The sequence below is a fragment of the Nocardiopsis ganjiahuensis DSM 45031 genome (assembly GCF_000341085.1).
Lineage (GTDB): Bacteria > Actinomycetota > Actinomycetes > Streptosporangiales > Streptosporangiaceae > Nocardiopsis > Nocardiopsis ganjiahuensis.
The window spans coordinates 111,685-342,370 of record NZ_ANBA01000002.1 but is presented as its reverse complement, the minus strand read 5'-3'; the positions used below and the strand labels follow the sequence as shown (position 1 = coordinate 342,370).

General features: G+C 70.9%; 199 protein-coding genes (2 of these 199 running past the window's edge). 118 read left to right on the top strand and 81 right to left on the bottom strand.

Features of this window, described 5'->3' with window-relative positions; genetic code table 11:
• From D458_RS0102135 to thiC, 5 genes are all read left to right on the top strand, one after another.
• A protein-coding gene (locus tag D458_RS0102135) for an alpha-(1->3)-arabinofuranosyltransferase (RefSeq protein ID WP_040702060.1) crosses the window boundary here: on the top strand, positions 1–1,206 show its 3' portion. 3,309 nt of this gene lie to the left of the window's left edge; only the last 1,206 of its 4,515 coding nucleotides appear in the window; its start codon lies beyond the left edge, outside the window; its stop codon occupies positions 1,204–1,206.
• Positions 1,203–2,258: a DUF3068 domain-containing protein gene (locus D458_RS0102130; protein ID WP_017585082.1), complete on the top strand. Its 1,056-nt coding sequence runs from the start codon at positions 1,203–1,205 to the stop codon at positions 2,256–2,258. Before D458_RS0102135 ends, D458_RS0102130 begins: the two co-directional genes overlap by 4 nt.
• Before the next feature lie 54 nt (positions 2,259–2,312).
• Positions 2,313–3,530, top strand: a complete 1,218-nt coding sequence (locus D458_RS0102125) for an MFS transporter (protein ID WP_017585081.1) — start codon at positions 2,313–2,315, stop codon at positions 3,528–3,530.
• Between the two features lie 18 nt (positions 3,531–3,548).
• A complete protein-coding gene (locus D458_RS0102120; RefSeq protein ID WP_026118907.1) occupies positions 3,549–4,403 on the top strand; it encodes an SOS response-associated peptidase in 855 nt (284 codons plus the stop codon).
• A 232-nt stretch (positions 4,404–4,635) separates the two neighbouring features.
• On the top strand, positions 4,636–6,303 hold the full coding sequence (thiC, locus tag D458_RS0102115; protein WP_017585079.1) for a phosphomethylpyrimidine synthase ThiC: 1,668 nt from the start codon (positions 4,636–4,638) through the stop codon (positions 6,301–6,303).
• Positions 6,304–6,410: 107 nt separating this feature from the next.
• On the opposite strand, the gene D458_RS32790 is transcribed toward thiC, so the two are convergent.
• Positions 6,411–6,818, bottom strand: coding sequence for a DUF4345 domain-containing protein (locus tag D458_RS32790; protein WP_017585078.1), 408 nt, complete (start codon positions 6,816–6,818; stop codon positions 6,411–6,413).
• Between the two features lie 74 nt (positions 6,819–6,892).
• Positions 6,893–7,714 (bottom strand): class I SAM-dependent methyltransferase, encoded by an 822-nt coding sequence (locus tag D458_RS0102105; RefSeq protein WP_026118905.1) that lies wholly within the window; start codon positions 7,712–7,714, stop codon positions 6,893–6,895.
• A gap of 360 nt (positions 7,715–8,074) precedes the next feature.
• Between D458_RS0102105 and D458_RS0102100 the strand changes: the two genes are divergently transcribed.
• From D458_RS0102100 to D458_RS0102085, 4 genes are all read left to right on the top strand, one after another.
• Positions 8,075–8,746, top strand: a complete 672-nt coding sequence (locus D458_RS0102100; protein ID WP_017585076.1) for a sigma-70 family RNA polymerase sigma factor — start codon at positions 8,075–8,077, stop codon at positions 8,744–8,746.
• Positions 8,743–9,054 carry a mycothiol system anti-sigma-R factor gene (rsrA, locus tag D458_RS0102095; RefSeq protein ID WP_017585075.1) on the top strand — a complete coding sequence of 104 codons (312 nt, stop codon included), beginning with the start codon at positions 8,743–8,745 and terminating at the stop codon, positions 9,052–9,054. The genes D458_RS0102100 and rsrA overlap by 4 nt, the downstream gene beginning before the upstream one ends.
• 815 nt (positions 9,055–9,869) lie before the next feature.
• A complete protein-coding gene (locus D458_RS0102090) occupies positions 9,870–11,216 on the top strand; it encodes an HD-GYP domain-containing protein (protein WP_017585074.1) in 1,347 nt (448 codons plus the stop codon).
• Positions 11,216–12,550 (top strand): HD-GYP domain-containing protein, encoded by a 1,335-nt coding sequence (locus tag D458_RS0102085; RefSeq protein WP_017585073.1) that lies wholly within the window; start codon positions 11,216–11,218, stop codon positions 12,548–12,550. Before D458_RS0102090 ends, D458_RS0102085 begins: the two co-directional genes overlap by 1 nt.
• Before the next feature lie 97 nt (positions 12,551–12,647).
• On the opposite strand, the gene D458_RS0102080 is transcribed toward D458_RS0102085, so the two are convergent.
• Complete coding sequence (locus D458_RS0102080) at positions 12,648–13,388, bottom strand: GntR family transcriptional regulator (protein WP_017585072.1); 741 nt, start codon at positions 13,386–13,388, stop codon at positions 12,648–12,650.
• Positions 13,389–13,532: 144 nt separating this feature from the next.
• On the opposite strand from D458_RS0102080, the gene D458_RS0102075 reads away from it, so the two are divergent.
• The gene (locus D458_RS0102075; RefSeq protein ID WP_017585071.1) at positions 13,533–15,077 is read left to right on the top strand and encodes a sensor histidine kinase; all 1,545 of its coding nucleotides are present in this window, start codon (positions 13,533–13,535) and stop codon (positions 15,075–15,077) included.
• A gap of 134 nt (positions 15,078–15,211) precedes the next feature.
• Here the strand turns inward: D458_RS0102075 and D458_RS0102070 are convergent, their stop codons facing one another.
• On the bottom strand, positions 15,212–15,466 hold the full coding sequence (locus D458_RS0102070; protein WP_017585070.1) for a WhiB family transcriptional regulator: 255 nt from the start codon (positions 15,464–15,466) through the stop codon (positions 15,212–15,214).
• Positions 15,467–15,752: 286 nt separating this feature from the next.
• Positions 15,753–16,685 (bottom strand): diacylglycerol/lipid kinase family protein, encoded by a 933-nt coding sequence (locus tag D458_RS0102065; RefSeq protein WP_026118904.1) that lies wholly within the window; start codon positions 16,683–16,685, stop codon positions 15,753–15,755.
• 127 nt (positions 16,686–16,812) lie between these two features.
• On the opposite strand from D458_RS0102065, the gene D458_RS0102060 reads away from it, so the two are divergent.
• The gene (locus D458_RS0102060) at positions 16,813–17,208 is read left to right on the top strand and encodes a hypothetical protein (protein WP_017585068.1); all 396 of its coding nucleotides are present in this window, start codon (positions 16,813–16,815) and stop codon (positions 17,206–17,208) included.
• A gap of 32 nt (positions 17,209–17,240) precedes the next feature.
• On the opposite strand, the gene D458_RS0102055 is transcribed toward D458_RS0102060, so the two are convergent.
• From D458_RS0102055 to D458_RS0102020, 8 genes are all read right to left on the bottom strand, one after another.
• A complete protein-coding gene (locus D458_RS0102055; RefSeq protein ID WP_083936226.1) occupies positions 17,241–17,999 on the bottom strand; it encodes an RNA polymerase sigma factor SigF in 759 nt (252 codons plus the stop codon).
• 41 nt (positions 18,000–18,040) lie between these two features.
• A complete protein-coding gene (locus D458_RS0102050; RefSeq protein WP_017585066.1) occupies positions 18,041–18,466 on the bottom strand; it encodes an ATP-binding protein in 426 nt (141 codons plus the stop codon).
• A 125-nt stretch (positions 18,467–18,591) separates the two neighbouring features.
• Positions 18,592–19,083, bottom strand: a complete 492-nt coding sequence (locus tag D458_RS0102045; RefSeq protein WP_017585065.1) for a GNAT family N-acetyltransferase — start codon at positions 19,081–19,083, stop codon at positions 18,592–18,594.
• Between the two features lie 115 nt (positions 19,084–19,198).
• A complete protein-coding gene (locus tag D458_RS0102040) occupies positions 19,199–19,789 on the bottom strand; it encodes a class I SAM-dependent methyltransferase (RefSeq protein ID WP_017585064.1) in 591 nt (196 codons plus the stop codon).
• A 108-nt stretch (positions 19,790–19,897) separates the two neighbouring features.
• Positions 19,898–21,235, bottom strand: coding sequence for a pentapeptide repeat-containing protein (locus D458_RS32785; protein WP_017585063.1), 1,338 nt, complete (start codon positions 21,233–21,235; stop codon positions 19,898–19,900).
• A gap of 144 nt (positions 21,236–21,379) precedes the next feature.
• A complete protein-coding gene (locus D458_RS0102030) occupies positions 21,380–22,210 on the bottom strand; it encodes an amino acid ABC transporter ATP-binding protein (RefSeq protein WP_017585062.1) in 831 nt (276 codons plus the stop codon).
• Positions 22,210–23,169 (bottom strand): amino acid ABC transporter permease, encoded by a 960-nt coding sequence (locus tag D458_RS0102025; RefSeq protein WP_017585061.1) that lies wholly within the window; start codon positions 23,167–23,169, stop codon positions 22,210–22,212. Before D458_RS0102025 ends, D458_RS0102030 begins: the two co-directional genes overlap by 1 nt.
• A gap of 48 nt (positions 23,170–23,217) precedes the next feature.
• Positions 23,218–24,141 (bottom strand): ABC transporter substrate-binding protein, encoded by a 924-nt coding sequence (locus D458_RS0102020; RefSeq protein ID WP_017585060.1) that lies wholly within the window; start codon positions 24,139–24,141, stop codon positions 23,218–23,220.
• A 379-nt stretch (positions 24,142–24,520) separates the two neighbouring features.
• Between D458_RS0102020 and D458_RS0102015 the strand changes: the two genes are divergently transcribed.
• Complete coding sequence (locus D458_RS0102015; RefSeq protein WP_017585059.1) at positions 24,521–25,714, top strand: NAD(P)-dependent malic enzyme; 1,194 nt, start codon at positions 24,521–24,523, stop codon at positions 25,712–25,714.
• A gap of 250 nt (positions 25,715–25,964) precedes the next feature.
• On the top strand, positions 25,965–27,509 hold the full coding sequence (locus D458_RS0102010; RefSeq protein ID WP_051049554.1) for a serine hydrolase domain-containing protein: 1,545 nt from the start codon (positions 25,965–25,967) through the stop codon (positions 27,507–27,509).
• Positions 27,510–27,529: 20 nt separating this feature from the next.
• Here the strand turns inward: D458_RS0102010 and D458_RS0102005 are convergent, their stop codons facing one another.
• The 5 genes from D458_RS0102005 to D458_RS0101985 all read right to left on the bottom strand — a co-directional run bounded on the left by D458_RS0102005 (position 27,530) and on the right by D458_RS0101985 (position 33,685).
• On the bottom strand, positions 27,530–27,709 hold the full coding sequence (locus D458_RS0102005; RefSeq protein WP_017585057.1) for a hypothetical protein: 180 nt from the start codon (positions 27,707–27,709) through the stop codon (positions 27,530–27,532).
• A gap of 89 nt (positions 27,710–27,798) precedes the next feature.
• Positions 27,799–28,791, bottom strand: a complete 993-nt coding sequence (locus D458_RS0102000) for a PadR family transcriptional regulator (protein ID WP_017585056.1) — start codon at positions 28,789–28,791, stop codon at positions 27,799–27,801.
• Positions 28,792–29,643, bottom strand: coding sequence for a DUF4097 family beta strand repeat-containing protein (locus tag D458_RS0101995; protein WP_026118903.1), 852 nt, complete (start codon positions 29,641–29,643; stop codon positions 28,792–28,794). It lies immediately after the preceding gene.
• A 191-nt stretch (positions 29,644–29,834) separates the two neighbouring features.
• Entirely contained in the window at positions 29,835–30,014 is a 180-nt protein-coding gene (locus D458_RS0101990; protein WP_017581893.1) for a DUF6104 family protein, read from the bottom strand.
• A 41-nt stretch (positions 30,015–30,055) separates the two neighbouring features.
• Positions 30,056–33,685 carry a multifunctional oxoglutarate decarboxylase/oxoglutarate dehydrogenase thiamine pyrophosphate-binding subunit/dihydrolipoyllysine-residue succinyltransferase subunit gene (locus tag D458_RS0101985; RefSeq protein WP_017585053.1) on the bottom strand — a complete coding sequence of 1,210 codons (3,630 nt, stop codon included), beginning with the start codon at positions 33,683–33,685 and terminating at the stop codon, positions 30,056–30,058.
• Between the two features lie 590 nt (positions 33,686–34,275).
• Here D458_RS0101985 and D458_RS0101980 point away from each other — a divergent pair.
• Positions 34,276–34,689, top strand: coding sequence for a BlaI/MecI/CopY family transcriptional regulator (locus tag D458_RS0101980; RefSeq protein WP_017585052.1), 414 nt, complete (start codon positions 34,276–34,278; stop codon positions 34,687–34,689).
• On the opposite strand, the gene D458_RS0101975 is transcribed toward D458_RS0101980, so the two are convergent.
• Together D458_RS0101975 and D458_RS0101970 are read right to left on the bottom strand one after the other, a co-directional pair.
• On the bottom strand, positions 34,672–35,898 hold the full coding sequence (locus tag D458_RS0101975; protein WP_017585051.1) for an MFS transporter: 1,227 nt from the start codon (positions 35,896–35,898) through the stop codon (positions 34,672–34,674). The two genes, D458_RS0101980 and D458_RS0101975, sit on opposite strands and share 18 nt — an antisense overlap.
• Positions 35,899–36,041: 143 nt before the next feature.
• A complete protein-coding gene (locus D458_RS0101970) occupies positions 36,042–37,130 on the bottom strand; it encodes a suppressor of fused domain protein (protein WP_017585050.1) in 1,089 nt (362 codons plus the stop codon).
• Positions 37,131–37,344: 214 nt separating this feature from the next.
• On the opposite strand from D458_RS0101970, the gene rlmN reads away from it, so the two are divergent.
• Both rlmN and D458_RS0101960 read left to right on the top strand, forming a co-directional pair.
• Positions 37,345–38,442, top strand: coding sequence for a 23S rRNA (adenine(2503)-C(2))-methyltransferase RlmN (gene rlmN, locus D458_RS0101965; protein WP_017585049.1), 1,098 nt, complete (start codon positions 37,345–37,347; stop codon positions 38,440–38,442).
• 6 nt (positions 38,443–38,448) lie between these two features.
• The gene (locus D458_RS0101960) at positions 38,449–38,922 is read left to right on the top strand and encodes a YqaA family protein (RefSeq protein ID WP_017585048.1); all 474 of its coding nucleotides are present in this window, start codon (positions 38,449–38,451) and stop codon (positions 38,920–38,922) included.
• A 124-nt stretch (positions 38,923–39,046) separates the two neighbouring features.
• Here the strand turns inward: D458_RS0101960 and D458_RS0101955 are convergent, their stop codons facing one another.
• Positions 39,047–39,865, bottom strand: a complete 819-nt coding sequence (locus D458_RS0101955; protein WP_040702057.1) for an alpha/beta hydrolase — start codon at positions 39,863–39,865, stop codon at positions 39,047–39,049.
• 138 nt (positions 39,866–40,003) lie between these two features.
• Between D458_RS0101955 and D458_RS0101950 the strand changes: the two genes are divergently transcribed.
• Positions 40,004–40,615, top strand: coding sequence for a hypothetical protein (locus D458_RS0101950; protein WP_017585046.1), 612 nt, complete (start codon positions 40,004–40,006; stop codon positions 40,613–40,615).
• 2 nt (positions 40,616–40,617) lie between these two features.
• Positions 40,618–40,944: a transcriptional regulator gene (locus D458_RS0101945; protein ID WP_017585045.1), complete on the top strand. Its 327-nt coding sequence runs from the start codon at positions 40,618–40,620 to the stop codon at positions 40,942–40,944.
• A 39-nt stretch (positions 40,945–40,983) separates the two neighbouring features.
• On the opposite strand, the gene D458_RS0101940 is transcribed toward D458_RS0101945, so the two are convergent.
• Genes D458_RS0101940 through D458_RS0101930 form a run of 3 tightly spaced genes read right to left on the bottom strand, consistent with a single transcriptional unit; the run spans position 40,984 to position 44,222 of the window.
• Positions 40,984–42,582: an ABC transporter permease gene (locus D458_RS0101940; RefSeq protein ID WP_017585044.1), complete on the bottom strand. Its 1,599-nt coding sequence runs from the start codon at positions 42,580–42,582 to the stop codon at positions 40,984–40,986.
• Positions 42,579–43,508 carry an ABC transporter ATP-binding protein gene (locus D458_RS0101935; RefSeq protein ID WP_017585043.1) on the bottom strand — a complete coding sequence of 310 codons (930 nt, stop codon included), beginning with the start codon at positions 43,506–43,508 and terminating at the stop codon, positions 42,579–42,581. The genes D458_RS0101940 and D458_RS0101935 overlap by 4 nt, the downstream gene beginning before the upstream one ends.
• 48 nt (positions 43,509–43,556) lie before the next feature.
• Positions 43,557–44,222, bottom strand: a complete 666-nt coding sequence (locus D458_RS0101930; RefSeq protein WP_017585042.1) for a TetR/AcrR family transcriptional regulator — start codon at positions 44,220–44,222, stop codon at positions 43,557–43,559.
• A gap of 121 nt (positions 44,223–44,343) precedes the next feature.
• On the opposite strand from D458_RS0101930, the gene D458_RS0101925 reads away from it, so the two are divergent.
• Both D458_RS0101925 and D458_RS0101920 read left to right on the top strand, forming a co-directional pair.
• Positions 44,344–45,156 (top strand): carbon-nitrogen hydrolase family protein, encoded by an 813-nt coding sequence (locus tag D458_RS0101925; RefSeq protein WP_017585041.1) that lies wholly within the window; start codon positions 44,344–44,346, stop codon positions 45,154–45,156.
• Between the two features lie 240 nt (positions 45,157–45,396).
• A complete protein-coding gene (locus D458_RS0101920; RefSeq protein WP_017585040.1) occupies positions 45,397–45,639 on the top strand; it encodes a hypothetical protein in 243 nt (80 codons plus the stop codon).
• Positions 45,640–45,897: 258 nt separating this feature from the next.
• Here D458_RS0101920 and D458_RS0101915 read toward each other — a convergent pair whose 3' ends face one another.
• Both D458_RS0101915 and D458_RS0101910 read right to left on the bottom strand, forming a co-directional pair.
• Positions 45,898–47,406: a CoA-acylating methylmalonate-semialdehyde dehydrogenase gene (locus D458_RS0101915; protein WP_017585039.1), complete on the bottom strand. Its 1,509-nt coding sequence runs from the start codon at positions 47,404–47,406 to the stop codon at positions 45,898–45,900.
• 25 nt (positions 47,407–47,431) lie between these two features.
• Complete coding sequence (locus D458_RS0101910) at positions 47,432–48,718, bottom strand: aspartate aminotransferase family protein (RefSeq protein WP_017585038.1); 1,287 nt, start codon at positions 48,716–48,718, stop codon at positions 47,432–47,434.
• A 183-nt stretch (positions 48,719–48,901) separates the two neighbouring features.
• Between D458_RS0101910 and D458_RS0101905 the strand changes: the two genes are divergently transcribed.
• Both D458_RS0101905 and D458_RS0101900 read left to right on the top strand, forming a co-directional pair.
• The gene (locus tag D458_RS0101905) at positions 48,902–50,506 is read left to right on the top strand and encodes a PucR family transcriptional regulator (RefSeq protein WP_017585037.1); all 1,605 of its coding nucleotides are present in this window, start codon (positions 48,902–48,904) and stop codon (positions 50,504–50,506) included.
• A 151-nt stretch (positions 50,507–50,657) separates the two neighbouring features.
• Entirely contained in the window at positions 50,658–51,146 is a 489-nt protein-coding gene (locus D458_RS0101900; RefSeq protein ID WP_017585036.1) for an Lrp/AsnC family transcriptional regulator, read from the top strand.
• 40 nt (positions 51,147–51,186) lie between these two features.
• Here D458_RS0101900 and gabT read toward each other — a convergent pair whose 3' ends face one another.
• Positions 51,187–52,521: a 4-aminobutyrate--2-oxoglutarate transaminase gene (gene gabT, locus D458_RS0101895; protein ID WP_017585035.1), complete on the bottom strand. Its 1,335-nt coding sequence runs from the start codon at positions 52,519–52,521 to the stop codon at positions 51,187–51,189.
• 164 nt (positions 52,522–52,685) lie between these two features.
• Between gabT and D458_RS0101890 the strand changes: the two genes are divergently transcribed.
• The 14 genes from D458_RS0101890 (at position 52,686) to D458_RS0101825 (ending at position 72,207) form a co-directional block, all read left to right on the top strand.
• Positions 52,686–54,134, top strand: a complete 1,449-nt coding sequence (locus tag D458_RS0101890) for a PucR family transcriptional regulator (RefSeq protein ID WP_017585034.1) — start codon at positions 52,686–52,688, stop codon at positions 54,132–54,134.
• Positions 54,135–54,379: 245 nt separating this feature from the next.
• Positions 54,380–55,345 carry a phosphate/phosphite/phosphonate ABC transporter substrate-binding protein gene (locus D458_RS0101885; protein ID WP_017585033.1) on the top strand — a complete coding sequence of 322 codons (966 nt, stop codon included), beginning with the start codon at positions 54,380–54,382 and terminating at the stop codon, positions 55,343–55,345.
• Between the two features lie 43 nt (positions 55,346–55,388).
• Complete coding sequence (phnC, locus tag D458_RS0101880) at positions 55,389–56,177, top strand: phosphonate ABC transporter ATP-binding protein (protein ID WP_017585032.1); 789 nt, start codon at positions 55,389–55,391, stop codon at positions 56,175–56,177.
• A 14-nt stretch (positions 56,178–56,191) separates the two neighbouring features.
• Positions 56,192–57,979: a phosphonate ABC transporter, permease protein PhnE gene (gene phnE, locus D458_RS0101875; protein WP_017585031.1), complete on the top strand. Its 1,788-nt coding sequence runs from the start codon at positions 56,192–56,194 to the stop codon at positions 57,977–57,979.
• 157 nt (positions 57,980–58,136) lie between these two features.
• Positions 58,137–61,265, top strand: coding sequence for a hypothetical protein (locus tag D458_RS0101870; protein ID WP_017585030.1), 3,129 nt, complete (start codon positions 58,137–58,139; stop codon positions 61,263–61,265).
• Between the two features lie 107 nt (positions 61,266–61,372).
• Entirely contained in the window at positions 61,373–62,251 is an 879-nt protein-coding gene (locus D458_RS0101865) for an Fpg/Nei family DNA glycosylase (protein WP_017585029.1), read from the top strand.
• Between the two features lie 155 nt (positions 62,252–62,406).
• Positions 62,407–63,453, top strand: a complete 1,047-nt coding sequence (locus D458_RS0101860) for a LacI family DNA-binding transcriptional regulator (RefSeq protein WP_026118900.1) — start codon at positions 62,407–62,409, stop codon at positions 63,451–63,453.
• A 171-nt stretch (positions 63,454–63,624) separates the two neighbouring features.
• Positions 63,625–65,328: an ABC transporter substrate-binding protein gene (locus D458_RS0101855; protein ID WP_026118899.1), complete on the top strand. Its 1,704-nt coding sequence runs from the start codon at positions 63,625–63,627 to the stop codon at positions 65,326–65,328.
• Between the two features lie 68 nt (positions 65,329–65,396).
• Positions 65,397–66,392 (top strand): ABC transporter permease, encoded by a 996-nt coding sequence (locus D458_RS0101850; protein ID WP_026118898.1) that lies wholly within the window; start codon positions 65,397–65,399, stop codon positions 66,390–66,392.
• The gene (locus D458_RS0101845; RefSeq protein ID WP_017585025.1) at positions 66,389–67,300 is read left to right on the top strand and encodes an ABC transporter permease; all 912 of its coding nucleotides are present in this window, start codon (positions 66,389–66,391) and stop codon (positions 67,298–67,300) included. Before D458_RS0101850 ends, D458_RS0101845 begins: the two co-directional genes overlap by 4 nt.
• 1 nt (position 67,301) lies before the next feature.
• Positions 67,302–68,255 carry an ABC transporter ATP-binding protein gene (locus tag D458_RS0101840; protein WP_017585024.1) on the top strand — a complete coding sequence of 318 codons (954 nt, stop codon included), beginning with the start codon at positions 67,302–67,304 and terminating at the stop codon, positions 68,253–68,255.
• 4 nt (positions 68,256–68,259) lie between these two features.
• Positions 68,260–69,171 (top strand): ABC transporter ATP-binding protein, encoded by a 912-nt coding sequence (locus D458_RS0101835; RefSeq protein ID WP_017585023.1) that lies wholly within the window; start codon positions 68,260–68,262, stop codon positions 69,169–69,171.
• Positions 69,172–69,225: 54 nt separating this feature from the next.
• Entirely contained in the window at positions 69,226–71,718 is a 2,493-nt protein-coding gene (locus tag D458_RS0101830) for a glycoside hydrolase family 2 protein (RefSeq protein ID WP_017585022.1), read from the top strand.
• A gap of 285 nt (positions 71,719–72,003) precedes the next feature.
• Positions 72,004–72,207, top strand: coding sequence for a cold-shock protein (locus D458_RS0101825; RefSeq protein WP_014912876.1), 204 nt, complete (start codon positions 72,004–72,006; stop codon positions 72,205–72,207).
• A 218-nt stretch (positions 72,208–72,425) separates the two neighbouring features.
• Here D458_RS0101825 and D458_RS0101820 read toward each other — a convergent pair whose 3' ends face one another.
• Complete coding sequence (locus D458_RS0101820; RefSeq protein WP_017585021.1) at positions 72,426–73,994, bottom strand: glycerol-3-phosphate dehydrogenase/oxidase; 1,569 nt, start codon at positions 73,992–73,994, stop codon at positions 72,426–72,428.
• Positions 73,995–74,450: 456 nt separating this feature from the next.
• On the opposite strand from D458_RS0101820, the gene D458_RS0101815 reads away from it, so the two are divergent.
• Both D458_RS0101815 and D458_RS32780 read left to right on the top strand, forming a co-directional pair.
• A complete protein-coding gene (locus tag D458_RS0101815) occupies positions 74,451–75,302 on the top strand; it encodes a helix-turn-helix domain-containing protein (RefSeq protein ID WP_017585020.1) in 852 nt (283 codons plus the stop codon).
• Positions 75,302–75,574, top strand: coding sequence for a DUF397 domain-containing protein (locus tag D458_RS32780; protein ID WP_017585019.1), 273 nt, complete (start codon positions 75,302–75,304; stop codon positions 75,572–75,574). Before D458_RS0101815 ends, D458_RS32780 begins: the two co-directional genes overlap by 1 nt.
• A 19-nt stretch (positions 75,575–75,593) precedes the next feature.
• Here D458_RS32780 and D458_RS0101805 read toward each other — a convergent pair whose 3' ends face one another.
• The 5 genes from D458_RS0101805 to D458_RS0101785 form a co-directional block, all read right to left on the bottom strand.
• Positions 75,594–76,355 (bottom strand): MIP/aquaporin family protein, encoded by a 762-nt coding sequence (locus D458_RS0101805; protein WP_017585018.1) that lies wholly within the window; start codon positions 76,353–76,355, stop codon positions 75,594–75,596.
• A gap of 174 nt (positions 76,356–76,529) precedes the next feature.
• A complete protein-coding gene (gene glpK / locus D458_RS0101800) occupies positions 76,530–78,029 on the bottom strand; it encodes a glycerol kinase GlpK (RefSeq protein ID WP_017585017.1) in 1,500 nt (499 codons plus the stop codon).
• A gap of 295 nt (positions 78,030–78,324) precedes the next feature.
• On the bottom strand, positions 78,325–79,113 hold the full coding sequence (locus D458_RS0101795; protein ID WP_017585016.1) for an IclR family transcriptional regulator: 789 nt from the start codon (positions 79,111–79,113) through the stop codon (positions 78,325–78,327).
• 144 nt (positions 79,114–79,257) lie between these two features.
• A complete protein-coding gene (locus tag D458_RS0101790; protein WP_017585015.1) occupies positions 79,258–80,262 on the bottom strand; it encodes a threonine aldolase family protein in 1,005 nt (334 codons plus the stop codon).
• Between the two features lie 94 nt (positions 80,263–80,356).
• On the bottom strand, positions 80,357–80,989 hold the full coding sequence (locus D458_RS0101785; protein ID WP_017585014.1) for a DJ-1/PfpI family protein: 633 nt from the start codon (positions 80,987–80,989) through the stop codon (positions 80,357–80,359).
• A gap of 282 nt (positions 80,990–81,271) precedes the next feature.
• On the opposite strand from D458_RS0101785, the gene D458_RS0101780 reads away from it, so the two are divergent.
• The 3 genes from D458_RS0101780 to D458_RS0101770 all read left to right on the top strand — a co-directional run bounded on the left by D458_RS0101780 (position 81,272) and on the right by D458_RS0101770 (position 88,984).
• Positions 81,272–86,452 carry an AAA family ATPase gene (locus D458_RS0101780; protein ID WP_017585013.1) on the top strand — a complete coding sequence of 1,727 codons (5,181 nt, stop codon included), beginning with the start codon at positions 81,272–81,274 and terminating at the stop codon, positions 86,450–86,452.
• 10 nt (positions 86,453–86,462) lie between these two features.
• A complete protein-coding gene (locus D458_RS0101775) occupies positions 86,463–87,308 on the top strand; it encodes a hypothetical protein (protein WP_017585012.1) in 846 nt (281 codons plus the stop codon).
• A gap of 299 nt (positions 87,309–87,607) precedes the next feature.
• Positions 87,608–88,984 carry a GntP family permease gene (locus D458_RS0101770; protein ID WP_017585011.1) on the top strand — a complete coding sequence of 459 codons (1,377 nt, stop codon included), beginning with the start codon at positions 87,608–87,610 and terminating at the stop codon, positions 88,982–88,984.
• A 39-nt stretch (positions 88,985–89,023) separates the two neighbouring features.
• Here D458_RS0101770 and D458_RS0101765 read toward each other — a convergent pair whose 3' ends face one another.
• Positions 89,024–89,737: a FadR/GntR family transcriptional regulator gene (locus tag D458_RS0101765; RefSeq protein WP_017585010.1), complete on the bottom strand. Its 714-nt coding sequence runs from the start codon at positions 89,735–89,737 to the stop codon at positions 89,024–89,026.
• A 139-nt stretch (positions 89,738–89,876) separates the two neighbouring features.
• Here D458_RS0101765 and D458_RS0101760 point away from each other — a divergent pair, with 139 nt between their 5' ends.
• Positions 89,877–90,392, top strand: coding sequence for a gluconokinase (locus tag D458_RS0101760; RefSeq protein ID WP_017585009.1), 516 nt, complete (start codon positions 89,877–89,879; stop codon positions 90,390–90,392).
• Between the two features lie 197 nt (positions 90,393–90,589).
• Positions 90,590–91,030 carry a hypothetical protein gene (locus D458_RS0101755; protein WP_239647869.1) on the top strand — a complete coding sequence of 147 codons (441 nt, stop codon included), beginning with the start codon at positions 90,590–90,592 and terminating at the stop codon, positions 91,028–91,030.
• A gap of 184 nt (positions 91,031–91,214) precedes the next feature.
• Here the strand turns inward: D458_RS0101755 and D458_RS0101750 are convergent, their stop codons facing one another.
• A complete protein-coding gene (locus D458_RS0101750) occupies positions 91,215–91,619 on the bottom strand; it encodes a hypothetical protein (RefSeq protein WP_017585007.1) in 405 nt (134 codons plus the stop codon).
• A gap of 354 nt (positions 91,620–91,973) precedes the next feature.
• On the opposite strand from D458_RS0101750, the gene D458_RS0101745 reads away from it, so the two are divergent.
• The 5 genes from D458_RS0101745 to D458_RS0101725 all read left to right on the top strand — a co-directional run bounded on the left by D458_RS0101745 (position 91,974) and on the right by D458_RS0101725 (position 98,113).
• Complete coding sequence (locus tag D458_RS0101745) at positions 91,974–93,638, top strand: ABC transporter substrate-binding protein (RefSeq protein ID WP_017585006.1); 1,665 nt, start codon at positions 91,974–91,976, stop codon at positions 93,636–93,638.
• Between the two features lie 230 nt (positions 93,639–93,868).
• On the top strand, positions 93,869–94,873 hold the full coding sequence (locus tag D458_RS0101740; protein WP_017585005.1) for an ABC transporter permease: 1,005 nt from the start codon (positions 93,869–93,871) through the stop codon (positions 94,871–94,873).
• Positions 94,873–95,898, top strand: coding sequence for an ABC transporter permease (locus D458_RS0101735; RefSeq protein ID WP_017585004.1), 1,026 nt, complete (start codon positions 94,873–94,875; stop codon positions 95,896–95,898). Before D458_RS0101740 ends, D458_RS0101735 begins: the two co-directional genes overlap by 1 nt.
• Positions 95,899–95,900: 2 nt before the next feature.
• On the top strand, positions 95,901–97,007 hold the full coding sequence (locus D458_RS0101730; RefSeq protein WP_017585003.1) for an ABC transporter ATP-binding protein: 1,107 nt from the start codon (positions 95,901–95,903) through the stop codon (positions 97,005–97,007).
• Entirely contained in the window at positions 97,004–98,113 is a 1,110-nt protein-coding gene (locus D458_RS0101725; RefSeq protein ID WP_017585002.1) for an ABC transporter ATP-binding protein, read from the top strand. The genes D458_RS0101730 and D458_RS0101725 overlap by 4 nt, the downstream gene beginning before the upstream one ends.
• Before the next feature lie 73 nt (positions 98,114–98,186).
• Here the strand turns inward: D458_RS0101725 and D458_RS0101720 are convergent, their stop codons facing one another.
• Positions 98,187–98,423, bottom strand: coding sequence for a hypothetical protein (locus D458_RS0101720; RefSeq protein ID WP_017585001.1), 237 nt, complete (start codon positions 98,421–98,423; stop codon positions 98,187–98,189).
• 292 nt (positions 98,424–98,715) lie between these two features.
• On the opposite strand from D458_RS0101720, the gene D458_RS0101715 reads away from it, so the two are divergent.
• From D458_RS0101715 to D458_RS0101670, 9 genes are all read left to right on the top strand, one after another.
• Positions 98,716–99,492 carry a hypothetical protein gene (locus tag D458_RS0101715; RefSeq protein ID WP_017585000.1) on the top strand — a complete coding sequence of 259 codons (777 nt, stop codon included), beginning with the start codon at positions 98,716–98,718 and terminating at the stop codon, positions 99,490–99,492.
• A 208-nt stretch (positions 99,493–99,700) separates the two neighbouring features.
• Positions 99,701–101,341, top strand: a complete 1,641-nt coding sequence (locus D458_RS0101710; RefSeq protein WP_017584999.1) for a serine hydrolase domain-containing protein — start codon at positions 99,701–99,703, stop codon at positions 101,339–101,341.
• A 160-nt stretch (positions 101,342–101,501) separates the two neighbouring features.
• On the top strand, positions 101,502–101,783 hold the full coding sequence (locus D458_RS35200) for an ArsR/SmtB family transcription factor (RefSeq protein ID WP_083936212.1): 282 nt from the start codon (positions 101,502–101,504) through the stop codon (positions 101,781–101,783).
• A gap of 370 nt (positions 101,784–102,153) precedes the next feature.
• A complete protein-coding gene (locus D458_RS0101695; RefSeq protein ID WP_017584997.1) occupies positions 102,154–102,756 on the top strand; it encodes a hypothetical protein in 603 nt (200 codons plus the stop codon).
• Positions 102,753–103,379 (top strand): SdpA family antimicrobial peptide system protein, encoded by a 627-nt coding sequence (locus tag D458_RS0101690; RefSeq protein WP_017584996.1) that lies wholly within the window; start codon positions 102,753–102,755, stop codon positions 103,377–103,379. The genes D458_RS0101695 and D458_RS0101690 overlap by 4 nt, the downstream gene beginning before the upstream one ends.
• Positions 103,376–104,437, top strand: a complete 1,062-nt coding sequence (locus tag D458_RS0101685; protein ID WP_017584995.1) for a sporulation-delaying protein SdpB family protein — start codon at positions 103,376–103,378, stop codon at positions 104,435–104,437. The genes D458_RS0101690 and D458_RS0101685 overlap by 4 nt, the downstream gene beginning before the upstream one ends.
• Positions 104,438–104,493: 56 nt before the next feature.
• Positions 104,494–104,922: an SdpI family protein gene (locus D458_RS0101680; RefSeq protein WP_017584994.1), complete on the top strand. Its 429-nt coding sequence runs from the start codon at positions 104,494–104,496 to the stop codon at positions 104,920–104,922.
• Between the two features lie 145 nt (positions 104,923–105,067).
• Entirely contained in the window at positions 105,068–105,484 is a 417-nt protein-coding gene (locus tag D458_RS0101675) for a thiol-disulfide oxidoreductase DCC family protein (protein ID WP_026118895.1), read from the top strand.
• A 27-nt stretch (positions 105,485–105,511) separates the two neighbouring features.
• The gene (locus D458_RS0101670; protein WP_017584992.1) at positions 105,512–105,925 is read left to right on the top strand and encodes an SdpI family protein; all 414 of its coding nucleotides are present in this window, start codon (positions 105,512–105,514) and stop codon (positions 105,923–105,925) included.
• A 14-nt stretch (positions 105,926–105,939) separates the two neighbouring features.
• Here the strand turns inward: D458_RS0101670 and D458_RS0101665 are convergent, their stop codons facing one another.
• Complete coding sequence (locus D458_RS0101665) at positions 105,940–106,824, bottom strand: hypothetical protein (RefSeq protein ID WP_026118894.1); 885 nt, start codon at positions 106,822–106,824, stop codon at positions 105,940–105,942.
• A gap of 54 nt (positions 106,825–106,878) precedes the next feature.
• On the opposite strand from D458_RS0101665, the gene D458_RS0101660 reads away from it, so the two are divergent.
• Complete coding sequence (locus D458_RS0101660) at positions 106,879–107,475, top strand: HD domain-containing protein (protein WP_017584990.1); 597 nt, start codon at positions 106,879–106,881, stop codon at positions 107,473–107,475.
• Positions 107,476–107,602: 127 nt separating this feature from the next.
• Here D458_RS0101660 and D458_RS0101655 read toward each other — a convergent pair whose 3' ends face one another.
• Together D458_RS0101655 and D458_RS0101650 are read right to left on the bottom strand one after the other, a co-directional pair.
• Complete coding sequence (locus D458_RS0101655) at positions 107,603–108,481, bottom strand: phosphotransferase (protein WP_204366876.1); 879 nt, start codon at positions 108,479–108,481, stop codon at positions 107,603–107,605.
• Positions 108,482–108,647: 166 nt separating this feature from the next.
• Entirely contained in the window at positions 108,648–110,447 is a 1,800-nt protein-coding gene (locus tag D458_RS0101650; protein WP_017584988.1) for a hypothetical protein, read from the bottom strand.
• A gap of 282 nt (positions 110,448–110,729) precedes the next feature.
• On the opposite strand from D458_RS0101650, the gene D458_RS0101645 reads away from it, so the two are divergent.
• On the top strand, positions 110,730–112,154 hold the full coding sequence (locus tag D458_RS0101645) for an aldehyde dehydrogenase family protein (protein ID WP_017584987.1): 1,425 nt from the start codon (positions 110,730–110,732) through the stop codon (positions 112,152–112,154).
• Between the two features lie 111 nt (positions 112,155–112,265).
• On the opposite strand, the gene D458_RS0101640 is transcribed toward D458_RS0101645, so the two are convergent.
• Both D458_RS0101640 and D458_RS0101635 read right to left on the bottom strand, forming a co-directional pair.
• On the bottom strand, positions 112,266–113,345 hold the full coding sequence (locus tag D458_RS0101640; RefSeq protein ID WP_017584986.1) for a trypsin-like serine peptidase: 1,080 nt from the start codon (positions 113,343–113,345) through the stop codon (positions 112,266–112,268).
• Positions 113,346–113,543: 198 nt separating this feature from the next.
• Entirely contained in the window at positions 113,544–115,175 is a 1,632-nt protein-coding gene (locus D458_RS0101635) for a CocE/NonD family hydrolase (protein ID WP_017584985.1), read from the bottom strand.
• 335 nt (positions 115,176–115,510) lie between these two features.
• Here D458_RS0101635 and dxr point away from each other — a divergent pair, with 335 nt between their 5' ends.
• From dxr to D458_RS32770, 8 genes are all read left to right on the top strand, one after another.
• A complete protein-coding gene (dxr, locus tag D458_RS0101630) occupies positions 115,511–116,713 on the top strand; it encodes a 1-deoxy-D-xylulose-5-phosphate reductoisomerase (RefSeq protein WP_017584984.1) in 1,203 nt (400 codons plus the stop codon).
• A gap of 28 nt (positions 116,714–116,741) precedes the next feature.
• Positions 116,742–118,097, top strand: a complete 1,356-nt coding sequence (locus D458_RS0101625; protein ID WP_017584983.1) for a M50 family metallopeptidase — start codon at positions 116,742–116,744, stop codon at positions 118,095–118,097.
• Positions 118,098–118,419: 322 nt separating this feature from the next.
• Positions 118,420–119,574: a flavodoxin-dependent (E)-4-hydroxy-3-methylbut-2-enyl-diphosphate synthase gene (ispG, locus tag D458_RS0101620; RefSeq protein WP_017584982.1), complete on the top strand. Its 1,155-nt coding sequence runs from the start codon at positions 118,420–118,422 to the stop codon at positions 119,572–119,574.
• A 319-nt stretch (positions 119,575–119,893) separates the two neighbouring features.
• Positions 119,894–121,006 (top strand): oxygenase MpaB family protein, encoded by a 1,113-nt coding sequence (locus tag D458_RS32775; protein ID WP_017584981.1) that lies wholly within the window; start codon positions 119,894–119,896, stop codon positions 121,004–121,006.
• Between the two features lie 419 nt (positions 121,007–121,425).
• Positions 121,426–122,886, top strand: coding sequence for an amino acid permease (locus D458_RS0101610; protein WP_017584980.1), 1,461 nt, complete (start codon positions 121,426–121,428; stop codon positions 122,884–122,886).
• A 252-nt stretch (positions 122,887–123,138) separates the two neighbouring features.
• Positions 123,139–123,954: a carbon-nitrogen hydrolase family protein gene (locus D458_RS0101605; protein WP_017584979.1), complete on the top strand. Its 816-nt coding sequence runs from the start codon at positions 123,139–123,141 to the stop codon at positions 123,952–123,954.
• 60 nt (positions 123,955–124,014) lie between these two features.
• Entirely contained in the window at positions 124,015–125,739 is a 1,725-nt protein-coding gene (locus D458_RS0101600; protein WP_026118892.1) for a flavin monoamine oxidase family protein, read from the top strand.
• 164 nt (positions 125,740–125,903) lie between these two features.
• Entirely contained in the window at positions 125,904–126,473 is a 570-nt protein-coding gene (locus tag D458_RS32770; protein WP_017584977.1) for a hypothetical protein, read from the top strand.
• 42 nt (positions 126,474–126,515) lie between these two features.
• On the opposite strand, the gene D458_RS0101590 is transcribed toward D458_RS32770, so the two are convergent.
• Entirely contained in the window at positions 126,516–126,980 is a 465-nt protein-coding gene (locus tag D458_RS0101590) for an Lrp/AsnC family transcriptional regulator (protein ID WP_017584976.1), read from the bottom strand.
• A gap of 152 nt (positions 126,981–127,132) precedes the next feature.
• Here D458_RS0101590 and D458_RS0101585 point away from each other — a divergent pair, with 152 nt between their 5' ends.
• The 7 genes from D458_RS0101585 (at position 127,133) to D458_RS0101555 (ending at position 134,972) form a co-directional block, all read left to right on the top strand.
• Positions 127,133–128,761 (top strand): alpha/beta fold hydrolase, encoded by a 1,629-nt coding sequence (locus D458_RS0101585; RefSeq protein WP_017584975.1) that lies wholly within the window; start codon positions 127,133–127,135, stop codon positions 128,759–128,761.
• Between the two features lie 154 nt (positions 128,762–128,915).
• Positions 128,916–129,758, top strand: a complete 843-nt coding sequence (locus D458_RS0101580; RefSeq protein WP_017584974.1) for a GNAT family N-acetyltransferase — start codon at positions 128,916–128,918, stop codon at positions 129,756–129,758.
• 48 nt (positions 129,759–129,806) lie between these two features.
• On the top strand, positions 129,807–131,855 hold the full coding sequence (gene pta, locus D458_RS0101575) for a phosphate acetyltransferase (RefSeq protein WP_017584973.1): 2,049 nt from the start codon (positions 129,807–129,809) through the stop codon (positions 131,853–131,855).
• 101 nt (positions 131,856–131,956) lie between these two features.
• On the top strand, positions 131,957–133,186 hold the full coding sequence (locus D458_RS0101570) for a Bcr/CflA family efflux MFS transporter (protein ID WP_017584972.1): 1,230 nt from the start codon (positions 131,957–131,959) through the stop codon (positions 133,184–133,186).
• A gap of 185 nt (positions 133,187–133,371) precedes the next feature.
• Positions 133,372–133,971: a sulfite oxidase-like oxidoreductase gene (locus D458_RS0101565; RefSeq protein WP_017584971.1), complete on the top strand. Its 600-nt coding sequence runs from the start codon at positions 133,372–133,374 to the stop codon at positions 133,969–133,971.
• A gap of 3 nt (positions 133,972–133,974) precedes the next feature.
• Positions 133,975–134,700, top strand: a complete 726-nt coding sequence (locus D458_RS0101560) for an FAD-binding oxidoreductase (protein WP_017584970.1) — start codon at positions 133,975–133,977, stop codon at positions 134,698–134,700.
• Complete coding sequence (locus D458_RS0101555; RefSeq protein WP_017584969.1) at positions 134,697–134,972, top strand: DUF6510 family protein; 276 nt, start codon at positions 134,697–134,699, stop codon at positions 134,970–134,972. Before D458_RS0101560 ends, D458_RS0101555 begins: the two co-directional genes overlap by 4 nt.
• A gap of 77 nt (positions 134,973–135,049) precedes the next feature.
• Here the strand turns inward: D458_RS0101555 and D458_RS0101550 are convergent, their stop codons facing one another.
• Both D458_RS0101550 and D458_RS0101545 read right to left on the bottom strand, forming a co-directional pair.
• Positions 135,050–135,913 carry an aminoglycoside phosphotransferase family protein gene (locus D458_RS0101550; RefSeq protein ID WP_026118891.1) on the bottom strand — a complete coding sequence of 288 codons (864 nt, stop codon included), beginning with the start codon at positions 135,911–135,913 and terminating at the stop codon, positions 135,050–135,052.
• Positions 135,914–135,961: 48 nt separating this feature from the next.
• Positions 135,962–137,143, bottom strand: a complete 1,182-nt coding sequence (locus D458_RS0101545; RefSeq protein ID WP_017584967.1) for an epoxide hydrolase family protein — start codon at positions 137,141–137,143, stop codon at positions 135,962–135,964.
• A gap of 82 nt (positions 137,144–137,225) precedes the next feature.
• On the opposite strand from D458_RS0101545, the gene D458_RS0101540 reads away from it, so the two are divergent.
• Positions 137,226–137,801, top strand: a complete 576-nt coding sequence (locus D458_RS0101540) for a CGNR zinc finger domain-containing protein (RefSeq protein WP_017584966.1) — start codon at positions 137,226–137,228, stop codon at positions 137,799–137,801.
• Positions 137,802–137,847: 46 nt separating this feature from the next.
• On the opposite strand, the gene D458_RS0101535 is transcribed toward D458_RS0101540, so the two are convergent.
• The 5 genes from D458_RS0101535 to D458_RS0101515 all read right to left on the bottom strand — a co-directional run bounded on the left by D458_RS0101535 (position 137,848) and on the right by D458_RS0101515 (position 144,209).
• Positions 137,848–138,885: a zinc-dependent alcohol dehydrogenase family protein gene (locus tag D458_RS0101535; RefSeq protein ID WP_017584965.1), complete on the bottom strand. Its 1,038-nt coding sequence runs from the start codon at positions 138,883–138,885 to the stop codon at positions 137,848–137,850.
• A 150-nt stretch (positions 138,886–139,035) separates the two neighbouring features.
• Complete coding sequence (locus D458_RS0101530) at positions 139,036–140,739, bottom strand: ABC transporter ATP-binding protein (RefSeq protein WP_017584964.1); 1,704 nt, start codon at positions 140,737–140,739, stop codon at positions 139,036–139,038.
• Positions 140,736–141,629, bottom strand: coding sequence for an ABC transporter permease (locus D458_RS0101525; RefSeq protein ID WP_026118890.1), 894 nt, complete (start codon positions 141,627–141,629; stop codon positions 140,736–140,738). Before D458_RS0101525 ends, D458_RS0101530 begins: the two co-directional genes overlap by 4 nt.
• On the bottom strand, positions 141,626–142,561 hold the full coding sequence (locus D458_RS0101520) for an ABC transporter permease (RefSeq protein WP_017584962.1): 936 nt from the start codon (positions 142,559–142,561) through the stop codon (positions 141,626–141,628). The genes D458_RS0101525 and D458_RS0101520 overlap by 4 nt, the downstream gene beginning before the upstream one ends.
• A 46-nt stretch (positions 142,562–142,607) precedes the next feature.
• Positions 142,608–144,209, bottom strand: a complete 1,602-nt coding sequence (locus D458_RS0101515; RefSeq protein ID WP_017584961.1) for an ABC transporter substrate-binding protein — start codon at positions 144,207–144,209, stop codon at positions 142,608–142,610.
• A 729-nt stretch (positions 144,210–144,938) separates the two neighbouring features.
• Between D458_RS0101515 and D458_RS0101510 the strand changes: the two genes are divergently transcribed.
• Entirely contained in the window at positions 144,939–145,469 is a 531-nt protein-coding gene (locus D458_RS0101510; RefSeq protein ID WP_017584960.1) for an ATP-binding protein, read from the top strand.
• A 49-nt stretch (positions 145,470–145,518) separates the two neighbouring features.
• Here the strand turns inward: D458_RS0101510 and D458_RS0101505 are convergent, their stop codons facing one another.
• From D458_RS0101505 to hisS, 4 genes are all read right to left on the bottom strand, one after another.
• Positions 145,519–146,367 (bottom strand): AMP-binding protein, encoded by an 849-nt coding sequence (locus D458_RS0101505; RefSeq protein WP_017584959.1) that lies wholly within the window; start codon positions 146,365–146,367, stop codon positions 145,519–145,521.
• 411 nt (positions 146,368–146,778) lie between these two features.
• Positions 146,779–149,340, bottom strand: coding sequence for a LuxR C-terminal-related transcriptional regulator (locus D458_RS0101500; RefSeq protein WP_026118888.1), 2,562 nt, complete (start codon positions 149,338–149,340; stop codon positions 146,779–146,781).
• 162 nt (positions 149,341–149,502) lie between these two features.
• Entirely contained in the window at positions 149,503–151,953 is a 2,451-nt protein-coding gene (locus D458_RS0101495; protein WP_017584957.1) for an ATP-binding protein, read from the bottom strand.
• Between the two features lie 169 nt (positions 151,954–152,122).
• The gene (gene hisS / locus D458_RS0101490; RefSeq protein WP_017584956.1) at positions 152,123–153,451 is read right to left on the bottom strand and encodes a histidine--tRNA ligase; all 1,329 of its coding nucleotides are present in this window, start codon (positions 153,449–153,451) and stop codon (positions 152,123–152,125) included.
• Positions 153,452–154,278: 827 nt separating this feature from the next.
• Between hisS and D458_RS0101485 the strand changes: the two genes are divergently transcribed.
• The 3 genes from D458_RS0101485 (at position 154,279) to D458_RS0101475 (ending at position 157,820) form a co-directional block, all read left to right on the top strand.
• Entirely contained in the window at positions 154,279–154,896 is a 618-nt protein-coding gene (locus D458_RS0101485; RefSeq protein WP_017584955.1) for a GTP-binding protein, read from the top strand.
• Between the two features lie 168 nt (positions 154,897–155,064).
• Positions 155,065–157,371, top strand: a complete 2,307-nt coding sequence (gene secA2, locus D458_RS0101480) for an accessory Sec system translocase SecA2 (RefSeq protein ID WP_026118887.1) — start codon at positions 155,065–155,067, stop codon at positions 157,369–157,371.
• Between the two features lie 146 nt (positions 157,372–157,517).
• Complete coding sequence (locus tag D458_RS0101475; protein WP_017584953.1) at positions 157,518–157,820, top strand: DUF6406 domain-containing protein; 303 nt, start codon at positions 157,518–157,520, stop codon at positions 157,818–157,820.
• A gap of 828 nt (positions 157,821–158,648) precedes the next feature.
• Here the strand turns inward: D458_RS0101475 and D458_RS0101470 are convergent.
• The 6 genes from D458_RS0101470 to D458_RS0101445 form a co-directional block, all read right to left on the bottom strand.
• Entirely contained in the window at positions 158,649–158,921 is a 273-nt protein-coding gene (locus tag D458_RS0101470; RefSeq protein WP_017584952.1) for a hypothetical protein, read from the bottom strand.
• A gap of 604 nt (positions 158,922–159,525) precedes the next feature.
• Entirely contained in the window at positions 159,526–160,464 is a 939-nt protein-coding gene (locus D458_RS0101465; protein ID WP_017584951.1) for a cytochrome d ubiquinol oxidase subunit II, read from the bottom strand.
• A 19-nt stretch (positions 160,465–160,483) separates the two neighbouring features.
• Positions 160,484–161,773 (bottom strand): cytochrome ubiquinol oxidase subunit I, encoded by a 1,290-nt coding sequence (locus D458_RS0101460; RefSeq protein ID WP_026118884.1) that lies wholly within the window; start codon positions 161,771–161,773, stop codon positions 160,484–160,486.
• Between the two features lie 178 nt (positions 161,774–161,951).
• Complete coding sequence (locus D458_RS0101455; protein ID WP_017584949.1) at positions 161,952–162,638, bottom strand: response regulator; 687 nt, start codon at positions 162,636–162,638, stop codon at positions 161,952–161,954.
• Positions 162,635–163,822 (bottom strand): sensor histidine kinase, encoded by a 1,188-nt coding sequence (locus D458_RS0101450; protein WP_017584948.1) that lies wholly within the window; start codon positions 163,820–163,822, stop codon positions 162,635–162,637. The genes D458_RS0101455 and D458_RS0101450 overlap by 4 nt, the downstream gene beginning before the upstream one ends.
• 104 nt (positions 163,823–163,926) lie before the next feature.
• Positions 163,927–164,778, bottom strand: coding sequence for a spermidine synthase (locus D458_RS0101445; RefSeq protein WP_017584947.1), 852 nt, complete (start codon positions 164,776–164,778; stop codon positions 163,927–163,929).
• 184 nt (positions 164,779–164,962) lie between these two features.
• Between D458_RS0101445 and D458_RS0101440 the strand changes: the two genes are divergently transcribed.
• On the top strand, positions 164,963–166,696 hold the full coding sequence (locus D458_RS0101440) for a proline--tRNA ligase (RefSeq protein WP_017584946.1): 1,734 nt from the start codon (positions 164,963–164,965) through the stop codon (positions 166,694–166,696).
• Between the two features lie 89 nt (positions 166,697–166,785).
• Here the strand turns inward: D458_RS0101440 and D458_RS0101435 are convergent, their stop codons facing one another.
• Positions 166,786–167,271, bottom strand: a complete 486-nt coding sequence (locus D458_RS0101435; RefSeq protein WP_017584945.1) for a ferritin-like domain-containing protein — start codon at positions 167,269–167,271, stop codon at positions 166,786–166,788.
• Between the two features lie 51 nt (positions 167,272–167,322).
• Positions 167,323–167,862 carry a ferritin-like domain-containing protein gene (locus D458_RS0101430; protein ID WP_017584944.1) on the bottom strand — a complete coding sequence of 180 codons (540 nt, stop codon included), beginning with the start codon at positions 167,860–167,862 and terminating at the stop codon, positions 167,323–167,325.
• Positions 167,863–168,230: 368 nt separating this feature from the next.
• On the opposite strand from D458_RS0101430, the gene rimP reads away from it, so the two are divergent.
• The 9 genes from rimP to D458_RS35180 all read left to right on the top strand — a co-directional run bounded on the left by rimP (position 168,231) and on the right by D458_RS35180 (position 175,906).
• Positions 168,231–168,713 (top strand): ribosome maturation factor RimP, encoded by a 483-nt coding sequence (rimP, locus tag D458_RS0101425; protein WP_017584943.1) that lies wholly within the window; start codon positions 168,231–168,233, stop codon positions 168,711–168,713.
• A gap of 24 nt (positions 168,714–168,737) precedes the next feature.
• The gene (nusA, locus tag D458_RS0101420) at positions 168,738–169,760 is read left to right on the top strand and encodes a transcription termination factor NusA (RefSeq protein WP_017584942.1); all 1,023 of its coding nucleotides are present in this window, start codon (positions 168,738–168,740) and stop codon (positions 169,758–169,760) included.
• Positions 169,761–169,773: 13 nt separating this feature from the next.
• Complete coding sequence (locus D458_RS35190) at positions 169,774–170,082, top strand: DUF448 domain-containing protein (protein WP_083936209.1); 309 nt, start codon at positions 169,774–169,776, stop codon at positions 170,080–170,082.
• A 233-nt stretch (positions 170,083–170,315) separates the two neighbouring features.
• Entirely contained in the window at positions 170,316–173,456 is a 3,141-nt protein-coding gene (infB, locus tag D458_RS35185; RefSeq protein WP_083936208.1) for a translation initiation factor IF-2, read from the top strand.
• Positions 173,457–173,544: 88 nt separating this feature from the next.
• On the top strand, positions 173,545–173,841 hold the full coding sequence (locus D458_RS0101405) for a DUF503 domain-containing protein (RefSeq protein WP_026118882.1): 297 nt from the start codon (positions 173,545–173,547) through the stop codon (positions 173,839–173,841).
• Positions 173,842–173,843: 2 nt separating this feature from the next.
• Complete coding sequence (rbfA, locus tag D458_RS0101400; protein ID WP_017584939.1) at positions 173,844–174,287, top strand: 30S ribosome-binding factor RbfA; 444 nt, start codon at positions 173,844–173,846, stop codon at positions 174,285–174,287.
• Between the two features lie 66 nt (positions 174,288–174,353).
• Entirely contained in the window at positions 174,354–175,232 is an 879-nt protein-coding gene (gene truB, locus D458_RS0101395; protein ID WP_017584938.1) for a tRNA pseudouridine(55) synthase TruB, read from the top strand.
• Positions 175,233–175,337: 105 nt separating this feature from the next.
• Positions 175,338–175,625 (top strand): type II toxin-antitoxin system Phd/YefM family antitoxin, encoded by a 288-nt coding sequence (locus tag D458_RS0101390; protein WP_239647868.1) that lies wholly within the window; start codon positions 175,338–175,340, stop codon positions 175,623–175,625.
• Complete coding sequence (locus tag D458_RS35180; protein ID WP_083936207.1) at positions 175,622–175,906, top strand: type II toxin-antitoxin system RelE family toxin; 285 nt, start codon at positions 175,622–175,624, stop codon at positions 175,904–175,906. The genes D458_RS0101390 and D458_RS35180 overlap by 4 nt, the downstream gene beginning before the upstream one ends.
• A gap of 155 nt (positions 175,907–176,061) precedes the next feature.
• Here the strand turns inward: D458_RS35180 and D458_RS0101385 are convergent, their stop codons facing one another.
• Positions 176,062–176,922 carry an alpha/beta fold hydrolase gene (locus tag D458_RS0101385; RefSeq protein WP_017584936.1) on the bottom strand — a complete coding sequence of 287 codons (861 nt, stop codon included), beginning with the start codon at positions 176,920–176,922 and terminating at the stop codon, positions 176,062–176,064.
• A 186-nt stretch (positions 176,923–177,108) separates the two neighbouring features.
• Here D458_RS0101385 and D458_RS0101380 point away from each other — a divergent pair, with 186 nt between their 5' ends.
• The 4 genes from D458_RS0101380 to D458_RS0101365 all read left to right on the top strand — a co-directional run bounded on the left by D458_RS0101380 (position 177,109) and on the right by D458_RS0101365 (position 182,712).
• Positions 177,109–178,056 (top strand): bifunctional riboflavin kinase/FAD synthetase, encoded by a 948-nt coding sequence (locus tag D458_RS0101380; RefSeq protein ID WP_017584935.1) that lies wholly within the window; start codon positions 177,109–177,111, stop codon positions 178,054–178,056.
• Positions 178,057–178,376: 320 nt separating this feature from the next.
• Entirely contained in the window at positions 178,377–178,646 is a 270-nt protein-coding gene (gene rpsO / locus D458_RS0101375; protein ID WP_017581774.1) for a 30S ribosomal protein S15, read from the top strand.
• A 289-nt stretch (positions 178,647–178,935) separates the two neighbouring features.
• The gene (locus D458_RS0101370) at positions 178,936–181,269 is read left to right on the top strand and encodes a polyribonucleotide nucleotidyltransferase (protein ID WP_017584934.1); all 2,334 of its coding nucleotides are present in this window, start codon (positions 178,936–178,938) and stop codon (positions 181,267–181,269) included.
• A 108-nt stretch (positions 181,270–181,377) separates the two neighbouring features.
• Positions 181,378–182,712, top strand: a complete 1,335-nt coding sequence (locus tag D458_RS0101365; protein WP_017584933.1) for a M16 family metallopeptidase — start codon at positions 181,378–181,380, stop codon at positions 182,710–182,712.
• A gap of 137 nt (positions 182,713–182,849) precedes the next feature.
• Here D458_RS0101365 and D458_RS0101360 read toward each other — a convergent pair whose 3' ends face one another.
• The 3 genes from D458_RS0101360 to D458_RS0101350 form a co-directional block, all read right to left on the bottom strand.
• Positions 182,850–183,317 carry an Hsp20/alpha crystallin family protein gene (locus D458_RS0101360; protein ID WP_017584932.1) on the bottom strand — a complete coding sequence of 156 codons (468 nt, stop codon included), beginning with the start codon at positions 183,315–183,317 and terminating at the stop codon, positions 182,850–182,852.
• Positions 183,314–184,993: a BCCT family transporter gene (locus tag D458_RS0101355; RefSeq protein ID WP_017584931.1), complete on the bottom strand. Its 1,680-nt coding sequence runs from the start codon at positions 184,991–184,993 to the stop codon at positions 183,314–183,316. Before D458_RS0101355 ends, D458_RS0101360 begins: the two co-directional genes overlap by 4 nt.
• Positions 184,994–185,308: 315 nt before the next feature.
• On the bottom strand, positions 185,309–185,818 hold the full coding sequence (locus D458_RS0101350; protein WP_017584930.1) for a MarR family winged helix-turn-helix transcriptional regulator: 510 nt from the start codon (positions 185,816–185,818) through the stop codon (positions 185,309–185,311).
• Positions 185,819–186,057: 239 nt separating this feature from the next.
• Between D458_RS0101350 and D458_RS0101345 the strand changes: the two genes are divergently transcribed.
• The 4 genes from D458_RS0101345 to D458_RS0101330 all read left to right on the top strand — a co-directional run bounded on the left by D458_RS0101345 (position 186,058) and on the right by D458_RS0101330 (position 190,647).
• A complete protein-coding gene (locus tag D458_RS0101345; RefSeq protein ID WP_017584929.1) occupies positions 186,058–187,101 on the top strand; it encodes a polyprenyl synthetase family protein in 1,044 nt (347 codons plus the stop codon).
• A 53-nt stretch (positions 187,102–187,154) separates the two neighbouring features.
• Positions 187,155–188,621: a phytoene desaturase family protein gene (crtI, locus tag D458_RS0101340; protein WP_017584928.1), complete on the top strand. Its 1,467-nt coding sequence runs from the start codon at positions 187,155–187,157 to the stop codon at positions 188,619–188,621.
• Positions 188,618–189,574 carry a phytoene/squalene synthase family protein gene (locus tag D458_RS0101335; RefSeq protein ID WP_017584927.1) on the top strand — a complete coding sequence of 319 codons (957 nt, stop codon included), beginning with the start codon at positions 188,618–188,620 and terminating at the stop codon, positions 189,572–189,574. Before crtI ends, D458_RS0101335 begins: the two co-directional genes overlap by 4 nt.
• A 65-nt stretch (positions 189,575–189,639) precedes the next feature.
• Entirely contained in the window at positions 189,640–190,647 is a 1,008-nt protein-coding gene (locus tag D458_RS0101330) for a DUF5914 domain-containing protein (protein WP_026118879.1), read from the top strand.
• On the opposite strand, the gene D458_RS0101325 is transcribed toward D458_RS0101330, so the two are convergent.
• Together D458_RS0101325 and D458_RS32765 are read right to left on the bottom strand one after the other, a co-directional pair.
• Entirely contained in the window at positions 190,611–192,191 is a 1,581-nt protein-coding gene (locus D458_RS0101325) for an FAD-dependent oxidoreductase (protein ID WP_017584925.1), read from the bottom strand. The genes D458_RS0101330 and D458_RS0101325 overlap by 37 nt on opposite strands.
• Positions 192,188–192,994: a class I SAM-dependent methyltransferase gene (locus D458_RS32765; RefSeq protein WP_017584924.1), complete on the bottom strand. Its 807-nt coding sequence runs from the start codon at positions 192,992–192,994 to the stop codon at positions 192,188–192,190. The genes D458_RS0101325 and D458_RS32765 overlap by 4 nt, the downstream gene beginning before the upstream one ends.
• 85 nt (positions 192,995–193,079) lie before the next feature.
• Here D458_RS32765 and D458_RS0101315 point away from each other — a divergent pair, with 85 nt between their 5' ends.
• On the top strand, positions 193,080–194,267 hold the full coding sequence (locus D458_RS0101315; protein WP_017584923.1) for a lycopene cyclase family protein: 1,188 nt from the start codon (positions 193,080–193,082) through the stop codon (positions 194,265–194,267).
• 9 nt (positions 194,268–194,276) lie between these two features.
• Here D458_RS0101315 and D458_RS0101310 read toward each other — a convergent pair whose 3' ends face one another.
• On the bottom strand, positions 194,277–195,206 hold the full coding sequence (locus D458_RS0101310; RefSeq protein WP_017584922.1) for a MerR family transcriptional regulator: 930 nt from the start codon (positions 195,204–195,206) through the stop codon (positions 194,277–194,279).
• Positions 195,207–195,298: 92 nt separating this feature from the next.
• On the opposite strand from D458_RS0101310, the gene D458_RS0101305 reads away from it, so the two are divergent.
• From D458_RS0101305 to D458_RS0101295, 3 genes are all read left to right on the top strand, one after another.
• Entirely contained in the window at positions 195,299–195,946 is a 648-nt protein-coding gene (locus D458_RS0101305) for a DUF4383 domain-containing protein (protein WP_017584921.1), read from the top strand.
• Positions 195,943–197,484: an SDR family oxidoreductase gene (locus tag D458_RS0101300; protein WP_017584920.1), complete on the top strand. Its 1,542-nt coding sequence runs from the start codon at positions 195,943–195,945 to the stop codon at positions 197,482–197,484. The genes D458_RS0101305 and D458_RS0101300 overlap by 4 nt, the downstream gene beginning before the upstream one ends.
• 180 nt (positions 197,485–197,664) lie before the next feature.
• Positions 197,665–199,980, top strand: coding sequence for an MMPL family transporter (locus D458_RS0101295; RefSeq protein ID WP_017584919.1), 2,316 nt, complete (start codon positions 197,665–197,667; stop codon positions 199,978–199,980).
• Here the strand turns inward: D458_RS0101295 and D458_RS0101290 are convergent.
• Both D458_RS0101290 and D458_RS0101285 read right to left on the bottom strand, forming a co-directional pair.
• Positions 199,940–200,725: an aminotransferase class IV family protein gene (locus tag D458_RS0101290; protein WP_017584918.1), complete on the bottom strand. Its 786-nt coding sequence runs from the start codon at positions 200,723–200,725 to the stop codon at positions 199,940–199,942. The two genes, D458_RS0101295 and D458_RS0101290, sit on opposite strands and share 41 nt — an antisense overlap.
• Positions 200,726–200,794: 69 nt before the next feature.
• The gene (locus D458_RS0101285) at positions 200,795–201,502 is read right to left on the bottom strand and encodes a GntR family transcriptional regulator (RefSeq protein ID WP_017584917.1); all 708 of its coding nucleotides are present in this window, start codon (positions 201,500–201,502) and stop codon (positions 200,795–200,797) included.
• 189 nt (positions 201,503–201,691) lie between these two features.
• Here D458_RS0101285 and D458_RS0101280 point away from each other — a divergent pair, with 189 nt between their 5' ends.
• From D458_RS0101280 to D458_RS0101260, 5 genes are all read left to right on the top strand, one after another.
• The gene (locus D458_RS0101280) at positions 201,692–202,948 is read left to right on the top strand and encodes an NRAMP family divalent metal transporter (RefSeq protein ID WP_017584916.1); all 1,257 of its coding nucleotides are present in this window, start codon (positions 201,692–201,694) and stop codon (positions 202,946–202,948) included.
• Positions 202,949–203,080: 132 nt separating this feature from the next.
• Positions 203,081–203,842 (top strand): LamB/YcsF family protein, encoded by a 762-nt coding sequence (locus tag D458_RS0101275; RefSeq protein WP_017584915.1) that lies wholly within the window; start codon positions 203,081–203,083, stop codon positions 203,840–203,842.
• A gap of 28 nt (positions 203,843–203,870) precedes the next feature.
• Positions 203,871–204,482 carry a 5-oxoprolinase subunit B family protein gene (locus D458_RS0101270; protein ID WP_017584914.1) on the top strand — a complete coding sequence of 204 codons (612 nt, stop codon included), beginning with the start codon at positions 203,871–203,873 and terminating at the stop codon, positions 204,480–204,482.
• Positions 204,483–204,526: 44 nt separating this feature from the next.
• Positions 204,527–205,420, top strand: a complete 894-nt coding sequence (locus D458_RS0101265) for a 5-oxoprolinase subunit C family protein (protein ID WP_051049567.1) — start codon at positions 204,527–204,529, stop codon at positions 205,418–205,420.
• A 50-nt stretch (positions 205,421–205,470) separates the two neighbouring features.
• Positions 205,471–206,286, top strand: a complete 816-nt coding sequence (locus D458_RS0101260) for a putative hydro-lyase (protein WP_017584912.1) — start codon at positions 205,471–205,473, stop codon at positions 206,284–206,286.
• Between the two features lie 12 nt (positions 206,287–206,298).
• Here the strand turns inward: D458_RS0101260 and D458_RS37820 are convergent, their stop codons facing one another.
• The 3 genes from D458_RS37820 to D458_RS0101240 all read right to left on the bottom strand — a co-directional run bounded on the left by D458_RS37820 (position 206,299) and on the right by D458_RS0101240 (position 209,675).
• Positions 206,299–207,657: a vWA domain-containing protein gene (locus D458_RS37820; protein WP_017584911.1), complete on the bottom strand. Its 1,359-nt coding sequence runs from the start codon at positions 207,655–207,657 to the stop codon at positions 206,299–206,301.
• Positions 207,658–207,785: 128 nt separating this feature from the next.
• Positions 207,786–208,427, bottom strand: a complete 642-nt coding sequence (locus D458_RS0101250; protein ID WP_017584910.1) for a hypothetical protein — start codon at positions 208,425–208,427, stop codon at positions 207,786–207,788.
• 477 nt (positions 208,428–208,904) lie between these two features.
• A complete protein-coding gene (locus tag D458_RS0101240; RefSeq protein ID WP_017584908.1) occupies positions 208,905–209,675 on the bottom strand; it encodes an alpha/beta fold hydrolase in 771 nt (256 codons plus the stop codon).
• Positions 209,676–209,732: 57 nt separating this feature from the next.
• On the opposite strand from D458_RS0101240, the gene D458_RS0101235 reads away from it, so the two are divergent.
• Positions 209,733–210,083: a MerR family transcriptional regulator gene (locus tag D458_RS0101235; protein WP_026118877.1), complete on the top strand. Its 351-nt coding sequence runs from the start codon at positions 209,733–209,735 to the stop codon at positions 210,081–210,083.
• A 271-nt stretch (positions 210,084–210,354) separates the two neighbouring features.
• Here the strand turns inward: D458_RS0101235 and D458_RS0101230 are convergent, their stop codons facing one another.
• From D458_RS0101230 to D458_RS0101220, 3 genes are read right to left on the bottom strand one after another with little or no spacing between them, the layout of a single operon-like run.
• A complete protein-coding gene (locus D458_RS0101230; RefSeq protein ID WP_017584906.1) occupies positions 210,355–211,557 on the bottom strand; it encodes a glycoside hydrolase family 1 protein in 1,203 nt (400 codons plus the stop codon).
• Positions 211,558–211,612: 55 nt separating this feature from the next.
• The gene (locus D458_RS0101225) at positions 211,613–213,871 is read right to left on the bottom strand and encodes a glycoside hydrolase family 3 C-terminal domain-containing protein (RefSeq protein WP_017584905.1); all 2,259 of its coding nucleotides are present in this window, start codon (positions 213,869–213,871) and stop codon (positions 211,613–211,615) included.
• On the bottom strand, positions 213,868–214,635 hold the full coding sequence (locus D458_RS0101220; protein ID WP_026118876.1) for a TetR/AcrR family transcriptional regulator: 768 nt from the start codon (positions 214,633–214,635) through the stop codon (positions 213,868–213,870). Before D458_RS0101220 ends, D458_RS0101225 begins: the two co-directional genes overlap by 4 nt.
• A 235-nt stretch (positions 214,636–214,870) precedes the next feature.
• Here D458_RS0101220 and D458_RS0101215 point away from each other — a divergent pair, with 235 nt between their 5' ends.
• The 5 genes from D458_RS0101215 to D458_RS0101195 are packed head-to-tail and all read left to right on the top strand — an operon-like array spanning position 214,871 to position 221,624.
• Positions 214,871–216,397, top strand: coding sequence for an ABC transporter substrate-binding protein (locus D458_RS0101215; protein WP_017584903.1), 1,527 nt, complete (start codon positions 214,871–214,873; stop codon positions 216,395–216,397).
• Positions 216,398–216,402: 5 nt separating this feature from the next.
• Complete coding sequence (locus D458_RS0101210) at positions 216,403–217,344, top strand: ABC transporter permease (RefSeq protein ID WP_017584902.1); 942 nt, start codon at positions 216,403–216,405, stop codon at positions 217,342–217,344.
• Positions 217,341–219,158, top strand: coding sequence for a dipeptide/oligopeptide/nickel ABC transporter permease/ATP-binding protein (locus D458_RS0101205; protein WP_017584901.1), 1,818 nt, complete (start codon positions 217,341–217,343; stop codon positions 219,156–219,158). The genes D458_RS0101210 and D458_RS0101205 overlap by 4 nt, the downstream gene beginning before the upstream one ends.
• Complete coding sequence (locus D458_RS0101200; RefSeq protein WP_017584900.1) at positions 219,155–220,063, top strand: ABC transporter ATP-binding protein; 909 nt, start codon at positions 219,155–219,157, stop codon at positions 220,061–220,063. Before D458_RS0101205 ends, D458_RS0101200 begins: the two co-directional genes overlap by 4 nt.
• Positions 220,047–221,624 (top strand): family 20 glycosylhydrolase, encoded by a 1,578-nt coding sequence (locus D458_RS0101195; protein WP_017584899.1) that lies wholly within the window; start codon positions 220,047–220,049, stop codon positions 221,622–221,624. Before D458_RS0101200 ends, D458_RS0101195 begins: the two co-directional genes overlap by 17 nt.
• 78 nt (positions 221,625–221,702) lie before the next feature.
• Here D458_RS0101195 and D458_RS0101190 read toward each other — a convergent pair whose 3' ends face one another.
• A complete protein-coding gene (locus D458_RS0101190; protein WP_017584898.1) occupies positions 221,703–221,936 on the bottom strand; it encodes a GntR family transcriptional regulator in 234 nt (77 codons plus the stop codon).
• A gap of 75 nt (positions 221,937–222,011) precedes the next feature.
• A complete protein-coding gene (locus D458_RS35175) occupies positions 222,012–222,278 on the bottom strand; it encodes a GntR family transcriptional regulator (protein WP_083936205.1) in 267 nt (88 codons plus the stop codon).
• 554 nt (positions 222,279–222,832) lie between these two features.
• Here D458_RS35175 and D458_RS0101180 point away from each other — a divergent pair.
• Positions 222,833–223,255, top strand: a complete 423-nt coding sequence (locus tag D458_RS0101180; RefSeq protein ID WP_239647866.1) for a gluzincin family metallopeptidase — start codon at positions 222,833–222,835, stop codon at positions 223,253–223,255.
• A gap of 73 nt (positions 223,256–223,328) precedes the next feature.
• Here the strand turns inward: D458_RS0101180 and D458_RS0101175 are convergent, their stop codons facing one another.
• Together D458_RS0101175 and D458_RS0101170 are read right to left on the bottom strand one after the other, a co-directional pair.
• On the bottom strand, positions 223,329–224,213 hold the full coding sequence (locus tag D458_RS0101175; RefSeq protein WP_017584895.1) for a hypothetical protein: 885 nt from the start codon (positions 224,211–224,213) through the stop codon (positions 223,329–223,331).
• A gap of 172 nt (positions 224,214–224,385) precedes the next feature.
• Positions 224,386–225,240 carry an NAD-dependent epimerase/dehydratase family protein gene (locus D458_RS0101170; RefSeq protein WP_017584894.1) on the bottom strand — a complete coding sequence of 285 codons (855 nt, stop codon included), beginning with the start codon at positions 225,238–225,240 and terminating at the stop codon, positions 224,386–224,388.
• A 94-nt stretch (positions 225,241–225,334) separates the two neighbouring features.
• On the opposite strand from D458_RS0101170, the gene D458_RS0101165 reads away from it, so the two are divergent.
• Complete coding sequence (locus tag D458_RS0101165; protein ID WP_017584893.1) at positions 225,335–226,381, top strand: AraC family transcriptional regulator; 1,047 nt, start codon at positions 225,335–225,337, stop codon at positions 226,379–226,381.
• Here D458_RS0101165 and D458_RS32760 read toward each other — a convergent pair.
• Entirely contained in the window at positions 226,312–226,881 is a 570-nt protein-coding gene (locus tag D458_RS32760; protein ID WP_017584892.1) for a GrpB family protein, read from the bottom strand. The genes D458_RS0101165 and D458_RS32760 overlap by 70 nt on opposite strands.
• Before the next feature lie 378 nt (positions 226,882–227,259).
• On the opposite strand from D458_RS32760, the gene D458_RS0101155 reads away from it, so the two are divergent.
• The 4 genes from D458_RS0101155 to D458_RS0101140 all read left to right on the top strand — a co-directional run.
• Positions 227,260–228,042: a class I SAM-dependent methyltransferase gene (locus D458_RS0101155; RefSeq protein ID WP_017584891.1), complete on the top strand. Its 783-nt coding sequence runs from the start codon at positions 227,260–227,262 to the stop codon at positions 228,040–228,042.
• Positions 228,043–228,107: 65 nt separating this feature from the next.
• Entirely contained in the window at positions 228,108–228,263 is a 156-nt protein-coding gene (locus D458_RS36880) for a hypothetical protein (RefSeq protein ID WP_017584890.1), read from the top strand.
• A gap of 163 nt (positions 228,264–228,426) precedes the next feature.
• Positions 228,427–228,909, top strand: coding sequence for a DUF1269 domain-containing protein (locus D458_RS0101145; RefSeq protein WP_017584889.1), 483 nt, complete (start codon positions 228,427–228,429; stop codon positions 228,907–228,909).
• Positions 228,910–229,192: 283 nt separating this feature from the next.
• Positions 229,193–230,686 carry the 5' portion of an alkyl/aryl-sulfatase gene (locus D458_RS0101140; RefSeq protein ID WP_017584888.1) on the top strand. 309 nt of this gene lie beyond the right edge of the window, so 1,494 of the gene's 1,803 nt are visible here — the first part of the coding sequence; it begins with the start codon at positions 229,193–229,195; the stop codon falls past the right edge of the window.

The following is a 230,686-nucleotide window of genomic DNA, read 5'->3' as shown; positions in this document are numbered from 1 at the left end:
GAGACGCGCATCAGTGACGGGGACCTCGCCGACCAGCTCACCGGAAACCCGCTGCGCTACGAGACCTGCACCGACCTCGACCTGACCGAGGGCGAGAACCGGATCGTCGTCGACCCGGGCAACCGGTACCAGGTGCGGTCGGCTCTGGTGGAGTCCGTGCGGAGCGGCTCGGACGCGGAGCCGGGCGGGGGCCCCGCCGGAGGAACCGAGGTCCGGATGGCCGAGGTCGACACCCTGCACTCCTGGGGGCCGGGCGAGCGCCGCTTCGACGTGGACGTCGACGAGGACAGCCTCCTGGTGGTGAACGAGAACTTCAACGAGGGCTGGGAGGCCCGGATCGACGGCGGCGACGGGCCGCTGGAGCCGGTGCGGCTGGAGGGCTGGAAGCAGGCCTGGGTCCTGCCCGAGGACAGCGCGGGCACCGTCACCCTCACCTACACCCCCGACGCCGTCTACCACCGGGTGCTGGCCGCGGGCGGTGTGCTGGCCGCGCTGCTCGTGGTCCTGGCGCTGTGGCCCCGCCGCTGGCTGCCGGGAGGGAAGCGGCTGGCGACCGAGCCCCCGCGCCGTTCGCGGGCGCTGCCCGAAGCGCGTTCCGGCTGGCTGCCGCGCTGGGGGGTGCTGCCCCTGGGCCTGGTCTACGGGGTGTGGACCGCGGGCTGGGCCGGTGCGGCCGTGGTCGGCGTGCTCCTGCTGTCCCTGTGGTGGCTGGCCCGCCGAGCGCCCAGCAGGCTGCGGCACGCCAAACCCGGCAGGCCCTCCATGGGCGGCCGGATGCTGCCCCACCTGGCCGGACCGTGGGTGGTCACCGTGTCGCTGGCCCTGGCCGGCCTGGCCACGGCCTCCGGGACGTACCTGGTCGTGAACATGCCCTTCCACGACATCACCGAGACACTCGGATCCGCCCTGCGCGGCTGGGTGCCGCAGGCGCTGTGCCTGCCGGCGATGGCCCGTCTCGTCCTCGCACTGGGGCAGCGCGGCACGGAGCACGAACCGCCCGTGTCCGAACCCCCCGCCGCAGGGCCCGCCCGGGTCACCGACGGCGGGGACCGGGGCGAGGCCCGGGGCGAGGAGCCGGGTGAGCGCCGGAACCAGGACGGGCACGAGGGCCGGTTCGGGCACGCCCCGGAGCCCGAACCGCACCCGCGGCACTCGGCCGAGCCGGTCCCGGAGTCCGGGCACGATGTCGAGGAGGCCCACAGGTGAGTACGTTCTCGCAGGTGGGTGCGGCTCCCGAACCCCGGATCCAGCCGCGGCGGCCGGAGCCGGGGCGCGGACTGCCCAAGGGCACCCTCCCGGTGGCGGCGGGCGCGTTCCTGCTGACCCTGGCGCTGCTGCTGCCGCTCTACGTGCACGAGCGGGTCGCCCTGCTCCCCGGGGAGGCCTCCTTCACCCTGAGCATGGTCGACACCGAGGCCGACTACCTGGACACCGCCACCTGGAGCCAGGTGGAGAGCACCGAACTCGAACAGCTCATCCGGGTCGAGGCCACCGCGCACGGTGACGACTGGTCGGCCTGGGAGACGACGGTGAGCACCTCGGCCTCGGACCGGGTCATCGACCACTGGAGCCGCCGGGTCATCGTCGACCGGGAGACCGGCCGGGCGGTCAACTGCTGCGGCGAGCACGTCAACGGCGACCGCGCGGTCCGCCAGGCCGGGCTGGTGCTCCACTGGCCGCCCGGCGTGCCCGAGGGCGGCCACACCTTCTACGACGCCGAGGTGCGCTCGGCCCCCGCCGTCGAGTTCGAGGCCGACGACGAGGTCGCCGGGGTACCGGTGCGCCGCTACACCCAGAGCGTGGACGCCACCCAGGTCCCCGACTCCGCGCGGGACGTCCCGGCCGCCCTGTTCGAACCCGGGGCCGAGGGCACGGTCAGCGCGACCCGCTGGCTGACGGCGGAGCGGACCTTCTGGGTCGAACCGGTCACCGGCACGGTGGTGAACCTGCAGGAGAGCCGGTCCGAGGCCCTGCGCCCGCAGAACGGTCCCGGCGAGGTGGCCCTGCTCGAAGCCGAGCTCGCCCTGGCCGACGGTCAGGTCTCCGGCTACGCCGAGCAGGCCAGGGTGAGGTCGCTGCTGCTCCGGGGGCTGGACCTCTGGGCGCCCTGGACCCTGGGTCCGGTCGGGGTGTTCGCGATCCTCGCCGGTCTGCTCACGGCTTGGCGGGACCGCCCGCCCCGGGCCGGGCGGACCCCGGCCGAGGAGACCTCGGCGGAAGGGAACGCCGAGGAGCGGGAGGCCACGAAAACCGGGTGACGGGCGGGCGGCCCCGTGGCATGATCCGCGGGACACCCCCAGCCCGGAGCCGCCATGTCCGCCAGCCCCGCCGCCGGGAGCCCGGCCGCGAACCCCGCGACCCCCTCCGCCCGCCGGATCCGCGCGGTCGTCCTGCTCACCGCCATCCTCCTGTCCTCCATGGGCGACGAGGTGGTGCTGGTCGCGGCGGTCTTCCGGTTGGCCGAGACCGGGAACTCCCTGTGGGTCACCGCGCTGCTGGTCGCCCAGATCGGTCCGCTCATCCTGCTCGCGCCCCTCGCCGGGGCCGTGCTGGACCGCTTCGACACCGGCAGGGTCCTGATCCTGGCCTGCGTGGGCCAGGGCGCGGCCATCCTGCCCGCCGTCTGGTTCCACCATCCCGGCGTACTGGTCCTGTGCGTGCTCGCGGTCAGCTCCATGGCGGCCTTCGTCAATCCGGCGATCCTCACCCTCCTGCCGAGCGCCGCCGGAGAGCTCTCCCCGGTCCACGCCAACTCCCTGTTCGAGGGGGTACGCGCCTCGGCCACCGTGCTGGGCCCCCTGGTGGGCGGGGTGCTGGTCGGCCTCTTCGGGATCACCCCCGCCCTGCTCCTGGACTCGGCGAGCTTCTTGGTGGCGGCCGGGACCTTCCTGGTGCTGGGCGTGCGGCGTCCGTCGGTGAGCACCTCGGGGACCCTCTGGTCCGGCGCCGTGGACGGGGCCCGCCACCTGCTCGGAACCCGGCTGTTCCGGGTGCTGATGCCGGTCCTGGTCCTGGCGGTGGTGGCCACCTCCACCACCAACGTCGCCATGGTCTTCGTGGTCCGGGAGGTCATGGGGCACGGCGCGACGGTCTTCGGGCTGCTCACCGCGGGCTGGGGCGTTGGCCTGCTGCTCGGCGCGCTGGTGGTCACCCTGCTGCGCCCGACCCCGTCGGGGCGGGGCGTCGCACTGGCCGCCGCCCTGGTGGGGGCGTCCCTGGCGCTGTGGGCGTGGTTCCCCGTGCTGGGGGTGGCGGTGCTGTGCGTGGTCCTCGCGGGGGCCGGCAACTCCGTCCACAACATCCTGCTCAGGTCCGTGGTCCACGAGAGCACGCCCGAACCCCTCCTGGGACGGGCCCACGCGCTCATGGGATCGGTGGTCAACAGCGGTTTCGTCGCGGGTTTCCTGATCGCCGGACTGTTCGCCGCGGACCACCCCCGGGAGCTGCTGGCCGCCGCCGGGGCCACGGCCCTGGCCGCCGGACTGCTCGGCGCGCTCGTCGTGCGCACCACCCGCGCGGAGACCGGCTGAAGCAGTAGAATCGAACCCATGTGCGGTCGTTATGCCCAGTCCAGGAACGTGCACCAGCTCCAGCTCGCCTTCGACCTCCCCGAGGAGGCCCTGGGCCAGGAGGGCGACCCGCGCGCCTGGCCGCCGCTGGAGGAGCTCGACCCGGACTACAACATCTCGCCGGGCCGCCCGGTCTACGCCGTCCTCGGCCCGCCGCCGCAGGGTGAACTCTCCGGGGAGCCGGGGCCGCGGTCCCTGCACACGATGCGCTGGGGGCTCGTGCCCTCCTGGGCCAAGGACCGCAACATCGGCTACCGGATGATCAACGCCCGCAGTGAGACCGTCGCCGACAAACCCGCCTTCCGCACGGCCTACCGGCGCCGCCGCTGCCTGCTCCCGGCCGACGCCTACTACGAGTGGCAGCTGGTCAACAAGGACGGCACCTCCGAGGCCAGCACCTCGCCGGCGACCGACCCCCAGCACAAGAAGCGCAAGGCCAAGGCGCTCAAGAAGCCGTTCTCCATCCACTACCGGGGCGACGAACCGCTCGCCCTGGCCGGGATCTTCGAGCGCTGGCGCGACCCCGAGGTCGACGACGAGAACGACCCGGCGGCCTGGGTGTGGTCCTGCGCGGTCATCACCACCGAGGCGGCCCCCGAGCTCGCCCACATCCACGAGCGCATGCCCGTCGTGGTGCCCGCCGACGGCTGGTCCTCCTGGCTCGACCCCGCATCGGGTCCCGACGACCTCGCCCACCTGTTGCACGAGACCCCGGTGTCCCGGTTCGAGGTCGACGAGGTCTCCACCGACGTCAACAGCATCAAGAACAACCGCCCAGACCTGCTGGAACCCGTCGAGGACGCGGGCCCTGCCCATCCGGAGACACTTTTCTGACCCCTGCGCGGCTGGACAGGCCGGGGGACGGCCTGTGTATGGTGTGCGGGGCCGCAGGGGAGTGCTTCCCCCCGGCCCGGAACACCGTGATCGAGGTGTTCCGGCACGCTCGACGTGCACATAGGTGAATACGCAACGCGGGAGCTCGCGCCATGGCGGGCTGAGAGGGCGACTCAAGGGTGTCGCCGACCGCAGAACCTGTTCGGGTAATTCCGACGTAGGGAGGCATGCCATGACGGCTCTTGACGGTCGTGAGGTTTCCACCGCCGACGAGCACCGGGTGACCACCGGTCCCATCATGGGATCGCGCAAGGTCCACCAGGAGATCGACACCCCCGAAGGTCTCACGCTCCGCGTCCCGCAGCGCCGGGTGGAACTCAGCAACGGCAGCCATTTCGATCTGTACGACACCTCCGGTCCGTACACCGACGACAACGCCCACATCGACGTCCACCAGGGGCTTCCCCGCACCCGTGAGGCCTGGGCCCTGGAACCCGTGAACGGCTCGGTCAGCCAGCTGGCCTACGCCAAGGCCGGGATCATCACCCCCGAGATGCGCTTCGTGGCCGCCCGAGAGGGCATGGACCCCGAGTTCGTCCGGGACGAGGTCGCGATCGGCCGCGCGGTCATCCCGGTCAACCGCAACCACCCCGAGTCCGAGCCGACCATCATCGGCAAGAAGTTCCTGGTGAAGATCAACGCCAACATCGGCAACTCCGCGGTCACCTCCTCGGTGCCCGAGGAGGTCGAGAAGATGGTGTGGGCCACCCGCTGGGGCGGCGACACCGTGATGGACCTGTCCACCGGCAAGCGCATCCACGAGACCCGTGAGCGCATCATCCGCAACTCGCCGGTGCCCATCGGCACCGTCCCGATCTACCAGGCGCTGGAGAAGGTCAACGGCGACCCCACCGCGCTGAGCTGGGAGATCTACCGCGAGACCATCATCGAGCAGGCCGAGCAGGGCGTGGACTACATGACCGTCCACGCGGGCGTCCTGCTCAGGTACGTGCCGCTGGCCGCCCGCCGTGTCACCGGCATCGTCTCGCGCGGCGGCTCCATCATGGCCGCCTGGTGCCTGGCCCACCACAAGGAGAGCTTCCTCTACACCCACTACGAGGAACTCTGCGAGATCTTCCGTCAGTACGACATCACCTTCTCCCTGGGTGACGGACTGCGCCCCGGCTCCATCGCCGACGCCAACGACGCCGCCCAGTTCGCCGAACTGCGCACCCTGGGCGAACTCACCCACATCGCCCGCTCCCACGACGTGCAGGTGATGATCGAGGGCCCCGGCCACGTGCCGATGAACAAGATCAAGGAGAACGTGCGCCTGGAGGAGGAGCTGTGCGGCGAGGCGCCGTTCTACACGCTCGGCCCTCTCGCCACGGACGTCGCGCCCGGCTACGACCACATCACCTCCGCGATCGGCGCCGCCCAGATCGGCTGGTACGGCACCGCGATGCTCTGCTACGTCACCCCCAAGGAGCACCTGGGGCTGCCCAACCGCGACGACGTCAAGACCGGCGTCATCACCTACAAGCTCGCCGCCCACGCCGCCGACATCGCCAAGGGGCACCCCCGGGCGCAGGAGTGGGACGACGAACTGTCCAAGGCGCGCTTCGAGTTCCGCTGGCAGGACCAGTTCCACCTGTCCCTGGACCCGGAGACCGCGCAGTCCTTCCACGACGAGACCCTGCCCGCCGAACCCGCCAAGACCGCGCACTTCTGCTCCATGTGCGGTCCCAAGTTCTGCTCGATGAAGATCTCCCAGGACGTGCGCAAGTACGCGGCGGAGAACGGACTGGACACCGTCGAGGCGATCGAGAAGGGCATGGCCGACAAGTCCGCGGAGTTCGCCGAAGGCGGCAACCGCGTCTACCTGCCCCTCGCCGACTAGGGGCCGACCAGGGAATGGAATGTCGGCCGGGTCCGCCGCCCCGCGAAGGGACGGCGGACCCGGCCGGTCCCGTGCCGGGCCGACGACCCCCTGTCGGCAGTCCGGAGCTAGGGCGCGGCCGTGTCCGAGGCGCGGGTCAGGGCGCGGTGCCAGAGGACCAGGACGGGCGGGACGACCAGCTCGACCGCGAGCAGGGCGTAGACGAACGGGGCCGGGGGCCCGGCCACGCCCAGGGACACGATCCGGGCCAGCCCGCCGAGGAAGACCGCTCCGGAGACCCACCACAGGGCCAGGCCGCGCGTGTGCTCCAGCGGGTCGAGCGAGACCCAGAGCAGCAGCAGGCCCACGGCCACGAAGATCGCGGCGAAGAAGCGGTAGTTGCTGTCCACCGTGGGGGCCACCCCGGTCTCCCCGGGCAGGGGAGCGGTGCTGAAGAGGACGTCCATGAATCCCACAGCGACCGCGAACAGCGCGAGCAGCAGGAGCGACGACTGCAGGTACCGCAGGGAACGCACGATCGGACTCCGTCCGGCAGGGGGCACCTCGCTCCGACCCTACGCCCGGCCCCCGGCGGGCCCCGGGCGGGGCCTCAGCCCGGTTTGCGGGCGCTGGCGACCAGGTGCACGCCGACGTAGTCGTCGGAGTCGGCCGCGTGCAGCTCCATCTCCACCAGCCGCGCCATCGAACGGGGGTCGCGGTCCAGCATCATCTCCACGGTGGAGGCCGACAACACCGTGCGCGGCTTGATCCACTCCAGTTCGAGCCCGGTCTCGGTGACCATCTCGGTCAGCTGTTCCGCGGTGAAGCAGCGGGTGATCGAGCCGTCCGGCCAGGGGACCAGGAGGACGTCCGCGCTGGGCGCGTGGCTCAGCTCGGGCCAGTAGTCCTGTTCGGCCAGCAGCGCCATGCCCAGTACCACCGAGTCCACGCAGACCAGGACCCGGCCGCCCGGGCGCAGGACCCTCGCGACCTCGGACATCGAGGACTCGGTGGCCAGGTGCCGGGAGAAGACCCTGTTGTCGGCGATCACGCCGTCGAAGGACTCGGGGGTGAAGGCGCGCAGGAAGGCGGAGTCGCCGACCACGTGCCGGAGCCGCCCCCGGCGGGCGGGGCGCGGAACCACGGCGCGGCCGTTCACCAGGGTGAGCGGCCGGCGCATGGCCAGGTCCGCCGAAGGCAGCAGGGTGACGACGTCGTGTCCCTCGGCCACGGCACGCGGGGTGCCGTGGAAGTCGGGGCTGGACAGGTCGAGCAGCCGGGAAGGCGTTTCCGGAAGCCAGCGGGTGATCTGCGCTTCCGCGACCGCCCAGTAGAACCGCCAGTAGTCCGAGAGGCGGTCAGTGGTGGCGAACTGAGCCGCAGGCGATCGGGGGCGGTCGGAGGCCGGAGTCGGGGACGGTCGCACGTGCACTCCTCTCCCATCCTTCAAAGGGTCCTACCCGCACTCTGCCATGCCTCACCTCCACCGACGGAGGCAAACGACAAAGTTCGGCCGGGAGAGGACCTCGGTCCTGCGCCACGGGCGGAATCAGCTCGCCGGGGACGTTGTTGTCACCAGCACCGCCCGGGGACCAGGTGCCCGGAAGGTGTTCGCGACACACGGAAGCAGGGAAGGGGCTGGGTTCTGAGCATGCCGACCGCTGGTGCGTGCCTCGAGCGCGCGGAAACGGTGTCGGCGCCACGCGGCGTCGACGCGCAGGTCCGGGGTGTGGGACCGTATCGTTGGGATATGGACGCCCCACCAGGGACCAGCGCGAGGAGGCCGAAGGGCTTGGACCAGAGCCAGGAGACAGCCGAGGAACGGGACGAGCGCTTCGAGAGGGACGTGCTTCCCTTTCTCGACCAGCTCTACTCGGCGGCGCTGCGCATGACCCGCAACCCCGCGGATGCCGAGGATCTGGTGCAGGAGACCTTCGCCAAGGCGTTCGGTTCCTTCCACCAGTTCAAGGCGGGGACCAACCTGAAGGCGTGGCTGTACCGCATCCTCACGAACACCTTCATCAACTCCTACCGCAAGAAGCAGCGGGAGCCGAAGCAGGCCGGAACCGAGGACGTCGAGGACTGGCAGCTGGCACAGGCCGCCTCGCACACCGCGGCCGGGCTGAAGTCCGCCGAGGCGGAGGCGCTCGAACACCTCCCCGACAGTGACGTCAAGCGCGCCCTGCAGGAGTTGCCGGAGGACTTCCGGATCGCGGTGTACCTCGCTGACGTCGAGGGCTTCGCGTACAAGGAGGTCGCCGAGATCATGGGCACCCCGATCGGAACGGTCATGTCCCGCCTCCACAGAGGGCGGCGCCAGCTGCGCTCCCACCTCGAGGAGTACGCGGTCGACCGCGGCTTCCTCCCCACGGGGAGGGGTGCTGGAGCCGAGGCCGTCACCTCGGGGTCGGCAGCCGGAGGTCGGGGACAGGTGAGTGGGTCGGATCGAGGAGATCGGCAATGAGCGGCGGCCAGGAGAAGTCGGAGACGGGCACCCCGTGCAGCGAGGTGCTCGACAAGCTCTACACCTACCTCGACGGTGAGCTCGAGGAGAGCAACTGCGCCGAGGTCAAGTCACATCTGAACGGGTGCAGCCCGTGCCTGGACGAGTACGGTCTCGAGGAGGCCGTGAAGAAACTCGTCGCCAAGCACTGCGGTTGCGACCCGGTCCCCCTGGACCTGCGCGACAAGGTGCTCGGGCGGCTGGCCGAGGCGCGCAACGAGCAGTTGGCCCGTGAGGCCCGGGCCGAGTCCCCCGGGGCGCCCGCCTGAGGGTGGTCCGAGGGCCGGCGGCCGGGTCGGCCGAGACAGGGTGGCGAAGGTTGGAATTCCAACCTTCGCCACTTTTGTGTGTTCAGATATTGATCTTCTGATCTGTTGAAGTTTTGGTCCCTTTGTGTGCTTTTGTAGAAAATGAGCGATGTCTCCCTCTCTGCCCGGGGGTTTTGGTCACTGGGGTGCCTGGTGGGTGGTTCCTGGGGGATCGACACGCCCGATGCGCCGAATCTGTTTTCGGTCGTGACCGACTCGGAATGAATTTCCTCGGGTTCTTGGTGGCCTGTTTCGCTCGATCACGTTGAGTAGTCGTTGCTGATGAGCTCTGTCGGTGATGGTTGTGGGATCGCCCGAGTCGAAGGTGATTGCCGAAGGCGCCACTGGCGCCTAGCGTTACTCTGTGTAGTCTCCCGGAATTGCTAATTGAATTAGTAATTCCACGTTTCGGAACTTGACGCCCCAGTTGGTGTCCGGAGTGCCCCCGGTTCGGGTTGGGGGTAATCAGGAAGGTGTTGTGGCCCGTTAAACTGGACGCCTTATCCAACGAATGGGGTAATTTGCGCGGCGTGCTCGGGGGATGAGGGGCCGCCGTGCCGGAAGAAGGGGGCAACGATGTTCGTCAGCATGTTCAGCGCCATGATGGCCGCTGTTTTGGTGGCTTCCACTTTTACCGGATGGTCCTGGTGGTAGAACAGAACCGGTGAAACCATGACAGTCCGGTCGTCGTCGGCGGGGGGTGAACGGGGGTGCGGGCTCTTCCTGGGGGCGCGCGTGTCTACGTCGGAATCATCGTTGTCAGTGCAGTCGCCATCGTGCTCATCGGTCCTTACACAGGTATCGATCTGGGGACCCTGGTGCTCATCGCTGTCCTCTTCGTCGTGGCGGAGTCGATAAGCACTCACGTCGTCGTCGACGTCAAGGAAGCCGGCATCTCACCGAGCTCGGCTGTGGCTCTGGCCGCCGTCGTCCTGGTCGGACCGGCCGGGGCGGCGGTGGTCGGTTTCGCCTCCTGTCTGGCGATTCGCCGACAGGGCCTGGTCAAACGGGCGTTCAACGGAGCACAGTTCGCACTGGCGGCCTACGCGGCCGGACACGTCTACCTTCTACTCGGCGGCACTGTCGGAGTGCCGGGGCAGTCCGACTTCCCCGGCATCGTCCTTCCGTACGTCGCAGCGGTCCTGACACACACGCTGCTCAACTCGGCGCTCATCGGCGTCCTCATGTGGTGCCTGGGCGTCGCCCGGCCCGCCGGATCGGGGCCCCTGCGCTGGCGGCCGCTGGTCGCCCTGGAGATCGCCTCCGTCGGGTACCAGATGCTCGGCCTGGCCATCGCGGCGATCTGGGGCGCGGTGGGGATCATCGCCCCGCTCCTGGTGCTGCTGCCGCTGTTCATCGCCCGATGGGTCTTCGGCCAGCAGACCGCCGAGGCCCGGGCGCACGAGGCCACCCTGGCCACCCTGTGCCAGGCGGTGGAGACCAAGGACTACTACACCCGCGGCCACTGCATGCGGGTGGCCGAGGGCTCGGCGATGATCGCCGCCGAACTGGGCATGCCCGCCGAACGGGTGCAGAAGATCCGGTACGCGGGGATGCTGCACGACATCGGCAAGCTCGGTGTGCCCACCAAGGTGCTGCAGAAGAACGGCAAGCTCACCGACGACGAGTACGCGGCGATCAAGCTGCACCCCACGCGCGGGTACGAGATCGTCCGCGAGATCAGCTTCCTCGACGAGGCCCTCGACGGCATCCGGCACCACCACGAACGCCTGGACGGCCGCGGGTACCCGATGGGCCTGGTCGGGATGGAGATCCCGGAGTCCGCCCGCATCATCAGCGTGGCCGACGTCTTCGACTGCCTGACCTCCACGCGGTCCTACCGCAAGGCCTGGTCGGTCGAGGACGCCATCGCCGAACTGCGGCGCTGCGCGGGGAGCCAGTTCGACCCGCGGATGGTCGAGGCGCTCGTCCGGGCCGTCTCCCGCGAGGGATGGCAGACCCCGGACATCGCGGAGCCGCCCGGGGGCCGTTACTGTGCCACCGAGCGTCCGGACCCCGACTGTCCTGACGCGTCGGCACCGGACTCCCCGGACGGGGAGAAGGCGGCACCGGTGGCGGAGTCCACGTCGGCCGGAGTGGTGACGGGTGGTCAGGACCGGTGATGACGCAGAAGCAGCCGGACGAGGCGAGCCGCCCCCGTCCCGAACCCGGCGGACCGGAGGGCGGGGCGCTCGGCCACCAGCGCTCCCGGGGCCCGCTCTGGCGCACCGCACGGCCCTTCCGCGCCCTGCTGGTCGGCGGAGTGGGCGCCGCGTCCCTGGCGGCGCTGGTGTTCACGGCCGCGGCCGGGTTCGAGCAGCCCTACGTGGCGCTGGCCTTCTGCCTGGTCATCGCCGGGGGAGAGCTGGCCCGGATCACGCTGCCCGGCCACCGGGAGTCCGCGCCGATCGCCCTGGCCGGAGCGATCGCCTACGCGTTCCTGCTCAGCCTGGGCGGTGACCCCAGCCACCACACGGCCTGGCAGGTGGTGTCGGTGGTCGCCCTGGGCGTGGCGCTGGGCGAGCTGCCGCACGTGGCGGTGGGGAACTCCCCCCGGCTGGAGGACGTCGCGCGCAGGGTGCTCACCGCGCTCCTGCTCGCCGCGGCCTTCCGCCCGCTGGTGGAGGCGATGGCCCTGAGCGGCCCCTCGATCGTCGTCGCCCTGATCATGACGGGGCTGGTCGCGCTGGCCTGGGTGCTGGACGTCGGGCTCTCCGCCGTGCTCCGCGCCGAGCGCCTGCGGACCCGGCTCCGGGTGGCCGTGCCCGACGAGGCCCGGGCACAGCTCGCCACGGGCGGCGCGATCGCCTCCAGCGGTGTGCTGATCGCGCTGGCCTGCACGGTGACCGGCCTCGTGGGCCTCCTGGTCTTCACGGCCCCGCTGCTGGTCTCCCAGGTGGCCTTCCGCAGGCACGCCGAGGTGCGCCGCACCTACCTGGAGACGGTGCGGGCGCTGTCCCGCGTCACCGAGGTGGGCGGTTACGTGGAGAACGGCCACTCGCGCCGGGTCAGCCAGCTCTCCCACGGGATCGCCTGCGAACTGGGGCTGGCCGAGGCGGAGCTGCTGGAACTGGAGTACGCGGCCCTGATGCACGACATCGGCCAGCTCTCCCTGCGCGAACCCATCGCGGGCGGGGCGACCGTGCTGGCCTCACCGAGGGAGCAGCGCCGGATAGCGGAACTGGGTTCGGCCATCATCCGGGAGACCGGGGTGCTGGACAACGTCGCGGAGATGGTCCGCCGCCAGTGCGAGCCTCTGGCCGGGGACGGCGACGAGGGGGTGCCCCCGCTGGGCAGCCGCATCATCAAGGTCGCCAACGCCTTCGACGACCTGGTCGGAGAGAACGGCGACGCCGAGCGCCGGGCCGCCGTGGTGGAGCGTCTGCGCATGGACACCGACAGTGAGTACGACCCCCGCGTGGTCGACGCCCTGGCCCGCGTGCTCGTACGCCTCTGAGAGGACGCGTACGAGCACACCGCGGGGGCCGGCCTGGGCGGGAGGCGGGCGGCGGAGTCCGGTCGACGAACCCCGCTTGGACCTCGGAGGGCGGGGTTCAGTCCCTGGGCGGGCGCAACCTCGTGACGAACTTGTAACGGTCGCCGCGGTAGAGCGAACGCACCCACTCCACGGGGTGGCCGTCGCCGTCGAAGCTGTGCTGGCAGTGCAGGACCAGGGGCAGGCCCACGTCCACACCGAGCAGCCGGGCCTCGTTCGGGGTCGCGAGGACCGTCTCGATGGACGCCTCCGCCTCCGCCAGGGAGACGTCGTAGGCGCTCGCCAGAGCCTCGTAGAGCGACGCGTAGCGGTCGAGCTGCCTCCGGAGTCCGGGGAAGCGTCGCGCGGCCAGGTGGGCCGTCTCGACGGCCATGGGCTCGCCGTTGGCCAGGCGGAGCCGCTCGATCCGCAGCACGCGCCCGCCGGAGCGGATCGCCAGGAGCTCGGCGAGCTGGTCGTCGGCGTTGATGTAGCTGACGTCCAGGATGCGGGTGGCCGGGTGCAGGCCGTGCGCCCGCATCTCCTGGGTGTAGCTGGTCAGCTGGAGGATCTGCGCGACCTTCGGCTTGGCCACGAACGTGCCCTTGCCCTGGATGCGCAGCAGCCGTCCCTCGACGACCATCTCGGTCAGGGCCTGGCGCACCGTGGTGCGCGAGGTGCCGAACTGGGTGGCCAGAGCGCGCTCCGGCGGGACCGGGTTCCCGGCCGGCATCGCCTCGATCAGCTCCAGCAGCTGCTTCTTGACCTGGTAGTACTTCGGCACCCGTGGGTTGCCGTCCAGTGTGCGCTGACCAGTCATCAGTCTCCTCCGCCGCGTCCCGCGCCTGTCCCACACCCCGCCCGGAAGTGGCCGGTTCAGCGGCCGGTCGGGCGCCGATTGGTGTGGACCACTGGTCGAGTGCGTGTCTCTTGAGTATGCACGGCTTCATGGGATGATTTGTGAGTGCCTCACCTCAGCGACCTCATTCGCCGTCACACGTCACTCAAGCAGGCGGACCTGGAGTGGATCCACTCCCTGGTCTCCGACTGGCAGCTCCTGGCCGACCTGTCCTTCGCGGATCTCGTGCTGTGGGTGCGTCTACGCGATGACGACGGCTGGGTCGCCGTCGCGCAGATGCGTCCCACCACCGGCCCGACCGCCTTCCAGGACGACCTGGTGGAGACGGTGCTCAGGGACGACATGACCGATGTCACGTCCCGTTCCGGCCCCAGGGTGGTCGGCCGCCGCGCACTCATAGACCGCGCCTGGAGCGAGGGGCGGATCTGCCGGGACGGGGACCCCGACTGGTCGGGCGGCGTCCCGGTGCGCGAGGAGACCATCCCGGTCCGTCGCGAGGGCAACCTCATCGCCGTCATCCAGCGCAGCACCAACCTGAGCTCGGCGCGCACCCCCAGCCGACTGGAGCTCACCTACCTCCAGAGCGCGGGCGACCTGGCCCAGATGATCGCCGAGGGGGCCTTCCCGTTCAGCGACCAGGGGCCGCTCATGGTCCGCTCGCCGAGGGTCGGCGACGGTCTGCTCAGACTGGACCAGAACGGTGAGGTGGTCTACGCCAGTCCCAACGCCCTCTCCGCCTACCGGCGCCTGGGTCTGACCGCCGACCTGGTCGGCGCGCGCCTGGACCGGACCACGTTGGAACTGGCTGTTCAGGGGGAGGCCCGGGACGAGAACCTCACCTACACCGCGAGCGGCCGAGCCCCGCAGGAGGCCGAGGTGGAGGCACGCGGGGTCACCGTCCAACTGAGGTCCATACCTCTGGTCATCGACGGAGTGCGGATCGGCGCGCTGGTGATGGTCCGCGACGTCACCGAACTCCGGCGGCGCGAGCGCGAGCTCATGACCAAGGACGCCACCATCCGGGAGATCCACCACCGGGTGAAGAACAACCTCCAGACGGTGGCGGCGCTGCTGCGGCTGCAGTCCCGGCGGCTGGACATCCCCGAGGCGCGGGCGGCGCTGGACGAGGCGGTGGGCCGTGTGGGTTCGATCGCGATCGTGCACGAGATGCTCTCGCACACCCCGGACGAGGTCGTGGACTTCGACGACATCGCCGACCGGGTCATGCAGATGGCGGCGGAGGTCTCCTCCACCGGCCAGGTGGTGGTGCCGCGGCGCGACGGGCACTTCGGGCTGCTGAATGCCCTGGTGGCCACGCCGCTGTCGATGGTGCTGGCCGAACTGGTGCAGAACGCGGTGGAGCACGGTCTGGGGCAGGGGCCGGGGCTGATCGAGGTGAAGGTGCGCAGGTTCGACGCCGGGCCGGGTTTCCCGGGGCCGAGCAGTCTGGAACTGGCCGTCTCCGACGACGGCGGCGGACTCCCCGAGGACTTCGACCTGGAGGGGACCACGAGTCTGGGTCTGCAGATCGTGCGGACCCTGATCGTGGGTGAGCTCGGGGGAACCCTGGCGATCAAGCCGAAGGAGTCCGGGGGAACGGAGGTGGCGATCAGCCTGCCACTGGAACACGAGGAAGGAGAGGTTCCCTGAGCGGGACGGCAGGCGGAGGGTGAGCGCCGCCGTGCGCCGTCCCCCGCCGCGCCGGCGGGGGTCGGTCGGCGTCACCGTCTCCGGTCGACCCCGGTAACGGGTCGTGCTCTGTCACACGGGGCGAGGTGCGGTGGTCAGCTGCGGACCATGGGTCGAAGCGCGGAACCACGGCGCTTGATGCGGCGTCGCTCCTCTTCCGAGGTGCCGCCCCAGACTCCACCGTCCTGGCCGCTTTCCAGCGCCCACTTCAGACAGGCGGAACTGACCGGGCAGCGCTGGCAGACGGCCTTGGCTTCCTCGATCTGGATCAGTGCGGGGCCGAAGTTGCCGATCGGGAAGAAGAGTTCGGGGTCTTCGTCACGGCAGGCTGCGTCATGGCGCCAGTCCATGCGGTCCACTCCTCACGGTGAGGCGATCATTTGTGAAGCTTTTCACGATCAGAACGTGCAAGGGCGCCCGATGGATGGGGTCCACCGGTGGTTCGTGCGGGCCGAGGTAGTTGAGGTTTCACCCCACGGCCACGTGGGAAGCGCCCAAATTAACTCGCCCGTAACTCGCGGCGATATCTTGAGCGTGACAGGCCCGCGAGGGCCATGCAAGAGCTCTCGAGGCCAAAGGTCCTGTTCCGCGTGTCGGGTGCGTCACAGTGATCGGGAATGGCTGCTTTCCCGACAATTAACAGAAGATTCGTAATGCCTTCGGTACCGAGTGGAAGTTGACCTGTTCGCGCTCTCCCAGGTATTCACCGTCGATTTGGAAGGCTCTCGGATGGGTCGACGTGACCTTCAGGGAGGACTGGTCGTGCCAGGTCACGTAGCCGTCCCCACGTGCGGGAAGGCCCTTGGGGAAGAACATCTGGGAAAGAACCCAGCCAGTCAGCGCGTGCGAGGACTGCGTCAGTGCGAAAGCGTCCAGACCCAGCTCGAAACGTGAGGCCGGCGTCGGCTGAAGGGCCAGGGCACCCGCGTAGGTCCACGGAGTGGTGTTCGTGACCAGCGCGAAATAAACGTCGTCCAGGGTCCTTCCGTCACTGGACACGCTGAGTGACGAATCGCGGATATCCCCTTGGAAGAACAGCTTTACCGCGACCTCCGCGTACAGCGCAGGAGTCGCCTTCCTGCCGTTGTCGCGTTCCTGTTCCACCTGCTGCACCACGTCGGCGTCCCAGCCGAAACCGGCACAGAAAGTGAAGTAGCGGTCGTCCTGATCGCTGGTGATCCGCCCCAGCCCGACCTCCCGTTCGCGTCCGGCACGGATCGCCTCCAGCACCGCGCCGGTCGCCTCGACCGGGTCGCCGGGGACGCCCAGGGCCCGGATGAACACGTTCGCGCTGCCTCCCGGGATCACGGCGTAACGGGGGCGGGTCAGCCCTTCCGGGGTGGCGAGGAGCCCGTTGACGACCTCGTTGACGGTGCCGTCACCGCCGAGGCTCAACACGAGTTCGTAGCCTTCGGCCGCGGCCTCCCGGGCCAGTTCGCGAGCGTGGTCGCGGTAGGCGGTCTCGACGGCGGTGACTTCCAGCTCGGACGCCAGGGCACCCATGATCACCTCGCGCGTGCGAGAGGTGGTCGTGGTCGCTTGGGGATTCACGATGAATAGGGCTCGCACCCGGTCAGTCTAGGTCCTGCGGCAGGCCCGAAGGAGTGCGAGGGTGACCTGTGCCATAGGAGCCGGGCGGGGGCGGAGCCGGGAGGGCCGGGAGGGGGGACGCCGGGAGCGCGTATAGGCTCGTCAGGTGTCTTCGCGTCCCGTCACCATCGTCATCGCCGCCGCGCTCGAGGCCCTGATCGGGCTGGTCGCGGCGATCGCCGGAATCTACAGCCTCTACACCGCGATCACCGGCCGGGCCACCGATCCGGTGTCCTCGGCCGTCCCGCTCACCGTGATCGGTGTGGGTGTCGGAGCGCTGCTGCTCTTCGTCGCGCGCGGGCTGTGGCAGCTGCGCGACTGGGCGCGGACCCCGGTAGTGGTCACCCAGCTGTTCATGGCCGTGGTGGCGTACTACATGTTCACGGGGGAGCAGTACGTGATCGCCGCCGTCATGATCGCCGTCGCCGCCGCCGCGGCGGCCGCCGTGCTCTCACCGCCGACGACCGCGGCGCTGTTCTCCGACTTCGACAAGCGTCGGTGACCAGCCGCCGCGGCCGTCGGCCGCGAACCAGGTCAGTCCTCCGTGGTGAGCGCCTGCCGCAGCTGCGCCAGGGTGCGCGCCAGCAGGCGCGACACGTGCATCTGGGAGATCCCCAGCTCCTGGGCGATCTGCGACTGCGTCATGTTCCCGAAGAAGCGCAGCAGCAGGATGCGCTTCTCCCGGGGCGGTAGCTGTTCCAGAAGCGGCTTCAACGACTCCCGGTACTCCACGCCCTCCAGGGACTCGTCGACGATCCCCAGTGAGTCGGCCACCGCGGGGGCGTCCTCGTCACCGCTGTCGGGAGCGTCCAACGAGACCGTCGAGTAGGCGTTGGCGGACTCCAGGCCCTCCAGCACCTCCTCCTCGGTCATCTGGAGGTGTGCGGCCAGTTCCGCGACGGTGGGGGAGCGCCCCTCCCGCTGGGACAGGTCGCTGACCGCCTTGGTCAGCGAGAGCTTCAGCTCCTGGAGGCGACGGGGAACCCGCACCGCCCAACCCTTGTCCCGGAAGTGGCGCTTGATCTCACCGACGATCGTCGGGGTCGCGTAGGTGGAGAACTCCACCCCGCGCTCCAGGTCGAACCGGTCGATGGACTTGATCAGCCCGATCGTGGCCACCTGGGTGAGATCGTCGAGCCACTCACCGCGGTTGCGGAACCGTCGGGCCAGGTACTCCACCAAGGGCAGGTGGAGCTCCACCAGCTCGTCGCGGATCGCCCGGCGCTCGGGTGCGTCCGCATCGAGGTTGTTAAGGCGCTCGAACAACTCTCTCGCGCGCGCCCGGTCGGGCACCGCGTGCTCGGTCTTCGCTGTCAGAGCGGGCCCCCTTTCGCTCACGCCGACTCCAGGGTGCCGCGGCGTTTGTACAGGACGATGTAGACGCGGTCGTCCGGATCGACCCCCGCGTCCACATCCCCCGCGAGAGCGGACAGGACGGTCCAGGCGAAGGTGTCGCGGGCGGGAAGGCGCCCGTCCGCGGTCAACACCGAGACGGAGATGCGCATCCCGTCGGGGGTGAGTTCGAATTCCGTGGTCAGTTCTGTGCCGGGCAGCGCCTGGGAGAGGAGCATCGCGCACGCCTCGTCGACCCCGATCCTCAGGTCCTCGATCTCGTCGAGGGTGAAGTCGAGTCGGGCGGCCAGCCCTGCCGTCGCCGTGCGCAGGACAGACAGGTAAGCGCTGTCGGCTGGCATGTTGACGGTGACAGCGTCGCGTACACCAGTGGCGTCGGCCGTGGGCACAGCGGTTTCTTCGGTCACGTCCCTCCTTCGGGGGGCGAGGTTGCCGCTTGAGAGCAATGTATCTCGTTTCACCCTGCCACTGACGCAGGGAGAACGGATCGTGTCCACCCTTCGAGGCGTGAACACGAGACAAATGGCCTGGCTCAGCCCTTCACAGAGCCCAGAGCGGTCAGCGCGTCGCCGTCCAGGCGACGGACCGTCCACTCGTCCATGGGCGTCGAACCCAGGGACTCGTAGAACCCGATCGCCGGAAGATTCCAGTCCAGAACCGACCATTCCAGTCGGGTGTAGCCGCGTTCCACACAGATCCGGGCGAGGTTCTTCAGCAGGGCCAGGCCGTAGCCGTGGCCGCGCATGTCGGGGCGGACGTACAGGTCCTCCAGGTAGATGCCGTGCCTGCCGGTCCAGGTGGAGTAGTTGCGAAACCACAGGGCGAACCCCGCGGGGACGGGGGCGCCGTCGGCCCCCGAATGCTCTGCCACGTGCGCGTACACCGAGGAGTCCGGCCCGAACAGGGCGGTACGGAGGTCCTCCTCCGTGGCGACGACCGCGTCGGGTTCCTTCTCGTACTCCGCGAGCTCCTGGATCATCCGGTGGATGACGGGAACGTCGTCGGGGCGGGCAGGGCGGATCATCGGACCACCTCGGTCGCGGATCGGGGGCTAGGGTCCTTCCCAGGGTATGCGCTGGACGGAGGGGGTTCTCGGGGTCCGTGGGAGGCGCGTGGCGACCGGAGCCCGGCGCGCCGCCTCAGCTCGGCCGGTGCGCGACCAGCCGCTCCACCATGCCGAACAGCAGGCGGTCGTGGTGGCCCACCCGGAAACCGGCCTCCTCGGCGACTCTGCGGGGCAGCCTGCGCGGGTGCCCGCGCAGTCGTTCGCGCAGGCGGAAGGGGAACCGTGTGTACTCGACGTGGTCGACCAGCAGCAGCCGGCCCCCGGGCACCAGGACCCGGTACATCTCCGTCAGGGCGCGTCCCTGGTCGGGGATCGTGCACAGCGCGAGCGCGCACAGCACGGTGTCGAAGGACCGGTCTGCGAAGGACAGCTCCTGGGCGTCGCCCTCCACCAGGGTCAGGGGCCGGCCCTGTTCCCGGGCCTTCTCACGTGCCTTCGCCAGCATGGCGGGGCTGAGGTCCAGCCCGGTCAGCTCCACCTGGGGCGGGTAGTACTCCAGGTTCGTCCCGGTGCCCACCGCCACCTCGAGGGTGCGCCCCCTGGCCCCGCCGCAGAGGAGTCTGCGGGTGCTGCGGATGGCCGGGGGCTCGTACCGGCTCCCGGTGTCGTATCTTTCCGCCCGGTCCTCCCAGAGCTGGCGGACCTTCTCCGTACGCGCGTCCATGCCTCTCCCAGGGGGCTGGTGGAGTCCCCCTGATGACTCTGGGGCCGGCAGGCCCTCCGGTCAAGGCCATCGGGGGCACGTCACGGTGAACACGGTCCGGTGGGGCGGTCAGACCGCCCACTCGTCCCATTCGTCGGGCAGGCACCGGATCACGGAGCCCCGGCGGCCCGCGTTCGCCGGCAGGCCCTCGGGGCGCTCCCCCGAGGCGTCGTCGAAGGCCACGGTCCCGCCGGTGAACTCGGCTCCGTGGAAGGAGGCCGCCGCCGCGGAGAAGCGGGTCCCCTCGAAAGTCACGGTTCCCCCGGTGAACCGGGCCTCCTCGAACCGCACGATCCCCTCCACGAACTCGGTCCCGCTGAAGAACACCTTCCCGGCGGCGAACTCGGCCCTGTCGAAGACCGCGACCCCACCGGTGAACAGGCTCCCGAAGTACAGTTTCCCGCCGGTGAACCGGGCCTCGTCGAAGAACCTCGCCCCGCCGGAGAACACCGCCGATCCGAAGGACACCTTCCCGGCCGCGAACTCCGCGCTGTCGAAGAACAGGAGGCCGTCGAAGAAGTCGGCCCCGGCAAAGCCCACGGCCGCGCCGGTGAACCGGGCCCAGCTGAAGGAGACCGTGCCGCCGGTGAACCGGGCCCCGGTGAAACGCACCGACCCGGCCGCGAACTCCGCCCCGTGGAAGCTGACGGTCCCGTCCGCGAACTCCGCTCCGGCGAAGCGCACCTCCGCACCGGTGAACCGGGCGTTCACGAAGGTCAGGACCGAAGCCGGGCCGGTGAACCGGGCACCGTCGAAGAACACCTGCCCGCCCGAGAACTCGGCCGAGTCGAAGTCGACCGACCCCTCGACGAACCGGGCCCCGGTGAAGTACACCTCCGCGCCGGTGAACCCGGCCCCCGTGAAGTCCGCCCGCGCGCCGGTGAACTCGGCTTCGCCGAAGTCGACCCTCCCGCCGGCGAACCGGGCCCCGGTGAAGAGCACGCGGCCGCCGGTGAACCGGGCTCCGCGGAAGGAGACCGCTCCGCCGAGGAACACGGCACGGGACAGGTCGCCGCCGTCGAAGACGGCACCGGAGAAGTCGTAGTCGCGGCCGCGCCAGCGGGTGTCCTCCCGCAGGTGGTCGCCGATGGTCTCGACGACCGCGTGGCGCACCTCGCGCAGGGGGTCGGGCCCGGGCGGCGCGGCGGGCGAGGTCCGGTCGGCGGGCGCGGGGGCGTCCGGTGTGCGCAGGTAGGCGCACAGGACGTCGACGACCGCCTGCACCTGCTCGTCGGAGGAGGTGCCGTCGGCCAGGCACCGCAGCGCGTCGACCGCGTCCGTCCGGGCCGAGGCGTCCTCGCTGCGCAGAGCTTCCCGGGCGGCGGCGAGGCGTTCGTCGAACAGTTCGGCGCTCCTCGGTCCGGAGGCCGGGCCGGCGGGGTCGGGGGGTCGGTTCTCAGAGGGCACGGTCCAACGATAGGGGGCGGTTCGGACCCTCCGCCGGAGGCGGGGAGGGCTCCGGTGACCGGCGCACCCCGGCAGGACGACGGGCCCCGCGCTCCCAGGAGGGAACGCGGGGCCCGAAGGGCGCTCCGCCGGCTCGGGTGCGGTCTACAGCACCTTGGAGAGGAAGGCCTGGGTGCGCTCGTGCTGGGGGTTGGAGAGCACCTCGGCGGGCAGTCCCCTCTCCACCACGACGCCGTCGTCCATGAAGACCAGGGAGTCGCCGACCTCGCGGGCGAAGCCCATCTCGTGGGTGACCACGACCATGGTCATCCCGCCCCTGGCGAGGTCGCGCATGACGTCCAGGACCTCACCGACCAGCTCCGGGTCCAGGGCGCTGGTGGGCTCGTCGAACAGCATCAGCGACGGCTCCATGGCCAGGGCCCGGGCGATCGCCACCCGCTGCTGCTGGCCGCCGGAGAGCTGTTCGGGGTAGGCGTTCGCCTTGTCCGGCAGCCCGACCCGATCGAGCAGTTCCAGGGCCCGCTCGGTGGCCTGGGCCCGGGGAACCCGCTTGACCTGGATCGGCGCCTCGATGACGTTGCCGAGCACGGTCAGGTGCGGGAACAGGTTGAAGCGCTGGAAGACCATCCCGATGTCGCTGCGCTGAGCGGCGATCTCGCTGTCCCGCAGCTCGTAGAGCCGACCGCGCTTCTGCCGGTACCCCATCAGCTCGCCGTTGACCCACAGGCGGCCCGCGGAGAGCTTCTCCAGGTGGTTGACACAGCGCAGGAAGGTGGACTTGCCCGACCCCGAGGGGCCGACGATGCACATCACCTCGCCGCGCTTGACCTCCAGGTCGATGCCCTTGAGGACCTCCAGCCGTCCGAAGCTCTTGTGCACGTTCTCGGCCACCACGAGGGCGTCGCCGGGCAGCTCCGCGCCCTCCGCGGTCTCGACGACGATCCCCGTCTCGTAGCCCTTGGTCTCGTCAGCCATCAGTGCGTCCCTCCGACGATGCGGTCCCGGACACCGCGCTCACCCCGGTTGAACCTGCGTTCGATGAAGTACTGGCCGACCATCAGGACACTGGTGATCGCCAGGTACCAGAGACAGGCGGCCACCAGCATCGGGAAGATCTGGTAGCTCCGGGTGCCGATGGCCTGGAGCTGGTAGAAGAGCTCGATGGTCACCGGCACGTAGGCGAGCAGCGCCGTGTCCTTGAGCATCGCGATGGTCTCGTTGCCCGTCGGCGGGATGACCACCCGCATCGCCTGCGGCAGGGTGATCCGGCGCATGATCCTGCCCCGGCTCATCCCGAGGGCCTGGGCGGCCTCGGTCTGGCCCTTGTCCACCGACTGCAGGCCCGCGCGGATGATCTCCGCCATGTAGGCCCCCTCGGACAGCGACAGGGCCAGCAGGCCCGCCGTGTAGCCGGTCAGCAGGGTGCGCGCGTCGATCTCGAAGAAGCGGGCGTCACCCTCCAGACCGAGCAGCGGCATCCAGTAGTTGTCGAACGGCAGTCCGATGTGGATGGTCGAGTACAGGATGGCGAGGTTGCCGAAGAGCACCGCCAGCACGAGCCGGGGCACCCCCCGGAAGAACCACGTGTACATCCAGGAGACCGTGACCAGCACGGGGTTCCCGGACAGGCGCATCACCGCGAGGATGACGCCCAGGATGACACCGATGACCATCGACAGCACGGTCGCGCTCAGCGTGACCCACACGCCCCGGATCACGGGGTCGGAGAACATGTTGTCGAACATGTACGGCCAGTTGAACGCGGGGTTCGTGAACAGCATGTGCACGAACATCGCGGCGAGGACCAGGATGATCCCAGCCGCCACCCACCGTTCGGGGTACCGGACGGGGACGGCGGTGATCGGTACGGCCGAACGGCCCGGGGTCGGTTCCTTCGACCCCGGGCCGCCCACCGGTTCGCTCGGTGAGGTCACAGTCAGACTTTCGCTTGGTGTCGTGCGTGAGCAGTGCTCGGACGGGTGTTACTCCTCGACGGAGGGGTTCACCTCGGCGGCGTCCAGGGCGCCGACCTCGATGCCCCACTCGGCCAGGACCTCCTCGTAGGTGCCGTCCTCGATGATGGCGTTGAACGCGGCGGCGACGGCTTCCGCGAGCTCCTCGTCGTCCTTGTGGGTGAGGACTCCGTACGGCGCGGCGTCGTACTGGTCGCCGATGAACTCCAGCTGCTCACCGGTCTGCTGGAGCGCGTACAGCGAGGTCGGCAGGTCCGCGAGGGAGGCGTCGTTCAGGCCGGAGACGATGGTCTCGGTGGCCTGCGGCTGGCTCTGGAACTTCTCGATCGTGATGGCCTCCTCACCGGCGTCGACGCACTCCTGGCTGCGGGCCTCGATGTCGTCGTCGTGGGTGGTGCCCGACTGCACGGCGATGCGCAGGCCGCAGGCGTTGTCGGGGTCGACGCCCTCGGGGTTGCCCGCGGGGGCGAACCACTGGGTGCCGGAGGAGAAGTAGCTGACCATGTTCACGGCCTCCATGCGCTCCTCCGTGATGGTGAAGGAGGAGGAGCCGAGGTCGTAGCTGCCGGTGTCGACGCCGATGATGATCGAGTCGAAGGTGGTCGGCTCCCACTCGGCCTCGAGGCCGAGCTTGGCGAGCGCTGCCTCGACCAGGTCGACGTTGAAGCCGAGGACGGTCTCGCCGTCCTCGTCCAGGTACTCCCCGGGCGGGTACGAGGCCTCGACGCCGATGGTCACGGCACCGGCCTCGGCGACGGCGTCGGGGAGGAGCGCGGCGAGCTCCTCGTCGACGGACACCTCGGGGGCTTCGGGAGCCGCCGTGTCGTCGGAGGCGTCGTCACCGTTTCCGCAAGCTGCCAGGGCCAGGACACCGGCCGTGGCGAGGGCGGTGAGGTAGGTCCGGGACTCGGACAGGGGCTTGCGCAGGGCCATCTTGGGGTCTCCTTCAGGGAGCGCGGAGTGCCTGGTCGGAGGCGGGTTCAAGGTCCCGCCCGGTCAACCGGAGGCGACATTCAGGACATTATCTGTCATAAGGCGATACGTCGGTAACGTTCCATCGTGTCGACCCGCGATTTTCCTCTGGTCACCGTTGTGAGAGGATTGCGTAACGGGTCATCCCCGTGAGATGCGGACGCGCAGTACTCGCATAAGAGTCCGGCGAAGACTTGTCTCTCCCGGCGGCACACCGGTCATGGCCGACCGGCGCCGCGGAGAGCTCCCCTAGCACCCTTACGTCTTCGCGCGCGATCCGTTGCCCACCGTCCCCGTCATGGCCGACGCGGACGTAGCAGCAGACCGAGGGGTTTGAGTAGTGACCACCTTTTCTTCGCGTACCCAGAACACGTCCGAGCTGGACGAGGACCCGGCTTTCGCCATGCACCGCGGCGGCAAGCTGCACGTGACCTCCTCCGTCGACGTCAGTGACCACGAGGGCCTGTCCCTCGCCTACACCCCCGGTGTCGCCCGTGTCTGCGACGCCATCGCCGAGACCCCCGAACTCGTCGAGACCTACACCTGGAAGAGCAACCTGGTCGCCGTCGTCACCGACGGCACCGCCGTGCTCGGCCTGGGCAACATCGGCCCGGAGGCCTCCCTGCCGGTCATGGAGGGCAAGTCGCTGCTCTTCAAGCAGTTCGGCGACGTCGACTCCGTGCCGATCGCGCTCAACTGCACCGGCGTCGACGAGATCGTCGAGACCGTCGTGCGCATGTCGCCGTCCTTCGGCGGCATCAACCTGGAGGACATCGCCGCCCCGCGCTGCTTCGAGATCGAGGCCAAGCTGCGTGAGCGCCTGGACATCCCGGTCTTCCACGACGACCAGCACGGCACCGCGATCGTGACCGTCGCCGCGATGCACAACGCCGCCCGCCTCACCGGCCGCACCCTGGCCGACCTGCGAGTGGTCGTCTCCGGCGCCGGTGCCGCCGGGGTCGCCGTCACCAAGATGCTCATCGACGGCGGGATCGGCGACATCGCCGTGGCCGACTCCAAGGGCATGATCTACGACGGCCGCGAGGGGCTGACCCCGGTCAAGCAGGAACTGGCCTCCATCAGCAACAAGGCCGGACTCCAGGGCTCCATCGAGAGCGCCCTCGAGGGCGCCGACGTGTTCGTCGGCCTCTCCGCGGGCGAGGTCCCCGAGTCGGTCGTGGCCACCATGGCCGAGGACGCGATCGTCTTCGCGATGGCCAACCCCAACCCGGAGGTGCACCCGGACGTGGCCCGCAAGTACGCGAGCGTCGTCGCCACCGGGCGCAGCGACTTCCCGAACCAGATCAACAACGTGCTGGCCTTCCCGGGCGTCTTCCGGGGCGCCTTCGACGTCCAGGCCACGGACATCACCGAGAACATGAAGCTGGCCGCCGCCCAGGCGCTGGCCGAGCTCGTCGGTGACGACCTGAGCGCCGACTACGTCATCCCCAGCCCCTTCGACGAGCGCGTGGTCCCGGCGGTCTCCGCCGCCGTCGCCGCCCAGGCCCGCAAGGACGGGGTCGCCCGCCGCTAGGGGGCGACAGGCCCGCGCGACAGGCACGCACGACGGGGCCCGCAGACCGACACAGGTCTGCGGGCCCCGCCCGTACCACGGGGGTGGGGCCAGGACCACCCGGCACGGGGTGGCACGGGCACCCCGGACGGGGCGGGACGCGGCTACCCGGGCCCGGGGGACCGGCGTAGTGACCGGCCAGGGGGCGCGACCGTAGGTTTCAGGGGCCCTTCCGCGCCGCTCAGGCGGCCACAGAACCCTTGGACACCCCATGCGCCCACCTTCCCCGGCCGTGCCCGAGATCCGATCCGGCGGTGCCGTCCGATGGACCGTGACGACCCTGGCCGTCGTGCTCGCCGCCGTCGCGGCGTTCGCCCTGACCCCGCGGCCCTACACACTCGACCCCCGCACCAGTGGTGACCAGCGGCTCGCGGAGCGGGTCAGGGACGGCATCGGTGACACCACGGGCTACCACGGGCTGTCCGTGGCCCTCGTCGAACCCGACCCCGCGGGCGGGTACCGCGTGCGTACCGCGGCGCTGGGCTCGGGTGGGGGCGAACCGGTGGACGAGCACACCCCGTTCGGCTCCGCCTCGGTCGCCAAGGTGCTCCCCGGGATGCTCCTCGCCGACATGGTCGACCGGGGCGAGGTCGCCCTGGACACGACCGTCGGGGAGCTGCTGCCGGACCTGGACTTCGCCGATCCGGCGGTCGCCGACATCACCGCGGCGGAACTGGCCACGCACACCTCCGGGCTGTCCCGGGAGGAGACGAGCCTGCCGCAGACCCTCTGGCAGTTCGTCGCCAAGCGCCACCCCGACCCGCCCGCCTCGGTCGACGCCTTCCTGCGCTCCGTGGCCCGCAACGCCGTGGTCGACCCCGGGCCGAAGGGCGCCAACAGCTACTCCAACACCGGCTTCTCCCTGCTCGGCCACGGTCTGGCCGCGAGGGCGGGCACGGACTACGCCGCACTCGTCGAGGAACGGATCCTCGACCCCCTCGGTATGGAGGACACCGCCGTGCGGGTCGACGGGGAGGACACCGCCGCCGACCCCCGCGTGCACAACGCGGACCTCGGCCGCCCCCTCGAACTGGACCGCTGGGAGGCGAACGGCCCCCAGGGCGGGCTGACCACGACCGCCGGCGACCTCGGCCTGCTCCTCGCCGCCGTGATGGACGGCTCCGCCCCCGGGGCGTGGGCGGCGGATCCTGTCGGCCCGGGCGACGTCGAGCGCCGTGAACAGGGGCTCGGCTGGTACGTGGAGACCCTGGGCGGCACGGCGATCACCTCGCACGGCGGCAACGCCACGACCAACGGCCACACCGCCTGGATTGGCTACTCCGGCGACCGGGGCGCCGTGGTCCTGTCCAACACCCACCGGTTCAGCGAGGACATCGGCATCCGGCTCCTGGGGGTGGACGAGCCCAGCCCCGACAACGTCGCGGGGGAGCGGGTGTACGAGACCGCCACGGTGGCCGTCACCCTGCTGCCGGTCCTGCTCTGGCTGGGCTTCGCCGCGCGCCGGCGCCCCGGCCGCCGGCTGCGCCGCCCCGCGGACCGGCTGGGCCTGGTCTCCTACGGTCTCGTCGCGGTCGCACTGCTGGCCTACGCGCACGCCGGAGGGTTCTGGCACCTGGCCTCCCCGTGGGTGTGGACCGCGGGTGTGCTCCTCGCGGCCGCCGCCGCGATCGCCGGGGTCCACCGCTGGGCTGACCTGCCGACCGCCCGGGGGCGGCGCCCCTGGGCGCGCCTGCTCCTGACGGCCCCCTTCGCCCTCGCCGGAACGGCGCTCCTACTGGCCGTGGCCACACTCTGACCGCCGGGGCGGAGGGAGGCCTACATCAGCTCCGCCGGAGTGCCGGACTCCTCGGAAAGGAGGGCGAGGGCCGAGCGCAGGTCGGCGAGGGCGGCGTCAGGGGTCTCACCCTCGCCATTGGCGGCGACGCCGGGGCGGAGCAGGGCGCGGGCCCACCAGACCCCGTCCCCGTCCTGCTCGATCGTGTACGGAACCAGCACGGGCTCTTCCTTCTCCTGTGAGCGGTTCGTCCGAAAGGCCCGGAGGACCACGCCCCCGCGTGGTCCTCCGGGCCCCGTGACCCTGGTGTTCAGTCCTTCTTCTGGTCGTCCTCGCCGGTGGCGGCGGCCCAGGGGTCGCTCCCGGAGGACGGCATCGGGCGGGCGCCCGGGCTCTCCGGTTCGGGCTCCTCGGCCTTGGAGCTGTCAGCCCGGGGCTCTTCGGGCCCGGCGGTCCCGCCACTCTCGGAGCCGGGACTGTCGGAACCCTGGTCGGACGGGCCCCAGCGGCCCATGTCGCGGCGGATCACCTCGACGGTGTCGTCGAGGATGCGGCGCAGGTCGTGGGTGGCGGACTCGCCCACCTGGCCGGCGCCGCGGACCATGTCGCGGACCCTGACCGAGAAGTCGCGCAGCGCGTGCTCGAACTCGTAGCGGTCGCCCCGCCGGGCGCCCTCGCCGGACCCGCTCTCCTCCCCGCCGTCCTCGTCACGGTCGGAGCCGCTGTCCTCTCCGCGGTCGGAGCCGGTGCGCTCGGAGTCGGTACGGCCGCCCCAGGCGGCGCCGAAGGCGCCGAAGCCCTGGGCGAACCGCTCCCACTCGCGGGCCCACATGCCGCTGTCGCCGCGGTCCCGGTCGCGCTGCCGTTCACGGGCGCCGTCGTCCTCGGACCGGTCCCCGGCGCCGGAGCTCTCGCGCCGCCCCTCGCCGGAGGCGAACTTGAGCTCGTCGCGCAGGGAGCTGATGGTCGCGCGTACGTCCTGCTTCACGGCGCGGGCGATGTCGCGGACGGAGTCGGTGATCTCCCGCTCCAGGTCGTCCAGGTCGCCACTGCGCGAACGCAGCTCCTCGCGACCCTTGTCCGTGAGGCTGTAGACCTTGCGGCCGCCCTCCTCGGTGTGCGTGACCAGCCCTTCCTCCTCCAGCCGTGCGAGCCGGGGGTAGATGGTGCCGGGTGAGGGCGAGTAGACGCCGAGGAAGCGGTCGCGGAGCAGGCTGATGATCTCGTAGCCGTGCCGGGGGCTCTCGTCCAGCAGCTTGAGCAGGTAGAGCCGGAGTCTGCCGTGGCCGAAGATGGTGCTCATTCAGGCCCCCTCGGGGATCGCGGCCGGAGCCTCGGGCGCGCGCCGCAGCAGCGCGGTCCGGCCGGACACGGTGTTGACGCTGATGGAGGCGGGGTCCACGCCCACGCCGATCTTGCCGTTCAGGGAGTTGCGGGCCGGGGCGGTGCGGCGGTCCAGACCGAAGTCGGAGTCCACCTTCCCGGTGACGGCGCGCAGCTCCACGGTGGCCGAGCTCTCCGAGGGCACCCGCAGGGCGACCTCGCCGGAGACCGTGTTCACCCGGACCCGCGCGGAGGGCGACAGGTCCGTGTCGACCAGCACGTGCCCGGAGGCGGTCTTGGCCTTCAGCTCGGCCAGACGGCCGCCGGCCACCGCGAGCTGGCCGGTGGCGCTGTTGAAGTTCAGGGTGCCGCCGGGGTTGCGCACCGAGGCGCTGCCCGAGGCGGTGTTGACGTCGGTCTCGCCGGAGACCCCGTCCAGGGTGACCTCGCCGCTGGCGCTCCGGACGCGGGTGCGGGCGCTCAGCCCGGCCGCCACCACGGGGGCGGTGGCCGTGGTCACCTCGACGGGGCACTCACGGGGGACCCGGAGGTTGACCGTGGCCCGGCGTGAGGAGAGGTCCCGGTAGCCGCCCAGCTGGACGGGCTTGAGCCGGTCCAGCAGGCCCTGACCGGTGAGGTCCTTGTAGTGGATGGTGAGGATGCCCGCCTCCTGGACGACTTCCAGGGGCTCGCCTTCGATGTCGGTGATCTCGAAGGTGACCGGGTCATCCGTGGGGATGATGTTGACCTGTCCGTGGACGATCCGCACCTTCAGGGCGACGATGCCGTCCAGGGTGTGGGTCATCGGACTGTCGATGGTCCATCGTGCCATCGTGAACCCTTTCCACTCGCTCTCGATGACTTCACGATATGTCGCGAGTCCGCCGAACTCAAGATATGTCGCGGATTTCAGGGTCGGATCAGGGAGAGCCCGGGGTCGGTCCCGGAGACGAGCGAGGGGCCCGGGTCGTGAAGACCCGGGCCCCTCGGCCGGATGTCACCGCTCAGCGCGGCTCCGTGTGACTACTCCTCGTCCTCGTCGTCCAACCGGGCCAACCAGGTGGCCAGCCGTTCGACCGGAGTCTCGAACTCGGGGTTGATGTCGGTGAACACCCGCAGCTGCTCGGCGAGCCAGGCGAAGCTGACCTCCTCCTCGCCGCGGCGGTTCTCCAACTCCTCGATCCCGCGATCGGTGTAGTACATACCGTTGTCCATCTAGTCCGTCGCTCGGCTGTCCCGTCCGCCTATTCGGCGGGCGGGAACACCGTGTCCACCAGGGCGCGCTGCTCGGCCTCGTGGCGCTTGGCCGAACCGGCCGCGGGCGCGGAGGAGGCCGGACGCGAGATCCGGGTGAACGGACGGTCGAGCTGCTCGGAGAAGACCAGCGCGACGAAGGGCCACGGACCCATGTTCGCCGGCTCCTCCTGGACCCACAGGACCTCGCCCGCGTTCGGGAAGGCCTTGAGCTGCTCCCGGATCTCCTCGATCGGCAGCGGGTAGAGCCGCTCCGCCCGGATGATCGCGGTGTGCTTGTCACCGCTCTTGCGGCGGGCCGCGTCCAGGTCGTAGTAGATCTTGCCCGAGCAGATGACCACACGGCGGACCTTCTCCGGCGCGATCGAGTCGTCCCCGATCAGCGGCCGGAAGTGGCCCGAGGTGAAGTCCTCGGCAGCCGAGGTCGCGGCCTTCAGGCGCAGCAGCGACTTCGGCGTGAACACCACGAGCGGACGCTCGAACGGCGACTTCGCCTGCCAGCGCAGCAGGTGGAAGTAGCTCGCCGGGGTGCTCGGCATCGCGACGGTCATGTTCTCCTGCGCGCACTGCTGCAGGAACCGCTCGATCCGGGCCGAGGAGTGGTCCGGCCCCTGGCCCTCGTAGCCGTGCGGCAGCAGCATGGCCACGCTGGAGCGCTGGCCCCACTTCTGCTCGCCGGCGCTGATGTACTCGTCGATGATGGTCTGGGCGCCGTTGACGAAGTCGCCGAACTGCGCCTCCCACATCACCAGGGCGTCCGGACGGGTCAGCGAGTAGCCGTACTCGAAGCCCAGCGCCGCGTACTCGCTGAGCAGCGAGTCGTGCACGTGGAACTTCGTGGTGCCGTTGTCGAACTGCTTGAGCGGCGTGTGGGTCTCGCCGGTCTCGCGGTCCATCAGCGTGGCGTGGCGCTGACCGAAGGTGCCGCGGCGGCTGTCCTGACCGATCAGGCGGACCGGGTGGTCGTCCAGCAGCAGCGAACCGAAGGCCAGCAGCTCACCGGTGGCCCAGTCGATGGCGTCGTTCTCGACCATCGTCGCGCGACGGGTCAGCTGCGGCGCCAGCCGCGGGTGCGGCGTGAAGCCCTCGGGCATCGTCACCTGGGTGTCGATGACCCGCTTGACCGTCTCGGTGCTGATGGCCGTCTCGACCTTGGAGTGGTCCAGACGGGACTCGGTGAACACCTCGGGCTTGACCACGGAGCCCGGCTCGACCGGCCGCTTCTCGACCTCGCGGGTCTCGGTGAACGCGCGTTCGAGCTCGGTCTGGTAGTCGCGCAGGGCCGACTCCGCGTCCTCCACCGTGATGTCGCCGCGTCCGATGAGGGACTCGGTGAACAGCTTGCGGGTGGAGCGCTTGGCGTCGATGACGTCGTACATCAGCGGCTGGGTGAACGCGGGGTTGTCGCCCTCGTTGTGCCCGCGGCGCCGGTAGCAGACGAGGTCGATGACGACGTCCTTGTTGAACGTCTGACGGTAGGCGAAGGCCAGGTGCGCGATCCGGACCACGGCCTCGGGGTCGTCCCCGTTGACGTGGAAGATCGGCGCCTGGACCATCCGCGCGACGTCGGTGGCGTACACGCTGGAGCGGCTGTCGGTCGGCGAGGTGGTGAAGCCGACCTGGTTGTTCACGATGACGTGGACCGTGCCACCGGTGCGGTAACCCCGCAGCTGGGACAGGTTCAGCGTCTCGGCGACCACACCCTGACCGGCGAACGCGGCGTCACCGTGGATGAGGATGGGCAGCACGGTGAAGCCCTGCGGGCCCTTGTCCAGCACGTCCTGCTTGGCGCGGACGATGCCCTCGGCGACCGGGTTGACGGTCTCCAGGTGGGACGGGTTCGCGGACAGCGAGATCTGGATCTTGTCGCCCTCGCGGGTCTCGAAGGTCCCCTCGGTGCCCAGGTGGTACTTGACGTCACCCGAACCGTGCGCGCTGCGCGGGTCGAGGTTGCCCTCGAACTCACCGAAGATCTGCCCGTAGGACTTGCCGCAGATGTTGGCGAGCACGTTCAGGCGGCCGCGGTGGGCCATACCGATGACGGCCTCGTCCAGCTCGGCCTTGGCGGCCTTGGAGATCACACCGTCCAGCAGCGGGATCAGCGACTCGCCGCCCTCGAGGGAGAAGCGCTTCTGACCCACGTACTTGGTCTGCAGGAAGGTCTCGAAGGCCTCCGCGCTGTTGAGCCGGTGCAGGATGTGCAGCTGCTCGTCGCGGTCGAGCTTCTCGTGCTCGCGCTCGACGTGCGACTGGATCCACTCCCGCTCCTCCGGGCTCTGGATGTGCATGTACTCGATACCCACCGTGCGGCAGTAGGTGTCGCGCAGCACGCCCAGAACGTCGCGCAGCTTCATGACCTGCTTGCCGCCGAAGCCCCCGGTGGGGAACTCGCGGTCCAGGTCCCAGAGGGTCAGGCCGTGCTCGAGCACGTCCAGGTCCGGGTGCTTGCGCTGCTCGTGGTCGAGCGGGTTGGTGTCGGCCATGAGGTGGCCGCGCACGCGGTAGGCGTGGATCAGCTCCTGGACCCGGGTGGTCTTGTCGAGCTGGGTCGCCTTGTTGACGTGGATGTCCTGGACCCAGCGGACCGGCTCATACGGGATCCGCAGCGAGTTGAAGATCTCGTCGTAGAAACCGTCGTCGCCCAGCAGCAGCTGGTGGATCCGGCGCAGGAACTCGCCCGACTGGGCACCCTGGATGATCCGGTGGTCGTAGGTCGACGTGATCGTCATGACCTTGCTGATGCCCAGTTCGCTCAGCGTGTCCTGGGACGCGCCCTGGAACTCGGCCGGGTACTCCATGGCCCCGACGGCGAGGATGGTGCCCTGTCCGGGCATGAGGCGCGGCACGGAGTGCACGGTGCCGATGCCGCCCGGGTTGGTCAGGCTGATCGTGGTGCCCTGGAAGTCCGTCACGCCCAGCTTGTTGTTGCGGGCCTTGCGGACCAGGTCCTCGTAACCGCTCCAGAACTCGTTGAAGTCCATCTCGTCGGACTTCTTGACGGAGGGCACGACCAGTTGACGGGAACCGTCCGGCTTCTGCAGGTCGATCGCCAGGCCGAAGTTGATGTGCTCGGGCTTGGCGACGCCGGGCTTGCCGTCGATCTCCGTGTAGGAGTAGTTCATCTCCGGCATGGACATGGCTGCCTTGACCATGGCGTAACCGATGAGGTGGGTGAAGGAGACCTTCCCACCGCGGCCGCGCCGGAGATGGTTGTTGATGACGATGCGGTTGTCGAACAGCAGCTTGACCGGCACCGCGCGCACGCTCGTCGCGGTGGGCATGGTCAGGCTCGACTCCATGTTGGTCGCGGTGCGGGCGGGTGCGCCGCGCAGTCGCTCCTCGTTGACCTGGAGTGCATCGTCGGTGTTCTTGGGTGCTGGGGCCGCAGCGGCCTTCTTCTTCGGCGCGGGCGCGGCGGGGGCCTTCTCGGTCTGCGCCTTTGCGGTCGCAGTGCCCCCACCCTTCCCGTTGGCCGAGTCCGCGGGCTTGTAGTCCGCGAAGAAGTTCCACCAAGCCTTGTCAACCGAATTCGGGTCGGTGAGGTACTTCTGGTAAAGCTCCTCGACCAGCCACTCGTTCGGGCCGAAATCTGTCAGGGGTTGAGACGCCTCAGACGACACGGCGGAGATCGCCCACTTCCGCAGCTCGCTTGTGAATGTGTAGGAAAGACGGGTGGCTGCTGGCAAGGCGGGCTCAAAGAAGCATGAAGTCGCTCCCCGATGACAGGGAGAATCTGACCTGGCCAGCACTCGTCGGGTACCAGGCTACTTGTACCGGCCTCCCAGACGTGAACATCGGTGTTGTTGAAACTGGGAGATACCTAACAATCTTTCACACAAACCTTGTCGCTGTGTGTCGGTCGCTTTGCGTTGCGTGGTCAAGATGGCTTGTTTGGTCCTGTTTGGTGGGATTTGGGGCGTGCTTCCCGCTGGCCGCCTCCGGCCAGGCGCAGTGTGGCGCGCACCACGTTTCCCGTGGAGGCGGCTCCGGCGCGGTCGGACAGTGACCGGCCGGTGACGGGACGGCCCCCGACAGTGCCCGACCGACGGCGCGCGACCCGCAACCGGCGGCGAAACGCCGGTGATCGACGACGGGGATGTACGGATCTGTGCGCTCTTCCCCGTTCTCCCACGCGACGGCCCCGCCGCTGCTTACCATCGCCCCTGTCGAAACGCCGAACACGATCGGGTAGTCGGGTAGGGGAGGGCCCATGAGAGGGCTCGGAGAACTGGAGGCGGCCATCATGGGCGCCCTGTGGCGAGCGGAGGGGCCGCTCTCCGTGCGCGGGATCCGGGAACACATGGTCTACGACCGGGAGAGCGCGTACACGACCGTCATGACGGTCGCGAACATCCTCTTCCACAAGGGCCTGGTGGACCGGGAGAAGGACGGCCGGGCCTGGGTGTACTGGTCCAGGGAGAGCCACGCCGAGTACACGGCCCGGGTGATGGGCGAGGTCCTCGAGACCGGACCCGACCCCGACACGACCCTGCTCAGGTTCGTGGAACGCTTCAGCGACGAGGACATGGCCCGCCTCCACCACGTCTTCAGCCAGGTGCGCGACCGGCGCGGCCCGGGTCGCGTCCCCGCCTCGCCGGCGGCCCCCTCACAAGCGGCGCAGTGAGCGCACGCTGCGCGTGGCGACCGCGGCGAGCGTCGCCGCCAGGGTCAGTCCCGACACGATCAGCAGGGACCTGCCCGGTCCGATCGCCTCGGCCACCGGGCCGATCGCGATCTGCCCCACCGGCATCGCCACGAACGACCCCAGCGCGTCGTAGGAGTACACCCGCGAGAGCCGCTCGGGCGGGACGTTCTCCTGGAGCGACACCTCCCAGGCCACGCTGAACTGTTCCACCGCCATCCCGCCCGCGAACATCGCGGCGAACAGCAGCGGGACCACGGGGGAGGGGCCGGCCATCACGAAGAACGGCAGGGTCTGGAGGGTGACCAGCGCCGTCCCGTAGAACAGGGCGCGCCGGGGCTGCCAACGGGCCGCCAGGACCCCGCCGACCAGCAGACCCACGCTGTTGGCGGCCATCAGCAGCCCCCACGTGGTCCGCCCGAACGTCTCGTCGGCGATCCCCGGGCCCAGTACGGCCGTGGCCGCCGACCACCCGGCGTTGACCACCATGAACTGCAGCACGATGATCCACACCCACGGCCGGGCCACGAACTCGCTCCACCCGTCCAGCAGGTCGCGCAGCACGTTGCTGCCGCTCGGCGCGACCGTCGACGGCACACGGAGGAAGAGGAAGGCCACCCCAGCGGAGGCGAACAGCAGAGCGTCGACCCCGATCGCCCAACCGGGACCGACCAGGCCCACCAGCACGCCTCCCGCGGACATCCCGGCGAACATGCCCAGCTGCTTGGCGATCCCGGCCAGGGCGTTGGCCGGGCGCAGTAGCGTGTGCGGCACGGTCTGCGGGGTCAGCGCCGCCAGGGCGGGCAGGTTGGCGGCGGCCGCGGCCCCGTTCAGCGCGCTCAACGCCACCATCGTCGTGAGCGTGGCCGTCCCGGTGAGCAGGGCCAGCGCCAGCAGCGCCTGGGAGAGCGCCGCCAGCACACAGGCGCTCTGGATCACCAGGGTGCGCGGCAGCCGGTCGGCGAGGACCCCGCCCAGCAGCAGGAGCGCCACGTTGGCGATCGACCGGGCGCCCACCACCAGGCCCACCTGGGCCAGGGAACCGGTCACGTCCAGCACGGCGAAGGCCAGCGCCACCGCCGCCGTGCCGTTGCCGAAGAGCATCAGGACCCGGCCCACGACCAGGACACGGAAGGGCGCGTGGGCCAACGGCGCCGTGATACCGGGGCGTGCGCCCTGCGTCTGTGCCATCCGTGGTCCGCCCCCGTGCTCGGCCTGCCGACCGGAGCACCCTCGCCGAACCGGAGGCGGGGGTCAATCGGTTTTCCGGGGCAGGGCCGCCGGCCGAGGGCTGGGACTCCGTTACCGGCCGAGGACCCGGCGCCGGGACTCCGTTACCGGCCGAGGACCCAGCTCCGCCCCTCCGCGGCCAGCTTCTCCACCAGGGTGGCGCTGTCGTGTTCCTTGGCGAACAGGTGCTCGGGCCGGGTGATCGGCACGATCCACAGCCAGCGCACCGGGTCGCCCTGGAAGGTCAGCCCCGAGGTGTCCGGCGGCTGGTGGGCGGGGTCGGTGATCAGCTGGCCCGGGTCCTCCAGCAGCAGGACGGCGCCCGCGCCGCCGCGCATGGACCGGTCCTCGGAGTTGTCCAGCCACTTCACCGTGTGCCCGGTCCCGAACCACGTGACCGCCCGCCAGGGGAACGCCCCGATCCACCGGAAGATCCGCGCCGCGTGGTGGGCGGGCAGGGTGGTGGCCAGGGCCAGCTCCACCCGCGCGTGGTTCGAGGTGTCGGCCATGTAGCGGTCGAGGGTGGGCATCCGCTGCCCGCACATGCCCACGGTGGAGAGCACGGTGAAGGGGCGGTGCTCCGAGGGCGGCCGTTCCGAGACCCGCAGCAGCGGCGGGTGCCCGTCGGAGACGTCCCAGTAGTGGCCGGGTTCACCGACCCGGCGGTTCAGGTGGCTGAGGACGGTCCGCTGCACGCTGCGCCAGGCCCCTGAGGCGCGCCGCCAGTCCCAGTAGGCCTCGGCGTGCACCACGCGCGGCCACAGCTGGTTCTTCACCGAGTCCAGCTCCCAGGCGTAGGCGCTGCGCCCGATCGCCTCGCGGGCGTACCCCGGCAGGCCGCTGTCGGCCTCGGCCCAGCCCGGTATCACCGCGAGCAGGCCCTCCTCGTCCACCAGGGCCACCCCGTCGCCCTCCTCGAACCACACCGCGCGGAGCGTGGCCGGGTCGAAGCGGGGACGCCCCTGAGGGTGCTTGGTGTAGGCCTCCGGCATCAGCGGGGCCTGGCCCTCGTAGAGGCCGCTCGACTCGCTGTCGCGGGGGGCGATCTCGTGGTTGGCCAGCCACACCGGGACGCGGATGCGCTCACGGGCGTCCAGCAGGTAGGCGGCCGTGGTGTGGGAGTCGCACTCGACGACGACGCGACGACTCTGGTAGGGGCTGATCTCGTCCAGCAGGACGTCGATCTCGGTCACCGGCCCTCCCACGTGCCGACGGGCTGTCGTGTTGTCAGTGGGGACCGGCAAGGGCGGATCCGTCCGGGCCGTCCACACACATAAGTAGAATCGACGGTAGTGCCCTGACAGGCGGAGCAGCACCGCAGTCGCGTATAGGTCGTATAACGACCCGTGCCGCCACATCCCTCCCGCGCCGGGCGCAGACCACCGACTCCACTCCTTACGGATCCTTATGCCCGCCGAGCTCACATTCGTCGCACCCCGCCGCGCCAAGCCGCCCCGGCACCTGGCCGACCTCAGCCCCGAAGAGCGGCTGGAGGTCGTCAAGGAGCTGGGGGAGAAGCCCTTCCGGGCCAAGCAGATCGCCAAGCACTACTACGGCGGGCTCGAGTCGGACACCTCTCAGATGACGGACCTGCCCGAGGCGTCCAGGGAGAAGCTCGGCGAGGCCCTGCTGCCCACGCTGCTCACCCCGGTCCGGCACGTCACCGCCGACAAGGGCATGACCCGCAAGACCCTCTGGAAGGCCTTCGACGGGGTCATGTTCGAGTCGGTGATGATGCGCTACCCGGACCGCGTCACCCTGTGCATCTCCTCCCAGGCCGGCTGCGGCATGAACTGCCCGTTCTGCGCCACCGGCCAGGCGGGCCTGACCCGCAACCTGTCCACCGGCGAGATCGTCGAGCAGGTCGTGGCGAGCGCGCGCGACCTGGCCCGCGGCGAGGTCGCCGGCGGCCCGGGGCGGATCAGCAACATCGTGTTCATGGGCATGGGCGAGCCCATGGCCAACTACAAGCGGGTGCTCCAGACCGTCCGCCAGATCACCGACCCGGTCCCCAACGGCATGGGCATCTCCCAGCGCGGCGTGACCGTGTCCACGGTGGGCCTGGTCCCGGCGATCAACAAGCTCATCGCCGAGAAGATGCAGGTCCGCCTGGCGATCTCGCTGCACGCGCCGGACGACGAGCTCCGCGACGAGCTGGTGCCGATCAACACCCGCTGGAAGGTCGACGAGGTCCTGGACGCCGCCTGGCGCTACGCCGGGACCACCGGCCGCCGCGTGTCCATCGAGTACGCGCTGATCAAGGACATCAACGACCAGGCCTGGCGGGCCGACCTGCTCGGCAAGCTCCTCAAGGGCCACCTGGTGCACGTCAACCTCATCCCGCTCAACCCCACCCCGGGGTCGAAGTGGACCGCCTCGCGGCCGGAGGACGAGCGCGAGTTCGTCCGGCGCCTGCAGTCCCACGGGGTCTCGGTGACCGTCCGCGACACCCGCGGCCAGGAGATCGACGGCGCCTGCGGACAGCTCGCCGCCGCCGAGGAGTAGACCGGCATGGTCGAGACCGCCCTGGCCTTCGCGGTGGCCACCGCGGCAGGGCTGGTCCCGCTCATCAACATCGAGCTGTACCTGTTGGGCGCCGTCGCCGTTCTGGACGACGGCGCCCTCGTCGCGATGGCGGTGGCCGCCGCCCTCGGCCAGACGCTCGGCAAGATCCCCTACTACTACGTGGGGTACGGGACGATCTCCGCGCCGTGGCTCAAACGCCGGGCGGCCACCCCCGGCAAGTGGTCCGACCGGATGGCCCGCTGGCGGACCAGGGCCGAGGAGCGCCCGGTCTGGGGCGCGGGCCTGCTCGCCCTCAGCTCCTTCGCGAGCGTGCCGCCGTTCATGGTGGTGTCCGTCCTGGCCGGGGTCGTGCGGATGAACATCGTGCTGTTCTGCGCGATCACCTTCGTCACCCGCACCGCGCGCTTCCTCCTCCTCGTCCTGGCCCCCGCCTGGGCGATGGACGTCCTCGCTCTCTGAGCCCCTTGCCGGAACCCGGGCGCGGTTCCGCCTTCCCGCCCTGTCTGGGCGTCCGGCGCGTCTGCGTGCTCCCTCGCCGTTGACCGTCGCGAGGACGCCGGGGCTGACCGGTGTCCGGTACCGGTCAGAGCGCGTGGTCGGTGAGGCGGGTCACGGCCGCGACCACCTCGGGGCCGTGGATCGTCTCGACGTCGTTGTGGCCCGCGCCGGACAGGACGATCTCCTCGAACAGGTTCGCGCTGGCCCCGGCCACCTCGTGGCTCTGCTCCGGGGGCACGATCATGTCGGCGCCGCCGGCGACCACGGTGGTGGGCCGGTCGATCCCGGCGACCAGCTCGGTCACCGGGAACTCGTCCTTGAGCAGCAGCCGTACGGGGAACACGGGGTAGTGGACCCGGCCCATGTCGGCCAGGGAGGTGAAGGGCGAACGCAGGAACAGCGCGGCGGGCGGGCGTTCGGCGGCCAGGTTCGCGGCGACGGCGGCGCCCAGACTCTCCCCGAAGTACACGGTCCGCTCCGCCTCGAACCCGCGCCCGGCCAGGTGGTCGGCGGCGGCGCGCGCGTCGGCGGCCAGCCCCTTCTCGTCGGGGCTGCCGGGGTTGCCTCCGTAACCCCGGTAGTCGAACAGCAGCACGGAGAACCCGTTGGCGGCCAGCGACCGGGCCAGGGGCGCGCGGCTCTCGCGGTTGCCCGCGTTGCCGTTGGTCACCAGGACCGCGGTCTCCCGGTCGCTGCCCCGGGGCGGGACGAACCAGCCGCCGAGTTCGAGCCCGTCCTCGGTGTGCAGGCGCACGTCCTCGGCGCCCTCGACGACCTCGGCGGCGGGCGGTGGCTCGCCGCCCATGGGCACATAGATGAGCGACCTCTGTATGGCCCACATGAGTCCCACCAATACCACCAGTACAAGCGCTACCACCGCCGCCACGATCAGGGCGCGTCTCACCAGGGCTCCTCTCGGAGAATCGCTGTCCATGCCGTGCGGGTTACCCGTTCCCCGCGGGAACATCCAGGTTTGCATTGCAAACCAAAGAGTCCCCGCCTACGGTGGAGAAAAGGTTTGCACTACAAACCGGAGGCTCGGATGGCTGTCCCCCACGACATCGACCGGCTGGAACGGATCCGCCACGTCACCGCCAACTACCTCGACTACCAGGGCCTGTACACGTCCCTCTTCGGGGTCTTCCTGATCTTCCTGGTCTTCATGGACCAGGGCAGGCTGGAGGCGCTGATCCTCGGCGTGCCCGTGGTGGTCACCCTCAACATCCTGATCAGGCGTCACTACCGGAAGCGGTTCGGCGACGTGCGTCCGCTGCGCTCACCGAACCGGACCCTGGTCCAGGTCGGCGTGACCGTTCTGGTGTTGGGTGGATTCCTGGCCGCGGTCGTGATCGCCAACGCCTTCGACCGGCAGGGCCTGTGGATCTACGGCCTGCTGCTGATGGGGCTGCTCGTGCTCACCGCCGGCTGGCACTGGAGGATGCGTCCGCACTACCTGGTGTCCGCGGCGGTCGCGCTGGTGCTCTTCGTGCTTCCGCTCGGCGCGCTCACCCCGTCGGGTTCCCACCCCTTCGAGATCACCAGTCCCAACGTGCTCCTGCTGGTGGTGGCCGTCATGTTCGTCGTGAACGGGCTACTCGACCACCGTACGCTGGTGCGCACCCTTCGACCGGTGGCAGAGAGCGAGACCGACTGACCATGGGCACGCCCTTCGAGGACATGGCGGAGATCGACCGCCTGGTGCACGAACCCTCGCGGCTGGCGATCACCAGCGCCCTGCTCTCCTGCGAGAGCGCGGACTTCCTCTTCCTGCAGCGGATCACCGGGCTGTCCAAGGGAAACCTGTCCAGCCATCTGTCCAAGCTGGAGAGGGGCGGCATCGTGGAGATCCTCAAGACCTCCGAGGGCCGTCCCCGCACGACGGTCAGCCTCACCCCGGCCGGGCGCGGCACCGTCGCCGAGCACTGGGACCGGCTGACCCGGCTGCGCGACGCCGCACGCGAGTGGACCGCGCCCGGGGAGTGACCCCCGGACACGGTCCGGTGCGGTGGTGCCTCGGGCCGACTACGCGGTGGCCAGGTCCCGGTTGCGGAAGCCCACCAGCGACAGCGCGCCCGCCAGCAGGACCGCGCCCGAGTACAGCACGTAGGGGAGGGGCTCGAAGTCCTCCACCGGCAGGCGCGGCAGGAGCTCGAAGGCGCTGAGGTTCATCGCCCAGTCGGGGAACTCCAGCAGGCCGCCCATCACCGTGGCCAGGATGCTGTACCCCAGCCACAGCCAGAGCAGGCCGGTCAGCCGCGGTGCGGCCCCGAGTACAAGTGCCGCCAGGGCGCCGAAGACCATCGCCGCGGGCAGTTGGGCCAGGACCGCCTGCAGCAGGCGGCCGACCCACGCCCCGTCCTCCAGGACGGCGGCGGCGCCCAGACCCAGCCCGAGGCCTCCGGCGACCACGACGAACAGGGTCGAGACGGCGGCCACGGCCAGCGCGGAACCGAACAGGGCCACCCGGCCCACAGCGGCGGACAGCACCAGTTCGGTGCGGCCGGAGCTCTCCTCCGCGCGCATGCGCAGCACGGACAGTGCGCCGAAGGCGGCGGCGCCCATGATCACGTAACTGGTGACGAAGGACAGGAAGCCGCCGATCACGTCGTCGACGTCGGTGCCGAAGACCGCCTCCAGGTCCGGGTTGGTCTCGAACATTCCCTCGACCTCCGTGGCGAGGGTGCCGAAGGAGACCGCGAACAGCAGGACCGCCAGTGTCCAGGCGATGATCGAGCCGCGCTGCTGGTTCAGCTGGAGGGTGGTCACACCGCGCAGCAGCCGACCGGCCCCTGCCGGTCCGGGGCGGGCGGCGACCAGGCCGGCGCCCAGGTCGCGGCGGCCGGACAGGAGGTGGGCGGTGATCACCAGGGCCACGATGACCAGCCCGTACAGCGCGAGGGGAGCCCAGCTCAGGTCGTGGTAGGGCTGGGCCTGCTGTACCCAGGCGAACGGGGAGAACCAGGAGAGCAGGTTGCCGCCGGACTCGGCCATGTCGCCCACCACGCGGAGCATGAAGAGCACGCCCACCGCGAGGAAGGCCAGCCCCGAGGTGGAGCGTCCGTGTTCGGAGACCTGGGCGCACACGGCGGCGATCGCGCCGAAGGTGATCCCGGCCAGGGCCAGTCCCAGACCGTAGGCGAGGGAGTCCGCGACGGCCAGGTCGAAGCCGATCAACGCCAGGGCGATGACCCCGCCGATGACCAGGTTGACCAGGGCGATCGTCATCAGGGCGGCGGCCATCGGCGCTCCGCTGCCCAGCACGTTGGCGCGCAGGAGCTCGGCGCGCCCGCTCTCCTCCTCCGCCCGCGTGTGGCGGACGACGTGCAGGATGCTCATCACCGCCATGGCGATGAGCAGGGTCATGGTCATCTCGTTGACCATCATCGGGCCGAGCGTGTAGTCGTCCAACCCGTAGCCGGGGCCGCCGAAGACGATGCCGGTCGGCGTGTCCATGAGGGCGGCGCGGCCCTGGCGTTCCTCCTCGGTGGAGAACATGTCGTCCAGGACGGGGACGACGGCGGCGGTGGTTCCGGCCAGGGCCAGGGTCCACACCGACAGCCGGATCCGGTCGCGCCGCAGGACGAACCGGGAGAGCGTCCCGGCACCCGTGAAGGCGCTCATGCGCGCTCGCCTCCCTCGGTGCCGCCGTTGAGCGCGGCCAGTTCGTCCCCGTAGTGGCGCATGAACAGCTCCTCCAGGGAGGGCGGGTTGCTCACCAGGGAGCGCACCCCCAGGGAGGTGACCTGGCTCAGGACCGCTCCCATCTGCGCGTGGTCCACCGAGAACGAGATCCGGTGGCCGTCGATCTCCGGGTCGTGCACCCCGGGCAGGGCGGCGAGCGGCGCGGGGTCGTGCTCGACCTCCGCGTGCACGCTGGAGCGGGTCAGGTGGCGCAGGTCGTCCAGGGTGCCGGACTCCACGGTGCGCCCCTGCCGGATGATGGTCACGGTGTCACAGAGCTTCTCGACCTCGGACAGGATGTGGCTGGACAGCAGGACCGTGCGGCCCTCCTCCTTGATCTCGCGCACGCACTCGGTGAACACCGCTTCCATGAGCGGGTCCAGCCCGGAGGTGGGTTCGTCGAGGATGAGCAGTTCGGCGTCGGAGGCCAACGCGGCCACCAGGGCGACCTTCTGCCGGTTGCCCTTGGAGTAGGTCCGGGCCTTCTTGGTGGGGTCGAGTTCGAAGCGCTCCAGGAAGGCCTTCTTGCGCCGGGTGTCGAGTCCGCCGCGCAGGCGTCCCATCAGGTCGATGGCCTGGCCGCCGGTGAGGTTCGACCACAGGGAGACGTCCCCGGGCACGTAGGCCAGGCGCCGGTGCAGGGAGACGGCCTCCTTCCAGGGGTCGCCCCCGAGGAGCCGGACGCTGCCGGAGTCGGCGCGGAGCAGGCCGAGCAGGACGCGGATGGTGGTGGACTTGCCCGAGCCGTTCGGGCCGAGGAAGCCCGCGACCTGACCGGTGCGGACGGTGAGGTCGAGCTTGTCGAGCGCTTGGAAGCGCCCGAAGTACTTGTCGACGCCGCGGGCGTCGATGGCGGGTGCGGACATGGTGGTGTGACTCCTGCTCTGGTGGGGCTCTGCCGTCGGTCGGGGGGATCAGCGCTCCTCCTCGGGAGGGTCGCTGATGTAGACCAGGTAGCCGTCCAGCATGGTGCGGTCCACCAGCAGGCCTTCGGTGTACACCTCCAGGGCCGGGAGCACGTACTGCTCCTCCCAGTCGCGCAGGACCTGGCTGAAGTCGGGGTTCTCCGTGTCCTGCTGCATCGTGACGAGCACCAGGATCGACCCGAATCCGTTGGCCGCGAGCCAGCGGGCCCGTCGGGCCGGGTCGCGGCTGGGGCGGACGGTGCCCTCGCGCACCCCCAGCTCCAGGTAGCTCTCCACGTCGGCCACCATCGCCTCGTACAGGTGCCGGCTGAGCTCACCGCCCTCCTGCATGGCGCGGAAGAGGTAGGCCAGCAGCCCGGAGTACTTGTCGATCTCCTTCAGCGAACGGAGCATCCCGTCGGAGCTGGGGTGGCTCACCGACTCCTTCTTGATCTCGTAGACGACCTGTCTGACGTGGTCGTCGCAGACCTTGCGGAGGTTGGCCTTGCTGCCGAAGTGGTGGATGACCAGGCCGGGGGAGACCCCCGCCCGCTCCGCGATGGCGCGCACGGTGACGCCGAGGCCCTTCTCCCCGAAGCAGGCGATGGCCGCGTCGCGGATGCGTGCGCGCGTGGTGAGGTCCTCGTCAGGGGGGACCTTCCTCCTTGAACTCATGTTCAATACATTAAACGCTTGTTCAGCCTCGGAGCAAGGGGGTCTTCCCGTGCGGGCGTACACTCGGGTCACGTTCGGGGTGGCCCGCCGGGGCGGCCCCAGACCACGAGGGGGAAGTTCGATGGTGCAGGTCGCGGTCGCCCAGTTCGCGCCGGGGCAGGACAAGGCGGAGAACCAGCGTTCGGTGGCGGAGCTGACCGCCCGTGCCGCCGCAGGGGGAGCACGGGTCGTCCTGCTGCCCGAGTACACGATGTTCACCGCGCCGCGCACCGACCACCGCTACGTGGAGGCGGCCGAACCCCTGGACGGCCCGTTCCTGGCCGACGCCGCGGACACCGCCCGCCGCGAGGGCGTGTACCTGGTGCTCGGAGTGAACGAGTCCGAGGGCGAGGACGCCACCCACTTCACGAACACGCTGGTCGCGCTCTCGCCCGAGGGAAAGCGGATCGCGCTCTACCGCAAGATCCACCTCTACGACGCCTTCGGCGTGAAGGAGTCGGACGTGGTCGCCCCCGGGCCGATCGACGCACCGGAGACCTTCACCGTCGACGACGTGGTCTTCGGCCTTCAGACCTGCTACGACCTGCGTTTCCCCGAGGTGACCCGGCGGATCGCCGGCGCCGGGGCACACGTGGTGCTGCTGGCCGCGCAGTGGGTGCCCGGCCCGCTGAAGGAGGAGCACTGGCGCACGCTGGCCCGGGCGCGCGCCATCGAGAACACGGTCTACGTGGCCGCTGCGGGCCAGGCGGCCCCCACCGGCGCGGGAAACAGCATGGTGGTCGACCCCATGGGTACCGCGCTCGTGTCCCTGGGCGAGCAGACCTTCGAGGTGGCCTCCGCCGAGGTTTCGGCCGCGCGCGTGGAGGCGGTGCGTGTCACGAACCCGGCGCTGTCGCTCCGCCGTTTCGAGGTCACCCCGCGCTCCGAGGGCTGAGGCCTGCCCCGGCGTCGGTTGGTACATATCCGGCGCTCTGCATGAAAAACCAACCCTGGGCTGGGGTCTTCCCAGGGTTCGTCACTTAGGGTTATGATTTCCATGCACGGAGTGATTTAGATCGGTCCGGACCCTTCCAGGCGCCGAGAGCTTCTGATTCAATTAAGAGCCGGTAACTATCGGCCCGCCAGACTGTCCTAAACCACGGGGGGAGCAAGGACATTGCGCGGAACGAGCACGATGTGCGAACCAGACACGAAGCCTGACGCCACATCCGAGATCTACGTCTACGACCCGAGCTGGCTGAGCGGGGCGCAGCGCATGGGGGATGCCTGCGTCGTCTGCCACACCAAGTGGCCCCGGCCCCGCCGGGCCCTGGGTGAGCTGCCGGACGGTAGCCACGTGTACGGATGTGACGAGTGCGCGGGGATCATCGGCCACCAGCCGGTCTCCGCGGGTGAACCGCTGATCGCGGCACGCTAGTCGAGGACGGCTGCCGAGACCGCTGAAGACGGTCGCGCTCCGGGTCCAGGGGGAGTCATGCGGACCCGGAGCGCTTCCGTTGACGCACCCGCTTCCATGGGGAGGAGGGGAAATGAGCGCGTCTATCCAGGATGGTCTCTCGTGACACGTGGCCCACGGCCACACCCCGTGAGGGGCGTCGGTGAACAACGATACTCCGTGTTGCCCGCCGCAGACCGTCAGTGAGAGACATCCATCCGTTATTTCGGTGAAATCGCGTCAGCCGTTGGTCGGGAAGCCCAGGTTGACGCCGCCTTCGGGCCGTTTGCCCGGGTCGGTCCAGCGGGCCGTGACCGCCTTCGTGCGGGTGTAGAAGTGAACACCCTCCGTGCCGTGCGCGTGGGAGTCACCGAACAGCGACTGCTTCCAGCCGCCGAACGAGTAGTAGGCCATCGGCACCGGGATGGGCACGTTGATGCCCACCATGCCCACCTCGATCTCGTTCTGGAAGCGCCGGGCCGCGCCCCCGTCGTTGGTGAAGATCGCGGTCCCGTTGCCGTACGGGTTGTCGTTGACCAGCTTGACCGCCTCGTCGTAGTCGTCGACACGGAGCACGCTCAGCACGGGACCGAAGATCTCCTCCCGGTAGCAGGACATCTGCGGGCCGACGTGGTCCAGGACCGAGGGTCCCAGCCAGAACCCGTCCGAGTCACCGCCCAGGACCGGGTGGACCCGGCCGTCGATCGCCAGGGTCGCGCCCTCGCGCACCCCCGACTCCAGGTACGAGGCCACCTTGTCGCGGTGCTCGCGGGTCACCAGCGGACCCATCTCGCTGCGCTCGTCGTCGCCCGGGCCGACCCGCAGCCGCGAGACGCGCTCCCTGATCCGCTCCAGGAGGTCGTCGGCGACCGAGTCCACCACCGCCACCGCGGAGATGGCCATGCACCGCTCGCCCGCCGACCCGAACCCGGCCGAGACCGCGGAGTCCGCCGCCAGGTCCAGGTCGGCGTCGGGCAGGACGACCATGTGGTTCTTGGCCCCGCCCAGCGCCTGCACGCGCTTGCCGTGCTCGGCGGCGGTCCGGTAGATGTAGCGCGCGATCGGCGTGGAGCCGACGAAGCTGACGGCCGCCACGTCCGGGTGCTCCAGGATCGCGTCCACCGCGGCCTTGTCCCCGTGCACCACGTTGAACACCCCGTCGGGCAGCCCGGCCTCGGCCCACAGCTCGCCCAGGAGCACCGCCGCCGACGGGTCCTTCTCGCTGGGCTTGAGCACGAACGTGTTGCCGCAGGCGATCGCCACCGGGAACATCCACATCGGGACCATCGCCGGGAAGTTGAACGGCGTGATGCCGCTGACCACACCGAGCGGCTGGAGGATCGAGTAGGAGTCCACCCCGGTGGAGACGTTCTCGGAGTAACCGCCCTTGAGCAGGTGGGGGATGCCGCAGGCGAAGTCCACGACCTCCAGGCCCCGGGCCACCTCGCCCTGGGCGTCGGAGAAGACCTTGCCGTGCTCGGCGCTGACGATCGCGGCCAGCCGGTCGCTGTTGGCGCGCAGCAGCTCACGGAACCGGAACAGCGTCTGCACGCGCTTGGACAGCGAGGTGTCCCGCCATCCGGGGAAGGCCTCCCTGGCCGCCGCCACCGCGGCGTCGACCTCCTCGGGGCCGGCGAGGTCCACCGTCCCGGCGACCCGGCCGGACGCGGGGTTGTAGATGTCTCCGGTCCGTTTGGCGGGCCCGTCGTGGGCACCGCCGCCGATCCAGTGGGTGACGTGCTTGCTCATGCTTCCTCTTCCAGGTGGGGTGGGATCAGGCCTCGGCGGCGACCGCGCGCACGGCGTCCAGCAGGATGTCGCGGCCCTCGGCGGCCTCCTCGGCCGACAGGGTCAGCGGCGGGGCCATGCGCAGCACGTTGCCGTGCACGCCGCCCTTGCCCACCAGCAGGCCGCGCTCGCGTGCGGCCTCCAGGACCCTGCCCGCCAGCGCCGGGGACGGGGCGCCGGTCGCCGGGTCGGCCATCTCGATCGCGAACATCAGGCCCTTGCCGCGCACGTCCTTCACGCACTCCAGCTCGCGCAGCGCACGCAGGCCCTCGATGACGGTGGCGCCCTGGCGCAGCGCGTTGCCCTGGAGGTCGTGCTCCAGCACGTAGTCGAGGGTGGCTCCGGCCGCGGCCATGGAGACCGGGTTGCCGCCGAAGGTGGCCACCCCCAGCGCCTTGAGGCCGTCCATCAGGTCGCCGCGCGCCACGACACCGCCCACCGCGAAACCGTTGCCGAGCCCCTTGGCGAAGGTCATGGCGTCCGGGGTCACCCCGTGGTTGCCGATGCCGAAGAAGCTGGTTCCGGTCCGGCCCCAGCCGGTCTGCACCTCGTCGGAGACGAACAGGATGCCGTGCTCGTCGAGGACCTCCTTGTAGGCGGCGTAGAGGCCGTCCGGCGGCATCGCGAACCCGCCCACGCCCTGGATCGGCTCGGCGATCAGGCAGGCCACGCCGGGCGCGGCGGTGTCCAGGACCTCGCGCAGGTCGGCCACGCAGACGTCGATGTACTCCTGCTCGGTCAGGCTCCGGAACGCGGGGGAGGCGTGGTCGGTGCCGTGCAGGTAGTGCACGTTGAGCGGCGACAGCGAGGAGTTCTTCCACGCCCGGTTCCCGGTCACCGCGACGGTGCCGAAGGAGCGCCCGTGGTAGCTGCCGCGCACGGCCAGGACCTCGTCGCTGCCGCGCGCGTGGGTGGCCAGCAGCAGGGCGGTCTCGTTGGCCTCGGTGCCGGAGTTGGTGAAGAACACCTTGGCGTCGGGGATCCCGGACAGCCGGGCGATCTTCTCGGCCAGCTCCACCTGGGAGCGGATGAGGTACAGGGTGGAGGTGTGCACGACGCCCTTGGCGATCTGGCGCTCCACCGCCTCGCGCACCTCGGCGACGTCGTAACCGAGCATGTTGGTCACGATGCCGGTGAAGAAGTCCAGGTAGGTGTTGCCTTCGGCGTCCGTGACACGGACGCCCTTGCCGCTGACGATCTCCAGCGGGGACTCGTAGTACAGGGGCAGCCAGGAGGGCATGACCGCGCGGTGGCGCGAGAGAAGTTCCGACATGCCCCCAGTCTCCCCAGCGCCGGGGGGCTTGGCCAGAATCAGCATGTTGACAACATGCTGGGTGGCTTTACAACATGTAAGGCCGCCGACGGGGGCCGGACCCGGTGCTCACAGCTCTGGGGGGAAGTGCACTGTGTAAAGAAGTTTGCCCGTCTGCCTGACAGAACGTCCTAGACTGTCGCTGTGCTTCCCACCCTTGCCGAGGTCCTCCAGCTCCCCGCTCTCCAGAAGGCCCGGCCCCGTGTGGTGGCCGGATCCGAGTACCTGGACGTGGCCGTCCGCTGGGTCCACATCGCCGAGGTCACCGACCTCGCCCACCTCCTGCGCGGCGGCGAGCTCGTACTCAGTACCGGCATCGCCATGCCCGACGACCCCGCCGCCCTGCGCCGCTACATCGAGGACATCGCCGACGCCGGGGTCAGCGGGATCGCTGTCGAACTCGGCCGCAAGTACCACGCCGAACTCCCCAAGGCCTTCCTCGAGGCCGCCACCGACGCCCGGATCCCCGTCATCCTGCTCGACCGCGAGGCGCGCTTCGTCGAGATCACCGAGGCCGTGCACATCCGGGTGGTCAACGAGCAGCTGGAGGAGCTGCGCGAGTCCGAGAAGCTCCACTCGGTCTTCACCCAGCTCTCCGTGGAGGGGGCCGACGCCGGGCAGATCCTGCACGAGGTGGCCCAGATCTCCGGCTGCCCGGTCGTGCTGGAGAACCTCACCCACCAGGTCCTGGCCTGCGACCTCAACGGCGAGGACCCCGGCACCCTGCTGACCTCCTGGGAGAGCCGCTCGCGGTCGGTGCGCACCGGCACCCGGACCGTGCACGCGCCCGCCACCGGCTGGCTGGTCACCACGGTCGGCGCCCGGGGCCAGGACTGGGGCCGGCTGATCCTCATCACCGGGGCCGCGCCCACCGCCCGCCAGACCATGCTCATCGAGCGCGCGGCCACCACCCTCGCCCTGGGACGCCTGCTGGAACGCCACCAGGAGAGCCTGGAGCGCCAGACCCACCGCACGATCATCGCGGGCATCATCGACCGCGCCTACTCCGACCCGGAGGAGGCCCTGGTCCGGGCCCGCGCGGTCGGGGTGCCCCTGAACGGCCGCGAACTGGTCGGACTGGTCCTGCGCCTGCGCGAGAGCGGAACCGGGCTGGCCGCCCAGGCCCGCCTGTCCGACACCGCCGAGGGCGCCGCCCGCGCCTGCCGCGAACTCCGCCTGTCCGCCCTGGTGGGTTCCCTGGACGACCTGCGCGTCGGCATCCTGCTGGCCCTGCCGAACAAACAGCGCCTGGACGCCACACTGCACCTGCTCGCGGACCGGGTGCGGGGCACCGTCGGAGACGCGGCCGTGCTCGCGGTGGGCTCGTCGGCCGACGGCATCCGCGAGGTGCGCCGGTCCTTCCTCGAAGCCCGCCAGGTGGGTGACGTGGCGATCAAGCAGAGCGACCGGCGTCCCTTCTACCGGCTGCCCGACCTGCACCTGCGCGGCCTGCTGCACCTGTTCCGCGACGACGAGCGCCTCCAGACCTACGTGGAGCGCGAACTCGGCCCGCTCCTGGACCACGACGCCCGGCACGGCGGGGACCTCACCGACATGCTGCGCCACTACCTCGGCGCGGGGCGCAACAAGGCGCTGGCCGCGGGCCGGGCGCACCTGTCCAGGCCCGCCTTCTACGAACGGCTGCGCCGGATCTCCAACGTGCTCGACACCGACCTGGAGTCGGTGGAGACGTGCCTGTCACTGCACGTGGCCCTGCTGTCGCTGGACTCGGTCCGGGACAAGCGCTGAGAGCCGCCCCGGAGCGGCACCGAGGCGCCGCAACCGTGCAGTACCTTGGATTCCGTTGTGTCGTGATGCTGGAACAATGAATTCCTGCAGCCGAAGCGTCGGAAAAAAGCTGTAACCGAATCAAGCACCGTCGGTAACACACGGAGGACCTGTGACCGAACAGCCCGACCCCGGTCCCGCGCGACGGGTCAACGGGGTGGTGTTGGACGATACGGCCAAACGCATCATCGAGGTCCTCCAGCAGGACGGACGCCTCTCCTACGCGGCCATCGGCAAGACCGTCGGCCTGTCCGAGGCCGCGGTGCGCCAGCGCGTCCAGCGCCTCCTGGAGTCCGGCGTGGTCCAGGTCGTGGGCGTCACCGACCCCATGACGCTGGGCTTCAACCGCCAGGCGATGATCGGCGTGCGGACCTCGGGCGACCTCAACGCCGCCGCCGACGCCGTCTCGGAACTGGACGGGGTGGAGTACGTGGTGATCACCGCGGGCTCCTTCGACCTCATGGTCGAGGTCGTCGCCGAGGACGACGCCCGGCTGCTGGACATCCTCGCCGCCATCCGGGCCGTGGAATCGGTGGACAGCACCGAGACCTTCCTCTACCTCAAGCTGCGCAAGCAGACCTACGCCTGGGGAACCCGGTGACGTCCCGTGGGCTGGAACGTCACCGGGGACCTGAGGGGGCCTACAGGCCGGCCAGGGCCTCCTCGAGGATGTTCAGGCCCTCGTTGAGCAGGTCGTCGCCGATGACCAGCGGCGGCAGCATCCGGATGACGTTGCCGTAGGTGCCCGCGCTCAGCAGGATCAGGCCGCGCGCGTGGCAGTGCTTCAGCACCTGGGCCACGGCCTCCGGGTTCGGCTCCTTGCCGTCCTTGACCAGCTCGATCGCGACCATCGCGCCGCGGCCGCGCACGTCGCCGACCACGTCGAACTTGTCGGCGAAGGCGTTCAGGCGGTCGAGCATGAGCTCGCCGATCCCGCGGGCGCGGCCGGTCAGGTCGTCGGACTCGATGGCCTCCAGCGCGGCCAGGGCGGCGGCGCAGGCGGCCGGGTTGCCGCCGTAGGTGCCGCCCAGGCCGCCGCCGTGCACGGCGTCCATGAGCTCGGCGCGGCCGGTCACCGCGGCCAGCGGCAGGCCGCCCGCGATGCCCTTGGCGGTGGTGATCAGGTCGGGCACGATGCCCTCGTGGTCACAGGCGAACATGTCGCCGGTGCGCGCGAAACCGGTCTGCACCTCGTCGGCGACGAACACGATCCCGTTGGCGCGGCAGAACTCCACCAGGGCGGTCAGGAACCCGGGGGCGGGCTCGATGAAGCCGCCCTCGCCCTGGATGGGCTCGATGACCATCGCGGCCACGTTCTCGGCGCCGACCTGCTTGGTGATCTGGTCGATCGCCGCGGCCGCCGCCTCGGGGCCGCAGTTCTCCGGGCCGGTGGGCCAGCGGTAGGCGTACGCCATCGGCATGCGGTGGATCTCGCCCGCGAACGGCCCGAAGCCGTGCTTGTAGGGCATGTTCTTCGCGGTCAGGCCCATGGTGAGGTTCGTGCGGCCGTGGTAGGCGTGGTCGAACACCACGACGGCCTGGCGCCCGGTGGCGCTGCGGGCGATCTTGACGGCGTTCTCGACCGCCTCCGCGCCCGAGTTCAGCAGGATGGAGCGCTTCTCGTGGTCGCCCGGGGTGACCCGGTTGAGCGCCTCGCAGACGTCCACGTACGCCTCGTACGGGTTGACCATGAAGCAGGTGTGGGTGAAGCGGCCCAGCTGCTCGGCGGCGCGCTCGACCACGCGGGGGTCGGCGTTGCCGACGTTGGTCACGGCGATACCGGAGCCGAAGTCGATCAGGGAGTTGCCGTCGACGTCCTCGACGATGCCGCCGCCCGCGCGCTCCACGTACACGGGCAGCACGCTGCCCACGCCCTGGGCGACAGCCGACGAACGGCGCTTCTGGATCTCGCGGGACTTGGGGCCGGGGATCTCGGTGACGATCCGGCGGGACTGGACGACCTCGGTCGCGGCCATGCGGCTGCCTCCTTGTAAGGGGTGGTGGTGCGGGGGTGCGGACCCGCAAGACACTAAGGCGCGCCGAACCGGACACCCATGGACACAGTGGATAATCGAGTGAGTGTCCTGTGCCATTGCGTCAGGGCCACAGGAGCACGGGGGAGAGCTACGGGGGGATACCGATGCCGCCGACACTGGGGGCGCTGCTGCGCACGCCGAGTCTGCGTCTGCGGCTGCTCACCGGACAGGACCGCACACACCGGCAGGTGGAGTGGGTCGCGGTCAGCGAGCTCGCCGATCCCACCCCCTACCTCGCCGGGGGAGAGCTGGTGCTCACCACCGGGGTGCGCTGGGTCGAGCGCCTGCCCGACCTGCGCGCCTACGTGCGCCGCCTGGCCGAGCGCGACATCGCCGGGATCGGTTTCGGGGCCGCGGTCAACTTCGACCGGACCCCCGAGGAGCTGCGCGCGGCCGCCGAGGAGTTCGGGGTCGCCCTGGTCGAGGTCGGCCGCGAGACCCCCTTCATGGCGGTCGGCAAGGAGGTCTCCCGGCTGCTCGCCAAGGAGGAGTACGAAGGTCTCAGCCGGGCCTTCACCGCCCAGCGCGAACTCACCCGGGCCGCGCTGACCGGCGCGCCCGCGGTGGTGGACCGGCTCGCCCGCGAACTGGGCGGGTGGGTCCTGCTGCTCTCACCCGACGGCACGGTCCGGCACGCCGCCCCCTCCTCGGCCGCCGTGCGCGCGCCCGGGCTGGCCGCCGAACTCTCCCGGCTGCGTGCCGCGGGCCCCCGCGCCAGCGTCTCCGTCGCCTCCGCGGGCGACCGCGTCTCCGTGCAGCCCCTGACCACGGGCGGCCGGGCCCGCGGCTTCCTCGCGATCGGCGGGGTGCGGGTGTCCGGATCCGACGACCGCACCCTGGTCAACGCGGCCGTGTCACTGCTCTCCCTCGAACTCGAGCGGTCCTCCCCGGGCCGGGGCTCCCGGGTCCGGGCGGGCGTGCTCTCGGCGCTGCTGGACGGCGCCCTGGACCCCCTGCACCCGGGCGCGGCCGCCCTGCGGACGGTGCTGCCCGCCGAACCCGTGGTGGTGGCCGTCGCCGAGGGCGCCGACCCGGACGGGCCCCTGCCCGAGGGGGTCCTGGTGACCGCACACGAGGGGCGCACGGTGGTGCTGGCCGCCGCCGACACCGAGGAGAGCGTGTTCGGCGAGCTCCTGGCCGGCCCCGTCGGGCTGAGCGCCCCGGTCGGCTACACGGACCTGGCCGCCGCCCGCTCCCAGGCCGAGCGCGCCAGGGCGGCGTCCGCGGAGGACGGCGACCCCCTCCGGCGCTTCGACCAGCTTCCGGGCGGCCTGCTCGGCCTGCTGGACACCCCTGCCGGGGCCCGGATGGCCGACGACCTCCTCGCCCCGATCGACGAACAGCGCGCCGCGCCCGAACTCCTCGCCTCGCTGCGCGCCTACCTCGCCGCCTCGGGGCGCTGGGACGCCGCCGCCGAACAGCTGGGCGTGCACCGGCACACCCTGCGCTACCGCATGCGGCGGATCCGGGAGCTGCTCCCCGGGAACCTGGACGACCCCGACCACCGCACCGAACTGTGGATCGCGCTCCGCGTGCGCGAAGGCCGCTCCTGACACACCCCCTGACCTGCCCGCGCCCCGGAAAGCCCGGTCCTCTGACGCACCGTCGCCGGGTTGTGACGCCTCGGTGACCTTCCGGTCACGCTCCCACCGGGGGGCGCACCAAGACGCCGCTGCCCGTTCGGTGCCCGGTCACCTTGCCGTCGGTTGCCGACAGTCACGGGTCTGCACAGTGGGAGACGTCCCGATGAGTGAGATGTCCGCTTTTGGGCGGACCGTCTTGAGGAGTCCCCCGAACCATGCAGACCAGATTCGGCCGCACTACCGGCGCCTTCGCCGCCGCGGCCTCCGCCCTCGCCCTCCTCGCCGCCTGCGGGCCGAGCGCCGACGAGGCCGCCGAGGCCGACGCCTCGGAGAGCGGGGAGGGGCTCACCCCCGACACCCTGATCATCGGCGCGGTCCCCGCCGAGGAGGCCACCGGGCTGGAGAACAGCTACGAGCCGGTCATCGAGATGCTCAAGGACGAGACCGGGCTGGAGGTGGAGTTCCAGACCGCGACCGACTACGCGGCGGTCATCGAGGGCCAGCGCAGCGGCCAGATCCACATCGCCCAGTACGGCCCCTTCTCCTACTACATCGCCAAGAACACCGGCTCGGACATCAGCGTCGCCGGCGCCATGATCCAGGAGAAGGACGAGCCGCCCGGCTACGTCTCCTACGGTGTCGTCCCGGCCGACTCCGACATCGAGAGCATCGACGACTTCGCCGGCAAGCACCTGTGCTTCGTCGACCCCAACTCCGCCTCCGGCTACCTGTACCCGCTGGCCGGGCTGCTGGAGGCCGGGATCGACGAGGGCGACTGGGACGAGACCTTCGCGGGCGGCCACGACGCCTCGGCGATCGCGGTCGCGGCGGGCGAGTGCGAGGCGGGCTTCGCCTTCGACTCGATGGTGGACGAGACCCTCGTCGACAACGGCTCCGTCGAGGAGGGCGACCTGCGCGTGGTCTGGGAGTCCGAGACCATCACCAGCTCCCCGATCACCGTCTACAACGGCCTCGACCAGGAGCTCTTCGACACGGTGATGACGGCCCTGCAGGAGAAGGGCAACCAGGACTACCTCATCGCGAACGGCTACTGCGAGGAGGGCGACTGCGACCTCACCGACGAGCGGATCTGGGGCTGGGAGTCGGTCCCGGAGGACTTCTACGCCCCGCTCGACGTCGTCTGCGAGGCCACTCAGTCCCCGCAGTGCAGCGACAGCTGATCCCCGCCCCGACCGTTTCCCTCCACTGACCACGAGGAGCAGTGTGGACACCGCACCCCGGCCCCGTCCCGCCGTCCGCTTCGACAACGTCACCAAACGCTTCGGTGACACCGTAGCCCTGGACGGGGTGTCGGTGACCGCGAACACCGGCGAGGTACTCGTCCTGCTGGGCCTGTCCGGGTCGGGCAAGTCCACGCTGCTCCGCCACGTCGACGGCCTCCAGATGCCGACATCCGGCGGGGTCGAGGTCCTGGGCGTCGACGTGCCCGGCGCCCGGGGCCGCGAGCTGCGCGCGCTCCGGCGCCGGATCGGCTTCGTCTTCCAGCAGTTCCACCTGGTGGGCTCGCTGACCGTGCTGGAGAACGTCTGCACCGGCGCGCTGGGCCGCATGCGCGGGCCGCGGCTGGGACTGCCGACCTATCCGCGCGCTGTCCGGGAGGAGGCCCTGGCCCAGCTCGACCGCGTCGGCCTGGCCGACCGCGCCTTCCAGCGGGCGGACACGCTCTCCGGCGGCCAGCAGCAGCGTGTCGCCATCGCGCGGGCCATGCTCCAGCACCCGGAGGTGCTCCTCGCCGACGAGCCGGTCGCCTCCCTGGACCCCGAGTCGGCGCACCAGGTCATGGAACTGATCCGCGAGGTCGCCGCCGAGGAGAACCTCACCGTGCTGTGCAGCCTGCACCAGGTCGACCTCGCGCTCTCCTGGGGCGACCGGATCGTCGGTCTGCGCACGGGTCGGGTGGTCATGGACAGCCCGGTCTCCGAGCTCGGCCGTGACGAGGCGATGGCCGTCTACGCCAGGGTCGGTTCCGCCGCGCCCCTGACAACCGCCTGACAGGGGGAGCGCACATGATGACCGAACCCGCCGCCACGTCCCCCGCCGCCACCGAACCCCCGGCGCCGTCCGGAGGGCCGCACGCCCCCGCCGCCCGACCGCGCACCCTGCCACTGCCCGGTCCGAGCGGGGTCGCCGCGCTCCTGACCGTGCTCACCCTGGTCGGGGTCGGCGTCTGGTCGGTGATCGACCTGCGCATCAACGTCGCCACCCTGCTCTCCAGCGCGGACAACGCCTCCGACTTCCTCTCCCGGACCCTCCCGCTGGACTTCCCCACCCCGGCCGAACTGGCCGGGCCCCTCGGGGTCACTCTCGCCGTCGTCATCGCGGCGACCCTGCTCTCCGTGGTGCTGAGCATCCCCCTCGCGGTGTGGGCGGCGGGCAACACCACGCCGGGAAGGCCGGCCCGAACGGTCGCCCGTGCCCTGATCGTCATCGCCCGGGCCGTCCCCGACGTCGTGCTGGCGATCCTGTTCTTCCGGCTCTTCGGCTTCGGCGCCGTCACCGGTGTCCTGGCGATGGGCCTGCACTCGGTCGGCATGGTCGGCAAGCTCTACGGCGACGCCGTCGAGCAGATCGACGAGGGCCCGCGCCAGGCGCTGCGCGCCGCGGGTGCGAGCCGTCTCCAGGAACTCACCGGCGGTGTGCTGCCCCAGGTACTGCCCGCGTTCGTCGCCACCGCCATGCACCGGCTCGACATCAACCTCCGGATCTCGGTGATCCTCGGGTTCGTGGGCGTCGCCGGCATCGGCCAGGACCTGGCCCACGCCCTGGGCCGGCTCGACTACCAGCGGGGCATGGCGCTGGCGCTGATCGTGCTGCTGCTGTGCGTGTCGATCGAGCTCCTGTCGGTCGCCGTCCGCCGGGCGCTGCTGCCGGACACCGAGCAGCGTCCTACGGGCGTCACCGGGCTGGTGGCCCGTCTGCGGCCGGGCACCGGGGCCCGCACGGGTGGGAGACCGGCCCCGGTGGACCCCCGGACCGCCTCGGCCGAGGCGCTGGCCTCGGGCCGGGTGAGCCCGCCCTGGACGCCGGAGCGCGTGCGCCGGACGTTCTACGTCCTGGTCACCACCGCGGTCCTGGTCGGTTCGGTCGCCTACTCGGCGCTCGACTTCAACGGTTTCATCGACTCCAACCGGGGCCCGCTCGGTGTCCTGGCGATGTTCTGGCCCCCGGAGTCGGGCGGCATCGGCGACCGGCTGCTCCAGGGCCTGGTCGTCACCGTGCAGATCGCCTTCGCCGCCACCCTGCTCGGCATGCTGCCGGCACTGCCGGTGGGCGTGCTCGCCGCGCGCAACGTCGCCCCCAGCCGGCGGGTCGGCCAGGTCTGCCGGATGTTCATCGTGTTCGTCCGGAGCGTGCCCGAGCTGATCCTGGCGATCGTCTTCGTGGTGATGATCGGACTCGGCCCGGTCGCGGGCACCCTCGCCCTGGCCATCGGGGTCGTGGGCCTGCTCGGCAAGCTGGTCGCCGACTCGGTCGAGGAGGTCGACCCCGGCCCCGAACGGGCGCTCCGGGCCACCGGCGCGAGCCGGATCCAGGTGTTCTTCGGCGCGACGCTGCCCCAGGCGCTGCCGGCCTTCGTCGGCCACAGCATGTACCAGCTGGACGTCAACATCCGGGCGGCGACCATCCTCGGCATCGTCGGCGCGGGCGGCATCGGCTACGAGCTGCTCAACGCCGCCCGGGTCCTGGAGTTCGGAGTGGTCACCCTCATCACCCTCATGGTCTTCGGCGTCGTCATGGTCGTGGAGCTCGTCGCGGTGTGGCTGCGCGGTGTCGTCGGGGGCCGGGCCGCCTGAGCCCCGCCGGGCCCGGGCCCCGACCAACGTCACACTGCGTGAAAGTGGCGACGGGTTCCGGCGTTCCCGGGGTGGAGGCGTCAAAAATGCACCACAATGAGCCTTGACAGCGGGGAGTAATCGCCTGGTCACCAAGATCGGGTGGTCAGGGGGCGTCGTGAGGTCACTACGGGACGACGAGCAGATCGGCGGTACCGGTACCTACCCGCTCTCGGTCGGGCAGGAACCGGACCGTGGGCGGTCGGCGGCCGGGGTCGCCGCGGCCTCCCTGCGCTGGAAATCCCCGGTGGACCGGGGCGAGGTCCGCTCCTTCCTGGCCTACCTCAGGGCCTGCCTGCGCCGTGAGGCCGTGCACACGCACGTCGTGCGCGCCGAGCACCTCGACTCCGACACCTGCGCCTGCCTGCCCGCCGGTCCCGAACTGCTGTTCAGCGGCGCCCGGGACACGCTCCCCCTGCACCCCGAGAGCGCCCGGGTCATGCGCCTGGCGGCGCGCCACGGCCAGGCCCTGCGCTACGGCTACCCCCTGGTGGTCCTCGGCGAGGGGGCGGACCGGGTGGCCCTGCCGCTGCTCATCGTGGACGTGCGCGCCTCGGGTGAGACCGGCGCCGAGGCCGGCACGCGCCCGGACGGAACGGTCCGCCCGGGCGATGGCACCCCGCTGCTGCGCGCGGTGGGCCGGCCCGACGTCAACACCGCGCTGCTGGCCCGGCTCGGCATCACCGACCCGGAGGACCTCTTCGAGCTGCGCACCCGGCTGCGCAACGGGGCGCCCGACCCCGCCCGCCGCCCCGCCGCCACCGCCGACCTCGCCGCCAAGGTCCGCACCCTGCTCACCCGGCTGGAGATCGAACGGGTCGACGACATCGCGCCGCTGGGCACCCGAGGCCGACCCCGGACGGTCACCACCGGGGCGCACAACACCGCGGTGCTCTTCAGGGCCGGCCCCGGCGGCCCCGGCGACGGAGAGGAGCCCGACCCCGGCACCACGGAGGGGATCCTCGCCGACCTGGATCCCACGGACCGTGACGGGCTCGACCCGGACTCCGTCCCCGGCACCGCGCTGGAATCCCTGCTGGGCAGCGCCCTCCACCACGGCGCTCCGAGCGTCCGGGGCGACAAGCCGGCCGCACCGCAGCCCGCCTTCGGCCTGCTGCGCCGGGGCGCCCGGGCCCAGCGGCGCACTGCCGAGGCCGAGGACCACAACCCCGCGCCGGTGCCCGTCTCGACCACCGCCCTCGGCCAGGCCCAGTACGCGGTCCTGCGCGCCGCCATGCGCGAACAGCTCACCGTGGTCGCGTCCCCGCCCGGCAGCGGAGTCCACGGCCTCGTCGACACGCTGGTCCGCACCGCCGTCGCGAGCGGCCAGCGGGTCCTGGTGTGCGGCCGCACCGAGGCCGACCTCGACTCCGTCCTCGCCGCGGCCGACACCGCTCCGGGGCACCCCGTCGTCCGGGCGGGCGGCCCCGGACGGCGCGCCGGGGAGCTGCGCCTGCTCACCCGGCTGCTCGCCCAGCACGCCGGGGCCCTGCCCGCAGGGAGCTCCCCGGCGACGGGTGAGGACGGCACCGGCCACCGGACCGAACTGGTCGCCGCCTGGAACCGGGTCAGAGCGGTCTGGGCGGCCATGGACACGATGGCCTCGGGCGGCCACGTCCTCGCGCACCTTGCCGAGGAACGCGGCCGCAGCATCGTCCGCGGCTGGGACCCCGACAGCCTCTTCACCCCCGAGCGCGGCGGCCCCGAGTACTGGCGGCACCGGGCCGAACGCGCCGCCGCGGGTGGGCTCGGCGGGCTGCAGCACCGGGCCGCCGTCCGCCGCGAACTGGGGGTGGCCACCGACGCCGAGGGGTTGAACCAGCTCTGCGCCGTCGCCCGGCTGGAGAGCGACTGGCGCGAGGCCGTGGACCGCAGGACGCGGTGCGCACCCCTGAACGAACTCACCGCGGAGCTCGCGGACGCCCTGGCCGCGCACCGCAGGGCCAGCTCCGCCTGCCTGACCGCGGTCACCGAGCCCCGCCTGTGGCGCGGCCGTACCGCCATCGAGAACCGCATCGAGACGCTCAACTGGCAGCAGGGCGGGGACTGGCCCGGCCTGGCCAACCTGCTGGACACCCTGCCCGTGTGGGTCTGCCGCACCGACCAGGCGCGCGCCCTGCCGCCGGAGGCCGGGCTGTACGACCTGGTGGTCGTGGTGGGCGCCGAACAGACCCGGGTCAGCGAGCTGCTGCCGGTGCTCTACCGGGCGGGCCGCGCGGTCGTGATGGGCGACCCCGCACACCCCGGACCGGGGACCGTGCTGGAACCGGAGGAGGAGCGCCGCGCCCTGGCCACCGCCGGACTGGCGGCGGAGCATCTGGACGCCCACGCGCTGCGCCACGGTTCGGGATCGGCTCTGCGCGCGGTGCAGGCGGCCGCGCCGCCGATGCTCTGGTTGGACGAGCACGACGGGGCACCCGAGGACCTGGCCGACGCCGCCTCCCGGCACTGCTACGGAGGGCGGCTCGGGGTGCTGAGCCGCCCCGACCCCACCGGGGCACCCGCCTTCGAGTGGCGCGACGTCACCGGTGAGTGCGAGGCCGCGCCCGGCTCCTCCTACGTCAACCGGGACGAGGCCTACCGGGTGGCCGTGGTCGTGGCCGAACTCGACCGGGAGCTGCCGGAGGGCCACAGCCTCGCGGTCGTCGCCCCGCTGCAGCCCCAGGTGGCCCTGATCCGGAGACTGCTGCGCCAACGCCACCTGCGCCACCGCGTGCGGGTCGGCGGACCGGGCATGCTGGACTCCGACGCCGCCGCGGCCGACGTCACCGTGCTCTCACCGGTGCTCGCCGCCGGGGCCCCGGCCATCGCCGAGCGGCGGGTGCGCAGGATGAGCCACCTGTGGTCGTCGGTGCTGACACGGACCCGTCGACGCCTCGTGGTGGTGGGCGACCGCGCCCACTGGTCCGGCGGCGACGGCCCGCTCGGCGACCTGCTCACCGGGCGGGCCGGAGGCGGAACGGACCCCGCGAGCAGCGCCCTGGTCGACGCCCTGCGCGCCGCCGGCACCGGTGTGGACGTGGGACCGCGCATCCACGGATGGACCGCGGACCTGGTGGTCAGCTACGGCGCCCGGCGGGTGGTCCTGCTCCTGGACCGGGAACCGGACGGTCCCGCCCTGCGTCGCCTGCTGACCAGGGGTGACGCCCTCAACCAGGTCTGTGAGGACCTCGTGGTGGTGGTTCCGGCCTGGCGCTGTCTGGCCGATCCCCGAGCGCTGGTGGAGGAGATCCTGGCCGCCTGCTGACCCGCCGGTCCTCCCGGGGGCCGCACTATCCTGGGGGCGACACACAGACGCCCGAAACGCGCCGGTTCGCCCGGTGGTCAGGGCCGGGGAGGGGAAGGTGGACACGGGTGCCTGAGGGCCACACGCTGCACCGGCTGGCGGCGCACTTCGACAAGGCCTTCGGCGGCACCGCGGTGAGGGCCTCCAGCCCTCAGGGGCGCTTCGCCGAGGGCGCGGCCCGGATCGACGGGCGGGTGCTCACGGAGAGCGAGGCCCACGGCAAGCACCTGTTCCTCGGCTTCGACTCCGGGGAGTGGCTCCGGGTGCACCTGGGCCTCTACGGTGCCTGGTCCTTCGGGGACGCCGACGGCGAACGCCACCTGGGCGCGCCCCGGAGCGAGGGCGCCGACCGGCTCGACCTGGAACGCGACCCCGACGGCTTCGTCCTGCCGCCCGACCCGGTGGGCGCGGTCCGCGTGCGCCTGGTCAACTCCTCCGGCTGGGCCGACCTGCGCGGCGCCTCCGCCTGCGAGGTCGTCACCGAAGAGGACAAGCGCGCCGTCCAGGAGCGGCTCGGCCCGGACCCGCTGCGCCCCGACGCCGACCCGGAGCGGGCCTGGCGGACGGTGAGCCGTTCCCGCAGCAGCCTCGCGGTGCTCCTGATGCGTCAGGACGTCATCGCGGGCATCGGCAACATCTACCGTGCCGAATCCCTCTTCCGGGCCGGGATCGACCCGATGACCCCCGGCCGCGACCTCACGAGGGAGCAGTGGGACGTCCTGTGGGCCGACCTCACCGGACTGCTCCGGGACGGTGTACGGGACGGCTACATCATCACCACGCGCCCCGAGGACCGCCCCGACCCCGACGCCCGACCGGTGCCCCGGCCCGACACCCTCTACGTCTGCTACCGGACCGGCGACCCCTGCCGGATCTGCTCGTCTCCGGTCTCGGCCACGGAACTGTCCGGCCGCACCCTGTACTGGTGCCCCGGCTGCCAGAGTTAGCCGCCGCCCGGAAAATCCCCCGGATGGTCCGCACCTCCGTGGGTAGAATCCCCTTCCGATTGCTTAACCGGTTCAGCCGCACGGCGGTCACAGAGTCGCAAAACGCTGGGAACACGTCGGGCAGAGGACGTTAGGGGAACGCTGTGGGGGCTGTGATGCGGAGGCCGACGATCATGGACATCGCCAAATCGGCGGGTGTGTCCAAGGGAGCGGTCTCGTACGCGCTCAACGGTCGGCCGGGGGTCTCGGAGGAGACCCGGAAGCGGATCCTGGACATCGCCCATGACCTGGGGTGGGCGCCCAGCAACCCGGCCCGGGCCCTGGCGCCCGGCGGTCGGGTGGGCGCGGTGGGCCTCGTGGTGGACCGCCCGGCGCGCTCGCTCGGGATCGAGCCGTTCTTCATGCAGCTGGTCTCCGGCATCGAGATGGAACTGTCCTCTGCCGGAACAGACCTGTTACTCCAGGTCACGGAGGACACAGGGGCGGAGATCGAGGTCTATCGGCGCTGGGCCTCGGAGCGCCGGGTCGACGGAGTGGTCATGGTCGACCTGCGTGTGGACGACCCCCGGCCGGACGCCGCCCGCAGCCTGGGCCTGCCCGCCGTGCTCCTGGGCGGACCCTACGACGGGGACGGGCTGCCGTGCCTGTACACCGACGACGCCGCCTCGGTGCGCGAGGTGGTCCACTACCTCGCGGCGCTGGGGCACCGGCGTATCGCCAGGGTGGCGGGGCCGGAGGAGCTCGTGCACACCCGGATCCGCGGCGAGGCCTTCCGGGAGGCGGCGGCCGTGGCCGGCCTGGAGGAGGCGTACTCGGTGCACGCCGACTACACGGGGGAGGCCGGGACCCGTACCACGCGCCGCCTGCTCGCCTCCGCCGAGCGGCCCACCGCGCTGCTGTACGACAACGATCTGATGGCGGTGGCCGGGCTCGGGGTGGCGGCGGAGATGGGCGTCGACGTGCCCTCCCAGCTGTCGATCGTGGCCTGGGACGACTCCGCGCTCTGCCGCCTGGTGCGGCCCTCACTGACCGCGATCAGCCGGGACGTGGTCGGTCACGGACGCCAGGTCGCACGCATGCTCGGCCGGGTGCTGGCGGACGAGCGGGTGGAGAGCGAGGAGTCCTCGGTGGGCGAGATGCAGCCCCGGGGGAGCACCGGCCCGTTGGTGGTTTCACACGTATCCGCTGTTACAAGCGAATAACACCGAAGAGTCGGGGATTGACGGAGTTCATGCGTCCGTGTTGTTGTTAACGTCACTTACCCGGTTCAGCAACGGCCCTTCGCTTCCTCTAGTGGGAGCGCTCCCAGCCTTCCGAGACAGGATCGGCTTCCCCCCGTATGGAGGGCCGACCGGGTGGAAGAAGGAGTCGAGATGAAATCTCTGAGGCTTCCCGCTGCTCTGGCAGCACTGGTGATGGTGGCCAGCGCGTGCTCGGGCGAAGGCGGCGAGGGCGGAGGTTCCGAGGGTTACCCCCGGAACGAGACGCTGTACACCACGGGCACCGCCTGGGGTCCTCCGACCAACTGGAACCCGATCATGGAGGGCAACTACGCGGTTGGAACGGTGGGGCTGGTCTACGAGCCGCTCTTCCTCTTCGACCCCAACGAGAACGAGTACACGCCCTGGCTCGCCGAGAGCGACGAGTGGCCTGACGAGAACACCCACGTCATCACCCTTCGTGAGGGCGTCGAGTGGACCGACGGCGAACCCCTGGTCGCCGAGGACGTCGTCACCACCCTGGAGCTCGGTCACTTCGACATCCACTACAGCAACGTCTGGGACTACCTGGAGAGCGCCGAGGCTACTGGGGAGCGCGAGGTCACCCTCACCTTCTCCGAGCCCCGCCCCCAGGAGTGGATGAACTGGGTCTCGGCCCGCGCGATCGTCCCCGACCACATCTGGGCGGACAAGGACGAGTCGAAGGTCACCGACGACCCCAACCAGGATCCGGTCGGTACCGGCGCCTACGTCTACGAGAACCACGCCGACGACCGCATGGTCTGGAAGCGCAACGACGACTGGTGGGGCACCGAGGCCCTCGGCCTGGAGATGAAGCCGACCTACATCGTGGACATCGTGAACGCGTCCAACGACGTCACGATGAACATGCTCAACAACCACGAGATCGATCTCTCGAACAACTTCCTCCCGGGTATCGACCAGGTCATCAACGACGACAACAACATCACCAGCTACTACGCGGGCGCGCCCTACATGCAGTCCGCGAACACCGCCTGGCTGATCCCCAACCACGAGCACCCGGCGCTGGGCGACCCCGTGTTCCGCAGCGCGCTGGCTCACGCGATCGACCTCGAACAGATCGTCACGGGCCCCTACACCAACCTGGTGGAGCCGGCCGACCCCTCCGGCCTGCTCCCGCAGTGGGACGACTACATCGACCACGAGCTGGTCTCCGAGGAGGGCTTCTCCTTCGACGCCTCCGAGGCGGTGGCCATCCTCGAGGAGGCGGGCTACCTGGACGAGGACGGCGACGGTTTCGTCGAGACCCCCGACGGCGAGGAGATCACCCTCACCCTGGAGGTCCCCTCCGGCTGGACCGACTGGATGGAGTCGGCGAACGTCATCGCCGGGAACGCCCAGGAGGTCGGGATCAACGTCGAGCCCGCCTTCCCCGAGCACGACCTGCTCATCGAGAACTTCCGCAAGGCGGAGTTCGACCTGATGATCAACAACGACCGGGGCCTGAGCAACACGCCCTGGACCTACTACGACTTCATCTTCCAGCTGCCGATCAACGAGCAGCAGACCACGGCCAACTACGCGCGGTACGAGAACGAGGAGGCGTGGGACCTGACCCAGCAGCTCGCCGCCGTCCCCGCGGACGACGTCGAGGGCGCTGCCGAGATCACCTCGGACCTGCAGGAGATCTTCCTGGAGGACCTGCCGATCATCCCGCTCTGGTACAACGGCATGTGGTCACAGGCCAGTAACAACGTGTGGACCAACTGGCCCAGCGAAGCCTCGGACACGCCCGACAACTTCGCCACCATGTGGAACAACATGTACCAGATGGGTGCCATCTACACCCTCGCCGAGATCGAACTGGCCGAATAGCGCATCCGTGGAGCGCTCCCTTCGTGGGAGCGCTCCACGACCCGCGCCCCCACACCTGGAGGACACCCGTGTGGCGCTATATGGGCCGCAAGATCGGCATCTACGGCATCACCTTCGTCGTCGCGGTCACCATCAACTGGATGATCCCGCGCTTCATGCCCGGCGACCCCGTCAGCAGCATGCTCAGCAGGGCCTCGATCTCCGATCCTGAGGCCCTGGAGCGGATGACGGCGTACTACAACGACGTCTTCGGGCTCGACACCCCGCTTCACCAGCAGTACTTCAGTTTCTGGGCGGGACTGTTCCGCGGAGACCTGGGGATCAGCGTGTGGCTCTACCCCGAGCCCGTCACGGACATCATCCTGCGTGCCGTGCCCTTCACCGTGGGCCTGCTGCTCCCCGCCATCATCCTGAGCTGGATCATCGGGAACCGCTTCGGCGCCTTCGCCGCCCGCAGCAAGATCCTGGACAACACCCTCCTGCCGATCGGCTACATCCTCACCGCGACCCCCTACATGTGGATCGCCCTGCTGCTGGCCTGGGCGCTCGCGGTCAACGGCGGGTTCTTCCCGACCGCCGGCGGCTACAGCTTCGCGCTCACACCCTCGTTCTCGTGGGTGTTCATCTCGAACCTGCTCAGCCACTGGTTCCTGCCGTTCCTGTCCATGTTCGTCGTGGCGCTGGGCGGCTGGGCGATCGGCATGCGCAACATGATCATCTACGAGCTGGAGGCGGACTACTCGAACTACCTCCAGGCGCTCGGCGCCCCGCGCCGGCTGATCCGCCGCTACGCCTTCCGCAACGCGATGCTGCCGCAGATCACCGGACTCGCCGTCCAGCTGGGCACCCTCATCGCCGGAGCGCTGCTCACCGAGATCGTCTTCAACTACCCGGGTCTCGGGACACTGATGCTCAACTCGCTGAACAACCGCGACTTCTTCCTCCTGCAGGGCATCTTCCTGTTCGTGGTCATCGGCGTGCTGATCGCCAACTTCATCATCGACATCATCTACGTCCTGGTCGACCCGCGCACGCGCGTCCAGATGACGGGAGGCTCCTCATGAGCAACATCCCAGGAGCCCCTGGGGCCGCCGACGGCGCGAGCGCCCCCGAGGCGGTCGGCGAGCGCAAGGTCTCCGAGACCCTGCACTTCGCCCGGCGCAACCCCAAACTGCTCATCGGCTCGAGCATCGTGCTCATCCTCCTCCTGACCGGTCTCATCGGCCCCCTGTTCGTCGACCACGGGCCCAACGAGTACGTCGGTCCGCAGAGCCAGCCGCCCAGCTCCGAGTACTGGTTCGGCACCACCACGTTCGGCCAGGACATCTGGGCGCAGTTCGTCCACGGTCTGCGCTCCACCTTCTTCACCGGGGCCCTCGGCGGCGGCATCGCCTTCGTCGTCGGCACCACGATCGGTTTCGTGGCCGGATACAAGGGCGGGATCGTCGACGAGATCCTCAACATGCTCACCAACGTCGTGCTGGTCCTGCCCGGCATGGTCGTGCTGATCGTCGCCGTCGCCTACCTCGACGTGCGCGGACTGCTCGTCCAGGCGCTGTTCATCGGCCTGACCTCCTGGCCCTGGGCCGCGCGCGCGGTGCGTTCCCAGGCTCTCTCCCTGGCCACCCGCGACTACGTGGACCTGGCCCGGCTCAGCGGACGGCGCACCTGGCGGATCATCACCTCCGAGGTCGCCCCCAACATGAGCTCCTACCTGGTGATGTCGTTCATCCTGCTGTTCGGCGGGGCCATCCTCATCGCGGCCGGCCTCGACTTCATCGGACTCGGACCGGCGGGCGGTGTCTCCCTCGGCCTGATGCTGGAGAACGCCGTCGGATGGAGCGCCCTCCAACTCGGTATGTGGTGGTGGTTCATCCCGCCAGGTACCGGGATCACCGTCCTCGTCGGTTCGATGTACATCCTCAACGTCGGGTTGGACGAGGTCTTCAACCCCAAGCTGCGGGAGCTGTGAGATGACCCTGCGCGTCAACGACCTGAAGGTCTACTACCAGACCCTGCGCGGGGACGTCCACGCCCTCGACGGGGTGAGCTTCGACCTCGCGGACGGGGAGATCATGGGCCTGGCCGGGGAGTCCGGCTGCGGCAAGTCCACCCTCGGCAAGAGCCTGATCCGGCTCGACGGCCGGATGCGGCACGTGGACGGCACGATCGAGCTGGACGGCAAGGACGTGCCCATCGCCGACGACCGGGCGATGACCCCCTTCCGCTTCCACGAGATCTCGCTCATCCCGCAGTACGCGATGAGCGCGCTCAACCCCACCCGCAAGATCGGGCGGATGATCAACGAGCTGCTGCGTTCGCGCGGCGTGCGCCCGAACACGATCGCCGAGGAGCTCAACCGGCGCCTGGAGCTGGTCGGGCTCGACCCCGACGTGCTCAACCGGTTCCCGATCGAGCTGTCCGGCGGGATGAAGCAGCGCGTGGTCATGGTCATGGCCACCCTGCTCAACCCGTCCCTGCTCATCGCGGACGAGGCCACGTCGGCCCTGGACGTGTCGACCCAGCGGTCGGTGGTCGAGTCCATGGTGGAGTTCCGCGACCGCGGTTACGTCAAGAGCATGATCTTCGTGACCCACGACATCTCGCTCGTCTACCAGATGGCCGACACGGTCATGGTGATGTACGCGGGCCGGATCGCCGAGAAGGCCCCGGCGAGCACGATCATCAACGACCCGCAGCACCCCTACACCAAGATGCTGATCGGGGCGCTGCCCGAGGTCGGCACGACCACGGAGGACACGCGGCTGGAGGGCATCCCCGGCACCCCGCCCGGGCTGCTGAAGCCGCCCACGGGCTGCCGGTTCAAGGACCGCTGCCCCATCGCCTCGGAGGAGTGCTCCGAGACTCCGCCGCTGGTGGAGATCGACCCCGGCCACTGGGCCGCCTGCTGGAAGACGGGGAGGTAGTGCCGTGCTGGAACTGAGCCACGTGCACAAGGTGTACCGGGTGGGAGCGTTCGGCGGCGCGAGGCTGCGCGCGGTGCGCGACGTCAGCCTGACCGTCGAACCCGGCGAGGTGGTCTCGCTGATCGGGGAGAGCGGGAGCGGCAAGAGCACGATCGGCAAGATGGTGCTCGGCCTGACCAAGGTCAGCTCCGGGCAGATCCGCTTCGAGGGCGACGACGTCTCGCACATCCGCGGGTTCTCGGCCAAGAAGGAGTACTACCGGAGGGTGCAGGGCGTCTTCCAGGACCCGTTCAGCTCCTTCAACCCCATCTTCAAGGCCGACCGCGTCTTCACGATGATCCGCTCGTCCTACTTCCCCGAGATGTCGGACGCGGACTGGAAGGACAAGATCCTGGCGGCGCTGGCCACGGTCCGCCTCGACCCCGACAACGTCCTCGACAAGTACCCGCACCAGCTCAGCGGCGGGCAGCTCCAGCGGCTGCTCATCGCACGGGCGCTGCTGCTCGACATCAGGCTGCTGGTGGCGGACGAGATCATCAGCATGCTGGACGCCTCCACCCGCATCGACGTCCTCAACCTGCTGGGCGACCTCAAGGAGCGGGGCCTGGGCATCCTGTTCGTCACCCACGACCTCTCGCTCGGCAACTACGTGAGCGACAAGTCCGTGATCCTGCGCAAGGGCGCCATCGCCGAGATGGGGCCGACCCGGAGGGTCTTCGAGAACCCGCTCCACCCCTACAGCCGCCACCTGCTCTCGTGCGTGCCGCAGCTGCACCGCACGTGGGCCGAGGTGGACGCGGAGTTGGCGGCCAACCCGCCCGAGGACTACCTCCTGCCCACGGTCGAGGAGGGCGACGACTCTGCGCCGCTGACCGAGGCCGAGGAGGGGCACTTCGTCGGCATCGACCAGAGCTGACCCCGCACCCGAACTGCTCCGAACACCATCAGAAGTAAGAAAGAAGGAGCGCGCATGACCTCCTGGTTCGACCTGCGCGACGGCTGGACCCTGACGGCGGTGCCGCACGAGGGCGCCCTGCCGGATCCGGCCGCCGCGGTCGGAGAGGTCCCCGCCACCGTGCCGGGCTGCGTCCACACGGACCTGCTCGACCGGGGGCTCATCGAGGACCCCTACCTCGACGACAACGAGAACCGGCTCGGCTGGATCGGCCGGACGGACTGGCGTTACACACGCTCCCTGGCCGACGAGGCCGGCGCCCTGGACGGGACCGCGGAGCGCGTGGACCTGGTCTGCGAGGGCCTGGACACCGTCGCCACCGTCCGGGTGGGAGGCCGGGAGGTCGGGAGGTCGGCCAACATGCACCGCTCGTACCGCTTCGACGCCGGCCGGGCGCTGGCGGAGGGCGGATCGGACCCCGCCCTGGAGGTGGAGTTCGCCTCGCCGTACCGGTACGCGGAGGCCAACAAGGAGCGGATGGGGGCGCTCCCCGGCGCCTACGACGAGCCCTACCAGTACATCCGCAAGATGGCCTGCAACTTCGGCTGGGACTGGGGCCCGACCGTGGTCACCTCCGGGATCTGGCGGCCGATCCGGCTGCACGCGTGGTCGACGGCGCGGCTGGACTCGGTCCGGCCGCTGGTGTCGGTCTCCGAGGACGGGTCGCTGGGCCGGGTGAGCCTGCGCGTGGTGGTGGAGAGGACCGGCCCCGGCGCGGACACCGACCTCACCCTGACCGCGAAGGTCGCGGGGGAGAGCGCCACCGCCACCCTCGCGGGAGGTGAGACGGAGGCCGCCCTGGAACTGGTGGTCGCCGATCCCGGGCTGTGGTGGCCGCGCGGCCACGGGGAGCAGCCCCTGCACGACCTCGCGGTGGAGCTGTCCGCCGGGAGCGCCGCGCTCGACACCTGGGAGCGCCGGATCGGCTTCCGGAACGTGGCGGTGCGCAGTGAGCCCGACGCCGGCGGCTCGGCCTTCGCGGTCCGGGTCAACGGCCGGGACGTCCTGGTCAAGGGCGCCAACTGGATCCCCGACGACGCCTTCCCGAGCCGGATCGGCCGCGACCGCTACCGGGAGCGGATCGACCAGGCGTGCGACGCCGGGCTCAACCTGCTGCGGGTGTGGGGCGGCGGGATCTACGAGTCCGAGGACTTCTACGAGCTCTGCTCGGAGCGCGGGGTCCTCGTCTGGCAGGACTTCCTCTTCGCCTGCGCGGCCTACCCCGAGGACGAGCCCCTGGCCTCCGAGGTCGAGGCCGAGGCGCGGGAGGCGGTGGTGCGGCTGGCCCCGCACGCCGCCCTCGCGGTGTGGTGCGGCAACAACGAGAACATCTGGGGACACGAGGACTGGGGGTGGAAGGAGGAGCTGGGGGAGCGGGCCTGGGGCGCCGGGTACTACCTGGACGTGCTGCCGCGCGCGGTCGCCGAGCTCGACCCCACCCGTCCCTACTGGCCGGGGAGCCCCTACTCCGAGGGTGAGGGCGTCCACCCCAACGAGGCCTCCCACGGCACCATGCACCTGTGGGACGTGTGGAACGAGAAGGACTACACGGTCTACCGCGACCACCGGCCCCGGTTCGCCGCCGAGTTCGGCTACCAGGCGCCGCCCACCCACGCCACCCTGCGGGGTTCGGTGTCGGACGACCCGCTCACCCCGACCTCGCCCGGTGTCCTGCACCACCAGAAGGCGATCGACGGCAACGGCAAGCTCGCGCGGGGGCTGGCCGCGCACTTCGGCGACCGCGAGTGGGGGTTCGACGACTGGCACTACCTCACCCAGGTCAACCAGGCCCGCGCCCTCACCGTGGGCATCGAGCACTTCCGGTCCACCTGGCCGTACTGCACCGGCACGGTGATGTGGCAGATCAACGACTGCTGGCCGGTCACCTCGTGGGCGGCCGTCGACGGCAACGGCCGGCGCAAGCCCCTGTGGTACGCGCTGCGCCGCGTGTACGCGGAACGGGTGGCCACCGTGCAGCCGGCCCTCGGCGGCGGGCTGGCGGTGGTCCTGGGCAACGACACCGACGAGGAGTGGACCGCCGAGGTGACGGCGGCCCGCCGGGACACCGACACGGGCCGCGTCCTGTCCGCCTCCGTCCACCCGGTCCGGGTGGCGCCCCGCGGCGCGCTGCGCGTCACGCTGCCCTCGGGGGTCGCCGAACCGGAGGCCGCCGCGCGCGAGGTGCTGACGGTCGACGGCGCCGGAGAGCGCGCGTGGTGGTTCTTCGCCAGGGATCACGAACTGGACTACCGAAAACCCGAATTCGACGCGGAAGCGCGGGTGGAGGGTGCCGATTTGCGGGTGAAGGTGCACGCTCGCGTGCTGTTGCGGGATCTGGTGCTGAACGTCGACAGGCTCGATCCCGAAGTGAGTGCGGACAGCGCCCTGGTGACGCTGTTGCCGGGTGAGGAGCACACCTTCACCGTGGTGGGCGGAGCGGCCCTCGACGCGGGGGCGGTGACGGCGCCACCTGTGCTGAAGTGCGTCAACGACGCGCTCGTGAACTGAGGGTGATGTTTCGGTGACGCTGCGGTGACCGTCCCATGCGTCACACGCGTTCCCCGCACGGCCTGCCGATATTCCTCGGCGGGCCGTGCGGGTTGCCACACCGAAATCCCTCGCGAGCTGGCTCTGCTGTGGTACGTTCGTAGAAGATTGTTAGTCGTTGAATTTCGCAGTTGGTGTCTTGCCCGCGGAGTTTGTGACCGGCGGGCGGTTTCTCTTGGAGTCGGCTCGCGGCAATTTTCGGGCGTGTGAGTATGCGTCCGTGTACACCGAGCTGAAGGAGAAAACATGGCTCAGGGAACTGTGAAGTGGTTCAACGGCGAGAAGGGCTTCGGCTTCATCTCCCCCGACGACGGTGGCCCCGACGCCTTCGTTCACTACAGCGCCATCCAGGGCACGGGCTTCCGTAACCTGGAGGAGAACCAGCGCGTGGAGTTCGAGATCGTCGCCGGTACCCGCGGCCCGCAGGCCGAGAACGTCGTCGCGATCTAAGACCGCTAAGACGTAGCGTCGTCACCCCTTGCAGGCGTAGACGTCGCTGAACGCCCCTGGAGAGTCCAACTCTCCGGGGGCGTTCGCGCGTCCGGGGCCGCCCCGACCGGGGAGCCTCGTACGACGAAGAACCCCGGGCCGTCACCGACGGCCCGGGGTTCTTCGTGTGCTCCTGCCCCCGCTCCCGGCGGGGTGCTCGGACCCTCCTGCCGGGGCGGTCAGCCCTCCAGCAGGGACCGGGTGCGCTCGCGGACCTCCGCGGTGTCCAGGCCCCGCACGGTGACGGTGGTGCGGCGCCGCAGGGCGTCGTCGACGGTCACCGCCCACTCGCGGTCGCGGGCGAACACGACCTGCGCCCAGATGTCCGGGCCGTCGGGGTGGATGCGCTCGCCCAGCCCGGGTTCGGCGCGCACCAGCGAGGCGATGTCCATGGCCAGGCTGCCGTAGTGCGAGGCCAGGTGCCGGGCGATCAGCGGGTCCAGACGGGCGCCCGGTTCACGGTCGATGATCAGGCGCTGGGCGACCGCGTCCGGACTGGCCAGCCCGGGCAGCGGGACGGTGCGGAGCGGGTCCGCCATGTCCTCGGCCAGCGGAACGGCCGACACCTTGCGCAGTTCCTCCAGGACGGCCCGGCCGATGTGCCGGTAGGTCGTCCACTTGCCCCCGGCCACCGAGAGCATCCCGCCGCGCCCCTGGCTGACCACGGTCTCCCGCTTGGCCGAGCTGGTGTCCCCGGGGCCGCCCGGCAGGACGCGCAGTCCCGCGAACGAGTAGGTCATGCGGTCGCGGTCGAGGTACGGGGCGTCGATGCCCAGCGCCGCCTCGCCCAGGATCTGGTCGACGTCGGCGGGGACCACGCCCACGTCCGCGGGATCGCCCTCGTAGGCCTCGTCCGTGGTGCCCAGGAGCAGGTGCCCCTCCCACGGGATGGCGAAGGAGACCCGGTACTTGTCCACCGGGATGGTGAGCGCGGCCCGCCACGGGTCCGGGGTGCGCAGCACCAGGTGAGCGCCCTTGGACAGGCGCACGCTGGGCGCGGCCTCCGGGTTCTCCATCCTGCGCAGGTGGTCCACCCAGGGGCCGGTCGCGTTGAGGACCAGCCGTGCGTCGATCCCGAACTCGCCTCCGTCCACCCGGTCGCGCAGGTCGGCCCCGGTCACCCTGCCCCGGGTGGTGCGCAGCCCCAGGACCTCGGCGTGGTTGAGCACCACGGCCCCGGCGTCCGCGGCGGCGCGCACCGTCATGACCGCCATGCGGCTGTCGTTCATCTGGTGGTCGCTGTAGGCGGCGACGGACTTCAGCCCCTCGGTGCGCAGGCCGGGGGCGAGGCGCTTGGCCTGGAGCGGGGAGAGCAGGCGGCCCATGCCGTCGCCGAAGGCGGACAGGGCGGAGTAGAGGAAGACGCCCGCGCCCATCTTGGCGGCGCCGTGCGGCCCCCCGGAGTAGATCGGTACGAGGAAGGGGCGGTGGTTGACCAGGTGCGGCGCCACGTCGGAGGCGAGGGAGCGCCGCTCCTTGTGGTTCTCCGCCACCAGGCGCACGTTGCCGGTCTGGAGGTAGCGCAGACCGCCGTGCACGAGCTTGGACGAGGCGCTGGAGGTGGCCCCGGCGAAGTCGCCGGCGTCGACCATGGCCACCCGCAGGCCCGCCTGGGTGGCGGTCCAGGCGACGGAGGTGCCGAGGATCCCGCCGCCGATGACGAGGAGGTCGAAGGTGCCTCGGGTGAGTTCCCCGCGGGCGAGTTCGCGGTGCGCGGGGGCGTCGCTTCGGTGGGTGCTGGCGGTCATGGCTGGTGCTCCGTCCGTTGGGGAGGGGGGCGGTTACCGCACGTACCTGAACGGGCTCCACGTTTCAGGTGGGCGTCGTACGCATCATACGACAATGCCGAACGATGCTAAAGATCGGTGGGGGCATTGCGGTGATTGGCCCGGGGCGCAGGCAGTTCTGACAGCGCAAGGGGAGGGTGATGTGACGCAGAGGGGTTGGAGTGTCGCTTGTTGCGTCAGTGGTTCGGCATTGTCGAATCCTCAGCGGGACCCCGAGGGCGGGTGCCGCCCGTGCGAGGTGAGGGGGCGGCTTCCCGGCCGACATGTCGTCCCATGGTGGGAGACGCGAGGTTTTTTGCGACAGGAAGCTGGAATCCAGAGTCTCCGAAGTTGAGTTCCTGATTCCAGGGTCTGGATCGATGTCTGGACTTCGAGTTCCCCGGATTGTCCCACTTGGGAGGCATCTCCAGTCCTACGATGAACGGCATCATGGCCACTAGGTACTCACCCACGATCCGGCGGCGCCGGCTCTCCGCCGAGCTCCGGCGTGTCCGACTCGCCGCCCGCAAGACCAGCGAAGAGGCCGCGGCGGACGCCGGGCTGTCCAAGTCCACGTACTCCAACATCGAGTCCGGGGTGAAGAAGCGCCCCAGCCTGCCGGAGGTCCGGGCGATCCTGGACGCCTGCAAGGTGCCCCGGGGCAGAGAGTTCGACGAGATCCTGGACCTGTGCCGCCAGTCCCTCGAACGCGGCTGGTGGACCCGGTACCGCGACGTCCTCGCGGCCCGGTTCGTCGGCTTCGAGACCGAGGCCAGATCCATCACGACCTGGCAGCCCGTCATGATCCCCGGACTCCTCCAGGTCCCGGAGTACATGAAGGCCACCGCGCAGGCCTGCCTGGCCAACCCGCAGGAGATCCGGCGGGCCATCGACGCCCGGATGACCCGGCAGCGCATCCTGGAGGACCAGGACCCGCCGGAGCTGTGGGCGATCTTCGACGAGGGCTCCCTGCTGCGCCTGCACGACTACCCCGAGGTCAAGCGCGTCCAGGTCAAGCACATCCTGGAGATGGCCCAGCGCCCCAACGTCACCGTGCAGATGACCAGGGCGGCCAAGCTCAACCCGGGGTGCGGCGGCTCCTGCGTGATCCTGGAGTTCCCCGACACCATCGACCCCACGGTCGTCTTCCTGGAGACCGCCACCGACGGCATCTACCTGGAGGAGCCGGACGACGTGGCCCGCTACCAGAACCTGGTCAACCACCTCAGGCTGGTCGCCCTTCGTCCCGGGGAGACGCTGGACTACCTGGAAGAGGTGCATCTGGACTGATGAGACCGATCGAGTACCCGCAGCATCGCTCGTGTCCGCGGCACCGGTTCCGCAAGTCCTCCTACAGCATGCCGACCCAGGGCGACTGCGTCGAGGTGTCCGACCTGCCGGGGGAGAGCGCGGTACGGGACAGCAGGCACAGACGGCAGGGCGCCCTGCGCTTCCCCACGGGGGAGTGGAGGGCCGCCCTCACCGCTCTTGTGGCCCACACGGCCCCGGACACCCGCCCGACAGCCGAAGGGCGCCCGGCCTCGACCGGACGCCCTTCGTGAGCGGGAGAGGGACCGCGGATCAGACGCCGAAACCGGTCAGGGTCCAGATCCAGGCGCCGATCACACCGCCCACGATCGGGCCGACCACCGGGATCCACGCGTAACCCCAGTCGGACGGGCCCTTGTTCGGGATCGGCAGCAGCGCGTGCGCGATACGCGGGCCCAGGTCACGGGCCGGGTTGATGGCGTACCCGGTGGGGCCGCCGAGCGACAGGCCGATCGCGAGCACCAGCAGGCCCACCAGCAGCGGGGCGAGGCCGTGGGCGAAGAACGAGGAGAGGTCGGCGTCCCCCCTCGTGACCGAGCCCTCGTTGGCGCCGATGCCGAGGATGCCCAGCACCAGCATCGCCGTACCGATGACCTCGGTGGTGAGGTTGGCGACCGGGTTGCGCACCCCGGGCGAGGTGCTGAAGACGCCCAGCTTGGCGTCCGGGTCGTCGGTGTGCTTCCAGTGCGCGAAGTAGGCCAGGTAGACCAGGCAGGCGCCGACGAAGGCACCGAGCAGCTGGGCGATGAGGTAGCCGGGCACCAGGGCCCATTCGAACTCGCCGATGCTGGCCAGGCCGAGCGTCACCGCGGGGTTGATGTGGGCGCCGGACGTGGTGCCGACGACGTAGACGGCCATCGCGACCGCCATACCCCAGCCGAGCGTGACCACGATCCAGCCCCCGGCCAGGGCCTTGGAGCGGGCCAGTGAGACGCCGGCGACGACACCGCCGCCGAGCAGGATCAGGATGGCGGTACCGACGAACTCCGCCAGATACACCGTCAGGTTTTCCATGGGGACCTCCGCCCCGTGCGGGGCAGCCGGGTCACGGGCGCCGCGCTGCCCGTTACGGGCATGGTCGGACGCACCCGTCACAGGGATGGGTGGGGGAGGGGCATCTCTCGATGTCCCCGGATCCGCGCCCCCGGGGTCCGAATGGCAGCGGTGCCCCGGGGCGCGGTCGTCGTGTTACTCGCCGTCCTCGCGCTCGACCCAGTCGAGGGTGCGCCGCACGGCCTTCTTCCAGTTGTGGTACTCCCGGCGGCGGACCTCGGGCTCCATCTTCGGGTTCCACTCGGCGGCCTTGTGCCAGTTGGCGCGCAGGGTCTCGATGTCGGGCCAGTAGCCCACCGCGAGCCCCGCCGCGTACGCCGCGCCCAGACACGTGGTCTCGGCGACCATCGGCCGCACGACCTCGGCGTCGAGCACGTCGGACAGGATCTGCATGAGCAGGTTGTCCGCGGTCATGCCGCCGTCGACCTTCAGGGTGGTGAGGTCGATCTGGGAGTCGGCGTTCATGGCGTCGACGACCTCGCGGGTCTGCCAGGCCGAGGCCTCCAGGACGGCGCGGGCGATGTGGCCCTTGGTCACGTATCCGGTCAGGCCGGCGATCACGCCGCGGGCGTCGCTGTCCCAGTGCGGGGCGAACAGGCCGGAGAACGCGGGCACGATGTAGCAGCCGCCGTTGTCCTCCACCGTGCGGGCGAGGGTCTCGATCTCGGGCGCCGTGGAGATCAGGCCCAGGTTGTCGCGGAGCCACTGGACCAGCGAACCGGTGACCGCGATGGAGCCCTCGAGGGCGTACACGGCGGGCGCGTCGCCGATCTTGTAGCCCAGCGTGGTGAGCAGGCCGTTGTTCGAGGTCACGGGCTCGGTTCCGGTGTTCATCACCAGGAACGTGCCGGTGCCGTAGGTGCCCTTGACGTCACCCGGGTCGAAGCAGGTCTGACCGAACAGGGCGGCGTGCTGGTCGCCCAGGGCGGAGGCGACGGGGGTGCCCGCCAGGTAACCGGTGGACTCGCCGTAGACCTCGGAGGAGGAGCGGATCTCCGGCAGCAGGCTGGCCGGGATCCCCATGGCCTCCAGGATCTCGGTGTCCCAGTCCAGGGTGGCCAGGTTCATCAGCATGGTGCGGCTGGCGTTGGTCACGTCGGTGACGTGGCGGCCGGTCAGCTTCCAGATGAGCCAGGTGTCCATGGTGCCGAACAGCAGCTCGCCGCGCTCGGCGCGCTCGCGCACCCCGTCGACGTTGTCGAGCAGCCAGCGGATCTTGGGCCCGGAGAAGTAGGTGGCCAGCGGCAGGCCGCAACGGGCGCGGAACCGGTCCTGGCCCTCCTCGGCACCGAGTTCGCGCACGATGTCGTCGGTGCGGGTGTCCTGCCAGACGATGGCGTTGTAGACCGGCTTGCCGGTCTCCTTGTCCCACAGCAGGGTGGTCTCGCGCTGGTTGGTGATGCCGATGGCGGCGATCTGGTCCGGGGTGATGTCGCTCTTCTGCAGGGACTCCTGGACAACGGCCTCGACGTTGGTCCAGATCTCCTGGGCGTCGTGCTCCACCCAGCCCGGCTTCGGGAAGATCTGGCGGTGCTCTCGTTGATCCACCGAGACGATGCGCCCGTCCCGGTCGAAGAGGATGCAGCGACTCGACGTGGTTCCCTGGTCGATCGCGGCGACGTACTGCTGACTCATCGGTGCTCGCCTTCAGGTGGACGGCTGTGGAACGGGGTGGGAGACGTGTGATCGGTGGTCGTCACCGAACGGTGTACGACATTGACGTATGAATAGGCGTTAGTTTCAACTGTCTTTCCTTCCCATGTCAAGGCCGTGTGACGCAATCGTGTTGCGTGGGTCACCCACTCGGGGCGGTCACTGTCTCAGGACGGCCGCGGACACGGAAAGCACCACTCCGTGGCGGGACGCGAAGTGGTGCGAAGTGCGCCGTGGCGCGGCTGCCGCCCCGCCGAGGGGGCGTGCCGCGGGGGAGTCAGTAGGGCGTGACGCCCAGCTCCCGGGAGATGGCGCGGGCCGCGTCGCGCACGTAGGAAACCTGTTCCATGTCGGGCTTCCCGTCGTCGCCGCGAAGCCGCTCGACGGCCCCGCGCACCCCGATGGCGCCGACGGTGACCCCGCGCCGGTCGCGGATGGGGGCGGCGATGGACACCTCCCCGTCGACCAGCTCCTCGGCCTCCCAGCCCCAGCCGCTGTCGCGGATCCCGGTCAGCTGCTCCTCCAGCGCGGCCATGGTCGCGACGGTGTGCCGGGTGAAGGAGGTGAGCTCCACCGGGGAGTCGGTCTCCACGGAGGCGACCTCCTCCGGGACGGCCAGGGGGTCGAAGGCCATCAGGGCCTTGCCCAGGGCGGTCGCGTGCAGGGGGAGCAGGGTGCCCACGTCCAGGGTCTGCCGACTGGAGTCCGGGCGGAAGACGTGGTGGACCACCAGGACCTGGTGCTTGTGCAGAGTGCCGATGCGCACGCTCTCCCCGCTGCGCGAGGCGAGGGTGTCGGCCCAGTTCAGAGCACGGGTGCGCAGTTCGTTGCCGTCCAGGTAGCGGGTGCCCAGGCTCAGCATGCCGCCGCCCAGGCGGTACCGGCCCGATTCGGGGTCCTGCTCCACGAAGCCCACGTGCTGGAGGGTGCGCAGGATGCCGAGGGCGGTGCCCTTGGGCAGTTCCAGCGAGCGGGAGACCTCGGCCAGACTCAGTCCGCGGGCGCCACTGGCCAGGAGCCGGAGGATCGCGGCGGCGCGTTCGATGGACTGGATTCTTCCCGGCATTGCGGTGCTACCACTCTCTAGTACGACAATGTCATACGCCAGATGCTACTACGCGATGTGATGCGCAACACCTGCCGGTGCCCCGTGCTCGCGCGGGACCGGCCAAGTGTACCGACGGGCCACCGCGCTGACCTGCGTGGTTCGTCAGATCTCCGAGACCGCTCGGGTGATCGCCTTGGCCGCCTTCTCGACGTCACCGTCGGTGATGTCCAGGCTCAGCACCAGCCGGACGCGGGAGCCGCCGCCGAGCGCCCGCACGCCCTGGGCCGCGAAGGCCTCCAGGTACCGCCCGGCCTCGCCCTCGGGGGTCTGCAGCAGCACCATGTTGGTCCGGGCCTGCGCGGTCAGCCCGGGGAGGCCGTCCAGCTGCCCGGCCAGCCGGGCCGCGCGCTCGTGGTCCTCGACGAGCCTCTCCCGGTGGTGGCGCAGTGCGTGCAGGGCGCCCGCGGCGATGATCCCCGCCTGGCGCATACCCGCCCCCAGCATCTTGCGGCCGCGCCGGGCCCTCCGGATCGTGTCGGTGTCACCGGCCAGCGCCGAGCCCACCGGGGCGCCCAGTCCCTTGGAGAAGCAGACCGACACCGTGTCGAACCCCTCGGCCACCTCCGCGGGGGAGGCCCCCAGGTGGGCGGCGGCGTTCCACAGCCGGGCGCCGTCCAGATGGGCGCGCAGCCCGTGGGCGTGCGCGAAGTCCGTGACGCGGCGCTGCTCGGCGAGGGGGACCACCTGGCCGCTGAAGGTGTTCTCCAGCCACAGCAGGGCGGGGTCGGCCCGGTGCACGTCGCCGAGTCCGGAGATCCAGGACTCCAGCAGCTCCTGCGGAGGGAAGGGGTCGCCCGAGTAGAGGCGGGGCAGAACCCGGGACAGCACCACCGCTGCGCCCTGCTCGTCCCCGATGAGGTGGTGGTGCTCGTGCGCCCACACCTCCTCCCCGCTGCGGGTGGCCACGTACAGCCCGAGCTGGTTGGCCATGTGCCCGGAGGGGACGTAGAGCGCGGCCTCCCGGCCCAGCAGGGCCGCGGTCTCCTCCTCCAGGGCGCGAACGGTCGGGTCCTCGCCGAACACGTCGTCACCCACCTCGGCTTCGGCCATGGCCCGGCGCATGTCGGGGGTCGGGCGGGTCAGGGTGTCCGAGCGCAGGTCGATCAAGGCTTCTCCTCGGTGGTGCGGTGCTGCCACGACGATACTCGGGCGGGCCCCGGCGCCCGTGCGGGGCCTCGGTTCCCGCGTCCGTAGAACCTGGTCAGGCCTCCTCCGCGAGGGTGAGGTAGGCGTCCGCGTCGTGCAGGGCGTGCAGCCGGTACCAGGCGTCCAGCGCGCGCGGGGTGAGGACGTCGAGCTTGGCGAGGACCTCCCGCGCGAACTCGACCGGCGCGGTGCCGCCCGCCGTGACGAGGTCCTCGTCGGTCACCGCGAGCTCCCCGCGGTACCGGTGCCCGCCCGCGTAGCCGGTGCCGAGGAGGTAGTCGGGGGCGGAGCTGGTGTGGTCCCGGTGGTCGAGCAGCCCTTCCCGGGCCAGGCCGGCGGTGGCCCCGCTGATCGCCGCCACGGGGACCCCGGCGTCGAGGAAGATGCCCGCCGCCGAGGCCAGGGGGGCCATCGCCTCCGGCGCGGAGTCCCAGTCGGGGGAGCCGGGGAGGACGAGCATCGTGCTGGCGGAGGGCTTGAGCTGGTGGAGCGTCAGGTCCGGCAGGACCGTCAGTCCGCCCATGGTGGTCACGGGGGCGCCGGTCAGCCCGACGGTCACCACCTCGTACCCGGCGGCGCCCGCCAGGCCGCCCCCGGACCGGACATGGGCGACCGCGTGCCCCACCTCCCAGTCGGCCAGCTGGTCGTAGACGGCGAGGTGGACGGCGCGGCGCGGCTCAGCGTTCATGGCAAGAGGCTGAATGGTGGACAACATGTTGTCAATGACGGTGGAGGTTTAAGCCAGCCAATGTCCGCATTATGGCTTTGTCTGCTTGAAGGGTGGTTTCAGGCCTTTGTTGTTGCCTGATCACGTGGATGGGAACGGGCCTTCCGGGCATACTGGCAGTGTCACAGGAGCGCCTGCCCCGTCGGGCGACTCGTGCCCAGATGTCCCCCACCACGGTGATCCCTGAGAGGTCTGCCCCCTGTGTCGAGCGGAACCAGCCGTCGTTTCTTTATCGCCCTCGGCGTGGCCAGGTACGAGAACCTGCCCGAGGAACTGCAACTCGGAAAGGTGAACCGGGACGTCGAAGCCGTCCGTAACCTGTTCGGCGGCTTTGACTACGTGCCCGTGCTGGAAGGACTCGGCGCCTACGAAAGCGCTGATCATATTCGACGGCGCCTCAGCAGCTGGGTCGCCGACGTCGGGCTGGGGGAGGACGACACCGTCGTCCTCTACTTCGCGGGCCACGCCTACGCGCCGGACCGGGACCGGCACTACCTCTACTGCTGGGACACCAGGGAGAGCTCTCCGGCGGCGAGCGCGCTGGCCACCGAGGATCTGGTCCGGGTCCTGTGCGAGGGTTCGCTGCGCCGCCTCCTCCTCGTCCTGGACACCTGTACCGGAGGGGCGGGAAGCGCGGACGCCGCCCGGGTCGCGCTCGACACGCTCGCTTACCGCCACAACGGAACCGACGTGTCCACCTCACTGTGTTTCCTGTCCTCGGCGCGCCCCAAGGACCTCGCCCTGGACGGAGCCTTCGCCGGAGCCCTGAGTGAGGCGGTCGAGCTGGCCACCGAACGGGCGGGCCAACGGCAGCCCTACCTGGACCTGGCGTCCGTGGTCCAACACGTCAACGACCACTTCGACGAGAACGGGATCGGTCAGCGCTCCACACTGGCCAAGGGCGCGGGTACCGGTCTGGACCCCTTCCTGCCCAACACCAGGCACCGCGCCGATCTCCCGGCCGAGGGCACGGACCTGGACTTCCAGCATCACGCGGCGGCGATCGCCGACCACTACGGCCCCCGCTCCCGCGGGGTGGAGTTCGAGTCGGAACAGGGCAGGTACTTCAGCGGCCGGGAACGGGTCCTGCGGGAGCTGGTCACCTGGATCACCGCCCCGGAGGGCGACGGCCGGGGGCGGACCGTCACCGGCAAACCGGGGTGTGGCAAGTCCGCGGTCCTCGGCCGGATCGTCACCGTCTCCGATCCCGACTACCGCGCCCGGCTCAACCTCGACAGCGCTCCCGAAGGCACACTCGTCCCAGCGAACACCGTGCTCGCCGCCGTGCATGCCCGGCACAAGCGGTTGGAGGAGATTGTCGAACGCGTCTCCGCCGCTCTGGGCGGCCGAGCGGCCACCCCCTCGGCTGCGGGGCTCCTCCAGGAGTTGGCCCAGCGCGCCCAGACTGCGGACCGCCCGCTGGTCGTGGTCATCGACGCCCTGGACGAAGCCGGGTCCGGTACCACCGCCGACATCCAGGGCCGGGGTGAGCCGCGCCGGATCGCCCGCGAGCTGCTGCGCCCCATGGCGGAGATCCCCGGTGTGCGGTTGCTGGTCGGCGCTCGGCGGGAACTGGTCAAGGCGCTGGGTTCGGCCACCAGCGTCCTGGACCTGGACGAGTACCCGGCGGACACCCGCGAGGACATCCGGCACTACGTGGAGCAGATGCTGCTGGCCACGGACGAGGAGAACGTCCGAACCCCCTACCAGGGCAAGCCGGAGCTGGCCGCCCGCGTCGCTCGCGGCGTGGCCGAACGTGCCTCCGAGGTGTTCCTGGTCGCCCGGCTCACGGCCCGGAGCCTGCGCCGGGACGCGACCCCCATCGACGTCAACCGAACCGGCTGGGAGAGAGCCCTGCCCAGCGCGGTGGGGGAAGCCTTCGACGACTACCTGGAACGCTTCGGTGAGGAGGAGGACCGGGTCCGCCGTATCCTCACCCCGCTGGCCTTCGCGGAGGGTCAGGGGTTGCCGCGCGGAAGCAGCTGGGTGGCGATGGCCGTGGGGCTCTCCGGACAGGAGTGCACCGAGGCCGACGTGAGTGACGCGCTGCGCATCGCCAGCGACTACGTGGCTGAGGTGGTGGAGGGGCAACGGTCGGTGTACCGCCTGTACCACCAGGCCCTCGCCGACCACCTGCGCCAGTCCTACGCGAGGGATCCGGCCCGGCCCCAGGAACGGATCGTTCACACCCTGCTGGACACGGTCCCGGCGACGGCGGACGGGCAGGGCCGAGACTGGTTCGCCGCCTCGGTGTACGTGCGCGACCACCTGGCGACCCACGCCGCGGACACCGAACACCTCGACGGTCTGGTGGTGGATCCGGTGTTCCTGCTCGCGGCCCGGCAGCTGCCGCTGTTGAAGGTGTTGGGACGCACGTGCGGTGCGGAGGCCCGGGCGGCCCGCACCGCCTACGAGCAGATCGCGCACCGGTTGTCGGAGGATTTCCCGCTTCAAGGGCGGGTCGCGGACCTCCAGCTCTCGGCTCGCCGTTGCGGGGCCGATCTCCTCGCTGAGCGGATCGACAAGGCGGGTCTGCCGATGAGCTGGCGGACCAAGTGGGCTTGGTGGTCCACGAGCGGGGCGCACCGGCAGTTGGTGGGACACACAGACGACGTCGAGTGCGTGGCGACGATGGTTCTGGACGGCCATCTGGTAGCCGTCACCAGCGGCGACGACAAGACGGTGCGGGTCTGGGACCTGGGTACTCAGAGCCAGCTGGGGGAGGCGCTGGAGCTGCCTGTGCGGTCCACATGCGTTGCTTTGGGTGAGCTGGGCGAGTACTCGGTCGCGCTGGTCGGCGGGATCGACGGGCAACTGCGAGTGATCGACCTGTCCACCAACCAGCTCCTCGGTGAACCGCTTGTCGGGCACACCAACCTCATCCAGGACGTCTCCATGGCCGTCTTCCGGGGACGCCCCTACGCTCTTACTTCCAGCCAGGACGGTACGGCCAGGCTCTGGGACCTGGAGGAGCGCCGGGCCGTAGGCCATCCACTGGAAGGGCACCGCAGTTCCGTGCGGGCGGCGGCGCTGGCACACGTGGGGGACACCTTGATCGGTGTCACCGGAGGAGCGGACCGCAGGGCCTACGTCTGGGACGTGACCCCGTTTCTCGACGACCCGTCGGCGGAGGTTCAAGGCGAGGCGTTCGTGGGTCACACGGCGACGGTGACCGCGTTGTACCTGTACGGCACCTCCTCGGGGCCGGTGGTGTTGAGCGGCGATGATGACGGCACCCTCAACCGGTGGAATCCCTTGGACCGCCAACAGCTGGGTGAGCCGGTCTCTGTGCATTCCCACTACATGCCGAACCTGGCGGGGGTCGTTTCGATCGACGTGGGCGGATTCGGCGCCAGAGAGGTGGTTCTCACCCACGGTAGGGAGGACGCCCGGGTGTGGGATCTGACGACCATGCGTCAACAGGGCCACCCGCTCAGCGGCCACGTGAACCAACTCTCCGGTGCGGCTCTGGCCTGCCACGGATGGGAGAGCTACGCCGTCACAGTCAGCTGGGACCGAACCGCCAGGGTCTGGGATCTTGCCGTGGAACAACCCGAGACCGGACACGGTGGATCGATCAAGGCGATGGACACCGTGGTCCACAAAGGGCGTTCCTACGCGGCGACCGGTGGCACCGAGGGACTTCTGTGCCTGTGGGACCTGGATGAGCGACGCGGCGTGCTCCGGCCTCTGGAAGGGCACACCGGGGCCATCCAAGCGGTGGCTCTGTGTTCGGTCGCGGACGAGCTGGTCGCGCTGACCGGTGGGGAAGACACGACCCTCCGGGTGTGGCACCCGCTCCGCGAGCGGGAATGCACGGCTTTGATCACGGGACATACCAACACGGTTACCTGTCTGCAGGCGGTCACGCTGAACGGGCGCACCATCGTGGTCAGCGGTAGCGAGGATGGGACTATCCGTTTGTGGGACCCCCAGGCCTGGAGTGAGGTCACCGAACCGATCAAGGGACAGGTCGGCGGGGTCCGGGAGATGAGTGCCCGAGTCGAGGCCGGGGCGGTACACATCGCAGTGCTGACTACACAGGGCTACCTGTACCTCTGGAGGTGGGGCGGTGCTGCGGAGACCGAAGCGGAGTGCGTGGCCGCCCGAGTGGAGGAACTGTTGACGCTGCGGGCACGGCCGATCGGGGTCGGCTTCGTCCGTGGGGTGGCCGCCGTGCTGATGACGGACAGCGCCAACAGTGTCCGCTGCTTCGGCCTCGAACGGTGGCGGCAGCTGGGAACCACGATCGAGGGGTGGGGTGAGCGAGTGATGGAAGCCGTGATCTCCCCTGCCGGGACCGAACTCTTGCTCGCTGTGACGGACTTGACCGGCACTGTCCGGCTGTGGAACTTGGAAACCGGTGAGTGTCAGGGCGAACCGATGCCGACTGACAATCGGAACTGGATCGTGGTCTCCTTCGCGCAGACTCATGGCGGGCTTGGGCTGCTCGTCTCCAATGGGAAGCAGGCGCGTTTGTGGGATGCCGTGTCGACCACACCAGTGGGTGAGGCGTTCTGCGGCGTGAACTACGAGCTTCGAGGGGTCAGTGTCGACGAGACCACAGACACTGTGAGCACTTCAGGGGATGACGGAGTGCTGCGTGCGCACGATACGGAGGACGGTCATTTGCTGGTTCCACTCCTCCCCAGTCGATTTCGCCGAGGTGGCCTTCACCAGATCACTGATAGGCAACATCTAGTCCAACGTTGGGGAGGGCTGGACCTCGTGGACTTGTTGGAACGCGAAAACCTCGGGTCTTTGGGTGAAGAGGTCAGCCCGTATTCCGAGTTCACGGTCCATAACCTCGGAGGCCGGACTCTGGTGGTGGGTGTCCTCCAGAGCCCGACCTCCGGGCTTCAGGTGTGGGATCTGGCGAAGCGGGTCAAGCTCGGAGAACCGTTAAGTGGGCACACAGCGGCAGTTTCCTCTCTGAGCGTGGCTCAGGTGGGAGACTCGCACGTGCTGGCCAGCGCTTCAGCTGACGGAACTGTCAGGATCTGGGATCTGGAGACCCGGGACCCACTCACGGACCCCTTGCGCGGAGAAGGGGCCGGTATGGGCGCGGTGGGCATCGGCCGGATAGGGAAGCAGAGCCTTCTCGTCGCAGGCGACTCGGACGGGGGCTTCTTCGCCTGGAATCCGCAGGACTGGTCGCGCGTTCCCCTGCCGATTCCCTCGTTCGACAACGCGGTGCGGAAAATTCGGATCGTCCAGGTCAAGGGGATCCCCCTGATCGTTGCCGCGGATATCACTGGGATCGTCCGGATCTGGAACTACTCCGAGCGGGAGGTGGCCGCCGAAATCGGGGTCGGCAGTCCGATCAACGATCTCGCTGTCACCGAGAGCGGTGACCTCTACGCCGCCACCAATCTCGGGCTGGTTGCTCTGCGCCTCGACACTTCCTCACTCTCCGGCAGCTAGGAGCGCTCGTATGGCTCGGATCGTCTGTGTGCACGGCATCGCCCAGCAGGTCAAGGGCGCCCACACCCTCCTCGCTGACTGGTACCCGGCGCTTGCCGACGGGGCTGCTCTCGCCGAAGTCGAGATCGACCGGGACGACGTCGCCATGGCCTTCTACGGTGACCTCTTCCGTCCCAAGGGCCACCGCATGATCGGTCTGCCCGAGTACGACTCCTCCGACGTGGCAGAGGGCCTCGAACAGGATCTCCTGCGCGCACTCTGGGAGGAAGCGGCGCGTAGTGAGCCGGCGGTCCCCGGGCCGAACGATCCGGTGCGCTTCGGTGCCCCCACCTGGGTCCAGCGTGCGCTGCGCTCGCTGTCCCAGCACCCCTACATGGCGGGGGTTGCCGACCGGGTGATGGTCGCCGACCTCAAACAGGTCCGCGCCTACCTCACCGAACCCGAGGTCCGGGAGACCGCTCGGGGACGGGTCCAAGAACTCGTCGGTCCGGACACCCGGCTGGTGGTCGCGCACTCCCTGGGTTCTGTCGTGGCCTACGAAGCACTGTGCGCTCGCTTCGGTGACTTCCAAGTGGATCTGCTGACCCTCGGGTCCCCGCTGGGGATTTCCGGGCTCATCTTCGACCGGCTGGTCCCCGCCCCCGAACAGGGCCAGGGCGTGCGCCCGGCAGCGGTGCGTGAGTGGACCAACGTCGCCGACCGGCGAGACGTGGTGGCCTTGGTCAAGGAGCTGGAACCCTTGTTCGGCAGGGTGCGGGACCGGCCCGTGCACAACGGGGCCAAGGCCCATGATGCCTCCCCGTACCTCACCTCGATCGAGGCGGGGGAGGCGGTGCGGGCGGCACTGTCCGGCTGACCCGTCACATCACCCGTCCCTCGGCTCTGGCCCCGGTAGTTCTCGCCGGGGCCATTTCATGTGTCATCGGTCACTCCTGGCAGCGCCATGCGAGGCAAGGGGATGTTCAGTCCTGGGGCGTGGATGATTTTTGGTGGTTTTCAGGCCTGTGAGCTGGGTCTCCATCACAGATCCGAAACTCGATGTTCACAAAAGCTCACAAATGGTACTACCATTCTCGGAGTCTGGTCCAAGAGCAGGTCAAGGACGTGTCGCCACGCGGCCAGGCACCATCGTCCCGTCCACTGGAAGGCTCCGGCGTGGAGAACTTCGAACCCGTCTACGGCACGGGTCCCCTCCTCGGGATCGCGGCGGGCGCCATCGCGCTCCTGCTGTTCCTGATCATCCGCTTCAAGCTGCACGCGTTCATCGCGCTGGTCCTGGTCAGCGTCCTCACCGCCCTCGCCGCCGGGATCCCGGTCGACGGGGTCGTCCCCACCCTCCTCAGCGGGTTCGGCGGCACACTCGCCAACGTGGCCCTGCTCGTGGGCCTGGGCGTGATGATCGGCCGCATGCTCGAGGTCACCGGCGGGGCCGCAGTCCTGGCGGGCGCCCTCATCAAGCTGTTCGGCGAGAAGCGCGCGCCGTTGGCACTCGGCGTGTCCTCGCTGCTCTTCGGCTTCCCGATCTTCTTCGACGTCGGCCTCATCGTCATGCTGCCGATCGTCTTCAGCGTGGCACGCCGCCTCGGCGGTTCCATGCTCCTCTACGCCCTGCCGACGGCGGGCGCCTTCGCGGTCATGCACGCCTTCGTCCCACCGCACCCCGGGCCGGTCACCGCCGCCGTGGAGGTCGGCGCGGACATGGGCCTGACCCTGCTGATCGGCGTCATCCTGGCCATCCCCACCTGGTACCTGGCCAGCTACCTCTTCGGCCTGTGGGCGGGCAAGCGCTTCGAGATCCCCGTCCCGGACGACATCATGGGCAACGGCGACGTCAAGCACGAGAACCCGCCGCGCCTGGCCACGGTCATCAGCATCCTGCTGCTGCCGATGCTGCTCATCTTCGCCAACACCGGCACGGGCACCCTCACCGCCACCGGGACCCTCCCCGAGGACGCCGTCTGGGTCCAGGCGCTCCGGCTCGTCGGTGAGACGCCCATCGCGCTGCTCATCACCGTGCTCTACGCGATGCTCGTGCTCAGCAACGGCCGCTTCACCCGCCAGCGGGTCGAGGAGATCGTCGGCGGCGCGCTCGGCCCGGTCTGCGGCATCATCCTGATCACCGGTGCCGGCGGCATGTTCGGTGGCGTCCTCCGGACCAGCGGCATCGGCGACGCCCTGGCCGGGAGCCTGGAGTCCACGGGCATGCCGGTCATCGTCGCGGCCTTCATCATCGCGCTCGCCCTGCGCGTCGCCCAGGGTTCGGCCACGGTCGCCATCACCACGGCCGCCGGTCTGATCGCCCCGGCCGTGCAGGCCGCCTCCGGTCTCAGCTCCGTCGACCTCGCCCTGATCGTGATCGCGATCGCCTCCGGGGCCACCGCGCTCTCGCACGTCAACGACTCCGGGTTCTGGCTGGTCGGCCGCTTCCTGGGGATGGACGTCAAGACCACGCTCAAGACCTGGACCGTCATGGAGACCCTGATCGGCTTCATCGGCTTCGGGTTCGCCTTCGGCCTGTCGCTGGTGCTGTAGGGGCTCCGGGGCTTCAGCGGTTCCGGCGGACCGGGGGGATCAGCGAGCGGATCCGACGTCGTCGTGCCTCAGGGCGTCCGCGACCTCGGTGACGATCGACCGCATCGCCGCCTCGGCCACGTCGGACAACCCGTCCCGGATGGCCTGCGCCACCGCCGTGTGCAGGCGCAGCGCCTCCGGGCGGGGGTTGTGCGGCATCAGGTCGTAGGAGGTACGGGCGACCAGTACCTCGGTCACGACCTCGGCCAGGCCGGACAGCATCTCGTTGCCGGACAGCTCCAGGATGCGGCGGTGGAAGGTGATGTCGAGCTCCATGAAGGTCCTGAGCTCACCGGCCCGACCGGTCAGGGACATCTGCTCGGCCACCACCACCAGCTGGGCCCGTTCGTCGGCCGGTCCGCGTTCGGCCGCCAGGGCGGCGGCGCCCGGTTCCACGGCGGCGCGGAGCTCGTTCAGGGAGCGCAGCTGCTCCATACGGCCCGAACCGGCCAGGCGCCAGCGGATGAGCTGGGGGTCGAAGACGCTCCAGTCCTGCTGGGGTCTGACCCTGATGCCGGTCCTGGGCCGGCTGACCGCCAGCCCCATCGACTCCAGGACGCGCACCGCCTCGCGGGCGACCGTCCGGGACACGCCGAAGTCCTGCTCCAGCCCCTGGAGGGTGAAGGTGTGGCCGGGGGCGTACTCCCCGGCGGCGATCGCGGGGCCGAGGACCGCCAACACCCGGTTGTGCAGCGTGCGGTGCTCGGTGGTCATCGTGTCCCTCGTACTTCCCGGATTCCTTGTGTTCCGACCGGAACCGGTCGGGGGTCAGGCTGAAGCCTAGCCCGATTGATTGATACCACTATTGGTGGCGGCGTCGCGGTCGGGCGACGGGCCAGAACACGGAGAGACCATGCACTTTGTCTTCATGGGCGTCTCTGCCAGCGGCAAGACCAGTGTCGCCGAGCAGATCGCCGAGCGGCTCGGGCTGCCCTTCGCCGAGGCCGACGACTTCCACCCCGAGGCCAACATCGGGAAGATGTCGGCCGGGGTGCCGCTGACCGACGAGGACCGGTGGCCCTGGCTGCGCGAGCTCGCCGACTGGATCGCCGACCACGAGGAACGGGGCGCGTCGACGGTGATGGCCTGCTCCGCGCTCAAGCGCACCTACCGCGACGTGCTGCGGACCGGCGCACCCGGCGTGCACTTCCTTCACATGCACGGGCCCGAGGAGGTGATCTGGGAGCGGATCGACGCCCGGGAGGGCCACTTCATGCCGCCCGCGCTCCTGCGCTCCCAGCTGGAGGCGCTCCAGCGGCTCGACTCGGACGAGGCGGGCCTGGAGCTCGACGTACGCGGCGACCTGGACACTCTCGGCGCCGAGGCGCTGGCGTACGTGTCCGAGCGTCTCAGGGCCGCCCAGGACTGAGTGGGGAGGGCGGAGGCGGGTGTCGGGAGCGGGAACCGTCCGAGCAGGGGTTTTCGTGCTGGTGTGTGACGATATGGCAACCGTGTGTGCGGGAGCCCCCGCTCCACTTGTGTAGTGCGCCCGGGCACGCGACGCTGTTCGTCATGCAAGACTCCCAAACGTCCCCTATGTCTTCCGCCTCCCGACCCTTCAGCGTGGTGCCGTCCCCTCGGCAGAGCCTTCTCGCCGCGCGTCGCCCGGGTCTGCGGCCCCCGCAGGACGTTCGGCAGACCTGCGTCCTGATGTTCCTCACCGCGGCCGTGTACGTCCTGCTCGCCTACCATGCCTGGACGATGCTGGACACGGGGGTGCCCGGCGCGGTCGTGACCGACCTGTGGGTTCTGCTGGTCGTGTCGTCGCTGGTCGCCCTGGGGCTGATCGCTCTGGCGCTGCCGGTGCGCCGCGGGGGCCACGTGCTGTGGCGCGCGGCCCAGTTCGGTTCCGTGGTCGCGCTGGGTGTGGCCGTGTCCGCGCTGCACATGGCGGCCAGGCTGGCGGACACGCCGATCCTGGTGGTCGGGCTGGTGGTGGCCTTCTTCGCCATCATCGTGAACATCGCGCTGTGGAGCACCGGCGTGCGCCGCTGGTGCCGGCCCTAGGCGCCGGAGCCGCGCACGCCACGGGCCCGGCGGGGCGATCCGGATCTCATCGACCGGGTCGCCCCGCCGGGCCCTTCCGTGTCCCGCGGCCCGGGAGCCGCTTCCGTGTCCCGGGGCCGGGCCCCGGGACACGGGGCGTCTCAGGTGTCGGCCGTCCCGGGGGCCGACCGCCTCGGGAGGCCGGTCAGTCGTCCTCCTCGCCGTCGGCCAGGACGTGCAGGCGGGCGAGGTGCTCGCTGTCGTCCTGTCCGTGGCGGGTCGCGTAGATCTCGCGCGCCTCGTCCGCGATGTCGCCGACCTCGTCGTCGAAGCCGTAGTCGAGGAGGTCGTCCAGCAGGTCGAGCGCGCGGTGCAGCGGATCCCCGTCGTCGGGTTCCTCGGCGGCCTCCTGGGGCGAGTGGCCGGTGACCCGGGCCAGCACGAGGCCCCGGGCCTCCTCCACCGCGCTCTCCGCTCCGGCCGCGGCGCTCAGTCGGATGCGGGTGATGGGGTCCTCGTCGGCGACGAGCATCAGCTGCTCGGCCAGCCAGGCGGTGTCCTGGCCTTCGAGGAACGCGGTGAGGTCCGCGTCGTCAAGGGGAGTGTCCATCCGCAGATCATAGGACGAACGAGCTCCTCCGGCGTCCGGGCACGGCTTGCCCGAGGGGGCCAGAAAACGGACATTGTGTCAATAAAGTTAATTCGTCCCATGATCGGATTCTAAATTCCCGGCCGTGTTTGTATGAATACGCAAGGTAGCGGGAATGGTGCTCCGGGGATCTGGGGAGAGGTGGAACTCAGTTGAACACCTGTGGGCCAAAAGACGATCTATGGATCACGGCACAGATCTGAAACGGTTGTATTAATACCCAGCTGTCTATCTTCCCAGGTGGTCATGGCGCGGTTTAGGGTCCGACTCATCGTTCCGGGCCCAACCCCCCGTCCCCCATCACTGAGGTGGACCATGTTCATGAAATCCTCCCGTAAGCCGCTCGGCCTCGTGGCCGTCGCGGCGTCGCTCGCGCTCATGGCCACGGCCTGCGCTGAGAGCGACCGCGGTGACGGCGGCGGCGAAGAGCAGCCGTTCGTCTTCGCGGCCGCCGGTGACATCGCCTCGCTCGACCCTTTCCTCGCCAGTGACGGTGAGACCTTCCGTTACAGCCGCCAGGTCTTCGAAACCCTTCTCGAGCACGAATCCGGCGGTTCCGAAATCGTCGGCGGACTCGCCGAGACCTGGGACCAGTCCGAGGACGGCACCCGCTGGACCTTCAACCTCCACGACAACGTGAAGTTCCATGACGGCGACGATCTGAACGCCGACGCGGTCTGCGCCAATTTCGACCGCTGGTTCAACCTGACCGGGGCCTACCAGAGCTCCAACAACTCGTACTACTGGCAGAAGATCTTCGGCGGTTTCGCGGAGAACGACGAGGACCACGCTCCACCGGAGCCGCGTTTCGTCTCCTGTGACGCCGAGGACGAGCTCACCGTCACCATCGAGGTCAGCGAGTACTCCTCCCTCTACCCGGGCGGCTTCAGCCTCGCGGCCTTCGGCATCATGAGCCCCACCAGCCTGGAGGCCATGGAGGGCCAGGAGATCACGGGTGAGGAGGGCAACCCCACGCTGCCCGAGTACACCCAGGTCCCCGGCACGGTCGCCGGCACCGGTCCGTTCACGGTCGAGGAGTGGAACCAGGACCAGGGCGAGATCACGATGGAGCGCTTCGAGGACTACTGGGGCGACCCGGCCGGCTTCGAGACGATGATCCTGCGCGCCATCCCGGACGAGAACGCCCGCCGCCAGGCCCTGGAGGCCGGTGACATCCACGGGTACGACCTGGTCGCCCCGGCCGACGTCGCCCCGCTCCAGGAGGCCGGTTTCGAGGTTCCGACCCGAGACGTCTTCAACCTCCTCTACCTGGCCTACCAGCAGGACCACGAGGCCCTGGCCGACCTGGAGGTCCGCGAGGCCCTCTCGCACGCGGTGAACCGCCAGCGGATCGTCGACACCATCCTGCCCGAGGGCGGCGAGGTCGCCTCCCAGTTCCACCCGGACACCCTCGACGGCTGGTCCCCGGACGTGCGCGAGATCGAGTACGACCCCGAGCTGGCCGCCGAGATGCTGGCCGAGGCGGGACACGAGGACCTCGAGATCGAGTTCTGCTACCCGACCGAGGTCACGCGGCCGTACATGCCCGCTCCCAAGGACATCTTCGACGTCATCACCGAGGACCTCCAGGAGGCCGGTGTGACCGTCGAGGCCAAGAGCTACGAGTGGGCCGAGTACATCAACCAGACCGACAGCGGCAACTGCCCGCTGTACCTGCTCGGCTGGACCGGCGACTACAACGACGCCTACAACTTCATCGGCACCTGGTTCTCCACCCCCAACAGCGCCTGGGGCCTGGACGACGAGGAGCTCTTCGACAAGATGGAAGAGGTGAGCACCAACCCCGACCAGGAGGAGCGCACCGCCGGTTACCAGGAGCTCAACGAGATGGTGATGGACGTCCTGCCCGGGCTTCCGATCTCCAGCTCGCCGCCCTCCATCGCGTTCTCCGGGGACATCAACCCGCCGAACGTCAGCCCGCTGACCCAGGAGAACTTCGCCGAGGCCTCCTGGAAGTAGGCACCTCCTCTCCCTGACCCGAGAGCAGTGTTCACCGGGCCCGGCCGGTTCCGACCGGCCGGGCCCGCGCCCGGCCTCCCCGCGCACAGCTTCCCCTCGGCGGCCCCGTTCCCACGGCCCTCTCGCCGACCTCCCCCGGGGAACCCCCGAAAACCATCCGTTCATCCCGCCACACCCCGGCGGGGACGCTTCGCGTCCATCGTTCCCACCACTGGCGAAAGGCGGCGAAGGTGCTGCGATTCATCGTCAGGCGACTCCTACAGCTGATCCCGACCCTCGGCGGCCTGTCGATCCTGCTGTTCGTCTGGCTCCAAAGACTCCCGGGCGGTCCGGAGTACGCCCTGCTCCCCGACGACGCGACCGCCGAGCAACGCGCCGCCCTGCGCCGTTCGCTCGGCCTGGACGAACCCCTCGCGGTCCAGTACCTGACCTTCCTGCGCAGGATCGTGCAGGGCGACCTGGGAACCTCGCTCCAGACCAGCCGTCCGGTCCTGGACGAGTTCTTCCTCCGCTTCCCCGCCACGTTCGAACTGGCCGTGACCGCGATGCTCATCGCCGTCACCCTCGGCCTGCCCCTGGGCTACCTGGCCGCACGCAAGCGCGGCACCGTGCTCGACTTCGCCGCGGTCGGCGGTTCCCTCCTGGGCATCTGCACCCCGGTCTTCTTCCTGGCGTTCATCCTCAAGGTGGTCTTCGCCGAGAACCTGGGCCTGTTCCCGTCGGCCTTCCGGCTCTCCCCGGGCCTGAGCCGCACCGACATCACCGGGTTCGTCGTCCTGGACGGCCTCATGACCCGCGAGTGGGACGTCGTCACGGACGCCCTGGCACACCTGGTCCTGCCGGGCCTGGCCCTGGCGTCCATCCCGCTGGCCGTCATCACCCGGATGACCCGCGCCAGCGTCCTGGAGGTCATGGGCGAGGACTACGTCCGCACCGCCAACGCCAAGGGACTGCACCGCACCACGGTGCGCACCCGCCACGTGCTGCGCAACGCCCTGCTGCCGGTGGTCACCGCCGTCGGCCTGCTCGCGGGCAGCCTCTTCGCGGGGGCGGTCCTCACCGAGAGCGTCTTCGCCTTCCCGGGCATCGGATCGTTCGTCTACGCGGCCACACAGACCCGTGACTACCCGGTGCTCACCGGGTTCATCCTGCTCATCGCCACCATGTACGTGTTCATCAACCTCCTGGTCGACATCTCGTACAGCCTCCTCGACCCGAGAGTGCGGGCCCAGTGATGCCTACGACACCGAGTCCGAACCCGGCAGAACCGGGCACCACCGGGACCGAGGAGAAGGTCCCGTTCCACCAGCGCAAGGCCGCCAAGGTCGACCGGCTCGCCGAACTCATGGGCGACCGCGGCGACGACGGCCACGGCGCGGGGATCTGGCGCGAGGCCTTCCAGCGGATGCGGCGCAGCCCCATGGCGATCACCGGCGCGGTCATCGTCGCGCTGTTCGTCCTCATCGCGCTCTTCTCCCCGCTCATCGCGCCCTACAGCCCCACCTCCCAGGCCTGGGGCAACGAGGTCTTCCCGAACCGCAACGAGTTCGTCGGACCGCGCGGAGAGAACTGGATGGGCCTGGACCACCTCGGCCGGGACATGTTCTCCCGCATGGTGATCGGCGCCCGCCAGACCCTCCTGGTCGGGGTGGTCGCCACCCTCGTCGGCTTCCTGTTCGGCGCGGTCCTCGGTGGTACCGCCGGCGCCTGCTCGGTACTGGGCGGACGCTGGGGTCGGCAGGTCGACAACGTCGTCATGCGCATCATCGACATGATGCTCGCCATGCCGACCCTGCTGCTCGCCGTCACCGTCGCCGCCCTGGTCGGGCCCAGCCTCACCACGGTCATGATCGCGGTCGGTATCGCCCAGATCCCGATCTTCGCCCGCCTGCTGCGCGGCGCGATGATCTCCCAGGGCAACCGCGAGTACGTACTGGCCGCCCAGGCGCTGGGCGTCCGCAAGCGCAAGATCGCCCTCACGCACATCCTGCCCAACTCCATGGGCCCGGTGATCGTGCAGTCCACGCTCACCCTGGCGACCGCCATCATCGACGCGGCCGCCCTGTCCTACCTGGGCCTGGGCAACCCGGACGCGTCCTTCCCCGAGTGGGGCACGATGCTCTCCGAAGCCCAGCGGTTCCTGTCCAGCGCACCGTCCCTGGCCGTCTACCCGGCCCTGGGCATCATCATCACCGCGCTCGGCTTCACCCTGCTGGGTGAGGCGCTGCGCGAAGCGCTCGACCCGAAGTTGAGGAAGTGACCATGAGTTCCAGCACGCCGCTGTTGGCGGTGGACGAGCTGTCCGTGGTGTTCCACCGCAAGGGGCACGGTGAGACGCGCGCCGTCGACGGGGTCTCCTTCAGCCTCGAGGAGGGCCGGGTCACCGGCCTGGTCGGCGAGTCCGGCTGCGGCAAGAGCGTCACCTCCCTGGCCCTGATGGGGCTGCTGCCGGAACGGGGGGTCAAGGTCGGCGGGAGCGCCGTCATGCGCCTGTCCGACGAGGGCGAGGACCTCGTGGAGGCGGACCTGCTCAAGGTCTCCCAGCGCCGGATGCGCGACCTGCGCGGCACCCAGCTGGCGATGATCTTCCAGGACCCGTTGAGCTCGCTCAACCCGGTGGTGCCCATCGGCGTCCAGGTCACCGAGATCCTCAAACGGCACCGGGGGATGCGCGGCGCCGCCGCCCGCAAGGAGGCCGCCGACCTGCTGTACCGGGTGGGGATCCCCGACCCGACCCGCCGCCTGAACGAGTACCCCCACCAGCTGTCCGGGGGCATGCGCCAGCGCGCGCTGATCGCGATGGCGGTGGCCTGCAAACCGCGGCTGATGATCGCCGACGAACCCACCACCGCCCTGGACGTCACCATCCAGGCCCAGATCCTGGAGCTGCTCAAGGACCTGGTCACGGAGGAGGGCACCGCCCTGCTCATGATCACGCACGACCTCGGTGTGGTGGCCGGGCTGTGCGACGACATCAACGTCCTGTACGCGGGCCGTGCGGTGGAGACCGCCGAGCGCGGCCCCCTGTTCGCCGACCCCACCCACCCCTACACGGTGGGCCTGCTCGGCTCCATCCCCCGCCTGGACGCGCCGCGCGGCGAACCGCTCACCCCGGTGCGCGGTTCGGTCAACGACAACATCGCCTGGGCGGACGGGTGCGCGTTCGCCCCCCGCTGCGACCACTACACGATGGAGTGCCTCCAGGGCCCGCCCCAGCTGGTCAGGATGGCGGACGGGGAGTCCGGGAGCCCCGGGGGCGCCGGACACGTCCACCGCTGTGTGAACCCCATCAGCCACGCCGACGTGGTGGACCGGGCCGTGCTGGAGAGCCCGGCCGTGGCGGGCGACGACGAGGAGGAGCGGGGATGAGCCTGCTGGAGATCAAGGACCTCAAGGTCCACTTCCCGATCAAGCGCGGCGTGATCATCGACCGCACCATCGGACACGTGCGCGCCGTGGACGGGGTGTCACTGAGCATCGAACAGGGCCAGACCTACGGCCTGGTCGGTGAGTCCGGCTGCGGCAAGACCACCCTGGGCCGCGCGGTCCTGCGGCTGAACGAGATCACCGAGGGCGAGGTGTGGTTCAACGGCCGCGACCTGGCCGGGCTCGACTCGGAGTCGATGCGCCGCGAGCGCGCCAACCTCCAGATGGTCTTCCAGGACCCGCTGGGCAGCCTCAACCCGCGCCAGAACATCGGCTCCATCCTCCTGGAGGGCCTCCAGACACACGGGATCGGCGGCCCCACCGACGAGGAGGCCGAAGGGCTCAGCCGGAGTCAGCGGCGCGCCCGCACCACGGAGGACCAGCACCGCCTGGTGGTGGAGGCGCTGGAGCGTGTGGGGCTGTCCGCGAAGGCGCTCCAGCGCTACCCGCACGAGTTCTCCGGCGGTCAGCGCCAGCGCATCGGCATCGCCCGGGCCCTGGTGCTGCAGCCCGACCTGATCATCTGCGACGAACCGGTGTCGGCGCTGGACGTGTCCATCCAGGCGCAGGTGCTCAACCTCCTGGAGGAGCTCCAGGGGGAACTGGGCCTGACCTACCTGGTCATCGCGCACGACCTCGCCGTCGTGCGGCACGTCAGCGACGTGGTGGGGGTGATGTACCTGGGGTCGATGGTCGAGGAGGCCACCAGCGACGAGCTGTACGAGACCCCGGTGCACCCCTACACCCGGTCGCTGATGTCGGCGGTGCCCGTCCCGGACCCGGAGGTGGAGGACACCCGCGAGCGCATCCTGCTCGCCGGTGACCTGCCCTCGCCGGCGAACCCGCCCTCGGGCTGCCGGTTCCACACCCGGTGCCCCTGGAAGCAGGAGCAGCGCTGCGACACCGAGCACCCCGAGCTGCGCCCGCTGCATGGCGAGGAGGGGAGTGGAACCCACCGGGTGGCCTGCCACTACGCCGAGCAGATCCTGTCCGGCGAGATCCAGCCGAGCGCGGACAAGGCGGAGCGGATCGTGCACGCCACGGGCTGATCCACAGGTTGATCCGCGGCGGAACACACGCGCGGGTGCCCCCGGCGAAGGGGGCACCCGCGCGCCGCCGTGTCTACGGCACCGGGACGCGGAGGTCCGCCGGCCGGACGAACCGGCGGCACACGTACACCCGCTTGAACTGTTCGCGGAGCCTCCCCTCGTCGGCCAGGTCCGCATGCACGAAGGTCCTGCCGACACCGAACCCGACCAGCGGTCGCGCCGCCCGGTCCGCCTCCGCGTCATCGGCGTGGACGTGCACGTAGTGGTCCTCGTCGGAGGGGCGGTAGGGGCGGATCTCGATGGGGGCCATCCGGCCATGGTGATGAGCGGGAACACCTGCGGCCAAAGGGTTTTCGCCCGCAGGGGAACCTCGCGGGCCGCGGTCCCCGGGCGGATCGGCCTTCCTGACCAGGCGAGACCGGTACGGCACCGCTCGACGCCACGAGGCCCCGGTCTTCCGAGCAGAGTCTCCTAATCGTGATTTTCCGGTTATGGGTTTGTCGGATGCACGAGATGGGAACAAGAGTAGGTTTCTTGGGTCACCCCTTTCACTCCTGTCCACACCCGCCTCGGTGGACCCCGTCTTCTCACAGGAGTCCCTCGTGTTCACATCCACTGGTGCCGGCGCGTTCGGCATCCGGTTCGTCGGTGCCACCGCCCTCACGGCCGGGCTCGTTCTCAGCGCGGGAACCTCCGCCGCTGCCGCGCCCGGTGACAACGGCACCGTCAAGATCCACAACCCCGAAACCCCCGAAGAGGACAACCGCAACGAGCCCAAGGTCTGTGACTTCCAGGTCGTCGCCTCCGGCTTCGACTCCGTGCAGGAGGTCTCCTGGGAGATCCTGAAGCACGGCGGACGACCCGACTCGCGCACCGTCGTGCTGGAGGGCGAGCTCGTCCTCGACGACGAGGGCGAGGGCAGCACCGAGCTCCTCAGCCTCGAGGACGGCCACTACAAGCTCGACTGGACCTTCGAGGGGCAGAAGGGCAACGGCGGCAAGCACAAGGTCTTCAAGGTCGTCTGCGAGGAGGACGGCGAGACCGAGCCGACCCCCGACCCGGAGCCGACCCCCGGCCCGACCGAGGAGCCGGAGACGGAGACGCCCGACACCCCGGAGACCCCGGAGACCCCGGACGAGGGCAAGACCCCCGACGAGGAGACCGACCTGCCCGAGGGCGGCTCCGAGGAGGAGCCCGAGCCCACCACCCCCGTCACCGAGTCGGGCCAGACCCCGGAGAAGGACGGCGACGACCTGGCCGTGACCGGCTCCGCCCTGGCCGGCCTGGTGGCCGCCGGCGCGCTTGCCGCCGCCGGTGGCGGCGCCGCGCTGTACATGAGCCGCAAGCGCCGTGGTGAGGGCAGCGGCTCCGAGGCGTAACCGCCGCTCCGGACGCCCCCGTCCGGTGAGCCATCTGGGCGGGACCCGTACGCGGGTCCCGCCCTTCGCCGTACCGGGAGGGCTCCCGAGCTGACAGTTGTCACCGCGGGGAGCGGGTGTCTGTCATCCCGGCCGACCCGCGTTCCTCCCGGAGCGGCGATGACAGCGGCGACTACAGAAGACGGGCCGTTGCGGTGAACCTGGAGGCATGGCTTCCCCTGACTTCTCCCGGGTCACCGACCCCGTACCTCCGCCCGCCGAACCGGCCCGCACACACCGTGCACCGGCCGCGCCCCGACGGGTCCGGCTGACCGCCCTCGCGGTCGGTGCCGCCGTGGCCGTCCTCGCCTACCTCTTCGCCCCCGCGCAGTCCGCCCCCGCCACCGGGTTCGCCGGGGACGAGGCGCTCGCCGCGGACGTCGAGAGGCTCCTGGGCGACCGGATCGTCGAGGTCCAGGGCCTGTCCGTGGCCCGGTTCGACCTGGAGGATCCCGGCTCCGTGGAGTGGGCGGCCGCCCGGGACGCGGACGGCGGCGTCCCGGTCGACGAGCACACCCCGGTGGAGACCGGGTCGGTGTTCAAGGTGGTCACCGGCATGCTCCTGGCCGACATGGTGGAGCGGGGGGAGACCTCCCCGGACCGCACCCTCGCCGAGATCTTCCCTGACGCCGGGTTCGCCGATCCCGAGGTCGCCTCCATCACCCTGCGGGAGCTGGCCACCCACCACTCGGGGCTGGGCGCCGTACCCGACGGGGACGGGCTCGGCGTCACCCTCGCCTCCCTCAGCCTGACCGGCCCCTACGAACGAGCCACGCCGCCGCTGGAAGGGCTGGCCGGGACCCGGGCCGGGGCCAAGGACCAGTACGTGTACTCCAACCTCGGCTTCGCCGTCCTGGGGCACGCCCTGGCCGCCGAGGCCGGGACCACCTACCCGGATCTGGCCCGCGAGAGGGTCCTGGACCCGCTGGGCATGGACGACACCGTCATCGCGGAGGAAGGGACCCCCGAAGGTGCCGCCCCGAGCCACTACGAACCGGGGGTGCGGGTCGCACCGTGGTCCGCCGCCGACTACGCTCCCGCCGGCGTCGCCACCTGGAGCACCGTCTCGGACCTGGTCGCCCTGACCTCGGCCGTGGCCGACGGCAGCGCCCCGGGGGCCGACGCGGCCGAAATCGTGTCGGAGGACGTGAGCATCGGAGGGGCTCCCTCAGGTGACGAACCCGCCGGTGAGACCGGGGCCGCCGGAAGCCTCTCCATGGGTCTGGCCTGGCACCGGATGGACAGCCCCGAACACGCGCCGGTCACCTTCCACAACGGGAAGGTCTACGGGGCCTCCTCGATGGTGGCCTTCGATGGTGAACGGGCCGTGGTCCTCCTGGGCAACACCATGACCCTGCAGGAGACCGCCCTGGCCATGGGGCTGATGGACGACGAGCGGGGCGAACCCCTGACCACCCCGCCGTTGACCGTCCCGATGTCCGTCCTGACCGCGTTCCTCCTGGTGGTCCCGCCGCTCCTGCTGCTGGCCCTGGTGGCCCGGCGCCGCACCCTGGTCACCCAGCGCCCGATCGACCGGCTGCGCGTCGTGTCGCTCACCCTGGGCAACCTGGCCTGGCTGGCCTACCTGCAGCGCGCCGGTGTCTGGACCGAACTGCCCACCGGGCTGTTCGCGCTCTCGGCCGGAGCCGTGGCCGCCGCGGTCACGGTGGGCGTGTGGCACTGGCGGCGGGTGCCGGTGGAGGCGGGCCGCTTCCGCTGGCTGCACGTGACCGTGTTCGTCCTGTCGGTGCTCTTCTCCCTCGGCCTGGTAACGCTGATGACCTGGGGAATCACGGCCGCCTGGTCCTGATCGGCCGGTGGCCCCGAGGTGCCGGCCGCCGGGTGTCGGACCGGACCGAACGGTCGTCGTGACCATGAGTGCTTCGCCGAACTTCGGGCATCACCACAGGGCTCGCGCGCCCTGTCCCGCCGCATCGTAAGGATGACATCCTCCGAAGAAGGGGAAGCACGTGCTCGCCGACGCCTTCTACTCGTCACTGGCCCACCCCAGCCGCAGGGAGATCATCAGGGTCCTGACCGAGAACCCGCCGCTCTCGGCCGGTTCCCTGGCCGCGCGGGTGGGGGTGTCCAGATCCAATCTCTCCGCGCATCTGAGACCGCTCAGGGAATCACGGGTCGTTCGGTGGAGTCGTCGTGGAAACGTCATCATGTACACGGTCGACCAGGAGGTTCTGGCCGCTTGCCTACGGGAGACGGCGGAGTCCCTCAACGTGAGCCTGGAGGAATCCTGATCGTCCTGGGTGGCGTCCGATCCACCTTTTTCACTATGTGTTGAAATACTGCCGGCCTTCCGGGGGCGACCCCCCCGGAAGGCCGTTCTGTTGCGTCTTCCTCCCGCATCGCCCCCGTGGATACAGGCGAAGAGGCGGTCACGTTGGGTGAAGAAGTGTGTACGATTCATGTTTGAATATTTGTTTGAATTCTTGAATTAACAGCTCGAGAAGGCGCCTGATTCCCCTGTCGGTCCTTCTTGATATGCCATGAGAAAGCCATTTACGAGTTCATGTTATTTTCTCGTTCCCTCGGTTATCTTCGGTCTGCTGATTCGGTCCCACGAGCTGGATCGGAGACGGCAGTCCATCGAGGAAATGGGGTAATGAAGTGAAGAAGAAGTGGATCGCCCTCGTGGCGGCCGGTTCCCTGGTCCTGGGTACACCGGTCGTGGTGAACGCCCAGGATTCCCTGGGCGGCCCCGCCCAGGTCCGGAGCGCCTCCTCCGAGGACGTGCTCAGCGCCGCGTTCTTCGGCACCGGGCCGCTCGCGGGCGACGAGCTCCGCGCCACCCTTCCGGAGGAGATCTCCCAGGAGAAGTGGGACGGGCAGGTCTCCGCGGCCATGGACGAACTGGTCGCCCATGACGCGGAGGAGGTCGACCGGATCGCGGAGGACCTCACCAGTGGTTCCCCGGTGCTGGTCGAGCAGGCCGTGGCCGACGGCGAGGCCCTGATGACCGAGGCCTTCGCCCTCGACGAGAGCGAAGACGACGGTTACGTCTCCCCGCGCTGCGGTCTGTTCGGCGCCGTCTGCGTGGCAGCGGCCTTCGCCTTCGGCCTGTCCACGGCGGTCGCACAGAACTCGGTGGCGGTCACCACCGTCGCCGCCGTGACCCAGGCCGCCTGGCGCTGGAACGGGGTCGGCTCGGCCGAGTCCCAGCTGGAGCGGGAACAGGCGATCGCCATCTACACGGAGAGCCTGGCCGCATGAGTTCCGACATCCTGGGGGCCCTTTCCCCAGGAGGTGCCGCCCGGGAGGCCGAGGTCTCCCGGGCCCGGCGCCCCTTCCTGGCCGGGGCCTGCCTGACGCTCCTCCTCGCCGGGCTCTCGCTACTGCTGGCCGTGCCCTCCAGCGTCGTCATGAGCCCGTCGACGGCCGACGCCCTCGTTCCGCTCAAGCAGGCGGCGCCCCAGGGGTGGGCCTTCTTCACACGCGATCCGACCCAGGAGTACATCGTGCTCTACCGACACGACGGTGAGAGTTGGGAAACGGTCAGCAGCGTCTCCGCGTCGGGGGCCGACAACCTGTTCGGCTCGGACCGGAGCCGACGGACGGAGTCGTACGAGATCGAGATGGTCGTCAACGAGCTGCCCGAGGAGGAGTGGGTGGAGTGCGGCCGGGCGCGGACCATGGCGGAGTGCCTTCCCGAGACCCCGGGGGCCGGCGTGGGAGTCCGTTCCCACGCGGAGGAGCCCAGGTTCTGCGGACCCGTCGTCTACGCCCGTTTCGAACCCGTGCCCTGGGCCTGGGCCGCCCTGGCCGAGGAGGTCCCTCTGGGGTACGTGGAGACCGACATCGACTGCCGGAACATGGAACGGGGTGAGGAGCCGTGAGTACCGGCAACCGGCCGGCAGGCCCTCTCGCCGCCTGGCGTGACCGCGTCGTGGTCAGGATGCTGGACCACACGCCGCACAACCCCGCCCTGGGCCTGGCCCGGACCCTGCTCGCGGTCGGGACCCTGATCGCCCTGGTCTCCACCCCGGTCCAGCACCTGTTCTACGTCAGTCCGCCCAGGCCCGACGGCCGGCTCTGCGAGGGCGTCCTGGGGTCGGCGGGGCTCTTCTGCCTGGCACCCCTGGATCAGCTGGAGGCCGCACGGTGGGCGGCCGTCGCGATCCTGGTGGTCGTCGCCTCGGGGTTCGCGCCGCGGTGGACGGCCGTCCCGCACTGGTGGGTGTCCTTCTCGGTCTACTCCTCCAGCAACGCCATGGACGGCGGTGACCAGGTCGCCGCCGTCCTCACGCTGCTCCTCCTGCCGCTGTGCCTGACCGACCGGCGCCGCTGGCACTGGACCACCGACACCGGGGCCGGGCGCAGGTCCCCCGGGTTGCGCGTCGCCAACGGCTTCGTGCTCCTGCTGCTCTGGTTCCAGGTGTGCGTCATCTACTTCCACGCCAGCGTCGGCAAGCTCGCCGTGGTGCAGTGGCGGGACGGGACCGCCCTCTGGTACTGGACCATGTTCCCCACCTTCGCGGTCCCCGAGCCCCTGTACGCGCCGATGTCGTGGCTGCTGTCGCACGGTGTCGTGGTCGCGTCCCTGACCTGGGGGACGCTGGCCCTGGAGTTCTTCCTCGCCTGTTGTCTGTTCGCCGGACCGATGCTGCGGCGGCTCGGGCTCGGCCTGGGTGTCGCCCTCCACCTGGGCATTGCCGTGCTCATGGGACTGCCGGGCTTCTCCACCATCATGTTCGGCGCCCTCGTGCTCTACCTGCTGCGCCCGGGTGACCCCCTGCCGGAGGCCCTGACCGGATGGGTGAGCAGGAGGGTCGGCGGGAGGACCGGAGAGAGGACCGGAGGTGAGACCGGCGTGAAGGACACGACGACGGCCCAGACGGGTGCCAGTGCCGCTCGTGAGCCCGTCCCGGATCCCGAGCCCGTACCCGCCGACTAGAAGACCCGCGGGCCCGATTCCCGCGAAACCCGAAGAACACGAGAGGGGTCGTCCCAGTGCTCATCACCTCCGTCCACGGCACGGTCCTGGCATCATCGGACCCTCCGCTGACCGGCTGGCCGCTGTACCTGCTCCTGGCGTCGGTGGTCGCCATGGTGGCGGCCCTGTGCTCCGTGGCCTGGCTGGGCGCGCGCGGCCGGATCAGACCCAACGTCGCCTTCGGCATCCGGACCGCCTACACCCTGGGCGACGACAGGGCCTGGTACACCGTCCACCGGCTCTCCGCCCCCTGGACGATGGCCGCCGGCGTGGTCATGGCCACTTCCCTGGCCCTCGTGCCCCTGGCACAGGGGCCGGACCTTCAGATGGTCGCGCTGCTGGTGCCGATGGCGATCGGTGTCGCACTGCTCCTCGCCGGCTCGTGGCGGGCGCACAGAACCGCCCGGGCCGCCGACCGGAGCCGGGCCGGCGCCGAGGGTGCATGACGGGTCTCTCATGACCTCTGTCCCTGTTGGAGGGGGAGGTCGGTGGTGCAGGATGGCGGCGGTGTCCGTTTCCGGGCCCGCGGTTGTGAGGGCCGACACCGGACACCCCCGGCTGGGGGCGAACCTTTGAGGGAAGGATGGGGGTATGGGAGACACAGTGGACAAGAACGGACCATCCGGGGCGGGGTTGTTCCTGTACGACCGGGACTGCGGCTTCTGCCAGCGGGCGGTCGGCTTCGCCCAGAACCGCCTCCGCACTCGAACCGCCTTCGCGGCCTGGCAGGACGTCGATCTGGCCGCCGTGGGACTGACCCCCGAACAGACCGACGAACAGGCCTGGCTCGTGTCTCCGGACGGGAGCCTGCTCGCCGGTGGTGACGCGGTCGCCGGGGTCCTTCTGGGGGCGGGCCTGCCCGCCCGGGTCCTCGGCCGCATCATGCTGCTGCCCGGGGTGCGCGTGCTCAACCGCGCCGCCTACCGGGTGGTGGCCGCCAACCGGTACCGGCTCCCCGGCGGGACCGCCGCCTGCGCCCTCCCCTCCCCACCCGACCCGAGGCAGTAGAACGCAGCAGCAGTGAAGGAAGTGACCGTGAATCCGCTGGCCGAGAACACCGACCAGATGATGCCCCTGATCCCGTTCGTCCTGGTCATGTCGAGCGTGGTGGTCATGGCGGTCGTGCTGGTGCTGATGGGGGTGCTGGGAGCCCGACGGCGGATCAAGCCGAACGGGTTCTTCGGCATCCGGACCGCCTACACGTACTCCAGCGACTTCGCCTGGTACACCGTGCACGGGCTCGCCGCCCGCTGGTCGGTCATGGCCGGGATCGCCTGCCTGCCCTCGCTGGTCCTGATTCCGGTGGCGACGACCCCGAACGGACAGATCGCGGCCCTGCTCGTGCCCATGGGGCTCGGCATGCTGCTGCTGACTTTCGGCATGTGGCGTGCGCACAAGGTGGCCCGGGCCCGCGAGGTCCGGGAGGCGGGCCGAGCCGACCTGCCCTGATCGGTCCGGGGCACTCAGACCGCCGCGCGAAGCTCCCGGCACACGGCCAGGACCCGCTCGCGCAGCACCGCGCCGCGTTCGGCGAAGTCGCGCTGGTGGTCCATGTAGGCCGCCTTGCCCTCGGCGGTCTCGATCCGCACCGGCTCGTACCCCCACTCCCGCAGGTCGTACGGCGAGGCGCGCATGTCCAGCACCCGGATCTCCTTCGAGAGCTCGAAGCAGTCCGCCACCAGCTCCGAGGGCACGGCAGGGGTGAGCTTGTACGCCCACTTGTACAGGTCCATGTTGGCGTGCAGGCAGCCCGGCTGGTCCAGCTCCGCCTGGCGCTCCCGGGTGGGCTGCAGGGTGTTGAGCGGGCGCGCGGGAGCGGTGAAGAACCGGAACGCGTCGAAGTGCGAGCACTGGACGCGGTGCGACTCCACGACCCGGTCGGTGCCCTCGTGGCCCAGCCGCAGCGGCACCTGGCCGTGCCGGACCTCCTCGGTCCGGTACACCATCGCCCACTCGTGCAGTCCGAAACAGCCCAGGTGCGCGGGGCGCTCGGCCACCGAGGACAGCAGGCGCTCCACGAAGTCCAGCACCGGCCGGGCGGCCAGGAACGCCGGTACGTCCAGCCCCACCCCGCCGGGGAGTTCGGTGTAGAAGCGCTCCGAGAGCCGCTCGCGGGCGCCCTCGCCGAGGAGCACCGAACCCGCGCCGGGGTGCCAGCGCCGCAGCTGTGACGGTTTGAGGTTGTAGTAGGTGAACAGGAAGTCCTCGACGGGGTGCCGCTCGCCCGCGCTCCTGCGCCGCAGGTGGTCGCCGACCAGCGCGTCCACGCGCCGCTCGTGCAGCTCGGCGCGCTCGCGCCACTCCGTCTCCGCCAGGCCCGTCAGGACCCCGGTACTCGTTCCCGTCACGGCCCCCAGGGTACGCGCGCTCACCGGAACACGATCCTGACTAGTGTTCTGAGGGTGCTGATCCCCACCGACGAACAGATCCGGGCCCTCCACGAGCGCCACGCGCCCACCCCCGAGGCCTTCGAGCGCGTGTACACCCACTGCCGGGCCGTGTGCGAGGCGGCCGAACAGCTCCTCGTCCGCGCCGCCCCGGGTGTGAACGCCGACCTCGTCCGCGCCGGATGCCTGCTCCACGACATCGGCGTCTACCGGCTGTACGGCCCCGACGGTCGGCTCGACGGTTCCCGGTACGTCAGCCACGGGGTGCTCGGCCACGAGCTCCTGGCGGAGGAAGGGCTCTCAGAGACCCTGTGCCGGTTCTGCTCGCACCACACGGGTGTGGGGTTGACCAGTGAGGACGTGCGTTCCCAGGGGCTGCCCGTCCCGGTCGCCGACTACCTCGCCGAGTCCCCCGAGGAGGAGCTGGTCATGTACGCGGACAAGTTCCACAGCAAGTCCGAGCCCCCGGTCTTCCTCACCGCGGCCTCCTTCGCGGCCAAGGTGCGGCGCTTCGGCCCGGACAAGGAGCTCCGCTTCAAGGAGCTGGTGGAACGCCACGGCGAGCCGGACCTGGCCGCGCTGTCCGACTCCTACGGCCACCGGGTGGTCTGAGGGCGGCCCTGGAGGATCTCGCCGCTCGCGTGGCATGGAGCGGTGCCGTGGACCGAGGTCTCCCCGGTGGTCTCACGCCCTGGCCGGAGGGTTCCGTCCCACGGTCGTGTCATCTCCTCAGGTGCCGTCAGTCCACGCGTTGTTCGGCGAGGTCCAGCCAGTGCTCCACGTCCGCCGGGGTGAAGTGTCTGATGGCCCAGTCGACCATGCGAAGGCTCATGTGAGCCCATGCGGGCCGCAGGACGTCCTCGGGCAGCGCATCGAGGACAGCGTCGAGACGCCGTGTCACCCCCGGGTCGGCTTCCTTCGAGTGAACGCCGAATCGCAGGGTCACCAAGTCGAATCGTCGATCACCGCGGGCGGCACCGTCCCAGTCGACGACGCCGGTGATCGAGCCGTCGGCCGCCAGGAGGTTGCCGGGGTGGAAGTCCAGGTGCACGGCGTCGTGCCCGGCCATCCGGTCGGGGTGGTCCGCGCCGACAGCGGTGATCCGACGTTCGAGTTCGGCACTGCGGCGGTTGTGCTGACGCAGAGGGTCGTGCAGGCAATATCCGGGCCCGTCCTCACGAAGGTGGAACTCCGCTGTCGGGACATCGGGGCGGTCGGCGAGCCGATCGGCCTGCAACTGGTTGAGTTCGAGCGCCTGGTCCAGGCCGCGGTGGTCCAGGTGGTCGATCTTCGTGCCCGGCAGGAGCTCTTGCACCATGACCACCGCGTGGCCGACCTGGGCGATCAGCTCGGTAGCCGGCGCCGGATAACCTGCCGACCGCAGCGCTTCGGTAACGGCGAGCGGTCCTGCCCGCATGTCCGCCGCCTGGCTGTGCGGTCGCCGTGTGAGGACGGAGCGGTGGCCGTCGGGCCAGCGCACATAGGCTGCACCCACCTGCCCGCCCGGGCAGAGGGCTTCCAGGACCAAGCGGACACCGGTCCGGGTGTGAAGGGCGTCGATCGTCCGGGCGGCATCGAGCCGCTCAGCACGCGCCCGACTCTGCGGTGGAGAAGTCACCGGACCGATTGTCGCTGCCCGCCTCGCCGTCTTCAAACGCTCAGCTCACTCCACCGTGGTTCTCATTCGCGGGGTGCTCGGATCCGTGGCCGGTCGGCCGGTCGGCGGCCATGCTCCATGAGGTTCGGCCACCCGGTTCGAGACTCTGCGGCGGTCCGGTCCCGGTTCAGTTCGACTGCTGGACGGGGAGGTGGCGGCCCAGGTAACCCACGTACACCCGGTTGGTGGTGTCCGGGCCCAGGTGCGGGAAGAAGTACAGCCGGGGGCAGATGCCGTACTCGATGTCCAGTTTGATGTGCGCGTACATCGGCACCCGGCCGTCGGGGGCCACCTCGGTCGGCACCCGGAACACCCGCTTCTCCTGGAGCTTGCCCCGGTTGCGGACGTAGTCCGACTCCTGTGAGGCCAGCCGCTTGACCGGGATCACCCGGTAGCCGTTCGGGGGGTCGCGCAGGTAGGAGTGGAAGCCCAGACCGCTGCCGGGGTTGTCGAACTGGTAGCGGGCGTAGTCGTTCAGGGCCAGCAGCGCCTCCCAGGCCCGGGTCACCCACAGGGCCTCCTTGCGGCTGTCGGACAGTTCGTACACCGTCTGGGCCTCGATGGTGAAGAACAGGTGCGGCAGGGCCGAACCGTCGGTGATCCGTTCCAGCAGCTCCGCCACGCTGGACGGCGGCCGGTGCTCGGGGTCGCGCGGGGCCGGGGTCGCGGCCAGCCGGAACAGGCCCGCCTCCCGTGCCCGGTCGCGCAGCCACCGCACCTCGTAGAGGGCGGTGCGGCGCTCCTCACGGGCCGCGTCCAGTTCCTCGGCCAGGTCGGCGGTCTCCGCGAGCAGCGCCTGGCGTTCCTCCGACAGCTCCCCGATCCGCGCGCTGAGCCTGCGCACCTCTTCCCGGAGCCGCTGTGTCTGTTCCTCCTGGAGCTGTGCGGCGGCCAGCTCCGCCATGGTGACCGAGTCCCGCTCGGACTGGTGTGTGATGACGTTCCCCGATCCTGTGGGCGGTGACTGCTGGGGGAGCGGGGGAACGGTGTCGGGTCCTCGGCGCAGGTCGTCGGTCTCCTCCGACAGGAGGGCGTCGATCGCCCTGAGGGCTTCGGGCAGGACCAGCCCGACGGCGTTGTCACGCACCTTGCGGGACAGGGCCGCTCCCACCCAGTTGCGGACGCGGTCGCCGTCGCGTGCGGTGTCCAGGGTGGTCGGGCTCATCCGCGGGTGGCGCTGGGCGTCCGCCTCGTCGGCTGGGTCCACCCCTGGTAAGAACGTACGCACGCCGCCTGCCGGGATGTCCAGGTCACGGGGGAGCAGGCCGCCCACCCGGTCCAGGGCGGCCCCGTCCAGCACGTACCCGGCGCACATGCCGGTGCAGCGGGACAGGGTCCCCGCCATCGCGTTGCGCCAGTCGGCGACGGTCACGTCCCGGGGCGCTCCGGTGGCGACGACCGCCAGCCTTCGCAGGGGGTCGAGGACGGTCGAGATCAGGGCCGCCACGTCGGCCTCGTCCCGGCCGCGCACGATCCTGGGGGCGGACGGCAGCGGGTGCGCGCCGTCGTGGGCGCCGACCGCCTCCAGCAGCATGCGGGCCGCCTCGGGCGGCATCACGTCCAACCGGGGCGCGTCGGGGGTGTCGGCGGCGGCCGTGGGATCGACGGTCATGTCGAGCCACACGTAGTTCCACGGGGAGAGTTCGGGGTCGACGACGACGGTGGCCAGGGTCCGCCACACCCCGTCCGCCTTGTCGGACTCGGTGGTCAGCCGGAGGAAGGTGAGGCCCTCGTCGGCGTTGTCGTGCCGCGCGACCAGGGCACGGGACCTGTGGCTCAGCTCGTAGCGGCCCGAGGCGGCGAAGTCCACGCGCGCGCCCGAGTTGCCGCGTTTGCTCAACCAACGGGAGAGGACGGCCGAGGTGACGGCGACGAGGTCCCTGTCGTCGTCCGGGACGGCGACGAGCGTGCGGTAGACGAGCGGCAATGGGCACTCCTGGGTTCCCGTCGGCGGCGGACCCGAGGGGTCTGGCCCAGTGGTCTCCCCGGAGTCGGTGCTGGCAGAGCCCTCCCTCACCACTGTGTATCAAGGATCGTCCAGACGCCAGCCGGTTGACCAAAGATCCCTTGACCGGGTTGCCGTCCCGCGGTTCAAACACCGAACCGAGGAGAACTTCGCCCCGGATGCGCCACAGTGGCCAACGCCGGGGTCCGGATTGGCAACTGTGGACAAGGCCGGGGGAGCGGGGCGGGGGTTAGCGTCGCCGACATGACCACGCACCCCTTCTGGCTGGCCGGTACCGCCGCGACCGGCGACACCGAAATGACCGTCCTCAATCCCTACACCGGTGAGGCGGCCGGTGTCGTCTCCGTGCCCACCGAGGCCCAGGTGGAGGCCGCCGTCGCCGCCGCGCACGCGGTGGCAGCCGAGGCCGCAGCCCTGCCCGCGCACGTCCGCGCCGGGGCCCTCGACCACATCTCCCGGCGCATCGGAGAGCGCGCGGAGGAGATCGCCCAGGTCATCACCGCCGAGAGCGGCAAGCCGATCAAGTGGGCCCGCGCCGAGGCCGGGCGCGCCGTCTCGGTGTTCCGCTGGGCCGCCGAGGAGACCCGCCGGGACAGCGGAGAGCTCCAGCGCCTGGACACCGACCCGGGCGGCACCGGGCGGATGGCGATGATCCGCCGGGTCCCCAAGGGGCCGGTTCTGGGCATCTCGCCGTTCAACTTCCCGCTCAACCTGGTCGCCCACAAGGTCGCCCCGGCCATCGCCGTGGGCGCGCCGGTGGTCCTCAAGCCCGCTCCGGCCACCCCGATGACCGCGCTGCTCCTCGGTGAGATCCTCGCCGAGACCGACCTGCCCGCGGGCATGTTCTCGGTGCTGCCCATGCCCAACGAGCTGGCCGCCCCGCTGATCACCGACGAGCGGCTGCCCGTGGTCTCCTTCACCGGCGGCCCGTTCGGCTGGGAGATCCAGCGGCGCGCCCCGCACAAGCACGTCACCCTGGAGCTCGGCGGCAACGCCGCGGCCGTGGTGCTGGACGACGCCGACCTCGACTGGGCGGCTCAGCGGGTGGCGCTGTTCGGCAACAACCAGGCCGGCCAGGTGTGCATCGGCGTGCAGCGGGTCGTGGTCACCGAGTCCGTCTACGAGGAGTTCCTCCCGCGCCTGGTCGCCCAGGTGGAGGCGCTGGGCACCGGCGACCCGGCCGACCCGAAGACCGACGTCGGCCCCCTGGTCGACGAGGCCGCGGCGGACCGGGTCTCGTCCTGGATCGGTGAGGCGGTCACCGCCGGGGCCCGCCTGATGACCGGCGGCACCCGTGACGGCGTCACCGTGGCGCCGACCGTCCTGGCCGACGTCCCCTCCGACGCCAAGGTCGTGCGCGAGGAGGTGTTCGGTCCGGTTCTGGTCGTGCAGCGGGTCGCCGACACCGACGCCGCCTTCGCGGCGGTCAACGACAGCGACTTCGGCCTCCAGGCCGGGATCTTCACCCGGGACCTGCCCACGGCCTTCCGCGCCCACCGGGAGCTGGAGGTCGGGGGTGTGGTCATCGGTGACGTGCCCACCTTCCGCGCCGACCAGATGCCCTACGGCGGCGTCAAGCGCTCGGGTGTGGGCAAGGAGGGCCTGCGCGCCGCCATGACCGACCTCACTCACGAGCGGGTCCTCGTCCTCACCGGCATCGACCTGTAGGACCCCCGGGACTCCCGGGACGAGGAGAAGCGGCGGGGCGGCGGTGACCGGACAACGGCACCGCCGCCCCGCCGCTTCGGTTCGGTTCGGCGCGGTCGTGGCGTGGCGGGGCTAGAGCTGGGAGGCGTGCTCGAAGAGGCGCTTCGCCTCGGCGCCCAGGCGCGGACCGTACTGGGTGTTGCGGTCGTCGGCGTACTTGAAGCTGACCACCGAGGAGATGGTGCCCTTGCCGCTGGCGGTGTCGAAGTCGCTGAACCAGGGGCCGCCGCTGGAGCCCTGGGTCATGGTGCAGCGGACCCCGTTGGCGGTGGTGCCGCCGGTGTCCGGGACCGTTCGGCCGGAGCAGTAGTGCAGGTCGCGGCCGTCGTAGGGGGAGGCGGCCGGGTACCCGAAGGTGTACACCTGCACCCCGTCGCGCACCTGCTGTTCGGTCCAGGTGTCGAAGGCCAGCCTCTGCGCGCCGACCCGCTCCTGGACCGCGGTTCCGCCGTCCTTGTTCAGCACGACCATCGCGAAGTCGTAGCTGTCGTCGGCGTTGTTGGACCACTGCGGCGCGACCATGAGGTCGCGGGCGGTGAACTTGCCGTGCGGGCTCTCGCCGTCGTCGTAGCCGGGAACGAAGGTCCAGTTGCGGGCCCAGGAGCCCTTGCCGTCCTTGGCGCAGTGCCCGGCGGTCACCAGGGTGCTGCTGTTGGCGGAGTCCACGACCGAGGCCGAACAGGTGAAGTCACGGCCGTCCATGGTCAGGTACACCTTGCCGGTGGTCTCCGTGACCAGCCCGCCGTCGTTCCAGCGTTCGCCGTCGCTGTCGGGGCGGGCGGCCTGGGGCTCGACCTCGGCGGAGGGCTGCTGGAGGGGTTCGGCGAGTCCGAGGGCGGAGTCGACCAGGCTGGAGATGGGCTGTGCGGCGGCCATCCGCTCGCTGGTCCAGTAGTCGAGGACGGCGGCGTTCTGCTCGTTGGTCACGGCTCCGGTCTGGTGGACGACCCCGTCCGTCCGGGTGGCGGTGACCCTGCTCTGCTGGGCCGGCTGCGCGGGGGCGAGCGAGTCCGGGAGGACGGCCGAGGCGTGGATGGCCTGGGTCACGGCCGAGGCCGGGGCGGGAAGGTGGTCGAAGACGGCCAGGCCCCCGAGGGCGACCGCGGCGGCGGCCAGCGGGGCGAGGATCCTGCGTGCGGTGGACGAGGTCATGCCCACGATCTTCGCACACTTGGAGTAACCAGGTAACTACTTTTAGTTTGTGTCGTGGCTTTCCCGGGAACGGGGAGGCGGCCGACCGGCCCTGCGGGAGTCGGGGTCGGTCGACCGCCCGTTCCATGGTGCCCCGTTGACCGGAACACGGGGTTTCGGCGGTGATCAGCCGTCGGTAACCGGCCGAGCGGGAAGGATCTAGCCGAGCGGGATCGTCACCCTGGACGGGTTCTCCTCGGGGGAGGTCACCGTGATCCGGTTCCCGATCGTGCTCTCGCTGACGTAGCGGGCGTCCTTGCTGTCGACCACCACGGCCAGCCGGTGTCCGGCCGGGACGTCCCACACCACCGACGACAGCTCCGTCTCCACCGTGACCGGATCACCGGGGACGGCGTCGCGCAGGGTGTACGGGGCGTGGCTCAGCAGGGAGCCGGTGCCCCGGTCGTTGATCGCGTACAGGTACACGAACACCGACTGCTCCCCGGTGGTCGGGGTGACCGTGAACGTCACCTCGGGGACCCCGGCCACGCGGACGCCGTCGGGGTAGGCGGGGCTGGTCCACACCGCGGCCCGGTACCGGTCCACGGTGGGCAGGGACACCCCGGTGGGCACGTCGAAGAACTGCTGCAGCGCCCCGGACAGGATCACCGTTCCGCTGCGCGCCGTCGTGCCGATACCGGTGCGGAAGCCGTAGTTCCACCCTGTGGCGGGCCCGCCCTCCATGGCGCCGCTGCTCTGCCAGCGGCCCCAGCTGGTACTGGGCCGGCCGAGGTGGTACTCGTCGGATCCGGCGGTCACCGAGGGCCAGTCCGCGTGTGAGGTCCAGGCGCCGTTCCCGTTGTTGGGCTTGACGCGTACCGGGTCCTCGGTGTCGATGCCGTTGTCCTCGCCCTTGAGGTGGTGGTCGAACCAGCGGCCCAGGTCCTCCCAGGCCTCGTTGGGCAGCCCGACCGCGCCGAACGCCTCCGAGGTGGCGTGGTCGCCGGGGGAGAGCATCAGCCGCTTGGGGCCGGTCAGCTCCTCGTAGAAGTCGGCGACGTGCGCGGCGGGGAACATGCCGTCGTTCCAGCCGTGGGCCATCATCACCGCGGTCCCGTTGGCGTTGAGCTGGTCCACCTTGGTGGCGGCGGAGCGGTCCGGGGCCATCTCGAGGATGGGGTCGATGTTGCCCTTCCGGTACTCGCGCTCCATCTCCCGGAGCGACTCACCGGGGGTGCCGAGCAGGTTCCCGGCCAGGAGCAGCAGTTCGGCGGACTGCACGTCGATGGTCCGGTTGGGGTAGAGGGAGGCCTCCAGGTCGGCCCAGCCGCTCATGGAGCCGACCGCCTTGACCCGCTCGTCCTCGGCGGCGGTGAGCAGGCTGATCCCGCCTCCGTAGGAGATGCCGGCCATGCCGATGTTGTCGGGGTCGGCCTCGGTGTTCTCCAGCGCCCAGTCGATGACGGAGCCGGCGTCGGCCCGGTCGTCGGGGCCGGCCACCTCGATACCGCCGCCGGAGTCCCAGAACCCACGCGAACTGTAGGCGACGACCTGGTAGCCGGACTCCTCCGCCAGCTTCTTGGCGGCGCCGACGTAGAGGATGTGCGGGGTCCCCCAGGCGGAGGGCATGACCAGCAGGGGGAGCGGGCCCTCGACTCCGGTGGGGGTGATGACCTTGGCCTTCAGCTCGGTGCCGTCGTGGCTGACGATCGTCTCGTAGCTGATGGTCGACCCGACGGCGGCCTCGGCGGGCGCCGGCGACAGGGTGGCTGCCGCGACGATTGCCGCCGCGACACAGGAGAGGGTTCGAAGACGCGTGCCGGAGGGGGGGCGCGTGCGGACAGAGAACATGGCGGAAACCTCGGGGTGGGGGCGGGGAGGTTCCGATGGGCGTTCGCGCCTGGGTCGTGCTCCTTGGATCATCCCGAAAGCGTCCAAGCCGCACTCCCCAGCCATCGGGGGAGGGCCGGTGCCCGTGAGCACCGGCAGTGATCGGCATCTCTCTTTACTGTGAGGTAACTTACTCACGGGTTAAGTTAAGTGATCCGCGTGCCCTTGTAAAGACCCCGTGACGCCCCGGTGTCTCCTCCGTGTCGCAGGCGCCGGGGGTCGTCCACAGGCCAGGGGCGCGTGTGGGCGGGGTGCGCGACAATGGGGGAGTGCGAGAAGAACAGCAGCGAACAGTAGTGATCCTCGGCTCCACCGGCTCCATCGGGACCCAGGCCGTCGACATCGTCCAGCGCAACCCCGAACGCTTCCGCGTGGTGGGCCTGGCAGCCGGGGGCGGCCGTGCGGACCTGCTCGCGAAGCAGGCCGTCGACCTCGGGGTCGAGCGGGTGGCCGTGGCCGACCCGGCCCGCGCCGCCGACCTCTCCCGCCTCCTCGGCGAGCAGGGCTCCTCCGCCGAGGTGCTGGTCGGCGCCGAAGGGGTGGCCGAACTGGCCGCGTTCCCCTGCGACGTGGTCCTCAACGGGATCACCGGCGCCCTGGGGCTGGAGTCCACGCTCTCCGCTCTGCGGGCCGGAACCACCCTGGCCCTGGCCAACAAGGAGTCGCTGATCATCGGCGGGCCGCTCGTGCGCGATCTGGCCGCACCCGGCCAGATCGTCCCGGTCGACTCCGAGCACTACGCCATCGCCCAGTGCTTCCCGTACCTGCCCGAGGGCGAGCTCACCAGCCCGGCCCAGGGCCTGGTGCACGCCGGGCGCGCCGACGTCCGCCGCCTGGTCGTCACCGCCAGCGGCGGCCCCTTCCGCGGCCGCAGGGCGGACGAGCTCGCCGACGTCACCCCCGCCGAGGCGCTCAACCACCCGACCTGGAGCATGGGCCCGGTCATCACCGTGAACTCCGCGACCCTGGTCAACAAGGGGTTGGAGGTCATCGAGGCCAACCTGCTGTTCGACGTGCCCTTCGACCGGATCGACGTGGTCGTGCACCCGCAGTCGATCGTGCACTCCATGGTCGAGTACGTGGACGGCACCACCCTGGCCAAGGCCAGCCCGCCCAGCATGATGATCCCGATCGCCTACGGGATCGGCGCCCCCGAGCGCGTCCCCGACGCCGCACCGGGCATGGACTGGACGAGGGCGCAGAGCTGGACCTTCGAGCCGCTCGACCACGAGGCCTTCCCCGCGGTGCGGCTGGCCGCCGAGGTCGGTGCCGCGGGCGGTACGGCCCCGGCCGTCTACAACGCGGCCAACGAGGAGGCCGTCGACGCCTTCCTGAAGGGAAACCTCGCGTTCCCGGCCATCATGGACACTGTCTCCCAGGTAGTCTCTGAACACCAGCGGACGGACCATCCGGGTGCCTCGACCCTGACCCTGGACGACGTCTACGCCGCTGACACCTGGGCCCGAACCCGCGCGCGCGAGCTGCTCACCCGCGGCTGAGGACCGACATCGGCTTGAGGAGAGATGCATGGTCGTTCTGCTGACCGTGGTCGGGATCGTCCTGTTCGTGCTGGGACTGCTGTTCTCGATTGCCTGGCACGAGCTCGGCCACATGTCCACGGCCAAGATGTTCGGGATCAAGTGCACCGAGTTCATGGTGGGTTTCGGCAAGACGCTGTGGTCGGTGCGCCGGGGTGAGACCGAGTACGGGATCAAGGCCGTGCCGCTGGGCGGGTTCGTGCGCATGGTCGGCATGCTGCCGCCCGCCCGTCAGCAGAAGGACGCCGGCGCGAAGAAGATGTCGCGCTGGCGGGCCATGGCCGAGGACGCCCGTGAGGCCTCCTACGTCGACCTGGCACCCGAGGACCAGGACCGGCAGTTCTACCAGCGCGCCCCCTGGAAGCGCCTGATCGTCATGTTCGCCGGCCCGGGCATGAACCTCGTCCTGGCGGTCGTCCTGCTGGCCGTGCTCTTCATGGGGATCGGCGTCCCCAAGGAGACCACCCGGATCGGGATGGTCAGCGAGTGCGTCGTCCCGGCCGGGGTGAGCATCTCCGAGTGCACGGACGAGTACGCCCCCACCCCCGCCTTCGAGGCCGGGCTGGAGCCCGATGACGTCATCGTCTCGATCGGCGGCGAGCCCGCCCGGAGCGGCACCGTCAGCCAGCAGCTCCGCCAGTCCCTCGGCTCCACCGAGTTCGTGATCGAACGCGACGGCGAGCGCTTCACCACTGACATCGACATCGTCGAGAACGAGCTGCCCGCCCGAGACGCGGACGGGAACGTCGTCTACGAGACCGACGACCAGGGCGACCTCGTCTACGACGACCAGGGACGCCGCGTCGCTGCCACCGAGGTGGTCGGCTTCCTGGGCGTGGTGTTCGTGAACGAGCGCCAGGGCCTCACCGTCGGGGAGTCGGTCTCCGAGGTCGGCAGCATGCTGGTCAACGTCGGCGAGGCGATCATCGCCCTGCCCAGCCGGGTCCCCGAGGTGTTCGGAGCCGCCTTCCTGGGCGAGCAGCGCACCGAGGACTCACCGGTGGGCATCGTCGGCATCTCCCGCATCGGCGGCGAGATCATGTCGCAGGGTCTGCCGGTGATCGACACCGTCGCGATCATGCTCAGCATCCTCGCCAGCGTCAACCTCTTCCTCTTCGCCTTCAACATGCTGCCGATCCTGCCGCTGGACGGCGGGCACATGGCCGGGGCGATCTGGGAGTCGATCAAGAAGTGGACGGCCAGGCTCTTCAAGCGACCGGACCCGGGCCCGGTGGACGTCGCGCTGCTGACCCCGGTGGCCTACGTGATCGTGGCCTGTTTCCTGGTGTTCAGCGTGATCCTGCTCGTGGCCGACCTGGTCAACCCGGTGAAGCTCTTCGGCTGACCTCGCGGGCGGTCCCCGGAGCGTTCCGGAGGGCCGCCGCGCGCCGCTCCGCGCCGTGTTCCCGCGCCGCTCCGTGCCGTGCCCGGGGCGGCGCGCGGGGTGAACACCGGTTGAACTGGTGTGAGTGGGGCCACGACGGGCCGAGTATCACCTCGAGGGCGGGTAACCTTGGGCTCGCGTTCCGGGAACGCCGCCGCGGCCGAGGCCGCCGAGACGGAGCACCCGAACGCGGCTCCGGGCGCTGCTGCCGGACGCCCTTCCTCACGAACCGGACGACATCAAGTGCCGCCCTCCCTCCGGCGGCAGACGAGGTGAATCAAGCGTGACCATCGATCTCGGTATCCCCGCCACACCGCCGCGCCCGCTGGCGACCCGGCGCAAGACCCGACAGATCATGGTCGGGAACGTTCCCGTCGGCGGGGACGCCCCGGTGTCCGTGCAGTCGATGACGACCACCCGCACCTCCGACATCAACGCGACCCTCCAGCAGATCGCCGAGCTGACGGCGTCCGGCTGTCAGATCGTCCGCGTGGCCGTTCCCACCAACGACGACGCCGACGCGCTGCCGGTCATCGCGAAGAAGTCGCAGATCCCGGTGATCGCCGACATCCACTTCCAGCCCAAGTACGTCTTCCAGGCCATCGACGCCGGCTGCGCGGCCGTGCGCGTCAACCCGGGCAACATCAAGAAGTTCGACGACAAGGTCGCCGAGATCGCCAAGGCCGCCAACGAGGCCGGCACCCCGATCCGGATCGGCGTCAACGCCGGTTCGCTCGACAAGCGGCTGCTCGCCAAGTACGGCAAGGCCACCCCCGAGGCGCTGGTGGAGTCGGCGCTCTGGGAGTGCTCGCTGTTCGAGGAGCACGGCTTCCGCGACATCAAGATCTCGGTCAAGCACAACGACCCGGTCGTGATGGTCAACGCCTACCGGCTGCTGTCGGAGTCCTGCGACTACCCGCTGCACCTGGGCGTCACCGAGGCCGGTCCGGCCTTCCAGGGCACCATCAAGTCCGCGGTCGCCTTCGGCGCGCTGCTGTCGGAGGGGATCGGTGACACCATCCGCGTGTCCCTCTCCGCCCCGCCCGCCGAGGAGGTCAAGGTCGGCGCGCAGATCCTGGAGTCCCTGGGCCTGCGCGAGCGCGGCCTGGAGATCGTCTCCTGCCCGAGCTGCGGCCGCGCCCAGGTGGACGTGTACACGCTCGCCGAGGAGGTCACCGCCGGGCTGGAGGGCCTGGAGGTGCCGCTGCGCGTGGCCGTCATGGGCTGCGTCGTCAACGGTCCGGGTGAGGCGCGCGAGGCCGACCTGGGTGTGGCCTCGGGCAACGGCAAGGGCCAGATCTTCGTCAAGGGCGAGGTCATCAAGACCGTTCCCGAGTCCAAGATCGTGGAGACCCTCATCGAGGAGGCCATGCGCATCGCCGAGGAGATGGGCGAGGCCGGCATCGAGGGCGAGCCCAGCGTGTCCGTGGCGAGCTGACCCGGACCACCGCTTCCCGTACCACCGCTTCCAGAACGGCCGCGCCGGCACCCGGCGCGGCCGTTCTGGTGTACGCGGACCTGGAGCTCGCGACCGGGCCCTCGGCGGTGGGGACACGGGTTCACGGACGTTTCGGGAGAAACCAGGACGGCGGCTCCGGTGGACCCGGAAAAGCTGGTACGCCAGGTCGGGGTCGGACGTTTTCCCTGGCAGGGCACGGGCACCAGGGGGCGTAGACGCCTATCGTGACCGGCCATGATCGAAGAGTCATGGTCCGGTCGCGTGTGTCACGCCCCTTTCGTGCTTTGAGGAGACCTCCATGCCCATGACCTACGCCGACTTCCACCGGGAACTCAAGGACCTCGGGGACCCGAAGGCCGACGCCGTGGTCCGGGAACTGCTTGACGAGGGCCAGGTCAACGCAGTGAACCAGCTCTTCCGCCAGATCAGCACCGCCGACTCCCCCGTCCCGCAGCAGGCTCCCGAGGTCCTGCGCGAGTTCATGGACTCCACCCGCGCCTTCCCGGACTGGATGGACCCCGCGCTGATCAGCCAGGCCTCCGACTTCTTCCGCCACCACCACCTGGAGGCGTCGGCCATGCAGGCCACCGTGGGGCTGGTGGGTACCTACCTGTCCCCGGTCGGGGCCTACACCCTGCACTCCACGCACCAGCTGGCCGACAACCCCCACCGCCGCCTGTCCCAGTCCACCCGCCTGTTCATGGGTATGGGGGACCGCGACGCGTTCACCGAGCACTCCAAGCTCGTGCCCACCTGCCAGAAGGTCCGCCTCGTCCACGCGGCCATCCGAGAGCTGCACCGCCGTTCCGGCCGCTGGGACTACGAGGGGATGGGCATGCCCGTGTCCCAGCTCTACACCGCCGGGGCGGCCCTGGTCTTCTCCGTGCAGGTCCTGGAGGGCATGGCCAACCTCGGCCGCAAGGTCGACCCCGACGAGGCCGACGGCTTCTCCCATGCCTGGATGGTCATCGCGTACTTCCTGGGCGTTCCGGAGGAGTACCTCCTCCAGTTCAGCTCCCGCGGGGAGGCCGTGGAACTGTGGCAGGAGGGGCGCGAGAAGGAGTGGGCACCGAGTGAGGCCGGGGTGATCCTGACCCGCGAGTGCGTCGAGCTGTACCAGCGTGAGGTGGCCATGGACGTTCCGAAGCTCAAGGAGGCCGTGCCCGCCTTCATCCGCGCGGCTCTGACCGACAGGTACGCGGACATGGTGGAGATCCCCAGGAGCAGCTTCGACCTGGGAGCCAAGGCCGCCACCACGCTCTCCAAGCCGCTGCTGGGCAGCCCCATCGCCAAGAACCCGGTCACCGACGAGGTGTTCGGGGTGCTGGGCAAGGCGGTCGAGCGGGTGGCCCGTGAGGCCTTCACCCGCGGCCAGGAGACCGAGCCGCAGATGACCGATCGCATCAGCTGAGAAGGTCCGCGGGTGAAGGGCCGGAGCGCGTCCGCCCGGGCAGGCTGACCGCGCCGGGCCCTGCCGGGCGAAACGGCTCCGGGGGGAGTGCGGCGGGCGCCGTGCTCCCCCTCTGCTGTGTCCGGAACACTCAGGGGTCCTGGGGGCTTACACCTACCGGTGGCCCCGCTTCGGTGTTCTCGCAGGTCACACGGTGATGATCACCGTGAGTCACCTCATATGACATGCATCACTCCGATGTGCGTTTTCTTGCGTCAGCACGCACGTTTTCGGCGCTTCAAGCGGACAAATGCAACGAATGTGGGTCATGTTACTCAGGCAACACCATTACCGTTGCCTAGGGCACATTTGGGGCGCCGTTGATTCGAGACGGCGCCGATCCGGTGTGCCCACCCCGCAGAACGTCGAGGAGTCATTTCGTGGTGGACCAGAAGACCCCCGCGCCGGTGGGCGCGGCCGCGCCCACGCTCGGGCAGCGCCTGAGCCGGCGCAAGCCGGTCGAGAAGCTGGTGGCGGAGACCGAGAGCGGCAACGGCCTGCGCCGCACCATGGGCTTCTGGCAGCTGTCCATGATCGGCATCGGCGCCACCCTGGGCACCGGCATCTTCGTCGTCCTGGGCGAGGCCGTCCCGATCGCCGGTCCCGCCGTCATCCTGGCGTTCGTCCTGGCCGGTGTCACCGCGCTCTTCTCCGCGCTCGCCTACGCCGAGATGGCCGGGATGATCCCCGCCTCCGGCTCGGCCTACTCCTACAGCTACGCCACCATGGGCGAGTTCATGGCCTGGGTGTGCGGCTGGTGCCTGATGCTCACCTACGGCGTCTCCGTCGCCGCGGTCGGCGTCGGCTGGGGCCAGTACATCAACGAGCTCCTCCACCTGACCACGGGCCTGGCGCTGCCCGGCGCGTTGCTGGCCGGACCCATGGAGGGCGGCCTGATCAACGTGCCCGCCGCCGTCGTGGTCCTGCTGTCGATGTTCGCCCTGCTCGCCGGGGTCCGCGAGAGCACCCGCGTCAACGCCGTCATGGTCGTCATCAAGGTCGCCGTGCTGGTGATGTTCGTGGCCATCGCGATCACCGCCGTCCAGGACGGCAACTTCGCCCCGTTCATGCCGATGGGCATGGCCGGTGTCTCCGCCGCCGGCGCCACCCTGTTCTTCTCCTACATCGGCTTCGACTCCGCCTCCACCGCCAGCGAGGAGGCCAAGAACCCCCAGCGCGACCTGCCGCGGGCCATCATGTTCTCGATGATCGTGGTCACCGCGATCTACTGCCTGGTGGCCTTCAGCGCCGTCGGCGCCCTGAACTGGACCGAGTTCGCCGAGGGGCAGACCTCCCTGGCCGGGATCCTGACCCTGGTCACCGGCACCCCGGTGTGGGCGGTCATCTTCGCGGCCGGCGCCGTCCTGTCCCTGGCCAGCGTCGTCCTGGTCGTGCTCTACAGCCAGACCCGCATCCTCTTCGCGATGTCCCGCGACGGGCTCATCCCCGCGGCCTTTTCCAAGCTCGACGCCAAGGGCACCCCGCGCGCCAACACCGTCATCACCTCGGTGTTCATCGCGCTCCTGGCGGCGCTCGTCCCGCTCGGCCCGCTCGCCGACGCCACCGCGATCGGCACGCTCTTCGCCTTCGCCCTGGTCAACGTGGCCGTCCTGGTGCTGCGCAGGAACCGCCCGGACCTCAAGCGCGCCTTTCGGATGCCCGGCGCCCCGGTCACTCCGGTCCTCGGTGTCCTGGCCTGCGCGTACCTGATGTTCAGCATGTCGCTCAGCGTGTGGGTGGCCTTCGGTGCCTGGCTCGTGGTCGGCCTGGCCATCTACTTCGGCTACAGCATGCGCCGCTCCGCGCTGGAGACCGAACCGGCCTTCGAGGTCCGCGCCTGACCCGGGCCGAGACACGTCCCACGGGGCGGGGTCGGGGGAATCCCCGGCCCCGCCCCGCTGTTCTCCCTGGTGGCCAGGGCCCCACGGGGTCCGGTGAGGGTATCGGGCGCGATCGTGCGCGGGGGCGCAACGAACCACGGCGGTTCGGCGCCAACTCGCAACAGAGTGCGCGTCCGACACACGGTTCCCACGCCTTCTCCCACCTAGAGTGGACGCGGCCGACCAGCGACGACACACCGGGAGGTGGAAGCGGTGACCGCACCACTGCGCGTGGCCCTCGACCAGGGCACGGGGCTCAGCGGAGACCCCGCGTCCTCCCTCGACCGGCTCCGGGAACGGGCCCGTGCGGCAGCGGCCGACGGAGCCGCCCTGCTGGTCACCCCGGAGATGTCGCTGACCGGCTACAACATCGGCTCCGAGGCCGCACGGCTGGCCGAGCCCGCCGACGGACCGCTCTTCGACGCCGTCTCACGGATCGCCGCCGACACCGGCGTGGCGATCGTCTACGGCTTCCCCGAGCTGGCCGACGGGAACGTGTACAACGCGGTGCGGTTCGTGGACGCCGCGGGGTCCTCCCGCGCGCTCTACCGCAAGACGCACCTCTTCGGGGACCTGGACCGGGACCTGTTCAGCGCCGGTGACGAGCTGGTCGTCCAGGTGGACCTCGGCGCCCACCGGATCGGCCTCCTGGTCTGTTACGACGTGGAGTTTCCCGAGGCCGTGCGGGCGCACGCGCTGGCCGGGACCACCCTCCTCGTCGTGCCCACCGCCCTGATGGGGCCGAACACCTCGGTGGCCACCCTCCTGGTGCCGGCCCGCGCCATGGAGAACCAGATCCACCTGGCCTACGTGAACCGCTGCGACACCGAGGGCGACCTCGACTACGTCGGCCTCAGCGCGCTGGTGGGCCCCGACGGCACCGAAATCCTGCGGGCCGGGCCCACGGAGGCCCTGCTGGTCGGCGACGTCGACCCGGCCGCGACCGAGGCCTCCCGCGCCGAACTCTCCTACCTGGGTGACCGCCGCCCGGAGCTGTACTCCGCTCCGGCCACCGCGCCCGCACCCTGACACCCGCACCACTCCTCCCCACCTCTTCGACCCGTATCCCAGCCCAGTGAAGGAGGGCCCATGACGTCTGCCGTGCCCACAGCCGCCGGTACCGCGCCCGTGACCGCCACCCCGGCGGACGACCGTCCGCTGACCATGTCCGGGCCCGACTTCCCGTTCGCCTACGACGAGTTCCTGGCGCACCCCGCCGGGCTGGGCCAGGTCCCCGCCGAGCACCACGGCACCGAGGTCGCGGTCATCGGCGGCGGCCTGTCCGGCATCGTCACCGCCTACGAGCTCATGAAGATGGGCCTGAAGCCGGTCGTGTACGAGGCCGACCGGATCGGCGGACGCCTGCGCACCGAGCGCCTGCCCGGAGCCCCCGCCGACGTGGTCGCGGAGATGGGCGCGATGCGCTTCCCGCCGACCTCCACCTCCTTCTGGCACTACGCGGACCTGATGGGCCTGCGGACCAACGCCTTCCCGAACCCGCTCGCGGCCGCCACCCCGAGCACCGTCGTCGACCTCAAGGGCGAGTCGCACTACGCGACGCACCTGGACGACCTGCCCGAGGTCTACCGGGACGTGGCGCGCGCCTGGGACCAGACCCTGGAGAGCGTCGAGCACACCCGCATGCAGAAGGCGATCCGCGAGCGGGACGTCGCCACCCAGAAGGAGATCTGGAACCGGCTGGTCGAGAAGCTGGACAACCAGACCTTCTACGGCTTCCTGTGCGAGTCCCCGGGCTTCTCCTCCTTCCGCAACCGGGAGGTCTTCGGCCAGGTGGGCTTCGGCACCGGCGGCTGGGACACCGACTTCCCCAACTCCATCCTGGAGATCCTGCGGGTCACCTACACGGGTGCGGACGACGACCACATGGGCATCGTCGGCGGTGTGGACCAGCTCCCGACACGCCTGTGGGAGCACGCCCCGGACAAGCTCGTGCACTGGGCGCAGGGCACCTCCCTGGCCTCGCTGCACGGCGGTGAGCCGCGCCCGGCGGTGACGGCGCTGCGCCGGACCGCCGCCAAGGGCAACCCGGCGGGCAACATCACCGTCACCGACTCCTCCGGCTCCACCCGCACCTACCCCACGGCGGTGTTCACGGCGCAGTCCTGGATGATGCTGTCCAAGATCGACTGCGACGACGACCTGCTGCCGATCGACCACTGGACGGCGATCGAGCGGACCCACTACATGGAGTCCTCGAAGCTGTTCGTCCCCGTGGACCGCGCGTTCTGGCGGGACAAGGACCCCGAGACCGGCCGCGACGTCATGAGCATGACGCTCACCGACCGCATGACCCGGGGCACCTACCTGCTGGAGGGCGAGGACCCGGACGGCCCCGCCGCGATCTGCATGTCCTACACCTGGTGCGACGACTCGCTCAAGTGGCTGCCGCTGTCGGCCAACGAGCGCCTGGAGGTCATGCTGGCCTCGCTCGGCAAGATCTACCCGGACCTGGACGTCCGCTCCCACATCACGGGCGACCCGATCACGGTCTCCTGGGAGGACGAGCCGTACTTCATGGGCGCGTTCAAGGCCAACCTGCCCGGTCACTACCGGTACCAGCGCCGCCTGTTCACGCACTTCCACCAGGAGGACCTGGACGAGCGCCACCGCGGGCTGTTCCTCGCCGGCGACGACGTGTCCTGGACCGCCGGCTGGGCCGAGGGCGCGGTGCAGACCGCCCTGAACGCGGTGTGGGGCGTCATGCACCACTTCGGCGGCGAGACCGACCCGACCAACCCCGGCCCGGGCGACCTGTTCGACGAGCTGGCCCCGGTCACCCTCCCCGAGGACTGACGGCAACCTCCGAGGCCCCCGGCGGGCCTCTCCCGGACCCCGGAAGCGCCCCCTGACGGCGCGACCGGGGTCCTTCGGGTTTTCGGGGTGATCCGTGCGGGTATGCGTTTTCTGATCGTTCCGGCCCCCGCCCCGGACCCACGGCCTCCTGACGGGAATCCCCCATGAGTTCCCCGGCACCCCCTGCCAAGATCTTCTGGTCCCCGGCCACGGCGCTGGCCCTGCCCGTGGTCCTCGTGGCCTGCCTCTTCCTGCTGGACCTGGCCGTCGAGCTGGGGGCCCGACCGTGGCTGTCGATCCCCCTCTTCGCCGTGGTGGTCCTGCTCTTCTGGGGCTGGTCCATGAGCGCGTTCACCTTCTGGACCCGACTGGGGGAGAAGGGGATGACGACGGGTGGCTGGACGGCCGTCTCCAGGGTTCGCTGGCTGGACGTCACCGGAGCCCGGGTCATGCCCGACGGCAAGATCCTGGTCGCCCTGAAGAACGGCGGCGGTCTCACCGTCAGGACCTACCAGCGCTCCGGTGCGACCGCTTTCCTCGGCAACGACGCGGCCGAGCGGCTGGCGGAGCGGATCACCGCGGAGGTCGACGCCACCGCCGAGTACCGAGTGTGGGAGGACGACGGCCTGGTGGAGCTGCGCCGCAGCCGGTGGCTCTCGCCCGCGCTGCTGATCCTGGTGACTCTGGGGTTCCTGTGGCTGGGGACCCTCTGGGCCTCGTGGCTGTACTGGTGACCGGCTGTGCCATGGCTCAACCGGACCTGCCGGGGCGCGTTTCTAGGGCAGGTCGGCGGTGCCGGCGAGGATGGGCTGGTCGACCAGGCGGGACAGGACCAGGGTGCTCTTGGTGCGCACCACGAAGGGCTCGGCGCCGATGCGCTCGATGACCTCCTCCAGGTGGTGGGTGTCGCGGGCGCGGACCTGCACTATGGCGTCGGCCTCGCCGGTGACCGTGCAGGCCGAGGTGATCTCCGCGTAACCGGCCAGGCCGACGCGGATCTCACCGGGTGAGGTGCGCGCACGGCAGTAGAGCTCGATGAAGGCCTCGGTGGTCCAGCCGATCGCCTGGGGTTCGACGACCACGGTGAACCCGCGCACGGCGCCGGACTCGACCAGGCGGTCCACCCGGCGCTTCACCGCGGAGGGGCTGAGGCCGACCTCGCCGCCGATCTCCGCAAAACTCATCCGCGCGTCCGCGCCGAGAACCGCGATGATCCGCTCGTCGACACGATCAAGCCGCATTGTGCCCCTTTGTCCATGTCTGATCCGACCAGGGCACATGTTACCGGGGGAGTGCCCGGCTGGGGCCCGTGTCGCTTCCTTATGTCACGCTGTGTAGCGGAGACAATGCATGGGACAACCTGGCAGTCATCGGGGGTAATCGAGTGCGAACAGTGTGCACGCAGTGGGCGACCGTCTCCGCCGGGGTGCTCCTGGCCTCCCTGGTGGCCGTGCCGACGGCACACGCCGCCCCCGCTGAGGGGGCCGCCGCGCCGACCACCCGGATCGACCAGAAGGCAATCGACTGGCAGCCCTGCGAGGACCTCGAACCGGTCGGTGACGCCGAACTCGAATGCGCCACCATCACCGTCCCCATGGCCAGGACCACCGACGGCGAACGCGTCGGCGACCTCGCCGAAACGGTCGAGATCGCCCTCTCCCGGGTCCGCGCCACGGGCACCGCCGAGCACACGGTGCTGGTCAACCCCGGCGGCCCCGGCAGCGCCGGGCGCATGTGGGCGGCGCACACCCACAACCGCATGCCCGAGGAGCTCCGCGAGACCTACGACGTGGTCGCCTTCGACCCGCGCGGCATGGGCGCCTCCACCCCCGCCGTCACCTGCGACCCCGACTTCTTCACCCCCGTCCGCAAGGACACCGTCCCGGCCGACGCCGCCGAGGAGCAGGCCCTGCGCCTGGACGCCGAGGCCTACGCCGCCGCCTGCGCCGAGGAGGCCGGCCCGCTCCTGGACCACATGCGCACCGAGGACACCGCGCACGACATGGACGCCATCCGGGTCGCCCTCGACCTCGACCGGGTCGACTACCTCGGTTACTCCTACGGCAGCTACCTCGGCACCGTCTACGCCTCGCTCTACCCCGACAGCGTGCGCGCCGTGGTCCTGGACAGCGTGGTCAACCCGGACAACCCCTGGTACGAGAGCAACCTCGTCCAGAGCCGGTCCCTGGACCGCGCCGCCCAGAACTTCTTCGACTGGGTCGCCCGCCACGACGACACCTACGGCCTGGGCACCGACGGCGAGACCGTCGCGGACGCCTACTACGCCCTGCGCGCCGAGCTGCGCGAGAACCCGCTGGACGACACGGTCGGCCCCACCGAGCTGGAGGGCGCCGTCATCGTCGTCGCCTACAGCGGCAACACCTGGCCCTCCGCCGCGGGAGCCCTGGCCGCCCGGATCAACGACGGCGACCCGGCCCCGCTCCTGGCCCTGCACGAGGCCTACGGCGACGACGCCGACAGCGACCCCGGCTACGGCGGCTACCTCGCGGTCCAGTGCACCGACACCGAGTGGCCCCGCAACTGGCGGACCTGGCACGCGGACGCCGAGGAGACGCACGAGGACGCACCCTTCATGGGCTGGCACAACATGTGGTACAACGCGCCCTGTGCCTCCTGGGAGGGCGAGTCCGACCCCTGGTTCCAGGTCGGCGACGGGCCCTACGAGCACCCCGCCTACGACGGCGACGTGCTCATCGTGCACGCCACCGGCGACGGCGCCACCCCGGTGGAGGGTTCGTACGCCCTGCGCGACCGCCTGCCCGGCTCCTCCCTGGTGATCGAGGACGGCGGCCTCACCCACGGCGTCGCCCTCACCGGGAACACCTGCGTGGACGAGGCCGTGGTCGCCTACCTCCGGGAAGGGACCCTGCCCGAACGCGGTGCCGAAGGTCCCGACCTGACCTGCGACGCCCGGCCCGAACCCCAGCCGCGCACCGTGCAGAGCGCCCCCCACGCGCCGGTGGACCGGCTCGGACCGATCGGACTCGACACCTCCGGGTGAGCCGGACGCCCCGGCCCGGACCTCCGGGCCGGGACTGCCAGGTGAGCGAGTGGAGTCGGTCTAATAGGCTGGAACCGGCGCGAATTCGTCGTGGGCCCACGAGCCGTACCGGTATCCCGCCGGGCACGGTGACCGGGTAGATGGGGGAGATGCGATGCTGCGGACCTCGGCGGTTCGGGTTCTCGGTGAGCGGGACAGGGAGGCTGTCCGTGCGCTTCTGGACGCCGACCCCGTGGGCAACGTCTTCGTCGCCTCACGCCTGATGGCCACCGGTATCTCCGGGGGCGGCGTGGGCGCCGAGGTCTGGGGCCACACGGAACGGGGCAGGCTGACCGCCCTGTGCTACTCGGGCGCCAACCTCGTCCCGGTCAACGCCGGCCCCGCCGCCGTGCGGAGCTTCGCCGACCACGCCCGCTGGCGCGGCCGCCGCTGCTCCTCGATCGTCGGCCCGGTGGAGGCGGTCAGCGACTTCTGGCAGCAGGTCACCCCGGCCTGGGGGCCCGCGCGGGTCATCCGCGCCAGTCAACCGGTCCTGGAGATCGACGGCCCGCCCGCCGTCGACCCCGACCCGCTGGTGCGCCGCGTCCGCATCTCCGAACTCAACACCCTGGTGCCCGCCTGCGTCGCCATGTTCACCGAGGAGGTCGGGGTCCCGCCGGACTCCGGCGACGGCGGCGCCCTCTACCGGGCCCGGGTCGAGGAACTGGTCCGCACCGGCCGGGCCTTCGCCCGGATCGAGGACGGCCGTGTGGTGTTCAAAGCCGAGATCGGCGCCGTCACCCAGCACGCCTGCCAGGTCCAGGGCGTCTGGGTCCACCCGGACCTGCGCGGCCGGGGCCACTCGAGCGCGGGCATGGCGGCCGTGGTCGACTACGCGCTGGCGGAGATCGCGCCCCGGGTGACGCTGTACGTCAACGACTTCAACACCCCGGCCCGCGCCACCTACCAGCGGGTCGGTTTCCGGCAGGTCGGAGAGGTCATGTCGGTGCTCTTCTGACGGCGGTGCTCTGACGATCCGGGCCGGCCCGGGGAACTGGGGTCAACAGTGACAGGGGTCTACGTCGCGTCGAGTGACGCGGAGAGCGACAAGAGGACGATCGCGCTCGGGATGACCGAGCTCCTGGCCGGGACGGTCGACTCGATCGGGGTGTTCCGGCCCATCGTCGCCGAACAGGGGCGCGACCCCCTGCTGGAGACGCTGCGCCGCCGGTTCGGGCTGGGCGACCCCTACGAGGACTGCGTGGGGGTCACCTACCAGCGGGTGCACACCGACCCCGAGGAGGCGATGTCGGAGATCGTCGCCGCCTACGGGGCCCTGAGCGCCCGCCACAGCGCCGTGGTCGTGGTGGGCACCGACTACACCGACGCGGTGACCGCCACCGAGTTCGCCTTCAACGCCCGCGTCGCCGCCAACCTCGGCACCCCGGTCCTGCTCGTGGTCTCCGGAGCGGACCGGGGCACGGCCGGGGTCCGCAGCGAGATCGCCGTGGTCCACGCCGAACTCGCCCGCGAGCACGCCACCCGCCTGGCCACCGTCGTCGACCGGGTCCACCCCGACGGGACGAGCGGGCTGCGCGAACGCCTGGAGGGCATCGCCTACGTCCTGCCCGACGTCCCCGGCCTGAGCTCGCCCACCGTCCGCGACCTCCAACGGGCCTGCGACGCCCGTCTGCTGTTCGGCGACGCCGAACGCCTGGCCCGGGAGACCTCCGGGGTCGACATCGCGTCGATGTCGCTGCCCGCCCTCCTGGACCGGATGACCGCCGACCGCCTGGTCCTGCTCACCGCGGACCGGGCCGGATCGCTGCTGCCCGCCCTGCTCGCCGCGCACACCTCACCCGACTTCCCGTCCCTGGCCGGGGTCGTGCTCACCGGCGACACCGAGATGCCCGAGCCGGTCTGGCGCCTGCTCACCGGCATGGACGTACGCCTGCCGGTCCTGACCACCCCGCTCGACACCTACACCGCCGCCACCCGCCTGGCCCCCGTCCGGGGCGGTCTGGCCCCGCTCTCGGACAAGAAGATCGAGTCCGCCCTGGCCACCTTCGGCACCGCCGTCGACGGTCCCGAACTGCTCAACCGCCTCCGGGTGACGCGCACCGGCGCCGTCACCCCGCTCATGTTCGAGTACACGCTCCTGGACCGGGCCCGCGCCGACCGCAGGCGGGTCGTGCTGGCCGAGGGCACCGAGGAGCGGGTCCTGAGAGCCGCCGACCTCCTGCTGCGCCGCGACGTCGTCGACCTCACCCTCCTCGGCTCACCGCGCGAGGTCAGGGCCCGGGCCGACGACCTCGGGCTCGACCTGGGAGCCGTCGACGTGATCGATCCGGACAGCTCCGAACTGCGCGACCGCTTCGCCGAGGAGTACGCCTCCCTGCGCGCGCACAAGGGCGTCACCGTCGACCTGGCCCGCGACACCGTCCGCGAGGTCTCCTACTTCGGCACGCTCATGGTGCACTGCGGGCTCGCGGACGGCATGGTCTCCGGGGCCGTGCACACCACCGCCCAGACCGTCCGCCCCTCCTTCGAGATCCTGCGCTCGGGCCTGGTCTCCAGCGTGTTCTTCATGTGCCTGGCCGACCGGGTCCTGGTCTACGGCGACTGCGCTGTGGTGCCCGACCCCTCCGCCGAGCAGCTCGCCGAGATCGCCGCGAGCTCCGCCGACACCGCCGCCCGCTTCGGCGTCCAGCCCCGGGTGGCGATGCTCTCCTACTCCACCGGGGCCTCCGGGACCGGCGCGGACGTCGACAAGGTCCGCGCCGCCACCGACCAGGTCCGGCAGGCCCGCCCCGACCTGGAGCTGGAGGGGCCCATCCAGTACGACGCCGCCATCGACCCCGGGGTGGCGCACACCAAGCTCCCCGACAGCACCGTCGCCGGACGCGCCACCGTTTTCGTCGTCCCCGACCTCAACACCGGCAACACCCTCTACAAGGGCGTGCAGCGCAGCGCCGGCGCGGTCGCGATCGGGCCGGTCCTCCAGGGCCTGCGCAAACCCGTCAACGACCTCTCCCGCGGGGCGACCGTGCGCGACATCGTCAACACCGTCGCCATCACCGCCGTCCAGGCCCGGAAGGACGAGCGCGACACCTGACACATCACAGTCAGATTGGCGACTGGACAGGGAACCGGGAGGACGGCGCTGGGTAACGTGGGTGGGCTCCACCCCGCCACCCCGCGCCACAGAGAGACCCGATGCTCCACAACCCCACCGGCCGTGCACGCCTGGGTCTGGCCCTCCTCCTCGCCATGCTGACGGTGTTGGGCCCGCTCAACATCGACATGTACCTCCCGGCCTTCCCGGAGATCTCCGCCGACCTCGGGGCCAACGCCTCCCAGGTGCAGCTGAGCCTCACCAGCTGTTTGGTCGGCCTCGCGGTCGGCCAGGTGGTGATCGGCCCGATCAGCGACTCCCAGGGCAGGCGGGGCCCGCTCCTGGTCTGCATCGCCCTGTTCGTCCTCGCCTCGGCCCTGTGCGCCCTCGCTCCGAACACCGCCGTCCTGGTACTGGGGCGCTTCCTCCAGGGCTTCACCGCCAGCGCCGGCGTGGTGCTCTCCCGCGCGGTGGTGCGCGACGTCTTCGACGGCTCCGCGCTCACCCGCTTCTTCGCCCTGATCATGGTGGTGGTCGCGGTCGCGCCCATGGTCGCCCCGGTGGTCGGCGGCGGAGTCCTCCTGCTGCCCTCCGCGACCTGGCGCAGCATCTTCTGGACCCTCGGGCTGCTCGGCGCCGTGATCGCCCTGGTCGTGGCTCTCCGACTGCCCGAGACCCTCCCTGCGGAGCGGCGCATCCCCGGCACCTTCGGCGGCAGCCTGCGCACCATGGGCGTCCTGCTGAGCGACCGCCGCTACCTCGGCTACACCCTCATCGTCGGCCTGCTGCACGGCGGTAGCTTCGCCTACGTCGCCGGGACGCCGTTCGTCTACCAGGACCTGTACGGGGTGTCCCCGCAGGTGTTCGGCTTCCTCTTCGGCGTCAACGGCATCGCCATCATCATGGGCAGCGCCGCCGTCGGCCGCCTCAGCGAACGGTTCGGCGAGCGCGCCCTCCTCGGTCTCGCCGTGGCGGTGGCGGTGGCCGCCACCGCGGTCGTCCTCACCACGGCGTTCCTCCAGGGCCCGCTGGTGCTCCTGGTCGTGCCGATCTTCGTCTACATGACCTGCATGGGCATGGTCCTCACCGGCTCCTTCGCCCTGGCCATGGAAGGCCAGGAGAACCGGGCCGGAAGCGCCAGCTCCCTCCTCGGCGCCCTTCCGATGATCATCGGCGCCGCGGTCGCGCCCCTGGTCGGCCTGGACGAGACCACGGCGATCCCGATGGGACTGCTGCTGTTCGGCAGCTCCACCCTGGGTCTGCTGGTCATGTTCACCATGACCCGGCCGCCCGCGAGGGACACCGTCCCCGAGTCCGACCCGCTCGCCTGATCCGGCCGTAGCGCCCACCACAGAAGCCGGCTTTCCCCGAACCTTGCGGAACCGGGGCACCAGCACTGGAATCCCCGGTTCCGTACATGGGACGGGTTGGCCTTTCCTTGCCCGTTCCTTCCCCTAGCCGCCCGGGTCTCCGGGTAGGTGCCTGGTCACCGGCACCTACCCGACCGAGGACAGGCATGAATCTCATCACCAGAGGCTTCCACGGGCGGCGCGGCGGCGACCCGGCCCGCATCCCGCCGGGGCAGTACGAGGCCCACGACTTCCCGGTGCTGAGCGTGGGCCCCACACCGCGGGTCGACACCGACGACTGGGCCTTCACCGTCACCACCGAGACCGGGACCGCCCACAGCTGGACCTGGGACGAGTTCCTCGGACTGGCTCAGGAACGGCCGCACGTGGACATCCACTGCGTCACCCGCTGGTCCAAACTGGACACCGACTGGGTCGGCGTCTCCGTGGACACGTTGCTGGCCGACGTGGAGAGCACCGCCGACTACGCGGTGGCCCACTCCTACGGTGGTTACACCACGAACCTGCCGCTGGAGGACCTCACCGACGGGCAGGCGTGGATCGTCCACACCTTCGACGGCGAGCCCCTGGCCGCCGAGCACGGCGGGCCGGCCCGCCTGCTCGTCCCGCACCTGTACTTCTGGAAGTCCGCCAAGTGGGTGAAGGGCCTGACCCTGACCCCCGGGGACGAACCCGGGTTCTGGGAACAGGCCGGTTACCACGACTACGGCGACCCCTGGCGTGAACAGCGCTACCGGGGGGACTGACCGATGCCCTCCTGGACCACGGCCACCCTGGAGGCCGACCGGTGGGAGACCCCGACCGCCCGCACCCTGGTCCTCTCGGTCCCGGGTTGGGCCGGGCACCGGCCCGGACAGCACGTGGACGTACAGCTCAGGGCGGAGGACGGGTACACCGCCGAGCGCTCCTACTCCATCGCCTCCGCCTCCGGACCGGACCGGCTGGAACTCACCGTCCAGCTGGCACCCGGCGGGGAGGTCTCCCCGTACCTGGTCCAGGAGTTCCGCCCCGGGGACCGGGTGCGGGTGCGCGGCCCCCTGGGCGGGTGGTTCGTCTGGCGGACGGCCGACCCCGATCCGGTCGTTCTCGTCGGCGGCGGCTCCGGTGTCGTACCGCTCGCGTCGATGGTCCGCGAGCGCCGCCGCACCGGGGGCCGGGCCCTGTTCCGGATCCTGTACTCGCTCAGATCGCCGGACGACCGCTACTACGCCGGGGACCTCGGGGCGGCATCGGACCCGGGCGTGGACGTCTTCCTCGCCTACACCCGCAGCGCCCCGCCGGGTTCGGTGCGCGGCGCGAAACGGTTGAGCGTGGCGGACCTGAACACCCACGGCTTCCCGGCCGAGTTCACGCCCCTGTGCTACGTGTGCGGGCCCACGGGGTTCGTGGAGACCGTCGCGGACGGGCTCATCGCCCTGGGGCACGACCCGCGCCGGATTCGCACCGAACGCTACGGGAGTGGAGGCGGACGATGACCCGACCGACCCGTCTGGACGGGAACGTGCTCGCCGGGCCGCTCTCGGAGGTGTTCAGCGTGGACCTGACCGCGGCCGCGCGGCTCTGCTCGGTCTGCGGGGACGAGGGGGTGTGCGCTCAGCTGCTGGTGTACGCGGACGGACCCGGGCTGGTCGCCCGCTGTCCGGGATGCGCGGTGCTGGTGCTCCGCCTGGTCCGTACCCCGCACGGGGTGGTGCTGGACCTGGGAGGGACCGGCTGCGTCACCATTCCGCTCGGTGAGGAGCCCTGAAGCCGAAGCCGGGTGGGATCTCGTTTCGAGTCCTCGGGGGCGGCGTGTGGCCCGGCCGAGTCGGGCAGAACCCGGTCTCACAGGTCCAGGCGCTCGCCCATCACGTCGAGGGTCGGCCAGGGAGGGCCGTCGCGCAGCGCGCGCAGGAGTGCCTCTCCGAACAGCCTTCCCTTCGGAAACCCGTCGCCGCGGTCCCAGCGCCACGCGGCGACCATCGCGAGGACGAGCTGCCGACAGTCGTCCAGCAGCCCTCGGTCGAGGTCCGGGTAGTGCCCGCAGACCGCCTCGGGCACATGGGCGAGGTCGAACTCGACGGGGCCGCGGCAGCACGTCTCGAGGTCGATGAACAACGGGCCGTTCCCCGTGGCGAGCACATTGCCCGGATGCGGCTCGCCGTGGAGCAGCTGCTCCACGGCGCCGCGCTCCTCGACCGCTCGCCGCAGGCCGGTCAGCCTGCCGCCGAGGAAGGCGCGGTCAGCGTCGGCGAGGTCCGGCGAGCGGTCGGGGTCGGCGACGATCTCCTGCGCCTCCGTGACCCGGTCCGTGAACCGGGGGCTCGGCATGCCGGCCTCGCGCATGCCGGCGTGCAGCCGTTCCAGCGCCTCGGCGTAGTCGACCGGTGGGACGCGGGGCGCCACCGGCTCGTAGTAGGTCCACAGTGTGATCGCGAAGCCGTCGCGCGTGTACACACGCGGCTCCACCCGAGGCTCCAAGGGGCACATCGGGCTTCCGTTCCCGGTGAGCCGCTGGGCGAGCTCGACCTCGAACCGGGCGACCTCCTGTCCCACAGGGGCGACCCGGGCGAAGGTGTCGCACGGTGTCAGCCGCAGCGCCAGCTTGTTCGAGTCGTGGAGAACGGTTGCGTCGTCGACCGGCAGGCCGAGCGAGGCCGCTACCGAGGCCGCGGCCGCACTCGCCCGCGTGAGGTCTGATGTCTCCATGCTCAGAACCTGGCACACCGGCCGCCGGCTGTCTCCCCGTTTTCCGTGTCAGAGAGGGCCTCGGTCGGCGGCCAGCACCGCCGCGAGGCCCTCCCGCAGATCCTTGACGAAGTACTCGGGGACCTCCAGCGACGGGAAGTGGCCCCCGGTCTCGGGCGCGTTCCACCGGACGATCCGCCGGTACCGTTCCTGTGCCCAGGGGCGCGGGCTCTTCTCGATGTCGCGGGGATACATGGTGATCGCCGACGGGACGTCGACCCGCAGTCCCGGGTCCAGCGAGTTGTGGCTCTCGTAGTAGATGCGGGCCGCCGACGCGCCGGTCCGAGTCAGCCAGTAGAGGGTGACGTCGTCGAGAACGCGGTCTCTGGAAATCCTCTCGAACGGGCTGTCCTCGGTGTCGCTCCACTCCGCGAACTTGTCGAGGATCCAGGCCAGGAGCCCCACCGGTGAGTCGACGAGCGAGTAGCCGATGGTCTGCGGGCGGGCCGCCTGCTGTTTTGCGTATGCCGCGCGGTGGCGCCAGAAATCGCGGGTCTCCTCGGCCCACCCGCGCTCGACCTCCGTCAGACCGTCCGCCGACAGTCCGGGCGGCGCCTCCGCGAACGTCGTGTGGATGCCGAGCACGTGCGCCGGGAACCTGCCGCCGAGGACCGTGGTGATGTTCCCTCCCCAGTCGCCGCCGTGGGCCGCGAACCTGCTGTAGCCGAGCCTTCCCATCAGTTCCACCCAGGCGGCCGCGATCCTCTCGGTTCCCCACCCGGTGGCGGTCGGCTTGTCGCTGTACCCGAAGCCCGGCAGCGACGGGACCACGACGTGGAACGCCGGCGCGTCCCCGTCCCCCGGATCCGCCAGCTCGTCCACCACATCGACGAACTCGGCGACGCTGCCCGGCCACCCGTGCGTCAGGACCAGCGGCGTGGCGTCCGCGCGCGCGGACCGGCGGTGCAGGAAGTGGATTCCCAGACCGTCGACGGTCGTGCGGAACTGGCCGATCCGGTTCAGTTGCTCTTCGAACGACCGCCAGTCGTACCCGGTGCGCCAGTAGTCCACGACCTCGGCGAGGTCGGCGAGCGGAACGCCCTGTTCCCATCGCCCCGGGCCGGGCGCGGCGCCACGGACCGTCTCGGCCTCCGGCAGTCGCGCCGCGGCCAGCCGAGCGCGCAGGTCGTCGAGGTCGGCGTCGGTCGCGCGGGCTTCGAACGCCCGCACGTCGCTACGTGAACGGTGCATGAGACCTCCAGGCCATTGTGGAACCGTCTAAGACGGTTCTAACACCTCGCCGAGTCCAACCGCAACCAGCTAAGGTGGTTCCATGCGCGCCGACTACCCTGATTTCCGCCTCGGCAACGTGTTGGCGACCAGCTTCACGGCGACTCTGTCGGAGCGTCACGGCGACGCGGTGGAGCGAATCCCCACGCCGCGCCGACTCGTCGACTGGCTGGCCGTGAGCGGCCTCGCCGTGGACTCCTGCACCACCGCCCAGCTCGACCTCGCCCGGGAGCTGAGGGAGTCCGTCCACGCCGCCGCGACGGCTGCCGCGTCGCAGCACGCCCTCCCCGGGACCGCTGTCCAGGTCATCAACGACCGCAGCGCCCAGGGCCGGGCCGCGGCGGTCCTGACGCCCGAGGGCAGGCGGCACTGGCAGCTCGGCTCGGCCTCCCGTGTGGAAGACGCCCTCAGCGTGATCGCCGCCGACGCGATCAGCGTCATCGCGGGCGAGCGGGACGGGAAGCTGGCCCTGTGCGCGTCGCCGACCTGCCGAGCCGCCTTCTTCGACACCAGCCGAAGCCGGACCCGCAAATGGTGCGACATGAACACGTGCGGGAACCGCCAGAAGAAAGCGCGGTTCAGGGCCAACCAGCGCACAGGCCCCACGCCTGCGGAGTGATCCCTGCTCCGGGCCACCCGAGCGGGTCCCGCACCCCGGCGTCCCGTCAGCGGGCGGGGTCGATGACGGTCATCCCGGCGACCGTGGCCTGATCGAACCCCGGAAGCAGTGTCGCGGCCTCGTCGAGGCCGATGACCCGCTCGATCAGCAGCTGCGGCCGCAGCGCGCCCCGTTCGATGAGCGCCATCATGCCCGGGTAGTCGGCCGCGGCCATCCCGTGGCTGCCGAGCAGGTCGAGCTCCCAGCCGATCACCCGTTCCATCGGCAGCCGCGGGTGGCCCTCCACCGGCGGAAGCAGCCCGACCTGGACGTGCCGGCCCCGCCGGCGCAGACCGAGGAGCGCGTCGGAACTCGTCCGCTCGCTGCCCACCGCGTCCACGGCGACATGGCTGCCGCCACCGGTCAGTTCACGGACAGCGGCGGGGATGTCGGTCCCGTCCGCGAGCAGGACGTGTTCGGCGCCCAACTCCCGTGCGGCGGTGAGGGCCTCGGTGTTGCGGTCCACAGCGATCACCCGGGCACCCAGAGCACGGGCGATCATGACCGAGCTGAGCCCGACCCCGCCGGCGCCGACGACGGTCACCCACTCGCCCTCGCTGAGCCGGGCACGGCCGACCAGGGCCCGGTAGGCGGTGGCGAACCGGCACCCGAGACTCGCCGCGGTGGTGAAGTCCACCCGCTCGGGGACCGCCACGAGATTCGTGTCCGCGGAGTGCAGGGCGACGTACTCGGCGAACGAACCCCAGTGTGTGAAGCCCGGCTGCCGCTGATCCGGGCACACCTGTGCCTGCCCGGACCGGCACCATTCGCAGTCACCGCAGCCGCACACGAACGGCACCGTCACCCGGTCCCCGGACTTCCACCGCTCCACCCGCGCGCCGGTCCCGACGACGACCCCCGCCAGCTCGTGGCCGGGCACGTGGGGGAAGGCGACGTCGTCGTGGCCGGCCCAGGCGTGCCAGTCACTGCGGCACAGCCCCGTGGCCATCACCTTCACCAGCACCCCGTCGGCGGGCACCTCGGGCACCGCCACCGAACGGACCTCAGGGCGGCCCCGGACCGCGTCCACGACAACCGCACGCATCTGTTCTCCCTTTCACGCCCCGTCCTCCGGAGCCACTCGACAGTGTGCCCGGTGACGCCGTCCAGGCGCACCACTCACCCGGGAAGCCCGAAAAGCGGGGGGCCGGGCGCGCACCGTGCGCGCCCGGCCCCCCGCCCCGGCCCTTGACGTCTAGCCTTCGACGACCCGGTCCCCGGAGTCCATGCCCAGCCGCTCGGGGGCGCCCGGGAAGGACAGCTCGAAGTCCGGGGTGTCGGCGATCAGCGCACGCGTGTACTCGTGCTGCGGCGACGACATCACCTGGCCCACGGGACCGTACTCGACGATCTCGCCCCGGTTCAGGACGGCCACCCGCTCGGCGATGTTGGAGACCAGGGCGATGTTGTGCGTGACGAACAGCAGCGCCATGCCCTGGTCCTGGAGCCCGCGCAGCAGCTTCACGATCTCCGCCTGCACCGACACGTCCAGCGCCGACGTGATCTCGTCGCACACCAGCAGGTCGGGGCCGGTCGCCACCGCGCGCGCGATGCACACGCGCTGGCGTTCGCCACCGCTCAGCTGCTCGGGGAAGCGGTCGGCGTACGACGCGGACAGCGCGGCCCGCTCCAGCGCCTCGGCCACCACACCGTCCGGGTCGGCGGGCCGGCCCACCAGGTGCCGGTACGGGCCCAGGATCTGGTCCCGCACCCGTTTGCGCGGGTTCAGCGCCTCGTACGGGTTCTGGAACACGTACTGCACCCGCCGCCGCTGCTCCGCGGTACGGCGGTAGCTGCTGGCGGCCAGCGGGACTCCGTCGAAGAGGATCTCGCCGGTGAACTGGTGGTGCAGACCCGCGACCGAACGCGACAGGGTCGTCTTGCCCGAACCCGACTCGCCCAGCAGGGCCACGCACTCGCCGCGGGAAACGGAGACGTCGATCCCCTCCAGCACCTGCGTACGCCCGTACCCGGCGGTCAGCCCGGAGACCCGCAGCAGCGGCTCCTCCTCCGGCTCGGCCTCCTCGTGCCCGGACGTCTTCAGCAGCGGCACCGCCATCAGCAGCTGACGGGTGTAGGAGTGCTGGGGGGCGGACAGCACCTCGGCGGCCCGCCCGCGCTCCACGACCTCGCCCCGGTACATGACCGCGATGTCGTCGGCCAGGTCGGCGACCACGGCCATGTCATGGCTGATGTACACACCGGCGGTCCCGTAGTCACGGGTCATCGACCGGATGGTCTCCAGAACGTGCGCCTGCGTGGTCACGTCCAGACCGGTGGTCGGCTCGTCGAGCACGATCACGTCCGGGCGTCCCACGAACGCCATCGCGATCGCCACCCGCTGCTGCTGCCCGCCGGAGAGCTGGTGCGGGTAGCGGCGCAGGAAGGCGTCGTCGTCGGGCAGCGCCACCTCGCGCAGGACCTCGCGGACCCGCTCCACGACCTCGCCGTTCGACAGCGAGTCGTCGTGCAGGGCCTCACGCAGCTGCACTCCCAGGCGCAGGGCCGGGTTGAGCGCCGAGGCGGGCGACTGGGGGATGTAGGCCACCGCGCGACCGCGCAGCTGCCGGACCCCGCGCTCACTGAGCCCCGCCAGGTCCTGGTCGCCGACCAGCACCTGTCCGCCGACGATCTCCGTGGCGCGCTTGCAGTGCGCCAGCAGGGACAGGCCCAGGGTGGTCTTGCCGGAACCGGACTCGCCCACCAGGCCGAGAATCTCGCCCCGCTTCACGGTGATGGACACACCGCTGATGATCTCGACGTCGGAGGGACGCCCGATCACCGTGAGCCCGTCGACCACCAGTACGGTCTCGCCGTTGCGGACACTGCGGCCCCCGGCGCCCTCGACCCCGGTGTGCTCCGTGCTCTCCACGTTCTCCGTGTTCTCGTTCCCACTCACTTCTCGACCCCCCGATCGATACCGATCGCCGCGCGGGAGAGCCCGTCGGTGATGAGGTTGGCGCCGACGGTCAGCACCGCGATCGCCGACACGGGCAGTGCCACCGCCCACGGCTGGATCGACATGCCCTGGCGGTTCTCGTTGATCATCAGGCCCCAGTCCGCCGTAGGAGGCTGCAGACCCATGCCGAGGAAGCCGAGCACGGCCACCACACCGATGGAGTAGGTCAGCCGTAGCCCCAGCTCCACCAGCAGCGGGCTGGTCACGTTCGGCAGGATCTCCACCGTCATGATCCGCCAACGCGGCAGTCCGATCGCCTCGGCCGCCTTCACGTAGTCCTGTTCGATCACCTTGCGGGTGGCCTCGCGGATCACCCGCGCCACCCGCGGCATGTGCGAGACCGCGATGACCGCGACGATCAGCCACACCTTCGGGCCGATGATCGACATCACCAGCAGCGCCGCGATCAGCTGCGGGAAGGCCAGCAGCACGTCGTTGGCGCGCATGAGGACGTCGTCCACCCAGCCGCGGCGGTAGCCGGCGATGATGCCGACCACCGTTCCGGCGGCCACACCGAGACCGGCGGCGGAGCCGGCGAGCAGGAGCAGCGTCCAACCGCCCCACAGGAAGCGGGTCAGCACGTCACGGCCGCGGTTGTCGCCACCGAACAGGGCGCCGTCGACGCCCGTCTCGAACGGCTTGGCCACGAACTCGGTCGGGGTGTAGGGGGCCACGAACGGGCCCGCCACGGCGATCAGGACGATGAGGCCGGTCAGGACCACACCGACCTTGGTACGGCCGAACCGCCACGCGGTCCGGAACAGCCCCGGACGGCGCCGGGCGGGCGCCGTGGGGGTCGTGCTCGTGGTGCTTGTCGAAGGTCCACTCATCGGTTCGCGACCCTCACCTTCGGGTTGGCCGCCAGCCCGATCACGTCAGCGATCAGGTTGACCAGGATGTAGATCCCCGCGATGAGCAGAACCACGGCCTGGATCAGCGGCACGTCGCGGTTCTCGATGGCGTCCATGAGGACCTTGCCGACACCGGGGAAGTTGAACAGGAACTCGATGGCCACGACGCCGCCGGCCAGCCAGGCCAGCTGGAGGGCGACCACCTGGGCCACGGGGCCGATCGCGTTGGGGGCGGCGTGGCGCCACAGCACCGTGCGCTCGCCCATGCCCTTGAGCCGTGCCTGCTGCACGTACTCGCTCTCCAGGACCTCGATCATCGTCGCCCGCATCATGCGCACGATCGGCGGGGCCACGGCCAGCGCCAGCGTCAGCACGGGCAGGATCCACTGCTCGGGGCCGCCCTCCCGGGCGTACACGGACGGGAAGAGCCCCAGCCCGCCCGGGCCGAGCATCAGGATCAGCAGGATGCCGACCACGAACTCGGGGATGGACGCCACGACCAGGGTGCCCATGGAGGAGGTGTGGTCGAAGGCGCGGTCCCGCCGCAGGGCGCTGAACGCGCCGAGGAACAGGGCGATCGGGGTCGCGACCAGAGCGGACAGGCCCATCAGGGTCAGCGAGCTCCGCACGGGGTCCGTGAGGTACTCGGCGACGGGCATCCGGTTGGAGAACGACGTGCCCAGGTCGCCCTGGACGAGCCCTTGGAGCCACTGCATGTACTGCACGGCCACGGGCTCGTGCAGGTTCAGCTGGTTGCGCAGCGCTTCCAGACGCTCAGGGGTGGCGTCGCGGCCCAGGATGAGCTGGGCCGCGTCGCCGGGCAGTGCCTGCGTGGCCGCGAAGACCACGAGGGACACCGCCCAGAGCGTCAGTGCGCCGAAGAAGAGGCGGACGACGATGAGTCGGGTCATGGTGAGCTTTCGGTAGCGGTCTGGGGGTTCGGGAACCGGAGGGCCGCTACTGGTCCAGCCACAGCTTGTGGAAGGCGTAGGTGCCGAGCGGGTGACCCGAGACGGCGGGCTCCAGGCCGTGCACCGAGTTGGTGTAGGCGTCGAGCAGGTTCACGAAGCCCCACACGATGTAGCCGCCCTCCTCGTACTCGATCTCCTGGGCCTTGCGGATGAGCTCGTTGCGCGCGTCGTCGTCGGCGGTCCGGCGCGCCTCCTCCAGGTACTCGAGCCACTCCTCGTGCTCGCCCCACATCGTCTCGTTGTAGGGGGCGCCCACGACCGAGCCCTGGGCGGTCTGGGTGATGTAGTTGCGGGCGCTCCAGAAGTCCTGGCCGAAGGCGTAGGGGAAGCCCTCCTCCGGGTTCCAGTAGTCGCTCGGGTTGACGCGGCGCAGGTTGACGGTGACCCCGGCCTCGCGGGCCTGCTCCTGGAAGACCTCGGCGGCGGCGACCACACCGGCGCTGATGTCGGAGGTGACCAGCTCGATTTCGAGGCCGTCCTCGTGGCCGGCCTCGGCGAGCAGGCGCTTGGCCTCGTCGATGTCCTGTTCGCGCTGGTCGAAGTCCTCGGGGTAGGACGGGTCCATCCGCGCGTACATGTCGTTGCCGATCTGACCGTACCCGGCGAGCGCCTGGTCGATCATCTCCTGGCGGTCGACGATCAGGCGGAAGGCCTGGCGCACGCGGACGTCGTCGAACGGGGCCTCCTCGATGTTCATCGTGAACGGCAGCCACATGCCGGTCTCGGACTCGAGGATGTTCATGGTGGGGTCGGCCTCGAGGATGGAGACCTGGGCGTGCGGGAGCTGGCTGATCACGTGGACGTTGCCGCTGTTGAGCGCGTTGACGCGGGCGTCGTCCTCGGGGAAGTTCACGATCTCGAGCTCGTCCACGTAGGGCTGGCCCTCGATGTGGAAGCCCTCGTGGCGCTCGAAGACGCTGTACTCGCCGACCTTGAACTCGCCCATCTTGAAGGGGCCGGCGCCGATCGGGTCGTCCGGGTCGTAGTCCACCGGGACGACGCAGTTGTAGTACTCGGCGAGCGCCTCGGGCAGGGTGACCAGCGGCTCGTCCACCGGGATGGTCAGCGTGAGCTCGTCGACGATCTCGATCCGCTCCGGGTCGACGCCGGGCATGTCACCGGCGCCGCGCATGGGGTTGTCGGGGTCGAGGATGCGCTTGAGGGAGTACACGACCGCCTCGGTGGTGACCGGTGTGTCGTCGTGGAAGGTCAGGCCCTCCTTGAGTACGAGCGTCCACTCGGTGCCGTCCTCGTTGGCCTCCAGGGACTCCGCCAGGTAGGGCTCGATGGTGCCGTCGTTGTCGAAGCGCATCAGCGAGGCGTAGAGGGCGTAGTTGCGCGCGATGTCGACGTTGTCGGTGGGGTCGTGCGCGTCCAGGGTGTCACTGGCGCCGCCGCCCGCGACACCGACCTTCAGGCGGCCGCCCCGCTGGGGCTCGCTGTTTCCGGAGCCACCGGACTCGGCGCCGCCGCCGCACGCGGCCAGGACCGGGGCGACGGCCGCACCGGTGGCGGAGGCCTTGAGGAGGGTGCGGCGGGAGGTGAGGCGGTTCAGGGCGGGGGTCGACTCTTCGGGCTGGGCAGGCACGGGGACACCTCGTGTGGGGACGGGAACTTCGGAGGGGCCGAGACCGCGGTGACGGACGGTGGCTGGGGGGTGCCCGGGGTGATGGTCGGTATCGGCCCCAAATGATCCTTGTTCGCACTACAGGAAGCGTCAAACGACGTCAGGGCGGTGATGGGTGTGTCCTGGGGGTTTCTTACGGCCCGTCCAGGATGGTGCTTGTGGGACTGTTGAAACCTGCTGTGGCCAGGGGGTTCCAGGTGGGGGAGGCGGGTGCCACACGCGGCCGTGCACGTCCGGCTTCCGAGTCGTGGTAGGGGGGCTGAGTGCACTTCCGGCGATCCCCGTTGTGTCCCCATTGTTGTCTCCGAGTAGCCAAAACGTGGCGTTTAGTCGCTGCTTTTCCGGCTTTTCCAGGGGCTCGATCACGTAGGGTGACATCTTTCGGGTGTGCGGAAATGGGTCGCGCGGGGGGCGGGGGCGCGGTGACGAGCACCGTTCCGGGTCATGCGGGTGCCAGGAAAGGGGTTGGTTCCGGTCAGGTATTGCCTACGTGTTACACCTCACATGGCCAGTCCTGGACACCAGGCTGTTTCCTTTGTCCACATCGGGGATGACACGGGACGGGGTTTTGGGAGCTTTCCCCGGCGCCGGGAACCCAGGTGTGCTGTTCTGGACCCGGCACACCCTTGTCTAAGGTGAGTGCAGGCGGCGCATACCCGCGCGACCGTCGCGGGTGATTGGAGTGACCGGATGGCTGAGGCGAGGCAACTCCGGGACTATGTGCCCGCGGATGCCCCAGACGCCGCGACGTCGACCGCACCGAGGATCGACGTCGGCGAGCTCACCGGTGGGGTCACGGACCACACCGTGTGGAGCTGCGCGGGAAACCTGACCGCGGTGCGGTCCATTCGTGCCCGGGTGCGTGAGTTCCTCACCAGGAACGGGCACAGCGAGGAGGCTCTGGACGACGCGGAGCTGGCCGTCAGCGAGCTGGCCACCAACGCGCTGCTGCACTCGCGCTCGGGGCAGAGCGGCGGTGTGATGACCCTGTTCATCCGCTCCGACTCGAACCGGCTCCGGGTGGCCGTCGCCGACCAGGGCGAGCGCGACGCGGTGGACGCCGACAGCGGGCACACCCGCGAGGACGGCGAGGACTACGGGCGCGGCAAGCTCATCGTCGACAGCTGTGCCACACGCAGCGGTGAGTACTCGAGCGAGGCCACCCACGTGACCTGGTTCGAGATCGACGACGAGGCCGTCGTCGCCGAACGGTCCGCCTGACCCGTCCGCCCCGGGGAACCCCCGGAGCCGCCGAAGACCCGGGACCGGGTCAACGCACGCCGTCGGGGTGGGGGGAGCAGATCCGGGTGGGGACGGGATCGCACGCCACCGTCACCCGGCGCCCCTCCGGGGGAGGGCAGTCGTCCCCCGCGACCACACACGCCCCCGTCCACAGCGCCAACGCCACCAGGGCCAGCCGGGTCGCCTCGTCCCCGGCCTCGCCCACCGCGACCACGTCGTCGGCGGTCAGGGACAGCCCTTCCCGCAGTTCCGCGAAACGGGCCAGCAGGTCGTGGTGGGTGTGCAGGGTGGTGAGGATGTCGCCGCCGACGGGTTCGTAGCCCAGGTGGCCGTTGTCGAACAGCCCGCGCGCGGGGCTGTACCCGTTGCCGTCCGGGCTGGGCAGCAGGAGATCGCTGAAGGGCGTCGTGCCCAGGGCGGTCCCGAAGGTGATGACCTGCCGGACCCGCGACCGGTCGGCCAGTTCCAGGGCCCTTCCGGCCAGATCCTCGCTGACCAGCAGCAGCCGGGCGTCGGTCTCGGCCAGCGCCATGCACTGGGTGCGCAGGTCGGACTCGGGGGAGACGGTCAGGGCCCGTCCGCCGACGGCCATCACCGTGTAGGAGGCGAGGAAGCGGTCGGGGGAGACGGGGGCCAGGACGCCGACGACGTCCCCCAGGCACATCCCGCGGCGGCTCAGCCCCGCGGCCGCCTTCTCCACGGTGGCCGCGAAGGCCAGCGCGTCGGTCCGGCCGGATCTGCCGCGGATGGTTCCGCCGCGTCCGGGCCGCAGTCTCAGTCGTTCGCACAGCCCGCCGGTGAGCGAGCCGATCGGGTCGTCCCGACGCGGCAGGTGACGGCCGGGTCGTCCGGTTCCAGAAGTCAGCCCTACCCCCATGCGTTCCCCCACTCGAACGGTGTCCGCGCGGGCCCGCTATCCGGGCTCGTCACGCCCCCTCCACGTGACGAGCCCGGAAGCTCCGTGCCGGACGTTCGCCGCGAGCGACCTCCCCAGGTTTCCGCTCGCGCCGGCACGGTTGCCCACCGGCTCCGAGAACATCCACGGAGCCGACGGCCCGACGGTCCCCCGGTGTTCGGCCCGGGTTCCGAGAGCCGTTTCTGGGACCAGCGAGACCCTGTCCGCACAGTGTCAGGAGCTTGATGTCCCATGGCTTGAAGCCTAGCGCGTTCACAGCCATATGCACATGCATCTTGCTATGCAGATGCATATGTAGATTCGCGGGCGCGGGGGGAGTGCGCAGCCCTCGCGGCGCCGTTGCGCGCGCCCGCGAGGCGGTTCCGACGGGGGTCAGCCCGACCGGTGCCGCTCGATCCACGCGGTGATCTGCGTGCGGGAGTTGAACCCCGTCTTCCGGTTGATGTTGGCGACGTGCCTGGCCGCCGTCGCGGACGTGATGAACAGGTCCCTGGCGATCTCGGGGTTGCTCTTACCGGTACTCACCAGCAGGGCGATCTCCAGTTCCCGGCGGGTGAGCAGCTGCCGAGGGGTGGCCGTCTCCGGAGAGGGCGGAGGGGAGGAGGGCTCGGCGGGTGGACGCGGCTGGGAACGGGATCTGGCGGCGGACCCGGCCGACCCCTGGCCCCCGCGCCCGCGGCCCGAACCGGACCGCGAGGGGGGCGGCGAGGGGCGGCGGCCCTCCTCGGCCAACCGCTCGGCCTCCCGGACCGCCGCGGACTGCCCCAGGGAGTAACCCTGCTCCCACCAGCTCACGAGCTGCCGACGGCGCCGCCGGACCCGTTCCACGTCCACGAACGGCCACGGAGCCCCCTGCGTGGGCAGACCGACCCCCGCGCGCAGCGCCATGGCCGCTCCGGCCAGCCGGCAGGCCGGTTCCCGCAGCCCCGAGCCGAACGCCACCCGGGCCAGCGAGACCAGACTCCTGGCCGCCTCGGCGCGCTGTCCGCCGGCGTGGCTGAGCAGCAGCCCTTCGCTGAGGTAGTCGTAGGCCTGGCTGATGGAGCCCTGCGCGTGCGCGACCCGGCCGATCCCGGCCAGACAGCGCGCCTCCTCGGCCACCGCACCGATCATCCGCTGTGTGTCCAGCGCCTCCCGGTAACAGCGGTCGGCGGTCATCAGGTCGTCGTTGACCTCCGCGGCGCGGGCCTGCCCGATGAGGATCACCCCCACACCCCAGCGGTGGTCGATCCCGCGGAGCAGGGTCAGCGCGGCGTTGTAGTGGTGGTCCGCGGAGGGGTAGTCGCCCTGGCGGGCCACCAGGGCGGCCCGGGTTCCCAGAGCGATCGCCTCGCCCCACAGGTCACCGGCCTCGCGGCACAGCCGGAGGGCCTCCTCGACCCGGACCGCGGCCCGGTCCAGGTTCCGTTCACGCACCTCCACCAGCGCCAGCAGGTTCAAGCTGGTGCGGACGAAGGTGTCGTCCCCGGCCTCCCGGCACAGGCGCAGCCCTTCCTCCCCGGTGCGCAGGGCCAGGGCGTGGTCCCGGCGGACACGTGCCAACTGGGCCCGGCCGACGAGCGCCCGGGCCCGTGAGGGCGCCTTGGCGCTCTCCTCCAGGGCCAGCAGCCGGTCCATCCAGTGGGCGCCCTCGGAGTAGCTGTTGTGGCTCACCCAGTGCGCCACCAGGCTCACGCACAGCCTGAGCCCGGGCTCGGCCGCCCCGCGCTGGTGGGCCCAGCGCAGCAGCGACCTGAGAGTGTCGTACTCGGCGATGACCCGCTGGCGGCCGGAGTCCCGCTCGGACCACGGCATCGACCGGCTCGACTCCAGTCGCCGGCCCAGGTCCTCCGCCAGGTGCAGCATGCGCACCAGCAGCCGGTCCTGGAAGGTCTCGGCCTCGTCCGCGGCGACCAGGCGCTCGTGGGCGAACCGGCGCACCGCCTCGGGCAGCCGGTAGCGCACCCGGCCCTCGAACTCACCGGTCACCGCTATCAGCGACCGGTCCAGCAGGGAGGTGAGCAGGTCGAGGATGCTCGACTCCGGCACCGACTCGTCCGCGCACACCTGCTCGGCCAGCTCCAGGTCCCAACCGCGGAAGACCGACAGGCGGCGCAGCAGCACGCGTTCGGGTTCGGGCAGGGCCTGGTAGACGAAGTCCAGCACCAGCGGCAGCACCTGGCTGCGCGAGACGGCCTGCCCCGGGCCGGGCTGGAGCGCGGGGGTGGCCAGGTAGGAGCGCAGCCCCTCGGTGAGCGCACCGATCCCCTCGTCCGGGGCCCGCGCGCCCAGCACCTCGATGCCCAGGGGGACACCGCCGGCCAGGTCGCACAGGGTCGCCACGGCCTCGAGCTCGGGGCCGGAGGCGGTGAACCGGGGGTCGCGGGCCCGGGCCCGGTCCAGGAACAGCCGCACCGACTCCGCGTCGGCCGGGTCGGGCGGCGGGGCGTTGCGCGCGGCCACCGGAAGGGCCATCGGCGGCACCCGCCAGACGGTCCCGCCGGTCAGGCGCACCGGGATCTCGCTGGTCAGCATCACCGACACCGAGGGGCACTCCGTGAGCAGGGACTCCCCGACCTCGGTCACCTCGTCCGCGATGTGCTCGCAGGAGTCCAGCACCAACAGCAGTCGGCGGTCGCGCAGGGCCTCGGTCACGGTCGCCGCGAGCGGGAGTCCCGGTTCCTCGACCACACCCACGGCATGGGCGATACGCGCGTGGATCTCCAGCGGGGTGCGCACGTCCGTCAGGTCGGCGATCCACACCCCGTCGGGGAAGGACACGGTGGACTGCTCGGCCACGCGCAGGGCCAGCCGCGTCTTGCCGATTCCGTCAGCACCGCAGAGGGTGACGGACCGGCTGGAGCCGAGCAGGCGGAGCAGATCGCTCAGATCTCGCTCCCGGCCCACGAAGCTGGTGCCCGGCCGGGGGAGATTATGCCGCGCTGGCGCGGTCAATGGTGCCATGGCCTTCACAAATAGGGGCTGTCGGGGGACTTACCGGGAAGGGGCGAGAGGTGTCGGGGGTGGACGTCGTCGAGGTGGGCATCGGTGCTTGGGCTTTCTGGTTTAGCGGGTGCACGCGCACTGTGCAAGTGCTTCGGCGCAAACAGGCCCCGTTCAGCCGGGCCTGCGCGGCGAAGCCCAGCCGGTCAACTGCGTCCTGGAAGAAATCGAGAGTTTTCTGAAGATGTTCGCGATATGGCGTGCGGCGGTGGCCTGACTGATCGTGAGCCGTTCGGCGATCTCCCGGTTGGACAGTCCGCGTTCGGCCAGCACGGCGATCTCGCGTTCCCGCGGGGTGAGCGAGTCCGGCCCGGTCAGCCGGGACGAGGGCGGGCGGGGGAAGGCCAGGGCCCGGTCCCGTACCTGTTCCAGGGGGAGCGAGCGCCAGGCGTTCCACGCCTCGGTGGCGCGCCCCGAACCCACTCTCCGCTCGACCGCCGAACGCAGCCGGACGGTCTCCGCGGACGGCCGGTCCAGCGCCGTCCTCAGGTCCGCCGCCACACCGGCCAGGGCCGCCGCGCGCGTGGGCTCCTCCTCGGCCAGGGCCAGTTCGGCCAGGGCCTCCAGGGCCTGCGCCACCGAGATCCGGCGGCCGGACGTGAAACCCACCCGCAGGCACTGCCCGAGCGGTTCGCGCGCGGCCAGGGTGTCCCGCATGGCCAGGTGGAGGCGGCCCAGGTCGGCCGCGCACTGGGCGGCGAAGGGGGACGAGGGCAGTTCCCCGAAGACCTCCAGGGCCTCGGAGAGCAGATCGCGGGCCCGGTCGTGGTCACCGGACTCCGCCGCGATGGATCCCAGCCCATGCAGGCAGCGTGCCTCCCACCAGCGGTCGCCCAGTTCCCGGGAGGCCGCGGCGCTCTCCTCCAGGTGGGCGACGGCCTCACCGACGGCGCCCCGCCGCCGGGCCAGCTCGGCCAGCACACCCCGGGTCCTGCCCTCGGTCAGCGGGTCCCAGGACCGTGCCGCCCACTCCAGGGCCCGTGCCGCCTGCTGTTCGCCCTCCTCCAGCGCGCCGGTGCGCAAGGAGAGCACCGCCGCCGTCGCCAGGGCCGAGGCCGCAGCCGTGGACTCCCGGCAGGCCCGAGCGGCCTCCAGGGCACAGGTGGCCAGGGCGCTGACCCTGGGCGCGGGGTCCACGTCCAGACGCAGTTCCGCGTGCAGGGCCAGCGCGCGGGCCCGCAGCGGGGGCGACTGCTCGTCGGGATCGCACTCCAGCGCCTGCTCCAGGAGCCGGCTGCCCTCCGCGGTCAGGTCCCGCACCAGCCAGTAGGGCCGCAGCGCCACGCAGACCCGCAGGGCCTCGTCCACCCGCCCGCTGGACAGCGCCCACGCCACGATCCGGGCGTGGTTGTCCCGGTGGTGGTCGTACATGCGCAGCCGGCCCAGCCGCTCCTCCCAGCTCTGCGGTGCGGTGGTCGCCTCGGCCCCCTTCTCCAGCCGGTTGACGGAGAAGCGGAGATAGCGGTCCCAGCGTTCGTCGCTGTCGGCGCCCAGCTGCTCCGCGGCGTAGACCCGTACCGTCTCGGTCAGGCGGTAGTGGGCGGTGCCGTTGATCTCGGAGTCCATCACCACCAGCGACTTGTCCAGCAGGGAGAAGTGCAGGGGGAGGATCTCGGTGGAGTCCACGCCCTCGCCCGAGCACACGTCCTCGGCGGCCTCCAGGTACCAGGTGGAGAACACCGACAGGCGGTGCAGGAGCAGCCGCTCGGCGTCGGAGAGCATGCTGTGGCTCCACTCCAGCACGGCACGCAGGGTGCGCTGGCGCGCGGGCAGGTTGCCGGTGCCGTCGCTGGTCAGGAGCTGGAACCGGTCGTCGAGGCGGTGCAGGATCTGCTGGACCGACAGCACCCGGACACGGGCGGCGGCCAGCTCGATGGCGAGCGGCATGCCGTCGAGCATCCGGCAGATCTCCGCCACGTACCCCGAGTTCTCCCGGGTCATCTCGAACCCGGCCCGGGCCGCGTGCGCGCGGGTGAGGAAGAGGCGCACCGACTCGTAGCGCTGGGCGTCCCGCCGGGGGAGGGGCGCGGGTACCGCGGCGTAGGGGTCGGTGGGGGTGGGGCGTGCGGGCAGGGAGAGCGGCGGCACCCGCCAGATGTTCTCCTCCGGCACGTGCAGGGGCTGGCGGCTGGTCACCAGGATCCGCACCCGGGGGCAGTCCCGCAGCACGGCCTGGCAGAGTTCGGCCATCGGCCCCACGGCGTGCTCGCAGGTGTCCAGCAGCAACAGCAGGTGCTGGGTGCGCAGCGCCGTGATGACACCGTCCATGAGGGTCTTCGCGTCACCGGTGACCGCGTGCAGTCCGGCGGCGACCGTGCGCAACGCCTGTTCGTGGGTGGAGGCCTCGCTCAGGTCGATGAAGCGCACGCCGTCCGGGAAGCGGCGCAGCACGCGTTCGGCGAGGTGGAGGGCGAGCCTGGTCTTGCCGATCCCGCCGGTACCGGTCAGCGTGATCATCCTGGCCGTGTCCATCAGGTGGCTCAGGTCGACGATGTCGCGTTCACGTCCGACGAACTGGATGAACTCGCCGGCGGACAGGGGCAGGTTGTGGCGGGGAGGAGACATGGCCTCGATTACTAGGACACCGAGTCGGCCCGCGACGTACGCGCGGTACGGCACGGAGTACAGCCTGTCCCAGTCTGGCACCCCGTCCCCGGACCTGTCTCGGGAATGGCCGGTTCCGGCACAGGAGGTCGTCAACCCCCCATGCCGGACCAGAACCTGATAGAGGCCGCTACAGAACGCTGCCCGGCGGGGTCCACACGGCCGGGTCGGCCGGGCCCTGCTCCCCCTTGCCCATGTCCTTGACCTCGTGCTCCCCGCCCTGCTCGAACGGCGGGAACCACACGAAGGGGATGCCCTTCTTGGAGGCGTACTGGATCTGCTTGCCGACCTTGGCGGTGGAGTGGAACACCTCGGTGTTGAAGCCGCGCTCGCGCAGCAGCTCACCGGTGCGCAGGGCCTCGGCGCGCTGCTCGGCGCCCGGGACCACGACCATCACGTCGGTGGGGCAGACCCGCCCGGCCTCGATCCTCCCCTCGGTCACCAGCTTGGCGAAGATCCGGGTCAGCCCGATGGAGATGCCCACGCCCGGCAGCCGCCTGCGGATGAACTGGCCCGCGAGGTTCTCGTACCGGCCGCCCGCGCAGATGCTGCCGTAGCCGGGGTCGTCGTCGAAGGAGGCCTCGTAGACGGTCCCGGTGTAGTAGTCCAGACCGCGCGCGATGGACAGGTCCGCGACCACGCTGCCCTCGGGCAGGTCGGCGAGGTCGTTCAGGACGAACGCGAGCTCCTCGAGGCCTTCCTCCAGCAGCTCCGAGGCCACCCCGAACGCCCGGATCCGGTCCACCACGTCGGCACCGGTGCCCTTGACCCGGGCCAGCTCCAGGCAGGGGGTGATCTGCTCGTCGGCCAGACCCTCGCCCCGGAGGATGTCGCGGACGCCGTCGTCCCCGATCTTGTGGAGCTTGTCCACGGCGCGGATGACCGCGATCGGGTCCTTGACGCCCAGGCCCTCGTAGAAGCCCTGGAGCACCTTGCGGTTGTTGACGTTGAGCGTCCAGGCGGGGATGTCCAGCCCGCTGAGCACACGGTGCACGATGCGGGGGAGCTCGGCGTCGAAGTGCAGGGGCACCGAGTCCACGTTGATGACGTCGATGTCGCACTGGGTGAACTCGCGGAAGCGGCCCTCCTGAGGGCGCTCACCGCGCCACACGCGCTGCATCTGGTAGCGCTTGAACGGGAAGGTCAGCTCGTTGAAGTGCTGGGCCACGTACCGGGCGAAGGGCACGGTCAGGTCGAAGTGCAGACCGAGCTTGGCGTCGGAGTCGTCCTTCGCGTCGGCCTGGAGGCGGTTCAGGGTGTAGACCTCCTGGGAGGTCTCGCCCTTGGCCATCAACACGTCCAGGTTCTCCACGGAGGGGGTCTCCACGGACGCGAAGCCGAAGGACTCGAACCCGGCGCGGATATGGTCCAGCCAACGCTGCTCCACGGCCCGGACCTGAGGGGTCCACTCGGGGAAACCGCTGATGGGAGTGGGTCGGACGACGCGCTGATCGGACATGTGGGGTTCTCGGCTCCCTTGGGAGTGTTTCGGCCTGTGTGGGAAATCGGCCCCTCGACCCGTCTCGTGCGCGCGCACGAGACGCCGCGGTCGGCGCCGTTCGGGGAGGGGCCCGTCCATCCTACGCACCTCGGCCGCCTGACCGCTTGGCCGCAGGAGAGGACGTCACGACGAGCGCGTCCGTTGAGGGTGGTGGCGGGCGACGGGTGGGCGGAGGCCCAAGGAAGTGGGATCCCAACCGCCACCGGCCCACGTGGACGGTTGTGGGCCGGTGGGGCTGTGGAGCGCCCGTCGGGGAGGTACGGCCGGTCCGACGTCGAAGAGCGAGACGTCGGTGGTGGTCGTGCGCCCCAAGGCGCCGCCGGGGCCCGTGGTGGCCGCGTCCTCGTGCCAGGAGTCCGTTGCGACCGCGCTTCGACGGGTGCCCTGTTCTCCACCGTAGATGGCGGGGACGGCGCCGGACAGGGATTGGCGCGGCCGAAAGCGGCCGAAAATGGCCGCTCACAAAGTCGTAAAGTCGACCTTCCGGGGTACAGGAGTGTGCTTGTCTGGCTACCGTCCGTTGGTCAAGGCGGACTCCCTGCCACGAGGTGGACATCCGACCTCGGGGCCTCTTGAGCTGCTCGCCGATCGAAAAGGGCGTACTGGGCGGAGATGTGACCTCATGCCCCACTGTGCCGAAACCCCGGATTCCAGCGCCGTGCGGTGTTAGGTTCCTGTTGCGGTCGCTCTCGTGGAGGTTCGGACCCGGGAGTGCCGCGCCCCTCCAGACCGGGTCGTGTGAGCCAACTGTCCGTGCAGGCCCGGCACTCTCGCTAGGACAAACTGTGATCCACTCAGCTAACAGCACGAACCACGTCCACGCACCCACCGAACTGTCCACCAAGATCATCATCGCCGGGGGCTTCGGGGTCGGAAAGACCACGTTCGTCGGGGCTGTGTCGGAGATCCCCCCGGTCCGCACCGAGGCCGCGGTGACCGCGGCCAGCGCGGGTGTGGACGACCTCTCGCACACCCCGGACAAGACCAGCACCACGGTGGCCATGGACTTCGGCCGGATCTCCCTGGACACCGACCTCACCCTGTTCCTGTTCGGCACCCCCGGCCAGCAGCGCTTCTGGTTCATGTGGGACGACCTGGTCCGCGGCGCCCTGGGCTCGGTGATCCTCGCGGACACCCGTCGCCTGGAGGACACCTTCCAGGCCCTGGACTACTTCGAGCGCCAGTACCGCCTGCCGTTCGTGGTCGCGGTCAACGAGTTCGACCCCGAGGCGGCCTACACCGCGGACGAGCTGCGCGACGCCCTCGACCTGACCCCCGACGTCCCCGTCGTCTACTGCGACGCGCGCGACCGCAAGTCCGTGGTCCGCGTCCTGGTCACCCTGGTCAAGCACGCGATGGCGGTGGAGGCGCGGCAGCGCACCCAGCGCCAGCTCGTCACCTGATCCGGGGCCTTCCGAGAACGACCGGGGCCCCGAAGAACCCGTGGTCCCGTGAAAACCGGCGTGAACCCCTGCTCCAGGGTGTTCTGACCCCGTTCGAGCGGACAAGTGAACCCCCGAGGGGAACCATTCGGTTGTGTCCGGCGTTACCCTGGCGTGGTGTTCGGACGAATGGCAGAAAGCGTCCGCCGCCTACTGGGCAAGCCCGGTGCGGTGGACCTGCGGCCTTATACCAAGCTCCTGCCGGCGATCGAGGCCGAAGAGGAGGGTCTGCGAGAACTCAGCGATGCCGAGCTGACGGAGAAGGCCATCGACCTCGGCTACGCCGAGCTCCCCTACTCCCCAGGCGACCTCGTCAGTCTGTGCGCGGTCGGCCGAGAGGCCGCCCGGCGTACCCTCGACGAGCGCCCCTTCGACGTGCAGCTGCTCGGTGTCATGGCCCTGCTCGACGGCCACGTCGCCGAGATGGCCACCGGTGAGGGCAAGACCCTCGCCGGAACCCTCGCCGCCGCCGGATTCGCCCTGCGCGGCAAGCGCGTCCACGTGCTCAGCGTCAACGACTACCTCGCCCGGCGCGACGCGGAGTGGATGCGTCCCCTCTACACGATGCTCGGGGTGACGGTCGGCTCCATCAGCGAGGAGTCCACCGTCGACGAGCGCAAGGACGCCTACGCCTGCGACGTCACCTACGCGGCCGTCAGCGAACTCGGCTTCGACGTCCTGCGCGACCGCATGGTGACCGACGCCGACGACCGGGTGGTCCCCGAACCCCACGTCGCCATCATCGACGAGGCCGACTCCGTGCTCGTCGACGAGGCCCGTGTGCCCCTGGTCCTGGCCGGCGCCGCGGAGAGCGTGCCGGCCGACGTCGAGATGGCCGACCTCGTGCGCGGCCTCAAACCGCGACTGCACTACGAGGTCGACGGTGAGGGGCGCAACGTCCAGCTCACCGACGACGGCATCGACGCGGTCGAGAAGGCCCTGGACGGGGTGGACCTGTACTCCGAGGACGACACCTCGGTGCTCCCGCAGGTCAACCTGGCCCTGCACGCGCACGTGCTGCTCCAGCGCGACGTCCACTACGTGGTGCGCGACGGCGAGGTGCGGCTGATCAACGAGTCGCGCGGCCGGATCGCCCTGCTCCAGCGCTGGCCGGACGGCCTCCAGGCCGCGGTCGAGGCCAAGGAGAAGGTGGCGGTCAGCGAGACCGGCGAGGTCCTGGACTCGATCACGGTCCAGTCGCTGGTCCTGCGCTATCCCACCCTCGGCGGTATGACCGGTACCGCGATGAGCGTCGCCGAGCAGCTGCGGGAGTTCTACGAGCTCGAGGTGGCGGTCATCCCCTCCAACAAGCCGAACATCCGCGAGGACCACGGCACGCGCCTGTACGCCACGCGCGAGGAGAAGGAGGACGCCCTCGTCGCCAAGGTCGAGGAGGTCCACAAGGGCGGGCGCCCGATCCTCATCGGCACCCAGGACGTGGCCGAGTCCGAGCTCCTGGCCGACCGGCTGCGTGAGGCCGGGCTGGAGATCGTGGTCCTCAACGCCAAGAACGACGCGGACGAGGCCTCCATCATCGCGGAGGCCGGCACCTACGGCGCGATCACCGTCTCCACCCAGATGGCCGGCCGCGGTACCGACATCCGGCTCGGCGGCAGCGACATGGCCGACCGGGACCGGGTGGTCGAGGCCGGCGGACTGTTCGTCATGGGCTTCGGCCGCTACCCCAGCAGCCGTCTGGACGGTCAGCTGCGCGGGCGCTCCGGCCGCCAGGGCGACCCCGGTGACTCCATCTTCTTCGTCAGCATGGACGACGACCTGCTGGTGAACCACGCTCCCGAGACCACGGGCTACCGGACCACGGCCGAGGGCGAGATCACCGACGAGGCCTGGCTGGCCATGGTCGGCCACGCCCAGCGGGTCTCCGAGGGCCAGCTGCTGGAGGTACACCGCAACACCTGGCGCTACAACAAGCTCATCGACGTGCAGCGCGAGGTGGTCCTGGAACACCGCGAGCTGGTCCTGACCAACGGACAGGGCGACCGGCACATCAAGGCCGACCGCAAGGAACGCCACGAGGAGCTGTTGGAGGAGCTGGACGCCGAGGAGGTCGCCCAGGCCGCCAAGCTGATCACCCTCTACCACCTGGACCGCGGCTGGACCGACCACAACGCGTTCCTGTCGGAGCTGCGTGAGGGCATCCACCTGCGGTTCCTGGGCCGCCGCGACCCCCTCGACGAGTTCAACCGCGAGGCCGTCCCGGTCTTCAAGGGCTTCCTGGACGACGCGCGCTCCCGGGCCGCCGAGAGCTTCGAGGAGCTCGAGGTGGTCGACGGAAAGCTCGACGTGGGTGCGGTCGGGGTCAAGCGCCCGTCGATGACCTGGACCTACATGGTGCACGACCACCCGTTCAGCTCGGCCCTGGAGACACTCGTGGGCAGGCTCAAGGGCAACCGGGGTTCGTCGAGCGGCGACTGATAAATCGCTTCACTGCCGCTTGCGCGGGTCAGGACTAAAGTCCCGGCCCGCGCATTACTTTTGTCGGTTAGTCTGCTGAAACGCTGATCTGATCCGCCGGTTCACTGTTTCATTGGCTGGCGCGGGTTAATATGGATGCGTTTTCAATGGAGTTCGAGACGGTTGGGACTGAATCCACGGTGGTCCACGAGATCGGCGCGCAGGAGAAGATCAGTTACGGTCGCAACGACCGCTTCGCGGGCGGACCCGTTGGCGGAGGGAGCTTCTGGACCGACGACGACGGACGGCCGGTGGCCAAGATCGGCGGTCCGAAAGACTGGCGTCCCACGCCCATGATCGATGTTCGTGTGGGTGATGTGTTCAGTGTCGGCGGCCAGGTGTGGAGGGTTACGGAAATCAATGACGCCGATTCGCCCAGTGCGTATTTGATGGCTACCAGGATTAGCTGAGGCTCCTCCCTGGGGTTCCTCCCGGGGGGGTTTTGACTGGCCCTCGCTTGAATTGCAACCCTCTGCAACCTTTCTCTTTCCCGTTGCGGAGGGTTTCCTTTTTCGGTTTGTCCGGCGAGGGCTTTTCTGTTCCCCTGTTTCTCCTCCCGGGCGCCTCCCCTCGTCGGCAGGAGGAGGCGTCCGGCGAGGCGCCTGCCCTGGTTGCAGTGTGTTGTTGCAGGTCAGGGCTGATTCCTTCCCTCTGTCAGGTGGGAATCGAGACGTTCCGGTTATCCGAAGGGGGGTGTTCGTGTTACCGGCACCTCGTTAACGTCTGTTGGACATGGTGCGCCCCGAAGCGTGTGGGAGGGTCCTTCGTCCACCGGAGGTACGGGTTGGCGCACCCTGTCACCGCCGGTCCCAGGGGCTGTCCCCCGCCCCTGGGCCTGGCCGGCCGGCCCCCGCTTCCGCCCCGCCCCCGACCCGGGGTCCGCTCCGGGCCCCGAGTGTCGGGAGGCGCCCGCCGCCGACCCTTCTCAGTGAACGCTCCGCGGTCCCGCAGGGCCTCGTCGAGTAGATCCTGTTACACACGTCTGGATTGTCCACACGCGACGGTTTTCTCTATGCCATCAGGCTTTTCGACTGAAACCGAGTGGGGCTCGGGTCTTGCGGTAGAACACGTTCCAGTATTAACCTCTGGGTAAGCCTCGCCCGGTGAGGGCGCCCGACGATTCGCTCGTGGGGTGCCACTGGCGGCAGGTGGACCGAAGGACCGTCGCCCGTCGAAGTCGGATCGCGCCCCGACCTCGACGGGCGACGTCCGTTCGGGGCCGCGGGCCCCGCGGGGGTTCAACTGACGAGCCGGGAGATCTCGCCGAAGGTCGGGCACGGCCAGGGCAGGCGGCAGCCCTGGCAGCGGCGCTCGTCCTCGCCGTCGGGGTTGTGCAGGTGGAGGAGGTCGACGCAGACGCTCGCGAGGGCGGACACCTCGTTGCGTGCGTTGGCGTAGAAGGCGACGTCGTTGATGCGGGCCAGGGCGCTGTCGGAGCGGGCGTCGGGGAGCCCGACGGTATCCGGTTCCCATGGCACGGCGCGGTCGGAGCGCTCCAGGATTTGCTGCACGCACTGGAGCAGCCTCGCGTGCTCGGAGGGGCGGCCCCTCCGTGTCGCTGGTCTCGTGAACGGCGGCATCGCTGATCTCCCCCAATGGGTGGATACGCAGCGGCTCATCCCCCAAGGGAAAGCGCTGTGACTCAGCGTACACATATCGTTGCTGATTGTCGCGATGTGGGGGATGTGGTCGGCCCGGAACGCGGTTTTGGCGCGGGGGTCGGCGGCCGGGTGGGAAGGGGAGCGGGCTGCCCCCAAGGGGAGGGACAGCCCGTCGGTCGAGAACGGTCAGCCGCAGCTGCCCGTGCAGCCGCAGGCGCCACCGCTCTGGCAGCCGCAACCGCAGCTGGGGCCGCAGCTGCAACCTTGCTGGTGCGGTGGTCCGGTCAGGGGATCAGGCACAGTCCCTCCTCGGGGCTCGGTGTGGTACCCGTGCGCGATCACGCCAGAGCTCGCGAAGAGGAGGTGGCGCCACGAGTACGTCTCCCGCACCAGGAAGTGCCCGTTGTCCGGCTTTCCCAATCAGGGACGGGAACCTTACTCCTCCGTTACCCGGGGCGTCCGGGTCGGCACTCTTCGGTTCCCCCGCTCCTGGCCAGCGCTTTCTTCGCGGGGATCAGGCGAAGAAGGTCGGGGTCGCTGCGGGCCGGCGTGTCATTCGGTAGAGCCAAACCTGGCCGAGGAGCATGACCGGAACCGCGGGTGCCAGCATCGCCCACACGAACGCACCGGTCACGCCGGGAACCTCCGCCGTCGGCAGCTGCGCGGACAGCGCCACCAGCAGCCCGGGGACCGCGATCGCCAGCGCCGAGGTGTGCCGCGACAGCATCGGCCCGGTCAGCCCGCTGGTCGCGGCCAGGGCCGCCAACAGCACGGCGACCAGCACCGCCGCGATCACGGCGTCCGCCGGCACGGGACCGCCGAGGACCACCGCGGCGAACAGCGTCGCAACGGTGGCCCCCAGTGCCAACCGCGCCAGGGGCCGGGTCGCCCGGGCGGCCGCGTCCGCGCTCTCGGCCTCGGTCGGACCCACCAGCCGCTCCGCGCCGAAGGCCGCGCCGCGCAGCGCGAACAGGGAGACCACCGAGGCCGTGCCCAGGACGGTGAACGGGTCCGGGGACAGCCCGCCGCCGACCAGGCCGGTCAGCACCAGCCCCCAGGAGACGGCCAGCGTCCAGCTGCCCGCCACGATCGCGGTGTCGCAGGCCGACCGCCACCGCCGGCGGTCCACCCGGGCGCGGAACCACAGCCCCGCGTCCCGGACCAGCCACCCGGCCGCCAGCGCGACGAGCACCGGCCACAGGCCGCCGACCACGTGGTGCTCCAGGACGGGGAAGAGCCCGGCCAGTACCCCGACCGCGGCGACCAGCCACACCTCGGAGGCCAGGAAGTAGGGCGCGATGGCGGACACCACGCGGCGTCGTTCCCCGGGTGTGCGCGCCACATGGGGCAGGAGCATGCCCAGGCCGATGTCGGATCCGGCCAGCACCAGGTAGCCCACAACGAACAGGGCGAGCAGCGCGGCGGAAAGCAGTGTTGTTGAGAGGAGTTCCATGGCTGTCTTCCTCCGACTCTCAGAACGTGTGGACGGGGGCGGCGGTCTCCGGGGACTCCTCCTCGCGGCGCTCCGCCAGGGGACCTCCCTCGGGGCCGCGACGGGCGAAACGGACCAGCAGCCAGTAGGTCACGGCGGCCAGGACGGCGAAGGCGGCGGTGAAGAGGGTGAAGGAGACCAGCGCGGCGCCGGGGGCCATGGGCGTCACGGCGTCGGCGGTGGTCAGGTGGTGCACCACCACCCAGGGCTGGCGGTTGGTCTCGCGGTAGACCCAACCGCCGATGCTCGCCAGGTAGGGGAGGAACGGGGAGAACAGGAGCACGGCCAGGCCCCAGCGGCCCGGCCTGAACCAGGACGGGAGCAGGTTCGGGAACCACCGCCGCGGGTTCAGCAGACCGCCGTACTGGGCCACGAGCATGATCGGCCCCAGGAAGAACATGACTCCCCAGGCGGACATCATCACGATGTCCCCGGCCGCGTTGGCTGCGGTCACGAACGCGCTCCGCCCGGCGTCCTCGATCGCCTGGATCTCCTCGGCGGAGTAGGTCAGCCCGCTGGTGGGCGGGTCCTGCCCGAAGATCTGGAACTGCGCTCCGCCGAAGCTCACCACGACGAACGGCATCACGGTCATCACCAAGGCCGAGTAGCGCATCCCGCGCCGGAAGATCCCGTGCGGGTCGTTGCCGCGCAGCAGGTGGTAGGCGCCGACCGCGGCCACGACCAGGGCGCCCACGAGCATCGCCCCGCTGGTCACGTGCAGGAAGGCCAGAACCGCCGCGGGGTTGGCCATCAGGGCGACCGGGTCCGTCATGTGCGCGACCCCGTCCACCATCTCGAACCCCACCGGATGGCGCAGGAAGCCGTTGGAGACCAGCACCCACCACGCCGACGAGTACGCCGTCACGGTCACCACCACGAAGCAGAACAGGTGCGCCCACCTGCCCATGCGGTCCCAGCCGAAGATCCACAGTCCGAGGAACGTGGACTCGACGAAGAACGCCGTCATCGTCTCGATGGCGAGCGGAGCCGCGAAGGTGTACCCGAACATCTCGTGCAGTCCGCTCCAGTTCAGCGCGAGCTGGAGCTCCATCACGAGCCCGGACAGCACCCCCATGCCGTAGTTGACCAGGTACAGCCCGCCCCAGAACCGGACGGAGAGCATCCGCGACCGGTCGCCGCGCAGGACCGCGAGGAGCTGCGTGCCGAGGATGTAGGGGGCGAGACCGAGCGTGAGCGCGACGAACATGTAGTGGGTGGCCGCGGTCAGCGCGAACTGGAGTCTGGCCAGTACGAGCGGGTCTTCGAACATCGGTGGGCCTCTGCGGTCGGCGGTGGGGACGCTGAACAGCATCCGCCGACGGTCAGGGGCGCCACATCGTCTCCGGGGCGACACCTGGGGGCCACCAAGGGAGGTATTCCGGCCGCGGTCCTACTCCCGTGGGCGTAAGGGTGAACCCTGAGCCGGGCCCGGGGTTCCCCGGCAGGCGTCAGCGGCCCGGCGGGTCGTCGCCGGACCAGCCGGGGGTCACGAGCGCGGTCTCGTAGGCGAGCACCACCAGCTGCGCCCGGTCGCGTACCCCCAGCTTCACCATGGTGCGGCTGACGTGGGTCTTCGCCGTGGCGGGGCTGAGCACCAGCTCCCGGGCGATCTCGTCGTTGGACAGCCCCCGGCCGACCAGGGCCAGGACCTCGCGTTCGCGGTCGGTGAGCCCGTTCAGACGCGTGGACGGGGCGGGCGGCTTCGACGGTCGGCGGGCGAAGTCCGCGATCAGCCGCCGGGTGATGCCGGGGGAGAGCAGGGCCTCGCCCCCGTGGACGACCCGCACCGCCTGGAGCAGGTCGCGCGGTTCGATGTCCTTGACCAGGAAGCCGCTGGCGCCGCCGCGCAGCGCGTCGAAGATGTACTCGTCCAGGTCGAACGTGGTGAGGATGACGACCCGCGTCCGCTCCAGGGAGGGTTCGGCGAGGACGCGCTCGGTGGCGTCCAGACCGTCCACACCCGGCATCCGGATGTCCATCAGCACCACGTCCGGGCGTTCGGCCAGCGCGAGGCGGACCGCCTCGGCGCCGTCGGACGCCTCCGCGACCACCTCGATGTCGGGGGCGCTGTTCAACAGGGCGCGGAACCCCGCCCGCACCAGCGCCTGGTCATCTGCGAGCAGTACCCGGATCAACCTGTTTCCCCCTGTCCCTGCGCGGGGCCGCCGTCGACCGGCAGCCTCACCCGCACCCGGAATCCTCCCCCTTCGACGGGGCCGGCGTCCACCGAACCCCCGACGAGGGCGGCCCGTTCGCGCATCCCGGTGATGCCGTTGCCCTCGACGGGCGGGCCCACGGTCCCGCGGCCGTCGTCGACCACCGCGACCAGCAGTTCCGAGGGCCCGTAGTCGAGCCGTACCCGTGCACTGCCCGCGTCCGAGTGCCGGACCACGTTGGTGAGCGCCTCCTGGACGGCCCGGTAGGCCACACCTTCGACCCCCACGGCCACGCGCCGCTCCTCACCGGTCACCTCCAGCACCACCTCCAGTCCGGCTCCGCGCGCGCCCTCCACGAGGTCCGGGACCCGGTCCAGGCCCGGGACCGGGGAGCGGGGCGCGGACTCGTCGACCGCCCGCAGCACCCCCAGCATGGCCCTGAGCTCCGTCAGCGTGTCCTTGCTGGTCTGCTTGATGGTGGACAGCGCCTCCGCGGCGCGCTCCGGCTGGCTCTCCATCAGGTACAGCGCCGTCCCGGCCTGCACGTTGATCAGCGAGATGTTGTGGGCGACCGTGTCGTGCACGTCCCGCGCCAGCCTCAGCCGTTCGTCGGAGGCCCTGCGCAGCAGCTCCTCCTCCCGGGTCCGGGCGACCTCCGCCTCGCGCTCCTGGTCGGCCTTCAGGTACTCCTGGCGCCAGCGCACCACCTCGGCGGCGCACAGCAGCACGATGATCCAGGCGAGCGTGGCCACGGATTCGGCGCGCAGGGAGCCCCCGCTCAGGAGCCCGTGGACGCTGAGCGCGACGAACACCCCGGGGCCCATGAGCCAGCCGAAGACGCGGTACCCCCAGCGCACCACGGTGTAGAGCATGACCGCGGCGCTCAGCATCACCACGCCGTCAGGGAAGGACAGGGGGTAGTAGACGGTCGCCGCCGTCACCGTCACCGCCGCCACCACGCGGGGGAAGGCGGTCCGCCACAGGATCGGCAGGCAGGCGACGAGGATCAGCGCGTATCCCCACGGCCAGGCGTCCCGGTCCCCAGGGATCGGATCGACGACCTCGATGACGGCGGTGCTGCCCGCGGACAGGGCGAGGAGCCCCAGAGCGAGCCAGAGGTCGATACGGGTGGGGCGGGGAACGCGTGAGAGTAGTGCTGCCACGATTCCGACAGTACGGCTGCCACGCCGGGGACGCCGTCCCCCTCAGGGGGACACTTCGGGGGCGCCGCTACTCCCGGGGGAGTACACCGGACCCGGAACACTCCCTAGAAGATGTCGGTCGGTGGCGCGGGGGAGTCCTCGGCGTCCGCGTCGTGCACGGGGGAACGGCCGGAGGTGAACCGGTCCAGGTCCTCGCCCTCCACCAGACGCGCCATCTCCGGGTCCCGGTGGGCCAGCCGCCCCAGCTCCTCCGCCGGCAGCGGTCGGTGTCCCGCCACGAGGACGAGGTTGCCGAAGCGGCGGCCGCGCAGGATCCCCGGTTCGGCGGTCATCACCACGTGCGGCAGCACCGAACGCACCGTGGCCACCTGGGCCCGGGTGTGCTTCAGGGCGTACCCGTCCCCGACGTTGACCACCAGGAACCCGCCCGGCCGCAGCACCCGCGCGGCCTCGGCGTAGAACTCGGCGGAGGTCAGCCGGGCCGGGGTCCGCGCCCCCGCGAAGACGTCGGACACGATCAGGTCGGCGCTGGACTCGTGCCGGGCCGCGATCCAGTCCCGGGCGTCACCGATCCCCACCCGCAGCTGCGCCTTGCGGTCCCACGGAAGCCTGCGCCGGACCGTCTCCACCAGGGCCGCGTCCACGTCCACCGCGCGCTGGCGCGACCCCGGACGCGTGTGCGCGACGTACCGGGCCACCGTCAGCGCCCCGGCGCCCAGGTGCATCGCCTCGATCGGCTCGCCCTCCGGCGCCACCAGGTCGGCCGCGTGCGCGATCCGCCGCACGTACGAGAAGTCCAGGTAGCCGGGGTCCGACAGGTCCACGTGGGACTGCGGGGTGCCCTCCACCAGCAGGAACCACGAGTTCGGCCGGTCCGCGTCGGCGAGCAGGTCGACCCCTGGCACCGGCGAGACCTCCTCCTCGGCCTCGACCCTGTCACGCACACGTCTGCCCATGTCCCCGCCTCACTCCTCGAAATCCCCTCAACGTTAGGCGCAGCGGGGCACCCGCGGCAGCACCCCCGTAGAAGCACGGCCGCGCGAACCCCGTCCGGAGGGCGCTAGCCTGGGTTTCTCCAGATTTTCCTACCCGCGTCCCCCATCGGGGCGCGATCACCGAGGAGTGGCCGTGCTACTGCGGATGTCGAACCTGTTCCTGCGCACCCTGCGTGAGGACCCGGCGGACGCCGAGGTGCCGAGCCACAAGCTGCTCGTCCGCGCCGGCTACGTCCGCCGCGCCGCCCCGGGCATCTACACCTGGCTGCCCCTGGGCAAGATGGTCCTGGAGAACGTCGCCCGCGTCGTGCGCGAGGAGATGAACGCCATGGGCGGCCAGGAGGTCCTGCTGCCCGCGCTGCTCCCCAAGGACTACTACGAGGCGTCCGGGCGCTGGGAGGAGTACGGCGACACCCTGTTCCGCCTCAAGGACCGCAAGGGCGCCGACTACCTGCTCGGCCCCACCCACGAGGAGCTCTTCACCCTCCTGGTCAAGGGCGAGTACTCGTCCTACAAGGACTTCCCGGTCGTGCTCTACCAGATCCAGGAGAAGTTCCGCGACGAGGCCCGCCCCCGTGCCGGGGTGCTGCGCGGCCGCGAGTTCCACATGAAGGACTCCTACTCCTTCGACATCGACGACGAGGGCCTCCAGGAGTCCTACGACAAGCACCGGGCCGCCTACATCCGGATCTTCGACCGGCTGGGTCTGGAGTACGTCATCGTCGCCGCGACCTCCGGTGCCATGGGCGGCTCGGCCTCCGAGGAGTTCCTGGCCGTCGCGCCCACCGGCGAGGACACCTTCGTGCGCAGCACGGAGTCCGGTTACGCCGCCAACGTCGAGGCCGTGAGGACCCCCGCGCCCGCCGAGCTGCCCGTCGAGGGCCTCCCCGAGGCGCAGGTGCACCACACCCCGGACACCGCCACCATCCAGACCCTGGTGAACTTCCTCAACGAAGCCGGGCTCGGGCGCGACTTCACCGAGGCCGACACCCTCAAGAACGTCCTGGTCAAGACCCGCGCACCCGGCAGCAAGGAGTGGGAGCTCCTCGCCATCGGCCTGCCCGGCGACCGCGAGGTCGACTTCAAGCGCCTCGAGGCCGCCCTGGAGCCCACCGAGGTGGCCCTCCTGGAGGAGGCGGACTTCGCCGCCAACACCTTCCTCGCCAAGGGGTACATCGGCCCGAAGGCCCTGCTGGACAACAAGGTCCGCTACCTCGTCGACCCGCGCGTGGTCACCGGCACCTCCTGGGTGACCGGCGCGGACAAGACCGACCACCACGTCGTCGACCTGGTGGCCGGGCGCGACTTCACCCCGGACGGCACCATCGACGTCGCCGAGGTGCGCGACGGCGACGCCTCGCCCGACGGCAAGGGCACCCTGTACACCGCTCGCGGCATCGAGATCGGGCACATCTTCCAGCTCGGCCGCAAGTACACCGACGCCTTCAAGCTGGACGCGCTCGGCCCGGACGGCAAGCCCAAGCGCGTCACCATGGGCTCCTACGGCATCGGCGTCTCCCGCGCCGTCGCCTCGATCGTCGAGCAGTCGCACGACGACAAGGGCATCGTCTGGCCGCGCGAGGTCGCCCCCGCCGACGTGCACGTGGTCGGCACCGGCAAGGGCGGCGAGGTCGAGGAGGCCCTGCGGATCGGTGGCGAGCTGGAGGCCAGGGGCCTGCGCGTGCTGGTCGACGACCGCAAGGCGGCCCCCGGCGTGAAGTTCAACGACGCCGAGCTGCTGGGCATCCCCACCGTGGTCATCGTCGGCCGCGGCCTCAAGGACGGGCTCGTCGAGCTGCGCGACCGCCGTTCCGGTGAGCGCTCCGACGTCCCGGTCGGCGAGATCGTCGAGCGCACCGTCACCGCCTGCGCCGAGTAGCCGCACTCCGGCTACCGGGCAGCAGCACAGGTCGAACAGGAAGGGGGCTCCCGCGCACCGGCGCGGGAGCCCCCTTCCCGTGTGCGGTGTCAGCTCTCCCCGAACCCCGGCAGGGGGTCGAGGCCGGCGCCCCACACCAGCGAGCGCACGGTCGCCTCCTGCAGGACCCGGGCCGCCGTGATCCGCAGGTCGGTGTCGGGGGAGGAGCTCAGCCACAGGTAGGCGCTCATCGTCGTCTCCTCCAGTCCCGCGGCGAACTCGTCCATGTCGGTGCCGGAGCGTCCCTCGGGCAGCGAGTAGGAGGCCAGCGCGGGCGGGGGGTCGATGTCCCGTTCCACCGCCGCCGCGTGCAGGGTGTCCCGCATCGCCTTGTGTTCGTAGGCCGCAGCCGAGGCGCGCTCACGCCGGGTCTCGTCCCCGGCGGCCCCGCCGACGAACTCGAACCCGTACACGGCGGCGTGCTCGGCGCTCAGCGCCTCCGCCAGCGCCGCCGCGGTGGGGTCGCCGCCCCCGGTCGGGCCCGCACCCTCCTCGGGGCTCTGGGGACTCTCCGCGGGCGCGGGGCTGTCGCTCACCTGACTACCTGCCTTCTGCCTTCGAGTCTCTTCGGGAAGCCGCGCCGGTGATCAGGCCCGGTCCAGCAGGTGGGCGTGCCCGGCCTCACACGCGCCGATCCCGCTGATGAGCTGGGCCAGGCCTGGGTCGGTGACCGCGGCGGCCTGGTCCAACCGGGCACTGGTCGCCGCTGCGGCCAGCGCACGCAGCCCCGCGACGTCGAGCACGGCGTCCAGGGCGGGGTCCTCCTGCGGGTCGGCCGTTTCGGCCCCCGTGTCGGAGCCCTCCGCCCCGGCCGGGGCGGCGTCGTGGGCGCCGACCCCCTCCGGAAGGGCGTCCAACAGCGCGTCCAGGTGGGTGACGTGGTGCTCCAGCAGCTGTTCGAGGAGTTCGGCGGGCCCGGTTCCGTGCTCCAGCGCGCTCTCGTAGCGCACGACCGCCCGCTCCTTCTCGCGGATGAGCGAACGCAGGACGGACACGTCGGGGGTCACGTCGAAGGGGTACCAGTCGGCCGTGCCGCAACCGCTCACCCCGACAGCGACACCCGTCACAGCCAAGCCCGTCACCGTCAGGCCCAGCACCGTGCGGCGGCTGACATCCCCCTGGCCCACGCGCTCTCCTCCCGTGCCCCGCGGTTCGGCGCGGCGTCGACGCCGGCCGCCTTCAGCGGCGGTCGGCCCCCATCTTTCCACGGGTGGCGGCGGGCACGGGCCGCACCGACACCCCCTGCCAGGGCGGTGATCCGGTGACCGGACCGCACCCCCGCGGCGCGCCCCGCCCGCGTGGACCGACCTGGAGGGCGTTCAGGTGTGGATACCCTTGCACCACAACCGCCGTCGCACGCGACGCGCGGCGCTCCTGTGTCTCCATGAGGAGAGCACAGGGCGGATTCGTCGCAGACTACGTACAGAGCTGGACCGCCCCGTTCACGGCACACGGCCGAGCGGGCGGGATTTCGCCGTTTGAGGGGCTAACACGCATGGGAGCGCAGGCGCGCAACGAGCGCATCGCCGAGCTGCTGGAGCCGGTACTGGCCGAAGCCGGACTGGACCTGGAGGCCGTCGAGCTGACACCCGCGGGCAAGCGTCGGGTGCTGCGCGTGGTCGTGGACTCCGACAACGGGGTCGACCTGGACACCGTCGGAGAGGTCAGTCAGGCCGTCAACGAGAGCCTGGACTCCTCCGACGTCATGGGCGAACTGCCCTACGTCCTGGAGGTCACCTCCCCGGGGGTGGACCGTCCGCTGACGCTGCCGCGCCACTGGCGCCGCTCCCAGGGCCGGTTGGTGAAGGTCTCCCTCGTCGAGGGCGGCGACGTCACCGGTCGCGTCACCGAGTCCGACGACCAGGGCGTGACCCTGGACGTCAAGGGACGTCCCCGCACCCTGGCCTACGACTCGATCGCCAAGGCCAAGGTCCAGGTGGAATTCCGTCGCGCTGCCGACGCCGACGCGGCGGACTAGAGGGGGAGCCCCGTGGATATTGACATGAGCGTCCTGCGCAGCCTTGAGCGCGAGAAGGACATTGCCGTCGAGCTGGTGGCCAAGGCCATCGAGGACGCGCTGCTGATCGCCTACCACCGCGAAGAGGGCCCCGAGAAGAAGGCCCGCGTGGAGCTGAACCGCTCCACCGGCCACGTGGTCGTCTGGGTGACGGAGACCGACGAGGAGGGCGCGGTCGTCGGCGAGTTCGACGGTACGCCCACCGGTTTCGGCCGCATCGCGACCTCCACCGCCAAGCAGGTCATCCTCCAGCGTCTGCGCGACGCCGAGGACGAGCTGACCCTGGGCGAGTTCGCCGGCCGCGAGCACGACATCGTCTCCGGCATCATCCAGCAGGGCAAGGACCCGCGGAACGTCCTGGTCGACCTCGGCAAGCTCGAGGCCGTCCTGCCCCCGCAGGAGCAGGTACCCACCGAGACCTACACCCACGGCGAGCGCCTGCGCGCCTACGTGGTGCAGGTCCGCAAGGGCCACCGCGGCCCCTCGGTGACCCTGTCGCGCACCCACCCCAACCTGGTGCGCAAGCTCTTCGAGCTGGAGGTCCCCGAGATCGCCGACAACACCGTCGACATCGCGGCGATCGCCCGTGAGGCCGGCCACCGCACCAAGATGGCGGTCCGCTCCAACCGGGGCGGCGTCAACGCCAAGGGCGCCTGCATCGGCCCGCTCGGCAGCCGTGTCCGCAACGTCATGGCCGAACTCCACGGAGAGAAGATCGACATCGTCGACTACTCCGAGGACCCCGCCGTGTTCGTCGCCAACGCGCTGTCCCCGGCCCGGGTCAACTCCGTGGAGATCCTTGACATGGCCGCCCGGGTCGCACGCGTGGTCGTGCCCGATTACCAGCAGTCGCTGGCGATCGGCAAGGAGGGCCAGAACGCCCGCCTCGCCGCGCGCCTGACCGGTTGGCGCATCGACATCCGCTCCGACGCCGAGCCCGTGGCGGCCGCGGACGAGGGTGCCGACGGGACCGGTTCGGGGGACGAAGACGCCCCTTCGGCCGGTTAATCGGGTCGCACCCATGTCCCGACGCGATATGGTGGCCGGAGACGGTCCTGACCGTCCCGTGCGTACATGCGTGGGGTGCCGGTCGCGGACAGTCCAGTCCGACCTCGTGCGGCTGGTGGCCGTGGGCACGGTCATCACGCCCGACACCCGAGGTCGACGTCCGGGGCGCGGCGCCTATCTGCACCACGATCGGCGATGCCTGGAGCAGGCCGAACGGCGCAGAGCGTGGTCCCGCGCCTTCCGGAACCGGAACGGTGGAGGCGCCACCGGGTGGGACGTCTCACTAGTGACGTCCCTACTAGGTGACGCCCCGCGTGACTGAACGCGTCCCCGTTCCGGATAGGGTTGGAATGTCTGGGCTGGCCTCTGGGTTGTAGAGACCGAGGTCGGCGTGCAGTGCTGTGTCGGCGCGTATGAGCTGGCCCATTGTTGTGTAGCGATGAGGAAGCAGGTCGAGATTGCGATGAGCGCCTGATGAGTACGCAGCGATGAGTAACTCGAGCTAACGACGGTCCGGCACTAGCCCATGTCCCGGACCGAAGCTGAAGGAGAAGAGTGGCGAAGGTCCGGGTGTACGAACTCGCTAAAGAGTTCGGTGTAGAGAGCAAGGCCGTGCTGGCCAAGCTCAACGAGATGGGCGAATTCGTTCGTTCGGCGTCCTCGACGATAGAGGCCCCCGTCGTTCGACGCCTACAGGAAGCTTTCAACAACGGTTCCGACGGCAACGGCAAGAAGGGTGGCTCGGCTCCCAAGCCCGGCCCCGCCCCGAAGCCCGCCGCCGAGAACTCCGCGCGCCCCGCGGCTCCCAAGCCGGGGCCCGCTCCCAAGCCGGGCCCGAAGCCGGGTCCCGCTGCCAAGCCCGCGGCCCCGCAGGCCGAGAAGCCCGCGGCTCCGCAGGTTGAGAAGCCCGCGGCTCCGCAGGCCGAGAAGCCCGCCGCGCCGGCTGAGAAGCCTGCCGCGCCGGTCGAGAAGCCCGCGGTTCCGCACTTCGAGAAGCCCGCCGAGCGTCCCGAGTCCGCCCCGAAGCCCGGCCCCAAGCCGGCTCCGAAGGCGGCCCGTGGCGACGCCCCGCGTCCCGGCGGCCCCAAGCCCGCAGGCGCGGCCGGTGGCCGCGGCGAGCGTAGCGACCGTCCCCAGCGCGGTGACCGTCCGGAGCGATCCGGCGGCCGCGAGGGTGGTCGTGACGGCGGTCGTGCCCCGCGTCCGGGCGGTCCCCGTCCGGGTCCGCGTCCGGGCAACAACCCGTTCGCGTCCAACGCCTCGGGCATGGGCTCCAAGCCGGCCGCTCCGCGGCCCGGCGGCGGCGCCCCGCGTCCGGGCCCGCGTCCCGGTGGCCCGCAGCAGGGCGACCAGCGCACTCCCCGTCCCGGCGGCGGCGCTCCGCGCCCCGGCGGTGCCGGTGGCCCGCGTCCGGGCCCGCGTCCCGGTGGCCCGCAGCAGGGTGACCAGCGCGCCCCGCGTCCCGGTGGTGCCGCAGGCGCCCCGCGTCCCGGCGGCGGTGCTCCGCGTCCGGGTGGCGGCGCTCCGCGCCCCGGCGGTGCCGGTGGCCCGCGTCCCAGCCCGATGAACATGCCCTCGTCCCGTCCGGCCTCGCCGGCCGGCGGCGGTCGCGGCGGTGCCGGCGGCGGTCGCCCCGGTGGCGGCGGCGGTCGCGGTCGCGGTGGCGCTCCCGCAGGTGCGGGTCCGCGTCCCGGCGGCGGTGGCGGCGGCGGTCGTCCCGGTGGCTTCGGTGGTCGTCCCGGTGGCGGCGGTCGTGGCCGCGGTGGCGGAACGGCCGGTGCGTTCGGTCGTCCGGGCGGTCGTCCCGGTCGTGCCCGCAAGTCCAAGAAGCAGCGGCGTGCGGAGTTCCACGAGCTCTCGGCTCCGTCCTTCGGCGGCGTCAAGATCCCGAGCGGCAACAACCAGGTCATCCGACTGTCCCGCGGCGCCTCGCTGTCGGACTTCGGCGACAAGATCGACGTCAACCCGGCGTCGCTCGTCCAGGTCATGATGCACCTGGGTGAGATGGTCACCGCGACCCAGTCGCTGCCCGACGAGACGCTGCAGCTGCTCGGCGAGGAGCTCAGCTACCGGATCGAGGTCGTCAGCCCCGAGGACGAGGACCGCGAGCTCCTGGAGTCCTTCTCCATCGAGTTCGGTGAGGACGAGGGCGGCGACGCCGAACTCCGTCCCCGCCCGCCGGTGGTCACCGTCATGGGTCACGTCGACCACGGTAAGACCCGACTGCTGGACACGATCCGCAAGACCAACGTCGTGGGCGGCGAGGCCGGCGGAATCACCCAGCACATCGGTGCCTACCAGGTCGCGACCGAGGTGGACGGCGAAGAGCGCAAGATCACCTTCATCGACACCCCCGGTCACGAGGCGTTCACCGCCATGCGTGCCCGTGGTGCGAAGGTCACCGACGTCGCGGTTCTGGTCGTGGCGGCCGACGACGGCGTCAAGCCGCAGACGGCCGAGGCCATCGACCACGCCAAGGCGGCCGAGGTGCCGATCGTGGTCGCGGTCAACAAGATCGACGTCGAGGGAGCGGACCCGCAGCGGGTGCGCGCCCAGATGACCGAGTACGGCCTCGTGGCCGAGGAGTACGGCGGCGACGTCCAGTTCGTGGACATCTCCGCGCTCAAGGGCGACAACATCGACGCCCTGCTCGAGTCGATCGTCCTGACCTCCGACGCGGCCCTGGACCTCCAGGCCAACCCGGACATGGACGCTCAGGGTCTGGCCATCGAGGCCTACCTGGACCGCGGTCGCGGTTCCATGGCCACGGTGCTGGTCCAGCGCGGAACGCTCAACGTCGGTGACTCCATCGTCTGTGGCGACGCCTACGGCCGCGTTCGCGCCATGCTCGACGAGCACGGTGAGAACGTCCTGTCGGCTGAGCCGTCCCGTCCGGTCCAGGTCCTGGGTCTGACCAACGTGCCCAGCGCCGGTGACAGCTTCCTGGTCGTCAAGGACGACCGCGTGGCCCGTCAGATCGCCCAGCAGCGTGAGGCGCGCGAGCGCTTCGCCCAGCAGGCGAAGTCGGCCCGTCGGGTCACCCTCGACAACTGGCAGTCCGCCATCAAGGAGGGCGAGCGCTCCGAGCTGCTCCTCCTCATCAAGGGCGACATGTCCGGTTCGGTCGAGGCGCTCGAGGAGTCGCTGCTCAAGATCGACGCCGGTGGCGACGAGGTCAGCATCCGGATCATCGGACGCGGCGTCGGTGCCATCACGCAGAACGACATCAACCTGGCGTCGTCTGCTGACGCGATCATCGTCGGCTTCAACGTTCGGCCCGAGGGCAAGAACAGCCAGCTGGCGGACCGCATGGGCGTCGACATCCGGTACTACTCGGTCATCTACCAGGCCATCGACGAGGTCGAAGCCGCGGTCAAGGGTCTCCTCAAGCCCATCTACGAGGAGGTCCAGCTCGGCAGCGCCGAGGTCCGCGAGGTCTTCAAGGTGCCGAAGATCGGCAACATCGCCGGTTCCATCGTCCGCGACGGCATCATCCGCCGTAACAGCAAGGCACGTCTCATCCGCGAGGGTCGGGTCATCTCCGAGAACCTCAACGTCGAGTCGCTGCGTCGCTTCAAGGACGACGCCACCGAGGTCCGCGAGGGCTTCGAGTGCGGTATCGGTGTCGGTTACAACGACATCCGGGTCGAGGACGTCATCGAGACCTACGAGATGCAGGAGAAGCCCCGCGACTAGTCGTGAGGACTGATCCACCTGGGGCCCCGGACGATCATGTCCGGGGCCCCGCCTTTGACGGCTCACACAACACCACAGGTGATCACTTTTGTATGTTGGGGCGCTGACCTTGGACGTTCTCCTCGGAGATGTCCACTCGCTCAAACAGAAGCGTTCGATGGTCCGGCCCGTCATCGCCGAACTGCGCCGGAAGTTCTCGGTGTCGGTCTCGGAGGTCGGCGAGCACGACCTCTACCGTCGGGCGAAGATCGGTGTCGCGGTGGTCGCACCGACCGCCGCCCACGCCAGGGACCAGATGGACACCTGCGAGCGTTACGTCGCGGGCCGTCCCGAACTGGAGCTGCTCTCCGCCAGGCAGCGGCTCTTCAACGAAGAGGAAGACTGACGATGGTTGACGCCGCACGCGCGCGAAAGATCGCCGACCGTATCCAGCGCATCGTCGCTGAGATGCTGGACCGGCGGATCAAGGACCCGCGCCTGGGATTCGTCACCGTGACCGACGCCCGGATCACCGCGGACCTGCGGGACGCCACGGTGTACTACACGGTGTTCGGTACCCCCGAGGAGAAGGCGGCCAGCGCCGCCGCTCTGGAGAGCGCCAAGGGCGTGATCCGCAGCGAGGTCGGTCGCCAGACCGGCATCCGCCACACGCCCAGCCTGACCTTCGTCATCGACGAGGTTCAGGAGAACGCCCAGCACATCGAGAAGCTGCTGGTCGAGGCGCGAAAGTCCGACGAGGAGGTGGCCCAGAAGGCCACCGGTGCCAAGCACGCGGGTGAAGCCGACCCGTACAAGGCGCCTCGTGAGGACGAGGACGAGGACGACGAGTAACACCCCCGGGGCGGCGGCACCGTCCGCCGCCCCCACCCCTTTTCCCTGCTTTCCCGAAGGAGCCCCATGGCCGACAGCGGTGTCGTGGTCGTCGACAAGCCCGCCGACTGGACGTCACACGACGTGGTCGCCAAGACCAGGGGTCTGGCGCGCACCCGGCGCGTGGGCCACGCGGGCACCCTGGACCCGATGGCCACCGGGGTCCTGGTCCTGGGGATCGAGAAGGGCACCAAGCTGCTCGGCCACCTGACCCTGACCGAGAAGACCTACGAGGCCACCATCCGCCTGGGTCTGGTGACCAACACCGACGACGCCGAGGGCGAGCCCGGCGCCCGCGTGGACGCCTCCGCCGTCGCCGACGCCGACGTGCACGCCGCGGTCGCGAAGCTCACCGGTCCCATCCAGCAGGTCCCGCCGCAGGTCAGCGCGATCAAGGTGGACGGCAAGCGCGCCTACAAGTCGGCCCGTGAGGGCAAGGAGGTGGCGCTGAAGGCCCGTCCGGTCACCATCTCCCAGTTCGACGTCACCGAGATCCGCCGCACCCCGGACGGCTTCGTCGACGTGGACGCGGTCATCACCGGCTCCAGCGGCACCTACATCCGCTCGCTCGCCCGCGACATGGGCGCGGACCTCTCCGTCGGCGGCCACCTCACCGCCCTGCGCCGCACCCGCGTGGGCCCCTACGACCTCTCGCAGGCCCGTACCCTTGACCAGCTCGCCGAGGAGTTCACCCAGGTCCCCCTGGCCCAGGCCGTGGCAGCCGCCTTCCCGGTCCGCACCATGGACGAAGCCGAGACCCGGGCCATCCGACACGGCAACCGCATCAGCGAGAGCTCCCTGGGGGAGGGCCCCGTCGGCCTCTTCGCCCCGGACGGCACCGTCATCGCGCTCGGGGAGAACCGCCCCGGCCACATGAAGCCGGTGGTCGTTTTCAGTCCGGCTTAGCCCAACCCGGCCTCGATCCAGCGCCGCATGAGGGCGGTCGGATCGAGCTTGGATGGCGCGAATCATGTACATGGATGAGTCTTGTTGGCTATAATCATGTACATGATGACACTGCCTTTGGCCGAGGCCAGAAACAACCTGTCCAAGATCGTCGACGATGTCGAGAGAACCCACGACGCGGTCACCATCACCCGCAACGGCAAGCCCAGTGCTGTCGTGCTCTCGGTGGAGGATTACGAGTCGATGTTGGAGACCTTCGCGCTTCTGGAAAGCCAGGAGGACCAGGGGCGTCTGGCGCAGGCCAAGGAGGAGTACGAGCGCGGAGACGTGGTCACCGGCGACGAGATGGCTGAGCTCATGCGTGAGCGGTCTCGTCGAGAGGGAAGTACGTGAGCGAAGACTACCGACTCGTCCTCACCCGGACCGCCCGCCGTGCCCTGTCCGAGACGCTACCGGATAAGGTCGCGGTGGCAGCATGGGAGCTGATCAATGGGGACCTCAAGGCTGCACCCAGGAGAGTCGGTAAGCGACTGAATCCGCCGTTCGAGGCAGACTGGGTAGCCAGGCGATCCAGCTATCGAATCCGCTACGGCATTGACGAGGACCAGCGTGTCATCGTCGTGTACGACATCCGAGCGCGAGCTGACGCCTACCGCTATTCGGGAGGACGCTGAACTTTCTGCCCGAGAGGTGCGCTGTCTTGACTGGGCTGGCTCTGACGCAGCATGTCCGTGGAGCCGGATGGAATGACCCCCTGTTCCAGGGAGGCTCGGTGCCACTCATGCGGTCGAGGTTAGCGGGTGGCCCTCCGGTTCACCTGGGAATTCGCTCAGGAGCGCTGAGGGAGCTCCTTGAGGAACTCGGTTAGGGCGGCCGTCAGCTCCCCGGGGCGCTCCACCGAGGGCAGGTGGCCGGTGTCGGGGAGCTCCAGGAGGCGCGCTTTCCGGATGCCCTCCGCGTAGAGGTCGGCGACGTCCTGGACCTGGGGGATCTCGGACAGGCCCTTGACCACCAGGGTCGGCACGCCGATCTCGTGCAGGCGGTCCGCGGCCGGGCGTTCGGGCCACTCCGTGTGGTGGGCCGGGCTCGACCAGAGGCGGGCGAACATCTCGCGCAGCATCAGCAGTGACAGGTCCCAGGCCTCGGTGGGGATCTCCTCGGGGGAGCGCCCCGGGCCCAGCACCATGAACCTCGCCTGGGCGTCGGCCATCGCGGCCACGTCCCGGGAGTCCGGGTCGGCGTTGCCCGCCTGGTAGAGAGCCAGTCGCTCGTGGGGCACCGCGGCCAAGGCCATCTGTCGGCCGATCCGGCTGAAGACCTCCGGCCACACGTGCCCCGACATGCCCGGACAGACCAGGGCGAGTGCGCTCACCCGCTCCGGGGCGGCCAGCGCGGCGTCCACGGCGTAGGCGCCGCCGAAGGACGCGCCGATCAGGGTGGCCTCGGGGATCTCCAGGGCGTCCATCAGCGCCAGCAGGTCCTCGTGGTGCCGGACCGGCCCCTCGTGGTCGGCCGAGCCCCCGTGGCCGCGCCAGTCGTAGCGCACCACCCGGTGGTGCCTGGAGAGCTCCGCGAACTGGTGGTCCCACATCCGACGGTCGGCCACACCCGCGTGCACGAGGACGATCGCGGGTCCGGACCCGGTCTCGTCGTAGGCCAAACGCGTCGTACCGGTGTCGATCATCGCCATCCGGGCACGGTAAACCGCGTTCCCTTCTTGTGCCAACCCCGCTTTGCCCACGGTAGACGAGCGTGGCGGGGGAGCGGCGAGTGCGACGGGCCACACCGGGGGCGTGTCGGAAGCGGGGCCGCCGCCATGGCACGCTTGAGTCGGACGGACTTCACGGCTTCACGACAACGAACAAGGGGACCGAACGTGCGGCGATGGGACGGGCTGGAGGACATTCCCTCCGACTGGGGGCGGTCCGTGGTGGCGGTCGGTGTCTTCGACGGGGTCCACCGCGGTCACCAGGCGATCCTGGCCGCCGCACGCGCACACGGGGGCGAACTCGGCCTTCCGGTGGTCGTGGTCACCTTCGACCCCCACCCGCAGAAGGTGCTGCGCGGGGTCGCCCCGCCGGTCCTGACCCCGGTCGACCGCCGGGTCGCGCTCATGGACTCCCTCGGGGCCGACGCCGTGTGCGTGCTGCCCTTCAGCGAGGAGCTGTCCTCGCTCAGCGCGGAGGAGTTCGTCCAGCGCGTGCTGGTCGACCGGCTCGGCGCGGCCGCCGTGGTGGTCGGTGAGGACTTCCGCTTCGGCCACCGCGCCGCCGGGAACGTCGCCGTACTGGCCGAACTGGGGGAGAAGTACGACTTCACCGCCGACGGCGTCCGGCTGGTCGCCGAGGGCGAGACCATCACCTCCACCCGGGTCCGCTCCCTCCTCGACGAGGGCGACGTGGCCACCGCCGCCGAACTCCTGGGCCGCCCGCACCGCGTGGCCGGCGAGATCGTGCACGGCGCGGCCCGGGGCCGCGAACTGCTGGGTTTCCCCACCGCCAACGCGGACCTGCCGCCGGGCACCGCCGTGCCCGGCGACGGGGTCTACGCCGGGTGGCTGAGCCGCCTGGACCCGGTCGAGGGACACGAGTCCCGCTGGCCCGCGGCGATCTCGGTGGGCACCAACCCCACTTTCGACGGTGCCGAGCGCACGGTGGAGGCCTACGCGCTGGACCGCGACGACCTGGAGCTGTACGGGCTGCGGATGGCGGTCGACTTCACCGCGCGCATCCGCGGCCAGGAGCGGTTCGACAGTATCGACGAACTCATCGTGGCGATGCGCCGCGACGTCGACCGCTGCCGGATCGTCCTCGGCGCGGCGTGATTCCGCCGGCGCGCCTCGGCCGACGCCGTCCCCAGCGCGGGCCCCTCGTCGTTCCGCGCCGACTGTGTTCTCCCCGACCCTGTGGCGGAGGAGCCCGGCCTTGTGATCTGGGGTAGAGTGGGAACGTCCACGTGTGCCCGCAGTGAGTCGCGCCCCTCTGGGGAGCGGATTCGGCGGGAGCGCGGTGCACCCGCGCCATCGGCGGCGGGCCGCGCGCACCACACGCGACGGTGACTGTTCGTACGCGCGGTCACCGCGTCTGAACCCTGTCAAGTACCGGGGTTCGCCCTGCGTGCCGACTCTTAGCTAGAAGGAGCGTTGTGTCGATCGACACCGCCACCAAGGAAAAGATCATCGCCGAGTACGCCACCGCCGAAGGTGACACCGGCTCCCCCGAGGTCCAGATCGCGCTGCTCACGCACCGCATCACCGAGCTCACCGAGCACCTCAAGGACCACAAGCACGACCACCACAGCCGTCGTGGCCTGCTCCTGATGGTCGGCCGTCGCCGCCGTCTGCTCAAGTACATCGCCAAGCAGGACATCACCCGCTACCGCTCGCTGATCGAGCGTCTGGGTCTGCGCCGCTAGGTTGATCGGAGGGAGTGGCTTCGGCCGCTCCCTCTTTGTTAGTAAGGTGTAATCGGAGTGGCGTCCGACACCGGACGTCACCCGTACGCCACCCGCGCCACGACCCCGGATCTCAGGGGTCGGTCCTCGGTAGTGGTCTCCGGACATCATCCGCATGGTGATGCCGTGGGCTTCGATCGATGACCGGCCGTCATCACCTCCGGGGCACGACGCGGGAGAGAACATCGCCGTGCCGCAGGCCCATCGAGGCCCGGACCGGCGTTCCGAAACGTGTAGTAGGAGGTCGCCCATGGAGGGCGTTTACTCGGCCGAAGCCGTCATTGACAACGGCAAGTTCGGCACCCGTACCATCCGCTTCGAGACCGGTCGTCTGGCTCGCCAGGCCGCTGGTTCGGCCACGGTCTACCTGGACGACGAGACTGTCGTCCTGTCGGCCACCACCGCCTCGAAGCGCCCCAAGGAGAACCTCGACTTCTTCCCCCTGACGGTGGACGTCGAGGAGCGGATGTACGCCGCCGGCCGCATCCCCGGCTCGTTCTTCCGGCGTGAGGGCCGTCCTTCCGAGGACGCCATCCTCACCTGCCGTCTGATCGACCGGCCGCTGCGCCCCTCCTTCAAGAAGGGCCTGCGCAACGAGATCCAGATCGTCGAGACGATTCTGGCCCTGCACCCCGAGCACCTGTACGACGTCGTCGCCATCAACGCGGCCTCGATGTCCACGCAGATCTCCGGGATCCCCTTCTCCGGACCGCTCGGCGGTGTCCGCGTCGCCCTGATCGACGGCCAGTGGGTGGGCTTCCCCACCCACGGTGAGCTCGAGGGCGCCACCTTCGACATGGTCGTCGCCGGCCGTGTCCTGGAGGACGGCGACGTCGCGATCATGATGGTCGAGGCGGAGTCCACCACCCAGACCCTGAAGCTGGTCGCCGAAGGTGCCGTCGGCCCCAACGAGCAGACCGTCGCCGAGGGCCTCGAGGCCGCGAAGCCCTTCATCAAGGTGCTGTGCAAGGCCCAGCAGGCCGTGGCCGACCAGGCCAGCCGTGAGCTGAGCGAGTTCCCGATCTTCCTCGACTACGAGGACGACGCCTACGCAGCCGTCGAGGCCGCCGTGCGCGAGGAGCTCTCCAAGGCGCTCACCATCGCGGACAAGCAGGACCGCGAGAGCGAGCTCGACAAGCTCAAGGCCTCGGCCGCCGAGAAGCTGGCCGAGGACTTCGAGGGTCGTGAGAAGGAGGTCAGCGCCGCCTTCCGCAGCCTGAGCAAGCAGCTCATGCGTGAGCGCGTCCTGCGCGACAAGGTCCGCATCGACGGCCGCGGCCCCAAGGACATCCGTCAGCTGAGCGCCGAGGTCGGCATTCTGCCGCGGGTGCACGGTTCGGCCCTCTTCGAGCGTGGCGAGACCCAGATCATGGGCGTCACCACGCTGAACATGCTGCGCATGGAGCAGATGGTTGACACGCTCAACCCTGACAAGACCAAGCGCTACATGCACAACTACAACTTCCCGCCCTACTCCACCGGTGAGACCGGTCGGGTGGGCTCGCCCAAGCGGCGCGAGATCGGGCACGGCGCCCTGGCCGAGCGGGCCCTGCTGCCGGTTCTGCCCGCCCGCGAGGAGTTCCCGTACGCCATCCGCCAGGTGTCCGAGGCCCTCGGGTCCAACGGCTCCACCTCGATGGGTTCGGTCTGCGCCTCCACCATGTCCCTGATGGCGGCCGGTGTGCCCCTGAAGGAGATGGTGTCCGGTATCGCCATGGGTCTGATCAGCGAGGGCGACGAGTTCGTCACGCTGACCGACATCCTCGGTGCCGAGGACGCCTTCGGTGACATGGACTTCAAGGTCGCCGGTACCCGTGAGCTCATCACGGCCCTGCAGCTGGACACCAAGCTCGACGGCATCCCCGCCGAGCAGCTGGCCCTGGCCCTGCAGCAGGCCCGCGGTGCCCGCCTGGCGATCCTCGACGTCATGCAGGAGGCCATCGAGCGTCCGGCCGAGATGAGCCCGAACGCTCCGCGCATCCTCACCGTCAAGGTGCCCGTCGACAAGATCGGTGAGGTCATCGGCCCGAAGGGCAAGATGATCAACTCGATCCAGGACGACACCGGCGCGGACATCTCGATCGAGGACGACGGCACCATCTACATCGGTGCCACCGACGGCCCCTCCGCGGAGGCGGCCCGGGACACGATCAACCAGATCGCGAACCCGACCATGCCCGAGGTGGGCGACCGCTACCTGGGCACCGTCGTCAAGACGACCGCCTTCGGTGCGTTCGTCTCGCTGCTGCCCGGCAAGGACGGACTGCTGCACATCTCGCAGATCCGCAAGCTGCACGGCGGCCAGCGCATCGAGAACCTCGACGACGTGATCAGCATCGGCGAGAAGATCCAGGTCGAGATCCGTGAGATCGACGACCGCGGGAAGCTCTCCCTGGTCCCGGTCGAGGTCGTCGAGTCCGAGAACGCCTCGGCCCCCAAGGCCGAGGCCGCTCCCCAGGCCGACAGCGCCGAGGAGCCGGACGAGGACTCCGACAAGGGCGACGACAAGGGTGACGACAAGGGTGAGGGCGCTCCGCGCCGTCGCCGGCGTCGCAGCTCCGGCGGGCGTTCCGAGAACACCTGATCCTGACTGACCCGGTACGGGGCGGTCGCGTCTTCCACGACGCGGCCGCCCCGCCGTCGTCCCACACGTATGCTCTGCTGGATGCCACGACGCGAAGAAGAAGGATTCATGAGTTCTGTCCCCATCGCCGCCGAGCAGGAGCCGGGCACGACCGTGACGCTGCTGGAGCCCGACGGCGGTTCCGGTCTGGTGCGTCGGACGGTACTGCCCGGCGGCCTGCGCGTGGTCACCGAGAACATCCCGGGCGGGCGGTCCGCGGCCTTCGGGATCTCCGCGACCACCGGCTCCCGTGACGAGGACTCCGCGCACGCGGGGTCGGCGCACTTCCTGGAGCACCTGCTCTTCAAGGGGACCGGTACCCGTTCGGCGCTGGAGATCTCCGCCCTGCTGGACGGCGTGGGCGCCGACCACAACGCGTACACCACCAAGGAACACACCTGCTACTACGCGAAGGTCCTGGACCGGGACCTTCCGCTCGCGGTGGACGTGGTCGGTGACATGGTCGCCAACTCCGTCCTCGACGAGGACGAGGTGGAGACCGAGCGCGGCGTGATCCTCGAGGAGATCGCCATGTACGAGGACGAGCCCGCCGACCTGGTGGACGACGTCTTCGCCGAGCACTTCTTCGGTGACACCCCGCTGGGCCGCCCCATCCTCGGCACCACCGACAGCATCAAGTCGCTGGCCCGGGAGCGCATCGCCGAGCAGTACCGGGACGCCTACGTGCCCTCGGAGCTCATCGTCACGGCGGCGGGCAGCCTGGAGCACGACAAGGTCGTCGAGCAGGTCCGGGCCATGTTCTCCGACCGGCTGGCGGCCGCCGGCGACGCCCGGCCGTCCCGCCCGCGCGGGGCCGGGGAGCCGGTCCGCACGTTCGGCGGCACGGTCGTGCAGTCGCGTGAGACCGAACAGGCCCACATCATCCTGGGCTCGGAGGGTCTGATCCGGACCGACCCGCGCTGGCACGCCCTGCGCCTGCTCAGCGCCGCTCTCGGCGGCGGCATGTCGTCCCGCCTGTTCCAGGAGGTGCGGGAGAAGCGCGGCCTGGCCTACGCGGTGCACGCCTACCACACGGCCTACGCCGACACCGGCACCTTCCAGATCTACGCGGGCTGCCTGCCGGAGAAGGCCGACGAGGTCATCGGGGTCTGCCGCGACGAGCTGGCCAAGGTCGCCGCCTCCGGCATCACCGCCGAGGAGCTGACCCGTGCCAAGGGCCAGATCCAGGGCGCCATGGTGCTGGGGAGCGAGGGCACCAACGCCCGGATGGGGCGCCTGCTCGCGCACGAGCTCACGCACCCGCGCCACTTCTCGATCGACGAGGACCTGGCCCGGTTCGACGCCGTCACCCAGGACGACGTGGCCGAGGTCGCCGCCGAACTACTGGCCCGCCCGCGGGCGCTGGCCGTGATCGGCCCGTACGAGGCCGACCGGGCCTTCTGACACGAACACACAGCTGACACGGACGCCCAGCTGAGGCGCACACACAGAACGAACCCCGCCGGTCGGTTCCCGGCGGGGTTCGCTGTGTGCTCGGTCGGCTCCCGCCTGCGGGGAGCCCGGATCGCGGGTGGTTCGGGTCAGGTGCGTTTGCGCCGTGCGATGCTGATCCGCTTGGGGCCGCGCTGGTTGGCCGCCCCGTGCACGGTCACCACGAGGAGCCCTTCGCCGTAGCTGGCCTCGATGTGCTCCTCGTCCACATCGTCGGGCAGGCTGATCTCACGGCGGAAGGTGCCCATGAACCGTTCCGAGGAGTAGTAGACGACGTCGTCCTCGTCACGCCGCCGTTCCCCGCTGATGGTCAGGATGCCGTGGTTGAGGCTGACCGAGACGTCCTCCTCGTACACACCCGGCACCTCGCACCGGATCACCAGGTCCTTGCCCCGGGCGAGGATGTCGGTGGGCGGGCTCCAGGCGTCGGCGAAGCCGCGTTCGCGCTCACCGGCCTGGCTGGTCTCGATCGAGGACATGGTGTCGGAGATGCGGTTCATCTCCGTGATCATGTCGACGACCCCGTGGAAGGGGTTGTTGAACCTCTTCGGTGTCATCGGCCCTGTGCCTCCTCTGGAGTGTCGCCTTCACCCTTGCGGTCCACTCTGATGCTCCCAGAGCGGGTCGGCGGCGGGCGGTCCTCCGCCCGCAGTTTCTTCGGCGCGCCCGCCCTCGGTTCACGGGCGAGGGCCTTGAACAGCCCCCACAGCATGAACACGAGGATGACCGCGAAGGGCAGGCCCGTGACCACCGACGCCGCCTGGAGCGCGTCCAGGGCGCTCGCCCCGCCCAGCACCAGCAGGACGAGGGTCACCCCGCCCTCGCTGACCGCCCAGAAGGCGCGCTGAAGCTTGACCGGCTTGGTGTCGCCGCCGTTGGTGAGGGTGTCCACCACCAGGGATCCGGAGTCGGAGGAGGTGACGAAGAAGATGGTCACCACCAGGACCAGCAGGACGGAGGCGGCCACGGCGACGGCCGGGGCCAGGGGCAGGGCCTCCAGGAGGTGGTACGCGGCCTGGGCCTCGTCGCCCTCGGTGAACCCGCCCTCGCCGAAGAGTTCGTAGTACAGGCCGGAACCGCCGAACACCCCGAACCACAGGATGGACACCACGACCGGCGCGAACAGGGCGCCGAGGACGAACTCGCGGATGGTGCGGCCGTAGGAGATGCGGGCGAGGAAGACACCGACGAAGGGTGCCCAGGAGATCCACCAGCCCCAGTAGAAGACGCTCCAGCCGGTGGTGAAGTCCGCCGCGGTCCCGTCCACGAGCGGGCTCGGGAAGGACAGGCTCCAGGGAACCAGGCTGCCCAGGTAGTCGCCGGCACCGGTGAGCATGGAGCTGACGATCCACAGTTTGGGCCCCACGGCGAAGACGAACGCCAGCAGGGCGAACGCCAGCCAGAGGTTGATGACCGACAGGCGGCGGATGCCCTTGTCGATCCCCGACAGCACGCTGAACAGGGCGATGCCGGTGATGACGATGATGATGGCCGCGTGGGTCCACGAGTTGTTCGCCATGCCGAAGACCTGGGAGAGCCCCCCGTTGATCTGGAGCGTTCCCAGACCGAGTGAGGTCGCCAGGCCGAAGATGGTGCCGAACACCGCCAGGATGTCCACCAGGTTCCCGGGCCAGCCGAAGGCCTTGTCACCCAGCAGCGGGTAGAGCGCGGAGGCCGGCCGCAGTGGCAGGCCCTTGCGGAAGGCGAAGTAGCCCAGCGAGAGGCCCAGGGCGATGTAGATCGCCCACGGGTGGAAGCTCCAGTGGAAGAAGCTCGAGGCCAGCGCGCTGCTGGCGGCCTCGGGCTGGAGCACCGCCTCCTCGCCCCCCTCGAGGACGATGCGGGTCAGTTCGACGCCGGAGGCCTCCTCCGTCTGGGCCACTCCCTCCGGGTCCTCCGCGACGACGATGGGTGCCTGTGCCGAGTCGCGCGGCTCGTGCAGGTGGGTGACCGGCTCGGCCACGCCCCAGAAGACCAGGCCGATGCCCATGCCGGTGGTGAAGAGCATCGCGAACCAGGCCAGGTTGCCGAACTCGGGTCTGGAGTCGTCGGGGCCGAGGCGGATCTTCCCGAAGCGGCTGAGCATGAGGAAGACGGCCGAGCCGAGGAAGAAGGTGGTCGCCAGGACGTAGAACCAGCCCAGCTGGGAGCCGATCCAGTCCCGGGCGGCGGAGGCGCCGTCCAGCAGGGGTTGTGTGAAGGCGATCCCCAGGACGACGAAGGCGAGGATCACGATTCCGGAGATCGTGAAGACGGGTGGGTTGGTGTGTTCTCGGATGTATGCGCGCAGGGTTGAGATGGTGGCTCCTTCCCAGCCCCGCTGAACCTACGGGGGTCGAAGTGCCGGTTCCTGCTACCGGCCATGGTCGTATCCCGTGGGATGCTAGGGGCTTTGGTCCCTTGTGGCAAAGCCATCGCCACAATAAGGAGCGTTACAGGCGGGACACGGCATGCCGGACACCGGGCAGCGGACACCGGGGCCGGGGCGGCCAGGGGGTCCGACGGGACGCGGATGTGCCGAACGGGACGGAGCGGGTTTCGGGCGGAGTCAGTTCCGGGGCTCGATGAGCGCGTCCAGGGTCGCTCCGGCGCGGTCCAGCCAGTCCACGATCACCTCCAGCTCCTCCACCGAGTAGCCGGCGTGCAGGTCGGTCATCGCCTCCCGCATCCCGGGCGCCGTCGTCCCGACCGTGTTCTCGGCCCCCTCGACCAGCCGGACGGCGACCTTGCGCCGGTCCAGCGGGTGCGGTGCGCGCTCGACCAGGCCGTGCGCCTCCATGCGGTCCACCACCCCGGTCACCGACCCGGTGGACAGGCACAGGCTGTCCGCGATCTCCCCGGGGGTCATCGATCCGGCCACGCGGAGCAGGGTGTAGCACTGGAAATCGGTCGGGTTCATGCCCGTGCGGTCGGCCATCCGGTGGAGGAGGCGTACCAGGCGCACGGCCAGCTGCTGGCCGTCGTTCTGGAGTGCCAGGTAGAGCTCCTCGCGCGACCTGCGCCCGTGGTCGTCTCCGGGTGCCTTCCGTGGAGACTCGGTGCTGGGCACGGTGTCCATGGATCTCCCTACCGCTCGGTGAACGGACCCTCCGGTCACTTGTGTCGAGTCTAGGCGGCCGCCCGAGTGTCGCTTGGCCCAGGAAAGACACCTCGTGTAATACTCATCCTTGTAAGATGCTCTGATTCCGAGATGTTTACGGAAATATCGGACACCGACTGGGGGCAGCCATCACCGTCTATCCAGCGGACGCACCCGAGGAACCGCTTCCTGTCGAAGTCGACGGCGTACGAAGCCGGGTGAACGGTCTCCTGGCCGAGTACCTCGGCCAGAGGGCCGCCGAAGCGGGCGGGATCGATCGGGACTTCGCGGCCGAACTCTGCACGAGACTGTCCGACTTCACCCTGCACGGCGGCAAGGGGCTGCGCTCGGTCCTGGCCTGGTGGGGCTGGCTCGCGGGAGGAGGCGCCGACACGGGGCCCGGCGCCGTGGCCGCCCTGCGGGCGTGCTCGGCCATCGAGGTGCTCCAGTCCTTCGCTCTCGCTCACGACGACGTGATGGACGCCGCCCCGCTCCGCCGGGGCGCCCCCTCCTTCCACGCCGGATACACGATGGAACACCAGAGCCGGGGCCTTCGCGGGGACGCGCGCCGCTACGGCGAGTCCCTGGCGATCCTGGTCGGCGACCTCGCCATGGTCTGGGCCGACGACCTGCTCCACGAGTCCCTGGCCGAACTGCCCACCGGCGACGCGGCGCACAGGGTGTGGCGGGGGATGCGCACGGAGGTCATCGTCGGGCAGTTCCTCGACCTCAGCGCCCAGGCCCTCGGCGACCGCTCCGAGGAAGGCGCCCTGCGCACCGACCTGCTCAAGACCGCGTCCTACACCGTCGAACGCCCGCTGCACCTGGGATCGGCCATGGCCGGGGCCGACACGGCGACCGTGGCGGCCCTGCGGGGCTACGGCACCGACGTGGGTGTGGCCTTCCAGCTGAGGAACGACCTGATGGACGCCTACGGCGCCCCCGGCGACACGGGCAAGGCGACCGGTGAGGACCTGCGCGAGGGCAAGAACACGCTGCTCCTGGCCTGCGGGGTGCGCCTGGCGCGGGAGCGGGGCGATTTCGGGGCGATGCGGGTGCTCGACCGGGTCGGCCATCCCGCCGAGCGGGTGGACGCCGAGGAGGCGGCCCACGTCCTGGACCGGGTCGGAGCCCGGGACGAGGTCCGCCGACGATGCCGTGAACTGGCCGAACGGGGCCTCGAACGGCTGCGGGAGATCGAGCTCCACCCCGCCGTCTCCGACGGCCTGCGCTACTTCGCCGAGACGGCGGCGCGTACGTGAACCTTCCGAAGAGAGGACCTGACAACGTGTTGTCGAGGAAGGAAAAGGGCCCCGTGGTCGTGGTGGGCGCCGGCCTGTCCGGCCTCTCCTGCGCGCTCCACCTGTTGGGAGCCGGGCGAGAGGTGGTGGTGGTCGAACGCGGGGACCACCCCGGGGGACGCGCCGGACGGCTGGACATGGCGGGTTTCCGGGTCGACACCGGGCCGACGGTGCTCACCATGCCCGAGATCCTCGACGAGGCCTTCGCGGCGGTCGGGGAGTCCGTGCACGACCGGCTCGAACTCCTGCCGCTGGCGCCCGCCTACCGCGCGGCCTTCGCCGACGGATCCACCATCGACGTCCACACCGACCGGACGCGGATGGCGGCGGAGGTGGCCCGCGTCGCCGGCACCCGGGAGGCCGTCGGCTACCTCCGCCTGCGCGAGTGGCTCACCCGTCTGTACGAGGTGGAGATGCGCTCGTTCATCGACGCCCAGTTCGACTCGCCCCTGGACCTGGTCGGCCCCGACCTGGTGCGGTTGGCGGCGATGGGCGGGTTCGGCCGCCTGTCCCGGGCCGTGGGGCGCCACCTGGAGGACGAGCGGCTGCGCAGGATCTTCTCCTTCCAGTCCCTCTACGCCGGCGTCGCCCCGGACCGGGCGCTCGCCGCCTACGCGGTCATCGCCTACATGGACACCGTCGCGGGCGTCCACTTCCCCAAGGGAGGGATGCGGGCGGTCGGCGAGGCGATGGCGGCCGCCGCGGCCAAGGCCGGGGCGGTCCTGCGCTACGGGGAGTCCGTGCGGGGCCTGGAACGGAGCCGGGACCGCGTCACCGCGGTGCTCACCGACCGCGGGGAGCGCCTGGCCTGCGACCAGGTGGTGCTGACCGCCGATCTGCCCGCCGCCCACCGCCTGCTCGGGTACCGCTCCCGCCGCCCGGTCCCGCACCGGTTCTCACCCTCGGCCGTCGTCCTGCACCTGGGCACCGACCGCACCTGGGAACACCTCTCCCACCACACCATCTCCTTCGGGAGGCGCTGGGACCGCACGTTCACCGAGATCATCGACGAGGGCCGGACCATGAGCGATCCCTCCTTCCTGATCACCCAGCCCACCGCCACCGATCCCTCCCTGGCTCCGGAGGGCCGCCACCTCCTCTACGTCCTCGCGCCCGCGCCCAACCTCGCCGCCGGGGACATCGACTGGGACCGGGAGGGCCCGCGTTACCGGGACCGGATCGTGGCCACCCTGGAGGCCCGGGGGATGACCGGCCTGGACGCCTCGGTACGCGCCGAGCACCTGGTCACCCCGGCCGACTGGGCACGGCAGGGCCTGGCCCGCGGCACCCCCTTCTCCCTGGCGCACACCTTCGCGCAGACCGGACCGTTCCGACCGCGCAACACCGTCCCCGGCACCTCGAACGCGGTCCTGGCGGGATGCGGGACGACCCCGGGGGTGGGTCTGCCCACGGTCCTGCTCTCCGGCAAACTCGCGGCCGCACGCGTCGTGGCCCGGACCGGGGGGAGGGGGCGGCGATGACCACCGCGACCGGCGAACTCGACGCGGCGGGGATCGGCCCCGGGCAGCTGCGCGACGACTACCTGCGCTGCCGGGCCCTGCACGCCCTCCACGGCCGCACCTACTACACCGCCACCCGCGTGCTGCCACCCGAACGCAGACCCGGCGTCCACGCCCTGTACGGCTTCGCGCGCTGGGTGGACGACATCGTCGACGAGCCGGGCCCGGACACCACCCCCGCCGACCAGCGGGCCCGCCTCGACGCGATCGACGCCGACCTCGGCCGGGCGTTCACGGGCGGGGAACCGGACGAGCCGGTTCTGCGCGCACTGGCGCACACGGTGGAGCGCTACGAGCTGCCGCGGGAGTACTTCACCGCGTTCATGGACTCCATGCGCATGGACCTCGACGTCTGCGCCTACCGGGACCTCGCCCATCTGCGCGAGTACATGTACGGGTCGGCGGCGGTCATCGGGCTCCAGGTCCTGCCGGTCCTGGGGACCCGTGCGCCCCGGGAGGAGGCCGCCCCGCACGCGGCCGCGCTGGGGGAGGCCTTCCAGCTCACGAACTTCCTCCGTGACGTGGCGGAGGACCTGCGCCGGGGCCGTGTCTACCTGCCCGGCGACGTCCTGGCCGAGCACGGTGTGGACACCGGGCTCCTGGCACACTGCGCGCGTACCCGGACCCCGGACCCGCGCGCCCGGCGCGCGATCGCCGCCCTGGTGGAGGTCAACCAGGGGTTCTACCGGGAGGCCGAACCGGGTGTCGCGATGCTGGACCCGGTCGCCCGCCCGTGTGTCGCCACCGCCTTCCGCCTCTACCGAGCGATCCTGGACGAGATCAGCGCGGCCGACTTCGACGTGTGGAGCGTGCGGCACCGCGTCTCCGACACGCGCAAGCTGGCGGCGGCCGTGCCCGCTCTGGCCCGCTCGCTGTGGGCGCGGACGGTGCCGCGTCCGAGAACCGGGGAATGACCGGTTCCATCCGCGAAGCGGGAACGGCCGCCCCGCCCGCCGCACGACGCTACGAGGGGACCCCCATGACCTTGCCCGACCCCGAACCCCGGCGCCTTCCACTGCGCAGGATGCCCCGGAGCACCTGGTCCAGGCAGGAACCGACCTGGCGCGAGGCCTCGCCCGCGGTGATCGGTGCCGCGCTCAAGAGGGCGTCGGCCCGGCCCTCGGGGAACTGGTTCGTCCTGGCCTCCAGCGCGGAGGTGCGGCGCGACCGCCCGTTCGGCCGTGTGGTGGCCGGGACGGAGCTGGTCGCCTGGCGTACCGGGGACGGCGCCGCGCACGCCGGGCCGGGGGCCTGCCCCCACCTGGGCGCTCCGCTGTGCCGTGGCGCGGTGGACGAGGGGCGCCTGGTGTGCCGCTGGCACGGGCTGTCCCTGGGCTCGGACGGGTTCCCTGGATGGAGCCCGTACCCGGTCCACGACGACGGCGTGCTCGTCTGGGTGCGCCTGGACCGGGCCGGGGGAGAGGAACCCACGGACGCGCCCGTGGTTCCCGAACGCCCGGACGGCGCGAACAGCATCGCTGCAGTGGAGAGCCTGGCCGGGCGGTGCGAACCCGAGGACGTGGTGGCCAACAGGCTCGACCCCTGGCACGGCTCGTGGTTCCACCCCTACTCGTTCGTGGGGCTGCGGGTCACCGAGGTGCCCGAGGGCCCCGACCCCTCCCCCGACCGCATGGTGGTGGACGTGGGGTTCAAGGTGGCGGGGCGGTGGGGCGTGCCGGTGCGCGCCGAGTTCACCTGTCCCGAACCGCGCACCGTGGTCATGCGCATCATCGAGGGCGAGGGGACGGGCAGTGTGGTGGAGACCCACGCGACCCCGCTCGGGGTCGACCGCGACGGGGTCCCGCGCACCGCGGTGATCGAGGCGACGGTCGCCGCGTCCGAACGCACCGGTTTCGCACTGGCCCGCCGCGTGGCCGGGGCGGTGCGCCCGGCGATGCGGATGGTCGCCCGCCGCCTGTGGAAGGACGACCTCGCCTACGCGGAGCGGCGCTACCTGCTCCGCGCGTCCGGACGCTGGCCGGGTTGAGACCCCCGTGCCGCGCGGGCCAGGGTCCGGAAGAGGGCGGACCGGCCTCTGCGGGGCACGGTCCACAAGGTGTGCCCCGCACGCCCCCAGCGCGAGAGCAGCGCGTTGGCGGCGCTCAGCCCGCTGGTAGCCGCGCCCTCCATGAGCGCGACCGGCAGGTCCACGCGCACGTGGTCGCCGGCCACGACCACCGACGGGTCGGGGGTGGTCACCGCGCACCGGTCCGCGTGGCCGCCCGGTGGGAAGAGCGGGCAGTCCGCGCGCAGCTCGTGGCGGGCGTCCACCACCCGTGCCGAGGCCAGTTCCGGGTAGACCGCCGTGGCCTGTTCCCACAGCGACTTCTCCTCGGCCCGGGCGTCGCACCCCTCGTGCAGTGCGTAGGCGTGCAGCTCCACCACCGAGCCGCCGGTGCGCCCCGCCCACTCCCGTGCCTGGTCCTCGTAGCGTTCCAGCACGCTGATGTTGTCCAGGGTGGGGTACCCGGCGGTGCCGAGGAACGCTTGCCGGTGCGGTCGCACCGGCCGGTCCAGCCAGTAGCGGGACACCAGGAACGGGGGAGCCGAGGCGATCCGGGCCACCCGGTCGCGCCACGCCGCCGAGCCCAGCTCCGGTGAGCGCGCCACCAGCGAGCGCAGCCCGCGCGGGTCCGCCGCCAGTACCACCGCGTCGAACCCCTCACTCCGCGCGCCGTCGGCGCCTGACCAGGCCACGGTGTGGCGCGGCCGGTCCCCGGGGGTGATCCGCTCGACCCCCGCTCCGGTCCGGAACTCCACCCCGGCGGCCCTCAGGTAGTCCTGCAGGGGGTTCCACAGGGCCTGAGGGAACGGCGAGCGCGGCACGTCGAACACCAGGCCCTCGGACGACCCCAGGAAGTACACGTGGAACATGACCGCCATCTCGGCCGCGCTGAGCTGTTCGGGTGCGGCGAAGAAACTCCGGCTGAACACCTCGAAGGCCAGGTGGCGGGCGGTGGCCGGGAAACGGGTGACCTCCAGGAGCTCCCGGGCGCTGCGGTGGCCCAGGCGCTCGTGCACCCCGGGCACGTCCACGTCCAGGAGCTGGAGCACGGCCGGGGCGTTCACCCCGGCCAGTTCGGCGAGGGGGAAGCTCGGGCTCGTCGCGGCCAGCGTGAACGCGTTCCACGGCGGGGTGGCGGGCAGATCCGAGAAGCGGTCCCGGGCACCCGAACTGTGCACCAGCGGATAGTCGGGGAGGGGCACCAGGCCCCGCAGCTCCGGATCGGTGCGCCGGAGCAGCCCGCGCAGGTTGTAGTACTGCCGGAAGAAGGCGTGGAAGCCCCGGCTCATCGTGGCGGTACTGCCGTCGGCGAGGGTCGTGTCCCAACCGCGCAGACGGCCGCCGAGGCCCGACTCGCGCTCGAAGACCACCACGTCCACCTCCCGCTCGGCCAGGCCGCAGGCGGCGGCCAGCCCGGCGATGCCCCCGCCGACCACGGCGACCCGCGGTGTGCGCCCGGGACGCGGACCGGTCGGCGGCGGTGCCCCGACCTCTTCGGCACGAGGGTCGCGTACGTCGGGGTTCATCGGACCTCCGTCCCGGCACCCGGCTCCGTGGAACCGCGCCCTTCGGAACCGCTTCCCCGGGCACCGTGCCCGTCGGAGCCCCGGCGCTCCGGCGCCCTGCGGCCGACGAAGGTGTGGGTGATCCCGTACTGCCAGCCCGGCATCGGCGCGGCGGCCACCGACTCCAGTCCCGCATCGCGCATCCTGCCCAGCAGCGCGGCGCGTCCGTCGAACTCCAGCACGCTCCGCCACAGGTAGCGGAACAGGTCCGCGCGGCCGGCCAGGGCCCTCCCCGCCGGGACCACCACGCCCCAGCACACCGCGGTCCACACCGCCCGGGCCGACGCCGAGTCGGCCACCGAGTACTCGTGCAGGGCCAGCCGCCCGCCCGGCCGCAGCAGCGCGCGCACCGCCTTCAGCAGGGCGCTCGGATCGGGGACGTTGCGCACCAGGTAGGCGGCGAACACCGCGTCCGCGGGGCCGCCCAGCAGCCCCACCGCCCACTCCGGAGTGACGTCCTCCGCGCGCGCCAGGTGGAAGGTGACGTTCTCCGGCCACTCCTTGGCCGCCGCGGCGCGAAGCATCCCCTCGGAGGCGTCGACAGCGACGATCCGAGCCTTCGGATACTCGTGCAGCAGGGCGGCGGTCGAGGCCCCCGTGCCGCACCCCAGATCCATCAGGAGCAGCCCCTCGCCCTGACCGGGCAGGCCCAGGCGCCGGGCCGATCTGCGCAGGTCCCGGTGGTAGCCGGGGTTGGCCGCGACCAACCGGTCGTACACGTCCGCGGCGTGGTCGAACTCGTCGGTGACGGCTCCGGTCTTCATCCGCGCGGTCGAAGTGGTCAAGGTTTCTCCAAGCTGGCCTGGGTCGGGAGGGGGCCTCGTCGTCCGGAGGGGGCATGCTGGGGGAATGGTCGACTACGACGTGGTGGTCATCGGAGCCGGAGCCGCAGGGCTCACCCTCGCCCATCGGATGGGGCAGGTCAACGAACGACGCGTGTCCCCGCTGCGGACGGCGCTCGTGGAGCCTCCCCGGGGCCCCAGCACCCCGCCGCCGCGGACCTGGTGCTTCTGGGAGCCCGACGGAGGCCCCTGGGACCACCTGCTGGCGGCCCGCTGGGAGGACCTCACGGTGGTGGGGCCCGACGGCGCCGAGTTCCGCTCCCCGGCCGAGCCCTACGTCTACAAGATGCTGCGCTCGGCCGACGTCGACGCGCACGTCCGCGCCACCGCGGACGGGCACGTCGAACAGCGGGAACTGTACGTCGAGGACGTCGCCGACGGCCCCGATCACGCCACCGTCTCCGCGGTGGCGCCGGACGGGGACCGGGTGGTCCTCACCGCCCGCTGGGTCTTCGACTCCCGTCCGCCCTCCCCGCCGCCCGTCGGGCGGACCCACCTCCTCCAGCACTTCCGCGGGTGGTTCGTGCGCACGCCCCAGGACGCCTTCGACCCGGACGCGGCCGTTCTCATGGACCTGCGCCCGCCCCAGCCCCGGCGCGGGGTGGCCTTCGGCTATGTGCTCCCGCTCTCCCGCCGCGAGGCGCTGGTGGAGTACACCGAGTTCGGCCGCACCGCCCTCTCCACCCCCGAGTACGACCGGGCCCTCAAGGACTACTGCGACCGGGTGGGGCTCCCCGAGGTCGAGGTCACCGCCGCGGAACAGGGCGTGATCCCGATGACCGACGCGCGCTTCCCCACCCGCACCGGACGACGCCTGTTCCGCGTGGGTGCGGCCGGGGGCGCCACCCGGCCCTCGACCGGGTACACGTTCAGCGGGGTGGCGCGCCAGACCTCCGCGATCGCCGACGCCCTGGCCGCGGACAGGGTGCCGGTACCACCGGTCCCGCACCGGCCCCGCCACCTGCTGATGGACGCGATCATGCTGCGGGCCCTGGCCAGCGAGCGGGTCTCGGGCGCCGACTTCTTCACCCGGCTGTTCGCCGCCAACCGCCTCGGTGACGTACTGGCCTTCCTCGACGGGGACTCGCGGTTCACCCGCGAGCTGGCCATGGGCCTGACCACCCCGGTCGCCGCGATGTCGCTGAGCACGGCCGACCACCTGTGGCACACCCTGCGGTCCCGCGCCACGCCGTGAACCCGGCCCTCACGCCGGGACGCCCCGCCCGCGGAGGACGGCGACGGCCTCGGTCAGGGAACCGAGGTGACGGTCCGCGAACCGGAGCGCGCTCCCGGCCTCGCGCCACCCCGGGCCGGCCGTGTACAGGGTGGTGCGCTCGGGGGCGGAGACCGTGACGCGGGCGACGGAGACCAGGGCCTCGGCGTCGTGCTCACCGCTGGTGTGGCACCACAGGACCACGGCGCGCGGGCCGATCCGGCGCACGGCGCGCACGGTCGCCTCGGCCGGGGTGCAGGCTCCCAGGACACGGTGGGCCAGTCCGGCCTCGCGCAGGGCGGCCGCCAGCGCCTCCACGGGCAGGCTGTGCATCTCGTGCGGTACGCAGGCGAGCAGGACCGGCCGGTCGTGGACGCCCGGAGCACGGGGCGGGGGCGGCGCGGGCACGCGGCGCAGGACCGAGGACACGCTCCACGACAGCAGGTGCTCCACCTCCACGAAGCGCCGGGTGTCCTCCCACTTGCGGCCCATCCCGTACAGCAGCGGCATCGCCAGGTCCTCCCAGGCGGCGACGGTCCCCTGACTCTCGACCGCGTTCTGGAGGAGGTGTTCCACCAGGTCGGAGTCCATGCGCATGGCGGCGCGGGCCAGCCCCTGGAGTGTGAGCGAGGCGGCGCCGAGCGGCAGCCCCTCGCCGCCGGCCCGGGGTTCGGGGACGGCCGGCAGCGGGGTGGGGCCCGGAGCGAGGACCTGCCGCGCGGCCTCGGCCGGGGGCGCACCCTCACCGACCAGACGGCACAGCTCCCGGAGCCGGGCGACGTCGGCCGGGGTGTACCGCCGGTGGCCGCCCGGGCTGCGTTCACGCGGGCCGACCCCGTAGCGCCGGTCCCAGCTGCGCAGGGTGGTCGGTGCGACTCCGAGGAGCCGGGCCGTGGCCCCCGGAGTGAGTGCGTCGGTCATGGTGCCCCAACACGTTGCGAAAGCGATGCGACTTGTGGCGTAGGCCGCTGACCTCCGACTCTAGTCATGAGAGCACCGAAAGGGGGCACGACATGGAACTGGACACCACACGCCGGGCGGACCGGCGGCTCGACCTCGTCTACCGGATCGGGGCCGGCTTCACCGGACTCGTCCTGATGGGCTTCGGCATCGCCGGCCTGATGGTCAGACTTCCGCTGTTCGACACGCAGGGTGAGGTCATCGCGGGGCTGTCCACGAACGGGGCGCTCAGCTTCCTGTCCATCGCCATCGGCTCGCTGCTGGTGGGCGCGGCGGTCCTGGGCGGCAAGTTCGCGTCGACGGTGTGTATCACGGTCGGGGTGGCCTTCGTGGTCAGCGGCCTGGTGAACCTGTACCTGATGAGTACCGACTTCAACATCCTGGCCTTCTCCATGCCCAACGTCATCTTCAGCTTCCTGGTGGGCCTGGTGGTGATGACCTTCGGTATGTACGGCCGGTTCAGCAGCCACCTGCCGGAGGACAACCCCTTCCAGCGGCATCGCCACCCCGACGAGCCGTTCGGCGGGGGCAGAGAGGTGTCCGCCGTGGAGAGTCAGCCCGACGGGACGACGGAGGAGGCCGACCAGGCGCGGGAACACGGGGCGACACGCCTGCACGGTCCGCGCGGCTCGGCCCACGGCGTGCCCGAACAGCGCACCGGGGACGTGCGTGAGGGCAGTTCCCGGGAGAACAGGGGATGAGCGCAGCCGAGGGGCGGCTCGCCCTGGTCACCGGAGCCAGCGGTTACATCGGCGGACGGCTCGTCCCGGAACTGCTGGCCGCCGGATACCGGGTCCGCTGCCTCGCCCGCACCCCGAACAAGCTGCGCGACCATCCCTGGCGGGACCGGGTGGAGGTGGTCCAGGGGGACGTGGTCTCCGGAGAGGGCCTGGCCGAGGCGCTGGCGGGGGTGGACGTCGCCTACTACCTGGTGCACTCCATGAGCGGCGGCAGCGACTTCGTGCGCACCGACGCCGAGGGCGCGGAGCGCTTCGCCGCCACCGCGGGGGAGGTGGCCGCGAGGGCGGCCGGGGAGGGGAAGGCGGGGCCGGGGCGCATCGTCTACCTCGGGGGTCTGGCCCCGGAGAACGCCGATCTGTCCGAGCACATGGCCTCGCGGACGGAGGTCGGCAGGATCCTGCTGGACGGCCCGGTGCCCGCGGTGGTGCTGCGTGCCGCCGTCATCCTGGGGTCGGGTTCGGCGTCCTTCGAGATGTTGCGGCACCTGACCGAACGGCTTCCGGCGATGACCACGCCCCGGTGGGTGCGCAGCCGGGTGCAGCCGATCGCCGTACGGGACGTGCTGCGTCTGCTCGTGCGGGCGGACGAACTCCCGGAGGGGACCAACCGCACCTTCGACATCGGTGGTCCGGAGGTGCTCAGTTACGCCGAGATGATCCAGCGGTTCGCCGCCGTGGCCGGGCTGGCCCGCCGGCTCATCGTTCCGGTGCCGGTACTGTCGCCCGGGCTGTCGAGCCTGTGGGTCGGCCTCATCACCCCGGTACCGCCCTCGGTGGCCCGGCCGCTGGTGGAGTCGCTGCGACACGACTCGGTGGCGGGTGAGGACGACCTGGCGCGGGCCCTGGACGACCACGACCGGATCGGCTTCGACGAGGCGCTGCGTCTGGCGCTGCGGAGGATCGACGAGGACCGGGTGGACACGCGCTGGTCGTCCGCGGCCTGGCCCAGCGCGCCGTCCGACCCGTTGCCCACCGACCCCGCCTGGGCCGGGGGCAGCCTGTACACCGACCGCCGCGCGCGTTACGTGGACGCCTCACCGGAGAGCCTGTGGCGGGTGATCGAGGGCATCGGCGGGGAGCGCGGCTGGTACTCGTGGCCGCTGGCCTGGGCGGCGCGCGGCTGGATCGACCTGGCTGTCGGCGGAGTGGGGCCCCGTCGCGGACGCCGCGACCCCGAACGCCTGCGATCCGGGGACTCCCTGGACTTCTGGCGCGTGGAGGAGATCGTCCCGGGGGAGCTGCTGCGCCTGCGAGCTGAGATGCGCCTGCCCGGGCCCGCCTGGCTGGAACTGCGCGTGGGGAACCGGGACGGGCGGACGGTCTACTGCCAGCAGGCCCTGTTCCACCCGAGAGGGCTGCTGGGCCACCTGTACTGGAAGGCGGTCACCCCCTTCCACGGGGTGGTGTTCGGTTCGATGGCCGACAACATCACGGCCCGAGCGGAGGCGGACAGCGCGGACGGTGCCGAAACGGACGGCGGAGTGAGAGCGGTCGCCTGACCCCGGGCCGCACCGGCGCGCCCGCCCCCGGGCGGGCCCCGGTGGGTCGTGCCCTCCGGGTGGGCTAATCTGTGGGAAGCTTTAGCTAGAAATACGAGAAACTCGTATTGCGAGTCAATGGGTGGAGCGTCGGCCGCACACGACCGCACGCCGTTCGCGCACCCGGAAGGACGTCCCACGGTGAGCACACGACACGAACCCCCGCGCAGACGATCACGCTGGTGGGTCGGCGCGGCCCTGCTGGTCAGCCTGGTCTGGCTCCTCGGGGTCGGCCCGCTGGGGGCGTTCCTCGGCAAACTCGGCGAGGTCCAGACCAACGACCCCGGAGCGTTCCTGCCTGTCGGAGCCGAATCCACCGAAGCCGGGGAACTCGCCGAGGACTTCGACCGCGGCGACACCGTCCCCGCGATCGTGGTGCTGTCCGCCGACCAGGAACTCACCGAGACCGACCTCGCCGGGGCCGGTGCCCTGGCGGAGCGGATCGGCACCGAACCCTGGGCCACCGGCCAGGTCGTCGGCCCGATCCCGGGCACGGAGGACCCCTCGGTCGCCCAGATCGTCGTCCCGATCGGAGAGCGGTACGACACCGGGGACTCCGTCGAAGAACTGCGCGCGCTCCTCGCCGACGACCCCCTGCCCGGAATCCAGGCACAGGTCACCGGACCGGCCGGTTACGCGGCCGACCTCGTGGCGGCCTTCGGCGGCATCGACTCCACCCTGCTGATCGTCGCGGTCGTCGCGGTCCTGGTCATCCTCGTCGCGGTCTACCGGTCACCGCTGCTGCCGATCCTGGTGATCGTGGCCTCCCTGCTGGCCCTGGGACTGTCCGGAGCGCTGGTCTACGCCGCCGCCGACACCGGGCTGGTCAGCCTCAACGGCCAGAGCCAGGGCATCCTGTTCATCCTGGTCGTGGGGGCCTGCACCGACTACGCGCTGCTGCTCGTCGCCCGCTACCGGGAGGAGCTGGCCACCCGTGAGCGCGTGCCCGAAGCCGTCCTCGCCGCGGTGCGGGGCGTCACCGGGCCGGTCCTGGCCTCCGGCGGAACCGTCATCCTCGGCCTGCTCTGCCTGCTCGCCGCCGACCTCGCCTCCACCCGCAGCCTCGGCCCGGTGGTCGCCATCGGCGTGGCCGCCGCGATGCTCGCTGCGATGACCTTCCTCCCCGCCGCCCTCGCCCTGTGCGGCCGCGCCGCCTTCTGGCCCACCGCCCCGCACCGCACACACCTGGGGGAGGGCCGGAGCACCGACCAGGTCCTGCGGCAGCACCCCTTCTGGGGCCGGATCGCCGCCATGGTCGCCCGCCGCCCGCGCGCCTACTGGCTGGGCACCGCCGCCCTCCTGCTCGCCGCCTCGGTGTTCGCACCCCAGTTCAGCGCGCAGGGCACCGGGCAGGCGGAGGTCTTCCGCACCGAGGTCGAGGCGGTGGACGGCCAGGAGGCGCTCACCCGGGGGTTCGGCACCGACTCCAACGCCGCGCCCGCGCTCGTGGTCGCACAGGAGGAGTACCTGGACGAGGTCGTGGCCGCCGCCGAGAGCCTGCCGGAGGTCGACGGGGCCGCCCCCGTCACCGAACCCGGGCCGCCCGGCGAGCAGGAGACAGGGAATCCGGGGTCCGAGGGACAGGACTCCGGGGACCAGGCGCCCGAGGGACAGGCGCCCGGCGGTCAGGCTCCCGGCGACCGGGCGCAGGAAGGCGCCCCCGAGCCCCTGGTGGAGGACGGCCGGGTCCTGGTCGAGGTGGTGCTGGCCGCCGACCCCGAGTCCCCCGAGGCGGTGGCCGCCGTGCGCGACCTGCGCGCCGAGCTGGGTTCGATCGAGGGGGCGGACGCCCTGGTGGGCGGGGTGAGCGCCACCGACCTCGACACGTTGGAGACCGCCCAACGGGATTTCACCGTGGTCGTCCCCCTGGTACTGGTGGTGGTCTTCCTGGTGCTGATCCCGCTGCTGCGGTCGCTGGTGGCCCCGCTGCTCCTGATGGCGGCCAACGTGCTCTCGTTCGCCGCCGCCCTCGGGGTGGGGACCCTGGTGTTCGACCACGTCCTCGGCCTGCCCGGAGCCGACCCCGTGGTGCCGCTGTTCGCCTTCGTCTTCCTGGTGGCGCTCGGGATCGACTACAGCATCTTCCTGATGTCCCGGGCCCGGGAGGAGACCCTCACGCACGGGCACCGGGAAGGGGTCCTGCGGGCTCTGACGGTGACCGGCGGGGTGATCACCTCGGCCGGGGTGGTGCTGGCCGCGACCTTCGCCGCGCTGGCCGTGATCCCGCTGCTGTTCCTGCTCCAGCTGGCCTTCCTGGTGGCCTTCGGCGTGCTGGTGGACGCGCTGCTGGTGCGCACGCTGCTCATCCCGGCCCTGGCCCTGGACGTGGGGCCGCGTCTGTGGTGGCCGGGCCGGGCCGCCCGCTCCGGCGACGAACCCCGTCCCGGCGACGGGCCCCGGGACGTGGGGGAACCGGCTACAGCAACTCGCCCGGAAGCTCCTGGTAGGCCTGGCTGAGCCTGCGGAGCAGGTCCGGCCGGGGCAGGTGGACCCCGTCGATCGAGGCCACCGGCCGGACCCCCGCGGTGGCGTTGGTGACGAAGGCACCCGCCGCCCCGGTGGCCGCGACGGCTGACAGGGGGCGGGTGGAGACCGGTACCCCGAGCGCCTCGGCGGCCTGGCCGACCAGGCGCATCGTCACCCCGGGCAGGCAGGGGGCCTGCGGCCAGACCAGCCCGGACCCGTCCAGGAAACCGATGTTCCAGGTGGGCCCTTCGGAGACACGGCCGTCCACACCCGTGAAGAGCGCGTCGTCGAACCCGTCCAGCTGGGCCGCGCGCCGCTGCCGGACCGCCCCGAACAACCCGGTGCCCTTGACCGTCGGGGCGTCCCGCGTGAACAGGCGGGTGCCGAGGTGGACCGGCGGCGGGGCGGAGCCGGGGGCCGCGCGCGTCGTCACCAGGATCTGGGGCAGGGCGCGCGCGCTGGGGCGGCCCAGGTCCAGGGTGGGGTCGTAGACGGTCACCCGGACCACCGAGGGCGAGGGGTGCGCGCGAGCGGAGCGGCGGGCGAGTTCGCGTACACGCGGGATGTCGAGTTCGCTGCCGAAGAGGGTCGCGCAGTCACGGCTGAGGCGTTCCATGTGCAGCTCCAGGCCGCGTACGCGCAGGTCCGTGACGAGCATGGTCGTGAAGTGTCCGTAGCCGTACAGGGCGAGGCCGGCGAGTTCTCCCGTGCTGACGGGGCGTCCGTTCAGTTCCATTACGGGCCCCATTCTGGCACTTCGGGACCTGGGGCAGGAGCTGGTTGGAAGGTCGTATCCGGGCCGTTCTCAGGCCCGGGAGCCCTGCTCCATCGCGACGAACGCGGTGACCAGCTGGTTCTCCGAGGTGTCCAGGTACTCGGTGAGTTCCCCGCAGGCCGTGGCGGCGTCACCGTCGGCCAGCGCCAGGTGGATGCGCCGGTTCCAGTTGAGGTAGGGGTCGTGGAACTCCCGGGGCGCGGCCATCACGTGGAACACGAGTCGGGTCTCGGCCAGCACCTGGCGCATGAACTCGTTGATCCGCGCGCTGCCCGCCAGGGCGGCGAGCGCCTCGTGGAAGCGCATGTTCGCACTGCCCATCCGCCACCAGTCCTCCTGGGCGCGGGCCCGCTCGCCCTCGTCGACGGCGGCGCCCACGGCCCGGACCAGCTCCGCCGGGGCGTCGGCTGCCCCGCGTACGGCGGGAAGTTCCAGGGACCTGCGCGCATTGAACAGATCGCGGACGTCCTCGCTGGTGGGGCGGTTGACGAACACCCCCCGGTGCATGTGGTGCACGAGCAGGCGCTCCCGGCTCAGGAGCCGGAAGGCCTCGCGCAGCGTGTTCCGGGAGACCTCGTACTTGCGGCTGAGCCTCTCCTCGGAGAGGCGCACACCGGGGGTCAGCTCACCGTCGATCACGAACGTGCGGAGCATGTCGGCGACGCGCTCGGCCTGGCTGGTCGGCCGTGCCAGGGCGGGCTCGGGCAGCCGGTCGATGTAGTCCTCGGTCGCCGTCACGTGAGCTCCTCCGACTGCTTCGACGCGTGCCCACACCGGGCGGGGTGGTCCCACCCATGTTACGTACGGGCCGTTCGGGACTTTACTTACCGGTCTCTTACCAGGGCTGTGGGATTGGAGTATTGTTCAACAATCCAACGATGGCGTTGGTCACCAGGACACTTCGATCTCCCCACACTGGAGAACACCATGGGCGACCAGCCCTCCGCACCTGCTCCCAAGCCGGTGCGCCCCCGATTCCGCCGCGTGGCGCTGAGCAGCGGCCTGCTCGGAGCCATGTTCCTGATGGCCACCAGCGCCATCGGCCCCGGTTTCATCACCCAGACCACGACCTTCACCGCGCAGCTCGGTGCCGCGTTCGCCTTCGCGATCCTCGTGTCGATCCTGGTCGACATCGCCGTCCAGCTGAACATCTGGCGGGTCATCGGCGTCTCGAACATGCGCGCCCAGGACCTGGCGAACAAGATCCTCCCCGGTGCCGGGTACGTGCTCGCCGCGCTCATCGTCTTCGGCGGCCTGGTCTTCAACGTCGGCAACATCGCCGGAACCGGCCTCGGCCTCGACGCCATGGTCGGCCTCGACCCCCGCGCCGGCGCGGTCGTCTCGGCGGCCGTCGCGATCGTCATCCTGGCTGTCAAGAGGCTGGGCGTGGCCCTGGACCGCATCCTCGTGGTCCTCGGTCTGCTCATGATCGCCCTCACCGCCTACGTGGCCTTCGTGTCCAGCCCGCCCGTGGGCGAGGCCCTGCGCCAGTCCGTGCTGCCCGAGGCGGCCAGCAGCGACCTCTTCCTCGCCACCATCACGATCATCGGCGGCACGGTCGGCGGCTACATCACCTACGCGGGCGCCCACCGCCTCATCGAACAGGGCAAGGGCGGACGCGAGAACCTCGCGGCCATCACCCAGACCTCCGTCACCGGCATCATCGTCACCGGCATCATGCGGGTGCTCCTCTTCCTCGCCATCCTGGGCGTGGTCGCGGGCGGCGTCGCGATCATGGACGCGCCCAACCCCCCGGCCGAGGCCTTCCACCAGGCCGCCGGCGAGGTCGGCATGCGCCTGTTCGGCATGATCATGTGGGCGGCCGCGGTCAGCTCCGTGATCGGCGCCTCCTACACCTCCATCTCCTTCGTGACGACGTTCTCCCCGTGGCTGGAGCGGCACAAGGGCAAGTTGGTCACGGCCTTCATCGGTGTCTCCCTGGTGATCTACCTGGTCTCCGGCCAGGCCCCCGGGACACTGCTGGTCATGGCGGGCGCGCTCAACGGCGTCATCCTGCCGGTCGGGCTCGGGCTGCTGCTGTGGGTGGCCGCACGCCACTCCCGGACCCTCCTCGACGGCTACCGCTACCCGCGCTGGCTGCTCGTGATCGGTGTGGCGGCCTGGCTGCTCACCGCCTACATGGCCGTCAACTCCCTCGGCGGTATCGCGGCGCTCTGGCAGTGACCCCGACCTCCACCGGCCGGTCCGCGAAACACCGGGCAGGCCACCGAGACACCCGGCAGAGTGGGTGGCGCCGCCACAACGGCGTGGCGGTGCCACCACCGGGTACGAGAACCAGGAAAGAGGAGCAGCACGTTGCGTATCGACCTCAACTCCGACCTCGGCGAGAGCTTCGGCCGCTGGGAACTCGGTGACGACACCGCCCTGCTGTCCATCGTGACCAGCGCCAACGTCGCCTGCGGCTTCCACGCCGGCGACCCCTCGGTCCTGCGCCGCACCACCGCCGAGGCCGCCGCGCGCGGGGTCGCCGTCGGCGGTCACGTGGCCTACCGGGACCTCGCGGGCTTCGGCCGCCGTTTCGTGGACGTTCCGCCCGCCGAACTCACCGACGAGGTGCTCTACCAGCTCGGCGCGCTGTCCGCCTTCACCGCGCTGACCGGCGACCGCATCCGCTACGTCAAACCGCACGGCGCCCTCTACAACACGATCGTCCACCACGAGGAGCAGGCCGCCGCGGTCGTCGAGGCCGTCCGTGCCTTCGACCCCGCCCTGCCCGTCCTCGGCCTGCCCGGTTCGCGTTTCCTGGAGAAGGCCGAGAGGGCGGGCCTGCGCACCTACCGCGAGGCCTTCGCCGACCGTGCGTACACCCCGCAGAGCACCCTCGTCTCGCGGCGCGAACCCGGTGCCGTCCTGCACGACCCCGAGGCCATCGCCGCGCGCTGCCTGCGCATCGCCCGCGGCGAACCCATCGAGGCCGTGGACGGCACCGAGATCCTCGTCGAGGCCGACTCCCTGTGCGTTCACGGGGACAGCCCCGGCGCCGTGGACATCGCCCGGGCCGTGGCGGACCGGCTGCGCGCCGAGGGCGTGACCATCGCCCCGTTCACCTCCGCTTGACCGAGCCCGTACCGATTTGGAGCCGTCCGTGCGCGTTCTGAAGTGCGCAGACACCGGGGTTCTGGTGGAGGTCGCCGACCTCGCCCAGGTCATCGCCCTGGGCGCAGCCCTGCAGGCGGACCCGCTGCCCGGCGTCGCCGACGTCGTCCCGGCCGCCCGCACCGTCCTCCTGCGGCTGGAGCCCGGTGCCGACCCGGCCGCGGTCGCCGAGGCCGTCACCGGGCTCCGACCGACCGCCGAGGTCGGTCAGGGGACGGGGGAGACCGTGACCGTCCCCGTCCACTACGACGGGGAGGACCTCGCCGACATCGCCGAGCTCACCGGCCTCAGCCCTCGCGAGGTCGTGCGCGCCCACACCGCGGCGACATGGACGGTCGCGTTCTGCGGGTTCGCCCCCGGCTTCGGCTACATGGTCGGTGACGACCCCCGCCTGCACGTGCCCCGCAGGGGAGAGGCCCGCACCAGGGTCCCCAAGGGCTCCGTGGCCCTGGCCGGGGAGTTCACCGGCGTGTACCCGCGCAGCTCCCCGGGAGGGTGGCAGCTGCTCGGTCGGACCGACGCCGTGACCTGGGACCTGGACCGGAACCCGCCGGGCCTCCTGCGGCCCGGTGTCCGTGTGCGCTTCGAGGAGGTCGCGTGAACCCGGTGACGGCCGAGGACAGCGCCCGGGAGAGCGATCCCCCGATGCCGGAGAACGCCCTCCCGGGGCCGGACTCCTCCACCGCCCCGGCCCTGGAGATCCTGGCGACCGGGCCGATGACCACCGTGCAGGACGCGGGCCGCTTCGGCCACGCCGCCCTGGGCGTGGGCCGCTCCGGTGCCGCCGACACCGACTCCTACGCCCTCGCCAACCGCATCCTCGCCAACCCGGCGGGCGCCGCCGCCCTGGAGGCCACGCTCGGCGGGCTGAGGGTGCGGGCACGCGGAGCGGTCACGGTCACGGTGACCGGAGCCGAGACGCCGGTCCGGGTGGACGGTCGCGGAGCGGCGGTCAACGAGGTCCTGCACCTGCCCGACGGCGCCGAACTCACGCTGGGCGCACCCGCCCGGGGGCTGCGCTCCTATCTGGCGGTGCGCGGGGGAGTGGCGGTACCGCCCGTGCTGGGCTCACGCAGCACCGACGTGCTCGCCGGGCTCGGCCCCGCCCTGCCCGAGGCCGGTGACGTGCTGCCGGTCGGCCCGGCTCCCACGGCCTTCCCCGACCTGGACCACGTACCGGCCCGCCGGGTCGGTGGCGACCGGGTGGAACTGCGGGTCGAGCTCGGCCCGCGCGAGGACTGGTTCACCGAGCGGGCCCTCAGCGCTCTGCTGTCCGGGGACTACGAGGTGACCTCCCGCAGTGACCGGGTGGGCGCCCGACTGGCCGGACCTGCCCTGGAACGGTCCCGGGAGGGCGAACTGCCCAGCGAGGGCATGGTGGCCGGGTCGCTCCAGGTGCCCCCGGGCGGGGAACCGGTGCTGTTCCTCGCCGACCATCCGGTGACCGGCGGGTACCCGGTGGTCGCGGTGGTGCGCTCCGCCGACCTGCCCAAGGCCGCCCAGGCCCGCCCGGGAACGCGCATCCGATTCGTGTTGTGAGTGCCGTGGTGCCGACGCTCCGGGCCCCGGCACCGTCGAAGGAGGAACCGATGAAGCCCGACCCCGACGACGCGGCCCCCTCCGGGCCGCTCCCGTCCCAGCTCTCCCCCCGGCAGGCCCGCGCCCTGTTCCGGGGCGGCCTGCGCGTACCCACCTCCGGCTACAGCCCCGGCTACGCGCAGGCCAACCTGATCTCCCTGCCGCGTGATCTCGCCTTCGACTTCCTGCTGTTCGCCCAGCGCAACCCCAAGGCCTGCCCGGTGCTGGACGTGACGGAGCCCGGAGAGGTGTCCGCCTCCGTGTTCGACGGGGACCTGCGCACGGACCTGCCCGCCTACCGGGTGTACCGCGGCGGAGAGCTCGTCGAGGAGCGCTCGGACGTCACCGACCTGTGGCGGGACGACCTGGTGTCCTTCCTCATCGGGTGCAGCTTCACCTTCGAGACGCCGCTGCTGGAGGCCGGGGTGCCGGTCCGGCACATCGAGGCCGGTACGAACGTCGCGATGTACGAGACCGACCGGGCCTGCCGGCCGGCGGGACGGTTCTCCGGGCCGCTCGTGGTGTCCATGCGCCCGATCCCGGCCGACCGGGTCGCGGACGCCGTCCGGATCACGTCCCGCTACCCGGCCGTGCACGGGGCGCCGGTCCACGTGGGCGACCCCGCGGCACTGGGGATCGGGGACCTGGACCGGCCCGACCACGGCGACCCGGTGGAGGTCCGGGAGGGCGAGATACCGGTGTTCTGGGCCTGCGGGGTGACCCCGCAGGCCGCCGTCATGGCCTCCGCCCCCGAGTTCGCCATCGGCCACGCCCCCGGCCACATGGCCGTCACCGACGTCCGTGACACCGAGTACCAGGTGCCCTAGCGGGGCCCGGCTCTAGCGTTCCTCCGGGGCCGGGGAGTCGGGGAAGGACTGGTCGGAGCGGTCCCGGCCGCCCCGGAGCCGACCGCCCGGCCTGCCCTGCGGGCCGCGCCCCCGCAGGGCCCCGCTCCGGCTCGCGTGGATGGTCTTCGCCGCCCGTTGGACGTCGTCCTGCTCGGCCTGGGCCGCCATCTGCCCCAACGCCTCGATCTGCGAACCCATCTCCGACCGGACGGCCCCGAACTCCTCGGTGCCCAGGGCCGCACTCATCTCGTCGCGGCTGTTCCGCAGGTGGCGGGAGGCCTCGGCGCGGTGGCCCCGGCGCATCTCGTAGGCGGCCAGGCGCTTGGCCGTCTGCGCCCGCTGGAAGAGGTCCTCGGCCCGGACCTCGGGGCGGCCGACCCGGTCGGTGACCTCCCAGGCGGTCTCCACGGTCAGCTCCAGACGGGTGGTGCGGGTCTCCAGCGTCCCCGGGTCGACGTGGACCAGCTCCACCTCGGCCAGGGGCACCGGGCCGCCGCCGGACCGGGCGTCGGCCTCCGCCAGCACCGCCGTGGACACCCGCAGCAGCAGCCTGCGGCTCTCACCGGAGAAGAAGTCCCCCAGTTCCACCATCAGCGCGCCGTCCTCGAGCCGGGTCGAGAACGTCTCACCCACCACCGACAGCCGTTCCACGTGCGCACCGCCCCGCACCGTGAGCGAGGCCGCCTGCGCGGTCTTGGCCAGCAGGTACTCCGCCTCGTCCGCGATCATCCCGCCGGCGGTGTCCGCGTCCTCCGCGAACAGCGCGCTCCCCGCACCGCCCTGCGCGATCGCGCCGAGCAGTTCCTCGTCGTAGCCGAGCCCGTAGCCCAGGGTGGTGACGGTGATCCCGTGCTCGTAGGCGCCGCGTGCCACGTCCCTCAGCAGGTCGTGGTCGGTGGTGCCCTGGTTGGCGTGCCCGTCGGAGACCAGCAGGAGGGTGGCGCCCCGGCCCTCGCCGGCCCGGCGCGCCTCCTGGATGCCGCGCAGCAGGCCGCTGGACAGGTCGGTACCGCCGTGGGCGCGGATCCCGGAGAGCCGCCGGCGCAGCTGGTCCTTGTCGGTGAGCGGCCCCGCCGGGGCCTCCACCCGGGCCTGGTTGTTGAAGGAGACCAGACCGAAGTGGTCCGCGGGGTCGAGCCGGTCCACGAGGCCGTGCAGCGCCTCGACCACCCCGTGGATGCGGCGGTCGCGGTTCATCGAGCCGCTGCGGTCCAGCACCACCTGGAACGTGGCCGGGGGACGGTCCCCCTCCTCGGTGAGCTCCGGTGCGGTGGCCTCCAGGAGTACGAGGACGGAGTCGGGGGCGTTGAGGGCGAGGACGTCGAACTCCAGCTGTGCTGACAGGCGCATGGGACCGCTCCAGGGGGTGTCGGCTGAACCTCAGCCTAGGCAGTGCCACCGGAACGATCCCGGGATCAGGCCGTCCGGAAGTGGCCAGCGGTCGGTGCGCGCAGCCGTCCGCCGCGGCGCCTCCGTACTCAGGACCGGTCCAGGGCCTCCTTCGCGGTGACCGGTTCCGGGCGCAGCCCCAACCGCCGCAGCTCCAGGGCGGCCAGCTCCGTCACCGTCGCGGGGTCGTTCTCCTGCCAGGCCCCGGCGGGGTCCTCGTGCACCGCCATGAGCCTGGCGGGGGAGGCCGAGGACAGGGCGCGCAGCGCGAGGAGCCGGTTTCGTGCCTCGGGGTTCAGCCCGCTCAGCCGTCTGGTGCTGGTGGCACGGCTGATCCAGCGTGCGCGCGCGGGCAGCCAGGTGGCGGCGATCAGGAACAGCGGAAGGACCGCCACGAGCAGCGGGAGGGTGAGGGACAGCGAGGCCACGGACTCCTGGAAGGAGTCGCCCGCCGCGCTGAGGGACTCGCCGGTCTCGCTGAGGCTGGTGAAGGGGGTGGCCAGGGCGTCCCCGGCGAGGGGGACCTGTCGGACGTTCTCCGCGGCGGTTTCCATGTGTTCGGTGAACCCGTCGCCGGTGTCGGCCATGAGCTCACCGGGTCGGTTCAGGGCCAGGACGACCTCGCGCAGTGACAGGGCCGCGGAGATCCACGCGAACACCCAGACCAGCGCGAAGAGGTCGGACACGAGTTGGAGGCAGGCGCGGACGGGGGTGTCGGCGTACAGCTTCACAAAGGCTCCCGGGGGTGAGGAGAGGGGTGGGAATGGGGCCCACCCTTCCCCGTTACCCGTTTCCGCCCCTGAACACCCACCTCGCGGCCCTGCTCCTGAACACCTGCCCGGGACACCGCTGGACCGATCGGCCGCCGAGAGCGCCCTCGGGGCAGGGAAGAACGCTCTCCGAGACCGAGCCGGCCGGAGGCTGCCCCGAGTCCCTCGCCGTCTCCTCCGACGGCGAGGGACGGGATCCGTACTGGAGTCCGGCCTGGTGAGCGTCTTCGATGGCCTGGAACGCCGGATCGGCTAGGGCCTGTTTTTCTGGATGCTTTCGCTCGTGTCGGCGGAGCCGACATCGAGCGAGCGGCCGTCCAGGCAATCTCTCGCCAGACGATGAGCGAGAGTCAGCCCGGGTCTGGCTGTCCGAGCGACATCGGCGCAGCGAGAGGCAGCCTGGTGGTCGCGAGCGCGGAATGATCCAAAAAACAGGCCCTAGGGGTGCCGCCCGAGGAAGTCCCGGACCGCCGCCCGCCAGGCCTCCGGGGCCTCGGCGGCGATCAGGTGCCCGGACTCCACCTCCACCAGCTCGGCACCCGGGATGCCCGCGGCCAGCTCCCGAGAGCGTGCGGGGGAGGCCAGCCGGTCCAGGGTCGCCGCCACCACCAGGGTGGGCACGGCGATGTCGGCCAGTTCCCCGGTGGTGTCGGAGGCGACCACCAGGTCCACCTGTTCGGGGGTGCCCTCGGGTACGAAGCCCGCCAACCACGCCACCGATTCCTCCAACTCGTCCGGAGACATCGCCTCCAGCGCCGGATCGCCGGCGGCCACCAGGGTGAGGAACCGGGCGAGCAGCTCGCGCTCGCCGTCCAGCAGTTCCCGCCAGACCCTGGTCGCCAACCGCATCCGGTTGTCCATCCGGGCGAACCCGGCGGTCAGGACCAGCCCCGTGACCCGGTCGGGGTGCCGGGTCGCGGCCCGCACCGCGATCGCGGTCCCCAGCGAGTACCCGAGGATCGTGAACCGTTCCACGCCCGCGCCCACGGCGGTGGCGACCATGGTGTCGGCGACCGTGTCCAGGTCCAGGGGGACGGTGCTGCGCGGGGTGGCGCCCGAACCGGGGAGGTCCGGGGCCACTACCGTGTGCGTCGAGGTCAGATCGTCCATGAGCGGGCCGAAGTTGGCCTCGGCCCCGCCACCGCCGCCGTGTGCGAGCAGCAGGCCGGGACCGGAACCCTTGACTGTGTGGGAGAAGTGTTCAACCATGCGGCGACGGTAGGCAGTGACACCAGTGTGAAGGTCAAGAGTGAGGCGGGTCACGGGATGCTGATCGGGGAGCTTTCTGAGCGCACCGGCGTGAGCCGCAGGCTGCTGCGCTACTACGAGGAGCAGGGGCTGCTGGAGTCCACGCGGTCCGCCAACGGGTACCGCGTCTACGAGGAGGAGGCCCCGCGCACGGTCCGGCACATCCGCGCGCTCCTGGACATGGGACTGACCACCCGGACCATCTCCTCGGTCCTGCCGTGCGCGACCGGTGACGAGCGCGAACCCCTGGAGCTGGAGATGTGCCCGAGCCTGCTCGGGACCATCCGCCGTGAACTGGCCGAACTGGACGCCCGCATCGACGAGCTCCAGCGCAACCGCGGCGCCCTGGCCCAGCAGATCGGCTGCTGAGAGCGTTCTCCCGGACCGGGAGAGCGCTCTTCGAGGACGCGTCCCGAGCGGCGCCTCCCCCGGACGGCTCTTCCGGGTCGAGGACCGCCCGTCCGGCGGTGGCAGCGCCGCCACGCACCGCCGAACGCTGGACCGTCCTTGGGCGGACCGAACCAGGGGGTGGGCCGCTCACCGCGCGGAACGCGACGGTGAACGGCCCATCCACACCAGTTGCCAGGCCATGGCCAGGGTGTTTCCCGGATCCGCCCGGGCCCGCCCGACCGCGTTCGGCTCAGCTCGGGAGCTCACCCCGGCGGGCGAGGTCCCCGTACCAGCGGCCGCTGGGCTTCACGGTGCGTCCGAAGGTCTCCCGATCCACCCCGACCAGGCCGAACGTGGGCTCCCACGTGCCCCACTCGTAGTTGTCCAGCAGTGACCAGTGCAGGTATCCGCGCACGTCCACCCCGTCGGCGATCGCGCGGCCCAGCCCGGCCAGGGCGCCGGTGGTGTACTCGATCCGCTCGTCGTCGGAGGCGGTGGCGATGCCGTTCTCCGTCACCAGGACCGGGACCCCGCCGGTGCGTTCGGCAGTGTGCCGGACCGCGCCTTCCAGGGCCTGCGGGTGGAACTCCCACCCGGTGATCGTGCGGCGTGTGCCCGATTCCGGCTCCCTCGGCCCTTCGGGGCCGATCACCACCCGGGTGTAGGCCTGCACCCCGACGAAGTCGTCGTCCTTCGCGGCGTCCAGGAACTGGTCCTCGCGGGTGTAGGACCACTCGGCGACCAGGTCGTCCGCCCCGTCGACCGCCTCGAAGTTCTGGTTGGCGACGGTCCACCCGGTGCGCAGCCCGGACAGGTCCGACAACTCCTCGCGGGCGGCGTGGTGTGCGGCGATCAGCGCCTCGGACGCCGCCTGGTCCGGCGGCGGCATCGCCCCGGCGACCAGGTGCCGGTGCTCACCGTCCTCCTTCCCCGACGGCTCGGCGGCGGCGCGCCGGGCTCCGGTGATCATCGCGAGCATGTTCGGCTCGTTGACGGTGCACACCCAGGGAACACCGTCCAGGATCGCCTTGGCCTGGCGCACGTAGCGGCGGAACAGGTCGACGCCGTCCGTCCCGAGCCACCCGCCCCCGGCGCTGAACCAGGCGGGGGAGGTGAAGTGGTGCAGCGTGACCACGGGCGTGATCCCGCGCTCCAGGCAGCCCTCCACCATCCGTCGGTAGTGGGCCAGCTCGGCCAGGGAGAAGTGCCCCGGGACGGGTTCGATCCTGGCCCACTCGATCCCGAACCGGTAGCTGTTCAGCCCCAGGTCCCGGACGATGTCCAGGTCCTCGCGCCACCGGTGGTAGCTGTCACAGGCGTCGCCGCTGCGCTCGGGCAGCATCGGGGTCCCGGACTGTTCCAGCGCCCAGACGTCGCTGTCGGTGTTGTTGCCCTCGACCTGGTGTCCGGCGGTGGCCGTGCCCCACAGGAAGCCCTCGGGAAGGTTCGTCATCGTGTTGTTGCCCCTGCTCCCGCTCGTTCGATCCCGGTTCCGCTCCGACCCCGGCTCAACCGGTGATCTCGCCGCGCGCGACGGCCGCCTGCCGTCGGGCCTCGATGTCGTCGACCAGCAGGTCGAGCATCTCCTCGGTGACACCCAGACCGAAGGTCCGCAGCGTGATGATGGGCAGGGAACGGGCCATCTCCAGCATCTCGGCGGGCACGTCGTCGAGTCCGGGGAAGGAGGCGATCACCTCCTCCATGACCGGGCCGCCGATGGGGTGGGTGCGCCACTCGCCCACGGTGCAGTACTTGGTCAGCTTCCGCACGTACCGGTCGCCCGCGGTGGTGATCTCGGCGCGCAGCGGCAGGTCCCGTGAGGAGGCTCCGACGGCGACGGTGTAGGTGCCCGCGGCCAGGGACCAGCGCTGGTCCCCGGCGTCCCAGACCGACAGGTCGCGTCCGGTCAGCGGGAGGTCGATCCGGGCGCTCTCACCCGGCTCCAGCGCCACCTTCGCGAACCCGCGCAGCTCCCGCACCGGGCGGGTCGGGTGGTCCTGCTCGACCCCCGTGTACAGCTGGGCGACCTCCTGGCCGGGCCGGTCGCCGGTGTTGGTGACAGTGAACGACACCGTCCACGCGTTCTCCCCGTCCTGCCCTCCGGCGGGGGTCACCTCCAGACCGGAGTAGGCGAAGCTCGTGTAGGTGAGCCCGTACCCGAAGGGGTAGGCGACCGGCACGTCCAGGGTGTCGAAGTGGCGGTAGCCGACGAACACGCCCTCGCCGTGGCGGACCTCGCTGTTCTCGCCCGGGAAGTTCAGGTACGTGGCGTGGTCGCGCAGCCGGACGGGGATGGTCTCGGTGAGGCGGCCGGACGGCGAGGCCGCCCCGGTCAGGACGTCCACGACGGCGGCCCCGCCGGCCTGGCCCAGCAGCCAGCCCTCCAGAACGGCGTCCGCCCGGTCCTGCCACTCGGACACGGAGACCACGCCGCCGTTGGACAGCACGACCACCACCTGCTCGCCGGCCTCGCGCACCCGGGCGAGCAGCTCCAGCTGCGGCGCGGGCAGGCTGATCGTGGTCCGGTCGTAGCCCTCGGACTCCGCGGAGTCGGGCAGACCCAGGAAGAGCACCGTGGTGTCCGCCTCGCGGGCCGCCGCCACGGCGTCCTCGACCAGTGCGGGGTCCTCGGTTCCGTCCAGGGTGAACCCGGCGGCGAACCGCACGCTCTTCAGCGTTCCCGCCTCGACCGCCGTGCCGAACTCCTCCAGCGCGCTGTGCACCTTGGTCGGCACCACGTGGGAGGAGCCGCCGCCCTGGTAGCGGGGGGTGCGGGCGAACTCGCCGACCACGGCCACGGAGCGGTCCGCGGCCAGCGGCAGCGCGCCGCCCTCGTTCTTCAGCAGGACCAGGGCCTCACGGGCGGCCTCCCGCGCCAGGGCGTCGTTGGCCTCGTGCTCCAGCGGGCGGGAGGTGTCGGTGGACACCCGTTCCTGGACCCGCTTCAGCCGCTCCACCACGGTGTCCAGCACGGACTCGTCGAGCTCGCCCCGCTCCACGGCCGCCACGACGAGATGGTCGGTCCCGCTCGGCGGCATCTCCAGGTCGAGCCCGGCTCGGACCGCGGCGACCCGGTCGACGACGGCGCCCCAGTCGGAGACCACCACACCGTCGAACCCCCACTCGTCGCGCAGGAGCTCGGTCAGCAGCCACGGGTCCTGGCTCGTGTAGGTCCCGTTGAGCCGGTTGTAGGAGCTCATCACCATGGCGGGTTCGGTGGTGCGGATGACCTCCTCGAACGCGGGGAGGTAGATCTCGCGCAGGGTGCGGTCGTCGACCTCGGCGCTGACCCGGTGCCGGTCGGTCTCCTGGTTGTTGGCGGCGAAGTGCTTCACGCACGCGCCGACCCCCTGGGACTGGATGCCCTCCACCAGCGCCGCGGCGATCCGCGCGGTGACGTGGGGGTCCTCGGAGACGTACTCGAAGTTGCGGCCGCACAGGGGCGAACGCTTGATGTTCATGCCCGGGCCGAGGACCACGTCCACGCCCAGCGAACTGGCCTCGCTGCCCAGGGCCGCGCCGACCCTGCGCACGAGGGCCGGGTTCCAGGTGGAGCCGAGCCCCACGGCGGGCGGGAAGCAGGTGGAGGGGACGCTGCCGCCGATGCCGAGGTGGTCGCCCTCGTCGGGCTGGTGGCGCAGTCCGTGCGGGCCGTCGGCCAGGTGGAGGGGGCGCAGTACGCCCTCCACTCCGGTGCTGTGCCAGGTGTCGGAGCCGGAGGTGGCCGAGGCCTTCGCGGCGAGGTCGAGGCGGGGGTCGTTGCTCATCTGGGCCTTTCCTGGGTGGGGCTGGTTCCACTCGTGGGGTCGGTGCCACTCGAAGGGATGGTGTCGCTCGTGGGGCCGGCGCCACCGCTGGGGGTGGCGTTCTCTGTGTGGTGGGAGTCGTCCGCGGGACCGTCCGGTACGGGGATCCCGAGGGTGCGGAGGAAGGAGACGACCGCGGACCGCATGTCGACGGCGCTCGGGTCGAGGAGCCACTGGACCTGCAGCCCGTCCTGGAGGGCCAGGAACTGCTGGGCGGCCACCTCCGGAGTGGGCGCCGGGTGGGGGGAGGACTCCGGGCGCCGGTCGAGCAGTGCGGCGAAGGCCGGGACGAGGAGTCCGCGCAGGATCTGGTACCGGCCGAAGAAGTACTCGTGCGCCGGGTGCCCGGGGTCGGTGGCCTCGGCGGACAGGTTGACGTACAGGGAGACCAGGCCCGGGGTGCCCGTGTTGCGCTCGACGATCTTCACGATGTTGTCGATGAGCTCCCCGTGGCTGATCCCCTCGTCGAGGACCAGGGGGGCGTCCACCGCGTCACGCCTGCTCAACACGTGTATGAGGGTGGCCTCCTTGTTGGGGAAGTGGTGGAGCACCCCTGCGTGGGTGAGTCCGGCGTGCGCCGCGATATCGCGCAGGGACACCGCCCGGTAGCCGGACCGGGAGAACAGCTCCGTCGCGGAGTCGATGATGCGCTGCCGGGTGCGCTCCCCCTTGCTCATGCGGGGGGTCCGACTCAGGCGCTGCCGGGCGCGCTCTCTGTCCGTCACGGGACGGTCTCCTAGCGGGTTGTTATGTGTTCGTGTCGAACGGCCTCTTCGGCGGCCGTGAAGGCCGTGATGGCTCCGAGATTACGGTTCCAGCGCCCGTCTCCCGCTCTTCCGGGACCGGTTCCTCGTGTTGTACGGTGACCGACACAAAACTTACCATGTGGTTAATTTGTGGTGCCAGACACATTAGTCGATTCCCGGAGCCCTTTCCGGGCCTTGCTCATCGGAGTGGGACATGCAGACGAAAACCCGCGTCAACGCAGGTGTGGCAGCCACCGGCGCGCTCGTGCTCATGCTGGCCGGCTGTTCCACGGGCGGCGGTGACACCGGCTCCTCGTCCCTGACGATCGGGAGCATGACCGTCCCGCAGAGCCTGGACCCGGCCGAGGCGATGGGCAGCGCGCTGCCCTACTTCCAGGCGGTCTACGACACGCTCGTCAAGCGCGAACCCGACGGCGGGTACACGCCGATGCTCGCCACCGAGTGGACCTACGACGAGTCGCTCACCGAGCTCACACTCACCCTGCGCGACGACGTCACCTTCGACGACGGAACGCCCTTCGACGCCGAGGCGGTCAAGGCCAACCTCGAACGCTTCCGCGACGGTGGCGGCGGCCAGGCCCAGACCCTCGCCCTCCTGGAGGAGGTGGAGGCCGTCGACGGCACCACCGCCGTCCTGCACCTGGCCCAGCCCAACCCGGCGATGCTGTACTACCTCAGCGACGCCGCCGGGCTCATGGCCAACCCCGCCGCCTTCGACGGCGACTCCCTCACCACCGACCCCGACGGCACCGGCCCCTACGAACTCGACAAGGGCCGCACCGCCGTCGGCACCACCTGGGCCTACACCCGCGCCGAGGACTACTGGGGCGAGGACCTGCCCTACGAAGAGATCGCCATCAACCTCTTCGACAACGAGAACGCGATCGTCAACGGCGTCCGCACCGGCCAGATCAACGCCGCCCTCCTCCAGGACGTCGATCAGCAGGCGGTCGCGGAAACGGACCCGGACGTGGCGACCCAGCCCCAGGCCATCGACTACCAGGGCATCATCCTGTTCGACCGGGACGGGCACATCACCCCCGAACTCGCCGAGCCCGGGGTCCGTCAGGCGATCAACCACGCCATCGACCGCGAGACCATGCTCGAACAGCTCCGCGACGGCCAGGGCGAGGTCACCAACCAGATCTTCGGCACCGAGAGCGACGCCTACGACCCCGAGCTGGACACCTACTACGACCACGACCCCGAACGCGCCCGCGAACTCCTCGCCGACGCCGGGTACCCCGACGGCTTCGAGCTGACCCTGCCCCGCATGAGCCAGATCGTCACCGACCCCATGGCGACCAGCCTCCAGAGCGACCTCGCCGAGATCGGCATCGATCTGACCTGGGACAACCTGGACCAGGGCAGTGCCCTGAACAGCATCTTCACCGAGCAGGCCTACCCGGGGATGGTCATGAACAACGCCCAGCTCGCGGAGGACTGGGTCACGGTCACGGAACTGGTCCTGCCCGGCACCTTCAACTTCTTCGGCGCCACGGACGACACCATCGAGGACCTGGTCGAGACCATCCGGTCCGCACCCGAGGGCGAGGCGGCCGACGAGGTGCGGGCGCTCAACCGCCACCTCGTGGAGCAGGGCTGGTTCGTGCCCTTCTACCGGATGACCTACCTGCACGTCAGTGACGGCACCGTCGACGTCGAGCCCCAGTCCGGCATGGCCGTCCCGTCCCTGTACAACTACGCCCCCGCCGAGTAGGCCCCATGACCTCGTTCATCCTGCGGAGGCTGGGGTCGGGGCTCCTGCTCCTGGTCGTCATCTCCGCCCTCGCCTACCTCCTCCTGTCCCTGCCCGGAACCGACGTCGGCCGCCACGTCCTGGGCCCCGCCGCCCCGCAGGACGCCGTCGACGCGCACAACGCCGGGCTCGGGCTGGACCGGCCCGTGGCCGTGCGCTACCTCGACTGGCTGACCTCCGCCCTCCAGGGCGATCTCGGCCGGTCCTGGTTCACCAGCGAGGACGTCTCACTGGCCCTGGCCAACCGGCTGCCGGTCACCTTCAGCCTGATGATCGGGGTCACCCTCGTCACGGCCGTGGTCTCGTTCGGCCTCGGCGTGTGGGCCGGGGTGCGCCGCGGCGCCGTGGACCGGGCCGTGCAGCTGGTCAGCGTATTCGGCTACGCACTGCCCGGCTTCCTCGTCACACTGATCATCGTGCTGGTGTTCGCGGTCCGGCTCGGCTGGTTCCCCGCCATCGGCTACACACCCTTCAGCCGGTCCCCGGGCGGCTGGCTCGCCACCGTCACCCTGCCGGTCCTGTCGCTGTCCGTCGCCGGGATCGCGGGCGTCGCACAGCAGGTGCGCAGCTCCGTCATCGACGTCATGGGCCGCGACTACGTGCGCACGCTCAGGGCACGCGGCCTGCCCACCTCGCGGGTGGTCTTCCGCCATGTGCTGCGCAACGCCGCCACCCCGGGCCTCACCGTGCTCGGCATGCAGTTCGTCGGCCTCCTCGGCGGCGCGGTCATCGTGGAGCAGATTTTCGGCCTGCCCGGCATCGGAGCGATGACCGTCCAGTACACGACCCGGGGGGACATCCCCGTGATCATGGGCGTGGTCATGGTGTCCGTGATCGGCGTCATCCTCATCAACCTGCTCGTGGACGTCCTCGTCGGCTGGCTCAACCCGAAAGCGAGGGTTGCGTGAGCACCTCCGTCACACCGAGCACACCGAGCACACCGAGCACGCCGGGTACGGCCGTCACGTCCCCGACCGCCCCCACCGGGCCGAAACGGCGGTCGGGAACGGCCCGGCGCTTCCTCACCAGCCCCCAGGCCCTGGGAGCGTCCCTGGTCCTGGCGGCCGTCGTCGTCCTCGTCGTGTTCGCCCCGCTGTTCACCGCGCACGATCCCAACGCCGCCGACCTCAAGGACGCCTTCGGTGCGCCCGGCGGCGGCCACCTGCTCGGCTTCGACTCCTCCGGCCGCGACGTGTGGTCCCGGCTGCTCCACGGCGGCCGCAACACCCTCGGCGGCGCCCTCCTCGCGGTGGCCGTCGCCCTCGCCGTCGGTGTGCCCACCGGCCTGGCCGCCGGATACTACGGCGGCTGGTTCGACTCCGTGTCCAACTGGTGGGTCAACCTGGTCATGGCACTGCCCGCCATGGTCGTCCTGCTGGCCACCCGTGCGGTCCTCGGCACCACGGTGTGGGTTCTGATGGTCGTGCTCGGCGTCCTGGTCGCGCCCGGCTTCTACCGGCTGGTGCGCGGAACCGTGGCGGCGATGCGCGGCGAACTGTACGTGGACGCCGCGCGGGTGTTCGGCCTGCGCGACTCGCGGATCATCGTCCGCCACGTCCTCGTCGTGGTGCGCGCCCCCGTCATCATCCAGGGCGCCCTGGTCGCCGGGATGGCGATCGGCCTCCAGGCCGGTCTGGAGTTCCTCGGCATCGGCAGCGGGGACCTGCCCACCTGGGGCGCCATGCTCAACGAGGCCTTCACCAACATCCAGCGGGCACCGGTGTTCATGCTCTGGCCCGGACTCGCGCTCGGCCTCACCAGCGCCGCCCTGGTCCTGCTCGCCGCCTCCCTGCGCGACGTCCTGGAGGACCGGGGCACCGCGCCCGCCACCGGCCGCGGGGCCCGCCGGCTCGGCGCCGACGCCCCCACCACCCTGGACAGCGCCGGGGAGCGGGCCGACCTGCTCTCCGTGCGCGATCTCGCGGTCACCTACACACTCGCCGACGGCAGTTCCCGCGAGGTCGTCCACGGCGTCGACCTGGACGTGCGCCGCGGCGAGGTGCTCGGGCTGGTGGGCGAGTCCGGCTCGGGCAAGACACAGACCGCCTTCTCCGTGCTCGGCCTGCTGCCGGAAGGCGGCCGCGTGTCCAGGGGAAGCATCCTGCTGGACGGCACCGAGGTGGTGGGTTCGGCGGAGAAGGAGATGCGGAACCTGCGCGGGGACACCGTCGCCTACGTCCCCCAGGAACCCATGAGCAACCTGGACCCCGCGTTCACCATCGGCGACCACCTCACCGAACCGCTGCGGGTCAAGCTCGGCCTGTCCAGGACCCAGGCCCGCGCACGCGCCCTGGACCTGCTCCGGCAGGTGGAGATCCCCGACCCCGAACGCACGTTCCGCAGCCACCCGCACCAGATCTCCGGCGGCATGGCCCAGCGCGTGCTCATCGCCGGGGCGATCTCCTGCGACCCCGACCTGCTCGTCGCCGACGAGCCCACCACCGCGCTCGACGTCACCGTGCAGGCCGAGGTCCTCGGGCTCCTGCGGCGCCTCCAGGCCGAACGCGGCATGGGCGTGCTCCTGGTGACCCACAACCTCGGCGTGGTCGCGGACCTGTGCGACCGGGTCGCCGTGATGCGGCAGGGGCGGATCGTGGAGGTGGGCACCACCGAACAGATCCTCCGCGACCCGCAGGAGGACTACACCCGAGGCCTGCTCGACGCGGTACTCGACGACACCCCGGCCCGCGAGCCGTGGCAGCCCCGGGAGGCGGCCCAGTGACCGACCCACGCACCGTGACCGGCCCCGGCACCGATCCGCACGCGGACGCCGACAGGCTCCGGGAAGCCGGCCCGGACCCGCTCCTGGACATCCGCGACCTGCGCGTCTCCTTCCCCGGCAAGGGGTGGCGGGCACGGCGGGTGGAGGTCCTCAAGGGCGTGTCCCTGGACATCCGGCCCGGCGAGACGGTCGGCCTGGTGGGGGAGTCCGGTTCGGGCAAGTCCACCATCGGCCGGGCCGTCCTCGGCCTGGTCCCCGTCGCCGGCGGCAGCATCCACTTCGACGGTGAACGCGTCGACGTCGCCTCCCGGCGCAGGCGGCGCCGGCTCAGCCGCGACATCCAGGTGGTCTTCCAGGACCCCTACACCTCGCTCAACCCCTCCCTGCTCATCGGGGACACCCTCGCCGAACCCCTGCTCGCCCACGGCGTGACGGCCGAGGACGCCCGGACGCGGGTGGCCGACCTGCTCGACCGGGTGGCGCTGCCGCACGACGCCGTGCACCGGCTGCCCCGCGAGTTCTCCGGCGGCCAGCGCCAACGCGTCGCCATCGCCCGCGCCCTGGCGATCTCGCCCCGCCTGATCGTGTGCGACGAACCCGTCTCCGCCCTGGACCTCACCACGCAGCGCACCGTCATGGACCTGCTGCTGGAGATCCAGGAGCGCACCGGGGTGGCCTACCTGTTCGTCTCCCACGACCTGTCCGTGGTGCGGGCGCTCAGCCATCGGGTCGCGGTCATCCACCGCGGAGAGATTGTCGAGTACGGCGGGGCCGAGCAGGTCACCACCGACCCCGAACACCCCTACACCCAGCGGTTGCTGCTGTCCGCCCCGGTCGCCGACCCGGGCCGCCAGCGCCGGCGCCGCGCCGAGTACGAGAGGCGATTCCATGCGGACGCGAACTGAACCGGCCGGTCTGGTCCCGGCCCCCGCCGAACAGCACACCGGAGCGCTGGTCCGGATCGGCTCCGGCGGGCGGCTGACCCTGTCCGGCGCCGCTCCGGAGGCCGCGGACTGGTTCGCCTGGGCGGTCGGGGTCCTGCACGGGCTGCGGGCCGAACCCGTGCTCGAGGGTGCGGACGTGCTGGTCTCCACGGAGGCGGAGCCCGCGGAGTTCGCCCCGGTCGCCCCGGTCACCGGGGTGGACCCGCGCCCCGAACCCGGCGCGGACGAACGCCACCGCCTGACCGTCTCCGAAGGGCTGGTGCGGCTCTCCTCGGCCGGCGTGGAGGGTGCCTTCCGTGCGCTGACCAGCCTCGTCCAGATCATCAGCGTGGACGACGAGGGAGGGGTGTGGGCTCCCGGCGGCGTGATCACGGACGGCCCCCGGTACGCCTGGCGGAGCCTGTCCCTGGACGTGGTCCGCCACTACTTCACCCCGGACGAGGTACGGCGGGTGATCGACCTGATGGCGCTGTACAAGTTCAACGCCCTGCACCTGCACCTGACCGACAGCGAGGGGTGGCGGCTGGAATCGCGGGCCTGGCCCGGACTGACCCGGCCCCGGGCGGACGGCACCCGCGAGTACTACACCCGCGAGGAGTTCGCCGACCTCGTCGCCCACGCCGCGCGCTGCCACATCACCGTGATCCCGGAGGTGGACCTGCCCGGGCACACCCGGTGGGCCTTCGACGCCTACCCCGAACTGGCGGGTGGTATCGAGTACCCGCATCCCCGACTGCGCTACCTGCACCCGGACTCCGAGGCCGCGCGCCGGTTCGCCGGGGACGTCATCGCCGAGTTCGCCGAGGCCGCGCCGGGGCCGTTCCTGCACCTGGGCGGGGACGAGCCGTTCGGGATGGGGCACGAGGACTATGCGGCCTTCGTCCGCCTCACCCACCAGTGGGTTCGTGAACAGGGCAAACGCGTGGTGGGCTGGCAGGAGACCGCCCGCGCCGGCGTCCTCGGCGGTGAGGACGTCCTCCAGTACTGGATCGGCGCTCCGGACGAGTTCGACCCCGAGGCGATCAAGAAATCTGTGCCCGAGGAGTACCACCCGCTGGTCGACCAGGCGGCCGAGACCTTCCGGATCTCACCCGCGGATGTCCCGGCCGCGACCGAGGCGGGCGTGCCGGTCCTGATCTCGTCGAACTCACGCCTCTACCTGGACCGGCCGTACGCGGACGCGTGCGCCGATCCCGTTCAGGAAGGTGACCGGGGCCGCCTGGGGCTGCCCGCCTACCCGCCGATCACCGTCGAGGACTCGTTCGGCTGGGACCCGGCGGAGACCGCGGAGGGCCTTGCCCCTGGCACGGTCGTCGCCGGCGTGGAGGCCGCGATCTGGGGCGAGACCCTCACCGGCTTCGGCGATCTGGCCTTCCTCCTGCTGCCCCGCCTGCCCGGAGTCGCGGAGAAGGCCTGGACCCATCCGAGGACCGAGTGGAAGGACCACCGCGCCCGCTTGAACGGCCACCCGCCACTCTGGAACGCCCTGGGTTTCGAGAACCACTTCCGCCCCGAGAGCTGAGCCAGATCCCGTCTCCGGCGCGAGCTCCATCCGCGCCGGAGACAGGGCACGGCCGTTTCCGCCGGGGTCTTTGTGTGCTCAGGCGCCGGCGACGTAGCGGCCCTTGCCTCGCACGGTGATCACGAGCCCTTTGTCCTGGAGTAGCCCGATGGCGGATCGGATGGTCGGCCGCGACACTCCGAACTCTTCGCACAGGTCGTGTTCCCCCGGGATGCGCCGCCGGGGCGGGTACGTGCCATCCGCGATTCGGGCAGCCATCACGGTCGCGATCTGCTTGAAGAGAGGCTCGGGGCCGTCGAGATCGATGGTCATAGGGCGAAACTACGTTGTTCCGGCCACTTTCGCTTCTTCACCAAGCGAAGCGTGGATCTGCAGTCCCGGACCTCTTCAGGAGTGGACCGGCCACGCTCCCTTGCCGTTCGATACGCGGACGAGTCCGTGCTCGGCGAGCACGGTCATGGCGCGCTGTGCGGTGCCGCGCGATACGCGGAATTCGTCCTGTAGCGCCGCCACGCTCGGAAGCCGGGTATCCCCTGGATAGTCCCCGCGTTCGATCCTTGCCGCGAGGACGGCAGCGAGTTGGACGTACTTGGGTTCCGGACCTTCCTTGAGTCGGCTGGCCGGACCGTACCCGTCGGGAAGCGGTGTGGTCATGCCTTTTATCGTCCCATGCCGGGAAGGTCTGAACTCTATGGACATCTCTGAACTTCATGTACAGATCTGAACGGTTGCGGTAAGGTCACGCATGTCGATACGGCAGAGCCCGGCGGGTGTCGTTACCACCCCCGGGCCGTGGTCAACGCTTATGGGAGCGTCAACGTGCACACTCTACTTGCCATGCCCGCGACCCTGATTCGGTTGCTGCGCCCATCGCGAGGACTCCACGCGGCCCCGCGTGTCCTCCGCCGCGAGGTTCGCGAAGAAGCCCGCGCGGCGCTTGTCCGCCGCTACGCGAACCCCCTCCCGGCCCGCCCTGCGGGTCCGGGTTACGCCTCCGCCCTCCCGGCACCGCGCCGCCCCTTGGACACGACCCCGCCCGTGACGCTTCGCCTCGACTCGACGAACCACGCGGCTGCCGCCCGGACAGGGGCCGTGAGTTCTCCGGTGGACCTGGCCTACGAGGCACGACAGCGGCACGAGAACCTCGACCGTGATCGGTGGGACGCGGCCGTGCTGCGCGGGACCGCAGTGCTGGAAGGGGCCGCGTGATGACCGCCAACGACGAAGCGCAGGAGTTCACCGGTACGGGCACGGAGCCGAGGGCGGGGATCGGTTCTCTCAGCCGTTCGGCCGACATCATGGCGGCGGAGGTGTCCCGCCTGCTGGCCAGGCCGGGGTTTCTCGGGCAGAGCGTGGCCGACCTCCGCCGCGCGGACAGCGCGTTCGACGCGCTCGACGGACTGATGCGCGGCGGTGCCCCGCTTCCGCTCCACTGGCCGAGGAGTGGTGATGCGAATCTGCGCGAGCCCGTGACCGCGCTCTACGACTCCGTCTCCGAGTCACTCCGCGTGATGGGCGGGGCCGCGCAGTCCTTCGTCGCCCTCCGCTCGGCGTGCGAGCTGTTGCACAAGCTCGACGCCGAGCTCCGTGCCGGGGCTCCACTCCCGGAACCCTGGCAGCGGCAACGGTAGCCGCTCCCCGAACCCAGCCCCGTCGGCACAGCCGACGGGGCTCCTCGCTGTCTGCCGGACTGCTTTTGTGTGGTCAGTCGAAGAGGTCTTCCGGGCGGTCTGCCGTGACGGCCAGGGGAACCCACTTCTCCAGGGTGTCCAGGTCGGCGCAGGACTCGATGCGCTCACGAGTCGCGTCAGAGAGGGAGAACCCGCGCGTTTGGAGGATCATGACCACGTTTCGGACGGCTTCGGTGACCCGACCTTCCTCGCGCCCCTCCTCGCGCCCCTTCTCCTCACCGATACCGACGTACTTGCGGGCGAAGTCGCTCTGCCACTGGTAGGTTTCCACGGCCATCATGCCCTCCAGCTCCTTCCGGGCGGCCTCGTTGAGGCCGGCCAGTACGTAGTCATAGTAGAACGCCCTGTTCTTGTTCGCCGTGGCATCGAGGGCCTCCAGCACGGCTTCCAGGGTGCGGGTGTCGGTGTCGCCGTGCGCACGGGCGGACAGTACCGCCAGTTCGGGGAGAGCCCGAGCCTGCTCACCGTCGACGATCAACGGCATGTCGGAGGCCCCGATCGTCAGCGGAGCCAGGTCGAAGCCCGGGTGTCCGGTCCGGATCGGGGTGGAGCACCAGCGTGCGAGCGCGTCGGTCGGACACAGCACCACCAACACGGTGGGGCATTCCAGCCTGAGACGCAGAAGGGACAGGTAGGCGGGCCAGGTCAGCCGCTTTTCGTGGTCGTGTCCGTTCTGGCGCTCCACCACGACGGCCAGGACGGGGCGGGCGCCATCGCGCAGCAGGACGGCACCATCGCTGTTGAGCTCCTTGGGATCGCAGTTGGTCAGTACCGAGCTGGTGTTGACCGCTTCGGTGTGGTGCGGGACGTCGAAACCCAGGGATTCCAACAGAACGGGGGCCATGGCGGGCTGATTCTGGATCAGCCTGAGCGGGATCTCGTGTTCTCGACCGGGCACAGGGGTTTCCTCGTGTGTGTTCGGTTCCCCGCGGCGACCCGGTTGGTCCAGGTCACAGGCAGGGGAGGGGCACAGGGAGATCATGCCGTGCACGCCACCGCCATGACGGGGTTTTCGGAGATCAGCGGACACCCCGGCCCGGTCGGACCGAGGTGTCCACACGAGGTGCCGCCTATCCGCGCGACCACGCTCCCGCCTCAGCGGCCTTCGCGGCGTACTCCTCGAACCCGTTCGCGGGGCGGCCCAGGGCGCGCTCCACCCCGTCGGCGGGAGCGACGTTGCGGCCGTCCAGGATCTCGGTGACCAGTGCGGCCAGGCCTTGGGCGACCTCCTCGGGCAGGCCGTCGGCGGCGGCGCCCGCGACGAACTCGGCCCGGGTCACCTCCAGGTACTCCACGGGGCGGCCGGTCGCGGAGGCCAGGGCCTTTCCGGCCTCGGTGAAGGTCAGTGCCCTCGGGCCGGTCAGCTCGTACAGCTCACCGGCGTGGCCTTCCCCGGTCAGGGCGCGGACGGCGATCTCGGCGACGTCGTCCAGATCCACGAACGGCTCGGGCACGTCCGCCACCGGCAGCGCCAGGGTTCCGGACAGGACCGCCGACACGAAGAAGCCCTCGGAGAAGTTCTGTGCGAAGAAGGAGCAGCGCAGCACGGTCAGGCCGGGGAAGACCGAGCGCACCTGCTGCTCGGCGCGCTCGGCCTCCGGCTCGCCGCGCCCGGACAGCAGAGCCATCCGGCGCACCCCCGTCGCGGCCGCCTTCGCGGCGAAGGCGGAGACGATGTCGGCCGCCCCGGGGAAGGCCAGGTCGGGGTGGTAGCAGAGGTAGACGGCGTCGACCCCCTCCAGGACGGCGTCCCAGGTCTCGGGGGCGTCCCAGTCGAAGCGCGGGGTGCCGGTCTCCGGGTGGCCGGCCCGGGAACCGACCCGGTGGTCGACGCCCCGCTCCGACAGGAGCCGGGTGATGCGGCGGCCGGTCATCCCGGTGCCGCCGGTGACCAGGACTCGTGTGGTGGTGCTGTTCGTATCCATGGCTCCAGTACAACGGCTGTTCGCTGGACGGAACATGGTTCATCTGCTGGACTGCATAAGAGAACGTCCAGCAGCGCCGGAACGGGAGACGCCCGTGGACCCCTTGGTACACCTGATCGACGGGCCGCGCGCCCAGTCCGCCTTCACCCTGCGCGTGGTGATGGGTCCTCCCTGGGGCATCGACATCCGGGACGGTGCCGCGCTCGCGCTGGTGGTCATCACCAGCGGCCGGGCCTGGCTGCGTCGCGAGGGCACCGACCCTGTCCCCGCGGGCCCCGGCGACGTGATCCTCGTCAGCGGCCCGGACCCCTACCTGCTCTCGGACCGCCCCGACACCGCCCCGGGCATCGTCGTGTATCCGGGCAACCGGTGCACGAGCCTCGACGGCGAGCCGGTCCACCTGACGATGAGCCACGGGGTGGGCACCTGGGGGAACGACCCGGAGGGTCCCGACAGCATGGTCATCGGCGCCTATCAGGACACCGGCGAGATCGGCCGACTGGCCCTGGCCGCGCTGCCCCCGCTGGCGGTCCTGCCGGCCGGTTCGGTCGACCCCGCGGTGGTCTCCCTCCTCACCCGCGAGATCACCACGGCCCGTGTGGCCCAGAGCGCCCTCAACGACCGCCTCCTCGACTGCCTGCTGGTCATGGCGGTCCGCGCCTGGCTGGAGTCGCACCCGGACACCGCCCCGAACTGGCTCAGCGCCCGACACGACCCGGTGGTCGCCCGGGCCCTGGACCTGGTGCACGAACACCCCGGCCACCCCTGGACCCTGGAGTACCTGGCAGAGGAGTGCGCGGTCTCCCGAGCCACCCTGGCCGTCCGCTTCCAGCGCGCGGTGGGCAGCCCGCCCATGGCCTATCTGCGCACCTGGCGGCTGACCCTCGCGTGCGACCTCCTCGTTGCCGAACCCGGCCTGGGCCTGGAACCGCTGGCCGCCCGCGTGGGCTACGGAAGCGCGTTCGCGTTCAGCACGGCCTTCAAGAACCACCTGGGAACCAGTCCGTCCCACTACCGCCGAACCCGGCGGGAAGGGCTCACGTCGCCCTTCTCCCAGGAGGGCCAGACCTCTCAGGGAGCTCGGATCTCTCCGGAGGCGAGGGTTCCCCCGGGGCCCCGGACGAGCCCCGCTCCGGTGTAGGCCTGGCCCAAGAGCTCCTCCACCAACGAGCTCTTCGCCCTCAGATAGGACCGGTGCCCCTCGTCGTCGGGGGCGAAGCGCGCCCCCAGCTTTCGTTTGAGCTGGCTGTAACGGTGTACGTCCTCCGGGTGTGTGCGTAACCAGTTTCGGAGAAGGACGTGGTCCAGATGCGGACGCGACCCCTCGACCACCGCGTACAGGTGGTGTTCGGGGTGTCCGGTTGGGGCCTCGAAGGCATCCCTGCCGACGATCCCCAGATCACCCTCGTGGCGGTAGCCCAGAGCCACGAGCCGTCTGATGACCTCGGGCAGGGGCGAGGCGTCCGCCATGACGACGTCCACGTCGATGATCGGCTTGGCCGCGCATCCTGGAACCGAGGTGCTGCCCACGTGCTCGACCGTCACCGGCAGGCCGGCCAGGGGCGGGGCGAGCCGGTCCCGCAGTTCGGCGAACCACTCGACCCATCGGGGGTCGTGGTCGTGGACGGGGATGGTGTGCACGGGGCCCTCTTCCTGGAGCGGAGACCGGGGTCCATTCCAGTAGAACCGCAGCGGCTCGCCCGCGCCAGTGGACTTCTCGGCCCTGTGGACAACCTGTCGGAGCGGTGAGGCTCCTCAGGCCGCCTCGACCCCCAGCGCGGCTCGAACCCCCGCTCCTACCTCAGCTCCCACTTCGACCGGGCTCTCCCGCGCTTCTTCCCGCGCCTCCTCCGTGAACCGACCGATAGGTCGGGGCAGGTCCCACTGCTCATGCGGGTCACAGGACCAAGGCCCGGCCGGGTTCCGTTCACCCGTGTCGACGAAACGTCGGGAACCGGCTCGGGCGCTAGGATGCCGCCGGACCGAGGAACGGCGCACCACACCACAGGGAACCCCCAGATGAGCGACCGCACCCAGGCCTTCACCGGGCTCACCGACAACTACCGGGCCTTCCGCCCCGACTACCCGGAGCAGGTCCTCGACACCCTGCTCGACCACGTGCGCGCCGGTGCCACCGCGTCCTGGCCCGACCCCTGGCTCCTGATCGACGTCGGCTCCGGAACGGGTATCTCCACCCGCGCCCTGCGCGGCCTCTTCGGGCCCGGCCCCCGCGTGGTGGGCGTCGAACCGGGCCGCGACATGCGCGCCACCGCCGAGACCGGCGCGGACGGGGTCGAGTACGTGGACGCCCGCGCCGAGGACATCCCCTTCCCGGACGCCTCCGCCGCGCTGGTCCTCACCGCTCAGGCCCTCCACTGGTTCGACCGCCCCGCCTTCTACGCCGAATCCGTTCGCCTCCTCGCCCCGGGCGGCACCCTCGCCGTGCTCAACAACAACCGCGACCTCGACGGCAGCGCGTTCGTCGACGACCACGAAGGCCTGCTGGAGCGGTACAGCCCCGGTTACGACCGCTACTACCGCAGCTACGACCTGGTCGGTGAGTGGTCCGCGGTCCAGGGCCTGACCGGGGCGACCGAGCACTCCCACCCCTGGGTGCGCGTGCTCACCACCGACGAGTACCTGGGTATGGCGCTGTCCTCCAGCAAGATGGCGGCGGTCGTCCGCGAGCTCGGTGAGGAGCGCACCCGTGCCGAGATCCTCGCGGTCGCCGACCGCCACTTCCCCGACGGCCGGGTCGAGGTCCCCTACACCACCCAGCTGGTGGTGGCCCGCCGCGTGTGAGCCGGTGCGTGCGGGCCGCGCCGCCGGGTAGACCAGGGAGGGAACCCGCGAACCAGGAGGCACTCGTGGAACTGGGGCCGCTCGCCTACCTTCTGGTCGCCGCCGCGGTCCTGGCCTGGGGTTACGGCCTCTACCGGCTGGTCCGGCGACAGGTGCGCCGTGAACGCGACCCCGACGACCCCGACGACCCCGGCCCCGGCGGTCCGCTCGACGACTGGTGAGCCCCTCGGCGTGCCCGGATCCGGGGGCGGGCCTGCGCCCCGAACGGGGTTTTGCTGGATCGGGCCCTTCCGCTGGCCTTGGCCAAAGACACGCCCGGGAAGGATCCCGCTGATCGGGTCCGTGACCGCGGGCCGGGCGACGACGACGGGGGAACCCACACTCATGGCGCAGCTGATCGTACTCGGGGTGGCCGACCGCGACACCGCCGAGAAGGCGCTCGACATCGCTTCCGACCTCAGCAAGCAGGAGCTCCTGCAGCTGGAGGACGCCGCCTACGCCTACAAGGACGACAAGGGCCGTCCCCGTATCCACCAGACCGTCAACCTCACCGGCTACGGTGCGGCGGGCGGCGCCCTGTGGGGCACGCTCATCGGCCTGCTCTTCCTGAACCCCCTTCTCGGTCTGGCCGTCGGCGCGGGTACGGGCGCCATCGCGGGCAAGCTCAGCGACGTCGGTATCGACGACGACATGATCAAGGGCATCGGCGCCGAACTCCAGCAGGGCCGCGCCGCGGTCTTCCTGCTCGCGGACGACGCCACCATCGACCGTGTCGTCGACGCCTTCCGTCCGCTGCACCCCACGGTCATCCAGACCAACCTGTCCAAGGACAACGAGCGGGAACTCGTCGAGGCCCTCCAGTCCTAGGCCGTGTTCCCCGGAGCTCCGGACCCGGGCGTTCCAGCAGAACACGCCCCCTAGGCCCCGAGCCCTCTCACGCCGCCGGTGCGGGCCACCCGCACCGGCGGCTCTTTCGTAGCCGGACCCCGGCCGCCGTTTTCGGGCATGCCCGGTCCCGCGGGGCGGCCAGCCGGTTTGGTCAACAAGTGACATGACCGTGGCACCCCACTGAATCACGCACCGTGATGATGGAGCGTGTGCTGGTTTGTTGCTCGCCTGATCGCCTCCGACCGGATGACGAGGAGAAGTGATGCCCGGTAGCGGACCTGACCACTCCGACGACACCGACTTCGCCAACGCGGACCGCGGACTCATCGCACGGCTCCAACCAGGCCAGGTCAAGGACGACAACGGACGGGTGGTGTGGGACGCCGACGCCTATGCCTTCCTCGACGGGGAGTGCCCCAGCACCGCCAACCCGAGCCTGTGGCGACAGGCCCGGCTGTGCGCCAAACAGGGGCTGTTCGAGGTCACCGAGGGGATCTACCAGGTCAGAGGGCTGGACCTGTCGAACATGACCCTCGTGGAGGGTGATCAGGGCGTGCTGGTCATCGACCCGCTGGTCTCCGCCGAACCGGCACGGGCGGGGCTGAGGCTCTACCGGGAACACCGTGGAGACCGGCCGGTCAGCGGGGTCATCTACTCGCACTCACACGCCGACCACTTCGGCGGGGTCGGCGGGGTCACCGACGGCACCGTGCCCATCCTCGCCCCGGCCGGGTTCATGCAGCACGCGGTCGCGGAGAACGTCTACGCCGGCCCCGCGATGGCCCGCCGCGGCCTCTTCCACGCCGGTTCCCACCTGGAGACCGGGCCGCGGGGGCAGATCGGGGTGGGCCTCGGCCAGACCAGCTCCTTCGGCACCGTCACCCTCATCGCGCCCAACCGCGACATCACCCGCACCGGCCAGGAGGAGGTGGTGGACGGGGTGCGGATCGTCTTCCAGATGACGCCCGGTACCGAGGCGCCCGCGGAGATGAACTTCTACTTCCCCGAACACCGCGCCCTGTGCATGGCGGAGAACGCCACCCACAACCTGCACAACATCCTCACCCTGCGCGGAGCCCCGGTGCGCGACGCCCGGATCTGGTCGCGCTACCTCGACGAGTCCGTCGAACTCTTCGCGCACGAGTCCGACGTCCTGTTCGCCTCCCACCACTGGCCCACCTGGGGCACCGACAACCTCGTCGCGTTCCTGCGCCAACAGCGCGACCTCTACGCCTACCTGCACGACCAGACCCTGCGCCTGATGAACCAGGGGTACGTGGGCACGGAGATCGCCGAGCACCTCCAGATGCCGCCCGGCCTGGACGGGGAGTGGCACACCCGCGGCTACTTCGGTTCGGTCAGCCACAACGTCAAGGCGATCTACCAGCGCTACATGGGCTGGTTCGACGGCAACCCGGCCCACCTGTGGGAACATCCGCCCGAGGAGGAAGCGCGCCGGTACGTGGAGTGCATGGGCGGTGTGGACGAGGTGGTGCGCAAGGCGGACGGGTACCGGGACCACGGCGACCTGAGGTTCGCCGCCACGCTGCTCAACCACGCGGTGTTCGCCGACCCCGGGCACGAACGGGCCCGGGCCGCGCTGGCCGGGGTGTACGAGCGGCTGGGGTTCGGTGCGGAGAACGGGACCTGGCGCAACTTCTACCTCCAGGGCGCCGCCGAGCTGCGCCGCGGCAAACCGGACCTCCCCCCGAACCTGGGGGCGGGGATGGCCGCGGCGCTGTCGGTGGACCAGCTC

Excerpts from the sequence above, each read along its gene's own strand:
- D458_RS0101635 (WP_017584985.1), bottom strand. The coding sequence starts at position 115,175 with ATGTTCTCTGTCCGCACGCGCCCCCCCTCCGGCACGCGTCTTCGAACC.
- D458_RS0102080 (WP_017585072.1), bottom strand. The coding sequence starts at position 13,388 with ATGACTGGTCAGCGCACACTGGACGGCAACCCACGGGTGCCGAAGTAC.
- D458_RS0102030 (WP_017585062.1), bottom strand. The coding sequence starts at position 22,210 with ATGGCTGACGAGACCAAGGGCTACGAGACGGGGATCGTCGTCGAGACC.
- D458_RS0101300 (WP_017584920.1), top strand. The coding sequence starts at position 195,943 with ATGAGCGCAGCCGAGGGGCGGCTCGCCCTGGTCACCGGAGCCAGCGGT.
- D458_RS0101645 (WP_017584987.1), top strand. The coding sequence starts at position 110,730 with ATGACCACGCACCCCTTCTGGCTGGCCGGTACCGCCGCGACCGGCGAC.
- D458_RS0101260 (WP_017584912.1), top strand. The coding sequence starts at position 205,471 with ATGAAGCCCGACCCCGACGACGCGGCCCCCTCCGGGCCGCTCCCGTCC.
- gabT (WP_017585035.1), bottom strand. The coding sequence starts at position 52,521 with ATGGCCGCGACCGAGGTCGTCCAGTCCCGCCGGATCGTCACCGAGATC.
- D458_RS0101730 (WP_017585003.1), top strand. The coding sequence starts at position 95,901 with ATGAGTTCCAGCACGCCGCTGTTGGCGGTGGACGAGCTGTCCGTGGTG.
- D458_RS0101555 (WP_017584969.1), top strand. The coding sequence starts at position 134,697 with ATGACCCGACCGACCCGTCTGGACGGGAACGTGCTCGCCGGGCCGCTC.
- D458_RS0101465 (WP_017584951.1), bottom strand. The coding sequence starts at position 160,464 with ATGGAACTCCTCTCAACAACACTGCTTTCCGCCGCGCTGCTCGCCCTG.
- D458_RS0101290 (WP_017584918.1), bottom strand. The coding sequence starts at position 200,725 with ATGGAACTGAACGGACGCCCCGTCAGCACGGGAGAACTCGCCGGCCTC.
- D458_RS37820 (WP_017584911.1), bottom strand. The coding sequence starts at position 207,657 with ATGCGCCTGTCAGCACAGCTGGAGTTCGACGTCCTCGCCCTCAACGCC.
- D458_RS0101720 (WP_017585001.1), bottom strand. The coding sequence starts at position 98,423 with ATGGCCCCCATCGAGATCCGCCCCTACCGCCCCTCCGACGAGGACCAC.
- D458_RS0101915 (WP_017585039.1), bottom strand. The coding sequence starts at position 47,406 with ATGAGCAAGCACGTCACCCACTGGATCGGCGGCGGTGCCCACGACGGG.
- D458_RS0101920 (WP_017585040.1), top strand. The coding sequence starts at position 45,397 with ATGTGCGAACCAGACACGAAGCCTGACGCCACATCCGAGATCTACGTC.
- D458_RS0101350 (WP_017584930.1), bottom strand. The coding sequence starts at position 185,818 with ATGGACACCGTGCCCAGCACCGAGTCTCCACGGAAGGCACCCGGAGAC.
- D458_RS0101155 (WP_017584891.1), top strand. The coding sequence starts at position 227,260 with ATGAGCGACCGCACCCAGGCCTTCACCGGGCTCACCGACAACTACCGG.
- D458_RS0101305 (WP_017584921.1), top strand. The coding sequence starts at position 195,299 with ATGGAACTGGACACCACACGCCGGGCGGACCGGCGGCTCGACCTCGTC.
- D458_RS0101640 (WP_017584986.1), bottom strand. The coding sequence starts at position 113,345 with ATGACCTCGTCCACCGCACGCAGGATCCTCGCCCCGCTGGCCGCCGCC.
- D458_RS0101235 (WP_026118877.1), top strand. The coding sequence starts at position 209,733 with ATGCTGATCGGGGAGCTTTCTGAGCGCACCGGCGTGAGCCGCAGGCTG.
- D458_RS0102125 (WP_017585081.1), top strand. The coding sequence starts at position 2,313 with ATGTCCGCCAGCCCCGCCGCCGGGAGCCCGGCCGCGAACCCCGCGACC.
- D458_RS0102070 (WP_017585070.1), bottom strand. The coding sequence starts at position 15,466 with ATGGACTGGCGCCATGACGCAGCCTGCCGTGACGAAGACCCCGAACTC.
- D458_RS0101775 (WP_017585012.1), top strand. The coding sequence starts at position 86,463 with ATGGCTCGGATCGTCTGTGTGCACGGCATCGCCCAGCAGGTCAAGGGC.
- D458_RS0101495 (WP_017584957.1), bottom strand. The coding sequence starts at position 151,953 with ATGTCTCCTCCCCGCCACAACCTGCCCCTGTCCGCCGGCGAGTTCATC.
- D458_RS0101910 (WP_017585038.1), bottom strand. The coding sequence starts at position 48,718 with ATGTCGGAACTTCTCTCGCGCCACCGCGCGGTCATGCCCTCCTGGCTG.
- D458_RS0101825 (WP_014912876.1), top strand. The coding sequence starts at position 72,004 with ATGGCTCAGGGAACTGTGAAGTGGTTCAACGGCGAGAAGGGCTTCGGC.
- D458_RS0101180 (WP_239647866.1), top strand. The coding sequence starts at position 222,833 with ATGACCGCCAACGACGAAGCGCAGGAGTTCACCGGTACGGGCACGGAG.
- D458_RS0101535 (WP_017584965.1), bottom strand. The coding sequence starts at position 138,885 with ATGCGTGCGGTTGTCGTGGACGCGGTCCGGGGCCGCCCTGAGGTCCGT.
- D458_RS0101950 (WP_017585046.1), top strand. The coding sequence starts at position 40,004 with ATGGCTGTCCCCCACGACATCGACCGGCTGGAACGGATCCGCCACGTC.
- D458_RS0101445 (WP_017584947.1), bottom strand. The coding sequence starts at position 164,778 with ATGGGCAGACGTGTGCGTGACAGGGTCGAGGCCGAGGAGGAGGTCTCG.
- D458_RS0101215 (WP_017584903.1), top strand. The coding sequence starts at position 214,871 with ATGCAGACGAAAACCCGCGTCAACGCAGGTGTGGCAGCCACCGGCGCG.
- D458_RS0101330 (WP_026118879.1), top strand. The coding sequence starts at position 189,640 with ATGACCTTGCCCGACCCCGAACCCCGGCGCCTTCCACTGCGCAGGATG.
- thiC (WP_017585079.1), top strand. The coding sequence starts at position 4,636 with ATGACGGCTCTTGACGGTCGTGAGGTTTCCACCGCCGACGAGCACCGG.
- D458_RS32765 (WP_017584924.1), bottom strand. The coding sequence starts at position 192,994 with ATGAAGACCGGAGCCGTCACCGACGAGTTCGACCACGCCGCGGACGTG.
- D458_RS0101505 (WP_017584959.1), bottom strand. The coding sequence starts at position 146,367 with ATGGGGGTAGGGCTGACTTCTGGAACCGGACGACCCGGCCGTCACCTG.
- truB (WP_017584938.1), top strand. The coding sequence starts at position 174,354 with ATGGCCGACAGCGGTGTCGTGGTCGTCGACAAGCCCGCCGACTGGACG.
- D458_RS0101590 (WP_017584976.1), bottom strand. The coding sequence starts at position 126,980 with ATGCGGCTTGATCGTGTCGACGAGCGGATCATCGCGGTTCTCGGCGCG.
- D458_RS0101855 (WP_026118899.1), top strand. The coding sequence starts at position 63,625 with ATGAAATCTCTGAGGCTTCCCGCTGCTCTGGCAGCACTGGTGATGGTG.
- D458_RS0101210 (WP_017584902.1), top strand. The coding sequence starts at position 216,403 with ATGACCTCGTTCATCCTGCGGAGGCTGGGGTCGGGGCTCCTGCTCCTG.
- D458_RS0101690 (WP_017584996.1), top strand. The coding sequence starts at position 102,753 with ATGAGTTCCGACATCCTGGGGGCCCTTTCCCCAGGAGGTGCCGCCCGG.
- D458_RS0101930 (WP_017585042.1), bottom strand. The coding sequence starts at position 44,222 with ATGAGTTCAAGGAGGAAGGTCCCCCCTGACGAGGACCTCACCACGCGC.
- D458_RS32775 (WP_017584981.1), top strand. The coding sequence starts at position 119,894 with ATGCCCATGACCTACGCCGACTTCCACCGGGAACTCAAGGACCTCGGG.
- D458_RS0101280 (WP_017584916.1), top strand. The coding sequence starts at position 201,692 with ATGGGCGACCAGCCCTCCGCACCTGCTCCCAAGCCGGTGCGCCCCCGA.
- D458_RS0101335 (WP_017584927.1), top strand. The coding sequence starts at position 188,618 with ATGACCACCGCGACCGGCGAACTCGACGCGGCGGGGATCGGCCCCGGG.
- D458_RS0101830 (WP_017585022.1), top strand. The coding sequence starts at position 69,226 with ATGACCTCCTGGTTCGACCTGCGCGACGGCTGGACCCTGACGGCGGTG.
- D458_RS0101580 (WP_017584974.1), top strand. The coding sequence starts at position 128,916 with ATGCTGCGGACCTCGGCGGTTCGGGTTCTCGGTGAGCGGGACAGGGAG.
- rsrA (WP_017585075.1), top strand. The coding sequence starts at position 8,743 with ATGAGCGGCGGCCAGGAGAAGTCGGAGACGGGCACCCCGTGCAGCGAG.
- D458_RS0101365 (WP_017584933.1), top strand. The coding sequence starts at position 181,378 with ATGAGTTCTGTCCCCATCGCCGCCGAGCAGGAGCCGGGCACGACCGTG.
- D458_RS0101240 (WP_017584908.1), bottom strand. The coding sequence starts at position 209,675 with ATGGTTGAACACTTCTCCCACACAGTCAAGGGTTCCGGTCCCGGCCTG.
- D458_RS0101570 (WP_017584972.1), top strand. The coding sequence starts at position 131,957 with ATGCTCCACAACCCCACCGGCCGTGCACGCCTGGGTCTGGCCCTCCTC.
- D458_RS32770 (WP_017584977.1), top strand. The coding sequence starts at position 125,904 with ATGAGTTCCCCGGCACCCCCTGCCAAGATCTTCTGGTCCCCGGCCACG.
- D458_RS0101190 (WP_017584898.1), bottom strand. The coding sequence starts at position 221,936 with ATGACCATCGATCTCGACGGCCCCGAGCCTCTCTTCAAGCAGATCGCG.
- D458_RS0101980 (WP_017585052.1), top strand. The coding sequence starts at position 34,276 with ATGAGAGGGCTCGGAGAACTGGAGGCGGCCATCATGGGCGCCCTGTGG.
- D458_RS0102010 (WP_051049554.1), top strand. The coding sequence starts at position 25,965 with ATGCGCCCACCTTCCCCGGCCGTGCCCGAGATCCGATCCGGCGGTGCC.
- D458_RS0101890 (WP_017585034.1), top strand. The coding sequence starts at position 52,686 with ATGCCGCCGACACTGGGGGCGCTGCTGCGCACGCCGAGTCTGCGTCTG.
- D458_RS0101710 (WP_017584999.1), top strand. The coding sequence starts at position 99,701 with ATGGCTTCCCCTGACTTCTCCCGGGTCACCGACCCCGTACCTCCGCCC.
- rimP (WP_017584943.1), top strand. The coding sequence starts at position 168,231 with ATGGGAGCGCAGGCGCGCAACGAGCGCATCGCCGAGCTGCTGGAGCCG.
- D458_RS35190 (WP_083936209.1), top strand. The coding sequence starts at position 169,774 with ATGTCCCGACGCGATATGGTGGCCGGAGACGGTCCTGACCGTCCCGTG.
- D458_RS0101520 (WP_017584962.1), bottom strand. The coding sequence starts at position 142,561 with ATGACCCGACTCATCGTCGTCCGCCTCTTCTTCGGCGCACTGACGCTC.
- D458_RS0101625 (WP_017584983.1), top strand. The coding sequence starts at position 116,742 with ATGGTCGTTCTGCTGACCGTGGTCGGGATCGTCCTGTTCGTGCTGGGA.
- D458_RS0101925 (WP_017585041.1), top strand. The coding sequence starts at position 44,344 with ATGGTGCAGGTCGCGGTCGCCCAGTTCGCGCCGGGGCAGGACAAGGCG.
- D458_RS0102040 (WP_017585064.1), bottom strand. The coding sequence starts at position 19,789 with ATGGACGCGCGTACGGAGAAGGTCCGCCAGCTCTGGGAGGACCGGGCG.
- D458_RS0101785 (WP_017585014.1), bottom strand. The coding sequence starts at position 80,989 with ATGAACGCTGAGCCGCGCCGCGCCGTCCACCTCGCCGTCTACGACCAG.
- D458_RS0101550 (WP_026118891.1), bottom strand. The coding sequence starts at position 135,913 with ATGGAGACATCAGACCTCACGCGGGCGAGTGCGGCCGCGGCCTCGGTA.
- D458_RS0101960 (WP_017585048.1), top strand. The coding sequence starts at position 38,449 with ATGGTCGAGACCGCCCTGGCCTTCGCGGTGGCCACCGCGGCAGGGCTG.
- D458_RS32780 (WP_017585019.1), top strand. The coding sequence starts at position 75,302 with ATGAGACCGATCGAGTACCCGCAGCATCGCTCGTGTCCGCGGCACCGG.
- D458_RS0101815 (WP_017585020.1), top strand. The coding sequence starts at position 74,451 with ATGAACGGCATCATGGCCACTAGGTACTCACCCACGATCCGGCGGCGC.
- D458_RS0101995 (WP_026118903.1), bottom strand. The coding sequence starts at position 29,643 with ATGGCACGATGGACCATCGACAGTCCGATGACCCACACCCTGGACGGC.
- D458_RS0101860 (WP_026118900.1), top strand. The coding sequence starts at position 62,407 with ATGCGGAGGCCGACGATCATGGACATCGCCAAATCGGCGGGTGTGTCC.
- D458_RS0101525 (WP_026118890.1), bottom strand. The coding sequence starts at position 141,629 with ATGAGTGGACCTTCGACAAGCACCACGAGCACGACCCCCACGGCGCCC.
- D458_RS0101170 (WP_017584894.1), bottom strand. The coding sequence starts at position 225,240 with ATGGATACGAACAGCACCACCACACGAGTCCTGGTCACCGGCGGCACC.
- D458_RS0101735 (WP_017585004.1), top strand. The coding sequence starts at position 94,873 with ATGCCTACGACACCGAGTCCGAACCCGGCAGAACCGGGCACCACCGGG.
- D458_RS0101545 (WP_017584967.1), bottom strand. The coding sequence starts at position 137,143 with ATGCACCGTTCACGTAGCGACGTGCGGGCGTTCGAAGCCCGCGCGACC.
- D458_RS0101390 (WP_239647868.1), top strand. The coding sequence starts at position 175,338 with ATGACACTGCCTTTGGCCGAGGCCAGAAACAACCTGTCCAAGATCGTC.
- D458_RS0101725 (WP_017585002.1), top strand. The coding sequence starts at position 97,004 with ATGAGCCTGCTGGAGATCAAGGACCTCAAGGTCCACTTCCCGATCAAG.
- D458_RS0101845 (WP_017585025.1), top strand. The coding sequence starts at position 66,389 with ATGAGCAACATCCCAGGAGCCCCTGGGGCCGCCGACGGCGCGAGCGCC.
- D458_RS0101310 (WP_017584922.1), bottom strand. The coding sequence starts at position 195,206 with ATGACCGACGCACTCACTCCGGGGGCCACGGCCCGGCTCCTCGGAGTC.
- D458_RS0101385 (WP_017584936.1), bottom strand. The coding sequence starts at position 176,922 with ATGGCGATGATCGACACCGGTACGACGCGTTTGGCCTACGACGAGACC.
- D458_RS0102120 (WP_026118907.1), top strand. The coding sequence starts at position 3,549 with ATGTGCGGTCGTTATGCCCAGTCCAGGAACGTGCACCAGCTCCAGCTC.
- D458_RS0102085 (WP_017585073.1), top strand. The coding sequence starts at position 11,216 with ATGACGCAGAAGCAGCCGGACGAGGCGAGCCGCCCCCGTCCCGAACCC.
- D458_RS0101325 (WP_017584925.1), bottom strand. The coding sequence starts at position 192,191 with ATGAACCCCGACGTACGCGACCCTCGTGCCGAAGAGGTCGGGGCACCG.
- D458_RS0101675 (WP_026118895.1), top strand. The coding sequence starts at position 105,068 with ATGGGAGACACAGTGGACAAGAACGGACCATCCGGGGCGGGGTTGTTC.
- D458_RS0102045 (WP_017585065.1), bottom strand. The coding sequence starts at position 19,083 with ATGATCCGCCCTGCCCGCCCCGACGACGTTCCCGTCATCCACCGGATG.
- D458_RS0101460 (WP_026118884.1), bottom strand. The coding sequence starts at position 161,773 with ATGTTCGAAGACCCGCTCGTACTGGCCAGACTCCAGTTCGCGCTGACC.
- D458_RS0101975 (WP_017585051.1), bottom strand. The coding sequence starts at position 35,898 with ATGGCACAGACGCAGGGCGCACGCCCCGGTATCACGGCGCCGTTGGCC.
- D458_RS0101750 (WP_017585007.1), bottom strand. The coding sequence starts at position 91,619 with ATGGACACTCCCCTTGACGACGCGGACCTCACCGCGTTCCTCGAAGGC.
- D458_RS0101940 (WP_017585044.1), bottom strand. The coding sequence starts at position 42,582 with ATGAGCGCCTTCACGGGTGCCGGGACGCTCTCCCGGTTCGTCCTGCGG.
- D458_RS0101475 (WP_017584953.1), top strand. The coding sequence starts at position 157,518 with ATGGAGTTCGAGACGGTTGGGACTGAATCCACGGTGGTCCACGAGATC.
- D458_RS0102020 (WP_017585060.1), bottom strand. The coding sequence starts at position 24,141 with ATGGCCCTGCGCAAGCCCCTGTCCGAGTCCCGGACCTACCTCACCGCC.
- D458_RS0101935 (WP_017585043.1), bottom strand. The coding sequence starts at position 43,508 with ATGTCCGCACCCGCCATCGACGCCCGCGGCGTCGACAAGTACTTCGGG.
- D458_RS0101820 (WP_017585021.1), bottom strand. The coding sequence starts at position 73,994 with ATGACCGCCAGCACCCACCGAAGCGACGCCCCCGCGCACCGCGAACTC.
- D458_RS35175 (WP_083936205.1), bottom strand. The coding sequence starts at position 222,278 with ATGACCACACCGCTTCCCGACGGGTACGGTCCGGCCAGCCGACTCAAG.
- D458_RS0101795 (WP_017585016.1), bottom strand. The coding sequence starts at position 79,113 with ATGCCGGGAAGAATCCAGTCCATCGAACGCGCCGCCGCGATCCTCCGG.
- D458_RS0101145 (WP_017584889.1), top strand. The coding sequence starts at position 228,427 with ATGGCGCAGCTGATCGTACTCGGGGTGGCCGACCGCGACACCGCCGAG.
- D458_RS0101840 (WP_017585024.1), top strand. The coding sequence starts at position 67,302 with ATGACCCTGCGCGTCAACGACCTGAAGGTCTACTACCAGACCCTGCGC.
- D458_RS0102000 (WP_017585056.1), bottom strand. The coding sequence starts at position 28,791 with ATGAGCACCATCTTCGGCCACGGCAGACTCCGGCTCTACCTGCTCAAG.
- D458_RS0101990 (WP_017581893.1), bottom strand. The coding sequence starts at position 30,014 with ATGTACTACACCGATCGCGGGATCGAGGAGTTGGAGAACCGCCGCGGC.
- D458_RS0101560 (WP_017584970.1), top strand. The coding sequence starts at position 133,975 with ATGCCCTCCTGGACCACGGCCACCCTGGAGGCCGACCGGTGGGAGACC.
- rlmN (WP_017585049.1), top strand. The coding sequence starts at position 37,345 with ATGCCCGCCGAGCTCACATTCGTCGCACCCCGCCGCGCCAAGCCGCCC.
- phnE (WP_017585031.1), top strand. The coding sequence starts at position 56,192 with ATGATGACCGAACCCGCCGCCACGTCCCCCGCCGCCACCGAACCCCCG.
- secA2 (WP_026118887.1), top strand. The coding sequence starts at position 155,065 with ATGGCAGAAAGCGTCCGCCGCCTACTGGGCAAGCCCGGTGCGGTGGAC.
- rbfA (WP_017584939.1), top strand. The coding sequence starts at position 173,844 with ATGGTTGACGCCGCACGCGCGCGAAAGATCGCCGACCGTATCCAGCGC.
- D458_RS0101745 (WP_017585006.1), top strand. The coding sequence starts at position 91,974 with ATGTTCATGAAATCCTCCCGTAAGCCGCTCGGCCTCGTGGCCGTCGCG.
- D458_RS0101540 (WP_017584966.1), top strand. The coding sequence starts at position 137,226 with ATGCGCGCCGACTACCCTGATTTCCGCCTCGGCAACGTGTTGGCGACC.
- D458_RS0101225 (WP_017584905.1), bottom strand. The coding sequence starts at position 213,871 with ATGAGCAACGACCCCCGCCTCGACCTCGCCGCGAAGGCCTCGGCCACC.
- D458_RS0101370 (WP_017584934.1), top strand. The coding sequence starts at position 178,936 with ATGGAGGGCGTTTACTCGGCCGAAGCCGTCATTGACAACGGCAAGTTC.
- D458_RS0101360 (WP_017584932.1), bottom strand. The coding sequence starts at position 183,317 with ATGACACCGAAGAGGTTCAACAACCCCTTCCACGGGGTCGTCGACATG.
- D458_RS0101230 (WP_017584906.1), bottom strand. The coding sequence starts at position 211,557 with ATGACGAACCTTCCCGAGGGCTTCCTGTGGGGCACGGCCACCGCCGGA.
- D458_RS0101805 (WP_017585018.1), bottom strand. The coding sequence starts at position 76,355 with ATGGAAAACCTGACGGTGTATCTGGCGGAGTTCGTCGGTACCGCCATC.
- D458_RS0101600 (WP_026118892.1), top strand. The coding sequence starts at position 124,015 with ATGACGTCTGCCGTGCCCACAGCCGCCGGTACCGCGCCCGTGACCGCC.
- hisS (WP_017584956.1), bottom strand. The coding sequence starts at position 153,451 with ATGTCCGATCAGCGCGTCGTCCGACCCACTCCCATCAGCGGTTTCCCC.
- D458_RS0101565 (WP_017584971.1), top strand. The coding sequence starts at position 133,372 with ATGAATCTCATCACCAGAGGCTTCCACGGGCGGCGCGGCGGCGACCCG.
- D458_RS0101885 (WP_017585033.1), top strand. The coding sequence starts at position 54,380 with ATGCAGACCAGATTCGGCCGCACTACCGGCGCCTTCGCCGCCGCGGCC.
- D458_RS0101315 (WP_017584923.1), top strand. The coding sequence starts at position 193,080 with ATGGTCGACTACGACGTGGTGGTCATCGGAGCCGGAGCCGCAGGGCTC.
- nusA (WP_017584942.1), top strand. The coding sequence starts at position 168,738 with ATGAGCGTCCTGCGCAGCCTTGAGCGCGAGAAGGACATTGCCGTCGAG.
- glpK (WP_017585017.1), bottom strand. The coding sequence starts at position 78,029 with ATGAGTCAGCAGTACGTCGCCGCGATCGACCAGGGAACCACGTCGAGT.
- D458_RS0101265 (WP_051049567.1), top strand. The coding sequence starts at position 204,527 with ATGCCGGAGAACGCCCTCCCGGGGCCGGACTCCTCCACCGCCCCGGCC.
- D458_RS0101945 (WP_017585045.1), top strand. The coding sequence starts at position 40,618 with ATGGGCACGCCCTTCGAGGACATGGCGGAGATCGACCGCCTGGTGCAC.
- D458_RS0101440 (WP_017584946.1), top strand. The coding sequence starts at position 164,963 with ATGTCGAACCTGTTCCTGCGCACCCTGCGTGAGGACCCGGCGGACGCC.
- D458_RS0101510 (WP_017584960.1), top strand. The coding sequence starts at position 144,939 with ATGGCTGAGGCGAGGCAACTCCGGGACTATGTGCCCGCGGATGCCCCA.
- D458_RS0101760 (WP_017585009.1), top strand. The coding sequence starts at position 89,877 with ATGCACTTTGTCTTCATGGGCGTCTCTGCCAGCGGCAAGACCAGTGTC.
- D458_RS0101195 (WP_017584899.1), top strand. The coding sequence starts at position 220,047 with ATGCGGACGCGAACTGAACCGGCCGGTCTGGTCCCGGCCCCCGCCGAA.
- D458_RS0101765 (WP_017585010.1), bottom strand. The coding sequence starts at position 89,737 with ATGACCACCGAGCACCGCACGCTGCACAACCGGGTGTTGGCGGTCCTC.